This window comes from Marinobacter qingdaonensis, assembly GCF_034555935.1.
In the GTDB taxonomy this organism is placed as follows: Bacteria; Pseudomonadota; Gammaproteobacteria; order Pseudomonadales; family Oleiphilaceae; genus Marinobacter; species Marinobacter qingdaonensis.
This window is the reverse complement of the sequence record NZ_JAYDCJ010000003.1, coordinates 2,231,667-2,462,352: the sequence shown is the minus strand read 5'-3', so window position 1 is coordinate 2,462,352 and position 230,686 is coordinate 2,231,667. Positions and strand designations below refer to the sequence as shown.

The window sequence follows — 230,686 nt, the reverse complement described above, 5'->3', positions numbered from 1 at the left end:
TGCGCAGACGCCGCAAGGCCACCTTGATGTTGCGAATGCCCAGGGTGATGCTGTCGTCCAGATCCTTGAACGCCCGTTTTTCCCAGACCTTGACCGCCCGGCCCTGGCGACCGCCCTTCTGACCGATGCGGAAGCCCTCGGGGTTATAGCCATCGGCGCCGAACGGCGAGGTGCCGCCAGTGCCAATCCACTTGTTACCCCCGGCGTGGCGCTCGTTCTGCTCCTCCATGCGCTTCTTGAAGGTGTCGATCAACTCCTCAAGTCCGCCCAGGCTATCGATTTTCGCCTTTTCCTCCTCGGTCAGATGTTTCTCGAACTCGGCGCGCAGCCAGTCGTCCGGGATCAACATCTCCATCAGGTCTTCCAGGTTTTCGATGCCTTCGAAGTAGGCTTTGAACGCGCGGTCAAACTTATCGAAATGGCGCTCGTCCTTTACCAGACACAAACGTGCCAGGTAATAGAACTCCTCCATATCGGCAAAGGCCAGACGATTCTGCAAGGCCTCCAGCAGATCCAGGAATTCGCGCAGGCTCGCGGGCACCTTCGCCCGCCGCACTTCGAGAAAAAAATCAATCAACATAAAACCAGACTCTTGCCGGGTGTTAGCTGCGACGACGGGCCATGAATGCCAGTTTCTGCAGCAAGTGAACATCCTGCTCGTTCTTCACCAGTGCGCCGTACAGCGGTGGCAACGCCGAACTGGTGTCTTTCTCCTGAAGCATTTTCGCAGACAATTCGTCCGCCATCAGCAGTTTGAGCCAGTCGATCAGTTCTGAAGTCGACGGCTTCTTCTTCAGCCCTGGCACCTTGCGCACGTCGAAAAACACTTCCAGGGCGTCGCGCACGATCGCTTGCTGAAGCCCCGGGAAGTGCACATCCACGATGTCCTTCATGGTGTCGTGATCGGGGAAACTGATGTAATGGAAGAAACAGCGACGCAGGAAGGCGTCCGGCAGTTCCTTTTCATTGTTACTGGTGATGACCACGATCGGCCGGTGCTTGGCCTTTACGAACTCCTGCGTCTCATAAACGTAGAACTCCATGCGGTCGAGTTCCAGCAACAGGTCGTTCGGAAATTCAATGTCGGCCTTGTCGATCTCGTCGATCAACAGAACAACCTGCTCATCGGCTTCGAAGGCTTCCCACAGCTTGCCCTTGACGATGTAATTGCGGATGTCCTTGACCTTCTCGTCGCCCAACTGGGAATCACGCAGGCGGGAAACCGCGTCGTATTCGTAGAGCCCCTGTTGGGCCTTGGTGGTGGACTTGATGTGCCAGGGAATCAGCTTCATGCCGAGCGCCGAGGCCATCTCTTCTGCCAGCAAGGTCTTGCCGGTTCCCGGCTCGCCTTTGATCAGCAGCGGGCGCTGCAGCGAGATCGCGGCGTTAACGGCCATTTGCAGGTCATCCGTGGCTACGTATTTTTCGGTACCGGTAAACTTCATGGGCTTGGTTCCTGTCAGTTACTTTTTTGTTCGGGGTCGTCTGGCTTGCGTTTCGGCTCTTCGTCCGGCAGGTCCAGATCGCCCTCATCGTAATCGGGAAGGTCGTCAAATTCGGACAGATCAAAGTCGTCCAGGCCAAACTCTTCCTCGTCGCTGTCGTCAGCGGAATCACTCAGCTCTGGCTCTGGCTCTGGCTCTGGCTCTGGCTCTGGCTCTGGCTCTGGCTCTGGCTCTGGCTCTGGCTCTGGCTCTGGTACAGCTTCCGGTTCAACCACCGCTTCAGCAACCGGAATGTCGTCGTCGGAGTTGTCGTCGTACAGGGCTTCCAGGTCCGGTCCCTCGGCTTCGGACTCAGCCTCCTGGGTGACTTCCGGAATGTCTTCGTCAGTGTCAGCCGGGTCGTCGGCTGCTGCCTCCGGCTCGGGCGCAACCACCGGCTCCGGTTCCGGATCCTGGGGTTCCTCGACATCTTCCGCCGTCTCGCGCTCGGCACCGGCCTCGGATTGCGCATCACTCCGGGGTTGTCGCTTACGCAAGGCCAGCCAGACCAGGGCCATCAAACCCACGCCACCGGCGCCAGCGCCCAGCGACCACAGTGGCACCGGCCAGTCGTTCTTATCCGCTCCGTCGTCCGCGCTCCCCTGGTCCTGCGCCGGCTCGGTCGGCTCGACAACCTGAGGCTGCTCGGCCTGGCTGACATCAATCGGGCTGGTTATGTCCGCAACCGGGACCTCGTCAGCAGCCGGGTCTTCTTCTGAACCGTCAGACGGTTCCTCGGGCCCGGGCAGGTCCGACTCGGCAGGCTCTGGCTCAGACGCCTCTGCCAGAAGCCCTTCCTGGCTCGCGGACGGCTCCCCAGCCGGCGCAACAAAACCGGTGGTCGCAGTGAACTTGCGGCCAAAGGTCCGACCGTCTGCCACCACCTCCAGCTGGTAACTGCCTGCCGCCGGCAACCGGCTGATGGTATCCGTATAGACCCCATCCTCAGGCGGCTCGGTTCCCGAGAGCTGCTTGCTGCCACTGCGACCGTCCTCGGAGGTGATCCGCAATTCGATGTCCAGCACCCGCAGGAAATCCGGGTTGGTGATTTTCTCACCGTCTTCAAAGAAGGCGACCTGCAAGTCGATAGGCGACTCCTCGGAAAAGCTCGCCGGTACCGGACTCACCGCCATGCGCAAGTCACTGACCACGGTAACGCGGCTGCCCTCGCCCAGTTCGCCGTTGAGGCGCCATTGGCCGGCCATAGGTTCGGTGACGGTCATCAGGTCGTACCCTGACTCCCTGGACCATTGCACGTTGGCAGGCAAGTCGGCCAGGGTCACCGTCGTGCCGTCCGGGCGAATCAGATCCAGCTGTCGGGTTTCCCGGGTTTCCTCATCGCCCCAGAAAACCAGGGCGGTATACTCGGACACGCCCTGATCCACCGCAAAGCCATCGCCCTCGATAGGAATCTGCTCCTGGGGAGCCGCCGCATTGAGCGCTTCCAGAAAGGCACGACTCAAGGCGTCAGCGGTTTCGGCAACCTGGAACCGCCCACCGGAGTCCCGGGCGAGCTGCTTCAGGAACTCGGCATCGGCGGCGGCCGACAGGGCCACCGGGTGAAAGGTGGCACCCTGTGCAATCAGTGCCGGTGCCACGCGAGTCAGGATCCGCGTTTCTTCGGCCCGGTTGGCATCGCCGTCACTGGCGATGTCGACCTTGCCGTCGGTGAGCAGGATGAAATGGGTATTCTCCAACACGCCGCCGGTGTAATAGCCATCCCCGGCAACCTCGATCGCCTTGCCGAGGTTGGTGCGCAGGGCCACGGAATTGATCTGCTCCGAGCGCTCAATGGCGATGGCGCGCCACTGGTCGCTCACCTCGCGATGGGGCACGAGCATGTTCACGTACTGACCGAAGGTCCAGAGCCCTGCGGTGGAGCCATCGGGCAGCAGCCGGGCAAGCAGCCGTACCGCCGGTTGCCGCAGATTGTTCGGGTCGGTGTCTTTCATCGAGCCGGAGATGTCCACGATGATGCGGACATCGGTCGAGGCCGGCAACCTGGGTTCCGGTGCCACCTGGGCCTGGCCCCTGGCGGAGAACACCAGGACCGAAGTGAGGCAAACAATCAGTGCGAATGATTTTGGCATAATGTGGCTCAACGACTTGTCCCTTCCCTGATACCCATCGACCTTTTACCGCGAAACCAGACGATATCGGACCAGATCAAGAATCCAGACCAGAACCATCACCAGCCCCGCAAGCCCCAGATTAAACCAGGCCTTACCCGCGGCATCCGCATCGCCCAGAATCTGTTCATAACCGCCGTAGAGCCAGGCCGGTATCCACCAGTTGGCCAGCTCCGGCGATTCCACCGGAGTCAGCAGCAATGCTACCAGCGCCGCCAACAGCAGCGTCCTGAGACCGTAGAGTGGCAAAAAACGGAACAGTTTTTTCATCATGTAAAACAACACGACGAAGGCCACCGCGTAGGCACACCAGAAAATTCCGTAAGCTAGTTGAGCGTCCGTATCGATCATTACAGTATCCAGTGAATGATATGTTCTTCCCAGTCCTGTTCGGGCACCTGGGTTTCAGAAACCACTTTGTCCCGAATGGACACGCCTGCGTCGTGCACCGTCCCCGGGTCGCCGCTGCGCAGCGGATGCCAGTCCGCCAGCGGCCGCCCTTCCGACAGCGTGCGATAGGCGCAGGTGTATGGCAGCCAATGGTAGTCGTCAACGGTGTCCGGTGTCAGCACGGTGCACCCGGGTACCTTCTGTAACCGCTCCCGGTAGACGGTGCACTGACAGGTTTCCTGGTCCATGTACCGGCACACCAGATCGGTGTGGTAGACCTCGCCCGTGTCCTCGTCTTCGAGCTTGTTCAGGCAACACTTGCCGCAGCCATCGCACAGGGATTCCCACTCCGCCGGCGTCATTTCGTGCAAGCGTTTACGCTGCCAGAAGGGAATCTGGGCAATCATGAATCGCGTTTCGCCAGCTTTCGGCGGAATTCCACGACATAACTGTCCTGTTCTTCCGGCATCTGCAGGAAAAAGTCCTTTTCCTCCAGCGCCGCCAACACCTGCTCACCGGTGGTACGGGCGAGCTTGCGATCCGGAGTCAGCACCAGATCCATGGAATGAACTGGCGCCCCGAAAATCCCCCGCAGGCTTTCCGGCAAGGCCTCCCAATCCTGCCCGCGCCGGACGAAGAGATAGGTGTCTGCCTTCTTGCTGCTGCGAAAGACGGAAACGAATTGGCGGTCTTTCATGATGTCAGTAGTTCCTCGATGTTTGCCCTGACCGGAGCCAGGATCTGTTCGCGCCAGCCCTGGAAGAACACCTGGCCCGACAGTGTCTGGTCCTGCACCACCTTCTCCAGGCGCTTGCGCGGCGCCAACAGTTCGATCGGCACATCCGCGGTCTCCGCAGCGGTTCTGAACTGCCGTTTCAGGGTTTTGAACAGGGTTTGCTGGTCCCGGGTCAGGGGCGGTGAAATCGGTTCGATGTTGGCGTGATCGGCGTCCCGGGCTTCACCAATCAGTTCGATCAAAGCATCGCCGTAACGTCGTACGGCGCCGGAAGGTACACCCTGGATGTCGGCCAGGGCGCGGCGGCTTGCTGGCATCCGGTCGGCAATGGCGATCAACAGCGCGTCCGCCAGCACGCGATTACGCGGGCGATCCAAGCGCCGGCACTCCTGCTCGCGCCAGTGCGCCAGGGCTCGAAGCACGCCCTGCTGCCTAGGGCTCAAGGTCCAGCCTCCACGCAGCTTCAGGTAGTGATCGGCAATTTCTTCCTGGCCCGCCAGTTCCTCGGCAAAGCGGGTCGATTCCTCAGCCAGGGCGTACTCCAGACCCCGTTGTTCAAGCTGGGACCGGACCCAATGATACATCGGTTCGAGAAAGCGAATGTCGTCCACCGCGTAGCGCTGTTGCGCGTCACTCAGGGGTCTGGCCAGCCAGTCAGAGCGCGTGGCGGACTTGTCGAGGCTCTCGCCAAACAGCGATTCCACCAGTTTGGCGTAGCCGAGGGAGAAGCCGGCGCCGGCCAACGCAGCGCCAATCTGCAAATCCAGCACCCCCCGAATCTCAACGCCGAGCCAGTGCCGAAACAGTTCCAGGTCCTCGCTCATGGCGTAGAGCAGCTTTGGCGTGTTCGCGTCCGCCAGCACCTCCTTGAACCGGGTGGACGCCGCCGCCACCTCGGGATCGATCAGGCAATAATCGCCGTCGATACCGAGCTGGACCAGACCCGGGATCGGGTAGAAGGTGTTCACCCGCTCGAATTCGGTATCCAGTGACAGGCGCTCCCCGGACACCCGTTCCAGCCAACGGTCGAGCTCGGCGGGCTCCCGGAGCCAGTTAATGGTGTCGGGGGCCGGTGGGACGTCAACAGCCGGGGTTTTCGAAGTCATAGAACTGCCTGGTGGTTGCTTAGTCGGACAGAGGCTTTCGGCCTCGGAAGGCGTGGGTCAGAGTGAAGCCATCGACATAGCCGAGCTCACCGCCGACCGGGATGCCGTGGGCAAGACGGGTGATGAGGATGTCCCGGCCATCGAGGCGGTCGGCGATGTAGTGAGCAGTCGCCTCCCCTTCCACGGTGGGGTTGGTGGCCAGGATCAGTTCGCTGATGTTTTCATCCTCAACCCGCTGCAACAGCCGCTCGATACCAATTTCCTCCGGGCCCACGCCATCAATCGGCGAGAGGTGGCCCATCAGGACAAAATAGCCACCTCGATAATCCCCCGCCTGCTCGATGGCCAAGAGATCGGAGGGACTTTCAACCACGCAGAGGCTGCCAGTACGGCGAACCGGGTTGTCGCAGATACCGCAAATCTCGGTGTCGGCAAAATTCTGGCAACTGGTGCAACGTCGGACCCCGGTCATGGCCTGACCCAGCGCGTCCGCCAGCCGTGTCCCGCCAGTCCGGCCCCGCTCCAACAGGTGAAAGGCCATGCGCTGGGCGGTTTTCTGGCCAACGCCGGGCAGACACCGGAGGGATTCGACCAATTCATCAACCAGTGGGCTAAATGCCATGTAGAGTCCTCAAGCTGTGATTCGGTCCCGGTCCGGGTTAAAACGGCATCTTGAAGCCGGGAGGCATACCCATGCCGGACATCATGCCGGACATCTTGTCCTTCTGGTTCGCCTCGACCCGACGCACGGCATCGTTCACGGCGGCGGCCAGCAGATCTTCCAGGATGTCCTTGTCCTCGGACATCAGCGAGGGATCAATGTCCACCTTGCGGACATCGTGACGCCCGTTCATGGTGACCTTGACCAGGCCAGCCCCGGCCTCACCGGTCACTTCGGCTTTGGCGATTTCCTCCTGGGCCTTCTGCATTTCTTCCTGCATCTTCTGGGCCTTTTTCATCAGGTCGCCCATATTGTTCATCATCTGGCTATCTCCTGCTTGTCTCGATTGGCCGGATACTGTCTTCGACTACCCGGGCCTCGAATCGTTCAACGATGGACTGCACCGCCGGATCCTGTCTGATGGACTCCTCGGCGGCCTGCTGACGCGCCTTGCGCAGGCGCTCCTCGTAGGCAGCGGGCGTGTGCGGACCGGGCTCACCGGCCTCAATACGTAATTCTGTGGTAGCGCCGAAGCGATTTCTCAAGCCAGCCAGGATTTTTTCCTCATGGCGGGCGTTCAGCAACCGGGCGTGGCCCTCGTCGATGGTCAGCACCACGGTGTCGCCGTCCCAGGACAGCGCACCATGACTGGCCAGATTGCCGGGCATTCCGACGATTTCCAGGGATCGGAAGTCGCGCTCCCAGACAAAATCACCGCTGGCCTCGGGCACGGGATCCGGGGCGATTGAGGCCGTGGCTTCGGCTTTGGGCTCAGGTGCAGGCTCTGGCCTTGGTTCAGACGGCGCGGGGGAGGCCGACGGGGTCGCCGCAGGAGCGGGCACGGGGTCTGGGTCGGGTGCAACCGGTGGCTCGGGGTCCGCGTTCGGCACCTCGGACGGCCCCGCCTCCATGGCATCGGCCTGGGCGTCGAGACTGGCCAGCCAGGAGTCGTCCCCAGGCTGCTCCGGCCCTGGGCCGTTCCCGGTACTGGTCGAATCCACCGGTTGAGGTTCAGATTCTGGATTGGGATTAGAATTGGGCTCGGATTCCGGCTGGGGCTCAGGCGCGGCCGCCGTCGGGGCCGTATCCGCGGGCGCTGCAACCGGCTCCGCCGGCGCCATTTGCCGGGCAGGTTCGCCGACCTCGGTCGGCGAGGACGCGGCTGGTCCAGGCTCGGGTTCGTCCCGGGACTCTGACGATGTTGTCTGAGAAGCTGAAGCGACCGCCGGCGGTTCCCGGCGATCGGCGCCAGGCCGGAAGGCCAACATCCGAAGCAGGGTCATCTCGAAGCCCATGCGGGCGTCCGGGGTAACCGCCAGGTCTTTTCGTCCCATCAATGCTGCCTGATAGAACAACTGCGCGTCTTCGGCGCTCAGGCGGCGGGCCAAGGCCTGGACCTGCTCGGCGTCCCCCAGGGCGTTATCGGCACTCCCCGGCACGACCTGCTCCATGGTGACCCGGTGGAACAGGGACAGCAGGTCGGCCAGGATCACACTGTAATCCGGCGCAAAGTCGGATATCCGGCCGATTTCCGACAACAAGCCCGGTCCGTCCCGCTCGACCAGCGCATTGACCAGACGCTCAATGTCGCGCTGATCGATGGTGCCCAGCATGTTGCTAACATCGCTGGCGGCCAGTCTCTGGTTGCCAAAAGCTATGGCCTGATCGGTCAGGCTCAGAGCGTCCCGCATGCTGCCGTCGGCGGCCCGGGCCAGCAACCACAACGCCGGTTCCTCGAATGGCACCTGCTCCTCGGTCAGCACGTGCTGCAGGTGCCCGGCAATGTGCTCCGGGGTCATGCGCTTGAGATTGAACTGCAGACAGCGCGACAGGACGGTGACCGGAAGCTTCTGGGGATCGGTGGTCGCCAACAGGAATTTGACGTGCTCGGGCGGCTCTTCCAGGGTTTTCAGGAAGGCGTTGAACGACTGGTTGGTGAGCATGTGCACCTCGTCGATCAGGTACACCTTATACCGGCCTCGAGTCGGCGCGTACTGCACGTTGTCCGTGAGTTCACGCATGTCATCGACACCGGTGCGGGACGCCGCGTCGATTTCGATCAGATCAACAAACCGCCCTTCCTGGATTTCCGTGCAGCTGGTGCACTCGCCGCAGGGGCGGGGTGTGATTCCGGTCTCGCAGTTGAGGCATCGCGCCAGCAGGCGACCGATGGTGGTCTTGCCTACCCCCCGGGTGCCGGTGAACAGATAGGCGTGGTGCAGGCGCTGGTTTTCCAGGGCATGGATCAGGGCCTGGAGCACATGCTCCTGTCCGACCATGTCTTCGAAGGTTTTCGGGCGCCATTTGCGGGCAAGTACCTGGTAGCTCATGTTCCGTCAACTGCTGTGAAAAATGGGCTTAACCTTAGCATGGACCCGACTTGATAAGAAGCGGAGATCGGCGCTGGACCTCAGCGTCGGACCAGTGCCAACGGATCGATTCGATTCTGGAAAAAAACTGCAGGAGGGGAAGATCTGGGGGTGACCCCACCAGCGACACCCCGGCACACAATTCCACCGCTGCGGCTGCTCCCTTCCGGGCCTGACCGAGTTCACGGTTTCATGTTGCGGAGGCACCAATGGGGCCACCATAACGGCGTTTCGGGACAATTCCCCGAAAGCGGCGCGCATAGTAGCAAAAGGGTTTGCGGACTACAACGGCAATTGCGCCAGCATTGAAAATCACCGGCGCCGGGATCGGGCGGCCTAGAGCGGCAAGGGAATTTCGTCCTGCCGGAACCAGCAAGCCAGGCTGTGCCGAGTGCGGTGTGCCGGCATGACCTCATGCGGAATTTCCTCGCTCAGAAACACCACCATGCGGCCCGCCTCCGGCAGTACCTGCGCGCAGACCTCCGCGTCGTTCTCACGATTGAAAATCTGGAGCTCGCCACCATCGACCGAGTGCCAGCCGTCGTTCAGATACAGCACCAGACTGACCACGCGCGACGCCCGCCCCTGGAAGCTGTCCACGTGCTTGCGGTAGAAATCACCGGGGTGATAGGTGGCGTAATGGCTCTCAAACCGCTTCAGACCAAGGAACAGACGCTGGTTCAGGCCGAGCCGGAGCTCATCCAGGAACCTGAACAGGGCCGCTTGCGGCGCGCTGACCCCCTGAAGCCAGGCAATCTTGTCCCGACGCACCGACCGGTCCCTGACCGGATCGCTGCCCCGCCCTATGCCGGCCCGTTTCATGGCGTTCGACCGGTCCAGTATGGTGACCTCGGAGGCCAGCGCATCGAGCAGTTCCCGGCCGAGCAGATCCTGGACATCAAGGCTGACCCAGCCGTGCTCACTCAGGCCGTCCGCCAGATCGTCCAGCCATTGCCCGGCCTCAAGGTTGGCAGCGGGCTCACTGCCTGAGGCAACGAGCTGAGGGTTTCCCAGCGGAACAACGGTGGATGGATTCATGGCAGTCTCCCTGAAAACTTGGCGGTATTTTAGGCTCAGTTCTCGCCGGAACGGGAGTTTTAATTTACTCTCTGTGTAGGCAAATACCCGTAACCCAGGAAGCCCGATTCGAACCATGTCAGAAAGCAGTAACCGGCCCCCCGTCTCCCTGTCTCCCGGTCAATGGTCCTTTACCCGCTGGCGTACCGTGGGCCAGCTTGAAGCCCTGGACGTCAACCATCCCCTGTTCAGGGCTACGGTTTTCCTGCAAGGCGCCCACCTGACCCACTTCGCCCCCCGGGACGAAGCCGACTGGCTGTGGCTGAGCGAAACGGCGCGACTGGAACCAGGCCGGGCCATCCGCGGCGGCGTTCCGGTGTGCTGGCCCTGGTTCGGAGCGCCCGAGCGCAATGCCCCCGAGGTGAAGAGGCGCATTCACGCCAGCCAGGCCCACGGATTCGCGCGCACCGCACTGTGGAAATTGGAGGACGTTCGGGAAAGCGCCCACGAAGTGGAGATCAGTCTGTCCCTGGATGCCAACGAGGATTTTCGGGACTTATGGAGCGGGCACGCGCTGGCCCTGATGACCTTCAATTTTTCCGTACGCGGCTGCCAGATTGCACTCACCACCACCAACCTCAGCTCCGAACCCCTGGCCTTCAGCCAGGCCCTGCACAGCTACTTCCCCACGGCCGACATCAGCCGCAGCCGGGTACTCGGCCTGGGCCAGTCCAACTACATCGACACCCTGCAGGAATGGGATTACCGCAGCCAGGACGGCCCGGTGTACTTCGACGGCGAGGTGGACCGCATCTACGAGAGCGGCGAGCCCCTGACCATCGTCACGCCCCGGGGCAGTCGCAAGCTTCGCACGGTGGGCAGCGACTCCACCGTGGTCTGGAACCCGGGCCCGGAGAAAGCCGCCCGGCTGTCCGACTTTCCCGATCAGGCCTGGAAAAAGATGCTGTGTGTCGAAACCGCCAATGCGGCGGGCGACTACCGGGTGCTGAACGAGGGCCAGAGCCACACACTGGGCGTTCTGATCGGCCGCGGCTAACCGCTTTTACGCTTTCGCCAACCAACAGGGAGTCAGCATGAGTCTGGCATCGTTTCTAAAGTCCAGGCTGGTGCCTGCAGACCTGGATCAGCAGGTAAACCGGATACGCAAGCCCATCGGCTCACTGGGCTACGACCCGTGGGGCTACAACAACGAGGCCGTGAAATACGGACTCGCGCTCACCCGCCAGATCTACGAGAAATACTTTCGGGTCCAGGCCCGGGGCGTGGAGAAAATCCCGGCCGAGGGACCGGTGCTGATCATCGCCAACCACAGCGGCCAGTTGCCCATCGATGGGCTGCTGATCGGCTACGCGCTGGCGTCCCGGGCGGAAAATCCACGCATGCCCCGCGCCATGATTGAACGGTTTTTTCCAACCGTGCCCTGGCTCGGCAACCTGTTGAACGAAGTGGGCGCGGTTCTGGGCGACCCGGTGAACTGCGCCAAGATGCTGGCCAATAACGAAGCCGTGATCGTTTTTCCCGAAGGCATTCGCGGCTCCGGCAAGCTTTACCGGGACCGCTATCAACTGAAACGGTTTGGCAATGGCTTCATGCACCTGGCCATGAAGTACAAGGCGCCCATCGTGCCCGTCGGCGTGGTCGGCTGCGAGGAAACCATTCCCGCCATCGCCAACATCAAGCCGCTGGCCAAGAGTCTGGGCATTCCCTACGCGCCACTGGCGCTGCCGGTGGTGTTGCCGGCCAAGGTCCACCTCAATTTTGGCGATCCGATGTATTTCGACGACCGCGAGATTCCGGAGGAACAGGTGGCCGAACGGGTGGAAACGGTCAAGGCGGAGATCAGTCGCCTGATCGACAAGGGATTGAGCGAACGAAAGAGGTTGTTCTGATGACCGAGCATCGCAGGCCGCATATTCTCGTGACCGGCGCGGCCGGTGCGCTGGCGCAACAGGTAATCGATCAGCTCAGGGACCAGTGCGACCTGGTGGCGGTGGATTTCCGGGAGCAGGTGTACCTTGGGGACGACATTCCCAGTTACTGCATCGACTTCAACAAGCGGGGCTTCGAGGACCTGTTTCGCCGCTACGAGTTCGACGGGGTGATCCACATGGGCCGCATCATGTCGAGCCAGCTCACCCGCATGCGGCGGTACAACGCCAATGTGCTGGGCACCCAGAAACTGCTGGATCTGAGCCATAAGTACGGCATCAAGCGGGTGGTCGTGCTCTCGACCTTCCACGTCTATGGCGCCGTGGCCTACAACCCGGCCCTGATCGACGAGTCCGCGCCCCTGAAAAGCGCGGGCCTGAGCGCCGACCTGATCGACTCGGTAGAGCTGGAAAACCTGGCCAACATCTACCTCTGGCGCTACCCGGAGCTCAACATCACCATCCTTCGGCCCTGCAACATCGTGGGGCCGGGGGTGCGCAATACCATCAGCACCCTGCTCGCGAGCGAGCGGGCGCCGGTCCTGGCCGGATTCTCGCCGATGATGCAGTTCATCCACATCGACGACATGGCCGACGCCATTGTGCTCGCCTATGAGAAACAGATCCGCGGGGTTTTCAACGTTGCGCCCCAGGACTGGGTGGCGTACCAGCACGCCCTGAAACTCTGTGACTGCCGACGGATTCCCATCCCCTCGGTGCCGCCGGTGGTGCCAAGTCTGATCCTGCGCACACTCAAGCTGAGAAGTTTTCCGTCGTACCTGATGGCGTTTTTCAAGTATCCTGTAGTAATCGACGGTCGAGCCTTTGCCCGGGAATTTGGCTTTCAGCCCAGACGACCGCTCAAGGAGATCTTCCGGTTCTACCGGGACAACAAGAAACCGGTTTAGCCAGGGAGTCAGCCGTCAGGGAGCAGACGCCACTCACGCAGGATGCGAGTGATGCTAAACGACTTCAGCGTAATCAGCCACGTTGCCGCGGCGCTGACCTTTGGTTTGCTGGCCATTCTGGTTGCCACCCGCTACGTCCGCCGGGATGTGGATCGATCCCTGTTTCTGGCGGCCGTGGTGACCACGCTCTGGGCCTCGGTCCTGGTCCTGCAGAGCCTGTTCGGGCAGCCCGGCTTCTTCACCCGCTATCTGCTCGAACTGCTCCGGTACGCCTCATGGATTCTCCTGCTGTTCGCCATGCTCCGGAACTCCTTCCAGCAGAGCCGCCTCACTGGCCAACTCAAGCAGATTCTGGGTGTAGCCACGGTGGTCCTGCTGTTCCTGCTGGTGGGGTTCGGCCTGCTCGAGTTCGTGTTTGACCTGTCTATCCTCAATGGCAAAACCCGACTGCTGGGCCAGATTGCCCTGTCCCTGCTCGGGCTCTCCCTGGTGGAACAGATCTGGCGCAATTCGCCCGCCTTTGGCCGCTCCAGCATCAAGTACCTGTGCATCGGCACCGCAACCCTGTTCGCCTTCGACTTCTTCATGTACGCCGACGCCCTGCTCTTTGGCCAGGTGTCGGATTCGTTCTGGAATGCGCGCGGCTTCGTCAACGCCCTGCTGGTGCCCCTGTTTGCCATCAACGTCATCAACACCCGAAAACAACCGGTGGATTTTCATCTTTCCCGGTCCGCAGTCTTTCACGCCGGCACCCTCATCTTCGCCGGTGGCTATCTTCTTTGTCTGGCCATCGGCGGCTACTACGTCCGGGTCCTGGGTGGCGACTGGGGCGACGCCCTGCAGGTGTTGTTTTTCACCATTTCCCTGGCGTTCCTGGCCACACTGGTCCTGTCCCGGCGCATTCGCGCCAAGTTGATGGTGCTGATCAGCCAGAATTTCTTCGATTACAAGTACGATTACCGGGAAGAGTGGCTGAAGATGACCCGCGAACTGGCGGATCTCAGTAACGAACCGCCCTTCCCCGAGCGGGTCACCCGGATTCTGGCCGGATTGGTGGAGAGCAACGCCGGGGCACTTTGGCTGAAAGGCGACCAGGACAGCTATTTCCTCATGACCTCGGTCAATATCCGGGCGCCCAGGTTCACGATCATTGACGCCGACGCCGATCTGGTTCGTTTCTTCAAGCATCGGGAATGGGTGGTGAATCTGGATGACTATCGCGCCGATCCCCTCGCCTACGACCTTCTGGAAATTCCCGACGCCATCGCCCGCATGCCCGATGCCTGGCTGGTGATCCCCCTGTACCTGGGGAACGAGTTGTACGGCATTGCCATGGTGGGTCGTCCCTACGCCAGGGTCGAACTGAACTGGGAGAACTTCGATCTGATCAAAGTGGTTGCCCGCCAGACCTGCAACCTGCTCGCCCAGGCCGATGCCCAACACCAGCTTTCCCGCGCCATGCAGTTCGAGGCCGTGAGCAAGGCCTCCGCGTTCATGATCCACGACCTGAAGACCGTCATTGCGCAGTTGTCTCTGTTGGTCAAGAACGCGCCCAAGCACCGGCACAACACCGCCTTCATTGACGACATGATTGATACCACCGAGCACGCTGTGCGCAAGATGACCAATCTGGTCGACCACATGCGCCGCCCCGCCCATGACGCGAGTGCCGACTTGCGGGAACTGGACCTGACCGGCGTGGTGTACAGCCTGATCGACCACTACAGCCATCAGCAGCCAAGCCCGAAACTGGAAGGCCATCCTCCCCAGGCCCTGATCATGGCCGATGAGGAACAGCTGCGCAGCGTACTGGGTCACCTGATCCAGAACGCCCAGGAAGCCACCCCCGCCCATGGCGAAATCACCCTGTCGCTGAAACTGTCCCGAGGCAATGTCGTGTTGTTTATCCACGACTCCGGCTGCGGCATGACTGAAGAATTCATTAACTACCAGCTGTTCAAACCGTTTGAGAGCACCAAGGGCCTGACCGGCATGGGCATTGGCGCTTTTCAGGCTCGCGAATACGTTCGCAAGCTCGGGGGCAGTATCGACGTGACCAGTGAGCCGGGCGTTGGCTCCTGTTTTTCGGTCCGGATCCCCTTGGCGGCCTCCTCTTCGCTGGCGGAAACCGGGGCCAACGAGCCTGAGCGGGTGGAGACCAAGCCCTTGCCTCCGCGGCAAAGCGCCAATTAATCGGCACTTTTAAAATCGACCGACAGGAAATATTGCAAAGCGCCAACATTCAGACAAGAATCAAAGTTAAGACACTCCAGGATCAAAAGTGTCTCGTCAACTTAACAGGGTTTTCAACAAGGGAAATGTTGCTGCCGTGACTAGAAGACTCTTGATTGTCGAGGACGACCCAGGCCTACAGAGCCAGATGCGTTGGTGTTTTAACGAGGACCTCGACATTACTGTGGCGTCCGATCGGGAATCGGCGTTGGCGGCACTGAGGCGAGTTGAGCCGGATGTCGTAACGCTTGATCTCGGTCTGCCGCCGGATCCGGGCGGCTCATCCGAAGGCTTCAGTCTCCTGGAAGAAATACTTCGTCTGGCCAGCCTGACCAAGGTCATTGTGGTGACCGGGCGGGAAGACAAGGAAAACGCCGTCAAGGCAATTGGCATGGGGGCCTGCGACTTCTATCAAAAGCCGCTGGACGCCGACATCCTGAACTTCGTGGTCAACCGGGCCTTCCGTCTGGCCGAGCTGGAGCGGGAAAATCAGGATCTCGCCCGGCAACGCAATGGCGCCAACATCAAGGGCATAGTAGCCGCCAGCCCGCAAATGCTGGCCATCTGCCGGACCCTGGAAAAGGTCGCTCCGACCGACGTCACTACCCTGATCACCGGAGAAACCGGCACCGGCAAGGAGTTATTGGCCAGGGCGATCCACGACCTCAGCCACCGCAGCCGGAAACCCTTCGCCGCCATCAACTGCGCCGCCATTCCGGAAAACCTGCTCGAAAGCGAACTCTTCGGCTTCGAAAAAGGCTCTTTCACCGGCGCCACCCAGACCAAGAAGGGCAAAATCGAAAGTGCCAACGGTGGCACCCTGTTCCTGGATGAAATTGGCGACATGCCCATGGCACTCCAGGCCAAGCTCCTGCGCTTCCTGCAGGAACGGGTGGTGGACCGGGTCGGCTCGGTTCAACCGATCCCAGTCGATGTCCGGGTGGTTTGTGCGACCCATCGAGACGTCAAGTCCCTGATCGACAGCGGCGATTTTCGGGAGGATCTGTACTATCGCATCAGCGAGATCACGTTGGACGTGCCTGCGGTCCGCGACCGTGAAGGCGACGCCCTGGTGATTGCCCAGTCCCTGCTCAAGAACCTTGGCAAGCAGATGGACCGGCCCACTCTCACGTTCTCCGAGGATGCCATCGACGCCATCAGCAGCTACGCCTGGCCCGGCAACGTCCGGGAGATGATCAACAAGGTCAAGCGCGCGACCATCATGGCGGACGGCAAACGGGTGACGGCGGAAGACCTCGAGCTGCCATCCGAGCACACCAGCCACGACCACCAGCTGAATCTGCGTCAGGTGCGGGAGAATGCCGAGCGTCAGGCCATCGTCCAGGCCCTCAGAACCTGTAATTTCAACGTGGCCCAGACCTCCCGCCTGCTCGGTGTCACCCGGCCGACGCTTTACAACCTGACCGACAAGTATCGAATTGAAACCTCCGCCGAGGCTTCAAAAACCTGAACAACCGGATGTGCAAACCAGGCGCCGTAAGGAAAAGGACCAGGGCCATGAAATCAGTATCAACAGTACGTTCCGCCTGTCTCGCACTGGTCACCGCGTTGACTCTCGCCGCCTGTGGCAGTGGCGACGAGGACCTGAGCCAGCAGGACATCCAGTTCCTCAGTCATGTTGATCAGTCCCGTTTTTACCAGCGCCAGGGTGAATTGAAGGCCAGTACCCAGGAAGCACGAAGCGCGATCGAACTGCAACCCGACCAGATCGAACCCTACTTCCTCATCATCGACAATCTGCTGACCGCCGGCGACGCGGTGAACGCGGAGCGCCAGCTCAGGCAGGTACTGGCACGCATCACCCCACCCCAGGCCAACGCCGCTATTACCAACCGCGCCCAGCTGATTTTTGCCGAGGCTGCGCTCAAGCAGGGCCGGAATGACGAAGCCCTGGCCGCGCTCGCGGACCTGGACGATCCTGCCGAAGACACCAAGCTCAAAGCCGCCCTGCTCAAAGGTCAGATTCATCTCAATGCCGGCAACCTGGAGCTGGCCCGAACTGCGTTTCTGGAGGCAAAGTCCCTGACCCCATCCGCCGTGGAAGCGCTCGTTGGCCTGTCCAAGGTGTCGCTAACGCAGGAAAACCGGACCCAGGCCGGTGAATACATCCGCCAGGCTGAAGACATTGACCAGAACCACGCAGAGTTGTGGCTCTGGAAAGCCCAGCTGGCGCATCTGGAAGAGCGGTGGCAGGCCGCCGAGGACGGGTACATCCGGGCCCTGGAGGACATCGGTCAGTACGACCTCATGACCGCCAGAAAGTACGCAACCATCACCGCGCTGATTGAGGTGCTCCGCGCCCAGAGAAAGTTTTCCGAGGCTTATGTCTACGAGGAAATACTGGCCAAGTCTCCCCCGGGCAAAATCCGAAGTAATCTGATGGCAGCCGATGAGGCCCTGCGCGCCGACAACCTGGCCGAGGCCGAGCGGTACTTACAGGAAATCCTTGCGCAAACCCCCTCGCACGAACAATCCACCCTGATGCTGGGGCTGATCCGTTTCAGACAGGGGCGCCCCGAGGAAGCCCAGGATCTGCTCGCCCCGATCGCCAGCATGGGTAATTCCGAGATTGCCACCAAAATGCTGGCCGCGACCATGCTTCGGATGGGCAACCCCGAGGGCGCCCAGTCCACACTGGCCAAACTTCAAAGCGACGACTCTGACCCGGAAGTACTGACCCTGGTCGCCATCGCCGCACTGGAGAATGGCGACGTCGAAACTGGCGAGGCGCTGATGGAAAAGGCCCTGGCCATCAATCCGGACAACCACGAGCTTCGACTGAGGTACGCCGGCTACCTGACCCAGCGAGGCGAATACGACCGGGCCCTCGCACAGGCGGGACTGGTCCGAAAACACGCGCCGGATCTGGCCGAGGCGAGACACTCGCTGATCACAGCCTATGCAGAATCCGGGGACATCAAAACCGCCGAACAGGCTGCGGATCGGTGGATCAAGGAGCAACCCAACAACGTTCAGGCCCTGCTCTCCCGCGGCAACCTTGCGGCCCGCGCGGGGAATACGGAGCAGGCCCGCAGCTATTTCGAGCGGGCCCGGCAAACATCGCCGCAGTCCATCGCCCCCACGCTTGCCCTGGGCAGACTGGCCCTGGTGCAAGGCGATCGGTCCGAGGCCGGGAATCAGTTTCGCCGGGCCGTGGAACAGGCTCCGGATAATGCACAGGCATTGCAGGGACTGATTTCAGTTCAGGAACGGGCCGAGACCCGGGATTTCATGCGAGGCCTGCTGGATCGCCATCCTCAAGCTACCGGACCCCGGCTGATTCTGCTGGAATTCGCGTTGCTTGATGACGATACCGACACGGTGAACGAGCTGACCGCGTCACTGTTGGAACGCTCAAGTGCCAACACACCCGCGCCGGCATCGCATCTGGTCGCCGAGATTTACGGCAATGTCGTGACCAACCTGAAACACAGCGATCGTTCCTCATTGGCCAGTTCCGTGCTTGAGCGGGCTCAGGTGCTGTTTCCCGAGAACGAGAGGATTCAGTTGCTCACTGCAGAGCAGGCTTTTGCCAATGGGGACCGCGAGCAGGCCATGACCCTGCTGGCCAGCACCCGACAACAGTTTCCCAATTCGCCGGGGCCTTACCTTACCGAAGCCGGACTTCTGGAGAGCGCGGCCGACTATCTCGGTGCCGCCGAGCTTTACGAAAAGGCGCTGGCCAAGCTCTCACGACCTGATATCGTGACTGGCTACGTGCGAAACCTCCAGCGGTCCGGGCGCAGCAATGAGGCCCTGGAATTTCTTGAGGCCGAGCTGGGTGATCACCCCAACAACCTTCAGCTTCGTTTGCATCTGGCCCTGCTGCAGCAGTCCACGGGCAAGGAACAAGGCGCCATGTCCAATTACGAAGTGTTGCTGGCGGCGATGCCGGACAACACGGTGGTTTTGAACAACCTGGCGTGGCTCTATCACAAGGTCGATGATCCACGAGCGGTCAAGCTGGCCCAGCGGGCCTACGAGCTCAGCCCCGACAACGCTGCCATCGCCGACACCTATGGCTGGATCATGTTGCAGGCAGGCAATCACCAGGAAAGCGTGCCGGTGCTCGAGAAGGCCCACGAACTGCAACCGGACTCCGAAGAAATTGCCCGCCATCTGGCGGAGGCGTACCGGGTGGTTGGGATGAACTCCGCCGCCCGACGAATTCTGGAAAAATTTGGCGAACCTGGGTAAGCGATCAGACACCATGAGCGCCACCACCCTACACCAGGCCCAGTATCGCTGGGTGCTCGCGTTCCCCCTGCTGGCGCTCGCGCTGTGGGCGGAATGGTCGGATTTTTTCGCACTCTGGTACGACTCCATCATCTATGCGCACGGGTACCTGGTGCTCGCCGGCACCCTGTTTCTGCTCTTTGACCGTCGCGCCCTGCTCCGGCAACTCACGGTGACCGGCTCATCCCTTGCGCTGCTCCTGCTCGCTGGCGCCAGTGTCGCCTTGCTGCTTGCCCAGGCCGCAGACATTCGTGTGGTGCGATTGCTACTAACGCCCGTGGTGATCCTGCTCTGGGGCTGGTCAATCTGGGGCTGGCCTTTTGTCCGTATCGCCGGCGGCCCTGTTATGCTGCTGCTGTTTGCGGTGCCGGTTTGGGATGACTTCTCCCCGCTGCTTCAGCACATCACCGTGTTCTTCAACACCCTGTTCCTGCAACTGGCAGATATTGAGGCCAGAATCGAAGAGTTCCTGATCGTGCTTGAAGTGGGCGCCTTTCTTGTGGAGGACGGGTGCAGTGGCGTTCGCTATCTCATGGTTGCCCTGTTCCTGGGGTCTTTCTATGGCCAGATGTACTATCGTTCGTTCGGTTCGACCGCCCTGCTGGTGGTCACGGCGGGCCTTCTGTCGATGCTGGCCAACTGGATCAGGGTGTTCGGCGTCATTGCCGCAGGCCACTACACCGACATGGAAACGTCGTTGGTGAAGGATCACGAACTGTTTGGCTGGGTGATCTTCGTGATCTTCACCCTGGCACCGCTGTTCTATGTGGCGACACGACTTGAGCGCGCCCAAGGGCAATCCCATACCCCTGAGACCAGCCAGGCCCCAGCCGGAACGCCCGCCTCCCCACCATGGCCCTGGTTATGGCCGGCCGTGGCGTCGGTTTTGGTGCTCTGGCCAGCGCTGCTGCCCATGGCGCTGCAGGCAAAGACCGAGCAAATGGCAAAAACCTGGAGTCCGACCCTGATGGACTCGGTGGCCGGCTGGCGCGGGCCACTCCGCCACGCCAGTGTCTGGGAGCCGGAATTTTCAGGCCATGACATTGATCTCAGCGGCGTCTATGTCTCGGAGAAGCGTCAGCAGGTTCAGCTCCAGATCACGGGGTACCGCCACCAGCGGCAGGAAAAGGAACTGATCTTCTACCGCAACCGCCTCTACGACAACGCCGAATGGCAACTGGTTTCCGACGGCGAACGCCCACTCCCGGATGATTTCAGTCTGAGCCCACAGGCGGTCAATGAAACCGTGATTGAAAGCCGGCAGGATCAGTCCCGGGTCATTGTCTGGTCCTGGTACGACGTCGGCGGCTTCCTGACCCACTCCAAGATCGAGGCCAAGCTGGTGGGGGCGCTCAAGAAGATCAGCGGCGACAGCCGAGGGGCGCTCTGGGCCCTGGCAGGGCGATGCGACGCCCAGAACTGCGACTTGCAGAGGGTCGCCTTCGAACAGTTCCTGGGCAAGGCCCGGCGATAGCTAGCTCAGTGCGCCGCGGAGAGCCGACGGCTGGTGTTGAGCGATTCCGGAAAAGGATTGATCATGGCCTCGAGAACCCGGGCGTCACGCTCGGCCTTGCTGCCCAGGTAATCTTCGATGACCCCGCTCTCCAGTTGATGCCAGGTGGCCCGTTTGGCGCCGGTGCTGAACATGTGATTCAGATACAGCCGACCCTTTCGGTCCAGCCTGTGGGCGTTGCAGGCGCCCGCCTCAATATCCTGGACCGCGCGTACCATCATCTCCACCCCAAGCCTTACCACCTTGGCGTACAGGCTGTTGGGGTTGTCACCGGCGCTCACCACCGGCCTGCCCTGGTAGACAACATCGCCGTCGTCCACTCCCTCCGACACGAAATGCACGGTGGCACCCACGCACTCCGGCTCGCGGTTGTGAATCGCCCAATCCGTCGTGAATAGCCCGCGATAGAACTGCGACAGGCCACCGTGCAGGTTCAGGACACCGTGTCGAGGTACCGAGAGCAGCTCCGGCTTCAGGATGGACGCGCCGCAAACCGCTATCAAATCTGGCTGACGCCCGCGAATCCAGGCCCGATTTTCCGGCGCGTTGATGGCATTCACCCCCTTGGTATACAGCACCGGAATTCTGGCGTTCGGGCGCAGTGTGCGACCTTCTTCGCCAAAATCCAGGGCGTTCTCAGGCCGGTTATAGACCTGCCTGGGTTCGATGAGGGTGCGATCAACAACCTCCAGGGTTTTCTGGACGAACACCCCGGGCTGGGAGAGGTATTTCAGGGACTTGGACAGCAGCGATGCCCTATCGCGCCTGGGCACCTGGTTTTCCACCACCACCCCAACGACGGGCAAGGACCTCATCAATTGGTTGGCAAAGAAGATGTCGGATTTATCCTGACTGACTACCACAACAACACGCATAGCTTCACTCGCTCCCTGCGACCTCAGGCCGGACGACGGCTGGTCCGCTTTACGTGGATGAACCGTTTGATCAACGGTATGAGTCGATACTCCGCAAAATACAGCAAACGCAATTTCAGGCTGTCGCCGAACAATTCGATGGAGCAGAGGTTCCGGTAGTTGTGGGTCCAGTTGCTCAGATACCAGTAATCGTCGGCGCAGGTGTAATACTGTCGGTACTGGCCCTGTTCGAACAGGCTCTTCAGTGCCGAGTATTCCAGTACCGAACCTGGGGAAAAGGCCTTGAACGCCTCGTCATAATCCGCTCGTATCGGGTAGACCACGTCATCGCAGACAATGTGCAACTCAAATGCGACCGGCTTGCCCCGGTGCCTCACAATCCAGGCACTGAGGGTCCCGGAACGGCCGAACGACTCGATCAGGTTGAGCAGGAACGAGCGGCTGCGACGGTTCGATTTCAGATCATTGCCGATGGAGGTTTTCCAGCTCTTCGCCGAAATGGTGACCAGTTCATCGACAATGGGCTGTTCCGGATCCGTGATCCACTCCTGCTCAATGGTAAATCCGTCATCCCGCCTGAACCGGTTGAGCTTGTTATTGAGACTTTTCTTGAGACTTCTCGGCCTGGCCCGGTAGAACTCGTCCCAGCTCTGGTTGATGTCGATGACCGGCGTCTTCAGGCTGGGTTTCTCCCCCACCCGCTGATGGCCAGGTTTGTTACTGTCCAGCAGAAAATTCTTTAAGTCGCTGTCTTGTCCGATCTTGAAGAAGAGCGCGATTTCCCGAGGGGTGACCGCCGTCAGCAACGCCAGCACCTCATCGCGTTGGCCGGGGGTCAGCGAGGCGTCGACAACGATGGAGGAAAATGGACTGTGGCCGTTGGCGGCCAGCTTTAGCAGGGTCACGGGTATGCCTCGGTAGCTTTCCCGGCTTCGAACCAGCGGGGCGATACCAACCAGGCAACCATTGTCGAACACGCACCGGAATTCCATCGTCATGTTGTCGGCAAAGGCCCTCCACCACGCCACTAACCAGGCGTGGGTCATGGGCAAAGGGGTTGGCGTCAGACTGGCAACCAGAGCATCCCATTGCGGTTTGACCTGCTGGAACTCTTCCTCCCCCCGGACGACTCTTAATTCCACGGTATTAAGCGTTCCTGACCTATAGGTTGATTGTTTCCGACACGGCCGGGCCTTCACGCCGCCGACAGCTTGTGCTTTACCTTACGTAATTGGTCAAGCACACCGATAGCACGGCGTTTGAGCCAGAAATCCAGCAATGGTTGATGCAGCCAATCCTTGAACCGGTTCTGAAACCAGAAATAGTTGACCGATACATTGCGACCCTCGGCTTCAATGAAATGCCAGGTGCCAGCGGGGATAAATAGGGCCTGGTCATCCTCGAGCCAGCCGGCAAGCCCCCTGGCACGGCTAAGCTTGGGAAAGGTCGTGAAGTCCGGATTCTGACAGTCGATCTTGCTGTCGACGACCCGATTTTCCCGAATGGCTTTCAGGCTGAACGGGCTGTAGGCGTACATGCAGTCGCTCTGATCGGGCGAAAACAGGATGAACCGCTTCCGCCCCTCCAGCATCATGAGCAGGCTGTGGGTCTCATCGTAGTGCAGCAGTGATTTGTTCTGGCCTGGGCCGATGTACAGATTGGACACGCGAAAGCCTGTGTCAGGCACAAAGGCGGGCAAGGTCACGGAAATGTCAGCGGGCAGATCTTCCGAGACCCCATGCCCCAACAAGGGCTCCAACGCGTAGCCGTTGTGGGTCGTCTCCATGACCTCGTTAAAGTCCGACATCGGGACCCGTTCAAACCCCAGGTAATGGAAGATGCCATCCTCGGATTTGCGCTGAATTCGAATCGACGTCAACGACTCACGGAAATAGTCGTAATTCCACTGGCGGGTAAATGGAAGCGCGGCACGAACGCCCGAGAGCAGGACCGGTTGACGGCGTTCTATGTAAGGAAGCAAACCATCCTTGTGCTCGGGAAAAGGTATGGTTTCAATGGCATCCGGCCCGGAAAGATCAAATAAGTTCATGTCGACTTCCCTATTCAACGAACTACTGCGTCCGCGCGCCTCAGCCAATACCAACTTCCTGTGGTACATCATCTGGCAGGGCACAAATTAACGATATGCCAAGGTCCTGAAAGCTGCAAGCACGAGCCATTGCCTGATGTACCTACGCAAGTTGATCGAACAGGATCTGGGCTTGGGACAGGCGGTGGCCCCTGTTGGCGACGGCCAGCACCACCCGGCCCAACACCCGAATACTCAGATAGGAGAACAGGGGTTGGAATCCGGCCTTGGCCAGCGCCTTTCTGGAGGCCGTATTGCGGGTATCGACGGCCACCAAGGCCAGATTGGCGCCCGTGTCCCGCGAACTTACCAGCTGTTTCAGCAGGCTCTGAAAATAACCGCGCCCGCGATATTCCGGTGGCGTCACGCAATCCCAGATGTAAAACGCCCGGTCGGGGACCGTCATCTGGATATCGTGAAGAATCCCGACCCGCGCCCCGGCCCGGGCGACCCAGCCAAAACATACGGGCCGCCGGTCTACAAGCAGCTCGTAGAGATCGTTCTGTCGGAGGTTACGCCGGGTGAATTCGTCTTTGGAGTAGTCCAGGTCGGGCCGGTATACCGACGCCCTGGCCAACTGTGCCCCGGGAATGCCGGCACCTTCACGTGCTGCGACCGGCTGGTGCAGTAGAATCCCGGCTTTGATCTCGACCATGCGGCCAAGTTTTCGTTTGAGCAGTCCCAAACTCCGTTTCAGTGTTTTCACAACCAGCCGCCTCGTGACCTGGTATTTGTAAGTTTAGGTAACCGGACGGAAAAACGAAAAATGAAATCTGCGCCACGTGTGCAACAATTTTCTTTAGCCCGAAAAGCGCCCTAACTATCGGTTAAATAGTTACTTTTTTAAGCCCCAAGAGAGCAATAGCACTGATTCGCGGGCTATAGCGCATTACCAGCGGCTATGCTAGCTTACATAATGTAACAACTGGTCCGCGCGCTGTTCCCAAAGACCATTAGACCCTCGGCAAGGAATTCTGCCGAGCCGTATTCGTAGATCTCTATCTAAGGAAGGCAGAGAGATGAATGCTAGAGAGTCTACTCCAGTTGTACCCGGCTTCCTGGCCCAATTTGAACGCACGGCTCGGGACAGTGCCCATTCGCCTGCTCTTTGCTCCCCGGACAGCACCCTCAGCTATCACGATCTCAGCGCCCGTGCCACGGCCGTCCAGGCATGGATTTCCGAATCCGGTGTGACTGAGGGCAGCCCGATTGCCATCCACACCCACAGTCGCGAGTCGGCCATCATCGCCATAATTGCGGTGCTCAGGCATGGCTGCGCTTACCTGCCCCTGGACCCCCTGTATCCGGAAGAACGTCTCGCCTACATGGTGAGCCACGCGGGGGTCGAGCTGACCATCACGGACAACGACGATTTCCGGTCCCCAGTCGGGCAGCATCTGGATCTCAGGGCGATCGACCTCAACGAGCCTCCGGAAGCCATTCCGCAATCCGCAGGAGCAGGTCCAGAGGCCAATGCCTACGTCATCTACACCTCCGGCTCCACCGGTAGGCCCAAGGGCGTGCTGATGAACCATGGCACCCTCGATAACCTGATCCACTGGCAAAATGGCCATTATCGGGCGGGCGCACGTCCGAAAACCCTGCAATTCTCCGCCCTCAGCTTCGACGTTTCGTTCCAGGAAATTTTCTCCACCCTGACCCTTGGCGGCACGCTGTATCTGATCACCAACGACATGAAGCAGGATTTCCGACAGCTGCTGGAGTACATAGACGAACAGGGCATCGAGCGCATGTTTTTACCCTACATCGCGCTGCTGCAGCTCGTGATGTGGGCCAACCGATTGAATCTCTACCCCGCAGCACTGACGGAAGTCATCACCGCGGGCGAACAACTTGTGGTCAGCAAGGAACTCCGGAAGGCTTTCAACGCCCTGCCCAATGCCACCCTGAGCAATCAATACGGGCCCTGCGAGACCCACGTGGTAAGCGAACACATTCTGTATCCGCCGGCGGATGACTGGCCGGCCCTGCCGCCGATCGGACAGGCGATCGACCGTGCGGAACTGCTGATTCTCGATGATGAACAGCAAGAACTGGAAGCCGGCGAGGTCGGCGAGTTGTACATCAGCGGTCCGGTTCTGGCCCATGGCTACATCAACAGTCCGGAGCAGACCGCCCAACGATTCGTGACTCTGTCCCACCTCGGCGGCCAACGGGCCTATCGCACCGGCGACCTGGTGAGCTGGAACGGCAAGTCCGAGCTGCTGTACCACGGACGCATCGACAACCAGGTGAAAATCAGCGGCTATCGCGTCGAACTCAGCGAAGTCGAGGCCCGGCTACTCGATACCGGGCTGGTGGACGAAGCCGCCGCCGCGGTACAGGACGTCGAGGGTCAAAAAAAACTGATCGCGTTTGTGACGGCGACCGACCAGGACAGCCAGCTGGAGGCGCGCCTCAAAGGCCTGCTGCAGTCCTCGATGCCGGGGTACATGATTCCCAGCCGGTTCCACTGGCTCAGTCAATTGCAGAAGACTCCCTCGGGAAAGATCGATCGCAAATCGATGATCGAAAGCCTCGCCGCTGAACCGTCAAGTGCCGTGGGGCACGCCCCGGACGCTCGGCAACGGTTGAAAGATCTGATCCAGAGGGAGCTCAACCTTGCTGAGCTGTCTGAGGAGGACAACCTTCTGAATCTGGGCATGGATTCCCTGGCCGCCAATCGCATTGCGGCCAGCTTGTACGAACACCAGGGTCTGTCCATCCCGGTTTATGCCCTGTTCCAGTATCGGAACTTGAGCAAATTCCTCGACTACGCGCTGGCCAGGCAGTCGGTGCCAACAACTCTGGCCCGGACCGACAGCAGCCATGAGCTTCCGGATGCCCAGGTTCGGGACGTCGCGATTATTGGCATGGCCCTGCGAGTGCCCGGAGCCTCGAACCTCGAGGAGTTCTGGCAGAACCTCGTTGAGGGTCGGGAGACCATCACGTTCTTTGCCCCGACTGATCCACAAAGCGGCCGGGTCAATGCCCGAGGCGTGCTCGACGATCCCCTGGGCTTCGACGACCGGTTTTTCGGCATCAGCCCGATCGAAGCCGAGTTCATCGATCCGCAGCAACGGCTGCTGCTGGAACTTGCCTGGCAGGGACTGGAAAACGCCGGCTACGACCCGGAGCAGTTTGCCGGCAGGATTGGCGTGTTCTGCGGCGTCGGCAACAACACCTACTACTTGAATAACGTTCTCCAGAATGCTGAAAAACTTGAAGATTACGGGTCACTTCAAGCGATGGTCGCGAACGAGAAGGACTATGCGGCCACCCGGCTGGCGCACAAGCTCAACCTGGTTGGTCCGGCGCTGAGCATCCACACCGCCTGCTCCACCTCCCTGGTGGCGGTGGCGGAAGCGGTCGAGGCCATCCGCCAGGGCCGCTGTGACATGGCCATCGCCGGCGGCGCGTCGATCGCGTTTCCCCAGCAACAGCCCCACACCCATCAGGAAGGCAGCATCTACACCCGGGACGGGCACACCCGCCCCTTCGACAAGGACAGCTCGGGTACCGTATTCAGCGACGGTGGCGGCATCGTGGTGCTCAAGCCCCTGATTGAGGCGCTCCGGGACCGCGACTATGTCTATGCCGCGATTTCCGGAGTTGCGGTCAACAACGACGGTGCCGAGAAAGGCAGCTTCTCCGGCCCCAGTGTTCAGGGGCAGAAATCGGTCATTCTTGGCGCCCTCCGGGATGCCCGAATTGATGTCCGCACCATCGGTTACCTGGAAGCCCACGGCACCGCGACGCCGATCGGGGATCCGATTGAGGTGTCGGCGCTGAATGAAGCCTTCTCCGAGCACACTTCGGACAAACAGTTCTGCCGCCTGGGCTCGGTGAAAAGCAACTTTGGCCACCTGACCGCGGCCGCAGGGGTGGTTGGCTTGATTAAGTGCGCGCTGTCGATTGATCGGGGCCAGATTCCCCAATCCATCAATTTTGCCACCCCAAATCCGGAACTCCATCTGGAGCAAACCCCGTTCATCGTCGCTGCCGAATCGTCCGAATGGCCCGGCCCCAAACACGACCGGGCCGCCGGGGTCAGTTCGTTCGGCATTGGCGGCACCAATGCCCACGTGGTGCTGCGGGGCGTTAACCGCCCGGACGCGGCAGAATCCGGGACCACGCCGACCTGGGTTCCCTTGTGTTTCGGCGCCCATTCCCCCGAGGCGCTGGCCGCCACGGTGTCTCGCTATCAGCCGTTGCTGAATCAGATGCAGGCACCGGAGGAACGGGCCGGCCTGGCAGCCGCACTGATCCGGCACCGGCGCGCCTTCCGCTACCGGACGGCCGTGCCCCAGCAGATTAACGTGCATGAGCTGATGACCGTGGTGGAGGACGCCGAGGACGCCAGCGCCGCCTTCAGCTCCGCTGCCGTGGTGTTCGCCTTCCCCGGCCAGGGCAGTCAGGTAGCGGGCATGGGGCGTGAGCTGTACGCGCAGGTCGCCCAATTCCGGGACGCCTTCGATCATTGCGCGGACCTTCTCGCGAGCGACCATGCATTGGACCTCAAGGCCCTGGTCTTCGACTCTGGCGATCCACTGAATGACACCCAGAAAACCCAGATCAGCCTGTTCTGTCTGGGATATGCCCTGGCAACGGCGGTGCAACAGCTGGGCGTGCAGCCCCAGGCCGCTATCGGCCACAGCATCGGTGAGTTGGCTGCCGCCACCGTGGCCGGGGTGTTTGATCTGGCCACCGCCCTGCGTGTTGTGATGACCCGTGGCGAGGTCATGCAGGCACAACCGTCCGGGGCCATGTTGGCAGCACGCGCCAGTGTCGATCAGCTGCAGCCACTCCTCAGCAGCAACGTGGTAATCGCGGCCGAAAACACCGCCGATGCCTGTACCCTCTCGGGCACCCACGAGGCCATCGCGAGCCTCGCCGGCGTGTTGGAACAGAACGGGATCAAAGTTCGCGCGCTGAACACCTCCCACGCCTTCCATTCCCCTGCCATGGACCCGGCCGTTGACGAGTTCATCCGCCAGCTTGACGGCATCGCCATGAAGCCTCCGGAGTTTCCCTTCATCTCCTGCGTGACCGGGGACTGGATCACGCCGGAGCAGGCCACCGACCTGCATTACTGGGGCCAGCAGATCCGCCAGCCGGTCCAGTTCCGCCAAGGCTGCCAGACCCTCGCTGCGATGAAGAATCTGATTGTGCTGGAGTGCGGCCCGCAAGGCACCGTGTGCGGCATGGCCATGCAGAACCTCGACGATCAAAGGGATCTGGCCCTGGTGCCGCTTCTGGCGGATGCCGGGAAAGCGGACGGAGAGCTGCGGTCGTTCACCCGCGGACTTGGTTTGGCCTGGAGCCAGGGCCTCACGGTTGACTGGCCCTGCGGACCCGCCAGCCCTGAGGTGCGCGTCAGGCTGCCCGCCTACCCGTTCCAGCACCGAACTCACGTTATTGAGCCGTTGTCAGCCGCCTCGGTGTCCACCGACCCGGCGGCCAGCCTCGTGGCCGATGCCATAGCACCGGTTTCCATCCCCCAGGTTTTGGCAGGACCAGACATGAAAGACGCCATTGTCGAGAAGCTGCGCTCGCTGTTTTCAGATATTTCCGGCATCGACCTCAGCCAGGCGGACTCTGGCGCAACCTTCTTTGAACTGGGTCTGGATTCGCTGCTGCTGACCCAATCCACACTGAAGCTGAAGAAAAAGTTCAAGGTGAATGTCAGCTTCCGGCAACTGCTCAATGACTGCGGCAACCTGGACAAGCTGGCCGACTACCTCGTTGCCGAGGGCGTTCAGCTGGAGGCTGCTCAAACCTCGGCCACACCTGCGCCGGCAGCCGGGCTGCAACCACCGAACCCAGCAACCGGGACAGTCAGCCCGCCGCCCCAGGCCCTGAACCTGGGTCACGGCGATGTCCATGCCCTGCTTCAGCAGCAGATGCAGATACTGCAGGGCCAGCTGACCCTGTTGTCTTCACTGTCACCGCAACCAGCCGCCGGCGGCAGCGCCCCCAGCGCCACCGCACCGGTCGCTGACCACGCCATCAAGCGCACCGACAAAGCCTCTGGGCTCAAACCCTTCGGTGCCGGCACCCGGATCAACGTCAAGCGCAGCAACGACATGACCGCCCGGCAGCGGGAGAACTTCGATAGCCTGGCGCAGCGCTACAACACCCGCTTCGCCAGATCCAAACAGTTCGCCCAGGACAACCGAAAACACCTGGCGGATCCGCGGGTGGTGTCAGGGTTCCGCAATGTCATCAAGGAAGTGATCTACCCGATCGTGGTGGAACGCTCCGAGGGCCCCTATCTCTGGGATATCGACGGCGGCAAACTGATCGATATCACCTGCGGATTCGGCAGCAACATTTTCGGCAATTCTGCCCCCTTCATCAGGGACGCCATTGCCCGTCAGCTGAACACCGGCTACGAAATTGGCCCGCAGCATCCCCTGGTGGCTGAGGCCTCCCGGTTGTTCTGCCAGGTCACCGGCAACGAACGGGTGGCGTTCTGCAACACCGGGTCCGAAGCCGTCCTCGGCGCCATGCGACTGGCGCGCACCGTCACCGCCAAGGAAAAGGTGGTGATCTTCGAGAACGACTACCACGGCATCCACGATGAGGTGATCGTCACCCGCGGTAGTGCCGGTTACGCGGCACCCGCTGCTGCCGGCATACCCGAGTCGGCCGCTGAAAGCATGATCGTGTTGGATTACGGCAGTGACGCCTCGCTCGACTACATTCGCGAGCACGCCGACGACATTGCCACCCTGCTCGTGGAGCCGGTTCAGAGCCGCAATCCGGAACTGCAACCCAAAGCCTTCCTGGAGAAGGCCCGCCACCTGTGCACCGAGCACCACATTGCCCTGATTTTTGACGAGGTCATCACCGGTTTCCGCATCCATCCGAGAGGCGCGCAAGGCCACTACGGCATCGACGCCGACATCTGCACCTACGGCAAGATTGTCGGCGGCGGCATGCCCATCGGTGCCATCTCTGGCAAGGCCAAGTACATGGATGCGCTGGACGGCGGACAGTGGCAGTTTGGCGACGACTCGGCACCGGAAGTGGGTGTCACCTATTTTGCCGGCACGTTTGTGCGTCACCCGTTGGTTATGGCGGCGGCAGTGGCCGTGCTGAGCAAGCTGGTGGAGGCACCCGAGCTCCAGGCCCAACTGAACCAGCGGGCCGACTACCTGGTGGGACAGATCAACCAGCATGCGCAGTTGGTGGGCGCGCCGGTAAAGATCGAACACTGTGGCTCCATGTGCAAGATCAAGATTCCCCAGGACATCCCGTTCGAAGAACTGATCTACGTGATGCTCCGGGAGAAAGGCATTCACGTCTGGGACGCCCGCCCAACCTTCATCACCACGGCCCACAGCGACGAGGACATCGAAGCGATCATCACGGCCTTCAAGGAGGCGATGGATGAGATGATCGCGATGGACTTCTTTCCGGCACCGGACGTCGCCGCTCGGCCCAATCAGGAGCTTGCGGGTAAGCCACCGATTGAAGGCGCGCGCCTTGGTCGCGACGAAAATGGCAAGGCGGCCTGGTACATCCCCTCCAAGACGGACAAAAACCAGTATGAGAAATGGGCAGGTTGACCACCTATGAACACCGCTGTCTTGAAGTACGTTGACCGGCACGACCCCTTTCAGTTCGGCAACCTGGAGGGCACCATCGTTTCCACGGAATCACAACGCGAGGTGTGGCTGGCCGCCCAGTTCGGTGACGAGGCCAGCGCGGCGTTCAACGAGTCCGTCTTTATAAACCTCAAGGGCCCGGTCAATCTGATGGCGCTGACCCGCGCCCTGGACGCGCTCTGGCAGCGTCATCAGGCGATGCGGGGATGTTTCAGCAACGACGGCGAACAGATGGTGATCTACCAGGACCGTCCCGCGCCCATCCTTGTCCATGATTTCATCACGTTGCCGGAGGCCGAAAAGCAGCAACAGCTTGATGAGCTGGCCCGCAGCGCGGTCACCGAGGCCTTCGATCTGTTCAATGGGCCACTGGCCCGGCTGGATGTCATCCAGATCGACAACACCGACACCCGTGTTCTGCTGACCCTTCACCACTCCATTTGCGACGGTTGGTCGCTGTACATCCTGGCCAGTGAACTCGGCAATTTGTACTCGGAAACGGTGGACTCAAACAACGCCCCCGCCCTGGAACCGCCCCCCCGATTCAGCGACTACGCCGACTGGGAACGCAGCGAGTACACCGAGAGCCTGCGTGAGCAAAGCGCTGCCTACTGGACCGCCCGGTTTGCCAGCGGGATTCCAACGTTGGACCTGCCCTATGACCGGCCCCGACCGCTGAGCCGAAGCTTTGCCGCGTACCGACTGGACACCCCACTGCCGATGGATCTGCTGAAGGGACTGAAGACCTTGGCGGCTAAAAACAGTAGCACCATCACCACCACTTTGATGGCCGCCTTCGTGGGCTATCTCCACCGCATTTCCGGGTGCGCGGACATCGTACTGGGCATCCCCTTCGCCGGTCAGATGGCCAAGCAGGAACACAGTCTGGTGGGCCACTGCGTCAACATCATCCCGCTGTACATCCAGGTGTCGGCCGAAGATTCCTTCGAAACCCTGCTGCGCAAGACCCAGCAGCAGATGCTCGAGGCTTTCGAGCACCAGTACCTGACCTACGGCACCTTGCTGCAAACCCTGGGCGTGGCCCGGGATCCGTCCAAGCCACCGCTGGTGTCGGTGATTTTCAATGTCGATCAGGCCAACGAATCCGATTTTCACTTCGCCGGCCTGGAGGCGGCGTTCGCCTCCAATCCTCGGGCCTATGAGAACTTCGATCTGAACCTGAACATCACCCTGTCCGACCGGTCCGCGGTGATGGAGTGCACACACAATCTGCAGTTGTGGGATACCGCAACCATGCGTCAGCGCATGGCCGAGCTGCAATTGCTGATGGACGAGGTGCTGAAGGCGCCCGACGCCCCCCTTGGCCAGCACAGGCTGCTGACGGACGAGGCTCTGGCCCTTTACCGGGAGCAGTGGCGTTCGGTGCACCGGGACTACGACCTGGACAACACCAGCCTGCACGGGCTGGTGGAGGCGGCGGCGGAGCGTTTTCCGGATCGCATCGCCCTGGTGTTCGAGGATCACGAACTCACGTTCCGGGAACTGGACGCACGCGCCAACCGCCTGGCGCACTGGCTGCGTGAGCAGCAGGTCACCGCAGACAGCATTGTTCCTATCCTGATGGACCGGTCCATCGAGATGCTGGTGGCGATCAACGGCATCCTCAAGGCCGGTGGCGCCTACTTACCCCTGGACCCGGACCATCCCCGCGACCGCCTCGCGTTCATTCTCGAGGAGGTCAAGGCAAGGTTCGTACTGACCCTTTCCGGCCTGCAACCCCGGGTACCTGACTCGGTGCAAAGCTATGCCCTGGACGGTTCCGACCTGCCCCTCGACCAGTTCGATGACCGCCGCCCCGAATGCCCCTTCTCGCCGTCGCAGCTGGCGTATGTGATCTACACCTCCGGGTCTACCGGCAAGCCCAAGGGGGTCCTGCTGGAGCACCGCTCGATCTGCAACCACATGTTGTGGATGCAGGAGGCATTTCCGCTGATGCCATCGGATGCCGTAATGCTGAAGACGCCTTACACGTTTGATGTGTCGTTGTGCGAGCTTTTTCTACCTCTAATGGTTGGGTGCAAACTGGTCATCGCCAAGCCGGGTGGACACAAAGACCCAGACTACCTCGCCAGTCTGATCCGCGATCAGGGTATTTCCCACATTCATTTTGTCCCCTCATTGGTTTACCTGTTCTTGGACGCCTATAACCAAACCAATTGCCCCAGCGTCCGACGAATCTTGCTTACCGGTGAAGCGGTGAGCACGGAACTCGAAACTCGCATGCTGGCGGCCTTTCCCGATGCCGAGTGCTGGAACCTATACGGCCCCACCGAAGCCGCAGTGCATGCCAGTTGGTGGCAATGTGGGCGGTTAATCTCTAATCACTCAGTTCCAATCGGAACAGCCCTGCCTAACACCCGCCTTTATGTCGTGGACAATCACCTGCACTTGTTGGCGCCGGGACTGGTTGGAGAACTTCTGATTGCCGGGATTCAGGTAGCCCGGGGTTACATGAATCGGCCGGAACTGACAGCCGATCGATTCATCCAGGATCCCTTCAGCGATGCGCCCTTCAGGGCCTACCGCACCGGCGACCTGGTCAAGATGCGTGCAGATGGCGTGTTGGACTACATGGGCCGCAACGACTTCCAGGTCAAACTCCGGGGCTTGCGCATTGAGCTCGGTGAAATTGAATCCGTTATCCTGAAGTTCTCCGGTATTACCCAGTGTGCGGTGTTGGCGCGGGAGGATCGCAAAAACGATCAGCGTCTGGTTGCCTATCTGGTATCCAGCGCAGACCTTGGGAAACAACTTCAGGATTTGAAAGAACACATCGGCCATTATCTGCCGGAATACATGCTGCCCCAGCACTTTATCCAATTGCCGACGCTCCCCTTGACCTCCAGCGGCAAAGTTGATCGGAAGGCCCTGCCCGAACCGGATAGGACTCTGGTTCCCAAATCCGAATTCGTCCTGCCAGCTACTCAAACAGAATCCGAACTATGCGCGCTGTGGGCCGATGTGCTGGGCCTTCAGTCCATCAGTGTGACCGAAAACTTCTTTGACGCCGGCGGCCACTCTCTGCTGGGCACCCAGATGCTGAGCCAAATCAAGAGCCGCTATGGCATCAGTTTCGGCCTGGGCAAACTGTTCGAAGCCTCAAGCGTGCGGGCCATGGCCAAACTGATTGAGCAGAATTCGACCAGCGCGCGCAAACTTCCACCCATCCGCCAAGTGGACCAAGAGGCGATCGTCTACGCCACTCCTCAGCAGCAGGTCTGGTTCCTGCACGAGGAAATTGTTCCAGATTCCCACGCGTTGACGTTACCCGCCCTGTTCCGTTTCCGCGGCACACTTGACGTTCGCGCGCTGGAGCAGGCGTTCAACACCATATTGCAACGGCACCAAATTCTGCGAGCCAACTTCATCAACCCCCAAGGTGAAGTCGAGATCGTGATCAATCACGACCGCGCCATCGATCTCAAGCCCAGATCGCCGGCCGATTATGGCGCCTCCGACATCCAATCTTTGGAGGAAGCCTTAAGGGAGGAGGCCGCTAATGGCTTCGATGTTGGTGTTGACGCCCTCTTCAAGGTTTCGCTGATTCGGGTGGGTGATCAAGACCACATGTTGTTCCTGATGATCCATCACATGGTGTTCGACGGCTGGTCTTTCGACCTGCTGCTTAAAGAGATGTGCACGCTTTACAACGCCTATCGTCAGGGCCTGGGCAACCCTCTACCAGCGCTGCCAGTCCAGTTCCGGGACTTCGCAGTCTGGCAACGGGAATGGCTGAATAGCGACGTGATGGACGCCCACCTGGACTACTGGAAAACCCGGCTTGGCGGTGAACTACCAGTATTGCAGCTGCCAACCGATTTCGAACGACCCTATGCCCAACCCCATCGGTCTGAGGGTGTAAAGTTCGAGCTTGATGGCACAACCGTAGCCGGCCTTGAAGCACTCGCCATTCGGCATCAAACCACGTTTTTCATGGTCCTGCTGACTCTCTACGTGCTGATGCTGCATCGCTTCACGAGGCAATCGGATCTGATTATCAATGTCCCGGTTTATGCCCGTAACCAGGACGAACTGAGTCATTTGATGGGCCCCATGATCAACGTGATGGTTTGCCGGTTCAAGGTCACTGAAAACCCGTCGTTGGAGTCCCTGCTTACGCACGTCAAAGACACGCTGCTTGAGGCCATTGAACACCAGGATGCACCGTTCGACCTGCTGGTCAGAACCATCAATCCAACCCGTGATACGTCACGCAATCCCATCGCACAAACTCTGTTTAACTATCAGGACGTCCGGAACCGGCAAGACCAGATGGACGGCATCGAACGGTTCCAGATAAATCTGGATCGGGTGGGTGTTGAAACCGATCTGGACGTCTGGTTCAAGCGCCACACCGACGGATTACAAGCCGGGTTTGAATACCCCGTTCAGCTCTTTGAACGCGGGACAATTGAGGGATTTTTGAGCTATTTTAAAGACAGTGCCGTGGCCCTGTGTGAACAACAGGACGACATCAGGCTGGAGAGCCTGGTCTGTGCAAACAAGGAAGAGAAGGCCATGATTGCGGAATGGAATCAGACAGAAGTCGCTTGGTCCTTCAACCAGGGATTCCTTGGCGAATTCCAGAAGCAGGTGAATAAACAAGGGGACAAGCCGGCCAGCGTCGATGACCGGCGCTCCCTTAGCTACGCCAGCCTGGACCAACGGGCGAACCGCCTCGCCCGTTTCTTTGCCGAGCAAGGGGTCGAGGCCGGAGATGTCGTAGCCCTCCTCCTGCCCCGCGATGCGGACCTGCCTGCCACGGTAATGGCCTTGTGGAAACTGGGCGCCGCCTATGTCCCGCTTGATCCCGTGTACCCGGAAGAACGGATTCGCGCCATTCTGGCGGTGGCCCAGCCAAAGCTACTGGCAACCACCTCCGACCAGCAGGCGGCAAGGTCGGCCCATTCTGGCCTAACTGTGCTGATGGACCAGGAACAAGCTGCCATTGATAAGCAGCCAACCGATCCGATTCCCTGCGCACTGGCCCCGGAAACACTGGCCTACGTCATTTTCACCTCCGGCTCAACCGGCGTGCCCAAGGGCGTCGAAATCAGCCACGGGGCCCTTCACAATTTTCTGCTGGCCGTGGCTAGGGAGCCAGGGCTCAAAGAACAAGACCGTCTGTTGGCCATCACAACCTTGGCCTTCGACATCTCTCTGCTGGAACTGTTCCTGCCCCTATCGGTCGGCGCCACCGTGGTCATTGCCACTGCTCAAGACGGCAGTGATCCCCATCGATTGATTGATCTGATCAACGAACAGGCCATTTCCACCTTGCAGGCTACGCCCGCTACCTGGCGGCTAATGCTCAACGCCGGGTTCGCTCCCGAGCGACCCATCAAGGGACTGATCGGTGGAGAGAAACTGCCACCAGATCTGGCCGAAAGTCTGCTTGGGTGCAAAGTTGAGCTCTGGAACATGTATGGCCCGACTGAGGCCACCGTCTGGACCAGTTGCCATCGGGTCGCTGAAGGGAAAAACGGTGCTCGCCCACGGATACTGATTGGCAGGCCACTGGCTAACACCCAACTTCATGTTCTGGACGACCAGGGAGAATGTCTGCCCCTGGGCGTTTATGGTGAGCTCTGGATCGGTGGAGCAGGACTTGCCCAAGGTTACCGGGCCAATCCGGAGCAAACTGCCAACCGGTTTGTCACAACGGCGAAGGGCGAGCGCCTTTACCGGACCGGAGATCTGGCCCGTTGGACTCGCGATGGCCAGATAGAGTTCGGCGACCGCGTCGACAACCAGGTCAAGGTGCGGGGCTACCGGATTGAGCTGGAAGAGATCGAGGTCAACCTCCGCAGCCATCCGAACGTCGCGGACGCGGCCGTCGTGGTGCAGGATTTAGGCGCCGATGATCACAGGCTGATTGCGCACCTCACTTACGCAGGAGATGATGAGCCGACCGGCACCGAACTGCGCAAGTACCTTCGCCGGTTCCTGCCTGACTACATGATGCCACAGCAATTTACCGCCCATGACCATTTGCCACTCCTGCCCTCAGGCAAGGTCAACCGCAAGCTTCTGACCGGGATGCAGCCTAGCTCCGCCGCCCGGCGTGTCTCTCACAGGGCTCCGACCGACACTGAAAACGGCCTGATGGAAATCTGGAAAGTGCTTTTGAAGCGAGACGATTTCGCGCTGGAAGATCAGTTCCTGGACGTTGGCGGGCATTCATTGCTTGCGCTCAAAGTAATTGTGGAAATTGAACACGCGTTTGGGGCCAGGCTCATGCCCCAGGATCTTTGGGTGAATACCCTGGAACAACTGGCCAACCTGATTGACCAAAAACGAAGTCAGGTGGATCAGGAACCCGAACAACCATCAACAGAGAAGGTCAGAAAAACCGGTCGGGGAGTCTTCCGGCGCCTGTTTGGGGCGTCGTAATCATCCCACTTCCCATACCGGGCCGCAGTATCGTCGGGAGAATCTATTGGAAGCGTTCTACTTCGGACCGTCAGAAAGTTATCTACTTGGGCTCTTTCATCCCAGGCAAGGTACCAACCGAAACGAGGGCATCGTACTGTGCAACCCCTTCGGTCAGGAGTACTTGAGGGCCCATAAGTCCATGCGTCGATTGGCAATCAATCTCGCGGAGCTCGGGTACCCGGTGTTGCGCTTCGACTACCGGGGGACCGGCGACTCGGCCGGTGATATCGATGGCCACACCGCCGATCATTGGGTGGATGACATAGGTCATGCCATCCAGGAGCTGGTGGACATGGCCGCAGTGCCCCGTGTCGCGCTCATTGGCCTGCGTCTGGGCGCCCTGCTCGCGGCGCAGGCAGCCGACCGTCACCACCAGGTCTCTCGTCTCGTGATGTGGGATCCCATCGCAGACGGCGCCGAGTACGTTGGCGGCATCCGGTCCTCCATTGTAAATGGCGGAACCCAGACCAGTCGGTCCCGAGTCCTCGCCAGTGACGGAACGCTGCACTTTAACGGCTTCAGCATGCCACCAAGGTTCCAGGAATCAATCTCGAAGTGGAATCTGCACGATCAAGCCCAGGAACTGAATCTGCCGGTTGCCCAGATTGTGTCCCACGAATCCGACACCTTTGACAGGCTGAAACAACAACTGTCCGGGCGCCCGGGCTTCTATTCAGAACTGGCCCCCGCTCCCCACGATTGGAATTACGTGGACCATGTCGGGGGAATTCTGTGGCCAAAACCGGTGATTGACGCCATTGAGAGCTATTTCAACCAGGTGACGCATTAATGAAAGGGAACATTATGCGCGAACGCGTCGTAATGGTGGGAGACGAACTGCCCCTGGTAGGAATCCTGTGCGAACCCGAAAAAGATCAAGCCAAAGCCCCGGGTACAGCGGTCATCCTGTTGAATTCCGGAGTGATTCACCGAGTGGGTTCATGTCGACTGTCGGTCACTCTGGGGCGAGCGCTGGTGGAAAGAGCCGGCATCACCACCTTCCGCTTCGACTTTTCCGGGATCGGTGACAGCGAAGCAAGGCGCGGCACACTCACCGCCAATCAGGCGGCCATCGACGAAATCCAGGAAGTCATGGACCACCTGCAACGCTGGAAGGGATTCGACCGGTTTATCCTTTACGGCCTCTGCTCAGGTGCCTTTGCCGCCTATCGCACCGCTCTCGCAGATACCCGCATCCTCGCAACCGTGCAACTGGATGGCTATTGCTACACGACCTGGAAAAGCCACTTGATGCATTACTCCCCGCGCTTGCTGTCGCTGTCTCGCTGGATGGCCTTTTTGCTGCGCAAGCTTGGCCTCCGCAAAGTGAGAAAAGGCGCTGAGGTCTCCGGTATCGAAGAGGAGTTCTTCGAAGTGCCGGATTTTGCCAGTTACCCGCCCAAAGAAGAGGTTGAACAGGGGCTTGGTCGGCTAAACGACCGGGGGCTGGACATGCTTTACGTCTTTCTCGGCAACGAACACTACAAGTACCACGGCCAATTCCAGGATTGCTTCAGTGGCGTGCCGTTCAACAACAACCTGACGGTCATCCACCGCCCCGAGGCGAGTCACATATTGTCAGAGCCAAACGAACGCAGGGCTGTCGTGGACGCCATCACCGAATGGGTCTACGAGCGCGCCCGAGCTGTTTGATCACCGGACTTAAAACTCATGAATAGGCCAGCGTCAGCGTCACCTCAGGGAAAAACAGAACTGGTCGGCCTTACCTCGCTTCGGGGCATTGCTGCAATATTGGTCATGTACCACCACTTTTTTTTCGTGCTGCTACCAGATCTTGGGAAGGCCTTACCATCAAAGCTCTTTTTAAAATCCTACCTCTGTGTCGACCTTTTCTTTCTGCTGAGCGGCTTTGTCCTGGCGTACGTTTACCACCATCAGTTTCAGGACAGTGTCTCCAGGACAACTTACCGCATCTTTATGCAGACCCGATTTGCCCGGATCTATCCGCTGCATTTCGTGGTTCTGATGGCATTTGTGGCCTTCGAGGGACTGCAATGGCTGCTGAACGAGCTTGGCATCGTGGGTATGTCTAACCTGCCGACGCCTTTCAGTGGAGATGAGAACGCCGAAACTCTGATCACTAACCTGCTCCTGGTCCAGACTTTTCATTGGCAGGCCTACTGGAACCAGCCAGCGTGGTCCATCAGTGCAGAATGGCTGATCTATTTCTCGCTTCCCTTACTTATGCATAAGCTCCTACCAATCGCCGGGAGAACGCCCGTTTTGACCGTAGCCACCTGTCTCGTCCCCCTGGCCATGATCGAATGGCATTTTGGCGATCTGGGACTGCATTATGCAGGCTGGCCGATGCTCATTCGTTGTCTCTGCGAAGCTGCACTAGGGGTGGCCGCCTTCCGGTGGTTCCAGGCAGGTTCTTATCTAAAAATCGCGGGTGCCAGTCTGGTCATACCGGTATTGCTGTTCAATGTCGTGCTGATGGCCCTTCCAGGGCCCGGAGTCGTCTCGGTCTTTGGCTTCTTATGGCTGGTACTTTGTTGCGCACGCCTGCCGGGCGACCAGCCACACATCCTGAATTGCGGTCCACTGGCCTATCTGGGGAAAATTTCCTATTCAATTTATCTGATCCACTGGTTTGTTCTCGATGTCACCCGGGACAGCATTGCTTTCTTTCAGGGCACCCCGGCCGGGGCGTTGTTGTCTTTGACTGAACAAGCCATTTTGGTGGCCGGCCTCTCGCTGGTTGTGTTGTTGCTCTCACATCTCGGCTATCACCTGATTGAAGTACCCTTGCGTCAGCGCCTTAAACCCCGCCCTCTCGTGAGGCGATTCACCTGACCGCCGATAACGACCGGATTAGGCGATTACCCCCTCCGCCTCCGCTTCCAAAATCAATTCTATTTGCTTATCAAAAGCCCTTTTATAAAAGGATAAAAACTAATCGCCGTCGTTTATTTATCCCTGCCGTGTGCCATGCTTCATTGAGTTCCCATACGTTTTCTATCAAGCCTCCAGAGGGTGCTCCCATGGTCAGAAATAATAGGATTTTACTTCTGTCTATCACGAGCTCGCTTTTTGCCGGTTGTGCGTCTCAGAAACCTTTTGTGTTCGATGAGCTAGGCCCCCCAGCCGCGGGCGACCCCTCCGAACACATCATTGACCGCCAGGATACTGGCTTCTACACGGATGGAGACTGGCGAATTTCAGACTCCATCTCCGGTTATCAAGGCACCGATTACCTCATTGCTCCGCCAGGAAGCGGCGCCAATGTTGCGACCTGGAACCTCAACATCATTCGCAGTTTTGATGTCTATGCAAAATGGTCGTCAACCCCGCGTCGGGGGTCCAACGTCAAGTTTGTGGTCCATCACTTGGACAACGCCAACAACCTCGTGACCGAAACGGTAACGGTCGACCAGAGGGAGAACGGCGGCGAATGGTTCAAGCTGGGGACCTACCGAATGTCGACACTGACCGGCCGAGTCACAGTAAGCGACGATGCCGACGGTTACGTCGTAGCTGATGCCATTCTGTTTCGGGAAAGAGGGATATCTACCGGAGATCAGCCTGAGACCACCGACGATACGGATGGCGATGGTCTGCCAGACGAGTGGGAAGTTACCTATGGTCTCGATCCGGACTCACCCGATGATGCAGGTTTGGACCTGGACGGCGATGGTCTGACCAACGCTGATGAATACCTCGCGCTCACTGATCCCTCAGTGGCGGATACGGACGCCGATGGGATTGATGACGGCTATGAAGTCGACAACGGCCTCGACCCCACCATCGACGACGCTTCGGGCGACGCAGACAACGATGGTTATTCGAATCTGGAAGAGTTCCAGGGTGGCACCAGCGCCAGCGACGATACCAGCCAACCGGATACTCAGTCAGTGCTGGTTACCTGGGATCCCCCCACTCAAAGGACCGATGGCAGTCCGTTAAACGAGAGCGACATCGCCCAGTATGAACTTTCGTACCAAAGGGCGGTTCAGGGCGAGGAACGGGTCATCGATAATGAATCCAGCGCGTTCGTGACTTCGGGAGGTGGCCGAGCCTCGACCGGATACGGTGGTTTTATAGGCAGCGATTATTTCATCATGGAACCGGGTTCCGGTGAGGTGACGGCGGCATGGCAAGTGAGCGGCCTGACCCAGGGAACCTCCTACGATCTATACGGACACTGGGTATCGTCGGGGCTGAGGGCCTCCAACGCGGTGTATGAATTTACCTTCAGGGACAACAGCGGCAACGAGACCACTGACTCTGCCACGGTCGACCAACGCAACAATGGTGGAACCTGGCAAAAGCTCGGGTCGTTTTCGACCAGCGACGGCCAGGTCGTGGTTCGCATTGACAATGACGCCGATGGCTATGTTGTCGCCGACGCCATCCGGGTAAATGCGCAAGGTGCTGGAGAGCAATCTCAGGTCATTGAGAACGATGGCACCAATCGCTATCTGGTTAGGGACCTTGAAGAAGGCGAGTGGCAGTTCAAAATCAGGGCGATTGATACGGACGGGGTGGCCGGCGAATACTCGGATGTTAAAACCAGCGTGGTTCAGTAACCGCAGGTTAAACACCCGAAGAGGCATATCGGGTACCTGCGTGTATGCAATTTTATTCCTGGCTGAGGGCCCGTAGGATCTTGTTGATACGGGTCACATCAGCTTCAGTGACGTCTTCATGACTTGGCAGAGTTAGCAACCTGTCAGCGAAGTTGCGTGCATTCGGGTAGTCCGTGTTACTGAAAAGCGCTTCGAGCCCGTCTATCTCCGGAAGAATCTGTCGATAAAACCCACTGGCGCCAATCCCGGCATCATTGAGAGCGTATTCAACCAAATCTCTCAAATGGCCCGACGGTGCCAGCAGCCCAAAACGATTCCTGGGCAATCGATTGGCACCGCTTGGGCTAGTTGTTCCGTCGAGGCTTCTCCAGCCAAATTTTGATAATTCCACCAGCTCCGAAACATAGCCAGAATGAGTCGGCGGGCGACAACTGAAATGTGCAACGCCCGAGGACAGCACTTCTTGTGGCAACGCCAGTCTCTGAGTCTGTTGAAGCGACCTAAATCTGGTCTCACCGAGCTTCAGGCCTGGCAACTTTTCCAGGACACGATAAGGTATTCGGTGCAGCAAAAAATTGAACAACCAGCGCCTGAATGCCCACTTTAGGCCGGATCCAAAGCCAATAATCGGGAAGTTTTCAAGCACGGGCTGCGCCCGATCTAGCAGATCCCGGCGTACCAACAATGCCCCACCTCCCATCAGATTGATGGGCTTACCCCGGCCGAAGCTCAAGACGATGAAATCAGCCCACCCCCCCTCAGTTGAAGCCGGTGGAAAGCATTGCGCCGAGTCCTCGATCAGGAACAGCCCCTTGCGACGGCAAAGCTCGGAGAGTCGGTCCAAACGCTCTGGAACCCCGAGCAGACCAACCCCTATCAGCGCAACGGTGGCTGGGGTGATAGCCCGTTCCGCGTGTTCCAGGTCCATGTACGGTGAGTCAGGCACCAGATCCACCAGAATCGGCTTGGCGCCTTGGGCAATGATGGCGGCAACGAGATCGGGGCAACCGTATGCAGGTAATAGCACCTCAGGCGTGGAGTCGGCCGGACGCCCAGCCATTGAGACCGCCACTGCCATAGACAGGGCGTCAGTTCCGGACGCCGAACACTCGGTGTGGTATCGCGTGTCCCAGTCCAATTCCGGGCGCCCGTGCATTCGTTTGACACATTTCGGCACCCGGCTGCCGACGGGCCGAAGCTTACCCACCGCCATTCTGCGCTCGCTGATCAGCGTTTCGACGGCGTCCATACCGTCATCCGCTTACCGGCAAGGTAATTCATCGTCGCGTGTGCAATGGCAACGTTGACCTGCACAAAAAAATACGGAATCTTCACCCAGGCGCGATTCCTGACCTCGGGCAACACCCACCCCAGCATAACCAGTCCGTACACCGCAATCTGACCCAGCAGCACCAGCTGATACACCGGTCCACGTCCAGCCAACAGCAACGATGTCATCAACAATAGCACCTGAAACCAGGGTACCGCCCAGCGCATCAGCTTATGACTAAAAACCTGGAAGGAGAACAGGCCGAAACGGAGGGGATTAAGCACTTCGACGTGGCGCCCCAGGGCGGTCAAGCCCCGAATAACGGTTCGTATTTTCCTCTGGTATTCCTTGGAGGGGTCACTCACGTCCTGGTAGTAACCAAGCACGTCGGGGGCAGTGACCGCGACCAAATCGTTCCTTGCGCAATTCAGAGCAGTGTTAAAATCACTGGGAGAATAAATATCCCAGTGCTCCTCACAAACCGCTTTACGGGCAGCAAAAAAAGAGCCGCTTAGCCCAACAATTCCCCCACGCTCCGATTCCAGTCCTCGCAGCCACATTTCATACCGAACATAGGCGCCCTCACCCACAAGATTGCCGTCGCGGCTGACAAAACGGTCTTCACTGGACACGGCGCCCACGGCAGGGTCCTGAAAATACCGGACAAGCTTTCGTAAGGCATCTTCGGGGATGGACGTAGCGACATCCGAAAACACGAGAATGTCACCGGTCGCTTTCTTGATGGCCTGATACTGCGCATGTTCCTTCCCTTTGCGCTCCTGCGCGCGCGCCAGAACGACCCCGTGCTTCCGAAAACGTTCCACGATGGTGTCAGTCGCGTCGGTAGAGCAATCTGAGGCGACGAGTATTTCCAGATCCGGATAGTCTATGGCGAGACAATTGGTAATTTTCTCCCCAATTCGAGATTCTTCGTTGTACGCCGTTACGATGAGGGAAACCTTAGGCCAGGGTGGCGGTGAAATGGTGTCGTCGATCGTGTGTTTGCGACGCCTCGGAATGACCAGAAGCAGGAGGGGATAGAGGAAATAGCTGAATCCAACGCCAATCAACGACAACCAGAACAGGAAAAGCAACATAGTTCTCAATCCTTGTGAACCGGCAGTAATGACAAGCCCGCCGTCTACTGGCAGAATCATTACTTAAGACTATACAGGGACGATAAAGCCAAAACTACTGGCTGCTCTCAAGGAGGGATAGTCTTGGCTTACCTACGATCTGGATTGAAATACTGCGTCCTTGCAGCGCTCGCCGTTTACGGCTGGATCAGGATGAGGTTAACCTCAAGACCGACGCTGATCATTCTTACCTACCACCGCATCCTTCCCGATCAACACCCCGACCGTCACTTTGAACAACCAGGCATGATTACCGCCCCGGAAGCCTTGCGGGACCACATCCGATTGATGCGGTCGGTGGGTGCGACCCCGATACACTTAAACGAGTGGTTATCAAAACGGACCCGCGGTGAGCCTTTGCCCAAGCTGTCGGTTGCGCTGACTTTTGACGACGGCTGGCGAGACAATTACCAATACGCTTTCCCAATCCTGGCGTCTGAGAATGTCCCCGCCACGGTATTTCTGGTCACAGGATTGCTCGACACCCATCGGGTATTCTGGCCCGAGCAGGTTCTGCGGTTTGTAACCGCCAGGGTCATTGACGAATCCGCCCCCGAGCTTCGATGGCTTCTCCCCTTCCTTCCTGCTGAATACTCACCTCGCGCGCCTCTGACATTGACGCAGGCCGATGAGGTGATCAACCGGCTCAAGGCACTGGAGGATGAAACCATTCTGGGCTATTTGTCAGACACCCCCCAAATGGAGACTGACGAGCCAGTCCGCTACATCCTGAACAGCGCTGAACTCGAAGCGATGGCCCACAACGATCTGGTGCGATTTGGTGCTCACACCCAGAACCACTTTCGGCTGAATCGGATCGGTTCTGCTCTCACTCTTCGAAATGAAATTGTCGGATGTCTGAGGGATCTCGGGCGACTGGAGCGGAGCGCGGTTCCCATTTTTTGCTACCCGAATGGCGACATCACGGCGGCCGGAGAACAACTGGTGAAAGAACATTACGAGGCCGCCTGCACAACCAAGACCGGCTGGAATCCTCCAGGCCGTGATGCCTTTGATCTAAGACGTTTCAATTTGCACGATGGCAACAGCGGCTCGCCCCGTAAACTCTTCGCCACAATTGGCCGGGGAATCTTGTGAGCACCCCAACGGTGGTAACTCATGTCATTTCCGGAGACCTCTGGGCGGGTGCCGAAGTCCAGGTATTCAATCTATGCATGGCGCTGGTGGCCTCCCCCCGGCTTAGGTTGACCGCTGTCGTCTTCAACGAAGGAGTGCTGAGCCAAAAGTTACGATCCCTTGGTCTGAAAGTGGAGATAGCGGATGAGTCCAGGTATGGCCCTCTGACCCTGGTGACAATCATTCGCAACCATTGCCGACGCGAGGGAACCAAAGTGCTCCATACCCATGGATTCAAGGAAAACATACTCGGCATCATCGGCAAGGATCTGGCTGGAGTCCCCTGCTCCTTGCGAACTGTCCATGGCAACCCTGAAACGGAAATCTCTTTCAAGGGACCTCACAAATGGCTCATTCGCCAACTAGACTTGTTATTGGGACGGCTTCGCCAACAGACAGTTGTTGCGGTGTCTTCGCAATTGGAGGCGACCCTTGGGGCACAATTCCCGGGTAAGGTGGAAAAGATATTCAACTTTGTTGACGTGGATGGCCTTCGCCAGCAATGGCCAAGGGCTAAGGCACTGAGTACCAGGCGATACCGGATTGGCATCGTTGGGAGGTTGGTGCCCGTCAAGAGAATCGATTTGTTCATTCGAACCATCGCAATTCTCAACCAACGTGGACTCCCCTGCACTGGTGTAATCATAGGCTCGGGTCCCTTGGAACAAGAAATGCGTGCGCTATCCGCCAGCCTTGGAATGATGGAGGAAATTGAGTTCAAGGGTTTTATTGACCCGGCCTATGATGAACTTCGAAAGTTGGATGCGCTACTCATGACATCGGACCATGAAGGTTTGCCGATGACCTTGCTTGAGGCGCTGGCCATTGAAACTCCGGTGATTGCACACCGGGTCGGAGGCATACCGGAAGTTCTGGCCGACGGCGATTGCGGCTGGCTGGTCGATGAACAAACCCCTGAGTCTTACGCGGAGGTGACAATCAAGGCGCTGGGCGCTGAATCAGAACTCGGCGAAAAATCCAGAAAAGGACTACTGCACGCCCTCGAGACGTTCAGTCTGAAAATCAACACCAGACAATACGAAGAGCTGTATACGCGGTAGCTTTGGGAAATGAGATGTCCACGACACCGCTGCTGATCTTGTCGAGCGTTTTATGAGTGACACGGATCATAAACGGACTTATGACATTCAGAGTGCGCAAAAATGCCAAAAATACTCATGCTGTCGGACATTACTGGGCTCGGCCCGGACTATCACGTGGGCGACGAAGCGATGGCGGAAGTTGCCATTGAGCGACTGGGGAAACTGGTTGGGAAAGAAAACCTGATCCTCGGCTGCGCCAACCCCGCAGAGGTTCCCAACACCTATGGGATTCGAGCATTCGCCTTTTACCATGTCACCGATCGGAATTTCCGAAGTCTGCTCTGGCGCAACCCCCTTTCTTATCTCAAGGCCCTTCTTACCAACGTTTACCAAGTCCTCAAGTGTGACAAGGTCCTGATTTGTGGTGGTGGCAACATGACCAGCGTGTGGCCTCACGTTCTGGAGTCCCGGCTTAGACTCCTTCGGGTCGCCAACTTTTTCCGAAAGGAAGTCTTTTTGGTCAGCCAAACCATCGGACCGTACGACCACGAACACCGAAAGGCCGTTGATCAAGTTCTTGGCAAAGCCACATGGATCGGTGTCCGGGATATCAATTTCTCCCATACCCAAATCTCTGCACCTGTTCACTTTGCCTTGGACGACGCCTGCTTCCTGGAACGGCGGCACAGCGATTACTCGCGATCCATCAGCCAGCAAGGCGGCTCATTCGCCTGCATCGCCATGCGAAGGTTCGGCGGTATGGATAACGAGGACGTACTGCGGGTTGCTTCCGTCATAGCAAGGACGATTCGCGAGCGCCAGTTAAAGACCGTTTTCATCCCACACCACGCGCCGAGGGGCACAGAGGGCGATATTAAGTTGGCCAATGGAATCCGGCAGCTGTGGCCTGAAAACGGCTTTCATATGGTCGACCCGATCCCGCTTGCATCGGAATTAAAAGCCCTGACCGGGGACTGTGACTTTGTGGTTTCCATGCGCTATCACCAGTTGGTCTTTGCGCTGTCCCTCGGGATTCCAGCCGTGGGCGTCTACGTGGACGAGTATACCCAGGCAAAACTGACGGGCGCTTTTGAAGCGCTGGGGCTCAAACCGAGGGTGGTTTCCATAGACGACGCGGACAAATACCTCGACGCCCTGGTTTCGGAGGCCTGCGCCTCTCGCGAGGAATTCGTGACTGCCGCACGGCGTATTCAGACGGATGCAAAGGAGGACAGCGAACGTCCCTACCGTCTTATCGCAGGACTTCCCCGGGCGGAATCCAAACTGCCGATCAACTCAACCACTGAGGTGAAAAGCTCGTGAGCGGCATGCTGGTTTTGTTTCATTGTGAGTCCAATCCAGGCTATGCAGCCTCAAGCCATGAACATACCTTCCTCGAAGTGGCCAAAACCCTCACCGGCGATTTCAGAAACATCCATTACGCCTACGCAAATCTGGACCGGGGAATGACCCCATCCTTGCCGAGTGAACTGACCAACGTTCTCCACCTGGATACCCGTTGGTCAGACCCCGCATCCTTGCGGCAGACGGAGGAGTACGTTCGGACGCAAAGAATTACGCGCCTTCTGGGTTTTGATCAGCCGGTTTCACGCCCCATGTACCAGGCTCTCAGACGGGGTGGTATTCGCACCTTCGTGTCATATTGGGGCGCCCCCATGAGCTCACTGAACAACGGGTTCAAACTGTTGCTGAAAAAGCTTGAGGTTTCGGCCCGACGGTACGGCCCGGACCACTACATCTTTCAATCCGCCGGTATGCGCGACACGGCCGTCAACGGCCGCGGCATCCCCTACGCCAAAACATCGATCGTAAAAACCGGTATCGACACAGAGCGCTACGCGCCGGATGAGGCCAAACGCTTCTATGCTCATGATTGCTTTGATATTCCCAGGAACCGAAAAATAATCGTGTTCTCGGGGCATATGGAGCGCCGGAAAGGTGTCCACGTCATCCTCCAAGCAGCGAAGGTGCTTACCCAGGAGCTTGGGCACAGGGATGCGCACTTTCTGATCCTCGGCAACCGCCCAGGAGAGCAAAAACTCTTTGAGCAATACCTGCAGGAGCCTGAGGTCAACAACCACATAACCTTTGGGGGTTACAGGACGGACGTTCCCGATCTCCTGAAAAGCTGTTCGATCGGTATGATTGCGTCCGTGGTTTGGGACTCATTCCCTATGTCGTCACTGGAGATGGCGGCCACGCAACTTCCTTTGCTCGTGTCTGATTTACCTGGTCTCAATGAGGCGGTTACCCCAGACACCGGAATGAAATTCCCGGTTGAAGATCATGTCGATGCCGCCCAAAAGCTTCGGTTGTTGCTGACCGATTCGAATCTACTCTCGAACATGGGAAAACAGGGTCGGGCACGGGTGATTGAAAACTACTCCCGAAAGTCTCAATCGGAGGGAATCGTAAGCATTTTTAACTCCTTGGAACTTGCCACGGAGTTTGCACTTTGAGCCAGACAGCTCAAATGGTGAAGCACTCGACCATCTATGCGGTCGGCAATATTTCTCGACAGCTGGTTGGCTTCTTGATGCTGCCTATCTACACCAGCTACCTGACTCCCGCCGATTACGGCGTTATCGGCCTACTGGTTTTTTTGGTCAGCCTGTTCGAAATCATTCTCGGCGGTCACATGTTTCAAGCGGTGCCCAAGTTTTACCACGAGGAAGATTCGGTTCACCGCAAAAATGCGGTTGTTACCACAGCGTTTCTCGTCACCTCACTGTTCAGTGGTTTTGCCTGTCTCGTGATGGCGAGTTTTTCGACCCCGATATCCGCCGGTGTTTTTGGAGACACCCAATACAGCATCTACATTGTTATCTTTTCATTTCTGATATTAACGCACGCGTTAGAGCAATACAGCCTCACATATTTGCGCATAATAAAAAGACCTTGGACATTTTTTAATTTCAGCATGGCCAAGTTGGCTCTTCAGCTAACCCTTAATATAATAACCATCGTTATCTTGGAATGGGGGCTCATGGGGCTCGCATTAAGCAGCCTCGCATCTTCAGTGATCATTGCACTTGCACTCACTATATACACTTTCTGCCATACAGGGTTTTCAGTCCGCAAGGCAATTGCAGTAAATATCCTGAAATTTAGTTGGCCGTTATGGATTTCAGGACTGATCGGACTTTACATTGGATCATCTAATCGCTATTTCGTCCGAGTGTTTTCATCGCTGGATGATGTGGGGTTATTCGAGTTGGCTGCGAAATTTGGAGCAATCGTCGGCGTGCTTGTCTGGCAGCCATTTTCCCTATACTGGCAAACCGAGCGATTTGCCATTGCCAAGACCGACAACCCTTATCCTGCCTATTCCCTGGCATTTCGAATGATAACTGCCATGCTTTTTATATCCGGAATCTGGGTAAACGCATTCTCACCGGTCATCATTCAGTTGATGTCGGCCCCGCCATTTCACCCGTCCGTTGGCGCTGTTCCCTTTCTGGTTTTGGCCGGAATATTTCAATGCCTCACCATATTCAACAACTTCAGCTTCATGTACAAAAACAGAACGCTCGAGCTTACCAAAAACAGTCTCTTCGCTGCCGGCGTCATTACTGTCTTCTATCTCGTACTGATCCCGCTCTACGGCTTCGTAGGTGCCTCGGTTGCCTTGGCGGCCGGCTCGATTGGCCACTATGCCTACGCCCTTTATGCGGCGAACAAACTATACCCACTTAAAATTGGCCAGAAACCGCTGTTTGTGGCCAGCGTGGTCCTGTCATCGGCGGCGTTGATCGACTACCTGATGATAGCTCAGGAACTGTCAGCCTCAACGCTATCTTCCAAGCTAATGATCGCGATCCTCTGCTCAGCACTGGTGGTTCTCTCCCTTTTTGAGCGTGTGGAGATTGCGGGATCTAAAAATCATTTTTTGGCCATCTTCAGAAAAGACTAGATGGGTCCGAGCAAGCACTTCGTTTGGGCCCAGATGTCCGCTAGGGCTGCTGCAGGTCAGTCAACCGCTTCCAGGCCCCTTGGAGCCCAACTCTATGGTTTTCGACTGCCATGGATCGCGTTCGTTTTTTAAGATGTGGTAATTGATCGATTATAAGGCTTCAGCTCATCCATCCGACGCGAGCCACATTATGGTGCTGACCGCCACTGGGAAATCATTAGGTTATATAAAACTCACCGTTATGCGCTAGACGATTCCCAAAGCTGCCACCGGATTAAAAAAACGATAAGTATTAATTTTATGTTTAGAAGGAGCGCATTTTTTTTGTTCAGCCCAAAGCGCAGTCGGCTATAATTCAACCAATGCTCGGACGGTCCTTCATGCAGTAGCGAACCGCCTTTTCAAAGCCCGTTAACATGGAGAGAGTTGAGATGAAACACTCCAATGTTTTGGTTCGAACTGCTGCGCTATCGCTATTGGTAGCAGTGTCTCTGCCCGCACATTCCTGGACTAGAGCCCTCACTTTCGAAAACGGATCCATTGGAGCCAAGGCTCAAAGTGGCGCTTCCACAGATTTCGACGATGCAGCGGGCGGGTCCTACTTTACGAATGAGCAGGTCCTGACCGGTAATCAAGCTGCCAAGCTCACGGTTACCGGCGGTTCTACGGCATTCGGCGAGTGGGGCGGCATCATCAACTATCCGGAATTGCTCCGCAAAGGTGACGAAGTGTGGTTCAGCGTCAACACCTACTTTCCGGCTGGCTTCAATTACGATTCGACCGGAGGCGGCGGGCACCTCAAGTTTCTCCGGATACACGCCCAAACCAGCGGCGGTTCAAACTCAGGCTATAACGACTGGTACATGAATCCTGAGGCCGCGTCCGTCCCTCACAAATTCATCTATGAGGGGCAACAACAGTGGTTCGAATTCGGCGATCCGTCCGACGAGGTTCAACGCGGACGCTGGGAAACCTATGAAATGTATGTCAAATTCGACAATGTGCCGGCCTCTCAAGGCGGAAGCGCCATTGTCCGGGTCTGGAAGGACGGGAGACTGCTGAGAGAAATCACCGGTGCGAAGACCCTAAACAACTCGTCGGATACCTCCGATCGCGCTCACATCTTTACCTACTGGAACGGAGCCGCTCCGAAAACACAGCACATGTATGTCGACGATATCGTGGTCACCTCGGACACCCCGTCGAATCGCGACTCGTTTGGGAATCCCATGGTTGGCGGCGCCAGCACTGGTGGCTCATCAGGTTCCGAAAGCCGGCCGGCCGCACCTGAGCTGAACGTTCAATAGAGCGCGAAACAAGAAAAATTATGGCTGCAAAGATCACGGATGATGCTGTCTGGGTTACCTGGGAGCGACAGACGAGGAACCGCTCTGCGAGCGCCTTTTTCAACGTGCCCTTGTTCGAAATCATTTATGATGGTTCGCACAAGGCCACTCGCTATGCAAAAAGTGTCATTAGGACACTGTGGATTCTTTTCGAAAAGAAGCCCCGGTACTTCTTCGCTCAAAACCCTTCGGTAGTGCTGGCGGTTCTGGCTGTTGCCGTCGGGCGGTTGGCTGGTTGCAAGGTCATTATCGATGCCCACAACGCGGGTATCCACGGGCATGAAAAGTCGGGCCGTCTGCTCCCAAAGCTAAATCGTTTTGTTATCCGCCAGGCAGACGCAGTAATTGTTACCAACCAGGAATTAGCCGACCACGTGACTTTGCTGAGGGGAACCCCGATTGTCCTGCCCGATCCTCTTCCGCATTTCCCCGCTGTGGCTGAGCCAGAAAGGTTGGATAAAGCGAACAAACTCAAAGCCTTATGCATAACATCGTGGAGTGACGATGAACCGTTCCTCGACATCATCGGGGCGACCACCCAATTCTCGGACACGATCGACTTTTATTTCTCAGGCAACTACAAAAAAATCGTCGACCAGCTCCCCCCTGAAATGCCGACCAACGTTTTTTTACTGGGCTTCGTGGGCGAGCAGGACTTTCACCGGCACCTTTTTTCAAGTGATTTCTGTATCGATATGACCAGGCGTACGGACTGTATGGTCTGCGGTGCCTATGAGAGCATTGCCGCGGAAAAGCCAATCATTCTCTCTGATACAGCGGTTCAACGAGGTTACTTTTCCCGCGGCACCGTTTTCAGCAAATCGGGCCGCAAGGACATTGCAGTCGCCATCGAAACCATGCGCGATAACCTGGCGTCACTGAAGGCAGAGGCGAGCGAACTCAAAGCCGAAATTCAAAAACGAGAAGCCGCGGGAAAGGCGACCCTTGTGTCTCGGATCCTTGAGCTCTGACATCCTTTCCGCCGCACGCTTAAACGCGACGCAATGCTTTTTTCAAGCCTGTGTTGACGCGGCCAATCCGACCGGTGGTGCGCTGTTCGCTTAACACCGTCGTGCTGATGATGTTGTGACAGCATACGAACATGGCCAAGTGAATCCACATGAACGGGTAGTACACCACCGAGACGAATTGTCCCGCCACAACAAACCCAATAATCGAAAGGTTTAAATAAGTCAGAATATGCGTGAAGAAGTTTCTCTCGGTCTGTTTGCCAAGAGAATCTCTAAGCATGCGCGTTTTTCGGACCGAGTAGATAATCATAAACAGATAAACCGCCAACGCGGGATAACCCAGATCTGCGCCGACTTGAATAAAGATGTTGTGAGGAAGTTCTGCTCCGTCGTACAGAATGTCTTCGGGATAAGCACGCTCGTAGTATGGAATGTAATTGAAGAAACCCACTCCCAGCACCGGGTGATCATTCAGCATATCAATGCCATGCTCCCAGTAGAGCAGCCGCTGGATTGAGGTTCTGTCATCGCCCGCGACCTGAAAACGGTTCTTCTGTTGATCAGGCAGCGCCGCCCACAACAAGCCCATGACCACCAGGCAAGACGCAAAGACCTTTGGCTTGAATATCGACCGTGCATTTACGATCAGCAACTGGACCAGCAGGGCCAACTGGGCCCCTCGAGAACTAGCTCCCAGAACCACCATCATGGCAGTGATCGGCATCAAGAGCAGTATGAAATACTTGAACTTACTCACGTGAGGTTTGAGATAAAGTGCAAATGCCCAGGCCAGCGGCCAGAACACCAACATCTGGATAGCGAGCTCTCCGGAATTCTGGAAAAAGCCAGGAGGACCGCTGAGTCCCCAGCCGGTAAAGGCAAAACCCCGTCTAGCCCAAGTGATCGACAAGGACAGTGACAGCTTGAACGTTGCCAGGAAAAAGATACACAGAAAGATATAAAAGCGCTTTTCGGTATTAACAATGTTGATGATTAGAAAGTAAATAATGAACCAGGTGTAGAAATTTTCGAGTCGACCGAAGGCTTCGCTTGGCCAATAAGCCAGGACACTGGAAAGCAGGATGGTCAGCAGAAACAGGATCAACCCCGTATTGATCGGCGACGATACCCACTTAACACTTTTATCCTGCAGGCACCCAACCAGTGCCCCCAGGACCGCTAATTGAGTCCACGGTAGAAAATCAAGCATCGGGTAGATTGACTGGGGTCGCACGTATTCGAGAAACAGATACGCGGAGATAGCCCAGAAAGCCAACGTTTCAGTTTTGAAGTAGCGCCACATGGCGCCGATATGAAGACTGTAGAAAGACTGGATATCGACCACTTTGCGCCGCTTAATCACACATCCTCCTCACCGCTTCCATTATCTGGTGTTCGCACCTATGGAAGAACTCGATGCAGCAGTTGAACGGGTCGTGAATATACGGCGTAGGAGGCCTACAGTAACTGCCTGCGAGTGCCAGGGTGTGGCCTTTTCCTACCTTTCTTTCAAAAGCAGCAATGTGGGTGGGTTCCATCAGAACCACCAGATCGGACGCCTGAAACTCAAAACTCGTAACGTTGACGGTCGAATGCTCTTCCAGGTCAAGCCCAACCCCTCGCGCGAATTCCCTGGCTCTGGGGTCAGCCGGAAAACCATCGCGACAGTCCAGACCACAAGACTTCGCTTCCCAGCCCAAGCTACGGGCATAAACTTCGGCCAATGGACTGCGACAGATGTTGCCGCTGCAGACAAAAACCACCCTTTGGTCGCTCCCCGGACGGTATGCGGAGAAACGTCGATATGCGCCAACTTGGGACAACAGCCAATATTTGACGTATCGCACCAGCCCGTTCTTCGAGCCAAACCGCTCATAAACCAACCGGTTCACCAGATAATCTCCTTTTATCTGCATGACTGCCCCAAAGCGATAATCTGATCCACCATCATGCCACAGCCTCGCTAAACTCCAGAGCGGAAATTGAGTTCCTGTTAATCTGATTACAGGCCCACAATCCCAAACATTTGCGACACGCTCAGTAGCCCCATCGTTAGTCTTTGCAGCTATTATTGATAATAATATAGACGCGGATTGAGACCTCAGTACCAACATAGGACGTGGTTTTCGATGGAACCCAGAACACTGGTGCTAGATGGCAATCAACGCGCATCCCTTGCCGCAGTCAGGTCCCTTGGGGCAAAGGGTTTGTGGGTGGCAGTGGGAGAATCTAGCGTTCCGTCCATGGCGGGGAACTCCAAATTCAGCAAACGCAGCTTTGCCTACCCCAATCCTCTAGATTGCCCGCGACGATTCTTCGACGCATTGCTTCAGACGATAAATGAGTACGGCATTACCTTCCTGCTGCCTATAACGGAAGCAACGACTTATGTGGTTCTGCGATATCGGGACGAACTACCCAGCTCTGTTACTCTTCCATTCCCCTCGGAGACGTCCGTTGAACAATTGGCAAACAAAAACCAACTGTTCAAATTCGCATCGGAACAACGGATTCCTATCCCTCCGACTGTTTATTGCCAGACCCGACAAGATGGTTTAGCGGAACTTGAGCAGTGGGCTGAGTTCCCCGTCGTACTCAAGCCGTTCAAATCGAAAATTCTTCAGGCCGATGGCATTGTTTCGACCAGGGTTTTGATCGCAAAAACCATCGAAGAGGCAATGCAACTACTCAAATCCAATGATTTCTTTGACTTCCCATTCACCATTCAATCTTTTATCGAGGGCCGCGGCCAAGGGGTTTTTGCGTTGTTTAACGATGGACGTCCTGTCTGCTACTTTTCCCACCGCAGACTGAGGGAAAAACCACCCGGTGGCGGTGTGAGCGTTTTGAGTGAATCAGTGCCACTGGATGACCAATTGAAAGCTTCGGCCGAAAAGCTTCTGGTCGGCGCCAACTGGCACGGCGTTGCGATGGTCGAATTCAGAGTCACCCCTTCTGGCACCGGTTACCTAATGGAGGTCAATCCGAGGTTCTGGGGCTCACTCCAGCTGGCAATCGACTCCGGCATTGACTTCCCCTGGTTGCTCTATCGCGTTTGTACTGGCGAGGAAGTTCCAGAAATCACATGGCGTCAACGGCGCGTAAGATGGATTCTCGGCGATTTAGATAGGCTCTTCATCATTCTGAAATCACCAACTTCAAACTATTCCCTGGGACGAAAGCTACTCGAAATTCTGAGATTTTGTCGGCCAGGCCTCCGGACACGCCATGAAGTGAATCGCTGGAGAGATCTCCACCCGTTCTGGTTTGAGTTAAAGCAATACCTTCGAGCACTGAAAGGGTGAAGACATCCATGCAGAAGGCATATGTGGTCGTCCTTGCGAGGGGAATAAACGGGCTTGGAGCCCTACGATCAGCCCACCACGCTGGCCTGCGTGCCTACGCCATCGTTGATAAGCCTCGCGACCTGAGCGTGTACAGCCGAATGAGCGTCGGTATCGTTACCCTGCCCCTTGACTTTGGACTCGAAGCGCTTAGACCCGTACTCGCTCGATTGGCCAGCCAGGAGGGTGGCCCGGGAGTGCTGATCGCCTGCTCCGATGCTACCGCAGAACTTTTAAGCGACCTGAAGGAAACGGGTTATTCCGAACATCACATCATTGCACCGACGTCCGAGGCCACCCGTATCCTGAATGACAAGCAACTGGAATGCCGCGTAATGGAAGATGGCGGCGTCTCATTGCCGAGGACTTACTACGAACTGGACTGCGACGAGCCGGATACATTCCCGATCATCATCAAACCACGAACCTTCAGGGATTATCAGACGCTCAAGGCAAAAAACCTTGTGATCTATTCGCAAGAGGAATTCGAGCGTTTTCGGTCTCGCTTCAAGTCTCAGCTCAATCGGTTCCTGGGCCAAGAGGTCATTCCAGGTACCGACGACAATCTTTGGGTCTGCAACGCCACCTTTAATCAGAACCACGAGTTGAGTGCGTGTTTCGTATTCAATCGCCTCGGCACCATGCCATCACATTACGGTGTTACCTCGTTGGCCATCAGTCGCGACAATCCAGAGCTTCGCGCCTGGTGCCAGAAAATCGGCCAATCGCTGCGGTATTGCGGCCCTGCCATGATTGAATTTAAACGGGATCCGCGCACTGGCACCTATTACTACCTTGAAACCAACCCGAGACTCGGGATGTGTAACTGGTTTGACACCCGGTGTGGCGTTAACAACATCCTCGCTTGCGTCCAAGTTGCCCACGGCAATCCAGTAAACTTTGTTTCCCAAAAAAACAACCGCGTGTATTGGAATTTCTTTGGTGACTTGATCGCGCGACTGGAAAGCCGGGAGAAGTTGTTCTTGATCAGCGTCAGGTACTTAAGGCTGCTCTTTTACCACCGCATCGGCGCACTGTTCTATTGGAGGGATCCGGTCCCGGCCGCGAAGTATGCCATGGACATGATCTGGAATATCACGCGCCGGGTCATCAAGCGACTTCTATCAATTCGGATTAAGCCCTAAGCCGATTTTTGAAGGCTTCGAACCGATTTACAATCTGTCGAAAGTCCGCTGAATTCGCAGGCATTGAAAATCTGGGGAGCTCCAGTAGGTTCTGCCCCTTCCGGACGTAGTTGGGCACCGTAGTGAATGCCATTTTGAATCCGCTGTTTATCAGCTGTTCCATATCCCGCTGATCGTAATCCCTCTGACGCCCGGTAGGATAAGCGAATACCAACGGGGGCTTTCCCAACTCCTGTTCCACCCGCTTTCGTGAATGGTCAATCTCATACTGTTTTTCATCCGATGTCAGAGTCGAAAGAATCCGATGGCTGCATGTGTGCGGGTATACACCGTGCCCAGCCTGCTGGAGCAGGCTGGCATCGCTCCAGGACATAGCCAGGAATTCCGGCGGCACTTTACTTGGATACTCTGCGGCAAGGGCGGGAAAAAGTTCCGATTGGATCCACTGGTACAGGTTCGCCTGAGGCACAGCCTTCAGAGCGTCCCTCAGGGTTCTGACCGCAGTGTTGATGCCATCGCCGACCAGATCCAGAAGGTAGGGGTCACCGGACGGCAGGGTCAATTTCGCTTGCTGACAGGAACTCGATTGAATCGCGTAGCTGACTTGGTCATCCCAAGGCCAGAGCTCCTGATCCAGAAAACCGGTGATCACAAAACAATTGAGAACAAAGCCAAACTCGTCGAAGACACGGGCGGCTACGCTGAAATGATCCGAAAATCCGTCATCAATGGTGAACATCACCGATTTGGCGTGTATCCGTCCGCCCTCCTCCAACATGCCAAGGAGTTCATCCATGGTCAGAACTTTGTACCCGCGACGGGCCACGTAGGCTAGATGGTCACGAAGCGTGTCTGCCGGCAGGCCCCCAGCTACAGAGCGCGCTCCGGAGTAGACTCGATGCAACATGAACACCGGCACCACCTCCGGAGCCAGAAGGCGAAAACACCCAGTTTCGCCGACAAGATTCGCAATCCTTACCACCGCACTTTTCAACATCCTGTCCTAGCTCAAGAGTTGCTGGTAGAGCCCTCGATATTCGTTAAGCATAGTTCTCAGACCAAATTTTTCCTTGGCCACCGACTGCGCTTTTTGCACCATTCGCAGTCGCGTTTCCGGCGCTCTCAAGGCCTGGATTGCTTCGACGATTGCCGAGGGGTCCTTTATCGGGATGAGAAATCCTGTCTCGTGATTGGAAATGATTTCCTCGGGGCCCCCGCTTCGGGTGGCGATGACAGGAATACCGGCCATCATTGCCTCAACCGTGGAAATTGAAAAGCCCTCAGAGGTAGATGGCAACAGGAAGATATCTGACTGCCGCAGTATTTCGACGACATCCTCGCGAAAACCCAGCCAGTGCACCCTGGGTGGCTGGGCCGCGTTCTTGATCTGCGCCGTAAGCTTCTGGAAAAGCGCCTCCCGCTGATGGCCAACGACGACGAAATGGGTCTGGGGATCCAGTTCCAGCATTCTCAGTGCCGCTTCAACCAGATATTCATAGCCCTTGGCCGGACGAATGTTGCCCACCGACACGACGATCCTTGCCTCCGGGGGCAGGCCCAACTCCGCGCGCAAATTCGATTGTCTTTTTCCTTGATAAAGGGACGAGTCCACGCCGTTGTAGATCAACTTAAGCTTATCCGGTGGCAACCGACTTCTCGAGACCAATTCCTGTTCCAGTCGCTTTGAAACGCACACGATTTTTGAAGCGCCCAAGCCAATCAGGAAGAACTTCGTGCGCAAAAATCGCTCCTTGGCCGCAACGTCAACCGCGCCGTGGAAGGTGGCGATCATCGGTCGTCTGGACAAAATCGCCAATATCGCTCCGTAAACATTGGAGCCAAGCAAGTGAGCATGAATCAGATCCACCTTTTCAGCCGTCAGGAGTCGTTTCACGGACCAAATGTAGGCGAGATTAAAACTGCCTTTGGAGTCAATGATGAATGGATTAATGCCGATCGAACGGACTTTGTCGGCAACCCAGCCTTCACCACGCAGCAGCACAATATTCCGGTATGGGGTCTGCCCCATTTCTTTTAACAGATTGATAAAGACGGTTTCAGCTCCACCAGGCCCCGTCGTATCAATCAAGTGGAGGACGGTTTTCTGATTCCTAAACTTGCGATCAGTCACTATGGCAACATCCGGACAATGGGTGGTCCCAACGTATTCGCCGCCCAAACCGGCAGCTTTTTCCAGATTGCGATTAGCAGGTGGTATTTTGGGTTTTCCGGATTTAGGGCGGGCAGGACCGCTCGCGGCGCCAATACATAATCCCAGTGCAAGGGGATTGGTTGAGCGCCCCACTGTTTTTTGAAATGGTAAGTGCCGGCGTGCTCCGAACAACGCCCAAAATCAAAGACCCGGTACCCACGCGATACCGCAAACTCCAATATTTTCCAGTACATAAACATGTTGATACTGGTATGGCTCACGCTCCGCAGTGTTGATGCCCAGGGAATCTCAAGTCGGTTTCGATAGCCGGCCAGGAACGCGCAACCAACTGCTTTTTGCCCTACCCTGACTACCACCAACCAGGTTTGTTCGGGCAAGCGCTGCAACAGCTTGCGGAAAAAAGCCCTACCGTAAACAGGAGTTCCAAGGTCCCGCATGTTTTCCGAAAAAACGCGGTAGAAATCATGAAGATGCTCAGAACCTCCCAGCACGAACTCCGCATGCTCCCTTTCGCCTCGGCGAATTTGGGCTCGGAGCTTGGGTTTGAAGCTGTTCCAGAGCTGCTGAGTGGTGTCTGGCAACCCCAGCCAAAAGCTGACTTTATTGCCGCGCTGCGGCAGCCCCAGCCCAAGATTCTGGACATGGCGGAGTTCCAGATGCGCCGCGGATTCCTGCTCGCGCCAGCGGTTTGCGGCTTCGATGAGCGCATCCGCGACCGTTGGGTGGTCTGCCAATAGACCGCCGTAGTTAAAGTAAGGGACGGACACCATGAAATTGCCGAACAAGCGACTCTTGAGTTGTACAAGCGACACAATGCCTACAACCCTTTTGTCGGCTGAAAGGGCAATTAAAATTTGGGCGGGATGTCGGTATGTTTCAGCGATAAATGATGTAATCACCGGACGGTGCCACAGTGACGAGGCCGGATGGCAAGCAACGTACGCTTCTGCCGCTTTAACATCGCCACCCGTGCACAACTGCACATTCACCGGACTCTTAACGAGCTGGTCAAGAACCGCGCTACTTACCGTCAGATTTGGGGGTACCCATTTCTCGTGGGTGCTTGTTTGATTTAATTGCTGTTTGAGACGTTTTTGCAGTGCTTTAATTTCGCTGGTCACAGCCTGAAATTCCGCAAGAAGGTCCTGGAGATCGTCCCCGACCTTGCGAGCTCCACTCAACTGACGCCCCAGGCGAGATTTTGTGCACTTTAGCTGTTCAAGTCGCGCCTTATGGTCGGCGGGTCTGGATGCGGATAGTTCCATGTCGATTAGACCATCCTGGCACTGGGTTCAGACGGAAACTGCTGTGGTCGGGATCGGCACACCCGAGAGCACACGGGAAACCGGTGCAAAACTGAAATCATTCAACAGCGCCTCCAGTCTGCCCATACATTTATGCAGGTTGTTGTAGTGTCTGAAGCGCGAAAGGAGCTTGACCCTCAGGCGAGGTTGATCGCTATCAATTTCCCACGGGTGCAGGTAAAAAATGAAAGGCTGCCCTGCCCGATTGATCCGCCCTAGTCCCCAACGACTGAACCAGTAGGGGAAAAGCCGGAAATATCCACCGCCAGCAATGGGCAATCGATAGTTGCCCAATGGGCAGGTTGACAGCGGGAATTCGGTCAATTGACCACCGTTCGGGGTTCGAAGCTGGTAAGGCTGGAACGGTGTGCCCGGCATGCCGTAGCGATCATGATGAACCGGAAAAATCGACGAATCCCATGTGAATCCTTCCTCGCAGAGGATGTCCAAGGCCCACCGGGATTTTGCAGTAATCGAGTAACTGGCGGCCCGATATCCGGTAACGGGCTCCCCGATGATATTTTCAAGGACGGACTTGGAGCGTCGGGTTTCTTCCCGGAAAAGATCGGGCGTCTGTGTGTAAACCAGCTGATGGCTGTAGCCGTGACTGGCAATTTCGTGGCCGGCCTGATGAATACGTCGGATTAACTCAGGGGAACGTTCCGCGACCCAGCCCAAGGTGAAAAACGTGGCTTTGGTCTGATGACGATCAAGCACCTCGAGTAAGCGATGCGTGTTCGCTTCTACCCGGTACTCCATCACTGGCCAGTCCTCAGGCGCAACCGCCTCAGCCAAGGCAGCTACCTGAAAGTAATCTTCCACGTCGATGGTTAATGCGTTCTGAATCGGACCTTCCATGATACCTTCCTGTCCGTGCGCTACCGCCACTCAGAGGTCAGCGAAACTCATAAACCACACCCGCCAGGATCCAGGCCTCGTCAAATTCCCGACTTGGCACATCGCTGGTGCGTTGTTCGTACCCCACCCTACTTAAGAAAACCACCTGACGATTCAATTGGAATTCTATGCCTGCGGTGACCAGGGCTATTTCATCTTGGGTGTCGTCGAGAGAGTACTTAAACCATTCATATCGGGCACCCGCGGTTCCGGTGAGCTGACCCGATATCGGCCTACGGTAGTTGGTATCGATCCCCAGTGTTTCTTCCAAGATTTCAATATCAAGGTAGTCGGAGCTGCTGCCAAAAAAGTCTATATCAAGTTCAGAGCCGCCTCGCAGCTGGTTGTTGATCCCCAACCGCATTGCCACCACTTCAACTGAACTTGTTTCAGAGAGGTCAAACGTAAAGTCATCGAATCGGCTATCCAGGTCCGAAGTCTGGTCGGTCAACTCCCGACTGACTTCCAGCTCCACCTGCGTGGTTACGTTTACCTGCCGAACGAGCAGAAGATTACCGACAACCGTGTTGTACTTTTGGGTCGGTTGATTCAGCAAGCGCGTTTCAATTTGTCCGTAGCCGATCGCGCCACTCAGCGCCGTAGCTTCCCACGTTTTGGTAAAGGGCAAACTGTAGGTTACTCGATCAATTTCTTCCTCAGTATCCAGCTCGGATCGGTCAGCACTTACACTCAAGCCTGCCGTGAAAGACGGGTCAAAAAAATGGTTCCAACCCACACTGGCGCTGTAGCGTTCGCCGTCTTTCTGCTCTGGCTCTCGAAACTCGGTATTCTCATAACCTGCGGTCAGTACCAAGTCATCCACGGCCCCCATTCTGAGAGTGACAATGGGGCCAGTCCGGAAAACATTCTTCTGAGTCCGATCATCCGGTGTGTTACTGACTCGGCTGCTCTGGGCAACGTCACGCAAGTAATCGGACGCCTGCCAGACAACATTGCTCCCTAAGCGGCAATCGCCCTGGAAATCGGCCTCCGCGGTAGTTTCAGGATCATAGCTGTCATCAAGCCAGTACGAATAATCACCCCTGGCTACGATATCTGAATTGCAATTACCGGGATCAGAGGTATGGCGCACACCGAGAGAAAGCCTGGATTCAATATCCGATTGTTCATTGGATGGCGCGCGGCGAATATTGTCTGAAAGCCTTGAATCCAAGCCGATGGAAAAGACCGCCGGTTCGGCTAGAACGGCCGACGGAACCATAGGGAGGCTCCCTAACAGGCATAATCCCATGCTGCGCCCAATCATCGCTGAAGCATTCCTAGCCATTGATCACCGTCCCGACGAATTTTTGCGGATTAAAGGCTGTCGCTGCTTGCTCGACCGTCGTTGGAGTAACGCGACCGTGCGGCAGGACCAACATGGCGTAGTCACACAATTCCGACAGAATGCGGGCATCGGGCGACTCGGTAACGGGTGCCGTATCCAGAACAATGAAACGATCAGGGTATCTGCGCCTGACAGCCTGGAGAAACTGTTTCATCCGGAAGGACGTGAAAAACTCACTCGGTGTTTCCCGACGACTTCCCGCCGGAATCAGGCGTAAGCGAGGAATCCCAGTAGGGTACAGGATTCGTGCAATGTCATAGTCTGAGTCGTCGAGAAAATCGGTCAGACCGGTTTCCGGCATTATGTCCAGGGTGGCGTGCAGTGAAGGTTCTCGGAGATTGCAGTCAATGACGACGGCCGTTTTCGATTGGTCAAAGGCGAAGGCCGCTGCCAGATTCAAAGATACAAAGGAGGCGCCTGCACCTCGCTCCGTCGCGCTCACCACAATGGTAAAGTTGTTACCGCCCGAGAGCTCCAGCAGTTTGGTACGAAGGTCTCGGAACCGGTTAACCAAGGCACGATTGGCGGACTCGGGATAAACAATTCTACGCTCATCCATGTCATCGGTGGTCAACCGACGCGGCTCCTGCATCCGAACAATCTGTTTGCTGATTACGTACTTGTCGACGGCGCCCGGTCCCAATTCCAGGGAACTGGGTACCAGCATCCGCGAGTCATCCCATTCCGAATACGGCACACCGTCCCGATTCAACTCGTTACGATTTTTCAGCCAGTATCCTTCCTCCTGGTCCTGACCTTCCCGATCTCCCACTACCGGCGGATCCTCGTCCGTTCCTTCGGGAAGCGGGCCGGTATTCCCCTTTTGCTCATTCATCCGATCACTCCCATCAATGCTGCACCGGCCACAATCAAATAGACGACAACTGCAATGACCGCAATCACCCCAACAAGCAATGTCACCCTGCGATCCCGTCGTAGCTCAAATGGGGTACGAATCTTGGGCAACTGCACCAAAACAGGCATATCCAGGGTTTCCTCAAGCTGCTCTCGGGCCCGCACTCTTGGGTCGATCTGAAGCAATCCCGCAGCGACGCCGAAAGGAGCCGCCAGTCCAAGGAACAGCCCCGCCGCGGCAAAAAGCGGGAAACTCGGTCCAGACGCTGTGAGTGGGAATTGCGCCTTTTCGTTTATTCGATAATTGAGTCCCTGGCCCTCAACATCCAGGTGCATCGACACCCGGGCGCGCTCGCGTCGTTTCAGGAGGTCATCGTAAATTTCCTTGTTGACTTCCATATCACGGGTCAGCTCTAGATATTGCGCCTGGTTTTCCTGGATTCGCTCCATGCGCTGGGCCTGATCCGTCATCAGTCTCTGAAAGCCGCTGATCCGCGTGTTCAGCGTCTGGATATTGGCCCTTGTGGCGGTGAGTTCCGTCTGGATCTGCTGATAAATCGGGTTAGAAATGGCCTCGCCTGCGTCAACCGGAGGCGGCTCCTCTACGCCGCGGGCCAACTCCTGGCTCCGCTGGCGCCGCAACTCCTGAATCTGTTCCCGGAGAATCACAATGTCTGGGTAGGTGTCGTGGTATCTTAGCCGCAGGTTATCAAGCTGTTCCTCCAGGGAGCTGATGCGTGTTTGATAGGCATCCTGGGTTCGCCCCTGGGCAAGCGTTGGGCTGACCCGGTTCAATTCCAGCGACAGAGACCGCTCTCGCGCATTAAGCTCGGACCGTTCCATTTCGGCTTGTTCGAGCCGACTTCTCAGTGTTTCCATTCGCTCGTTAGCATCCGCCTCAGTACCTTCCACATTTTCAGAAAGAAAGGCCTGTAGGCGTTGCTCGGCCTCTGCCAGCTGTTTCTCGTAGCTGCGCACCTGATTATTGATGAACTCGTAGGCGCTGCGGCTTTCCGACCGTTTGCGTGCGTTGGTTTCCTCAATGAAGAGCTGTCCCATGCGCTGGGCTACCTGGAAGGCTTTCATGGGGGAGTCGGACTGGTAGGCTATGGCAAAGTAACTATCGCCCCGAGGCACAACCGAAAGATTCAAGCGCAGACCAATAACTCGCTCTTCCAGCGTGGTTCGGTCAGTGTCAGCGGCGCCTTCGCCAAAGATTTCTTCGTCTGTAGCGATTTTCTCAATGACGTTTCGGCTCCAAAGCAACTCTCGTGCAGCCGATGCGGTGTCATTGATCTCGGTAGTGACCGCACTGCCCTCCATCAGGGGGCGAATGATGTTCTGGTCATCAATGAAGATGATGGTTTCGGCCTGATATTTATAGGGCCAGAGAAACCCAGCGCTCAGGATTCCAAAGCTCACGATGATAAATACGACCAGTGCCAACCATTTCCTGGCGCTAACTTCCTTGATTATTTCTTTTGGTAACTGAGACAGGGGCAATGCCATGACATCGGCCTCTCAATTGGGTTAATAAAGATCCTTCTTTACTGCCGATTGCTCAGAAATTGCGTTCTGGAACGCTGAGAATATCTCCGGGTCGAATAGCGTAATTCGTGGCCACATCACCATTGTTCAAAATGTCTTCCAGTCGAACCGGAATGGCCACAACCTCGCCATCAATTTTCCGGTACAGCATGGATTTATTAAGCGCGGCAAAGGGTGTGGTGCCCCCGGCTCCGAGCACAATGTCCAAAACCGTCATACCGGCTCGGTGCGGCACGGAAACTGGTTGCTCAACGGCACCAGTGACCCGAACCCGATCGGTGTATTCGTGGCTTCCCATGGACGTCACTACGATGCTGACCTGAGGTTGACGAATATAGCGAGCCAAGTTGTTTTCTATGTCTTCAGCCAAAGCCTGCGGGGTACGGCCGCTGGCCTGAACATCCCCGACGAGGGGCACGGAAATCTTTCCGTCCGGACGTACCGGAACCTCAACGCTCAGGTCTTCATTTCGCCACACGGACACCCGGACGACATCCGTCACCCCCAGCAAATACTCCTCAACACTGGCATGGGTCGTGACGCTCAGGGCTCGCTGGATCTTTTCCCTCGACGAGGCGGAAGGACCCGCACAGCCAGCAATCAGACTAACTATCAACAACAGGGCTAGGCCTGGGGAAAGGTACATCCGTGACATTGTGAATCCTCTCGACATGTCCTTGCTTGATTCCCTATTTCGAGACCAGCATCATCTCGAAACTACCTTGATCCTTTTTTGAACAATACCACTTCGACTGTCTGAATTATAATCAACAAATCCAGCAGCAGGCTCTGATTCTTTATGTAGTAAAGGTCATACCGAAGCTTTTCTCTCGTGTCTTCCTCGTTATCGGCATAGGCAAAACAAAGCTGGGCCCACCCCGTCACCCCCGGTTTAACCCGATGCCGTTCACTGTAGAACGGAATTTTTTCACTCAACTGGCGGACGAAAACCGGTCGCTCGGGCCGCGGGCCGACAAAAGCCATGCTCCCGTTGAAGACATTGAAAACCTGAGGTAGTTCGTCGATCCGGACTTTTCGTATGAACCTTCCTATGCGCGTCACCCGAGCATCATTCTCGCTAGCCCACACGGCGCCGTTTTTCTCGGCATCGGTAACCATCGAGCGAAATTTATAGACATTGAAAACCTTGCCGTTCAGACCAACACGCTCCTGGCTGTACAGAATTGGTGCCTTCAGGCCATCCTCGAGCTTGATGGCGATCGCGGTGATCACCATGAGCGGCAGACCCAAAACAAACACTGCGGTTGCCGCAAGAATGTCCAAGGATCGCTTACCGACGCCATAAACCGAAGACACTGAGAACCCTTCTGAAAACACGAGCCAACCGTGAGAGATCATTTCGAGGGCAACTTTCCTCGATTCCCTTTCGTAAAAGGTGGCACCGTCGACAATGTTTACACCCTTCATCTTGCACTCAAGCAGATCTTCCATGGGTAGACATTTCCGCCGATCATCAACGGCCACGACGATTTCGTTGACCGGCTGGCTTTGAATGAACTGTTGCAGGCTTAGCGGGGGGTAGACCAGGTACTCGTCTGGCACTTCGTGAGTCTCGTCTGGCAATGGAACGAAGCCTACCAGGGTGTAGCCCTGGCGATTGAACGGCGTCCTCAGGTCCTTGAGCAGCTGGCAAGCCCTGAAGCCGGCTCCCAGCACCAGCACCTTGCGCTTGAAGGCATCCTTGCCGGCAACCGCGAAAAATATCAGTCGCACGATGCCCAGTAGAAAAAAACCAAAAACCGACGCTGACGTCAGAACGCCCAGGGAGCCGAGGTACCATAACCAATGGCTGCCGAACACATAGGTCAAACCAGCCAAGGGAACTCCCGCTATCAAGGCCAGTATGGTCCTGAGCATCATTCCCGACATCCCTTCCTCCAGCCGGGATTTATGGACGCCGATGGCAATCATTGTGAGCAGATTGACCAGTGCGAACACCATTGCCGAGGGCAGTACGAAAACCAGGTTGTCAACAAAGAAGGCGGCGTCGCCGAAATAGTGGAAGAAAGCGGCAAGTGAAAAACTGCAGATCAGCACAAAATAATCGATCAGGCCCAGGACAACGAAGGGAAAGTGTATGTAATGCCTGAACAATCTGACGTGGGCCACGTCAACTCCTTGTGTTGCCATCCAAGCTGAAGTCGCCATTCCTCGGCGGCTCATTTTTTCAGTTTAATGTAAATTTTTGTAACCGCAATCGTTACCGGGCCCAAGCTGTTAACTAGTCGAATGAGCGAGGGCAGACGCCCTCGCAAAATCAGATGACGAGAAGATCCATCATGCTATGAACGGCCGCCTCTTCCAGTCGAGCCTGTTTTGAAAACAGCGCCAGAAGTTGTTCCGACCGATGCCCCGGGAATCTCGAATGCAGATTGGCCCGAAACTTCTTTTCCAGAAGCGGCAAGCTCTCTTTGCGGCGTTTTCGGTGCCCGATGGGATATTCCACCACCACTTTTTCGGTCTCGCTTCCGTCGGAGAACCGAATCTGGATCGCATTGGCAATCGAGCGTTTGTCCGACTCCAGGTACTCACGGGTATACCGGTCGTCTTCCACCACCTTGATCTTGGCACGAAGTTCATCAATTTCCGGATGGGCGGCGTGGAAATCGTCCTCGTAACTCTCGGCACTAAGCTCGCCGAAAATCAGAGGCACGGCAACCATATATTGCAGGCAATGATCGCGATCAGCGGGGTTGGCCAGATCACCATCTTTGGAAATGATCCGAATGGCTGATTCGTGCGTGGTAATGACGACTTCATCGATCTCCGCAACTCGGTCCCTGACCTCCGGGTGGAGAGCGACGGCGGCCTCAACGGCGGTCTGGGCATGGAATTCTGCCGGGTAGGAGACCTTGAACAGAATGTTTTCCATCACGTAACTGCCAAAGGGCTCCGGCAGCGAAAACTGCCGATCCGATTCCGCTTTCAGCTGCTGGTCCTTAACAGTCTTGCTGTAGCTGACGTCATAGAACCCCCATTGAGGAGCGGTCAGCGCGCCAGGTATGCCCATCTCCCCCCGTAGGGCAATATCCGCCAATCGCACCGCCCTCGACGTCGCATCCCCTGCAGCCCAGGATTTTCGCGAACCCGCATTGGGGGCGTGTCGATAGGTTCTCAATGCCTGACCGTCGACCCAGGCATGGGAAAGGGCCGACAGGATCTGCTCGCGGTTGCCACCCATCAATTTCGTCACCACCGCCGTTGATGCGACCTTTACCAACACCACGTGATCCAAGCCAACGCGATTGAACGAGTTCTCCAAGGCCAGCACACCCTGAATTTCATGGGCCATAATCATGGCCTCTAGAACCGCGCGCACTTTCAATGGCGCCTCCCCCGAGGCCACCCGCTTCTGGGATATATGATCGGCCACCGCGAGTATGCCACCGAGATTGTCTGAGGGATGTCCCCACTCCGCCGCCAACCAGGTGTCGTTGTAATCAAGCCAGCGAATGATGCAGCCGATGTCCCACGCTGCCTTTACCGGATCAAGGCAAAACGAGGTTCCCGGAACCCTTGAACCGTGAGGCACCATCGTTCCGGGGACCATGGGGCCGAGGTGTTTGGTGCATTCTGGAAAACGCAGCGCCAGCAGCCCGCAGCCCAGCGTGTCCATCAGGCACAGCCGAGCCGTTCGCAATGCTTCCTTGCTTGCTACTTTGTAGCTGAGCACGTAGTCGGTAATTTTCTGGAGCACCTGATCGTATTCAGGACGCAAATTTTGTTCACGGGTAACAGTCATGTTGGAAGTTCCCTCGTCGTTGTTTCAGCCTATTCAAGCCTAGCTCACGAGCCCCACCGTTCATGTCCTTCCTCCAAGAATGTAGACGTTTCGGTCGCGGAATCCTTGCTGTTCAGCTGTCACGTTTTTTTACACTTCCCCAAGTATTGCCCCAGATTGCGCGGGAGCGTCCGTCTCTCACCTCATTGTTTTGCTTATTAGTTAGCTCGGAATGGCATCACCTTTGCGTTATTGGCGTCAGGTAGCGGTAAATCCAGACTTAACAAGTGCCCTACACACGGAATGGAAGCAAAATCATGAAACATACTGGCCTGAAACTGATTCTTTGTAGTTCTGCATTGTTTACCGGGCTAGCAGTGGCCTCTCCCTTAGAAATTGCGGATGTCACCGGCTCATGGATGAACACCGGAGCGCCTGCCTCATCTCTTACCGGGGAAGGCACCAACACACTCAAGTGGGGCAACGCGCACCCAAATTGGCAGAGCGGTTACAACTTCCAAGGAAGCGCATCTCCCTCCTTTTTCGTAAATGAGGGTGAACAATTCGTTCTGGGAGCCTTTACACACTATAACCACCCAATTGGCGGGGCATCGCTTACCAGTGCGGAGCTCATTGTCAGCACAATGATCAAGGTGAATGGTGTGGCACAGCTCCTGGAATCGGTGTTCCAATTTGACCATTGGGAAACAGTGAATACCCCGGCAGCCGGGACTTACTGTGCCAACGGAGAGTCGAGAAGCACCTCAATTAATCACAATGGTTGTGCTGATCGGGTGATGTTTTCTCTGAGCAGGACCAACTCGACGGCCTACACTGTGGGGAACCATGAGTACTACCTGGACATCACCGGTTTCTTCCACGACGGTGAATTGACGGAAGAACTCTGGACCAAGGAACGGGCCACCAACACCTCACTGTTGTCGGGTATTATCCGATCCAAAGTTCTGGAAGTGCCAGAGCCCTCCTCGCTGGCCCTGGTGGCCTTGAGTTTGCTGGGCCTGTTCTCAAGAAGGGCGCTCAAGAAACGCTGGCATTGACTTGCAGACAACTGATTTAACGGTGACATCCGCGCCCGCGGATGCCACCGTTTTCTTTGTGGGGCGTCAGACAACAGCCCCACGTCGACCCTAGAAAGACCCGCCCGGCACCCGGACCCAGCCTTCCATCAAGATCCGGGCGCTGCGACTCATCACCGCCTTGGTGGCGGTCCAGTCGCCGTCAACCTCCCGAGCTTCCGCCCCGACACGAAGCGTGCCGGATGGGTGGCCAAAGGTCACTGCCGACCGGTCGCCACCGCCGGCGGCTTGGTTCACCAGGGTTCCGGGAATGGCCGCGGCCGTGGCAATGGCCACCGCGGCTGTGCCCATCATGGCGTGATGCAATTTGCCCATGGACATCGCCCGCACTAGCAGATCAATGTCCCCGGCCCCGATCGACTTGCCACTGGACGCCACGTAATCCGCCGGTGGCGCGACAAAGGCCACCTTGGGCGTGTGCTGGCGACCGGCCGCCTCGTCGACGTGATTGATCAGCCCCATGCGGACGGCGCCGTGGGCGCGGATGGTTTCAAACATGGCCAGGGCGTCGGGGTTGCCGTTGATGTCATCCTGCAGTTCGGTACCGGTGTAGCCGATGGCCTCGGCGTCCACAAAGATGGTCGGAATGCCGGCGTTGATCATGGTCGCCCGAAGGCTACCCAGGCCCGGCACGTCCAGGTCGTCCTGGACATTGCCGGTGGGGAACATGGCGCCTTCGCCATCCGCCGGATCCATGAATTCCACCTGAACCTCGGCGGCCGGGAAGGTCACACCATCGAGCTCGAAGTCGCCGGTCTCCTGCACTTCGCCGTTGGTGATCGGTACCTGGGCGATGATGGTCTTGCGGATATTGGCCTGCCAGATCCGCACGGTACAGATGCCGTTGTCCGGAATCCGCTCCGGCGACACAAAGCCACCGTTGATGGCAAAGGCACCCACGGCGGCCGTCAGGTTGCCGCAGTTGCCGCTCCAGTCCACAAAGGGCTTGTCGATGGACACCTGCCCAAACAGATAGTCGACATCGTGATCGGGCACGGTCGGCTCCGCCAGGATGACGGTCTTGCTGGTGCTGGAGGTAGCGCCACCCATGCCGTCGGTCTGCTTTTGATAGGGGTCCGGGCTGCCGATCACACGCAGCAGCAACCGGTCACGGGCTTCGCCCGGAACCTGGGCCGATGCCGGCAGGTCCTGCAGCCGGAAAAACACCCCCTTGCTGGTGCCGCCACGCATGTACGTGGCGGGAATCTTTACTTGCGCGGGATGGCTCATGCGGCGCCCTCCGCCTCCAGGAAATCCTGGGCAAAACGCTGCAGCACACCGCCAGCGGAGTAGATCGACACCTCCTCAGCGGTATCCAGACGACAAATCACCGGTACGTGCTCGGTGCTGCCGTTCTTGCGATGGATCACCAGGGTCAGCTCAGCGCGGGGCGCCGGCGTACCTTCCACATCGTAGGTCTCGGTGCCATCCAGGGCCAGGGTCTCCCGCGTGGTGCCCTCTTGGAATTGCAGCGGCATCACGCCCATGCCCACCAGGTTGGTGCGGTGAATGCGCTCGAAGCCCTCGGCCACGATGGCCTCGACACCCGCCAGGGCCACGCCTTTAGCCGCCCAGTCCCGGGATGAACCCTGACCGTAGTCGGCACCGGCGATGATGATCAGCGGCTGCTTGCGGTCCATGTAGGTTTCAATCGCTTCCCACATGCGGGTGACCTTGCCCTCCGGCTCGATCCGCGCCAGCGAACCCTGCTTCACGTTGCCGTTCTCGTCCCGCACCATTTCATTGAACAGCTTGGGGTTGGCGAAGGTGGCACGCTGGGCCGTCAGGTGATCGCCCCGATGGGTCGCGTAGGAGTTGAAGTCCTCCTCCGGCAGGCCCATTTTCGCCAGGTATTCACCGGCGGCACTGCTGGCCAGGATGGCATTGGACGGCGACAGGTGATCGGTGGTGATGTTGTCCGGCAGGATCGCCAGCGGACGCATGCCCTTTAGCGTCTTCTCACCAGCCAGGGCACCTTCCCAGTACGGCGGGCGGCGAATGTAGGTGCTCTGGGGACGCCACTCGTAGTTCGGGTTGGTGTTGGCGTGGGCATCGCGGGTGATGTCGAACATCGGGATGTAGGTGCTACGGAACTGCTCCGGCTTCACACTGGATTTCACGATGGCGTCGATTTCCTCGTCGCTCGGCCAGATGTCCTTGAGCGTGACCGGATTGCCCTGCGGATCGTGACCCAGCACGTCCTTCTCGATGTCGAAACGGATGGTGCCGGCAATGGCGTAAGCCACTACGAGCGGCGGCGAGGCCAGGAAGGCCTGCTTGGCGTACGGGTGGATGCGGCCATCGAAGTTGCGGTTACCGGACAGCACCGCCGTTGAGTACAGGTCGCGGTCGATGATTTCCTGCTGGATCTTGGGATCCAGCGCACCGCTCATGCCGTTACAGGTGGTGCAGGCAAAGGCGACCACGCCGAAGCCCAGTTGCTCCAGTTCCGGCAACAGGTCGGCCTCTTCCAGATACATCTTCACCGTCTTGGAACCCGGCGCCAGCGAGGATTTCACCCAGGGCTTGCGGGTCAGGCCCAGCTTGTTGGCGTTGCGGGCAATCAGGCCGGCCGCCACCATGTTGCGCGGGTTGGACGTATTGGTGCAGCTGGTAATGGCGGCGATGATCACCGCGCCATCCGGCATCTTGCCCTCTTCCTGTTCCCACTCACCGGCAATGCCACGCTTGGCCAGCTCAGAGGTCGGCAGGTGCGCGTGCGGGTTGGAGGGGCCGGCCAGTGTCCGTTCAACCTTCGACAGGTCAAACTTCAGTACCCGCTCGTATTCGGCAGTCTTCAGGCTGTCGGCCCACAGGCCGGTGTGCTTGGCGTAATTCTCCACCAGCGCCACCTGGTCGTCTTCACGGCCGGTGAGCTTCAGATAATCGATGGTCTGGCCGTCGATGTAGAACATGGCGGCAGTGGCGCCGTACTCCGGGGTCATGTTGGAGATGGTGGCCCGGTCGCCCACGGTCAGGCTGTCGGCGCCCTCTCCGTAAAACTCCAGGTAGGCCCCTACAACCCGCTCTTTGCGCAGAAACTCGGTCAGCGCCAGCACCATGTCAGTGCCGGTGATGCCCGGGCGCAATTTGCCGGTGAGTTCCACGCCAACGATGTCCGGCAGGCGCATCATGGAGGCCCGGCCCAGCATCACGCTCTCGGCTTCCAGACCACCCACGCCCACGGAGATAACCCCCAGGGCATCCACCATCGGGGTGTGGCTGTCGGTGCCGACACAGGTGTCCGGGAAGGCCACGCCGTCGCGGGATTGGACCACCGGGGACATCTTCTCCAGGTTGATCTGGTGCATGATGCCGTTGCCCGGCGGAATCACGTCGACGTTCTTGAACGCGGTCTTGGTCCAGTTGATGAAGTGGAAGCGGTCGTCGTTGCGGCGGTCTTCCACCGCCCGGTTTTTCTCGAAGGCGTCCTTCTCAAAGCCCGCGTGCTCCACCGCCAGCGAGTGATCAACAATCAGCTGGGTCGGCACCACCGGGTTCACCTTGGCCGGATCACCGCCCTTCTCGGCAATGGCATCGCGCAGACCGGCCAGGTCCACCAGGGCGGTCTGGCCGAGAATGTCGTGGCACACCACCCGGGCCGGGTACCAGGGAAAATCCAGGTCGCGTTTGCGTTCGATCAGCTGCTTCAGCGAATCGGTCAACGCGGCCGGATCACAGCGGCGCACCAACTGCTCGGCCAGGATGCGGGAGGTATACGGAAGCTTGTCGTAGGCGCCGGGCTGGATGTCTTCGACAGCCTGGCGGGTATCGAAGTAGTCCAGGTCAGTACCCGGGAGCGATTTGCGGTATTCAGTATTCATGGGGAAAGACTCGTATCAGGAAAGCGAAGAGGTAGACGAAACCAGCCCCCGGGCCATTGGGCTCCGGGGGCTGTCAGGCTTAGGGGCGCTCGTCGATGGGCACCCACTTCGCGTCCGCCGGGCCGGTGTAGTCGGCGCTCGGGCGGATAATGCGGTTGTTTTCCCGCTGTTCCTTCACGTGGGCGGTCCAGCCGGAGACCCGCGACATCACGAAGATTGGGGTAAACAGCTCGGTCGGGATGCCCATGAAGTGGTAGGCCGAGGCGTGGAAGAAGTCGGCGTTACAGAACAGCTTCTTCTCCCGCCACATAACTTCCTCACAGCGCACGGAGACCGGGTACAGCACCGTGTCCCCGACTTCGTCCGCCAGCTTTTTCGACCACTGCTTGATGATGGCGTTGCGCGGGTCGTTGTCCTTATAGATGGCATGGCCAAAGCCCATGATCTTTTCCTTGCGCTCCAGCATACCCAGCAGGCCAGCCTCAGCCTCGTCCGGGGTCTGGAACTTCTGGATCAGTTCCATGGCCGCCTCGTTGGCGCCGCCATGCAGCGGGCCACGCAGGGTGCCGATGGCACCGGTGACACAACTGTGGATGTCACTCAACGTGGAGGCACAGACACGTGCGTTGAAAGTAGAGGCATTGAACTCGTGCTCCGCGTACAGGATCAGCGACACGTTCATCACCTTTTCGTGCAGCTCACTGGGCTTCTTGCCGTGCAGAAGCTCGAGGAAGTGGCCGCCGATGGAATCCACATCGCTGTCGGTCTCGATGCGCACGCCCTCGTGGGCGAAGCGGTACCAGTAGGTAATGATGGACGGGAACACCGCCAGCATGCGGTCGATCTTGTCGTCCTGTTCGCTGAAATCCAACTCGGTCTCCAGGTTGCCGAGCATGGAGCAGCCGGTGCGCATGACGTCCATCGGGTGGGCGTCCTTGGGAATCTGCTCGAGTACGGTTTTCAGGGCAGCGGGCAGTCCGCGCAGGCTGTGCAGCTTCTTCTTATAGGCGTCCAGCTCCTGGCGGTTGGGCAGTTTGCCCCGCAGCAGCAGGTAGGCGATTTCTTCAAACTGGGCGTGTTCCGCCAGATCGGCAATTTCGTAGCCCCGGTAGGTCAGGCCCGCACCGGATTTACCCACGGTGCACAATGCCGTCTGACCGGCCACCTGACCGCGCAGGCCGGCGCCTTCGAGTTTTTTCCCTTCAGCCATTATTCTTCCCCCTCATCTCAGGATGATCGTCAGTCACGTGTCGGCTTAGTTTTTCTGTTGCTGGAAGAGTTGGTCCAGCTTCTGCTCAAAATCGTGGTAGTTCAGGAAATCGTAGAGTTCCATCCGGGTCTGCATCAGGTCGACCACGTCTTTCTGGTCGCCCTTATCCAGGATGTTCTGATACACAGTCAGCGCCGCCTTGTTCATGGCCCGGAAGGCACTCAGCGGATACAGCACCATGTCGGCGCCGGCCTCGCCCAGTTCCTTACGGTTGTACAGCGGCGTGGCACCAAATTCGGTGATGTTGGCGAGAATGGGCACATCCAGCGCCTCGGAAAACGCCTTGTAGTGCTCAAGCTCAGTGACCGCCTCGGCGAAGATACCGTCGGCACCGGCTTCGATACAGGCCTTGGCACGCTCTATGGCAGCCTCCAGCCCCTCTTTCTGGAAGGCATCGGTACGGGCCATGATGAAGAAATCATCGTCTTCCCGGGCGTCCACGGCCGCCTTGATCCGGTCCACCATCTCGTCCTGGGACACGATTTCCTTGTTCGGCCGATGCCCGCAACGCTTCTGGGCCACCTGATCCTCGATATGGACAGCCGCCGCCCCAGCGCGTTCCATTTCCCGGATGGTCCGGGCGATGTTGAAGGCACCACCCCAGCCGGTGTCAATGTCCACCAGCAGCGGCAGATCCGAGGCCGCGGTGATGCGGCGCACGTCCTCGACCACGTCATTCATGGACGTCATACCCAGATCCGGCAGACCGTAGGAGGCGTTAGCGACGCCGCCACCGGAAAGGTAAATGGCCTGGTGGCCGACCTTCTGAGCCATCATGGCGGCGTAGGCGTTGACCGTTCCCACAATCTGCAGGGGATGATTGTCTTTCAGGGCCTTGCGAAAACGAGCGCCCGGGGAAAGCTTGTTAGACATGATGCTTTTCCTCTTTTATCAGATGGTTAAAACGCCTTCTTCGATCTTTTCTTCGATATTCCGGCGGGCGGCGTTGATGTGCCGCTTCATAAGAAATTCGGCCAGTTCGCCGTCACGCTGGGCGATGGCCTCGACAATTCTTCGATGCTCACCGAGCGCCAGATGCGGGCGTCCGGTGGAGGTGCTCAAACGGTACCGGTACATGCGCACCATGTAGTAGAGGTCGCCCAGCAGCATCTGGGCGAGCTTGGTATTGCGACTACCGGTGGCAATCCGGTGATGAAAATCGTAGTCCCCTTCGGCCTGATAATAGGCCTGCCCCTGGGCTTCCTCGATCATGCGCTCGTGCACGTCCAGGGTCGCCTTCAGGTCGGCAATTTCCTGGTCGGTCATGCGCTCGGCGGCCTGACGGGCCGCCAGCCCTTCCATCGCCTCCCGAATCCGGTACAGCTCGATCAGTTCGGTGGCGCTGACTGACACCACCTTCACCCCGGCGTGGGGGCGACGAACCAGCAGGCCCCGGGATTCGAGTCGGCCCAGGGCCTCCCGCAGGGGCCCGCGCGTCAGGTTGAAGCGTGAACAGAGCTCCAGCTCGCCGATCTTCTCACCTGGGGCCAGTTCGCCTTTGACGATGGCCGTCTGCAGACAATCAAACGCCTCATCTGCTCGGGTGTAGGTTTTCTCACTATCTAGGGGCATGCTTTGTCAACAATAAGTGCCGATTTCAGGCAAAACTACGCCTGCGCGATGATATTGTCAACAATTCGGCGTGGCAGCGGGCCGACTATTGTTAACATTCGCAGACCGATCACACCAACTTCCGGTCGGCCGGAGGCGGCGGGGTGTACTGGTACACCCAGGTCTCGGTCAGAATCTGGGTCCCCCGCCTGAGCACCAGTGACAGATCTATGGGGCTTTCCGACTCGTCTGGCACCAGGTCGAACATCGCCCGATAGCCCCGAATCGACGCCAGCGGCCGCGCCGAGGTAATCTCCACCCGGCCGCGACTGGCCTTGATGTCGGGGACCACCTCGGCATCCTCGGCCAGCATTGTTAACAGGCCACCCTGAAAATCGATCACGAACCGCCAGGAAAAATACTCCCGCGGCTGCCCCACAACACCCCCTAACCCGGTGCGTGTCGCCCGGACGCTGGCCAGGCCGGACTGCACTTCGGGCTCCACCTCACCCCAGCTCATTCTGTAGGCGAACAGGTATTCCCTGTTCGGCACCAGGATCTGGTCCGGATTCCAGTAGGCGACGATATTGTCAAAGGTCTCATCGACCGTGGGAATCTCCACCAGCTCCACACGCCCGGCACCCCAACCACTGCGAGGCTCGATCCAGAGGCTTGGCCGGCGGTCGTAGAAAACGCCGTCGTCCTGGTAGTTCGCAAACGACCGGTCTCTTTGCAACAGGCCGAAGCCTTTCGGGTCCCGGTCCAGGAAACTGTTGTACCGAAGCGCCGCCGGATTGGCCAAGGGCCGCCAGAGCCATTGCCCCGCCCCCGTGTGCATCAGCAGTCCGTCCGAGTCGTGGATTTCCGGGCGCCAGTCGTAAGCTATCCGACGGCTGTTTTCGCCCACCTGGTACATGCTGGTAAGTGGTGCGAACCCGATCCGGTCCAGCTCGGTGCGTGGATACAGGGCGACCTCGACGTCCATGCTAAAGACCGGCCCGGGCTCAAGCAGGAAGGCATAGGCGCCGGCGACACTGGGCGAGTCCAGCATGGCCCAGACCCGAAGCTGGTGGGCACCGGGTTCCGGACGCTCCAGCCAGAACGCGGTAAACCGGGGAAACTCTTCGCCATCGGGCGCGGCTGTATTGACCGCTAGACCGCGGGCTGAGAGCCCAAACTGCATGGCCTTGCCGACCGCCCGAAAATAGCTGGCGCCAAGAAAGGCGGCCAGGTCCAACTGAAAGTTGGTGTGGTAATGGATGCGAAATCCGGCGAACCCCAGATCCGACGGAAGCTCACCCAGGGCCTGATTGCCCTCATGCTGAAACATGTCGGCGTCATAGGCCACCGGGTGCGCCAGGCCATTAATCACTTCGTGGATGCGTACCGGCGACTGGAAATACAAACCCAGGTGAAACAGCTGGATCTGGAACGCCAGGTCCTGGTCTGCCCAGAGCGCCCGCTCCGGCCGAAAGCGAATGCCCTGATACTCGTCCCAAGAGAGTCCGTGCAAGGCATCGGGCAGCGTGTCGCCCGGGGCGACGTAGGGTTGCCGGGCCAGGTAGCGCGCCTGGCCCTTCAGCCAATCAAGGCTGAACGCTTGCCCTTGGGACGCCGCCGGGCCATCTGTTTGGGCCGCCGAAACGGCACCCATCTTCAGCGCCCAAACCCCGCCAGCACCGAGCGCCAGTGCCTTGATCAGTGTGCGTCTATCCATCCCTGTCCTCCTGCCACATCAGGCGTCCGCCTGCTGCCTGGAATCATTGAGTCGCTGAGCCAGCAAATTGCGGATGCACCGGCCCCAATAGGACTCCGGGTCCGCCTTCCACGACTGCCGGTGCAGGTACGCCAACGCCCAACGGTCCCGGGCGATTCGAGCCAGCTTGGCATCGGTCAGGAGCGCCGGGCCATGTTTCAGGCAGCGCTCGACATCCGTCGACCAATGCCGCTCCCGCTCCAGCGTCGAATGCACCCGGGCAAAGGCCTGGTGCAGGCGATTCACCTGTGGGAGAAGAATGGCCTGCTGAAACGGGGTCAGACCGGAGTGCTCGGGTTCCACCGATCGTACCGCCCTGGCCTTTTCCAGAACCGGGGGCGGCGAAACTTCCTCGGGGATCAGCAGCAACCGGCGGTTCAACAGCCCCACCCCCAGGGCGCGGCGGCTGAGCAGCACGGCGGTCTGGGCCGACAGCAACAAAGGCAGCGCCACGGGCAGTGACCACAGGAAAAACGCGGTATCCAGGTGCCAGGCAAACCAGGACCAGGTCGCCCCGACCACCACCGCCGGCCATTGCGAGGCCAAGCCTTCGCGCCAGCTCATTTCTTCCGTTCGGTTCTGTCCGGCCCACCGCAGAGAGACGTTCGACAACGCGGCGAATACGAACCGGCTGTGGGCTAACATGCGCACCGGCGCCAGCAGGATCGACACCAGAATTTCGAGCAGTACACCCTGAAACAGGCGCACTCCCCCGCCAAACTCGGCGGTCCGGTCCTGCAGGACCGCATCCACCAGTGCCAGGAACTTGGGCAGAAACAACAACAGCACCGTGCTCAGGGCCAGGGTCAGCGCCCATTCCGGGCGCCACTCCGGCCATAAGGGAAACAGGCCCTGATGGCCCTCGGGAAAATAATCGATTGGCGCCAGGGTCATCTGCGCCGCCGCCACGGTAACCGCCATCAGGAACAGCAGCCACAGGGGTGAGGCCACGTACGCCATGATGCCGTTCAGGAAGGCCATCCGATGGGCAAACCTGAGGCCGGGCTCGCGCAGCATCACCCACAAGTGCTGCAGGTTCCCCTTGGCCCAGCGGTGATCACGCACCAGTTCGTCCGCCAGGGTCGGCGGCGACTCCTCGTAACTGCCGGACAGACCCGGCTCCAGCCAGACTTCGAAGCCGGCTCGGCCCATAAACGCCGCCTCGACAAAGTCATGACTGAGTATCGGTCCACCAAACAGGCCACGGCCGGGCAGTTTCCTCAGACCGCAGTGAGCCATGAACGGTTGCACCCGCAGAATGGCGTTGTGCCCCCAGAACGCCGCGTCCCCCAACTGCACCGCGGCCAAACCGGTCGCGAACAGGGGTGAGTAAAAGCGGTTAGCGAACTGCTGGACCCGGGCAAACAGGGACTGGGCGTTGATGATACTGGGGTTGGTCTGCAGGATCCCGACCCGGGGTTCACGCTCCATCAGCCTGACCATCTGACACAGGGTTTGGCCGCTGAGCAGGCTGTCGGCATCCAGCACCACCACATAGCGATGGCGCCGGCCCCAGCGGCGCAGGAAATCCGCCACATTGCCACTCTTGAAATTGAGATTGACCGGCCGGCGCCGGTAAAACAGTCGCCCCTCGGCCTTCAGATCGCGGACCAATTCGCACCAGACCTGCTGTTCCTCCAGCCAGACGTCGGCCGACCGGCTGTCGGACAGGACATAGAACTGGAAAAACTCCAGGCCACCCTCGGCGGCCAGATCCTGGTAAACTGCCTTCAAGCCGTTCAGGGTCCAGCGCACCGGCTCATGGTAAATCGGCAGAATGACTGCGGTCGGCGCCAGCGACGTGTGCGCCAGTTCGGCCGCCGGGTGCCGCCGCAAAAGCGAGAGCCGATCGCCGCCGAACCGACGGATGACAAACCCCAGGGTCCCGATCCAGAACCCGACGGCGATCCAGGTGTACAACACGGCGAACAACGCCAGGATCACCCGCTCGGTCAGGGTGCCACCGTGGTAGGGCAACACCCAGACCAGGCAGTAACTGGCAATCGCGGACTGGCTCAGCACCAGACTGACGAACAGCCAGCGACGCCAATGGGCGGCCCGGTGCCACTCCGCTCCGGTGCGGTTAGCCACGGCGGGCCTCGGGCACATGATAGCCGATGCTGCCCCGCTGCAGCGGTGGGCTGATCTGGGGTACCGCCAACGCCGGCAGCTCGAAGACCCCGGGCAAGGCATCGATCGCCAGTTCCAGGGCGGTGGCGGTGTTCCCCGGGCGCTGGACATCGGCCACCACGCTCTGCAGCAACTGCAGTACACGGGCGCACTGGTCCGGGGTCATCACCACCCCGGACTCGAGCAGGTACAAATGCACCCGGTTGAAAACATCGTGAAGGTCGAGCTCGTTCATGGACTGCGATCCCCTCCAGACCGGTCAGTCAGACTGGCGCCTACTCCCGTTGCCCGCGCCGTATTCGTAGATCCAGGTCTCGCTGACCGGCTTGCCCTCCAGGCTCAGGAAGGCGCGCAGAGCGAGGATCTTCCCGGGCGCCGGCCGGGCCAGGATCGACAGCCGCCACATTGCCTTGGGCTCGATAAACTGGACGAAATGTTCCAGCACCTCGGTGCCTTCGCCCCCCACAACGGTGCTTACCACCGGCGCGTCGGGGGCCAGGGCCGCCAGCTCCTCACCTTCGAAATCAACGACAAAGCGCAACGCGTTGGCCTCCTCGCCCCCGCCGTTGCTGTGGCCAAAAAACGTCGGAACGGCCCGGCCAAGCCGCTGCCCTGCGATCGACGGCGGGCCAAAGCTCACCCGATAACTCAGCTCCCTCAACTGATCCGGTTCCGCTCGCTGCTCCGACACCCAGAAAGCAACGATGTTGTCGTTGGTCTCCGCCTCCGTGGGCAGCGCCACCAGGACCACATGCCCGGCGCGCCAGTCCCCCTCCGGCTCGACCCAGGCGCTGGGCCGCCGGTCGTAGCGGGCCTCCGGGTCTTCGTAGGACTGGAACACCCGGTCCCGCTGCATCAGGCCAAAACCGCCGAGTTCCGCTACCTGGTGGTAGCTGAGCTGCAGCTTCCCGGGATTGACCAGCGGCCGCCACAGCCACTCTCCGGATCCCCGGTCATGGATCAGCAAGCCGTCGGAATCGTGGACTTCCGGCCGCCATTGCCCCATCGGCTTGGCGGCATTCTCGGCGTAGAAGAACATGGACGTCAGGGGCGCGAGCCCAAGCTGCTCGACCGCGTCACGCAGGAAAAGGCGAGCGGTCACGGTCACCGCGCTGGTCTCGCCCGGCCGCAGCGCAAACCGGTAGGCACCGGTGATCGACTCTCCTTCCAGCAAGGCGTAGATGGTGATGGCCTCGGCATCCGGGCCGGGACGCTCCAGCCAGAACTCGGTGAACGTCGGGAATTCCTCGCCGGAGGCAAGCCCGGTATCAATGGCAACGCCACGCCCGGAAAGCCCGAATTCCTGGTCGCGGCCGGCGCCCCGAAAATAGCTGGCACCACCAAACATCAGGACCGCAGCCCGTTCACCGCTGGCAGGCTTGGTATCGGTCAGGGTGAAGCCGGCGTAGCCGAGGTCGGCGGGAATGCGGTTCCTGAGTTCGTCGTCCGGGTAGGCGAAATCATCCCGGCGGAAGGGGATCGGGTCCTGGCGCTCGCCGTCCACCACGTTGAGCCTGACCGCATGGCTGTAATAGCTGCCGGGCGGGATCATCATGACCTGAAAGCGGGAACGGTCGTCGTGCCAGAGGCTCCTGGCAGGGTCGAAGCGGATCGCCCGGTGCTGGTCCGGGGTCAGCTCGCGCAAAAAATCGGGCACTGGCTCGGGCGCCTCAAAGTCGGATTGGGCCAGCACCCTGGCTCGTTCGGCGACATCGTCGAGGCCGAAGCCCATGGCCAGACAAGGCAGGAGCATCAGGAGCGACCAACACCCCCAACGTCGATAGCGTGCCGTATCCATCACTATCCCGCCCCCATCTGCACAAGCGCCCGCCGCGCCACCTACCAACATAGTTAAGCAGGCTGGAAACTGCCAAGCCAGAGGCTCGGAAAAGCAGGGTTACAGGTCGAAATAAATGGACAGGGACACGTCGGGACGACGGGCAAAGCGCATCTGCGGGTCGGATTCCGACAGCATCTTGCCGACGCTCACCGACGCCAGAAAGTCGCGGGAATCCAGCTGCAGCGCGACCTCGCCCACGCTGGCACTGCCCTCGGGTTCGTTCAGTGCCTCGGAACCGGGAGTCCAGCCCCGTAGCACCGAAAACTGCAGCGACGACTTCACGCCGGACAGTACCGGCATCCGATAGGTCGGGCTGTCGGCCTGGAGCCGAAACCAGCCACCCTCGGTGGCATAGCGGGCCTGCCCATTGAAGCCGCTGGCCAGAGAGGAGCCCACGACCTTGAATTTCTCGGACGACGGAAGCTCGGTTGGTGCGAACTGGTAGCGCCCGCCCACGCCCAATACCCAGCGGTCGATGGCCCGGCTGACTGAGGCCGACACCAACACTTTGCTGAACTGATCGCTGGTCGCGCTTTCGCCGTGGTTATTCACGGTCTGACGCCGATTCACTCCGGTGATGGCTTTCACGCTGGTTGAGGAGGACAAGCCGGCAACCAGCTGGTGATCCTCTCGAATCTCCAGGCCAAACTTGGAGATCTGGTACTGGGCGTCCTCCTCCCAGCCAGTTTCATCGGCCACGCTCGAGGAGCCGGTTGCATGGCTGAACAGGCTACGCACCGCAAACCCGTTCCAGGCGGCCACCGGCCGGCTGCCTTTGACCCGGAAGACATCGCGCTTGCTCTGGGCATCGAACCGGTTCCCGTTCCCTTCGGTGACACCGGCGTAATCGGAATTCTCCATTTCCATTCCGATGTCGAACTTGGAGAGGGACAGGCCGTAATTAAAGCTGAGACTGGAGGATTCGAGGTTTTCACGGCGCGACACCGTATCCCGGTAACTGAATCCAAGGCGGTGTCGGGACCAGCCCAGATCGTCGCTCACCAGGCCCAGGCTGCTCTGAGCACGATCATCGTCGCGGCTGGACGAGCCCGACACACTGACGGTGGAGGCCAGGTAGGACGCCACCGAATTGAACAGATGGCCCGGATAGAGCACGGTCGGCTCGTGCACACCGCCGCCAGCCGACGCCACGCTGGCATAACCGGAAATAACGCACAGAAACAGTGCAAGCGAACGTGAAAATCGCACTCGTCAACCTTCGGGAAGTGAACAAAAGGTGAACAGGACTTTATCCACCCCGGGGGGCCTGCTTCCAGAGGGCCTGACCAAAAATTACAACTTTTAATAAGCCGCAATACAAAGCATTAGAATTGTATTTGAAGGTTGTTTCAGAAGTGTTTCCGGATGTATCTGGCCGGGGAAACCGGCAACAATTCGGTTACGTCGGCTTACAGATGAGCGCCGCCCCTCCTTTTCGGAAGGCAAGTTCGTTAAACTCGGCACAGTTTGTGATTAACAAGACGTTAACTGCCCCGAACCGGGGACGTCACTGCTCGACCAAAAGGACGCTTTCATGATCAAAAAATGCCTGTTCCCCGTTGCCGGGTACGGAACCCGCTTTCTGCCGGCCACCAAGGCCATGCCGAAAGAGATTCTTCCCATCGTCAACAAGCCGCTGGTGCAATACGGCGTCGAGGAAGCGGCTGAAGCAGGCATTCACGAGTTCGGTTTTGTCACCGGTCGGGGCAAGCGCGCCATCGAGGACCACTTCGACATCAGCTACGAACTGGAGCACCAGATTGCCGGCTCCGGCAAGGAAGACCTGCTCGCCTCCATTCGCGACCTGATCGACAACAACACCTTCGCGTTTACCCGTCAGAACGAAATGAAAGGCCTGGGACACGCCATCCTCACCGGCCGCAACCTGGTCGGCGACAACCCGTTTGCGGTGGTGCTGGCGGATGACTTCTGCCTGGGCCCGGACGGCGACGACGGAGTATTGGCGCAGATGGTGAAACTGTACAACCAGTTCCGCTGCTCGATCGTGGCCATTGAAGAAGTGCCGGAGAATGAAACCCACAAGTACGGGGTGATTGCCGGCGAGTCCATGAAGGACGGGCTCTATCGCATTACCGACATGGTGGAGAAGCCGGCCCCCGAAGACGCGCCCAGTAACCTGGCGATCATTGGCCGTTACATCCTGACCCCGGACATCTTCGACATCATCGAACGCACACCGGCCGGCAAGAATGGCGAGGTCCAGATCACCGACGCGCTTCTGGAGCAGGCCAAGAACGGCTGTGTACTGGCCTACCAGTTCAAGGGGCGTCGTTTCGATTGCGGCAGCATCGATGGCTTTGTCGATGCCACCAACTACGTGTACGAGAACATCTACAAGAAAGGTAACTGAGCCGGGCCCTGTGGCTCACCCTCCCAGAATCTGGAGGATCATGCGCCGGTTTTCCGCGGACGCGTTGCGGAACCGGCGCAGCAGTTCGGTTTCTTCATCGGACAACTGAACTCGGTTGATTTCCTGCTCCAACTCTTTCAGCGCCACCGTCAGGTCGTCACTGTTGCTGAACGCCAGGCCTGGCAGTTCCAGTTGCCCATCGCCCTGCTCCTCGAGATCGATCAGGTCTTCCAGCGGCGTCTCGGTACGAATGCAGAAATCCAGCAGCTCGGAAATGCCCGGATACCCCCGTTGACGGACGTCGGTGGCTTCCCAGCTTTTCACCTGAGCCTCTTCCACCCCGCATATCTGGGCGACATCCCAGCGTGACAGTCGGCCGTGCTCGCGAATCTGGCGCAGCCGACGATTGAACGTTTGCAGGTACCGCATGCTGGTTGCCTCTACCCTGTGTCGGGACGCCAGGAAATCCGGAATCCGCGTTGACCGGAACTTACCAGTAAAGTGAATCAAACTGGAAATGTAACGTACCTATAGCTTTTCGGACAATCTGCCTATACTGAAATCAACGGCAAGCGTACGGGACTGTTATGACCGCTCTACCGATGGACTGCGAGGCAGCCTGGCAGTTGGTGCTGACTGCATTGGACCGCAGCAACGTGACACTGGCATTGCCGGACACCGATCAGCCCGCGGTGCGTCTGAACGGCGCGGGCGCCTGGCATTTGCTGCACCCGGCAACGCCCCAGGCCCGGGACCTGCTCTCCACCTTCCTGCCCCTGTGTCGTCCGGTTCGGACGGAGGCCGGTGCCAGGGTGATCGGCCAACTGGGCCAGAGCCTGGACGGCCGGATTGCCACGGTGACTGGCCGGTCACGGTTCATCAATGGCGACGACGGCCTGCTGCACCTGCATCGGATTCGCGCGGTCTCGGACGCCGTTGTGGTGGGTGCCGGGACCGCCGCCACCGACAACCCGAGGCTCACGGTCCGGCGCACCAGTGGCTCCAACCCCGTGCGCGTGGTCATTGACCGGCACCGCCGGGTACCGGACAGTCACCACCTGTTTACCGACGACGAAGCCCCGACCCTGCGGCTGGTCGCCGGCGCCTACCGCGGCAAGGCGTCGATCACCGAACGTGGCCAGGTCACCGAAGTCGCCTGCCTCGGCGGTTCGGACCAAACCGAGCCGACCGATCCCCGGCTGATCCTGCAGGTGCTGGCCGATTTCGGCTTGAGGAAGGTGTTCGTGGAAGGCGGGGGCCTGACGGTGTCGTCGTTTCTGAATGCCGGTCTGCTGGATCGACTGCACGTGATGGTGGCACCCATGATCATCGGCAGCGGTCGGCCGGCGTTTTCCCTGCCGGAGATCGACGGGTTGGACGAGGCCCTGCGTCCCAAGTCCCAGCTGATCAACCTGGGATCGGACATGCTGTTCGATCTGGAATTTTCCTGACGTCTGCCTAACCTCCGCGTTCCGTAGCCTGTGCCAATCCCGGCTTGGCCTGGCCCCACACCAGAACCACCAGGCCAGGCGTGGAGGACACCAGCACCAGGATGCCGTACCCCACACTGAGGGCCACGCCCTGCTCCGCCGGCAATCCCGCAAACGGCCACAACACCGCCGCCGCGCCCTCACGCACCCCCCAGCCGGCCACGGTGACCGGTATCACCATGCTCAGCAGCAACAGGCTGCACAAGGCAGCGACCAGTAGCCATGGGGCGCCGGATGCCAGATAGCCCGCTTGCTGGGCAAGCACCAGGAACAGGGCCAGGTAGCTGGCCAACACCAGCAAAGAGGTGCCGAGTTGAATCGCGAACACCCGCCAGCCGAACAGGGTGCGAGACAGATCGCGATGGAGGTTTGCGAGATAGTGCCCGGCCCGGCGGCTTCGCCGTATCAGCCAGGCAGCCACCATCACACCGACTAAAATCAGCAGCAGCCATAGCGCTGGCTCGCCTGGAAACAGGTCGCTGGCCGGCGCCAGCCACCACAGCGCGGCAACCACAACCAGCAACAGAGCCAGCTGACCCGACAGCCGCTCAATCACCACGGCGTGCACCGCCCCGCGTTTGTGATCGGTATGCTGACTGTGCCGCCAGGCCCGGCCAACATCCCCCACCACACCACCCGGGAGCACCTGATTGAGGAAGCTGGCCAGGTAGTATTCGCGCACCGCCCGGCCATACGGCAGGCGCAAGCCAAGGCGCTGCGCGGTGAAGCGCCAGCGCCAGGCCGACAAGGCCACTTGCACGCCGGTGAGCAGGAAAGCCGGCAGCAGCAGCGACGGCGGCAGGCGCCTGAGCTGCTGCCAGAGCTCGTCGAGGTCCAGGACCACGACCACACTGCCCAGCAGTCCCAGGGTGAAGAGCCAGCGCCAAGCAACCGGAGTCGGCATCATGCCCCCTGGTCCGGCGGCAGCGCCAGGACATCCCGGTGCCCGACCTCCACCGACAGAATCCCGGCCGCCAGCTGGGCCTTGCGGTCGCTCAGCCAGTCCGAAAGCCAGTCCTGCTCGTCGGGCGCGATTTCACCGGCCGCGCTGACCCAGCCCTCCATCAACTGAGACATCAGATCGCCATCCCGAGCATCGAGGCGCCATGTGCTCTCGGCCACGCTCACGGCATAGCCCGCCGACGCCATGCGCGACGCCAGAGCCTCCGGCGCCTGCGGCCCCAGCGCCTGCCCGGTGCCCTTGTCGCCCTTCTGGTGCTGGTTCACCAGCTCCCGAAGTCGGTCGTCGTCCCGCCGAGCCGGGGCCAGGCGGAAATACCCGGTGTAGCTGAGCACGATCAGAACCGCCGCGCCCCTGTCGGCGACCGCGGTGGCGAGCGCCTCCAACCAATCTTGGGACACCAGATCAATGAGGGCGGAGGCGGTCACCAACCGGGTCCGAGGGGGAATGCACTCCGCCAGGGACTGACTGGTCAGTCTGGCCTCGATTGCCTCGCACTCCGTACCCGATTGTTGCAAGCGGCCCCGGGCGACCGACAGCAAGCGGGCATCCTGATCGATCAGGCACCAGTGCTGCGGCACCTCGAGTCGGGGTGCCAGAAACAGTGCATTGGAACCGCGCCCGGTGCCCAGATCGACCACACCCACGGTCTGCTCCGGCGTGGGCGCCTCCGGCTGGGTCCAATCCTGGGCCAGCCAGGTGTTCAGGGTACGGGTCAGCGTGGCCGACCTGGCCCGATGATCGGCGGATTCCCGCAGCGCCAGCCAGTCGTCGTTGAACAGGGTGCCCGCCCCCGTTGCCGCGCGTCTGGCGGCCTTTAGCACCACCCGGGCGGCCTGCCCCCAACTCCCGGCCCTCGGGCGATGGCTGCGGACCAAGTCGGTCTGGGCGGCAAGCTCGGCGGGGTCGGCAAGCCAAGCCCGCAGGGCGTCGGTCAGCGCCCCGACATCACCGGCCGGGAACTGACGGACACCGACCCCGACGGCGGTATCGGCCAGGGCCCCGCCATCGGAGCTGATCACCGGCAGACCGGCGCTGCGGGCCTCATCGATCACCATGCCATAGCCCTCATACAGGGAGGGAAACACGAACAGATCGGAGCGCCGGTAGAGATCGGCCAGCTGACCGTCCCCGACCTCGCCGGTCAGCGTCACCCGCCCGTTGAGCCCCGCCTGCTGGATCTGCGCCACCATCTGCTGACTGTAGCCGCGATCCCGATCCAGGGACCCCACCAGGGTGCAGTGCCAGGGCAGCGCCTGAAGCGCCTGCAGCGCCTCAATAAGCTGATGCTGGGCTTTGCGTGGCGAGGGGTGGCCGACGCACAGGAGTTCGGGAGGAGCGGCCCTGGGGCGTTCCTGTACGGCCGCGCCAGCAAGGTGCACTGCCACGCCCGGCAACGCCGTGTGGATGCGCTCAGCCGGCACGCCGAACGCCGCTAGACGTCTGGCGGTAAAAGCGCTGGTGGTCACCACCTGGGACACCACCGCCAGGGCCCGGCGCTCCTGCTGAAAAAACCAGTGTCGGTCCGACTCGTGCAGGCCGGTTTCATCGGCCAGGGGATGATGGACCAGAGCCAGCAGTCTCAGCCGATGGGCGTGCTGTTCCAGGATGTCGGGCATGGCGCCCATGGCCAGGCCGTCGAGTATCGCCACCGCGCCGTCGGGGCAGCGGCTGAGGGCCACATCCATCTCCCGCCGAGCCAGCGCATCGGGGCGGGGAAACCGCCCGTCGAGGCCCAGGGTCTCGGTGCAGGTCCCGAGCTGTTCGAGCGCCTCGACCAGTTTTCGAACGTACCGGTAACCTCCGGTGTTCTGCTCCGGGTCGCCCGGAACAATAACGCGCAGGGTCGGGTCAGAGCTCACCATGAAAACTGGCCCAGGCAATGTGCGACTCCGACAGGGTGACTTTCAGACTACCGATCCCTTTTGCCGAGGTGCCCAGGCGACCGGCGCCGATGGCCACCGCCATCCGGTCGAACACCACTTTGGCCATGAATTCGGTGGTGGTGTTCTGGCCTTGAACCGAGTCGAGCGCGTCCAGATTCTGCATGTTGAACTCACCCAGTACTTCCTTGAGCACCGACGACGCCAGGCCGATATCGACCACCAGGTTATCGGCGTCCAACTCGGGGCGCTCAAAGGTCACATCCACCAGGTAGGTGGCGCCGTGGACCTGTTGCGCCGGGCCAAACACCTCGCCCCGGAAACTGTGGGCGATCATCATGTGGTCGCGGACGGTCAAACTGAACATACGGGTGTCTCCATACAGCCAAAGAGAAAAATCAGTACACGATTCGGTGACACAAAACATCCGCTGTGCCGGCCAGGAGTGTCGGCATCACCTGTGCCAACTCGGCAAACCGGCTTTCTCCGGTGATCAACTGGTCGAGCCGATCATCCTGGAGCAATTCCAGAGCCAGCGCCATGCGCCGACGATAGTCCCAGCGCGGCCGACGGTCAGTGGGAATCTGCCCCACCTGACTGGACCTGAGGGTCAGCCGTCGGGCGTGGAAGCCCTCGCCCAGTGGCGCCGCCACCGCGGCATTGCCGTACCAGCTCATCTCGACAATCCGGGCCTCGGGCCCGGCACTGGCCAGGGCCGTGGTCAGGCCGGCGGGCTGGCCGCTGGTGTGAAACACCAGGTCGTAGTCGTCCCGGCCGGGTCCCTCGGTGAAGTCCAGCCCCAGTGCCTGGGCCTGGGTTCGGCGGGCCGGGTTGGTGTCGAGTACGGTGACACGCGTGCCGGGAATCTGGGCCGCCAGCCAGCCGACCAGCAAGCCGACGACGCCGAGCCCCACCACCAGTACCCGGTCCCCCACGCCCGGGGAGGCGTCCCAGAGTCCGTTCACCGCCGTTTCCATGTTTGCGGCCAAAACCGCGCGCTCGGCCGGTACCCCGTCGGGGATCGGGTACACCGCCTGTTGCGGTACCCGGTACCGTTGTTGGTGAGGAAACAGGCAGAACACCGTTCGTCCGAGCAGGTCCGCCGGCCCATCCGTCACTTGCCCGACATTGGCGTAACCGTATTTGACCGGATAGGGAAACTCCCCCTGCTGAAACGGCGCCCGCATGCGTCCATGCTCACTGGCCGGCACCCGGCCATGGAACACCAGGCTTTCGGTGCCTCGGCTGATGCCGGAGAACCGGGTTTCCACGGTCACGGCGGAGGTTGGCAATAGGCCCTCGGCCGCATCGATGGGCGCCGGCTGCAGCGCGCCCTGGCCTGGACCGGTGACCCACCAGGCCAGACTGGTGGTGATGTCCTGGGTGTCTTGAGACTGCAAAAGCCGCTCCCTGTCATTGTGTTCTGGTCGGTCCGAATGCCCGGTTGGGTCGTAGGCACCGGTAAGTTCTGACAACTATAGTCAGTGATGGAGGCCTTCACCCAAGGCCTCCCATCAACACCTATACGCTGGAGTGCAGCTATGGATTCGCCCGAACGGGTGACAGCGCCGGCGCTGTCGCTTCGCCTGGATCTGGCCTGGGCCCTGGTTCTGACCACCACGGTATGTCTGGCGGCGGCCCTGACCTGGCGTTTGCCCGCCGGTTTCCTGGTGATTGCCGCGACTCTCTTTGCCCTGCTGGCCTGGTGCGTGCTGCGCCACTGGCCCGCCGACCAGGATTTTGGGCCCGCCAACCGGACGACACTGGCCCGGGCTGCGCTGGTGATCCTGTTGGTGTCTTCTGCCCCCTTTCTTCCCGGCTCCGGGGCTGAACCGGCCGTCGGTCAGTTGTGGATTTATGCAGCCATTGCCCTGTTGGCTCTGGTGTTGGACGGCGTCGATGGCGCCCTGGCCCGGGCCCTGGGCTGCCAGAGCAGCTTTGGCGCCCGCTTCGACATGGAGCTGGACGCAGCGCTCATGTTGGGCCTTTGTCTTGCGGTGATGGCCCTGGATCGGGCCGGAGCCTGGGTACTCGCCCTGGGGTTGATGCGCTATGCTTTTGTTACTGCTGGCCTGTTCTTACCCTGGCTGACAGCGCCCCTGCCCGACAGTTTCCGGCGCAAGACGGTCTGCGTCTGGCAGCTTGTCACCCTGATGGTGGCGCTGCTGCCCCCGGTATCCCCTGCTTTTGCCAGCATCACCCTGGCCACGGCCCTGGTCCTGCTGGTGTGGTCCTTCGCTCTGGACATTTGCTGGCTCTACCACAGGAGGTCTTCCCATGAACCCCGGCACAATGATTGAACACTCCGCCCGTTCCGCCCTGGTCGCCTCGGCCCTCTGCCTGTCCGGCGCGGCGTTCGCAGAGCCCGCGACTTTCGAGGTGGATTCCGAACACTTTTCCATGTCGTTTGAAATCATGCACATTGGCTACGCCCCGGTGATTGGCATGTTCCGCGAGGTGGAGGGGCAGTTCGTCTATGACGACGCCACCGGCGAACTGCAATCCGGCACGCTGGTGTTTCAGAGCGACAGCATCTTCACCAACCACAAGAAGCGGGACGAACACCTGCGCAGCGACGACTTTCTCCACAGCAAGAAATACCCGGAAATCCGGTTCGACCTGACCGACTTCGAGCCCAGCGGCGAGAACACCGGCAAGGTCACCGGTGATCTGACCATGCTGGGTCAAACCAACCCGGTGACCCTGGATGTGACCCTCAACAAGTCAGCGGAATATCCGATCGGCCATGAGGATTTCACCCTGGGCATCAGTGCCGAGACCAGCTTGCGGCGCAGCGACTGGGGTATGACCTATGGGCTGGAGCCGGCACTGGTCGGCGACGAGGTTCGACTGCGCTTTGGCTTCGAGGCCAATCAGGATTCCGGCTGGTTCTGAACCTCCGGTATTTTGTGAGCCACCGCACAATCCGGACACATTCTGTTACATAACCGGCCCATTTCTTTGCCGTCATCCATTCGCTCTCTGTATGTTTGTTGATCATAACAACAACAAGGAACTGACGGATGGCCGGCAAAGCCCTTCTGCTTCTGTTGGTCGCGTTGACGGGCTCGCTGGCTACCGGCTACTGGCTCGCCACCGACAACCAGACAAGCTTCCACTGGCTGCGGGACTCGCTGCCAGCGGCGTTGTTTAACGGCCCTGCGGCAACCCCGGTTGCGAACCTCACCTCGCCATCGGCCGCTTCGCCAGGGCCGGCTCGGGCCATGGAGCCGGGCGACAGCGCGCTGGGCTTCATGTTCGCCCGGGTTGCCGACCAATACCGCGATAATGCCCAATACCCACCCTGGTCCACGCCCCTGTCCCCCGCTCAGGCCGAGGGCTACCAAACCAACCGTTACACCCCGGTGCGCCTGCCACTCGGCAATCAGGGGCACTTCACCGTCACCCTGGAAAAATTCCGCTTTACCCGGGGTGAGCCGATTCTCATTGCTGCCTCGCTCGAGGGGCCCCAGGTGGTGGCCGATACCCTGGCCGTCACCCTGGAACAGTCCGAGAACCGGGATGCCATCGCCTCCACTCGATTGGAGCGCACCAGCGGCACCTTTTTTGAGGGCGAACTTGGCTCCGACGAGCCCCCCGGAGAATACCGGCTGATCGTCGAAGCCCGGGTCGATGGCCGGCCGGTGCGCCATGCCTCCACCCTCACCATCGAGCCTTACCTGGGTGAGTTCGAAGGGCTGGACGATGCCTACCTGGCCGAGAACAACCTGGTGATCCCGGTTCGCTTCGCGCCGGACCAGGCCGGTGTTTTCGCCCTCTCGGCCCAGCTTTTCGCGGGTTCCCGGCCGATTGCCCTGCTCCAGGCTGAACAGCGTCTGGACTCGGGCGCCGGCACCATTGAGCTGAAGGCCCATGGCACGGTGCTGGCCAATCAGCCCGTGAACGGCCCCCTGAGTCTCCGGCACCTGCAAATCCGGCAACTGCCCGCCAGGCCCGGGCAGCGAACTCACTATGGCTTCGGACCGGAAGAGGGCCTGGATTTTTCCGCCCCGGACCTGAATGACCTGACGGACACCCCGACGGTCGACCCGGAATCGGAACGTCGGGCAGCCTTGCTGCAACGGTTGGCCGACAAGTTCTGAGCGCAGGGCGCAGAGCCCCCTGCTGCGGCTGGCGCCGCGCGGTTCCGTGCAGTACGTCCCGGATCAGGGGCGAACGGATAAACGTCTCACGACAACAATAATTCAACGAAGACGGAGCAAACATGACAGCAAGCAAACTCGGAAAAACCGGCAAGGCCGCGCTCGCGGCGACCATCACCGGCGCCCTCCTGGCCGGGCCAGCCCAGGCCCAGCTCGCCGGGCACAACGTGGTACTGGTGCATGGCTTTCAACAGGAGGATCTCGCCAACCCACCCGCCGACCTGCAAGCGGTCAAGCGCGCGGGCGAAGATTACTGGCGAACCTTCTGGCTGGCACGCTCGGACGCTCGGATCGACTGGGGCAGCGATGGTCGGATCGAAGGCAACATCGCCCAGCAGGCGTATCAGCAGCTGCGCCAGATCAGTCAGCAGGGACTCTGCAACGACTATTGCATCCTGGTGTCACACTCCACCGGCGATCTGGTGACTCGCTATCTGTTGGAAAACCAGGCGCGCTGGCTTCAGGCCGAGGGCCTGCCGCCACTGCGGATCCTGGCCACCATTGATTACTCCGGGGCTGGCGGTGGTACCGAGCTGGCCGACCTTGCCCTAAGCATCGCCTACAACGACAGTTGGTATAACTGGCCACTGAAGGCCGCCGTGCAGGCCTTCACCGGCATTGAACCCAAACCCGGCAAACTCGGTGTGGTCAACGACCTGCAGACCAATGCCGCCCGCAATCTGGCGCTCAGTCCGAACAGCGTTCCCCGGCTCAGGTTTGTGGCGGGCGGCTCGTCCTACGGTGGCATCACCAAGCCATTCATTGCCGGCAAGGACGACGGCGTGGTGCCCGTGCACTCGGCCTGCGGAGCCACCACCGCGAACGGCATCGATTCCTGCTCGAACAGCCTCAGCATGGCCGGCAAGGTGACCGGTCAGACCGGCCCCGGCGCCCTCTGGTACAACCACTTCCCGGTGCTGATGAACGAGGGTGCCAGCCACAGTGGGGTCCTGGGATCGGAAACCGGCAATACCTCGGTGCCGGTGGTCAACAACACCACCCTGAATGGCCTGCGCGTGGATTTCGCCAGCCGAAGTTACACCCAGCGGGCCTGGTGGCAGTGGTGGGGTTCCGGCGACCGTTACCTTGAGGTGCCCGGTTCCGACCAAACCGACATGTCGACCTTGGTCTACACCACCCTCAACAACTAAGCTTGCAACCTACTGATTTAATGAAGATAAAACCGGGCTCACGGACGAGCCCACAAGCGCCGCCCCCGATACTCGCCTTTCTTTTTTAGTTCGCAAACTATACATTGATCCGCCTGTTTCGATTCCCACCCAGACGCCAGCGGTTGCTCAATGTCCGACGCCCACAAATCCGACGCCCTTCTCGTGGTGGTGACCCTGATGGCCGCCGTCAGCTGGATTTTTTCCAAGGAAGCCATCCTGCTGATGCCACCGCTGCTGTTCATGGCAGCCCGGTTCTTCATCGCCGGGGGGATTCTGGTCCTGGCTGCCTGGCGCCCGCTATCCCGCTTGAGCCTCGACCAGGTGGGCCGGTGTCTCGGCGTTGGGCTGGTATTTGGTGTCGCCATGTGCTTCTGGATCATGGGTCTGGTGCACGCCAGCAGCATGGGTGAAGGCGCGTTCCTGACCAGTCTCGGCGTGGTGATTGTGCCAATACTGTCCCGATTCCTGTTCAAGGAACCCCAGCCGGCCAGCACCTGGGTGGCAATTCCCATTGCCGTCGCCGGTCTGGCCCTGCTTTCCTTGAAGAACGGGTTTCGCCCGGAACCGGCCCAGGCCTTTTTCGTTGGCGCCGCTTTCATCCTGGCGCTGTTTTTTACGCTCACTACCCGCACCGCGAATCAGCGCACCGTCATCAACCGTCGGGGCGAACGCATCGAGAAACACAAGGTCTCAGCGCTGCCGCTGACCGCCCTGTCACTGACCACAGTCAGCCTGGTCACACTGCTGGCGTCGCTGGTGCTCGAGCCCTGGCAGCAGGTGCTGACCCAGCCCCCGGCCGCTCTGTTCGGCTGGGTCCTCGCCAGTGCCGTTATCGGTACCGCCGGTCGCTTCCTGCTCCAGACCTACGCCCAGAGCCTGTCGGCACACAGCCATGGCGTGGTCATCCTGATTCTTGAACCGGTATGGGTCACCCTGTTCGCAGCCGGCTGGTTTGGCGAGACCATGACGGCCCTGCAGATGGCCGGCTGCACGCTGATTTTCGCGGCGTTGCTGGTCAATCGGTGGGGCGTGGTCAGCAGAGCCATCAAAGGTTGGCTGCGGAATCAGAAATCCGAGAAAAGTGGTTGACCGAGGTCCCGGGAATCAGTATATTGCGTCCCCGTTGCAGGACACAGGACCATAGCTCAGTTGGTTAGAGCGCTACCTTGACATGGTAGAGGTCCCCAGTTCGAATCTGGGTGGTCCTACCACTTCTGCAAAGAAAGTCAGTTACTTACGGGCACCGTAGGAACTGGCTTTTTTTATGTCCGGCTACTTTCCGGAATCGATTATGCGCACCTCCGTCGACCTCACCCTGGAACACCCCCAGACCGCTGTGGACGCCCTCAGCGACGCCACCGGACTGCCCAAACAGCGCATCAAAGACGCCATGGCCAAAGGCGCATGCTGGTGGACCCAGAAGCGCAAACAGGTTCGCCTGCGCAAAGCCAAGCGCCAGGTCCAGCCTGGTACCCGCCTGCAGCTGTTCTACGACGACGCCATCCTGGCCCGTACACCACCCCACGCGACCCTGCTCGACGATCGCGGACGCTATTCGGTCTGGTTCAAGCCTCACGGCATGCTCGCCCAGGGGTCACAATGGGGCGATCACTGCAGCCTGCTGCGGGTCGCCGAGGTCGAACTTGCCCGCACCTGCCACCTCGTTCACCGACTGGATGCCGACGCCGCCGGCCTGATGCTCATCGCCCACGACGGCAAGGCCGCCGCTGCGCTCTCCGCCCTGTTTGCCGGCCGCGCCATCACCAAGCGCTATCAGGCACGGGTGACCGGCATCATCAACACCGAGAGCCAGCTCATCGAGACCGAGGTGGACGGCAAGAGCGCCCGGAGCCATATCACCACCATGGCGGTGGACGACCAAGAGCAAACCAGCCTGTTAACGGTGGACATCGAGACCGGCCGCAAACACCAGATACGCCAGCACCTGGCCAGCATCGGACACGCCATCATCGGCGACCGCCTGTACGGACGCCCCGCCCCCTTGCCCTTGCAACTGCTGGCGTACGAGCTCGCCTTCGAGTGTCCGCTGAGCCGGCGCCGGGTTCAGTGGCAACTGCCCGAGCCCTTCAACCAACTGCCCATCGGGCAATAAAAAAGCCGGCTGTTGCCGGCTTTTTATGCACTGCCTTCAGACCTGATAGAACTCGCGATACCAGTCCACGAACCTGGCTATACCCTGCTCCACGGAGGTGTCGGGCTTGTAGCCGACGTCCGCGATGAGATCGTCCACATTCGCGTAAGTTGCCGGTACGTCGCCCGGTTGCAGCGGCAACAGGTTTTTCTCGGCTTTTTTGCCGACCCGCTCCTCGATGATTTCAATGAACCGGGACAACTCCACCGGGTTGTTGCTGCCAATGTTGTAGATCCGGTAGGGGCCCTTACCGGTGCCGGGATCGGGTTGCTCGCCCGACCAGTCGGCGTTGGGCTCGGCCACATGGTCCAGGGTTCGGATGACACCCTCGACGATGTCGTCGATGTAGGTGAAATCGCGCTTGTGATGACCATGGTTGAACACATCGATGGGCTCGCCGGCGAGGATCTTCTTGGTGAAGATGAACAACGCCATGTCCGGCCGACCCCAGGGACCGTAGACGGTGAAAAACCGCAGGCCGGTGGTCGGCAGGTTGTACAGGTGGCTGTAGGTGTGGGCCATGAGCTCGTTGGCCTTTTTGGAGGCCGCGTACAGGCTCAACGGATGGTCGACGTTGTCATGGACCGAGAACGGCATGGTCTCGTTGGCACCGTACACCGAGCTGCTGGAGGCGTACACCAGGTGCTTGACCCCGTTGTGCCGACACCCTTCCAGGATGTTCATGAAGCCCACCAGATTGGCGTCCACGTAGGCGTGAGGATTCTCGAGGGAATAGCGGACACCCGCCTGGGCCGCCAGATGCACCACCCGTTCCGGCTTGTACTCGGCAAACAGCGACTCCATGGCCGCCCGGTCGGCAACGTCCTTGCGCACCTCGGTGAAGCCAGCTTTCCCGGTCAACCGGGCCAACCGTGCTTCCTTCAGGCTCACATCGTAGTAATCGTTGACGTTATCGACGCCAATTACCTCATCACCCCGATCCAGCAGGCGATGAGCCAGATGGGAGCCAATGAACCCGGCCGTTCCCGTTACAAGAATCCTCAAGTGTCTCTCTCCTTAGAAAACCACGCCGGCACTGATGAACGGGCCATCAATGTCCAGATCCAGGCTTTCGTCGTCGTCTTCGTAATCGATGGACATCTGACGATAGCCGGCACGCAGCTGGAGTACGGCAATGTCCAACTGACCATAGGCATTGAAGTCATGCAGCGAATCGCCGCTGTAGCTGATGAAGTTGCCCTCGGCGCCCACCGACACACCGGTCAGGGGCAGATCGAAACGGGCGGCGACATAGCCCATGGGCAGAATCGCGTCGACTTCCGTCTTGCTAGCCTGGGTACCACCGACCTGCTGGACGATCAGTTCACCATCCAGATCTCGGGCGGTCAGACCGAGGTCCAGGTTGACCCAGTTATCCAGCACTTCGTAGTACAGGGTCAGGTCAAGCTGTTCGAGATCCAGGTCGGAGCGGACATCAGCACCGGTGTTAACATCAATTCCACCGAAATTGGCGCCCAGTTCCCCGCGACCGCTCTGCTCTATCAGAGTGTAGTTCAAGCGGACATTCGGCAGCACCGGCACCGGATGTTCGAAGTAAAGAGAGGCGTTGGCATTGGAGTCGCTGTCGAGATTGAGATCATTCTCCACGTCCACCACGTCGCCATTGTCCGTGGCCTTGCCCGAGAGTTCGGAATCCCAGTAGCTTACGTGAGCGCCGAGACCAACCACGTCCGCGTGAGCCAGCGGAGCCGCCAACAACATGGAACCGCACGCCGCCACCATCAATTTACGCATAAAACACCCTTAGTTTTGTTGTGTGTCAGGATCAGCCGAACTCAATACCCAAACGGCGTCCGACTTCCTCATAGGTTTCAATCACATCACCCAGTCCCTGGCGGAAACGGTCCTTGTCCATTTTTTTCCGGGTCTGCTTGTCCCAGATACGACAGCCGTCCGGGCTGAACTCGTCACCCAACACGATCTCGCCGCCACTCCGGCCGAATTCCAGCTTGTAATCCACCAACAACATGCCGGCATCATCAAACAGCGCCTTGAGCACGTCGTTGACCTGGTAAGTCAGCTCCTTCATCCGCGCCAGTTCCTCGGCGGACGCCCAGCCAAAACTGACCGCCAGCGACTCATTCACCATGGGATCGTGCAGGGCGTCGTTCTTCAGGAACAACTCGTAGGTCGACGGTGTCAGCTCCTGGCCTTCCTCGACCCCGAGCCGGCGGCACAGGCTGCCCGCAGAGATGTTGCGGACCACGCACTCGACCGGAATCATGTCGAGCTTCTTGACCACCGATTCCGTCGCCGACAGCAGCCCTTCGAAATGGGTCGGAATGCCCGCAGCCTCAAGCTTTTCCATGATGAAGGCGTTGAACTTGTTGTTCACCATGCCCTTCCGGTTCAGCTGCTCTTTTTTCTCACCGTCAAAGGCCGAGGTGTCGTCCCGGAACACCAGAACAAAACGGTCCGGGTTATCGGTGGTGTACACAGACTTCGCCTTGCCGGCGTATAGCTCTTCACGCTTTTCCATTACAGGTCTCTCAATAAAGATATTCGAACAGTTGCGCCAGCAGGTCCGGAGCGGCCTGGTCGCCATCGTAACTGTCCTGTCGCTGAGCGGTCACGACCACGTCGTCGCCCTGCTCGACCAGGCTCACGGTGTGGGTATGCTGCGGCTCCTCAGCGTCACTGAACCAGTCAAACCAGCCGGATTCGCGCTCGTCCTCGGTGCGGAAGTCGACGTAGAACCAGCCTTCGCTCCGGTTCAGATCCACCACCGGCACTTCGGCGTCATTGAGGGCGCGACTCACTTCCGCCCAGGACCGGCCGTAGTCCAGGCGCATGCGCACCGCAGTCGCTTCATCGCCTTCGGTGACCAGTTTGACCAGGGGATCACTCACCATGCCAGACGCCGCCCGGGAGAAGGACTTGTCCTCCTCACTGGCTTGCAGGAACTGGCCCAGGTCGGCCAGCAGCCGCTTCTGCAGTTCCAGCGCTTCCGCGGTCGGACTGACAATCCCGGACCAGGGCACCAGTTCGGACGGCTGGCCGTCGACGGTCAACTTGCGGATCTGGATCTCGGTGGTCTTGCGACGGACCCCGGGGGCCATCCGCATCTGAAGAACCACACGCGGCTCGTCCACGCCTGGGTCCTGCGGTAATTCCGCGAGTTCGCGCGCGCGTTTGCTGAAATTCAGCAGCTCGCTCTGAAGCAGACCGAGCTGAGGGCTGTCGAAACCAACACCCAGACCCCGGTCGGCCATGTAGGCATTGGCGGCCGGCCAGATTCGACCGGGTACGTCATTGACCAGCAGCCAGACCCGGCCATCCAGCTCCTCGATCACGTAATTCTCGTCGAGGATCTCGGAGGTCATGTCCGGCGGGCGCGGCAATTCGGAGGGGTAAAGCTTGCTGGCGTCGGCCACCTCAACATCGCGGATCGGCATTGCCTGGCTGAAGCGGGTCTCATCGGCACTGGCAGGCAACTGCAGCGGTTTGCCCTCCTCGGCCGAGACGTAACGTTTGGTTCGGTCTTCCAGCAGACTGCATCCGGACAATGCCGTCATCAGCATAAATCCGGATGCCAGGGTCAGGGGTTTTAACAACGGGGTACTACGGGTTCCATGAAGAACCGGCATCGGGTTACTCCGGGTCAGAAACAAGGTCAAAAAACTCAGAGCACACCTGAGGCTTTCAGAGCGTCTTCCACTTCCCCGTGGAACTTCTCGCTCAATGGCGTCAGCGGCAGCCTGATGCCCTCACTGATCATGCCCATGCGGTTCAAGGCCCATTTGACCGGAATCGGGTTGGCCTCCAGGAACAGCTTCCGGTTCAGGGGCATGAGCAGCTCGTTCAGCCGCTCGGTTTCCTCACGGTTGCCGGCAATCGCCGCTTCGCACAATTGGGACATGGCCTTGGGGGCCACGTTGGCGGTGACCGAGACGTTGCCCTTGCCGCCCGCCAACATCAGCTCGGCCGCGGTCGCATCGTCGCCGGAATAGACGGCCAGGCGGCCATCCAGGGCTTCGATCAGTTCAGCGCCCCGCGGGATGTTGCCGGTCGCATCTTTGATCGCCACGATGTTCGGAATGTCCGCGAGACGCAGGACGGTTTCGTTCAGCATGTCGCACGCGGTCCGCCCGGGCACGTTGTAGAGCATCTGTTTCATGCCCGGCACGGCTTCGGCGATGGTCTTGAAATGCTGGTACAGGCCTTCCTGGGTCGGCTTGTTGTAGTAAGGCACCACCAACAGGCAAGCGTCGGCGCCCAGTTTGTGCGCTTCGGTGGTCAGCTCGATCGCCTCGCGGGTGCTGTTACCACCGGTACCGGCAATGACCGGGATGCGACCGTCGACGCGTTTTATGATGTGACCGATCACCTGACAATGCTCGTCAGGGTCCAGGGTTGCGGATTCACCCGTGGTGCCCACAGCAACGATGCCATGGGTGCCGTTCTCGATGTGGAAATCCACCAGCCGGTCCAGTTCCTCCCAGTGAATCTCACCGTTTGGATCCATGGGCGTGACCAGTGCGACAAGGCTACCCGTAATCATAAAAGCTCCGTCCGAATAAAACCGATATGGTAATGTTGGGCACGAACTGACACAAGGGAATTCAAGGAGAAGTCATGCCGTCCGTCGTACTGGGCCAAGCCGTGCCCGATTTTGAAGCCGCCGCCACCGGTGAACAGACCTTTCGCCTGAGCGACTACCGGGGGCGCAACCTGGTCATCTACTTTTACCCGAAAGACAACACCCCGGGGTGCACCACCGAAGGCCAGGATTTTCGCGATCGCATGCCGGAGTTCGACAAGCTCAACACGACGATCCTCGGCGTCTCCCGGGATGGCCTGAAGGCTCATGAGAACTTCCGGGCCAAACACGAGTTTCCGTTTCACCTGATTTCAGACAAAGATGAGGCGGTGTGCAAGCTGTTCGACGTCATCAAACTCAAGAAACTGTACGGCAAGGAGTACCTGGGCGTCGATCGCAGCACCTTCCTGATCGACGCTGACGGCAAACTGCGCAGGGAATGGCGCGGCGTCAAGGTCAAGGGCCACGCCGACGAGGTCCTGGAGGCGGCCCGCGCGCTCTAGGGCGTTACGACTGCTCCGCGGCCGGTGGCGTGACATGCTCCTTCACCGGCCAGGCGGCGAACACCGCTTTCAGCATGGTCGCCAGCGGAATGGCAAAGAAGACCCCCCACAGCCCCCAGATCCCGCCGAAGAACAACACCGCCACGATGATGGCGACCGGATGCAGGTTGTTGACCTCGGAAAACAGGATGGGCACCAGCACATTGCCATCCAGGGCCTGGATCACGCCATAGACCACCATGACCCAGATGAAGTGGCTGCCCCAGCCAAAGGCAAACAGGCCGATCATGGCGACGGGGATGGTGACCACCGCGGCGCCGATGTAGGGAATCACCACACTGAGACCAACCAGCAGCGACAGCAGGGCCGCGTACGGCATACCCAGCAGCTTGAACGCCACATAGGTGGCAATGCCGACGATCAGGATCTCAACCGCCTTGCCCCGCACATAATTGGCGCACTGCAGATTCACCTCGTGCCAGATCCGGAGCATCATCGGCCGTTGCGGCGGCAGCAGGCTGCCGATGGCGTTGAGCATCATCTCCCGGTCTTTCAGGAAGAAAAACACCAGGATGGGCACCAGAACCACGTAGATCAGCAGCGCCACCAGATCGGGGATGCTGGAGAGGGAAAAGGAGACCAGCCACTGGGTCAGGTGCCCCATCTCCGTGGACACTTGCTGATACAGGGTATTCACGGCGTCGGCGGAGATCAGCTGGGGGTACTCATCAGGGAGCAACTCCAGGTAGGACTGCATCTCGCGAATGATGCGGGGCGTCTCCCCGGCCAGATTGCTCACCTGGGTCCAGATCAACGGCAGCAGGCCGAAAATCACGCCCACCAACACGCCCAGGAAGACCAGGAACACGCCGATGATGGCGACCAATTCCGGCACGCCCAGTTTGACCATCTTGGTCACCAGGCCCTGGAGGATGAATGCGATGATCAGAGAGGCAATGGCCGGCGCGAGCATGGCGCCAAACCAGATCACGAAAATCGTTCCCGTGACCAGAATCAGGAACAGGATCACCGCCTCTTCGTCGGAAAAGTATTTGTGGGCCAGGCCCCGCAAAATCCTGAGCATCAATGTCTCCGAGTGGTTAACCGCCGCACTTTATCACAAACCGGTACTGCCCATCGGCCTCCGAGCGACTGACCAGCTGGTGCGCCGACAGCTCGATGAAGGCCGGGATGTCACGGGCGGAGCCGGCATCCGTGGCAATGACCTCCAACTCCTGCCCGGGTGACATGCCGTTGAGTTCCAGCTTGGTTTTCAGCAGCGGCATGGGACAGCGGAGCCCGGAAGCGTCCAAAGTGCGATCAACCATAAAAACGAAACACCCTTGCGATTACAATGGGACGAAGTGGCAGGTCGGCATTATGCCGACAGTGTTAATGTATTGCATCACAATAGTTTTTAATCGAAAGGTTAGAACTATTTATCGTAAGCTGTTGTCACACTGGCACCCAGAACGAAAGGCTCCCTGCATTCCATGATTCCTGTCCATACCGGCCTGCGTCGAACATCGTCCATCGTCCACGCCAGCTTTCTGGCCCTGGCTCTGCTGCTGTCGTGGGCGCCGGCCCAGGCTCAGGACTCGCAGCTGCCCAGCATCGGCGGTCACGGCGGCGGCCTGATCTCCGGGCAACAGGAAGCGGAAATCGGCCAGCAAGTGATGATTTCGATCCGCCGATCCGCACCCCGGATCACCGATCCCCTGGTGTTCGATTACCTGACCGCCATTACCTATCGCCTGGTGCCGTCCGCCCCGCTGCAGCAGCGGGACCTGACCCTGGCGCTGATCGACGATCCGGCCATCAACGCGTTCGCAGTCCCCGGCGGCATTGTTGGTGTCAACGGTGGCCTGTTCCTGAACGCCGCCACCGAGCAGCAGTTTGCCTCGGTCCTGGCCCACGAATTGGCGCACCTGAGCCAGAGACACTTTGCCCGACGCCTGGAGCAGCAGGAAACCAGTGCCCCCTTGACCATGGCCGGCATGCTCGCCGGCATCATCCTGTCCGCGGTTACCCAATCCGATGTTGGCATTGCCGCCATTGCCGGAACCCAGGCCCTGGCGGTGCAGAACATGCTGGCGTACAGCCGGGCCCATGAACAGGAAGCGGATCGGGTTGGCCTGGACATTCTCGCCACCGCCGGAATGGACCCACGGGGCATGCCCGAAATGTTCGAGATCATGATGCGACAGAACCGGCTGCAGGGAAATCAGGTGCCCGAGTACCTGTCGACCCACCCGTTGACCCAGAGCCGGGTGGCCGACACCCGAAACCGGGCGGAACAGTACCCGGATCGGCGGATCGAGGACGGCCAGGAATATCACCTGATTCGCAACCGGCTGCAGGTGCGCTATGCCACCTCCGCGGACGTGGCGGTCGACACCTTCGAGGCCTACCTGAATCGCGACGACGCCCGACCCTCGGACGCCATTCGCTATGGCCTCGCGGTGGCCTACCAGCAAAACAACCAACCGGCGCAGGCCATCGCCCTGCTGCAGAAACTACTGGAACGGAATCCCAACCGCATCACCTTTCAGGTGACCCTGGCAGAGACCATGATCGGTGAGAAACGCATCCAGGGAGCCAAGGACATTCTCAAACAGGCCCTGGCGCGCAACCCCGGCAATTACCCCATCACCTACACCCTGGCCGAGGCGGAAATCGCCGACGGCAATGGCGCCGCGGCCGCGGAGCATCTGAAACAGCTGACCCGGCAGATGCCGGGTCAGGAACACCTCTGGCTACGCCTGGCCGAGGCGGAAGGCCTGGCGCGGAACATCGTCGGCGTGCATCGCGCCCGCGCCGAGTACGATGCCTTGATGGGGGATCTGGAAGCGGCCCAGCGGCAACTGCGCCAGGCCCAGGAAAAATTGCCGGCCGGCTCGCCCCAGCGCCAGGTGGTCACGGAGCGGTTGGCGGAAATCACCGGTCGACTGAACGCCCGGAGAAACGGCTGACGCCGCCGCTCAGGCGTTGCCGGCCGCCTTCAGGTTCATGTTGGCGGTAAAGTCCAACATCCGCCGCAGCGGCCGGAGCGCACGCTCCCGCAGTGCGTCGTCGACTTCCACCACCTGATCGCCCCGCTCCAGCACCTGGAGCAGATTCTCCAGGCCATTCATGGCCATCCACGGGCAGTGGGCACAGCTGCGACAGGTGGCGCCGTTACCCGCAGTCGGGGCCTCAAGCAGGATCTTGTTGGGTGCCAACTGCTGCATCTTGTAGAAAATGCCGTTGTCGGTGGCAACGATGAACTTTTCGTTGGGCAGGGTCTGGACCGCGTGAATCAGCTGCGAGGTGGAACCCACCACATCTGCCATGGCCACCACCGCGTCCGGTGATTCCGGGTGCACCAGCACAGCGGCTTCCGGATACAGCGCCTTCAGATCCTCCAGGCCACGGTACTTGAACTCCTCATGGACAATGCAGGAGCCATCCCACAACAGCATGTCGGCACCGGTGGTTTTCTGCACGTAGTGGCCCAAGTGCTTGTCCGGCGCCCAGAGGATCTTTTCGCCCCGCGCGTCCAGATCTTCCACGATGGCCTGCGCGCAACTGGAGGTAACGACCCAGTCGGCCCTCGCCTTGACCGCTGCCGAGGTGTTGGCATACACGACGACGGTGCGATCGGGATGCTCGTCGCAGAACGCCGCAAATTCATCCTCGGGGCAACCCACGTCGAGGGAACAGGTGGCCTCCAGGGTGGGCATGAGCACCCGTTTCTCGGGGTTCAGGATCTTCGCGGTCTCGCCCATGAAGCGGACGCCAGCCACCACCACGGTCGAGGCCGGGTGCTGGTTGCCAAAGCGCGCCATCTCCAGGGAATCGGCGACGCAGCCACCGGTTTCCTCGGCCAGACGCTGAATGTCGGGGTCCGTGTAGTAATGAGCCACCAGCACGGCATCCTGAGCCTTCAGGGTCGCCTTGATGCGCGCTTCCAATTCGGCCTTCTCGTCCGCGCTGAGCGGCTTGGGTTCCGCCGCGTGGGCCAGGTGCTCCTGGACAAGGATACGGTCTTCAGCTCGTGTCATTACTGCATCTCTGTGTTGCTTGTTGTCTGGGAGTATACCACTCCACCCCCACCTTCATGATACTGACACACGACCGTGGCAGACCATCCAACGGGGATAAAACGCCTCTTCTGACTAGGTAGGAACGTATACGCAAAAAAAAAGAGCCCGAAGGCTCTTTTTTTCGCAAAAACCCTTGAGGGCTCTGCAATTTGGTGGGTCGTGAAGGATTCGAACCTTCGACCAATTGGTTAAAAGCCAACTGCTCTACCAACTGAGCTAACGACCCGTAACTGCAACCAGACTTGCTGGTTCGCCCTGAAGTGCCTCAGCACACTCCGGAGCCGGAAGTTGGTGGGTCGTGAAGGATTCGAACCTTCGACCAATTGGTTAAAAGCCAACTGCTCTACCAACTGAGCTAACGACCCAAACGAGGCGCATATAGTAATGATTTTTTGCCGTTGATCAACCCCTTTTTCCAAGGTTTCTCAACATTTTTCTCAGCCGCTTCCGTCAGCTGTTTCCGCCCGCCAGAAACTTCTTCGCCAACTCGGCCGCACTGCTGTTCGGATAGTCCTTCACAACCGTCTCCATCCGACGCCGAGCCTCCTGCTTGTCACCCATCCGATCCAGGGTTACCCCCAGTTTGTAGACCGCGTCCGGCGCTTTCCGGTGGTCAGGGTATCGGGTGGCGACGATGGTGAAGGCCTGCTTGGCCTGCTCCAGCTGAGGCTTGACCAGGTACACCTCACCCAACCAGTAGTAGGCATTGACCGTCAGATCGCCTTCCGGGTAGGTGTCGATGAAGTCGTACAGGCGGCTGATGGCCTCATCGTATTGTTTCTGGTTGCGGATCAGGTCCTGAATGGCCTGATAGGCCTTGCGCTCCTCCGCCTTCGGCTGCCGGTACTCCCGGGTCGGGGTGCCGGCGCTGCCAGAGCTCGCGGCTCCAGCGCCACTGGCCGCCGCGGCCGGTTCCGGCTGGGCCGACACCTTCTCGGACAGCTCGAGGATGCGCTGATCAAGATCGATGTACCGATCCCGACCCTGCTCTTTCAAACGATCGATCTGGTGCCTTTGCTCCTCGACTTCGCCCTGCAGGCGGCGAACCTCGCCCTGGAGCTGCTGGATCATGTAGAACAGCTCGGCGGTGGCCTGGTTACTGCTGGCCCGACGTTGCGCCTCGGAACTGCTGTTCTGGAACGCTGGCGTAGATGATTGCGCCAGGGCCGCGCCCGCGTGTCCGAGGACAAGCGAGACGGCCACTGTCGCCATGAGTCTTGTTCTCATGGTCATTCCTGACTGCTGTTGCGTTTACTCGAATACGAGCTCCACACGACGGTTCTGGGCCCAGGTGCTCTCGGAGGAACCCATGACCGCCGGCTTTTCTTCACCGTAGCTTACGGTTTCCATTTGGCCACGTGAAGCGCCGTTGACGATCAGGAAACGCTGGATGGCGTTGGCACGGCGCTCACCCAGGGCCAGGTTGTACTCCTTGGTGCCGCGCTCATCGGCGTGGCCTTCCAGACGCACCTGCTGTCCCGGGTTGTTGGCCAGGAACTGGGCGTGGGCGACCAGTACATCGCGGGCCTCGGGCTTGATTTCCGCGGTGTCAAAATCGAAGTAGAAGGTTGTGATGTCACGCAGCGCGGCCTGCTCAGCCTGACGCTCCGCGGCCATCCGCTCTTCCTCGGTCATGGCCGAAGACGACACGCCGTCCTGGTCACCGCCGCCATAGACCGTGGAGCCACCGTCCTGATCGATCGCTGCCACGTCGGAATCGTAGGCACCCTCATCGACGGTCTCACCGGTTGAGCTACAACCGGCGAACAGGCCGGCGGTCAGCAGAACTGCAAAAGCCTTGGATTGAACTGACAACTTCATAACACTTTCCTTTCAGTTGGTTGACTTGCTTTCTGAATCACTTGGCAGGCCTGACAAGGACCTGCTACCGGACCAGCGGGCCCCATGCCGGCTCGCGCACATCACCGACCGAGGCGGGCAGGCTGTAAGCCGCGCCGCCATCGGCGGAGATCACGGTAAGCACGCTGTTGGCGCCCTGCTTGGTGGCGTAGATCAGCATGCGGCCGTTCGGGGACACGCTTGGGGATTCGTCGGATTCGGTTCGGGTGAGAATGGTTTCCTCACCGGACTTGAGGTTTGTACGGGCAATGTGGAACGCCCGGTCACGCTGGTGCACGTAATACACATACTGACCGGTATTGTCCGGCCGGGGACGGGCGTTGTAGCGGCTGCCGAAGGTAATCCGGCGAGGAGCCGCGCGCTCGTTTTCCTTGTAGTAGATCTGCGGACCACCGGACCGGTCGGAGGTAAAGAACAGGCCGTCGCCGGTGTGATCCCAGCTCGCCTCGGTGTCGATCGCCCAGTGATTGGTGATCTTGGTCAACTGCTTGTTGGCCAGGTTCATCCGGTAAATTTCAGCGTTGCCGTCCTTGGACAGGGTCATCAGCAGGGAACGACCGTCGCTGGACCAGGCCGGCGCCGAGTTAAGTCCCGGGAAGTCCGCGACCCGGGTCCGCTGGCCGCTGGCCAGCTCATGGACAAAGATCGCCGGCTTGCCCGTCTCAAAGGACACGTAGGCCAGCTTCTTCCCGTCCGGCGACCAGGCCGGCGACAGAATCGGCTCCTGACTCTCCAGCCGAATGCGCGCCCGCTTGCCATCGACATCGCTTACCTGCAGGCGATAGCGGGGCTTGCCCTGGTACTGATCCAGGGTGATATAGGCAAGCTTGGTGGAAAACGCACCCGGGACGCCGGTGATGGCTTCGTACACCTTGTCGCTGATGTGGTGAGCCAGGGAACGAACGTTGGACACCGAGGCCGCGGCCGTCTCGCCCAGCAGTCGTTCTTCGGTGTTCACATCAAACAGCTCGTAGCGGGCGGACACCCGGTCCGCCGACCGGGTGAGTTCACCGACCAGGACGTAGCGCTGCCCCAGCAGCCGCCAATCCCGGAAATACACGTCGGCCCGCTTGGACGGCAGACTCAGCATCTTTTCCGCCGGCAACGGACGGAATTCGCCACTCATGGCCAGATCGCTCTGAACGATGCCACTGACCTTGTCACCGGGCGGTATCGCACCGCTTTCGGCAAAGGGCACCACCGCAATGGGAATCGCCGAATCGGCGCCCTCGGTAATCCTGATCAGCAACTCAGCCTGTGCCGCGCCGGCAGTCAAAGTGGCGAGCACCATCACGGCCATCAGCTTGCGTAACGACTTAGTCCAATCCCGCTGTGTCATGCTGTCATCCGTTCCTTATCGCAACCGCTGTGGGTTGAATTCAATAGTAAACTGGCGGAAATACCGCTCAAACGTGTCCCGTTCGTCCGGGATCGGATACCGGCTCAGGGAACGCACGGCACTGAGCGCCGAATTGTCGAAGGCGGTATTGCCGCTGCTGCTCACCAGTTTCACCCCCGCCAATTCCCCGGTGGGCAGGAGGGTGATCTGCAGCCGGGCGGTCATATCCTCGGTGGCCGACGACGGTGGATACCAGGCCTGGCTGAGCCGCTCTCGAATCAAGGCCTGATATTTTTCACTCTCGGTCAGCATCTGCGCCTCGCGCGCACGTGCCGCCGCGGCCTGGGCCTGCTTCTGGGCCTCCGCCTCCCGGGACTGCTGGGCCTCCTGCGCCAGGGCCTCCAACTGCTGTTCCTTGAGCCGGCGCTCTCGCTCCAGGCGCTTGCGTTCGGCCTCCTTGCGAGCCTCTTCTTCCCGCTTCTTGCGCTCGGCCTCTTCCCGTTTGCGCTGCTCCTCTTGTCGACGTTTTTCTTCCTCGGCCTTGCGGCGGGCCTCTTCCTGACGCCGCTTTTCTTCTTCCGCTTTCCGGCGCTCCCGCTCCTTGGCTTCTGCTTCCGCTTTCTGGCGCGCGGCCTCTTCGGCCCGAGCCGCCTCTTCCTTCTTACGCTTCTCCGCCAGGGCGCGCTTACGCTCCTGTTCCTGACGCTCCCGTTCGGCTTCCTCACGGGCTTTCTGCTCGGCCAGTTTCCGGGCTTCCTCTTCCCGTTGCTGCTCCGCCTTGCGCCGCTGCTCTGCCTGCCGACGCTCCTCGTCCCGGTCAGGCTGATCGTCCGGCTCCACCACCGGGCTGGGCTCCGGCTGCTGCTGCGTGACCAGCCGCGCCGAAATACTGCGCGGCGCCGGTTCCTGCTCCGGGCTGCTCCAGGTCCAGCCGGCCAGGGCCACGCCGACAATGAGCAGGTGCAGGGCCAGGGACAGGGCAACCGGCGATTTCCAGGGCGGCGTGCCGACGTTGGTTACTTCGCGTTCGTGACCTATCACAACAAATTCACCCGCACCGGCGTCACTCGTCGTCCAGAGGAGATTCGGTAATCAACCCGATGCTGCTGGCACCGGCGCCCTGGAGCTCGGCCATCAGACGCACCACGGTGCCGTATTCGACGTGCTCGTCGCCACGCACCAAAATTTCGCTGTTGGCGCGCTGGGACAGGATCTTGGCAATCTGCTCCCGGACCTGGCCCAGGGACATGGGATCACTGCCCTTATCACCAATTTCCACGTAGTAGGCGCCATTGGAGTCCACCGACACGACAATGGATTCGACGTTCTTGTCGGCCTGGATCGGATCCGAAGTGGTTTCCGGCAAATCAACCTTCACGCCCTGGGTCAACATCGGGGCCGTCACCATGAAAATCACCAGCAGCACCAGCATGACGTCGATGTAGGGCACCACGTTGATTTCCGACATCGGCTTACGCCGGTGCTGGGGCATCATTCCCATGCCTTTCATAGCTCTACCCTCCGGCCGGTCTCACGAATACCCATCTCAGGCCGCGCTCTTTTCGCTGTTGTGAACCCGGCGGTGCAGGATGCTCGAGAACTCCTCGGCAAAGGTCTCGTAGTTCTTGAGCAAGGCGTCGGACATGGCCGAGAACCGGTTGTAGGCGATAACCGCGGGAATGGCCGCAAACAGACCCATGGCCGTCGCGATCAGGGCCTCGGAGATGCCCGGTGCCACCGTCGCCAGGGTGGCCTGCTGAACCTGGGCAAGGCCGCGGAAGGAGTTCATGATGCCCCACACGGTACCGAACAGGCCGATGTAGGGACTGGTGGAGCCGACCGTCGCCAGGAACGGGAGGTGGGTCTCAAGGCGTTCCTGCTCGCGGGAAAAGGCCACGCGCATCGCCCGCTGGGTGCCTTCCATGACGGCGTCGGCGTCGCGACTCTGTTGGCGAAGACGGGAGAACTCCTTGAAACCGGAGCGAAAGACCGCCTCCATGCCGGAGAAGGGGGTGGGCTCGGCATTGACTTCCCGGTAGAGCTGGCCGAGATCCATGCCGGACCAGAACCGCTCCTCGAACGCCAGCTGCGACTGTTTGGCCTTCTTGAACACCTGGTACCGCTGAAAGATCAGCGCCCAGGACACGATCGAGGCCAGCGCCAGCAGCAGCATAACCAGCTGCACCAGCACACCGGCGTTGGACACGAGATACCAGACTGAAACTTCTGATTCCACCTTATTCTCCTGGCTTATTCCGTTGTCTGAACGCTGTCTGTCAGCAGCGTCTGCATGTTTTCGGGCAATCGCCGGGGACGCCCGCTATCCAGGGCCACACACGCAACCCGGACGTCCGCCTCGCACAACAACTGACGATCCTCTGCCCGCCAGACCCGCTGTTTGAAATCCATCCAGACCCGGCCATAGGCGACCGGTTCGGCGGTCACCAGCAACTGATCATCCAGCCGGGCCGGCACCGCATAATGCAGCGCCATACGCTGTACAACATAGCTGATATTGTCCGCCAGGCCGGCCCGCAGCCCTACCCCGCAGCTGCGCACCCACTCGGTTCGCGCTCGCTCCATGTAGTGCAGGTACTTGGCGTGAAACACGATGCCGCCGGCGTCCGTATCTTCAATGTAGACGCGAATTGGCCACTCGAAGCCATTGCTCGCCAGAGGTTCAGCCAAAAAGATCGTCCTCCTGACCCGATTTTGGCGGCACCACACCGAAGTGCTGGTAGGCGTTGGAGGTAACCATGCGGCCGCGGGGCGTGCGCACCATGTAGCCCTGCTGGATCAGAAACGGCTCCAGCACATCCTCGATGGTGCCGCGTTCCTCGCTGATGGCCGCCGCCAGACTCTCAACGCCCACCGGACCGCCATCAAACTTGTCGATCATTGCCAACAGCAGCCGTCGGTCCATGTGGTCAAAGCCCTGACTGTCCACTTTGAGCATATTCAGGGCTTGATCGGCGATGTCGGCGCTGATGTGGCCGTCAGACCGGACTTCGGCAAAATCCCGGACCCGCCGCAACAGCCGGTTGGCGATTCGCGGGGTACCCCGGGACCGGCGGGCAATCTCGTACGCACCGGCCGGATCGATGTCCACGGACGACAGTCGGGCCGAGCGCACGATGATGCTGGTCAGGTCTTCGGTGTTGTAGAACTCCAGGCGCTGGACAATACCGAAACGGTCCCGCAACGGAGACGTCAGCAAACCGGCGCGGGTGGTGGCACCCACCAGAGTGAACGGCGGCAGGTCAAGCTTGATCGAGCGGGCGGCCGGCCCCTCACCGATCATGATGTCGAGCTGGTAGTCCTCCATGGCCGGGTACAGGACTTCCTCGACTGCGGCACTCAGACGGTGGATTTCATCGATGAAGAGGACGTCGCCCTCTTCCAGGTTGGTGAGCATGGCCGCCAGATCGCCCGCCTTTTCCAGGACCGGGCCGGAGGTGGTCTTGATCGACACCCCCATCTCGTTGGCAATGATGTTGGCAAGCGTGGTTTTACCCAGCCCCGGAGGACCAAAGATGAGCACATGGTCCAGCGCCTCTTCCCGTTTGCGCGCGGCCGAGATGAAAATATCCATCTGCTCACGCACGGCCGGCTGGCCGACGTATTCCGTCAACAAGGTCGGTCGGATGGCCCGATCCTGCACCTCTTCGTATTCACCGGCCCGGGCTGAGATCAGTCGGTCGGATTCGATCATGGCATCATCCGTTTGCTGGGATTCAACGTTCTGCCTTAGCGCTTGCCTCAGGGGTTAATGGGATGCACCAATTGTACAAACCCGCCTTGGAGTGTCACGTTACGCTCTCTACAGGTTTGGCGCTATATTGGCGACACATTACCCCGGCGTCATCAGGCCGGGATCATGTTGCGAAGCGCCAGCCGGATCAGGGCCTCACTGGACATGCCGTCCTCGGCCACCTTGGTAACGGCCTTGGCGGCTTCCTGGGGTTTGTAGCCCAGGGCAATCAGGGCGGCCTCGGCTTCCACCCGCGGGTCCGGGCCTTGGGTCGGCACGGCTGGATCGGCCTGCCCCGGCTGTGTCGCCTGCGGCGACCCGGGAACGAACTGACCTTCAAGTTGCCCGATCCGGTCGGCCATTTCAATAAGCAGGCGTTCGGCGGTCTTCTTGCCCACACCGGGCAACTTGACCAGTGCGTTGGCATCGCGCGCCTCGACGCAACGAATCAACTGCTGGGCATCGAGCCCGGAGAGAATACCCACGGCCAGCTTGGGGCCCACACCGTTCACCTTGATCAGCAGGCGGAACAGGTCCCGGTCGAGCCGCGAGGCGAACCCGTACAGGCTTTGGGCATCTTCGCGCACGGCAAAATGGGTGTGGAGGGTGACCTCCTGATGGGTCTCAGGAAGGTGGAAGAAGGTGGTGTAGGGGATGTCGACTTCGTAACCCAGCCCGGCGCACTCAACCAGCGCCTGGCCTGGGGATTTCTCGATCAGTGTTCCACGGATACGACCTATCAAGGGCTAACTCCTGACGCTTATGGGAGCGGATTATTGGTGTCGGACTCGACCACTTCGGACTTTGCCGCCTGCGCCGGCAACCCGCAACACACTTTGACTCATGTGGGCGTGACACATGGCAATCGCCAGGGCGTCGGCGGCATCCTCCTGGGGTTTGCGGGACAGCGCCAGTAACGCCTGAACCATGTGCTGGACCTGGGCCTTGTCGGCCCCGCCCTTGCCCACCACCGCCTGCTTGACCTGGCGGGCGGAGTACTCGTGCACCGCCAGGCCGCTGTTGGCGGCGCTGACGATGGCCGCGCCCCGAGCCTGGCCGAGTTTCAAGGCCGAATCCGGGTTGCGAGCCATGAACACCTGCTCAATCGCGAATTCCTCCGGGCGGTATTCCCCGATCAGGGTGGCGAGACTGTGAAAGATGGTTTGCAGACGCTCGGCCATGGGCTTCTGGCCAACCCGGATGCAACCGCTGTCGAGGTACTCAATGTGCCGGCCCTCGGCCCGGATAATGCCAAAACCGGTGGTTCTTGAGCCGGGATCTACGCCCAGGATGATCGGCAATCGAACTCCCCTGCCGCCCTAGAGCGACGCCATGATATCGCCAGACACATCGGCGTTGTGGTACACATTCTGGACATCGTCCAGATCTTCCAGCGTATCGATCAGTTTGAAGATGGTTTCCGCCCCCTCCCGATCCAGCTCGACGCGGGTGGACGGCACCATGGTGACCTCGGCGTTGTCGGGGCTGAAGCCCAGATCGACCAGCGCTTCTTTCACGTCCAGGAACTGCTCCGGCACCGTGACGATCTCGAACGAGCCGTCGTCCTGGACCGCCAGATCCTCGGCCCCGGCCTGCAGCGCCGCCTCCATCAGCCGATCTTCGTCCAAATCCGGACCGTAGCTGATGATGCCCTGCTTGCTGAACAGGTAGGCCACAGAGCCATCGGTGCCGAGGTTGCCACCGAGCTTGTTGAAGGCATTGCGGATTTCCGCCACGGTCCGATTCTTATTGTCGGTCATGGCCTCAATCAGGACTGCGACCCCACCCGGGCCGTAACCCTCGTAGGTGAGCTCTTCGTAATTGCTGTCGTCACCACCACCGGCACCGCGCTCCACAGCGCGCTCGATGGTGTCTTTCTTCATGTTGGCGGTGAGCGCCTTGTCGATCACCGCACGCAAGCGCGGGTTATCGTCCGGGTTGTCGCCACCCTGGCGGGCGGCAACGGTCAGCTCACGGATGATCTTGGTGAAGATTTTGCCCCGCTTGGCGTCCTGAGCCGCCTTACGGTGTTTGATGTTGGCCCACTTGCTGTGACCCGCCATAAACCTCCTCCATTCATCGTGCCGGTGCGCCGGCCTGCGGCGCACCTTGCCATCTGAATTTACTCGGTCTTTGCTGCCTCGGTCTCGCCTTCAGCCTTGTTGCCCTCCACGGCCTTGGCCGAGCGCCGGCGACGAATGTGCAGCTCACGCAGCTGCTTGTCGTCGACCTCCCCGGGCGCCTGGGTCATCAGACAGGTTGCGCTCTGGGTTTTCGGGAAGGCGATCACGTCGCGGATCGAGCTGGCACCGGTCATCAGCATCACCAGACGATCCAGACCGAAGGCCAGGCCGCCATGGGGCGGGCAACCGAACTTCAGGGCGTCCAGCAGGAAACCGAACTTGGCGCGGGCTTCTTCCTCGCCAATGCCGAGGATACGGAACACCGCTTCCTGCATCTTCTCGTCGTGGATACGAATCGAGCCACCGCCCAACTCGGTGCCGTTCAGGACCATGTCGTAGGCCCGGGACAGCGCGGTCGCCGGGTTGGCAGCCAGCTCCTCGGTGCTGCAGGACGGTGCCGTGAACGGATGGTGGATCGCGGTAAGCTCGCCATCCGGGGTTTCCTCGAACATCGGGAAGTCCACCACCCACAGCGGCGCCCACTCGCTGGTCAGCATCTCGAGATCGTGACCGATCTTGATCCGCAGAGCGCCCAGGGCCTCGTTGACCACCGTGGTTTTGTCGGCACCAAAGAAGACGATGTCACCGTCCTCGGCGCCGACGCGCTCCATGACCGCCTGGGCCACGTCGTCGCCCAGGAACTTGATGATCGGCGATTGCAGGCCTTCGACGCCTTTGGACAGGTCATTGACCTTGATGTAGGCCAGGCCCTTGGCACCGTAGATGCCGACAAACTTGGTGTAGTCGTCGATCTGCTTGCGGGTGAGTTCCGCGCCCTTGGGTACCCGCAGGGCGGCAACGCGACCTTTCGGATCCTTGGCCGGGCCGGCAAAGACCTTGAAGTCGACGCTTTCGACCAGGTCGGCCACGTCAATCAGCTCCAGCGGGATCCGCAGATCCGGCTTGTCGCTGCCATAGCGCTGCATGGCCTCTGCGTAAGGCATGCGCGGGAAGGACGGCAACTCGACGTCGAGCACGTCCTTGAACAGTGAGCGCACCATGCCCTCGTTCAGGCTCATCAGGCTCTCCTCGTCAACGAACGAGGCCTCGATGTCCACCTGGGTGAATTCCGGCTGCCGATCCGCACGCAGATCCTCATCCCGGAAGCACTTGGCAATCTGGTAGTAACGGTCGACGCCCGACACCATCAGCAGCTGCTTGAACAACTGGGGCGACTGCGGCAGCGCGAAGAACGAGCCCTCGTGGGTACGGCTCGGCACCAGGTAGTCCCGGGCACCTTCCGGCGTGGCGCGGGTCAGGATCGGGGTTTCCACATCCATGAAGCCGTTGCTGTCGAGGTAGTTGCGGATGTAGCTGGTGACCCGGGAACGGAATCGCAGCCGGTTGATCATTTCAGGACGGCGCAGGTCGACAAAGCGGTAACGCAGACGCACGTCCTCACCAACATCAACGTGCTCATCCAGCGGGAACGGCGGGGTCGCGGCGGCGTTCAGGATGGTCAGCTGCTTGCCCAGCAGCTCGACCTGACCGGTGGGCATGTTGTTGTTCTCGGTACCGGCCGGACGGCGACGGACGCGGCCGGTTACTTTAACCACAAACTCACTGCGCACTTTTTCGGCCAATGCGAAACTGTCGGGGGTATCCGGATCGACAACCACCTGGGACATGCCATCCCGATCCCGCAGATCGAGGAAGATAACACCACCGTGATCGCGGCGGCGGTGTACCCATCCGCAGAGTGTAACTTCCTGATCGATGTGGGATTCATTGATCCCACCGCAATAATGACTGCGCATACCGGTTCCCGTTCTTTCTGATGTGTGCGTAATGTCTTGGCAGGCAAGCGCCATGGGGCTTGCCGCGCTGCTAAATTCTGGCCCGCCAGATCGTGCGGCGACCATACTGGAAAAGCCGCCCATTATAAACACAATGACACTGAAAATCAGGCGTCATTCTCGGCCCGCCCCGGGCGCGGATGACGGGCCGTCCGCCGGCCGCTAGAATGCGGGGTTTTGATAGCAGATGGAGTGTCAACTTGTCGTCCAGAGCCGAGCAGAAACTACGCACCCGCCGGTCCCTGATGGATGCCGCCCTGGCCCAATTGAGCGCCGACCGGGGCTTTGGCAGCCTGAGCCTGCGGGAGGTGGCCCGGGAGGCGGGTATTGCCCCCACCTCGTTTTACCGGCATTTTGCCGAGCTGGACGAACTGGGTCTGGCCCTGGTGGACGAAGGCGGGGTCGCCTTACGCCAACTCATGCGTCAGGCGCGCAAGCGCATCGCTCGCGACGGCAGCGCCATCTCCACCTCGGTTGAGACCTTCATGGAGTACCTGGGCAACAACGCCAACCTGTTTCGACTGATGCTGCGCGAACGCACTGGGGTGTCCAAACCCTTCCGAACCGCGATCAAGGCCGAAATCGATCATTTCGTGACCGAACTGGCGGACGATCTCAGCCGGTTTGCCGACGAGCAGAACAAGCCGCTTGCCGATGCCCGCCTGGTGGCCGAGGCCATGGTGACCCTGGTCTTTAACCAGGGCGCCGAGGCCCTGGATGCGAATACCAGGGAGCGGGAAGAACTGAAAACCAAGCTCAAGACCGAATTGCGGATGATTCTGGTGGGGTCGCAAACCCTGGCAACCCGATCGGGAGGAAAAAAATCCTGAAATCGATGGAACCTTTCCCGGAACCACCCCGTGGAGAGAAGTGGAAGACGATACACCTTCCATTGTTGAGTCGTTACCTTTCCAGGTAGCTTTAAGCCCGCCGGCCATCGGCGGGCTTTTTTTTGGCCCGCGTCAGGCCAGCCGTTCCAGCAATGGCGCCAACTGGGCGCGAACCGCAGCCAGCTCCTGTTCGCTGTAACCTTCCGGCGGCTGAACTCCCCAGACCGGACCTGGCCAGGCAGGGTCGCCTTCAAACCGGACGATGTGGTGAAGATGAAGCTGAGGCACCATGTTGCCCAGTGCAGCCACGTTCATCTTGTCGCCATCAAACGCGTCCATCATGCCCTGGCTGAGCATTGAGGACTCCTCGATCAGACGCTGCTGCTGCTCCGGGGCCAACTCGTAAATCTCGCGGATGCCGGCAATCGCCGGCACCAGCAGCACCCAGGGCCAGGTCCGATCGTTCATCAGGCGAATCTCGCACAACCGGCTTCGCCCCAGACTGATGGTGTCCCGCGCCAGACGGTCGTGCAGTTGAAAGTCCGATGCCTGGGTCATGCTCACACTCCGTGGAATTGGGTGCGGCCACGGCCAATGGCGTAATACACCAGACCATAGCGCTCCAGCATCTCCGGCTCATAGAGGTTGCGGCCGTCAAACACCGCCGGCTCCCGCAAGGCCGCGACGATGCCGTCGAAATCCGGTGACCGGAACTCCTTCCATTCGGTGCAAATAGCGAGCACATCCGCGCCCTTCAGCGCTTGCTCTTTGGTCCCGCACAGGGTTAACCCGTCCCGGTCGCCAAAGATCCGCTGGGTTTCGCGCATGGCCTCGGGGTCGTAGGCCTGCACCTTGGCGCCGGCCCGCCACAGGTCCTCCATCAGGGCCCGGGACGAGGCTTCGCGCATGTCGTCGGTGTTGGGCTTGAAGGCCAGGCCCCAGAGCGCCACCACCTTGCCGTTCAGATCGCCCTGGAAATAGTGGGAAATCTTGTCGAACAGCACGTGCTTCTGCGCCCGGTTCACCGACTCAACGGCATTCAACAGGCGCGCTTCGTAATCGCAGTCGGCGGCGGTCCGGGCCAGGGCCTGAACGTCCTTGGGAAAACAGGAGCCACCGTAGCCGCAGCCGGGGTAAATGAAGTGGTAGCCGATGCGCGGATCCGAGCCAATACCCTGACGCACCGCCTCGATGTCGGCGCCCAGGCGCTCGGCCAGGTTGGCGACTTCGTTCATGAAGCTGATCTTGGTCGCCAGCATGGCGTTGGCGGCGTACTTGGTCAGCTCGGCGGACCGGACGTCCATGAAAATCATCCGGTCGCGGGAGCGGTTGAACGGGTAGTACACCTCCCGCAACAGGTCGACCGCCCTGTCGCTGCTGGTGCCCACCACGATCCGGTCCGGCTTCATGAAGTCGTTGACCGCCGCCCCTTCCTTAAGAAATTCGGGGTTGGACACCACGTCGAAGTCCAGCTCCAGGTCGCGCTTGTCCAGCTCCGCCCGCAATGCGGCGTGAACCCGATCGGCAGTACCCACCGGCACCGTGGACTTATCAACCACCACCTTGTACTCGTCCATGTGCTGACCAATCGTGCGGGCCACTGCGGTCACATACTGCAGGTCCGCCGAGCCGTCCTCGTCCGGTGGCGTGCCAACGGCGATGAACTGCAACACACCGTGGCTGACCGCCTCGGCGGTGTCGGTGGTGAACGCCAGGCGCCCGGCCTCCACCGTGTGCTTGACGATGGACTCAAGCCCGGGCTCGTAGATCGGAATATGGCCGGCTTTCAGTTTGTCGATCTTTGCCTGATCCACGTCCATGCACAACACGTGGTGGCCGACGTCCGCCAGACAGGCGCCCGTCACCAAACCAACATACCCGGTCCCGAAAATCGTAATATTCATCAAATCGTTCCTGACACTGAGGAGTGGTACTTACTGCGTCGACGCTTTGCGCTGCTGCCAGATGGCTTCCCAGGCCAGCGCCGTTTTGACGATGGTCTGCAGGTCGTCGTAGTCCGGGGTCCAGCCGAGCACCGCCTTGATCCGCGAGTTATCCGCCATCAGCGCCTCGGGATCGCCGGCCCGGCGCTCGGTTTCCGCCACGGGAAAGTCGACACCCGACTGCTGCTTGACCACATCGATCACTTCCCGAACGGTAAACCCGCGCCCGTAGCCGCAATTCAGCACTTTCGACTCACCGCCCCCGGCCATGTAGTCCAGGGCCATGACGTGGGCCTTGGCCAGATCCTCGACGTGGATGTAATCCCGGACACAGGTGCCGTCCCGGGTGCCGTAATCGGTACCAAACACGCTCATGCCATCCCGCTGGCCGGTGACGCACTCGCAGGCCACCTTGATCAGGTGGGTGGCTTCGGGTGTCGCCTGCCCCAACAGGCCGTCCGGATTGGCGCCGGCCACGTTGAAATAGCGCAAGATGACGTAGTTGAGATCCGACGCCGCCGCCAGATCCATGATCATGCGCTCACTCATCGTCTTGGACGCGCCGTAGGGATTGATCGGCGCCAGTGGCAGGTCCTCGGTGAGAACGGTCTGCTCGGGCATGCCGTAGACCGCCGCCGTGGAGGAGAACACCACATAGGGGACCTGGTGGCGCTCGATGGCCTTGAGCAGGTTCAGGGTATTGCGGGTGTTGTTGCTGTAATACTTGAGGGGATTGGCGACCGATTCAGGAACCACGATGTTGGCGGCGAAGTGCAGGACCGCCTCGAATCGGTGCTCGCTGAACAGGTCATTGACCGCACTCTCGTCGGCCAGATCGCCAACCACCAGTTCGCCGGCGGTCACCGCCCAGCGATACCCGGTCGACAGGTTGTCAAAGACCACGATGTCGTGGCCCGCTTGCGCCAGCTGGCGCACTACATGACTGCCAATGTAGCCGGCTCCGCCGGTAACCAGTACTTTCATGGCTGTGTACCACCCTTCCCTGAATCTTGTTGTCGCTGGCGCCGGATCTCCTTGCGCCGGGCACTGAAGAAGTCCGTGATGATCCGACTGCACTCCTGGCCGAGGACACCGGCGACGGCGTCCACCTGCCAGTTCAGGTGCGGTTCGTCCAGCGTGCGGCGCGTCGACTCAACGGCGCCGGCCTTGGGCTCGGTTGCCCCATAGACCAGGCGGCTGATCCGACCATGCACGATGGCCCCCACGCACATGGTGCATGGCTCCAGCGTTACATAAAGCGTAGCGCCTGACAGGCGATAATTACCAATTCGCGCGGCGGCGTCCCGGAGCGCCCGGACTTCAGCGTGGGCCGTCGGGTCGCAGCCGGTGATCGGGGCGTTGAACCCGGCCCCGACCTCGCGGCCATCCAGAACCACGACCGCCCCGACCGGCACCTCACCTAGCGCTGCCGCCTGACCCGCCAGCTCCAGAGCCCGCGCCATCCAGCGGGCATCGGTCGCACCGGCGTCAGCGGTCGACGTCATTCGACCCGGATCACTCCCACTCAATGGTGGCGGGCGGCTTGGAGGAGACGTCGTAGGTCACCCGGGACACGCCAGTGATCTCGTTGATGATCCGGTTCGACACCGTCTCCAGCAGATCGTACGGCAGGTGCGCCCAGCGGGCGGTCATGAAGTCGATGGTTTCCACCGCACGCAGGGCCACCACGTACTCGTAGCGGCGCGCATCGCCCACTACGCCCACGGACTTCACCGGCAGGAATACGGCAAAGGCCTGGCTGGTCTTGTGGTACAGGTCCGCCCGATGCAGCTCCTCCAGGAAGATGGCGTCGGCACGACGCAGGATGTCGGCGTACTCTTTCTTCACCTCACCCAGGATACGAACCCCAAGGCCCGGCCCCGGGAACGGATGCCGATAGACCATGTCGTACGGCAAGCCCAGCTCCAGGCCGATGCGACGGACCTCGTCCTTGAACAGCTCGCGCAGCGGCTCCACCAGCTTGAGCTTCATGGTTTCCGGCAAACCACCAACATTGTGATGGGACTTGATGACATGCGCTTTACCGGTTTTGGAAGCCGCGGACTCGATCACGTCCGGGTAGATGGTGCCCTGGGCCAGCCAGTTCACATCCTTGATGGTCGCCGCCTCTTCGTCGAACACGTCGATGAAGGTGTTGCCGATGATCTTGCGCTTCTGTTCCGGATCGCTGACCCCCTTGAGCTTGGACAGGAACAGCTCCTCGGCGTCAACCCGGATCACTTTCACGCCCATGTTGCTGGCGAACATGTCCATCACCTGATCGCCTTCGTGCAGGCGCAGCAGGCCGTTGTCCACGAACACGCAGGTCAGTTGCTCACCGATGGCCTTGTGCAGCAGCGCCGCGGTCACCGACGAGTCAACGCCACCGGACAGCCCCAGCAGGACCTTGTCATTGCCCACCTGCTCGCGGATCTGGCGGACGGCGTCGTCGACGATCTTGGCCGGGGTCCAGAGCGCCTCACAACCGCTGATATTCAGCACAAAGTGCTCAAGAATGCGCTTGCCCTGCAGGGTGTGGGTTACTTCCGGGTGGAACTGGACCCCGTAGAGGTTACGACTCACGTCCTGCATCGCGGCAATCGGCGCGCTCTCGGTGGAGGCCAGCAGCTCGAAGCCCTCCGGCATGGTCACCACCTTGTCACCGTGGCTCATCCAGACGTCCAGCAACGAGTCGCCGGTCGCGGTCAGGTGATCGGTGATGTCCTGCAACAGCGGTCCGCCGGCGCGCACCTTGACCTGGGCGTAACCGAACTCACGTTTCTCCGAGCTGGCCACACGCCCGCCGAGCTGCTCCGCCATGGTTTGCATGCCGTAACAGATCCCCAGCACCGGGATACCCCGCTCGAACAACCCTGCCGGCGCTCTCGGGCCACCCAGCTGGGTGACCGACTCCGGCCCACCGGCCAGGATGATGCCCTTGGGCTTGAAGTCATCGAGTTCTTCGTCGGTGATGTCGAACGCCCTGATCTCACAGTAGACGCCGATTTCCCGTACCCGACGCGCAATCAGCTGGGTGTACTGGGAACCGAAATCGAGAATCAGGATGCGGTGGTCGTGGATGTTCTGGGCCATGGAGTCCTCGGGTCAGAAAGAAACGACGCGGCCCGGCTGGACACCGGACCGCGATCAGATAGGGCGAAGGTTAACCGATTCGGTAGTTCGGCGCTTCCTTGGTAATGGTCACGTCGTGGACGTGGCTCTCACGCATACCGGCGTTGGTGATGCGCACGAACTCGGGCTTGGTGCGCATCTCTTCCATGGTGGCACTGCCGGTGTAGCCCATGGACGCCCGCAGACCACCAACCAGCTGATGTACGATGTTGCGCATCGGGCCCTTGCAGGCCACCCGACCTTCGATGCCTTCCGGCACCAGCTTTTCAATACCCTTGCTGGCATCCTGGAAGTAGCGATCGCTGGAACCCTGCCCCATGGCGCCGATGGAGCCCATGCCGCGGTAGGCCTTGTAGCTCCGACCCTGGTACAGCTCCACTTCGCCCGGGGCTTCGTCGGTACCGGCCAGCAGGCTGCCGATCATGACGCTGTGGGCGCCCGCGGCGATGGCCTTGGCGATGTCACCGGAGAACCGGATGCCGCCGTCCGCGATCAGCGGAACGCCGCGATCCTTCAGCGCCGCCGCCACGTTGGACACCGCTGAGATCTGGGGCACGCCAATGCCGGCCACGATCCGGGTCGTGCAGATGGAGCCGGGACCGATACCCACCTTCACCGCGTCCGCGCCGGCCTCGGCCAGGGCGATGGCGGCGTCGGAAGTGGCGATGTTGCCACCGATCACCTGCACTTCCGGGAAGTTCTGCTTGGCCCAGCGCACGCGCTCAATCACGCCCCTGGAATGGCCGTGGGCCGTGTCGATCACGATCACATCCACCCCGGCTTCGGCCAGGGCGGAAATCCGCGCCTCGGTGTCGCCGCCGGTGCTGACGGCGGCGCCCACCCGCAAACGGCCCTGATCGTCTTTACAGGCCAACGGATAGTCCTTGGCCTTCTGAATGTCCTTCACCGTGATCAGGCCACGGAGCTCGAAGTTGTCGTTGACGACGAGGACCTTCTCGATGCGGTGACGGTGCAACAGTTCCTTGACGTCGTCCAGGCTGGCCCCTTCCTTGACGGTGACCAGCTTGTCTTTCGGCGTCATGATGTCCCGCACCGGGGTGTCCATGCCGCTCTCGAACCGGATGTCACGGCCGGTCACGATGCCGACCAGGTCATTGCCATCGACCACCGGCAGACCGGAGATGCTGTTGGCAACGGTGATGTCCACCAGCTCGCGCACCGTGGTTTCCGGTGACACGGTGATCGGGTCCTTGACCACGCCGCTCTCGAATTTCTTGACCTTGCGAACCGCAGCCGCCTGCTGCTCTACCGACATGTTCTTGTGCATGATGCCGATACCGCCTTCCTGGGCCATGGCGATGGCCAGTTCGGCCTCGGTGACCGTATCCATCGCCGAGGACAGCAGCGGGATATTGAGGGTGATACCCTTGGTCAGCTGGGTTTTCAGGCTGACTTCGTGGGGCAGTACTTCGGAATATCCGGGGACGAGCAGAACATCATCAAACGTGAGGGCTTCTTCGGCAATTCGCAGCATTGGGATCCGCCTTTTGAACGTGCTAAATTGGGAGTTTCCGTGCTGCACCCGCGGCGGCACAGCAAAGCAAAATCCTTAATCGATCTATTATAAAGGGGCGCTCGGGGACAGTAAACCGCGCCTTTTTTAACGTTCGATTGCATCTTTTTGAATTTTGGCTAGTTTTGCCCTCCCACTTTTCGGCTATTGCGTATGGATGAGTACCGAACCGCCCGGACTGCCCCCGCGTTCCAGGACCCCCGCCCCCGGGCACTGAGCGTCAGCGAATTGAATCATCAGGCCCGCCACCTGCTGGAATCCAGCTTCATGCAGGTCTGGGTCGAGGGGGAATTGTCCGGGTTCTCGCGCCCCTCCTCCGGGCACTGGTACTTTTCCCTGAAGGACCGGAAATGCCAGGTACGCTGCGCCATGTTTCGTGGCGCCAACCAGCGGGTTCGCACACCGCCCAGGGAAGGCGACCAGGTCCGCATCCGCGGCAAGGTCACCCTGTACGAGAACCGGGGCGACTTCCAGATCATTGTCGAACACCTCGAGCCGGCCGGCCTGGGCGAGCTGCAGCTGGCGTACGAGCAGCTGAAGCAAAAACTGCAGGCCGAAGGTCTGTTCGACCCTGCCCGCAAGAAGCCCCTGCCGACGACACCCCGGCACATTGGCGTGGTGACCTCACCCACCGGTGCCGCCATCCACGACATCCTGACCGTGCTGGCCCGTCGCTGCCCGGCCATTCCGGTGACCCTGTACCCGACCGCGGTCCAGGGCAAGGCCGCCACCGCGGACATAGTCCAGGCCATCGAACGGGCCCAGGCGCACGGCGTCGCCGATGTCCTGATCGTCGGGCGTGGCGGTGGCTCCCTGGAGGACCTGTGGTGCTTCAACGAGGAGGCAGTGGCGCGCGCCCTGGCCAACTGCCAAATCCCGACGGTCAGCGCGGTGGGTCACGAAGTCGACGTGACCATTGCCGACTTTGTCGCCGATCTGCGCGCACCCACCCCCTCCGCGGCCGCCGAAAAGATCTCGCCGGACCAGCAGCACTGGCTGCGACGGATCAACGAGCAGCAGCTGCGACTGGCCCAGGCCGCCCAGCGGGTGATCCGGCGGATGGGCACTCAGGTCGAGCATCTGAGCGCCAGATTGCGGGATCCGCGCCGGGAACTGCAGGAGAAAGCCCAGCGCATGGACGAGCTGGAGCTGCGCCTGAACAAGATCATGGGGCAACGGCTGGAGCGCCTGCGGGTGCGCAGTGACCACGCCGGACAACGGCTGGCCATGCAGTCTCCGATACGGCAACTGGTGAGCAGCTCGGAGGCCCTGAACCGCGCCCGCGAGCGCCTGGGCGCCGCCTTTGAGCTGCATCTGAAACGGCGCCGCGACCAGCTCGAGCATGCGGCGCAAACCCTGCACGTCGTCAGCCCGCTCGCGACCCTGGGTCGCGGCTACGCCATCGTTCGGGACCCGGAAAATCAGATCATTCGCGACGCCTCCGGCCTGGAACCGGGGGATCGCATCAACGCTCGGGTGGCACGGGCCGACATCAGTGCCGAGGTGGTCTCGGTCACCCCGATCAACGACCCGTCGGAAAAAGCCCAGAACTAAGCCAATGGTCTACTAGTCCATGTCTTCAAACGGCCTAGAGTTGTAGCAATACAATACAACAACAATAGGCCCAATGAGGTGGAACGCATGGACTACCACGAGGAGTTCCGACGGTCGATCGACCATCGGGAAGACTTCTGGCGCGAACAGGCCGGGCAGATCGACTGGATCAAGGCGCCCAAGACCATCTGGCAGCGAAGCAGCAACGGCCACGGCACCTGGTTCTCCGACGGCGTACTGAACAGCTCCGATGTTGCCCTGGACGCCAACATTCGGGCCGGACGGGCAGACCAGAAAGCGCTGATCTACGACTCTCCGGTCACCAACAGCCAACGCTCCTACACCTATCAAGAGCTGACCGATGCCGTCGCCCGATTTGCCGGTGCCCTGAGCGACCAGGGGATCAGCAAGGGGGATCGGGTCATCATCTACATGCCGATGATCCCCGAGGCGGTGATTGCCATGCTCGGCTGCGCCCGCATTGGCGCCGTGCATTCCGTTGTGTTCGGCGGATTTGCCGCCCACGAACTGGCGGTCCGCATCGACGACGCCACCCCCAAGGCCATCGTGACCGCATCCTGCGGCATCGAAATCGACCGGGTCATTGAGTACAAGCCACTGGTTGACCAGGCCATCAAGCAGGCCAGCCACAAACCCGAACGCTGCATCGTCTACCAGCGTCCACAGGCTCAAGCCCAGCTGCAGGCTGGCCGGGACCTCGATTGGCAAACCCTGGTTGCCGCGGCCACCCCGGCCGACCCGGTGCCGGTGCAAGCAACGGACCCGCTCTACATCCTGTACACCTCTGGCACCACCGGCAAGCCCAAAGGCGTGGTGCGGGACAACGGCGGCCACGCGGTCGCCCTCAACTACAGCATGAAGCTGGTGTACGACGCCAATCCGGGCGATGTGTACTGGGCCGCCTCCGACGTGGGCTGGGTGGTTGGCCACAGCTACATTGTTTACGGCCCGCTGTTTGCCGGCTGCACCACCGTCCTGTACGAGGGCAAGCCGGTCAAAACCCCGGACGCCGGGGCCTTCTGGCGGGTGGTCCAGGACCACGGGGTCAACCTGTTGTTCACCGCACCCACCGCGTTTCGGGCCGTCCGCAAGGAAGACCCGGAGGCGGACCAGCTGGCACGCTACGACGTGTCGTCCCTGAAGCGCATCTTCCTGGCCGGCGAACGGCTGGACCCACCCACCTACGACTGGCTGCGGGAACACACCCGCCTGCCGGTGCTGGATCACTGGTGGCAGACCGAAACCGGCTGGGCAATCTGCTGCAACCCGGTGGGGGTGGAGATGATGATGACCAAGCCGGGCTCGGCAACCGTGCCCTCACCCGGCTTCAATGTCCAGGTGGTCGACATGAACGGCCGTCAGCTTGCCGCCGGCGAGCAGGGCCAGATCGCCGTGAAACTGCCGCTGCCGCCGGGTTGCCTGCTGACCGTGTGGGGCGATGACGAGCGCTTCAGGCACAGCTACCTGGAGCCCATCCCCGGTTTCTACAGCTCCGGCGATGGCGGCTATGTCGACGACGACGGTTACGTGTTCATCATGGGGCGCACCGACGACGTCATCAACGTGGCAGGCCACCGGCTGTCGACCGGGGAAATGGAGGAGGTGGTGGCCGCCCACCCGGCGATTGCCGAATGCTGCGTGGTCGGCGCCCACGATGACATGAAGGGGCAGGTCCCGGTCGGTCTGGTGCTGGTGAAGGACGGCGCCACCATCGACCACGACGAACTCGAGGACGAACTGGTGGAAATGGTGCGGGACAAGATTGGCGCCATCGCCTGCTTCCGGCGCGCCATGGTCGTGGACCGGCTGCCCAAGACCCGTTCGGGCAAGATCTTGCGCCGGGTCATCCGGCAGATCGCCGACGGCGAAGACTACACGGTGCCGAGCACCATCGACGACCCGGCCATCCTGGAGGAAATCAGCCAGCGCTTCCAGCGCTGAGCCCAGTTCGCGGCCCCGACACCGAGCCTCGATTCGAGGCTCGGTTTTTCGTGTGTCCCAATCAGACAACCGGTTGTTTTTAAACTGTTTAAAACCGAGGCACAGGCACCAAAAAAAGCGTTGACGCCCCCCAAACTCGGTCTATACTGAAATTGCTGTGAAAATACAGCGGTATTTGGTGAATGCGCTACAACGTCCTGCCGAAGTGCTCTTCGTTGCTCCTTCCTCAGTACTCTCTGGATTTCTCAGCATTCATTCCACAAGGAATATGAAGGTCCCGTGAGGGCAAATTTCAGAAAGACAGGAAAGATCAATGTCCGATACTAAAACCGGCCACGTTAAGTGGTTCAACGAATCCAAAGGCTTTGGCTTCATCGCTCAGGATGGCGGCAGTGACGTATTTGTTCACTACAGCGCCATCAACGCTTCCGGTTTCCGCACCCTGACCGAAGGCCAGCAGGTGCAGTTCACCGTTACTCAGGGGCCGAAAGGTCCGCAGGCGGAAAACGTAACCCCGGTCTGATCGGAGTTACCCTTTCCGTCCTTTGCCCCTCACGGGCATGGGAAAATAAAAAAGCCGGCACCCGTGCCGGCTTTTTTGTGCCCAGACGCCTCAGGCGTCCACCGTCTCCCGACCTGAGGCGGGTTCCGGCATTTGCGTGCCGACCACCTGGGCCACGGCCGAGAACAGCGCCTGCAGCGTCGCGGACGTGGTGTCCTCCGCCAGTGCCGCAGCACTGCAATGCTGGTCGCTGGCCATCAGGCGTATGCACGCCAGGGCATTGGCATTGGTGCCCTCGCCCAAGGCGAATTCGTCGTAGGCCTCGACCGCGATCGTCACACCGAACCGACGCTCCAGCGCATCCGACACGGCTTCCACGGCTCCGAGCCCACGCCCCTTCAACACGATGGGGGTGTTTCCGGTGCCGACGGTCACCTCGGCCCAGACCCCGTCGGAATCCCGGTGCAGGTCGTAGGAGTTCAATGCCCAGTCGTCGTGCACCTTCAGGTAGCGCTGCTCGAACAGACGATGGATAGTCAGCGAATCGATCTCGCCACCGTTGGTCTCGGCCTCGCGCTGCACCATCTTGCTGAACTCGATCTGCAACCAGCGCGGCAGGCTGATGTTGTAATCCCGCTCCAATACGTAGGCCACGCCGCCCTTGCCGGACTGACTGTTGATGCGCACCACTTCCTCGTAGCGCCGCCCGACATCAAACGGATCGATCGGCAGGTAAGCCACGTTCCAGGCCTCGTCGGCCTTACGCCGGGCCAGGCACTTGCGGATGGCATCCTGATGGCTGCCGGAGAAGGCGGTGAACACCAGTTCGCCGGCGTAGGGGTGCCGGGGGTGGGTGGAGATCTCGGTGCAGGCTTCCACCACCTCGGTGATCTCGGCCATGCCGGACAGATCCAGAGTCGGGTCAATGCCCTGGGAATACAGGTTCATGGCCATGGTGACCAGGTCCATGTTGCCAGTGCGTTCGCCGTTGCCCATCAGGGTTCCCTCGACCCGGTCCGCTCCGGCCATCACCGCCAGCTCGGCGGCGGCCACCGCACAGCCGCGGTCGTTGTGGGTGTGCACGCTGATGCTCAGGTGCTCACGGCGCTGGATGCGGTCGCAGATCCACTCAATCTGGTCCGCAAACACGTTGGGGGTGGCCATTTCGACCGTGGCCGGCAAATTGATGATGACCGGCTGGCCCTGGTCCGGACGCCAGACCTCGGTGACCGCATCGATCACCTCGGCGGCAAAATCCAGCTCGGTACCGGTGAAGCTCTCGGGCGAGTACTGAAAGGTCCATTCGGTTTCAGGGTGACGGGCGGCAATGTCCCGCACCAACGTGGCGCCATTCACGGCGATGTCGCGGATACCGGCCCGATCCAGACCAAAGACCTGCTCCCGCTGCACCGTTGAGGTGGAGTTGTAAACGTGGACGATGGCCCGCTTGGCGCCGTTCAACGCCTCGTAGGTGCGCTCGATGAGCTCCGGGCGGGCCTGGGTCAGCACCTGGATCTTCACGTCCTCGGGAATGCGATCCTCCTCGATCAGCTTGCGACAGAAATCGAAGTCGGGCTGGCTGGCCGCCGGGAAGCCGATTTCAATCTCCTTGAAACCGAGCTTCACGAGCAAATCGAACAACCGCTGCTTCTGGGCCACGGACATGGGCTTGACCAGCGCCTGGTTGCCATCCCGCAGGTCGACCGCGCACCAGGTCGGCGCGGCTTCGATCACCCGGTCGGGCCAGCGGCGATCGGTTTTTCCAACAGGTTTGAAAGCGACATATTTACGGTGATCAAACGCCATTTCTGTCAGTCCTTGCGGTTGTCGATGATTGGTCTTGCACTGGTTAACCATGGTAGCGGCTCCGGACGGGCATAGGATTGCTTTTTTTGTAGCCAAGCCACCAATTCGGCTATATTGTGTTGATCAATACACAGTTTGAGCAACCCTATGCCCGAAAAATCCAGCAAACTCGTGAAAATTGATAAAACCGACCGTCGCATCCTGGAACAGGTCCAACAAAATGGCGCCCTGACCAACCAGGAGTTGGCCGACAAGGTCGGCCTGTCCCCATCGCCCTGCCTGCGCCGGGTGCGAGCGCTGGAAGAAGCCGGCGTCATCGTCCGCACGGTCACCGTGCTGGACCACAAGAAACTGGGCCTGTCGCTCACCGCCATCATCCTGATCGGCATGGACCGCCACACCCCCGAGCGGTTCGCCGCCTTCGAGGAGCAGGTGGCGGGCTACCCGGAAGTCCAGGAGTGTTACCTGATCACCGGCCAGGACGCGGATTACATGCTCAAGGTGGTGGTACCGGACATGGACCATTACCACCACTTCCTGCTGAACCGGATCACCCGCATCCAGGGCGTCAGCGGCGTCCATTCCAGCTTCGTGCTGCGCCGGGTGATCGACAGCACCGCCCTGCCCCTGGGCTACCTGTCCTGACCCCGGTCGAGCCGGGCTGGCCGGGACTGACCGAGCGGTCAGATTCGACCGTCGCCGTCTGTACCTTGTCGGGCAGGCTCCGTACAATAACCGCCACTGAACAACACCCTCTGATGTAAACCGAACGGAAGACACAATGCGAGCAAGCCGTTACCTCATTGCGACCCAGAAAGAGACCCCGGCAGACGCCGAAATCATCAGCCATCAGCTCATGTTGCGCGCCGGCATGATCCGCAAGCTCGCCGCAGGCCTCTACACCTGGCTGCCGATGGGGTTGCGGACCCTGCGCAAGGTGGAACGGATCGTTCGGGAGGAAATGGATAAGAGTGGCGGTCAGGAGGTGCTGATGCCGGCGGTCCAACCGGCGGAACTCTGGGAAGAATCCGGTCGCTGGACCCAGTACGGTGGCGAACTGCTGCGGATGAACGACCGCCACGGCCGTGACTTCTGCTTCGGCCCGACCCACGAGGAAGTGATTACCGATCTGATCCGCAACGAGCTGAAGAGCTACAAGGAACTGCCGGCCAACTTCTACCAGATCCAGACCAAGTTCCGGGACGAGCGCCGGCCCCGCTTCGGGGTCATGCGGGCGCGGGAATTCGTCATGAAAGACGCCTACTCGTTCCACCTGAACGCCGAGTCGCTGAACGACACCTACCAGGTCATGCACCGCACCTACTGCTCGATCTTTGATCGCCTGGGCCTGGACTACCGACCGGTACAGGCCGACTCCGGCGCCATTGGCGGCAGTGCGTCCCACGAATTCCACGTGCTGGCCTCCTCCGGCGAGGACGACATCGTGTTCAGCACCGAAAGCAGCTACGCCGCCAACATTGAAAAGGCCGAAGCGGTCGCCCCGGCCGGCGAGCGCCCGGCCCCGGGCGAAGCCATGGCCGAGGTGGCAACCCCGGGCCAACGGACCATCGCGGCGATCTCCGAGTTCCTGGAGCTGGACGTCAAACGCACGGTCAAGACCCTGCTGGTGAAAGGCGAAGCGGACGAAGACGGCAACGCCGGCCTGGTGGCGCTCATCCTCCGGGGCGACCACAGCCTGAACGAGATCAAGGCGGAGAACCTGGCCGGCATCGCCGAGCCCCTGACCATGGCCACCGACGAGGAAATCCTCGCCGCGGTAGGTTGCCAGCCCGGTTCCATCGGCCCGGTGAACCTCAACGTGCCGGTGATTGTCGACCGGAGCGCCGCGCACCTGGCGGACTTTGTCTGTGGCGCCAACAAGGATGACTACCATCTGACCGGTGTGAACTGGGAGCGGGACGTGCCGCTAGCCCGCGTCGAGGACATCCGCAACGTGGTCGAGGGCGACCCCAGCCCCGATGGCAAGGGCACCCTGGAAATCCGTCGCGGCATCGAGGTCGGACACATCTTCAAGCTGGGCAACAAATACAGCCAGGCCATGAACGCCACGGTGCTGGACGAAAACGGCAAGACCGCAGTCATGGAAATGGGCTGTTACGGCATTGGCGTGTCCCGCATCGTCGCCGCCTCCATCGAGCAGAACCATGACGACAAGGGCATTATCTGGCCAGACGCCATTGCGCCGTTCGAGATTGCCATTGTCACCCTGAACGGCCACAAGTCACCGACCGTGGCCGAAGCCGGCGAGAAGCTGTACGAACAGCTGCGCCAGGCCGGCTATGACGTGCTGCTGGACGACCGCAACGAGCGTCCGGGGGTTAAGTTTGCCGACATGGAGCTGATCGGCATCCCGCACCGATTCGTGGTTTCGGACCGGGGCCTGACCGCCGGCACCTTGGAGTACAAGGGCCGTCGCGACGCCGACAAGCAGGACATTCCGCTGGAGCAGGCCCTGCCATTCATGGTCAAGGCGTCACCGCGCAAGGGCTTGTGACACCGACCTGAGTGATCGCGGGCAAACCATCGGTTTGCCCGCCCTCCCCGGGCTATCGAACGATGCCCGGTTCCATTTCCAGCACCACCCCAAACTGATCGCGCACCGAATCCCGAATGGTCGCCGCCAAGGCCAGGATATCTCGGCCTGAGCCTCCGGAGTGGTTAATCAGCACCAAAGCCTGGCGATTGTGCACGCCCACCCGGGCATTGCGGTAGCCCTTCCAGCCGCAGCGATCGATCAACCAGGCCGCCGCCAGCTTCACGCCCTCAGACTGGGGATAGCCAACGATATCGGGATGACTCGCCTGCAACTCATCGAACTGGGCCGCCGGAACCACCGGGTTCTTGAAGAAACTGCCGGCGTTGGGAATCATCTCCGGGTCCGGCAGTTTACGCCGGCGAATCGCCATCACCGCCTCGGCCACAGCCATGGCCGTTAGCTCCGCAGGCTCCACCTGCCCGAGGTACGCCTCCAGATCGCCATAACCCAGGGCCAGCGGCTTGTCCCGAGCCAACCTGAGCCGGACTTCCAGGATTACGTAAAGCCCCGGGTTCTGCTTGAACAGACTGTCACGGTAGGCAAACCGGCAGTCGGCATTGGTCAGGGTGACCAGTTCGCCGGAGCGGCGGTCCAGTGCGGTCAGGGACTCCAGGGTGTCGCAGAGTTCGACCCCGTAGGCACCGATGTTCTGCACCGGTGCCGCGCCCGCGGTGCCCGGTATCAGGGCCAGGTTTTCGATACCGCGATAGCCGGCACCGGCGGCGTACAGCACCGCTTCGTGCCAGTTTTCGCCGGCCCCAAGCACCAGGGTTGCCGCCTGCTGGGCTGCCTGCTCCCAGGACCGACCGCGCACCGCGATCCGCACGACCAGGCCGGGGAAATCACCATCGAACACCAGATTGCTGCCACCGCCCAGGATCTGGACGGGGAGCCCCTTGGCCTCGGCCCAGCCGAGCGCGGCCTGGAGCGCCTCGGCGTCGGCTACTTCCTGGTAATAGCGCGCCACGGCGGGCACATGCAGGGTATTCAAGTCGCCGAGCTCGACGAATTCCCGGGGTTCCGCTTGAGCGCTCAAGCCAGACGCCCCCGAATGTCGGCCAGCAGGCCTTCGGCCGCCTCGTGGATCAGGTCGAGCACCAGCTCAAAACCGTCGTCGCCGCCATAGTATGGATCCGGGACTTCCCGATACTCGGACTGGCCAAAGTCGAGAAACAGCTGCGGCCGGGTCCCACCGGTCCGCTGCCAGGCCTCGGTGACATCGGCCAGATTCTGGCGATCCATCACCAGCACGTAGTCGAAGCCGGCCAGATCCTCGATGGCAAACTGGCGCGCCCGCAGATCACTGATATCGATACCGCGTTTGCGGGCCGCCTGGGTGGCGCGGGCATCGGGCGCCTTGCCCAAATGCCAGTCGCCGGTCCCGCAGGAGTCGATTTCAATGCGCTCCTGCAACCCGGAGCGGCTCACCAGATCCCGGAATACCCCCTCCGCGCTGGGCGAGCGGCAGATGTTGCCAAGACACACAAACAGGACTCGCACTGGTTCGGTCATGCTCTACCCCCCGTTGAAAACCATTGGCGCAGGCGCTCAAGATCGGCTTCGGTGTCGACCCCGGCGGGCGGTTTTTCCACGGCGACATCCACGTGAATGCGCGCCCCGTTGTACAGCGCCCGCAGTTGCTCCAGGGATTCCACCTTCTCGGTCGGGGCCGGAGGCCAGGCCACAAACTCGCCGAGGACACTGGCCCGGTATCCGTAGATGCCGATGTGGCGGAAGAACCCGACGCCATCCGGCAGAGAGGCATCCTTACCCGACAGCGGGCTGCCTTCCTGCCAGCGATCCCGCGCCCAGGGAATTGGCGCCCGGCTGAAGTAGTGGGCCATGCCCTGATGATCAAACACCACTTTCACCACGTTGGGATTAAACACCGTCTCCGGATCGTGCAAGCGCTCGCACAAGGTGGCAATCGCCGCCTCCGGATAACGCTCCAGGTTGTCCGCGACCTGATTGATCAAACCGGCGGGAATCAGGGGCTCGTCGCCCTGAACGTTCACCACCCGGTGCTCCGGGTCGAAACCCAGGGTCCGGGCCACCTCCTCCAGCCGGTCGGTACCGCTGGCGTGATCCGGTGAGGTCATGACCACCTCCGCGCCGAACCCGGCGCAGGCGGACCGGATGCGCTCGTCGTCGGTGGCAATCACAACCCGCTCCGCCCGGCTGGCGCACGCGCGCTCGTAAACGTGCTGGACCATGGGCTTGCCAGCAAGGTCGGCCAGGGGTTTCCCCGGCAACCGGGTCGAGGCGTAGCGGGCGGGAATGACGACCGTAAAGGACATGGCGGATGCCTCCTGGGAGGGATGGGTTAGTGCTTGTCGAGGCGTTCGTCGGTCGACAGGGTTCGGGCTTCACTGGAGAGCATGACCGGGATGCCTTCGCGAATGGGGAACGCCATCGCGTCCTGGTAGCAAACCAGTTCGGTACGGGCTTCGTTCAGCTTGAGGTCGCCTTTACAAACCGGGCACGCCAGCATTGCCAGCAATTTTTTATCCATGATGTGTTCTCACCGACGATTAAGAAATGATCTGCTCGGCACTGTGCTGAATCCTCGACAGCACCGACTCCGCAAAGTGTCTGGAAAGGCTGGCCCTGACGCTAAACACCCAGGCGTTCTCGGGCGCAAACTCTCGGCATTTGACCGCGTCTTTCGCCGTCATCACCAGCCACTGACCGGCGTCCGCCGCCAGATCCTCGGCCTTGAAGGCGTGATGATCGGGAAACGGCGCCTCGGACACCCGGGCTCCCAGGCCTCTCAGTGTATCGAAAAACCGCCCCGGGTTGCCGATCCCGGCCACCGCTCGCACCGATTGGCCCTGGAGGTCGCTCAGCGGCCGGCTTTCGCCGGTCTGCAGATGGACCAGGGAAGCCGGCTCCAGGGCCATGGTATGGATGTCCGGGTGTTCAATCCCGTCAAAGCTCTCCAACTGGACCTCGGGCTCAAAGTCGCCCCCATTGACCACGATGAAATCCACTGATGAGAGCCGGCTCACCGGCTCCCGCAGCGGACCGACCGGAATCAACGCCCCGTTGCCGGTGCCCCGGACGCCATCGAACACCGCCAGCTCCAGATCCCTGGGCAACTGGTAATGCTGCAGGCCGTCGTCACAGACCAGAATATTGCCGAGTTCCTGGGCCAGCGCCCAGTCGGCGGCGCGCCGACGGGATGGGTCCACCACCACCGGCACACCGGTGGTCTGGGCCAGCATGACCGGCTCGTCACCGGCCTGGCGAGCCGGGGTGTCGTTGGTCACTAACAGCGGGTAAGTCGGGGATTTGCCGCCGTAACCGCGGCTTAGGATGACCGGGCGCCAGCCCGCGGACTGAAGCTCACTGACCAGCCAGGCGGTCAGCGGCGATTTGCCGGTGCCGCCGGCGGTAATATTGCCAACCACCACCACCGGCGCCGCCAGCGCGTCATCCCGGACGTCCCAGGCCTTGCGACGGCGGGCGGTCGACACCGCCCGGTACAACCAGCTGAACGGCGCCAGGAACCCGAGCGGACGGCCCCTTCCGTACCAGAGCCGGTCGATCAGTGCGCTCATGCGTGTTCGCTGAACTGGATCTGATGCAGCTGCGCGTAGGCGCCACCGGCATCCAGCAGCTCGTCATGACGGCCGGATTCGACAATACGCCCCCCGTCCATGACCAGGATCCGGTCGGCCTTTTCGATGGTGGACAGCCGATGGGCGATCACCAGCGTGGTCCGGCCCTGCATTACGGTTTCCAGGGCCTCCTGGATGTGCCGTTCGGATTCGGTGTCCAGGGCCGAGGTGGCTTCGTCCAGGATTAGGATGGGGGCATTTTTGAGCAGCGCCCGGGCAATGGCAAGGCGCTGGCGCTGGCCACCGGACAGCATCACCCCGTTGTCGCCGATCATGGTATCGAGGCCCTCGGGCATCCGCTCGATGAATTCCAGGGCGTGGGCCTTGGCCGCCGCCTCGAGGATCTCCTCCCGGGAGCAGTCCCGCAGGGCGCCATAGGCGATGTTGGCGGCAATGGTGTCATTGAACAGCACCACGTTCTGGGTCACCAGGGCGATCTGGGAGCGCAGCGCCTTGAGCGAATAATCCCGCAGGGAATGCTCGTCAATCAGGATGTCACCGCCGGTATGGTCGTAGAAGCGCGGCAGCAGACTGACCAGGGTGGATTTGCCACTGCCGGAGCGGCCCACCAACGCCACACTCTGACCCGCCGGGATGGTGAGGGTGATGCCCTCCAGCACATTGTCGAGCTGGTCCCGGTACCGGAAGGAGACATTATCGAACCGGATGGTGCCTTCGACCCGCGCCGGCGCGTAGGTACCCGGGTCCTGCTCCGGCCGCTCATCGATGGTTTCGAACACGTCGTAGGCGGCAGCCACGCCCTTCTGGATCTTGGCGTGAACCGAGGTCACCTGGCGGATGGGCTTGGCCATGGTGGTGGCGGCCGTGATGAAGGCGACCAGTTCGCCGGTGCTCATCCCGCCCCGGATTTCCGGTGCGAGCATAGTCCAGACCAGGGCAGCGATGGCGACCGCCACCAACACCTGGATGACCGGCACGCTGATGGCCTGGGTGGAGGCCATTTTCAGGCTTTGCTTCAGGTTCCGGTCGTTCACTTCCCGGAATCGCTGCTGTTCGTAGTCTTCGCCCCCGAAGGTCCGGACCACCCGGTAGCCGGCAATGGATTCCGAGGCGACATGGGTGATATCGCCCATGGAGCCCTGGATGCGCTTGCTGATCTTGCGGAAACGTTTGCTGGCGTAACTGACCACGGCGCCAATGATGGGACCGACCGCCAGGAAAATCAGGGTCAATTTCCAGTTGGTGTACAGCATGAAGCCGAGCAGGCCCACAATGGTCAGCCCTTCCCGCAGGGAGATGGTCACGGCGTTGGTGGTGGCCTCGGCGACCTGCTCGACATTGAAGGTCAGCTTCGACACCAGCCGGCCCGCGGCGTTGTCGTCAAAGTAACGCGACGGCAGGGTCAGCAGCCGGTCGAAGACGTCGTTCCGCAGGGCGTTGATCACGTTACGCCCGACGTAGCCGATGAAGTACTGGCTCATAAAGGTGCCCAGGCCCCGAAAGGCAAACACACCGACAATCATCAGCGTCAACAGGATGCGGTTGCCATCGGTGGGATTCTCGATGGCCGCGATGACGTACTCCATGGCGGCCGCCATCCCGGTGGACGCCGCGGCATAGATCACGTTGCCAATGACGGCCAGCAGGAAGGCCAGCCAGAACGGTTTGACATAGGCCAACAGGCGTTTGTAGGTCTCCCAGCTGCCAGTGGGCGTTACCCGGCCTTCGGCGGGAAGCGGATCGGTACTGCTCACGGGCTTTCAGCCTCCCGCTCGGTGGTAATGCTGAGTTTGGCGAAGCCGAGGCGACCGGCGACGTCCATGGCCCGAACCACGAATTCGTGGGCGGTGCGGGCATCCGCGGTAATGATGAACGGCAGCGAGGTGTCGCCCTCCGCCAGCTCCCGCACGCCCCGCTCCAGGGTGTCGCGGCGGTTATTGACCAGGGTCCGGTCGTTCAGGGTGTACTGGCCCTCGGCATTGATCACCACGTCGATCTGCTTGACCTCGGCGGGCGCGGCCGGCTCACCACTGGCTTCCGGCAGTTCAACTTCCAGGTGACTCTCCCGGGTGAAGGTGGTCGAAACCATAAAGAAAATGAGCAACAGGAAAACCACGTCGATCAGTGGCGTCAGGTCTACCCCGACTTCCTGACTTCTCTGGCGCTTGAACTTCACGGCGTTCAGGCTCCTTCCACGTCGATTTCGCGATCTCCGTGCACCACTTCGACCAGCTTGATCGCCTCCTGCTCCATGCCAACCACCAATTCATCGACCCGGCGGATGAAATACCGGTGCGCGATCAGCGCTGGAATCGCGACGCTCAGGCCGGCCGCGGTGGTGATCAGGGCTTCGGAGATGCCACCCGCGAGGTTACCGGCGTTACCGACTCCGGCCAGCTGGATTTCGGCAAAGACCTTGATCATGCCGATGACGGTGCCGAGCAGGCCAAGCAGCGGCGTGATGGTGGCCACGGTGCCCAGTGGGTTCAGGAACCGTTCCAGGTCGTGGATCACCTGGCTGGCCTCGTGTTCGATGCTCTCTTTCATGATCTCCCGGCCGTGCTTGGCATTCAGCAGACCACCGGCCAGAATCCGACCCATGGGCGAGGAACCCTGCAGGGCCTTGAGCTTGCGACCGTTGAGTTCCTTTTTCTTGATCCAGCGCCACAACTCGTTGACGGTGTGGGACGGCGTCACCCTGGATGCGCGCAGGGTCCAGAAACGCTCCATGATGATGGCCAGCGCCAGAATGGAACATGCAACAATCGGCACCATCAAAATGCCACCGGCTTTCAACAGCTCGAACACGCTCGGTCTCCCTGATAATTTACAAGCCGCGCTACTTTAGCATAGGAGCCCTCGCAGGCCACACCCGTTGCGTCACGGTATCCGACATCGCTCGCGGCCCTGCCCCGGCGAGCCAATCCAGAAGGGTGAAGCTGTACGCTGTTCGGCCACCACCAGCCCTTCGTCCGCGACCGTCAAGGTCAGCATGCCGGAACAGGCCGTACTGAACGCGCGGGCCTTGGCGGCCCGATAGCGGCCGGTGACCAGCGGATGGGGATGCCCGAACCGGTGTCGGTACCCGGCCGAATACACCACCACATCGGGCTTGAGCGCCGCGACCCAGCGGGCCGACGACGACGTCCGGCTACCGTGGTGGGGCGCCAGCAGCACCAGGGTCTGCGGTGCCTCCGGCAGCGGGTCTTCAGCCAAAAACGCCAGGTACTCCGCCTCGACCCGGGCAGTAATGTCCCCGGGCAGGATCCATTCGGTGCGGGTCGGCGGGTGTTCGATGCGAAGCACGCAGGAGGCGTCGTTGGCGGTTTCAGGCCGGTCCGACCGCCAGTAGCTGATGCGGAGTTCCCCCAGCGGCTCAACGGACTCCCGACAGGCCTGAAGCGGAAAGCCGGCCGGCTCCGGCAACTGCGACCGAACCTCGGGCAGCTCACCCGACACCAGACGATCGACCGCCACAGAGCGGACCAGCGCGGCCAGGTCGCCGGCGTGGTCACTGTCACCATGACTGATCACCAGGGTTTGGATGCGGCTGACGCCCAGGGCCTGAAAGTTCGGCAACAGGGTCGACTCGACGGCAGAAAAAACACCGGGAACCGCGGGCCCCAGGTCGTACACCAGCACCTGATCGTGGTGACGCACCAGCAGCGACAGCCCCTGGCCCACGTCGAAGATCCGGATCTCCGGCTGCTCGATGAACGCATTGGTGCGCGCCGGTTCGGCCGACCCCAGGTGCGACACCAGCCAGGCCACGAGGGCAAGGGCGCCGAGCAATCGCGCACCCGGTGCCGGTACGCGCACCAGAATCAGCACCAGCACCGCCAGCAGCGCCACCTCCGCCGGCGTTGCCGCCAGACCCGGCAGCGACCCCTGAGCCAGACCCGACAGCAGCTGCCAGAGCGCGCCCAACACCCAATCGAACAGGGTCGCGATCGGCCCGGACAATGCCGGCACCAGCATCGTGACCAGGGCACCCGCGATCAGGACCGGCATCACCACCAGGGATACCCAGGGGATGGCAAGCAGGTTTGCGACCATACCGGCCAGCGGCTGGCCCTGCCCGAACCACTGAAGCACCGGCCAGAGCCCGGCAAAAATGGCGAATTGCGCGACCAACAAGCTCCTTAGCCAGCCGGGGCGCTCAAGCTGGCCCGAAAACGCCAGGATCAGCACCGCCACGGCGCCAAAGGACAGCCAGAACCCCGGGTCCAGGGGCGCGAATGGATCCAGCATCAGGACCCCGGCCATGGCCACGGCAATGGCCTGCCAGGGTGAACTCTGGCGCGCCATCAACAGCGCCCAGCCGCCCACCAGCACCATCAGCAGGGCCCGCCGGGTCGGTACTGTGAATCCCGCCATCAAGGCGTAGACAAGACAGGCGACGGCAATGGCGACAAAGAGCAGTTGTCGCTGCCGCCGCTCACCCAGCCAGGACACCGGAGCCAGCGCCAGGAGTCGGCGGGCAATCAGGCCGGCAGCCAACGCCACCAGGCTCAGGTGCAGGCCGGAAATGGCCACCAGATGCACGGTACCGGTGGCTTTCAGCACCTGCCAATGGCTGTCGGTCAGCAAGCCCCGATCGCCGACCAGCAATGAGTTGACGAGCGGCAGCTGCCGGGCTTCTGCGAAGGTGCTAGTCACCCACCGGGTCACCGCCAGGTGGGTGCGCCGGTACTGGCAATGGAGCCCACATCCAACGTCGGGGTCGAAACCGGCTGACCGCACCGTGCCGGTGGCTCGAAACCCGTTGCGAAACAGCCAGTCCTCATACCGGAATCCGGCGTCGTTGAGGGTGCCATGGGGGCGTTTCAGCACCACCTCCAGCCGCAGGCGGTGCGCCGGCAGCACGGGTGGCTGCTTGCCGTACCAGGCCAGCCGGAGCTTGCCGGGCAGTTGCCCTGCCCCGAAAGGTTCGTCCGCCAGCGGGTGCCATCGGGTAACACAGAGACTGAACCTGAGGCTGCGAAAATGGCCAACTGACGGGATGTTGCAGACGTAACCCGAGACCGCCACTTTGTGGCCCTCCAGGTGGCCAGGCAAGACTTCGGCCAACCGGCCCTCGGCCTGCCAGGCGGACCAGCCGAGCCCCAGCATCAAGGCCGCCAGCACACCGGCGACCGGACGGACGAAAGCGCGGCCAACCGCAACTGCAATGCAAAATGCCGTAATAAAGCCCGCCAGGAACCACTCTGGTGGTGGCAACACCGACAATCGATACAGTAAGATAACGCCGCAAGAGAAGGCGATAACGCCCGCGACCACTGAACCGCGCGCCCGCACGGGCCGGGTTTGACTGATGGGAAATTCGGACAATCCTTGTCCTCCGGATTTAACGACTCGCCGGCAGCCTCCTTGCTACCGGACCCGACACGCGATCAACAGGCAGAGCTTCCAATGCCAAAGAAGTTCATGAAACGCTATCTGCCAACACCAGAGAAGGTGAAAGCGATGAAATCGCTTCATTTTCTTGGCGATATCCTTCATGAGCCGAATCTGTGGCACATCAATCGGCACAGCGTCGCCCGCGCCTTCCTGGTGGGCATCTGGTTCTGTTTTATCCCCATGCCATTCCAGATGATCGGCGCCGCCTTCTTCGCCATCTGGTTTAACGCCAACCTGCCGCTGTCGGTGGCCCTGGTCTGGATCAGCAACCCGATCACCATGCCGCCGATCTTTTATTTCAGCTACAAAGTGGGCACCTGGGTCCTGGACCGGCCGGTCCTCAATTTCGAGTTCCAGCTGTCCTGGGCCTGGATCAGCGAACGCCTGGTGGACATCGGCATTCCGCTTTATCTGGGCTCCCTGATCGTGGGTACGGCGGCCGCCTGCATTGCCTATCTGATCATCCAGTTCCTGTGGCGCCGAAAGATCCGGTCCGACTGGCGGGTGCGACGCCACGCCCGCCTTCGGCGCAAGCAGCCCGCCGATCAGACCTCCTGAATCAGTCGTCCCTGTTCCAGGCGCAGTACCCGCCCCAGACTCCGTGCCATGGTCATGTCATGGGTCACCATGACAAAGGCAATACCCAGCTGATCCCGCAGAGACTCGATCAACGCCTTCACCCCGGCGCCGGTCTGCTCATCCAGGTTGCCGGTGGGTTCGTCCATCAGCACGCACTCCGGCTCGTTGACCAGGGCGCGGGCAATGGCCACCCGCTGGCGCTCACCGCCGGACAACTCCCCCGGCTTGTGGCCCAGACGCTGGCCCAGACCGACGCGGTCCAGCAGCGTTTCCGCCCTGGCTCGGGCGTCCTTGACGCTCATACCGCCCAGCACGCAGGGCATCATCACGTTTTCCAGGGCCGGGAACTCCGGCAGCAAGTGATGGAACTGGTAGACGAAGCCCAGATGGCGGTTGCGGAATCGGGCCCGAGCCGCCTCGGACAGACGATGAATGTCGCTGCCGCAAATTGCGATCTGGCCGGAGGACGGCCGGTCGAGGCCGCCCAGCAAATTCAGCAGGGTGGTCTTGCCGGCCCCGCTGCTGCCGACGATGGCGACGGTCTCGCCCGCGCCCACCTGAAGCGAGATGTCGGAGAAAATCGTCAGTTTTTCCGGGCCCTCGCTGTAGGTACGGGTGACCTGACGACAATCAATGACTGCGGAGGATGGCTGCATGCTTGGGTTACCTTCATTATTCATAACGAAGCGCCTCCGCCGGATCGACCCGGGACGCCCGCCAGGCGGGGTAAATGGTGGCCAACAGACTCATGGCCAGGCCTGAGCCGCTGATGATGAACACATCCGGCCACTGCAACTGGGACGGCAGATAGCTGATGAAGTACACGTCGGCACTGAGGAACTGGTGGCCTAGGGCGCCCTCGAGCCAGGATATGAAGGCGCTGATGTTGAGCGCACCCAGGACGCCGAGCCCGGTGCCGATCAGAGTACCGAACACGCCGATGACCGCGCCCTGAACGATGAAGATCCGCATGATCCGCCCCGGCGTCGCGCCCATGGTCCGCAAGATGGCGATGTCCGCGGTCTTGTCGGTCACTACCATGACCAGGGTCGACACGATGTTGAACGCCGCCACTGCGACAATGAACATCAACAGCAGACCGATCATGGTCTTTTCCATCCGGATGGCCTGGAACAGGTTGCCGTGGGTGCGGGTCCAGTCCGAAATGTAATAGCGCCCCTCCAGGGTTCGCGCCGCCTGCTCCGCCACCTTGGGGGCGGCAAACAGGTCGTCCACCAGCAGTCGCACGCCCTGGGCGCGGCCGCCGGTGCGCATCAGCTTGGCGGCATCGTCCATGTGGATCAGGGTGTAGTTGCCATCCAGCTCCGCACCAACGCTGAAAATGCCTTTCACGGTAAACCGCTTCAGGCGCGGCAGCACACCGGCTGGGGTCACCGATGCCTCCGGCAACACCACCGTGACCTTGTCCCCGAGCTTCAGGCGCAGACTGGCGGCCATCAGCCGGCCAATGATGATGCCGAACTCCCCGGATTCCAGGTCGTCCAGACTGCCGTCGATCATGTGATTCTCGATGATGGAGACGGTCTTTTCCTGTTCCGGCAGCACGCCATTGAGCATGACCCCGCGCACGTTGCCACCGCCGGTGACCATACCCTGGCCCTGAATGAAGGGCGCGGCCGCCAGCACTCGGGGGTGCTGCTGAACCTGCTCATCAACGCTGGCCCAGTCCTGCAGGGGACCGGATCCCTCGATCACGGCATGGGGCACCATGCCCAGGATTCGCTGCTTGAGCTCGCGGTCGAAGCCGTTCATGACCGAGAGCACAATGATCAGGACCGCCACGCCCAGCATCAGGCCGATCATGGAGGTCAGTGAGATAAAGGAAATGAAGTGATTTCGACGTTTGGCCGCGGTGTACCGCAAGCCGATATAGAAGGATAAGGGTCTGAACATGGAGAGGCGCCTGTCGCTTCCTTCGGGTCTGTCGTGGTCTGGTCTTTCCGTGTCAGCCTTTCGGCGCCGCGGGAAGCTGCTAAACTGTTACAAACAATGAAAATTCACATGTCCGGAGCCAGGATGCAGTCACCCAACACCCCGAACGAGCCCGAGGAAAACAGTCCCGAACGCCGGGATTTTTTCCGTATCGAGGATCGAATTGGCCTGGAAGTCCGCAAGCTCTCAACCACCGTCAGCACCGAGGACAAGGTCATGGACGGTGATCATCTGGAAAGCCTCAAGGCCGAGTTCCGACGACTGGATCAGGATGTCCGATCGCAACTCGCCAGTCTTGCCGAGCGTGACCGCCTGCTGACCGGGCTGATCAAGTCCTTGAACGGCAAGCTCGACACGCTCGCGCGCATTATGGCCTTTGAGCAAAATCCGTTGCAACCGGAAGACTGGCAGGAGGTTACCCTGAGCGAGGGTGGCATCGCCTTCTCCAGCGACCAGGCCGATTGGCAGATTGGCGACCACCTCGCCCTGACCATGACCCTGCCCCCCGAACTGTTCCAACCCCACGCCATCGCCCAGGTGTTGGACCTCCAGCCCACAAACGGCGGCGCCACGAGGGTTCACGCCGAATTTGTCCGGATCCAGGATGCCGACCGGCAGCAGATCGCCCGGCATGTGATGCGGTGGCAAATCCGCCAGCGGCAAAAGCAGTAAACTCTGTGAAATCAGGTGACTTTTGCCAGTCTTTTAAAGATATTACGCTTTATCCATATGCTGCCGACCCAGTCTCGGACGGCCCCGGCTTTTCAAGGGAGACGATTTGATGAAAGCAAACAAAACCATGCTCGGCACACTGGCCCTGGCCGCCAGCCTGACCCTGGCCTCGGTACCCTCGGTGCTCGCGGAACAGTTGAGCATCCCGGTCGGCTCCCAGGCCGATCGCGAGGCCGTTAGCACTCCGAAGATCGGCATGAGCCAGTCCTCGGTGCGCGCCACCTACGGCGATCCGCTGGAGATCCGGGGCCCGGTGGGCCAACCCCCGATCAGTCAGTGGCACTACCGCAACTTTGTGGTCTATTTCGAACGGGATCGGGTGCTGCACGCGGTGCTCAAGCCTAACCGCTGAAGCAACGACGAAGGCGTCGTGTTGAAATTTGTGTCAGGAGACTGACGTTGCACCGGCCGTTGGATAGAATGGCGGTTTTCTCGATCTAAGGTAGCTGTAAAGTGACATCCAGACGTATGCTGCCCGCCGAATGGGCCCCGCAGAGCGCCGTAATGCTGACCTGGCCCCACCCGGGCACCGATTGGTCCGAACTTCTCGACCAGGTCGAACCGGTATTCATGGCCATTGCCCGGTCCGTGCTTCGATTCGAACACCTGGTGATCAGCTGCGAGCACGTCATCCGGGCCCAAGAGCTCCAGAACGAACTGAACCAGTTCGCCCAGCAGCAGGGTCTGCCGGGACGGGTCATTTCGGTGCCGGCGCCGGCCAACGACACCTGGGCCCGGGACCATGGCCCGATCACCGTGGACACCGATGACGGCCCGACGCTGCTGGATTTCCGGTTCAACGCCTGGGGCGGCAAGTTTCCCTGGGAAAAGGACGACGCGCTGAATCGCCACCTGGCCAACGCCGGCGCCTTCGGGCGCTGCCCGCTGCAGCCGGTGGACTTTGTGCTGGAAGGCGGCTCCATCGAATCCGATGGCGAGGGTACCCTGCTGACTACCAGCGAATGCCTGCTAACGCCCACCCGCAACCCGTCGCAGGATCGCACCGCCATCGAACGGCTGTTGTCGGAATTGCTCGGCGCCGATCGCATGCTCTGGCTCAACCACGGCTACCTGGCCGGGGATGACACCGACAGCCACATCGACACCCTCGCCCGGTTCTGCGCACCCGACCATATCTGCTACGTCGCCTGCCCCGACCCGGACGACGAGCACTACGCCGCCCTGGCCGCCATGGAGGAGGAACTCAATCAGTTCCGCCAGCGCGACGGCAGCCCCTACCGGTTGACGGCACTGCCCTGGCCGGATCCGATCTATGATGACGACGGCCAGCGGCTGCCCGCCACCTACGCCAATTTTCTGATCATCAACAACGCCGTCCTGTTGCCGGTGTACGGAGTAGCCCAGGATGACGACGCCATTGCCATCGTCGCCGACCTGTTCCCGGACCGGGAGGTGATTCCCATTGATTGCCGACCACTGATCGGCCAGCACGGCAGCCTGCACTGCGTCACCATGCAGCTGCCGGCAGGAGTCGTCGTACCATGAGCCCGACACAACCCGGACAGACCCTGAACCTGGCGGCCATCCAGCAGACCTGCAGCAGCGACAAGGCGGTGAGCCTGGCGACCACGGAAAGGCTGGTGCGCGAAGCTGCCGCCGGCGGGGCCAACCTCGTGGTTCTTCAGGAGCTGCACGCCACCCTGTACTTCTGCCAGACCGAGGACACCCAGGTGTTTGAACTGGCCGAACCCATTCCCGGCCCGACCAGTCAGCGGCTGTCGGAGCTGGCGCGGGAACTGGGCATCGTACTGGTCGGCTCGATCTTCGAGCGCCGGATGAACGGCGTCTACCACAACACCGCGGTGGTGTTTGACAGCGATGGCACGCTGGCCGGCCTGTACCGCAAGATGCACATTCCGGACGATCCCGGATTCTACGAAAAGTTCTACTTCACCCCTGGCGATGCCCAGTTCAACGACGGCCGCAGCGGTTTCACGCCGATCGAAACCTCCGTGGGCAAGCTCGGCGTTCTGGTGTGCTGGGACCAGTGGTACCCGGAGGCGGCCCGCCTGATGGCCCTGGCCGGGGCCGAGATCCTGATTTACCCGACGGCCATCGGCTGGGACGTCACCGACGACCCGGACGAGCAGGCGCGCCAGCTCGACGCCTGGGTCACCGTCCAGCGAGGCCACGCCGTGGCCAACAACCTGCCGGTGGTCGCGCCCAACCGCGTTGGCACCGAACCCGATCCGTCCGGGCACTCCGAGGGCATTCGATTCTGGGGCAACAGTTTCATCTGCGGCCCGCAGGGCGAGTTCCTGGCCCGTGCCGATGACAGCAGCGAAAGCATCTTGAGCGTGACCCTCGATCGCAGCCGCTCGGAATCGGTTCGCCGCATCTGGCCGTATTTGAGAGATCGGCGGATTGACGCCTACGGCGACATCCTCAAACGGGTCCGGGACTGAAGGACAGTATGAAACAACTGGTCGACACCGTAGTCAGCGAACTCAACCAGATTTTGCTGGGTAAGGATCAACAGGTACGGCTGGCCCTTTGCGGCCTGCTGGCCCGCGGGCACCTGCTGATCGAAGACATACCGGGCATGGGCAAGACCACCCTGTCGCACGCCCTCGCCAAAATCCTGGGGCTGAGCTACCAGCGCATCCAGTTCACCAACGACCTGCTGCCCGCCGACGTGCTGGGCTACTCGATGTACGACAAGGAAGCCGGCAACCTGGTGTTCCACCCGGGCCCCATTTTTGCCCAAGTGGTGCTGGCCGACGAGATCAACCGGGCCTCGCCACGCACTCAAAGCGCCCTGCTCGAGGCCATGGAGGAGCGGCAGGTGTCGATCGAAGGGGAAACCCGCCCCCTGCCCCAGCCCTTTTTCGTCATCGCCACCCAGAACCCCATCGAACAGGGCGGCACCTTCCCGCTGCCCGAATCCCAGCTCGACCGGTTTCTCATGCGACTGCGACTCGGCTACCCCGACCCGCGCGCCGAGCGGGAATTGCTGGAAGGGGAAGATCGCCGTGTCATGACCGAGCGACTCCAGACACTGCTGCCGCAGGAAGCCCTGGACCAACTGCAGGCAGCCGTCCATCAGGTGAAGGCCAGCCCCGCCCTGCTCGATTACGTGCAACGACTGCTCGAGCAGAGCCGCCGGATGCCCGGGTTGATGTACGGCCTGTCACCGCGGGCCGGCCTCGGCCTGTTGCGGGCGGCGAAAGCCTGGGCCCTGATGGAGGGGCGCCAGCACGTGCTGCCCGACGACATCCAGACCATCTTCCCGGCCATCGCCGAACACCGCCTGGAACAGGGCGAGTCCGGGAAGAGCGCCGACCGGGTCCGACAACTGCTCGCGTCGGTTTCCGTCCTTGAGTAAATAGCAAAGTTTTATAAGCGGAATTGGCCAATTCGAATGGCAGACCGGTACATTCGTGTTAGCCTTCGCTTTTTATTTTTCAGCCTGGCCCCATGTAGGGGGTTAGCGTCGTATCGAATTAGTGAGAGACAGACATGAGCGAAACCAAGCACTCCCGACTGATCATCCTCGGCTCCGGTCCTGCCGGCTACACCGCCGCCGTCTACGCGGCCCGGGCTAACCTCAATCCGACCCTGATTACCGGGATTGAAGTCGGCGGCCAGCTCACCACCACCACCGACGTCGACAACTGGCCGGGCGACAACGACGGGGTCCAGGGTCCTGAGCTCATGCAGCGCATGCTCAAGCACGCCGAGCGCTTCGAGACCAGCATCGTCTATGACACCATCAACGAAGCCGACCTGCGCAATCGTCCGTTCCGCCTGAAAGGCGATGGCGGCGAGTACACCTGCGATGCCCTGATCATCGCCACCGGCGCCTCCGCCATGTACTTGGGCCTGGAATCGGAAGAGAAGTTTAAAGGCCAGGGCGTGTCCGCCTGCGCCACCTGCGACGGTTTCTTCTACAAGAAGCAGAAAGTTGCTGTCATCGGCGGCGGCAACACCGCCGTGGAAGAGGCCCTGTACCTGTCCAACATTGCCGACGAAGTCACCCTGGTGCACCGCCGCGACAGCCTGCGTGCCGAGAAAATCCTGCAGGACAAACTGTTTGAGAAAGCCGAGAACGGCAACGTTAATATCGTCTGGGACCACACCCTGGACGAGGTCCTTGGAGACGGCACCGGCGTAACCGGCATGCGCATCAAGAGCACCAAGGACGACTCCACCCAGGAGCTGGACCTGGCTGGCGTGTTCATTGCCATCGGCCACAAGCCCAACACCGACCTGTTCCAGGGCCAGCTGGACATGGAGAACGGCTACATCCGCATCCGTTCCGGCCTGGAAGGCATGGCAACCCAGAGCAGCATCCCGGGCGTGTTCGCCGCCGGCGACGTGGCCGACCACGTTTACCGTCAGGCGGTCACCTCCGCCGGTTTTGGCTGCATGGCCGCCCTCGATGCCGAAAAGTTTCTGGATCAGCAGGACTGAACTAAACTACGGGCAAACGCCCGTTAGGACGGCAAGCCCCTCGGGAGTCGGCCGCTGAAACTGTGCGAAGCCATGGATGGCGGAGCCAAGCATACAGGGACGTATCCACAGCGTGTTTCAGCGGCCGGCTTCCGAGGGGCCGAACTCCAAAGCAAGAATCACCCAGGCGAACTCCCACACCGGAGCAGGATGACCTCACTACCCTGGCTAGACCCGGACCAACTCTGGTTCCCGCCCGCCGACGAGGCACTCGACGATCCCGACGGACTCCTTGCCCTGGGTGGCGACCTCTCGACCGACCGACTCCTGCTTGCCTACACCAACGGCATCTTCCCCTGGTACAGCGACGACCAGCCGATCCTCTGGTGGTCACCCAACCCCCGCTGCGTGCTCGTTCCCGAAGAAGTGCACGTGTCCCGCAGCCTGCGGCGAACCCTCAACCAGAAGAAATTCAGCGTCACCGCCGACCAGGCGTTCGGCCGCATCATCCGGCTTTGCGCCACAACCCGGGCCGAAGGCACCTGGATCACCGAGGACATGATCGCCAGCTATTCCGAGCTGCATCGGTTGGGCTACGCCCACTCCATCGAGGTCTGGAACCGGGCCGGCGAGCTGGCCGGGGGCATGTACGGCCTGGCCATTGGCCAGTGCTTTTTCGGCGAATCCATGTTTTCCCTCGAGACCAATGCCTCGAAAGTCCTGATGGTGCACCTGGCGCACCAGCTCCAGGACTGGGACTACAAGATCATGGACTGCCAGGTGGAAAGCCGGCACCTGCTGACCATGGGGGCCCGCACCATTCCCCGGGGCGAGTTTTTATCTATACTCAGGGCATGCGTTGGTCGCAAACCGAAACAACGGACCTGGGAAATGCGCTGGCAATGGCCCGGGCCGGAGGCGTGAATGAGTAATCTCAGAACCCTGGTGTTCTTCGCAACCCCGCCGCACGACTGCAGTTATCTCCCGGACCGCGAAGCCACCACCATGTTTGTCGATCCCCGCGCCCACATCGACAAGCGACTGTACAGCCAGTTGACCGCGCTCGGCTTTCGCCGCAGCGGCTCCCACTACTACCGCCCCCACTGCGAGAATTGCAACGCCTGCGTGCCGGTGCGGCTACGGGTGGCCGACTTCCAGCCCGACCGCAACCAGCGCCGCGTGCTGCGCAAGAATCAGGACCTGGAGTGCACCATGGTGCCGGCCCGGTTCAGCGAGCACTACTACCGGCTCTACGCCCACTACATCGAGCAGCGCCACAAGGACGGCGACATGTACCCGCCGTCCCGGGAACAGTTCACCTCGTTTCTGGTGGATGGCGCCACCGACTCCTGGTTCATGGAAATGCGCCTGGATCAGGAACTGGTGGGCCTGGCCGCCATTGACCTGCTCGACGACGGCCTCTCGGCGATCTACACCGTGTTCAAGCCGACGCTGGAACATCGCAGCCTGGGGACCTTCGCCATTCTCTGGCAGATTGAAGAAGCCAAACGGCGCCAGTTGCCGCATCTGTACCTGGGTTACTGGATTCGCGAATGCCGTAAAATGAACTACAAGACCCGGTTCAGGCCCATCGAAGCACTGCACGACGGCCACTGGCGCGTCATGGACCTGAACTGATTTTGCCAAATGCCGACATTTCAGGCAGAATTGCGCAATTTAAAATCACCAGAAGTACTTTTCAACAGAGGTTTCTACTGAATGGCGAAATCAGATGTCATTGAAATGGAAGGCGTTATTATCGACACCCTTCCGAATACCATGTTCCGTGTTGAGCTCAGCAACGGCCACGTGGTGACTGCTCACATCTCCGGAAAAATGCGCAAGAACTACATCCGCATCCTCACCGGCGACAAGGTCAAGGTCGAGCTGACCCCGTATGACCTGAGCAAGGGCCGCATCGTGTACCGGGCCCGCTAAGCCAGACTGACATCTGAAAAGCCCCGGTTCGGGGCTTTTTTGTTGGCAGACCACCTTTCTGGCCGACACAAAAAAACCGCTGCATCGCTGCAGCGGTTTTTTGTTGCCCGGCGCTGGTACTAGACCGCTTCGGCCGGCTCGTCCTCGTAATCGAAGACCAGTTCGTCGTTGCGCAGGTGGACGTAGACATCCCCGCCCTTCTCCGACAGCCGTCCGAACAGGATCTGCTCGGCCAGGGGCCGCTTGATCATGTCCTGGATCAGGCGCGACATCGGACGGGCACCCATGGTGACGTCGTAGCCCTTGTCCGCCAGCCAGAGCTTGGCGTCCTCGTCGACGTGCAGAACCACGTGCTTCTCGTCCAGTTGCGCCTGCAGCTCGGTGAGGAACTTGTCCACCACGTGGGTGATGGTTTCCTTCTGCAGGTCGGCAAACTGAATGATGCCGTCCAGACGGTTGCGGAACTCCGGCGTGAAGGTCTTGCTGATGATCTCCATGCCGTCGGTGCTGTGGTCCTGCTCGCTGAACCCGATCGAGCGACGGGCCATGGTCTCGGCACCGGCGTTGGTAGTCATCACCAGAATCACGTGACGGAAGTCCGCCTTGCGCCCGTTGTTGTCGGTCAGGGTGCCGTGGTCCATGACCTGCAACAGCAGGTTGAACACTTCCGGATGCGCCTTCTCGATCTCATCAAGCAGCAGCACGCAGTGCGGATGCTTGTTCACCGCCTCGGTCAGCAGACCACCCTGGTCGTAACCGACATAGCCCGGAGGCGCACCGATCAGACGAGACACCGTGTGCCGTTCCATGTACTCGGACATGTCGAACCGAACCAGCTCGATGCCCAGGACCTTGGCCAACTGCTTGGTGACCTCGGTCTTACCGACCCCGGTCGGACCGGCAAACAGGAACGCGCCCTCTGGTTTCTCCGGCGCCTTCAGGCCAGCCCGGGCCAGCTTGATCGCGGTCGAGAGTGACTCGATGGCCGGATCTTGGCCGAACACCACCATCTTCAGGTCCCGCTCCAGGTTGCGCAGCAGGTCCTTGTCGCTGGTGGAAACGTTCTTCGGCGGAATCCGGGCGATGTTGGCCACCACGTCTTCGATATCGGAGACATCGATCGCCTTCTTGCGCTTGTTTTCCGGCTGCAGGCGCTGCCGCGCCCCGGCTTCGTCGATCACATCGATGGCCTTGTCCGGCAGATGGCGATCGGTGATGTAGCGATCCGCCAGCTCCGCCGCCACCCGCAGGGCCTTGTCGGTGTACTTCAGATCGTGGTGCTTCTCGAAGTTGGGCTTGAGACCCTTGAGGATCTGGTAGGTGTCCTCGACACTCGGCTCGTTGACGTCGATCTTCTGGAACCGGCGGGCCAGTGCACTGTCCTTTTCGAAGATGCCGCGGAATTCCTGGAACGTGGTGGAACCAATGCAGCGGATTTCACCGGAGCTGAGCATCGGCTTGAGCAGGTTCGAGGCGTCCATCACGCCACCGGACGCCGACCCGGCACCGATGATGGTGTGGATCTCGTCGATGAACAGGATTGCGTGCTTTTCCTTTTTCAGCTCGGCCAGCAGCCCCTTCAGGCGCTTCTCGAAGTCGCCGCGGTACTTGGTACCGGCCAGCAGCGCGCCAAGGTCCAGGGAGTAGACCACCGCGTCGGAGATAATTTCCGGTACCTGGCCGTCGACAATGCGCTTGGCCAGGCCTTCGGCAATGGCGGTCTTGCCGACGCCCGCCTCACCCACCAGCAAGGGATTGTTCTTGCGCCGGCGCACCAGGATCTGCACCACGCGCTCCACCTCGTGCTCACGGCCGATCAGCGGATCGATCCGGCCCTGTCGGGCCTGCTCGTTGAGGTTGGTGGAGTAGCTCTCCAGCGGCTTGGCATGACCGCCCTCTTCGCCCGCTTCGTCCGGGGCGGCCTGATCGTGGCCTTCCTGATCTTCGGCGCCCTGAACCCGGGAGATGCCGTGGGAGACAAAATTGACCACATCAATGCGGGCGATGTTCTGTTTCTTGAGAACGTAGACCGCCTGACTTTCCTGCTCGCTGAAAATCGCAACCAGTACGTTGGCTCCGGTCACTTCCTTCTTGCCGGATGACTGGACATGAAACACGGCCCGCTGCAGGACCCGCTGGAAGCCAAGGGTCGGCTGGGTTTCGCGTTCGCTGTCATTGCTTGGGATCAACGGTGTGGTGGAGTCGACAAATTCAACCAGCTCTTCCTGGAGTCGCTGGAGATCGGCCCCACAGGCCTTGAGAACGCCCACCGCCGATTCGTTGTCCAACAGGGCCAACAACAGATGCTCCACGGTCATGAATTCATGACGCTTGTCGCGGGCATTCTTGAAGGCCGTATTCAGCGTAATTTCTAGATCTTTGCTCAGCATGGGCCACCCCAACGTCTGTCAGTCCGCACGTTCAATCTCGCAAAGGAGCGGATGTTCGCATTCCGAAGAATACTGGTTCACCTGTGCCGCCTTTGTTTCTGCGATGTCTCGGGTATACACCCCACATACGGCTTTTCCCTGCGTATGGACGAGCAGCATCACCTGCGTCGCCTTTTCTTCGTTCATACCGAAGAACGTCATTAACACGTCTACCACAAAATCCATCGGTGTGTAGTCGTCGTTCAGGAGCACCACGCGATATCGCGCGGGCCGCTTCAGGGCGGGCTTCTCAGGCGCAACGCTCAGATCGTCCTGTCGCCCTGGCTGATCGTCCTCCCCTTGATTAAATATTAGTAGAGAATCTTCGATAGTCCGCATCATTCTGTACCGGTTATCGGTGCCCTTGGCTTAATGTGGTTGTCTGACCCCGTGTTTTCAAGCAGTGCCGAAAACCGGGCGTGAGTTATTTATCAATACGGACATGATACCGGTTCCGGACCCGGTCAAACCACACATTACAGCAGTGGAAACTATTGACTAGCGCCCCCGATTGGTCGAAAGTTAGGAGGTATTGTTAAATTATGTAAATTCGTACGAGAGTTCTGTAACAGGGGTCCGCGCCGGAGTGCCGGGCGGAAGGCTCACAACACCAATAATAAAATGTGACAGCACATGAACAGGGGAGTTCATCATGCCAAGAGGCAAGGTCAAGTGGTTCAACAATGCCAAGGGGTACGGCTTTATTATTGAGGATGGCTGCAGTGACGACCTGTTTGCCCACTTCTCGTCGGTTCAGATGGAAGGGTATAAAACGCTGAAAGCCGGCCAAACCGTCACCTTCGACAAGAAACCGAGCGACAAAGGCGTTCACGCCATCAACATCGTTCCGGACGAGCAGCCCCAGAAACAAGCCCAGGAGGGCGCAGGCTCCTCAGCCGAAACGAAATCCGGGGCCGGAGAATCCAGCGAGGGCGATTTCCCACCCCGTGCTGCCAGCGCCTGACGCTGTCCCGCCCGCTCCAGCGGCGCGCCGGCTGACTGGTTGGCGCACGCGGCCTCCACTGACTCTCGCCAGTGGCAGCTCAATACTTTTGTAAAATTCCCGCCCAACTCCCTGTTCCCGGCTCCAAACCACTTGCCGGCCGGGGCTTTGCCATCCCACGCAGTTGCAGTAACCTTGCCGACCACATTCACGGCACCGCGCAGGATTTCCGTACCGGCATGGCCAAGCTGATCCTCTTCAACAAACCGTTTCGCGTCCTCAGCCAGTTCACTGACGACCGCAAGGATCCGAGCAAACCGGTCCGGGCCACCCTGGCCGACTGGCTGGACATACCCGGCGTCTACCCTGCCGGACGCCTGGACTACGATTCCGAGGGCCTGCTGCTGCTCACCGACACCGGTGCGTTGCAACATCGCATCGCCTCGCCCACGCAAAAAATGCCCAAGACCTACTGGGTTCAGGTCGAAGGCCAGATCACCGAGGCCGCCCTGACCCAACTCAGGCACGGCGTCACTCTGAAAGACGGCCTGACTGCCCCGGCCACTGCCGAAGGCATGCCCGCGCCCGCTGAACTCTGGGAACGGCACCCGCCGGTTCGCCACCGGGAAGCCATCCCCACCAGCTGGCTGCAGCTGACCATCACCGAGGGTCGCAACCGGCAGGTGCGACGCATGACCGCGGCCGTCGGCTTCCCAACCCTGCGACTGATTCGCTACCGTATAGGCGACTGGACCCTGGATGGACTGGCACCCGGCCAGTACCGAAGCACCGAGATCCACGTCCCGGCGCCGACCAACCGTCGCAAGCGTCCGAGCCAGCGCAAAGCCCGTACCGCCACGAGGAGCAAACCGAAACGATGACCTGGACTCCCCACGCCACCGTAGCCGTTATCATTGAAGACGATCAGGGCCGCTTCCTGATGGTGGAGGAACACAGCGGTGGCCGCGTGGTGTTCAACCAGCCAGCCGGGCACGTCGAGGAGGACGAAGCGGTATTGGATGCGGCTCGCCGGGAAACCCTGGAAGAGACCGGCTGGGAGGTCGAACCCGAGCACTTTCTGGGCGTCTATACCTACAAGGCTCCAAGCAACGGCGTAACCTACTATCGCTTCTGCTACGCCGCCCGTGCCCTGCACCGGGTCTCCGAGCAGTTGGATACCGGCATCATCGCCGCCCATTGGCTGACCCTCGATGCCATCCGGGCGTTGGGCGACCAGTTGCGCAGTCCGCTGGTGCTCGAATGCATAGAAGATTACCGAAACGGGCGCCGCTATCCGCTGGAAGTGGTGGTGGACGCGCAGACGTAACCCCGCTCCAGTGATAGAATCCCGTGTTTTTCACCCGGAATGAAAGGGCTATGACCAACTCCGCCGACCACAGCGCCAATGCAAACACCCGTGTCATCGTCGGCATGTCCGGCGGTGTCGACTCCTCCGTCGCGGCCTGGCTGCTCAAGCAGCAGGGTTATCAGGTCGAGGGCCTGTTCATGAAGAACTGGGACGAGGACGATGGCACCGAATACTGCACGGCCATGACCGATCTGGCCGACGCCCAGGCGGTGGCGGATGCGATCGGCATCCCCCTGCACACCGCCAGTTTCGCCGCCGAGTACTGGGACCGGGTGTTCGAGCATTTTCTGTCGGAGTATTCCGCAGGCCGGACCCCCAATCCCGACATCCTCTGCAACAAGGAAGTGAAATTCCGCGCCTTCCTGGATTACGCCGTGACCCTGGGTGCCGATTTCATCGCCACCGGCCACTACACCCGCCAGCGCCCGCTCCAGGACGGCTCGGGCCGGGCCCAGCTGCTCAAGGGCCTGGATCCGAACAAGGACCAGAGCTACTTCCTGCACGCGGTCTCCGGTGAGCGCATCGCCCGGACGCTGTTCCCGGTGGGCGAACTGGAAAAACCCGAGGTCCGGCGCATTGCCGAGACCCAGGGCTTTGTCACCCACGACAAAAAGGACTCTACCGGCATCTGCTTCATCGGCGAGCGCAAGTTCACCGACTTCCTCAAGCAGTACCTGCCGGCCCAGCCCGGCGACATCGAAACGCCCGACGGCCAGGTCATTGGTCGCCACCAGGGCCTGATGTACCACACCATTGGCCAGCGCCAGGGTCTGGGCATCGGCGGTCTGAGTGAGTTTGGCGACGAGCCCTGGTACGTGGCGGAGAAGGACCTCACCCGCAATGTCCTGATCGCGGTGCAGGGCAAACAGCACCCGCTGCTGTACGCCCGTGGCCTGGTGTCCGGGCCGATCGACTGGGTGGCCGGCGCGCCGCCCGCTGGCCAGTTCCGCTGCAAGGCCAAGACCCGCTACCGTCAGCCGGACCAGGAGTGCGAGGTCCAGGTCCTGAACGGCAACGTCAAAGTGGTGTTCGATGACGCCCAGCGGGCGGTCACACCCGGCCAGTCGGTGGTGTTCTACGACGGTGACGTCTGCCTCGGCGGCGGAGTGATCGAGGAAACCTGGCGGGATGGCGAGGCCGTGCCGGCCCGTGCCACCGCCGCGACGCAACAGGAAGCGGGCGTATGAGCCGCTCCCTCGACGATCAGACCCTGGCCCTGGCGGGCGTCTTCCAGGCCGCCAACCTGGTGCAACAGATTGCCCACAATGGCCAGTGTTCGGAAACCAGTCTGGAAACCTGCATTCGCTCCCTGTTCGCCACCAATCCGGCCTCGACCCTGGATGTCTATGGCGGCGAGTTGACCGATATCCGCGAGGGTCTGGTCACCCTCGCCTCGGTGCTGGGCCAGCAGAGCAAACAGCAGGACATCGAGGTGCTGCGCTACGTGCTCAACCTGATCCACCTGGAGTCCAAGCTCAACCGGCGCTCCGACATGCTCGAGGTGATCGGCAGCCGCATCGATCAGGCTCGCCACACCGCCAGTCATTTCGGCTTTACCCACAGCAATCTGATCAGCAACCTGGCCTCGGTGTACACCGACACCATCAGCACCTTCCGTCTGCGGATCCAGGTCAGCGGCAACCCCAGCGTGCTGCAGCGCGATGAGAACGCTGCCAAGGTGCGCGCCCTGCTGCTCGCCGGTATCCGGTCGACGGTGCTCTGGCGTCAGACCGGGGGCCGGCGCTGGCAGCTTATCTTTTCCCGCCGGAAAGTCATCGAGCGGGCCCGCCAGCTCGCCGAACAGGGCCAACGCCCACTCTGACCCCCGAGAGAACTGATTCAGGGCCGGTGCTGGTGTATCATAGTCGGCCCCAATTTCTTTTGACCCGATTCTTTGATGATTTGAGAGGTTTTCGATGGAACTCACCGCCCTGACCGCCATTTCCCCGGTCGATGGACGCTATGGCAACAAAGTCAGCGTCTTCCGAGACATTTTCAGCGAGTATGGCCTGATCAGGAACCGCGTGACCGTCGAGATCCGCTGGCTGCAGAAGCTGGCCGCTCATCCGGAGATCACCGAAGTACCGGCCTTTTCGGCAGAGGCCAACGGCTTCCTGGACCAGCTGGTGAGCGAGTTCAGTCTTCAGGACGCCGAGCGCATCAAGGACATTGAGCGCACCACCAACCACGACGTCAAGGCGGTCGAGTACTTCATCAAGGAGCGCATTGTCGAGGTGGCGGAACTGCACGCGGTCACCGAGTTCGTCCACTTCGCCTGCACCTCGGAAGACATCAACAACCTCTCCCACGCCCTGATGCTGCGTGAAGGCCTGGATCACGGTCTGCTGCCGGCCATGGATCGGGTGGTGGAGAAACTGGGCGCGCTGGCGCAGGAGCACGCCGACCAGCCGATGCTGTCCCGGACCCATGGCCAGACCGCCTCGCCCACCACCGTCGGCAAGGAATTGGCCAACGTCGTGCACCGGCTGCGCCGACAGCTCAAGCAGATCCGGGCGACCGAGTTGCTGGGCAAGATCAACGGTGCAGTCGGCAACTACAACGCCCACCTGTCCGCCTACCCGCAGGTCGACTGGGCCGCCAACGCCCGCGAATTCATCGAGAGCCTGGGCCTGGACTGGAACCCCTACACCACCCAGATCGAACCCCACGACTACATCGCCGAACTCTACGACGCTGTAGCCCGCTTCAACACCATCCTGATCGATCTGGACCGGGACATCTGGGGCTACATTTCCCTGGGCTACTTCAAGCAGAAGACCGTCGAGGGCGAGGTGGGCTCCTCCACCATGCCGCACAAGGTCAACCCGATCGATTTCGAGAACTCCGAGGGCAACCTGGGCATCGCCAACGCCCTGCTCAACCACCTGTCGGCCAAGCTGCCGATCTCCCGGTGGCAGCGTGACCTGACCGACTCCACGGTGCTGCGCAACCTGGGCGTCGGTTTCGCCCACAGCCTGATCGCCTACGAGGCCACCCTGAAGGGCCTGGGCAAGCTGGAACTCAACCCGGTTCGCCTGGACGAGGACCTGGACCACGCCTGGGAAGTCCTGGCCGAGCCGATTCAGACCGTGATGCGTCGCTACAACATCGAAAAGCCCTATGAAAAGCTCAAGGCCTTGACCCGCGGCAAGGCCATGACCCCGGAACTGATCCAGAATTTCGTGAACAGCCTGGAGATTCCGGACGCGGCCAAGGCCGAGCTGATGGCTCTGACCCCGGGCAACTACATCGGCAACGCGGCAGACCAGGCCCGCAACATTTAACGGCAGGAGTGGACTCATGGAATTGCTGGGCGGACTGACAGCCTCAGAATTTCTGCGCGATTACTGGCAGAAAAAACCGCTGGTCATTCGCCAGGCGTTTCCCGGGCTGCAATCGCCGGTCAGCCCGGACGAACTGGCCGGGCTGGCGTGCGAGGAAGGCGTCGAGTCACGGATCGTCATCGAGAATGACGACGGCAAACCCTGGCAGTTGCACAACGGCCCCTTCCCGGCCGAACGCTTCAGCCAGCTGCCCGAGCAGGACTGGACCCTGCTGGTACAGGGCCTGGACCACTGGGTGCCGGACGTCGCCGACCTGCTGGAGCCTTTTCGTTTCATTCCGAACTGGCGCCTGGATGACATCATGGCCAGCTACGCGCCCAAAGGTGGCAGCGTCGGCCCCCATTACGACCAGTACGACGTCTTCCTGCTGCAGGCCCAGGGCCATCGGCGCTGGACCTTTGGTGGTCACTGCGACCATACCTCCCCCCGGGTCGAAGGCACCCCCCTGCGCATCCTGAGCAGCTGGGACGGTGAGGAAACCGTGACCCTGGCCCCGGGCGACATGCTTTACCTGCCGCCGGGCGTCGGCCACCACGGGGTTGCCGAGGACGATTGCATCACCCTGTCCATCGGGTTCCGGGCGCCCACCATCGACGACCTGCTCACTGGCTTCAGCGATTTCTTGTGCAGCCAGGCCGACGCCAGCGACCATCTGCCCGACCCCGACCTTCAGGTTCAGGATAATCCCGGCACCATCCAGCCCGAGGTGATCGAGAAACTCGCCGCCGTGCTGCGGGAAAAGTTGGCCGACAAGCGCCAGTTGGCGCTGTGGTTCGGGCAGTACACCACCGCCCCCAAGAACCTCGATATCGTGGTGCCCACCGAGGAGCCCGCCACTGTGGCTGACCTGGCCGAGGCCATCCGGGCCGGAGAACAGCTGCGCTGGAACGAGGGCTCCCGCTTTGCCTATCACGAACTGGGCGAGGAAACCGCGCTCTTTGTCGACGGTGAGCAATACCTGCTGCGCGGCGACGCCCGCCCGCTGGCGCCCCTGATGTGCCAGGGTGCCCGCATCGACATGGCCGAACTGGCGACCTTCGCCGACGACGAGGCACTGCTGGGATTGCTGTGCACGTTGTATAATCAGGGTTCGATCTACTTCGAATAACCGTTCGCGATGAGACTGAAATTCAGGAAGTACAGCTGGCAACTGGCGCCGGGGCACATCCGTGACATCCGCCAACGGGTGTTCATTGACGAACAGAAGGTGCCGCCGGAACTGGAGTGGGACGACACTGACGAGATCGCCGACCATTACCTGGCAGTCTTGCCGGACAATACCCCGGTCGGCACCGCCCGGATGTTTTCAGCCCTGGGTGAAACCGGTCACATTGGCCGCATGGCCATTCTTCCGGGGTTTCGCGGCCGCGGTGTTGGCGAGGCCCTGCTGCAACACCTGGTCGCCGAGGCGGATGGCCAGTTCGACGAGCTCAAGTTGTCGGCCCAGGTGCACGCCATCGAGTTCTACCAGCGCTCCGGCTTTCACGTCTGCTCCGAGGTCTACGACGACGCCGGCATCCCCCACGTGGATATGCGCAGTCTGGCGCCCAGCCTGCTGGCCGAGACCATCGGCCAGCACCCCAAAGCCATGGTCCTGGGCGAGGACACCGAATCCTGGCTGTTCACCGACGAGCAGCGCCAGCTCAAGCTGATCGACTCGGTGACGGGCCAGGCCAGCCAGCGGCTGTGGCTGTACGACCGGTTGCTCGACCACGACCTGTATGACCGGCACCGGTTCCGGGAACTGATCTCCGCCCTGGCCCGACGCCACCGGCTGAGCGAGGTGCGGTTGCTGATTCACGACGACACGCCCCTGGTCAAGCGGCGGCATCAATTGGTGGAACTGATGCGACGGCTGCCCAGCCGCATCGAATTGCGACTGGTCAACACCGACTCCCCGGTGGATGATCAGCCCTTCCTGCTGGCCGACCGCGAGGGCCTGGTGTACCGCCACGATTTCTTCAAACCCGCCGGCTTCGCCAAGTTTTCCGACCCGGGCCGGGTCAAGCTGCTGGCGGAGTCCTTCCAGCGCATGTGGGACGCCGGCCGCAGCTCCCTGGAACTGCGCGAACTACCGCTCTGAGTGATGGGCCTGGGGTGCCTCGGCACCCTCGAACCGGGCACCGAACGGGGCAAACTCGTCGTCCACCTCGCTGGCCACCTCGGCGATCAGCTTGCGTAGCCACTGGTGATCGGTGTTGTGCTGCAACAGCGGGCTCCAGGCCATCTTCAATTCAAACGGTGGAATTTCGAACGGCGGCACCTTAACCACCAGATTGCCGTTGTCCTTTTGCAGCCAGGCGGCCCGGGACGGCAGGGTCGCAATCAGATCGTGCTGCTCGGCCAGCAGCATGGCCACCTGGTAGTGCCGGGTGAATACCGAGATCTGGCGCTTGCGGCCCATCCGCGACAGCGCCTCATCCACCCAACCCAGTCGCTGGACATCCTTCGGATTTACCCCGACCCCAACCCCGAACCCGGTCTTGCTGACCCAGATATGGCTGGCGTCCAGGTAGGTATCCAGGGTGAACGGTTCCTTGAGAATCGGGTTGCGGGCGTTCATCAGGCAGGCGAAATACTCGGTCCAGAGGGTTTTCTGATGAAACGACTGGGGGATTTTATCGAACCGGTTGATGGCCATGTCCAATCGGCCCTGCTCGACGTCCAGGAAACTGACGTCACTGGGGGTGAGCACGTCCAGGGTGACGTGGGGCGCCTCCTGGCGAATGCGGCGCAGCACCCGGGGCATCAGGCAGGATTCGGCATAGTCACTGGCCATGATCCGAAACACCCGGTGGCTTTCCAGCGCCGAAAACGGCGTCTTCTCCTGCACCGCCTGCTCGATGTCCGAGAGGATGCCACGCACCAGCGGCTGCAGCTCCCGGCCCCGCTCGGTGGCGGTCATCCCCTCGCTGGTCCGGACCAGCAGCGGATCGTTGAACAGGTCCCGCAACCGCCGCAGGCCATTGCTCATGGCCGGCTGGGTGATGCCCAGATGGTTGGCGGCCTTGGTTACATTGCGCTCCCGCAGCAGGACGTCGAGGTACACCAGCAGGTTCAGATCAACGCGGGATACATCCATGGGTCGCTCCTTTTGCACGTCATCGCGGGCCGGTTGCAGCAACCTGCCCCAGACTTTTATTCATCAGACCAATATACAGAAGCACGCGCATTCACGAAATAAATAGATATTTGCAACATTCACATTTCGGAACGGATTCAGCACGGTATTTCTGCTAGGCTTTCACCGACTTGCTGAATATTATCGGGATCTTGGGGCAAGAATCTGCCCGACGTTGTTGGATCCAGTAGCCGGAGCTGTAGCAGACACAATGGACGCCATCACCATCGTAATCATCCTGGCCGCCGTCGTGACGGTATCCATCGTCATCATTGTCCTGAGCCAGATGCGCGAGCGCGCCCGCATTGAGCGCGGTCGGAAGATCACCGCACAGCAGGACGCCTACAACCGCGCCGACCGCCTGCTGAGCGAGATTCCCGGCCAGTATCTGACCACCGATCTCAAGCTGCTGCTGATCAAGCGCCAGGAAGACGCTTGCGCGCAGCTGGCCAGCCTGAAAGCCGACCTTCCGATCAAACAGTGGCAGGAAGCCAGCCAGCAGCTCAAGACCCAGGTACTGGAAAAGCAGGATACCCGCTCCCCGGTCAAGATCGATTCCGCGGAAAAGTCCAATTACGTCAAGGAACTGCTGCAGAATCTGTTCAAGATGATCGAGGGCATGCACAAGAGCGGCAAGATCGACGCCGCGACCGCCAAGAAGAACCTCAAGTACGTGCTGTTTCTGGTGCACAAGACCCACGCCGACCTGCATGTGTTCCAGGCCCGGGATTACGTGCGTCAAAACCAGCTCCGCAAGGCCATTCACGCGTACCACCTGGCCAGCACCGAAATGGGCAAGTCCCGGGACAACCCCCTGGCCATGAAGGCGGTCAAGAGCTTCCGGACCCGCATCAAGGAACTGGAAGCCATGGACGCCGAGGGCAAGGATACCGCCAGTACCGAATCCCAGGCCAAGCTGGACCGCGAGTGGGATACCTTCCTGCACGACGAAGAGTTCAAGAAGAAAAAGGCCGACTACGACGATTAACGCCGGACCGCCGAGCAGGTCCGCATTATCCGAGCCAGGGACAGTAGGTACTCGTGATCAAAGGTTTCCGGAAACGCCTCTCTTTTCGCCTGACCCGTGACACCGTTCTGGTCGCCATGGCCCTGGGGCTGGTGCTCAACGTCATCCAGATTACCCTGGACTATTTCAACGCCCGGCAGTCCATGGAAGAGGAAATTCACGCCCTGATCGACATCAGCGTGAGCCCGGCGTCCCAGATTGCCTACAACATCGATGTCCGGCTCGCCGAGGAGCTGCTCGACGGTCTGCTCCGCCACCCTGCCACCATCGACGCGCGAATCATCGACAACGACGGCCAGACCATGGCCGCGGCGAGTCAGAGCAGCCCCGATTCCCCCTACCGACGGATCAGCGACCTGCTGTTCGAGGCCAGCCGGGTGTTCAGCCAGGAGCTTCGGGTGCCGCAGCTGGAAGATCTGCCCCTGGGCCAGCTCATCGTCACCATCGACACCTACCATTACGGCCTGCAGTTCCTGGAACGGGCCAGTTACACCCTGGTCAGCGGCCTGCTGAAAAGCCTGATCCTGACCGCGGCCCTGCTCGGTATTTTCTACCTGGTGCTGACCCGGCCGATGCTGAACGTGATCAGCGCCCTGGGCCAGGTCAAGGCCAGCTCTCCGGAAAAGGTGCGCCTGCCGGTGCCGGCGAACCACCAGGAAGATGAAATCGGCACCATGGTCGGCATCATCAACCAGCACCTGGAAACCATCGATTCCAGCCTGGCCCAGCTGCGCACGGCCGAGACGGCCATGAAAAATTACTCGTCCCAGCTGGAACAGGAAGTCGACGACCGGACCCGGGAGATCTCCGAGAAGAACGAGGCCCTGCAACGGAGCAACCGCGCCCTGATCAAGGCCAAGGAAGACGCCATGCGCCGGGCTCGGGCCCGGGCCAACTTCCTCGCCAGCATGAGTCACGAGATCCGCACGCCCCTGAACGGCGTGCTCGGGATGCTGGGCCTGGCCCTGGAGGGCAATCTGGACCCGACCCTGCGCGACCGGCTGGAGGTCGCCTTCAACGCCGGTGAAAGCCTGCTGGGGCTGCTCAACGACATCCTCGACATCTCCAAGGTCGAGGCCGGCAAGCTGAGTCTGGAAAACATTCCCTTCAGCATGCGCAACCTGATCGAGGAATCGGCAACCCTGCACGCCCAGCAGGCCCGGCGCAAAAACATCGAACTGGTGAACGAGATCGATCCGGCCCTGCCCGAAAGCTTCTTGGGCGACCCGACCCGCACCCGCCAGATCCTCAACAACCTGCTCAGCAACGCCATCAAGTTTACCGACGAGGGTTCGGTCTTCATCAAGGCCAGCTACGCCGACGGCAGCCTGCGCCTGGATGTCATCGACACGGGTATCGGCATGTCGTCCGAGGCCCTGCACAAGATCTTCTCACCCTTCTCCCAGGCCGATGCCGAGACCACGCGCCTCTACGGCGGTACCGGTCTGGGCCTGACCCTGTGTCGGCAGCTGGTGGAACGCATGCACGGTCAGATTCTGGTGGATTCCCGTCAGGGCCGTGGCACCCACTTTACGGTGACCCTGCCTTTGCCCATGCACGAGGACAGCAGTCGGGACGAGTTGCCCAAGGTCGCGGCGCGGCTTCGAAATATCGGGGTAACCCTGGTGATCGGCCCCGGCAATGCCCATCGCTCCCCCATCGAACGGCAACTGAGGGCCTGGCGTATCCCGGTGTGGGAACCCGAGGACGACCAGGGCGGCGTTTTGATAGCCATGGCGGAGAACGGCGACAATCCGGCGCCCGACCTGGCGCAAGGCTGGCAAGGTGAAGGGGTTATTCTGGCCAATGCCACCGGAACCTCGAACCGGAGTGGCGCCAGCCACCAGTTCCTGTCCCTGCCGCTGCGGCGGGATGAACTGTATCGATGCCTGTGCCGGGTGGTCGGCATCCTGCGGGAGGACACCGAGGTCCAGCCGATTCCAACCCTGACCCCGGCGACCACACAGGCCACCCTGAAAATCCTGCTGGTCGAGGACAATCAGGTCAATCAGATGGTGGCCAGCAGCCTGCTGAAAAAACTGGGCCATCAGGTCGATCATGCGGAGAATGGCCAGCGCGCGCTGGAGGCGCTTGAAGCCGACCGCTATGATCTGGTGTTGATGGACTGCCAGATGCCGATCATGGACGGTTACGAGGCCACTCGCCGAATCCGCAAGAACCCGAACTGGCGTGACCTGCCCATCATCGCGGTGACCGCCAATGTCATGCAGGGCGACCGCGAGGACTGCATCGCCGCCGGCATGAACGATTACGTGACCAAGCCCTACAACCGGGACGAGTTGCGGGCGGCCATCACCCGCTGGGCGCCTCCCCTTCCAGAGCACTGAGCATCGCCCTGAGTTCCTGGCGGAGGGCCTGCAGCCGTTCGGGCGCAACCCCAACCCCACACAGCAGGCGCTCCGGCACCGATTGCGCGCGCGCCCTCAGAGCCTCGCCCTCGGCGGTCAGGGTCAGGGTCACCACCCGCTCGTCCTCAGCGCTGCGCTGGCGCAGCAGCAGACCACGCTCGGCCAGACGCTTGAGCAGTGGCGTGAGCGTGCCCGAATCCAGCCGCAAACGCCGCCCCAGGTCCGACACCCGGGTCTTGCGCCCGGCCCGGGCCTGCTCCCAGAGCACCAGCATCACCAGGTATTGCGGGTAGGTCAGCTCCAGTTCGGCCAGCAACGGCCGGTAACGGGCGGTGACCGCCCGGTTGGCGGCGTACAGGGCGAAACAGACCTGGTTGTCCAGTGACAGCAGGTCGTCGGCGTCGGCCATGATTACAGCAGTTTCTCAATGTCGGCCCGGATGTCCTCGGGCTTGGCGGTCGGCGGATACCGGCGGATCACCTGCCCATCCGGGCCGACCAGGAACTTGGTGAAGTTCCACTTCACTTTCTCCGAGCCCATCAACCCTTTCGCCTCGCGCTTGAGAAACTGGAACAGCGGGTGGGCCCCGGCACCGTTCACTTCAACCTTGGAAAACATCGGGAAATCGACGCCGTAGTTCAGGCTGCAGAACTGGCTGATGGCCTCGTCGTTGCCCGGGTCCTGATTCAGGAACTGGTTGCAGGGAAAGCCCAGGACCTCGAACCCGCGCCCGCCCAACTCCTTGTGCAGCGTCTGCAGGCCCTCGAACTGGGGGGTGAAACCACACTTGCTGGCGGTGTTCACGATCAGAAGTGCCTTGCCACGGTATTCCTCCAGGCTCTTCTCATTGCCCTGTATGTCGCGAACGGTGAAATCGTAAACGTTGGCCTCGGCCATGGGACTCTCCTTGTTTTGATCGATATTGAATTGCTGGAAATTGGATTGTGCACAACCTTTTTTCAAAAACCAAGATCAGTGGGAAAGAAACCCGGACTTTCTCCAATAAACTTCAGGTTTGCCCGCTAAATCTGCCTCATCACGCCACAATTCATCATAATTCCCCTGTTGTCGCCGGCCTTTGCTCCGCTAGAATAAAAAGCCATTGAGCAGACACCTTCGATTCGACAGCAGACCAAGGAAATTCGGGCCTTATGCAGAACTACTTCAAATCCGCCAAGCTGGATAACGTGTGTTATGAAATACGTGGCGTGGTTCTGCGGGAGGCGCGTCGACTGGAGGAAGAAGGTCACCGGGTGCTGAAGCTCAACATCGGCAACCCGGCCGCCTTTGAACTGGACGTTCCGGAAGAAATCCAGCAGGACGTCATCTACAACATGCACCAGGCCCAGGGCTACGTGGAATCCAAGGGGCTGTTCTCGGCCCGCAAGGCGGTGATGCATTACTGCCAGCAGCGTGGCATCGACAAGGTCGACATCGACGACATCTTCCTGGGCAACGGCGTCAGCGAACTGATCGTCATGTCCATGCAGGCCATGCTCAACACCGGCGACGAGGTGCTGATCCCGGCGCCGGACTACCCGCTCTGGACCGCCGCGGTTACCCTGTCCAGCGGCAAGCCGGTGCACTACCGGTGCGACGAGGCCCAGAACTGGTTCCCGGACATTGACGACATCCGCAAGAAGATCACCCGCCGGACCCGGGCCATTGTCCTGATCAACCCCAACAACCCGACCGGCGCCGTCTACTCCCGGGAGCTGCTGGAACAGGTGATTGAGCTGGCACGCCAGCACAACCTGATCGTGCTGTCGGACGAAATCTACGACAAGATCCTGTACGACGGCACCGAGCACGTCTCCACCGCCGCCCTGGCCGACGACGTACTGTTCTTCACCTACAACGGCCTGTCCAAGAACTACCGGGCCGCCGGCTACCGGTCCGGGTGGATGATCATCAGCGGTGCCAAGCACCGGGCCACCGACCTGATCGAAGGCATCGAGATGCTGTCGAACATGCGCCTGTGCGCCAACGTGCCGGCCCAGCTGGCAATCCAGACGGCACTGGGGGGCTACCAGTCCATCAACGACCTGGTGGCTCCCGGCGGGCGACTGTACGAGCAGCGCGAAACCGCCTGGCGTATGCTGAATGACATCCCCGGCGTCAGCTGCGTGAAGCCCCAGGGCGCTCTCTATCTGTTCCCGAAACTGGACCCGAAACACTTCCCGATCGTGAACGACGAGAAGCTGGTGCTGGACCTGCTGCTGCAGGAGCGCATTCTTCTGGTTCAGGGTTCGGCGTTCAACATCGACGACAAGCAGCATCTGCGAGTGGTGTTCCTGCCCCGCGAGGACACCCTCGGTGACGCCATGGGACGCCTCGGCCGTTTCCTGGGCAATTACCAGCAGTAGGAGTGGTTGTGGCCGACCTTCACATCGAGGAGTTCTACAAGGACGTCGCCATCGCCCTGGTGCAGCTGTACGGGGCCTTTCCGCGGCGGGTCAACCTGTTCGTCGAAGACATTGCCGGCCCGGACGAGCCCGACGAGTTCGGCTTGCACAGCAAGCGCCACATGGCCTGTTTCGGAGCCCTGCTCTGGCTGGAGGAGGAAGGGTTGTTGCGCTACGTCGACACCATCCGCCAGGAAGCCCTGGACCAGGCGGTACTGAGTCAGACCGCCTTTGTCCGGCTGAGCGCGCCTGCCCCCTCGGCCCTGGCCCGGGCCCTGGGCGGCCAGCGCGACGTCGAGGCCGATGCGCTGCCGTCCTCGGTGCAGGAGGACCTGTCCACCTACATCCATCTGATCCGGACCGCCCTGAGAAGCGGACACTCGGGCCGGATCAGCCAGGTGATCCAGGCCACCTTCTTCGCCGACACCAGTGAATAAAACCGCACCCGGGTATTGAAGCCGGAACGGTTGGCCGCATATCACGGTCAGAAGCACCACCAAACGGTTTTCATCAACGGTTTCAGGGATTCACCATGAGAATTTTGTTGTTTCTAGCCACCAACCTGGCGGTCATCCTGGTAGCCAGCTTTACCCTCAGGCTGCTGGGCGTCGACAGCTACCTGTCCCAGCACGGTATCCAGTACGGTCCGCTGCTGGCCTTTGCCGCGGTGTTCGGGTTTGCCGGTGCGATCGTGTCGCTTCTGATCTCCAAGCCCATGGCAAAGTGGAGCACCCGGGCCCAGGTCATTGAGTCGCCCCGGACCCCGGCCGAGCGCTGGCTGGTGGATACTGTGGCCGAGATGGCCCAGAAGGCGGGCATTGGCATGCCGGAAGTGGCCATTTTTCCGGCGTCCCAGTCGAACGCCTTCGCCACCGGCTGGAACAAGAACGATGCCCTGGTGGCGGTGAGCGAAGGCCTGCTGCACCGCTTTAACAAGGACGAGATCCGCGCCGTTCTGGGCCACGAAATCGGCCACGTGGCCAACGGTGACATGGTCACCCTGGCGCTGATCCAGGGCGTGGTGAACACCTTCGTGATCTTCGCGTCACGGGTGATCGGCTCGTTTGTGGACCGGGTGGTGTTCAAGAACGAAAACGGCCACGGCATCGGCTTCTTCGTGGTCAGCATCGCCGCCGAACTGGTCCTCGGTATTCTCGCCAGCACCATCGTGTTCTGGTTCTCCCGCCGCCGGGAATTCCGGGCCGACATTGCCGGCGCCCAGCTGGCCGGCCGGTCGGCGATGATCAGCGCCCTGGCCCGCCTGAAGCAGGAAAGCGAGGTGCCCGACCAGATGCCCGACACCCTCCAGGCCTTCGGCATCAACCGTGGCGCCCGGGGTGGACTGAGCGCCCTGTTCATGACCCATCCGCCGCTCGAGGAGCGGATCGAGGCCCTGCAACAGGCCAGGCTGTAAACGAAAAAACCGGGGCTTTGCCCCGGTTTTTTGTTTCGCCCTGACGGTCAGATTTTCAGTTTGAAGCCAATGGCGCGAAAACTGTCCTGCAGTGACTTGCTGGTGCCCTTGAGCTGAACTTTCAAGCTGGAGCACTCGCGCCGCACCGGGTAATCCCGGCGCAGGCGGTCAAACGCCGCCGCCCGCTCATCGGCCGAGCCGCCCATGGCGGCGCGCAGCCGGGCATCGTCGGCGCGGGGGTCGTAGCAGGCCCGCAGGGCAATGCGCAGCGCATCCTGCTCGTCCGCCGCACTGGTGAAAGACACCTTGCTCAGGGCCGGCTCCGGCAGAAACTGCCCGGCTTTTTTCCGTACCGGCAGCCCGAGGTAATGGCTCAGCGCCCGGTACACCATCTCGGTGCCCTGGACCTTGCCTTCCAGGCTGTAGCCACCAATGTGCGGGGTCGCCAGCCAGACCCGCTCCACCAGCTCCGGGTCGATCCGGGGCTCCCGCTCCCAGACGTCGAGCGCCACCCGCGGGGCGTTCGCCTGACCGAGGCGCTCGTGCAGGGCCCGGGCATCAATGACCTCGCCGCGACCGGCGTTGATCAGCAACTGATCGGCCCGCAACCGGTCGAGCCGGGCGGCATCCAGCATCCGGAAGGTGGCGTGCTTGCCGTCCCGGGTCAACGGCGTGTGGAGGGTCACCACGTCGCACTCCATGGCTTCTTCCAGGCTGACAAACTGCTCCTCATCGCCCTCGGCTTCGGCCCGGGGCGGATCGCACAGCTTGACCTCGAAACCAAGTCGTTCCAGCTTGCGCGCCAGCTCGCCACCGACGTTGCCGACCCCGACGATGCCGACACTCATGGCGGTCCAGTCGGACAGGGCCCGGACCTCGGCATGAACCGACAGTACCGAAAGCACAAACTCCGCCACGCTGTTGGCGTTGCAACCGGGTGCGGCGGCAAAGCGGATGCCGCGCTCGGCCAGCCAGGCCTGATCCACGTGGTCGGTGCCGATGGTGGCGGTACCGACAAAGCGCACCCGGCTGCCTTCCAGCAACTCCGGACCGACCCGGGTGACCGATCGCACCAGCAGGACGTCTGCGTCCTGGACATCGGCGGCGGTCATGGTCCGACCGGAGACCCGGCGGATGTCCCCGATGTCGCCAAAGAAGGATTCCAGTAAGGGAATGTTCTCATCAGCTACGATCAACATAGTGGCACTCGGTTCTCTCAGTTCCTGCGCGGACGCTGGTTGCGACCGCCGGGGCCGCCACGACCGCCCTGGGGACGACGCCCGCGCTTGCGGGTGATCGGCGGGTTGGCCATCGGCGTCATCAGGGCCTCGTCGGGTACGGCGGTCTTCAGCTTCTGGCTGATGTAGGTCTCAATCGCCGGCAGCGCAAAGGAATCGTCCTCCCCGGCGAAGCTGACCGACACCCCGTGCTTGCCGGCCCGGCCGGTACGGCCAATGCGGTGGACATAATCCTCGGCATTATCAGGCAGATTGTAGTTGAAAACGTGGGTAACGCCGTTGACGTGAATACCGCGCCCGGCCACGTCGGTCGCCACCAGCACCTGGATATTGCCTTTCTTGAACTGGTCCAGCGTCTTCAGCCGCTTGTTCTGGGCAATCTCACCGGACATCAGGGACACCTTGACCCCCTGGTTGCGCAGGTCTTCCTCCAGATCGCGACACTGGTCCCGACGATTGGCAAAGACAATGGCCTTTTCCACTTCCGGACGCTGCAGGTAGTTGACCAGCACCGGCAGTTTTTCGTCCTCGCCCACCAGGTACACCGTCTGTTCCACGCGTTCGGCGGTTTTCTGCTCCGGCTCGATCTCGACAAATTCGGCGTTCTTGGTCCACATCGACGCCAGGTTCAGGACGTCCTGATTGAAGGTGGCGCTGAACAGCAGGGTCTGGCGGTCATCCTTGGCCGTGCACTTGCGGATGATCCGCTTCACGTCCGGGATGAAGCCCATGTCCAGCATGCGGTCCGCCTCATCAAGGATCAGGATATCGAGCTGGTCCAGGAACACGTCCTGGGAACCGAGAAAGTCGATCAGCCGACCCGGGGTGGCAACCAGGATGTCCACCACCTCGTTCTGAAGCTGGTCCCGCTGCTTGTCGTAATTCATGCCACCAACCACGGTGACCACATTGTGGCCGGTGTGGCGGCACAGCTGCTCAGCGTCCTTGGCGATCTGCATGGCCAGCTCCCGGGTCGGCGCCAGGGCCAGCACGCGGGGCTCGGAAGCAAACCGCTCGCTGTCCGCCACGGGGGTTTCCAGCAGGCTCTGGATCGCGGTGATCAGAAACGCCGCGGTCTTGCCGGTGCCGGTCTGGGCCTGACCAATCAGGTCCTCACACGCCAGGGTCCAGGGCAGGGTCTCCGCCTGGATGGGGGTGCAGTATTCGAAGCCGATCGCCGTAATGGCGTCCAGCAGGCGCTTGTCCAGGTTCAGATCCTGGAAGCGGAGATCGCCGGTGTGCTTTACGTCAGATGTCATACAGTCTCAGTTTCCCTCGAATGGTTCGGTTCGAAACCAGGCGGAGCAATGCGCTGAAGGTCTTGCCGCCAGTTTGCGAGCCACGAATCGGTGGTTCCGTAAAAGCGTTTCAGGGCAGCCGCAAACGCCGCCGCGCGGCGCGGCAGGCCGGTTGCCAGATAGTGCTCGGCCTGGCGGCAGACATTGCGCCGAAAGGTTCGCTCGTTGGCGCCCCCGTCTCCCGACAGGTTGTCCAGGCTGATGTGAAAACGCGATCCCGCGGCCGTGGCAAACAGCCATTCCAGGGCCTGCGGCTTCACCTCAACCTGCTCAAACGCCCGTTGCTGTTCCGCGGTACGACCGTCCGGACAGTACCAGTAACCGTAATCATGAAGTGTGCGACGGTGCGCACCCGCAATACACCAGTGACTGATTTCGTGCAGAGCGCTGGCATAATAGCCGTGCGCAAAGACCACCTGGGCAAGCCCGTGCGTCCCCTCGGCTGGAATGTATTCGGGTTCGCCGCTGCCTTTGACCAGAACCGTCCGGTGGGTTTCCCGGAACAAGTCATTGAACAGCATGATAAGATCGTTTGAACTGTGATTCATTGGCTGGCTATTGTGCGACTTTAACGCCGGCAATGCCAGCGGGAACTTTGCGGCCGCCCCTCTGTCCACTGGCATCGAGCGCCAACGCCCGCCGCCGGTATTCCCGGCGGCGCCTTTACCGGCACAACCAGACCACCAACTATCAGGATTCGACCCATCAATGACAGCCCCCGCTGCAACACGCCCCAGCCGATGCGCGCTTGCCCTGCCCCAGTTACTGCTGTTTGCCCTGACCCTGGCGTTCACCGGCACGGCCTCAGCCCTGGGCTCCAGCGGATCGTCACTGTTCGGCGGTAGCACCAACGGGTTCCTGCCGGTCGACCAGGCGCTGCAATTTCGCTACAGCACCGACAACGGCGCCGTGATTCTGAACTGGGACGTTGCCCCCGACCATTATTTGTACCAGGGCCGGATCAGCGTGACCGCGGTGACCGAGGGCGTGCAGACCGGCGCGCCGGAGTTCTCCCTGGCCAGCACCACCATACACGACGAATATTTCGGCGAGGTTGAGGTGTTCTATGACCCGGTGGAAGTCCGGGTGCCGGTGTCGCTGCCGGACGGGGTGCGCGAGGCCGAACTGAAAGTCACCTACCAGGGCTGTGCCAATGCCGGCCTGTGTTACCCACCGCAGACCCGCGACGTCCTCTACTTCCCGGGCAGTGGCGCCGACGGCGCGGCCGTGGCCACAGTTGGCGCCCAGCCCTCCGGCACCCCTGCCAGCGCCATTCCGGGGGCGGCCACCGCCGGCACCGGGTCGGCCACGGGCCTGGCCGGGTTTCTTTCCAGCCAGAGCACATTGATGATCGTGGGCGTGTTTTTCCTGCTCGGCCTGGGGCTGACCTTCACCCCCTGCGTATTGCCCATGGTGCCCATCATCTCCACCCTGGTGTCGGGCCAGAACACCCGCACCTCCGGCCACGCCCTGGCGCTGTCGCTCAGCTACGTGCTGGGCATGGCCCTGACCTACGCCGCGGCCGGGGTGATCACGGGGTTGCTTGGGGCCAGCTTCAACCTGCAGGCCCAGTTGCAGTCACCCTGGGTCCTGGGCGGCTTCGCGGCCCTGTTCCTGCTGTTTGCCCTGTCGATGTTCGATGTCTTTGAACTCCAGCTGCCCCGGTTCATCCGTGAACCGCTGAACAACGCCAGTCATCGCCTGACCGGCCGCCGCATGGTCAGCGTGTTCGGCATTGGCGCCCTGTCCGCGCTGATTGTCTCACCCTGCGTGTCCGCGCCCCTGGCCGGCAGCCTGCTGTACATTTCCACCACCCAGGACGCCCTGATGGGGGGCCTGGCCCTGCTCGCCCTGGGCCTGGGCATGGGGGTACCGCTGATTCTGGTGGCGGTCGGTGGCCGCAAGCTGCTGCCGAGCACCGGGCACTGGATGACCACGGTCAAGCACTTCTACGGCATTCTGCTGCTGGCGGTTGCCATCTGGCTGGTGGAGCGGATGGTTCCGGCCTGGTTGGCGCTGACCCTGTGGGGGCTGCTGGTGGCCATTACCGGGGTGCAGTTGGGTGCCTTCGACGCGGCCCGGGCGGGCTGGGAGCGCACCCGCAAGGGCCTGGGGCTGGTGATGTTTGCCTACGGCCTGGCGCTGTTGGCGGGCGCCGTGGGCGGTGCCACCGACCCCCTGCGGCCGCTGACTCCCTTCACCTCAGGCGCGGGGTCACTGACCGCGGGCTCCGAGCCCTCGCACGCGCCGTTCGTGCGGGTCGAGGCCCCGGCCCAGATCCGAGCCATGCTGCGGGAGGCCCAGACCCAGAATCGCCCGGTCATGCTCGATTTCTACGCCGACTGGTGCATCTCCTGCAAGGTCATGGAACGCACCGTGTTCAGCGATCCGACGGTGATCCAGGCGCTCAGCCCCTACACCCTGCTGCAGATCGACCTGACCGACAACACCCCCGAACAGCAGGCGCTGCTGGATGAGCTGGGACTGTTTGGGCCGCCGGCGATTCTGTTTTTCCGCACCAACGGCGAGGAACTGGCAGGACAGCGGGTGCTGGGTGAAATGGATCGTGGCGAGTTCATGCGCCACCTGGATGGGCTGAACGCCGGCGTCTAAGTCAGTCGCTCAGCCATCGCCCCGACGGATCACAAACACAAACTCGTCGCCCAGCTCTTCTTCCTGCACCAATTCGTGACCGAGGAACTGACAGAACCGGGGGATGTCCCGGGTGGTCGAGGGATCCGTCGCCACCACCCGCAGCAGGCACCCGGGCTCCACCTCATTGATGCGGTTGTGCAGCATCATCACCGGCTCCGGGCAAAAAAGGCCCCGTGCGTCCAGCTCTGCGTCGTAATCTGAAGCCGTCAAAACCTTCTCCTGCATCTGTAACCTGTTATTTCGGAAAAACCTGCTAAATTATTGTTTATAGTTGTTAAAGATGGAGCTGAATCATGATTCGAGTGCTGATCGAACGTCATATTGCCGAAACCCTTGAAGACGCTTACGAGCAACGGGCCCGAAAGGTTCTGCAACAGGCCATCAGTGCACCGGGCTTCATCTCCGGCGAGACCCTGTCCGACAGCCACGACCCGAACCACCGCATCACCCTCGCCAACTGGCGCTCGGAAGCGGACTGGGACCGCTGGTATCGGTCCCAGGAACGCCGGGACCTGATGTCCGAGCTGGTGCCCATGATGGACCGGGAGGAAATCATCACCGTGCTCCAGCAAAGCGCCATCTGACCGACCGGGCTCACCCGGTCCGTTCAATAAAGCAGGTGATTTCCTCGCGGTCGTGGTAAAGGTGGCGGGCCATGAGCTTGTAGCCGATGCCCGCCTCCGCCAGACCTCGAGCAATGATATCACGGCAGATCAGCCACTCCTCATAACGCTTCTTCATCGGCAATTTCAGGTTGAACACCGTGAAGCGGCACAGACCGCCACCCACCCAGTCCACCGCCAGTTGGGCGGTTTTACGGGGCTGGTCCACGATATCGCACACCATCCAGTCAAGGCCGCGCCTGGGGCGCCAGTTGTAGCCATCGGCTTCGACGTGCTCGACCTGGCCCGAAGCCATCAGCTCCGCCTGCATGGGCCCGTTATCCACCGCCGTGACGGTCATGCCCTGGCGCACCAGTTGCCAGGTCCAGCCACCCGGGGCCGCGCCCAGGTCGGCCGCCTTCTTGCCGCCACCAAGGTAGTCCAATGCCTGCTCGGGTGGCAGGAACACCTTCCAGGCCTCTTCCAGTTTCAGCGCCGAGCGGCTCGGCGCCGATGCCGGTAAGCGCAGGCGCGGGATGCCGCTGACAAAGGCTGCCCGGTTGCGCTCAAGACTGTACCCCACCAGGGCCTGGCCGAAATCGGTCAGCAGCAACTCCAGTCGGGCCGGGGCGGCGGCGTCCTGATCGGCTTTCAGCAGGCCGGCGCCGCGCAGGCCCCGGGACAGCGGCGAGACCCATTTGCGGGCGAAGCGGCCCAGATCGGCGTCGGCGTTGGTTTCCGGCAGTCGGACCTCCAACCGGGCACAGCCGGGGTAGCCACGCTCCAGGCCCCGCAGCGCCTCGATGACCGCGCCCACCCGATCACTCTCGGGCAGCGGAACCCTGGCCAGCACCACGAACCAGTCCCGGACGAACACCAGGTCGGACAGGGGCAGGCGCGCCATCAGATCCTCGGCGGTTTCCGGCCCACCCAGGGAATACCAGAGCAGGCCCGCGCCTTTGCTGGGCTCAAAGTAACCGTAAATACCCCGTTCGGCGGCCCGCTCAGTCAGCTCGAGCCCCGCCTCGGCCTCAAAGCCCGGTCGACAGAAAACCACAATCTGTTGCATGCACTTACGGCTACCCCTGGGATAGCCCTGCCCCCTTAAATTTCAAACTGTTTAACAACAATCCCAGCCGGCTTTGTCTACACTCTCGCATCTATTGCCGGTGGATTATTCCTGATGTCATCTGTTCTGCGCCTGCTCACGATCCTGAGCCTCAGCCTGGTTTCCGGGCTCGCCTCGCCGGGGCCAAACCCGAGCGGCTGCCCGACGCTGAGCGCCACCGACCACCAGGCCCGGCAGTCGCTAATGCACTACGTGTGTTTTTACCGGGCCGCGCCGGGCGACCCCGCGCACCAAGCCGACGGCCCCCAGGCCCTGCCGACAGATCTGCAATGGCGACACGCGGCCGGTCACGATCTGGTGTTCAGCCATACCAAGTCGGTTTACTGGATCTCCCTGACCGTACAGAACCCGGGCAAGCACCAGGGCCTCTGGTACCTGAAACTCAACTACCCGCTGCTCGACGACGTTACCTTCTGGCAGACCGGCGCGGATAGCGATCGGCGCCTGGTGACCGGCGACCAGCGCCCCTTTGCCTCGAGGGCCATAGACTACCGGTATTTCCTCCTGCCCGTCACGCTCGACGGTGGCGAAAGCCAGACCATCACCCTTCGGGTCCAGAGCAGCGGCGCACTCAACATCCCCCTGACCCTTGAAACCCCGGATGAGGTGATCGCCCAGAGCAACCACCTGAGCCTGACCCACGGCCTGTTCTACGGGGCCCTGCTGGTCTTCGCCATTTTCAACCTGCTGCTGTTTATCAGCTCCGGCACCGCCTCTTACTTTTTTAACGCCTTTTATATGGCATCCATGGGTATGTTCATGTTCGCCATGGGCGGCTTCGCCAACCAGTATTTCTGGCCCGACAATGCCCCGGTCGCCAATGCGGCCATCCCCCTCAGCCTGGTACTGTGCGCCCTGTCCATGACCCTCTTTGGCCGGGATTTCCTGGAAATCGAGCGACGCACCACCTCGGCCCGGGTGGTCCAGGTCATGGCCTGGGTCTGTGTCGGCTTTCTGGCCCTGACCCTGGCCCTGCCCTACAGCACGACCATCCTGCTCAACACCGTGCTCGGCCTGGCGGTGATTGCCTCGCTGTTCATGATCGCGGTGGCCCGCTGGCGCCAGGGCTATCAGCCAGCCATGTGGTACATCCTGGCCTGGCTGGTCATGCTGGTGGGCGGACTGATCTACGCCCTGGCGGCGTTCGGCTACCTCGCCGATTTCCTGGTCCGCGAGGCCTTGATGCAGATTGCGGTCGGCGGCCAGGTGGTTCTGCTGAACTACGCCCTGGTCCAGCGCTGGCGACTGTTGAACGAAAAGCTGCTGTCGGTGGAGCATTCGGCCCGCACCGAACTGGAATTCAAGGTCCATGAACGCACCGCCCAGCTGCGCAACACCATGCGGGAGCTGGAGAAAGCCAACCGCCAGCTGGCAGCTCTGAGCCTCAACGACGCTCTGACCGGGTTGTACAACCGCCGCCACATGGACAACATCCTGCCGGAGCTGTGCGCCGAAGCCCGGCGCACCGGGCAGCCTCTGACCCTGGCGCTGATCGACGCCGACCACTTCAAGGCCGTCAACGACACCTGGGGTCACGGCTTTGGTGACACCTTCCTGCAACTGATCGCCGAGATCCTGACCCGCCACGTGAAGCGGCCGCGGGATGTTGCCATCCGCTTCGGCGGCGAGGAATTCGCCCTGCTGCTGCCGGGCACCGACGCCGAAGGCGCCCGCCAGGTGTGTACCGCCATTCTGGAGGAGGTAGGCGGCACGGCCCTGACCAGCCCGGACGGCACCGCCGCCCGGATCACGCTCAGCGCCGGCCTGGCCTCGCTGGCGCCGGGCGAGGATCGCGCCAGCCTGTTCGAGCGCGCCGATGAAGCCCTGTATCGGGCCAAAACCGAGGGCCGGAACCGACTCCGACTGGCCCGACCGGTCCCGGTGAATACCCCCTAGCCCGGCGCGAGGCTCTCTGCGAAGGCGCGGGCAATCCGCGCTGCTTCCTCAATCAACGCCTGCTGACTGGACTTCTGCCGGGCCAGGGGCTGAAAATCGTGATTGCCACCGTCAAGCCAGGTGATCCGAACCGCGGCCAGTTCCGGTTCATGGGCCGCCACTTCTTCGGCTTTGCCAAACGGATCCCGGGTGCCCTGGACGATCCGCATCGGGCAGGTCAGGTCCGGGAAGTGCTCGGTGCGCCAGCGCTCCGGCTTGCCCGGCGCGTGAAACGGATAGCCGAAACCCACCACACCGTCGATGCCGGTCCGCTCACTGGCCAGCACGCTGGCCATGCGACCGCCCATGGATTTGCCGCCAATCAATAACTGGCACTCATCAGCCAGGGTCTCGCGCACCTCATCCACAACCTGGGAGAACCGCTCCAGCAACCGGGGCTGACGGTCTGGCGGGCGTTTCTTACCGTCGGCGCGGCGCTTTTCCATGTACGGGAACTCGAACCGCACGGTGGCGATCCCCTCAGCCTCCAGCCGCTCCGCCAGGGTTGCCATGAACGGCGAGTCCGCCGGGGCACCGGCGCCGTGAGCCAGAATCATTACCCGTTTGGACCGGGGCCCAAAGCTTCCAGAATGGATCAATTCCAATGCATTCACCTTCTCGATTTTCGCGTCTATTATTAAAGGTCAGCCAGAGGGTACTACCCCACTCTGAAACTTCCCATCAGCTACTGAAGCAAGCTTGCCAGGTTGCTGATTTCGGCGCATTTGGCGGGATTCGGGAGTTGACCTGAGTCATTGCAAAGCGCTCATGCTTTCTCCATACTTGCGCCCGCATAATTTTATCACTCGAAACCCATTGGTAAGGCTATGAGCACAGTAAATGCAAACCTGACTTACAACTACAAGGTGGTGAGACAGTTCGCCATCATGACGGTGGTCTGGGGCATTGCTGGCATGGGCATGGGTGTGCTGATCGCATCCCAACTTGTCTGGCCATCGATGAACCTGGATCTGCCCTGGACGCACTTCGGTCGTCTCCGTCCTCTCCACACAAACCTCGTTATCTTCGGGTTCGGTGGTTCGGCGTTGTTCGCCACTTCCTATTACGTCGTCCAGAGAACCTGTCAGGCGCGACTGATCTCAGACAGTCTGGCTGCGTTTACCTTCTGGGGCTGGCAGGCCATCATGGTTGCCGCCATCATCACCCTGCCCCAGGGTCTTACCTCATCCAAAGAGTACGCCGAGCTGGAATGGCCGATTGACATCGCCATCGCCCTGGTCTGGGTTTCCTACGCCCTGGTCTTCTTCGGCACCGTGATGAAGCGCAGCAGTCCGCACATCTATGTGGCCAACTGGTTCTACGGTGCGTTCATCATCACCGTCGCCATCCTGCACATCGGCAACAACCTGGCCCTGCCGGCCGGCGCGTTCAAATCCTACTCGGCCTACGCCGGTGTCACCGACGCCATGATGCAATGGTGGTGGGGTCACAACGCGGTTGGTTTCTTCCTGACCGCCGGCTTCCTGGGCATGATGTACTACTTTGTGCCCAAGCAGGCCAACCGCCCGATCTACTCCTACCGTCTGTCCATCGTCCATTTCTGGGCCCTGATCGCGACTTACGTCTGGGCCGGCGGCCACCACCTGCACTACTCCGCGCTGCCTGACTGGGCGCAAACCGCGGGCATGGTCATGTCCCTGATCCTCCTGGCTCCGTCCTGGGGCGGCATGATCAACGGCATGATGACCCTGTCCGGCGCCTGGCACAAACTGCGCACCGATCCGATCCTGCGCTTCTTGGTGGTGTCGCTGTCGTTCTACGGCATGTCCACCTTCGAAGGCCCGATGATGGCGATCAAGACCGTGAACGCCCTGTCCCACAACACCGACTGGACCATCGGTCACGTGCACTCCGGTGCCCTGGGCTGGGTTGCCATGATCAGTATCGGCGCCATCTACCACCTGATTCCCAAGCTCTGGGGTGTACCGGCCATGTACAGCGTTGGCCTGATCAACGTGCACTTCTGGCTGGCCACCGTGGGTACCGTCCTTTACATCGTCGCCATGTGGGTTAACGGCATCATGCAGGGTCTGATGTGGCGCGCGGTCAACGCCGACGGCACGCTGACCTACAGCTTTGTCGAGGCGCTGGAAGCCTCGGGCCCCGGCTACTTCGTGCGGTTCCTGGGCGGTGCCATCTTCCTCAGCGGCATGCTGGTCATGGCCTACAACGTATACATGACCGTCCGCCAGAAAGAGGCGGTTGCGCAAGACAACGCGGCGGCCCAGGCAGCGTAAGGGGAGAGAGACCAAATGAAACACGAAATTGTCGAAAAGAACCTGGGCCTGATGATCATCCTGATCATCTTTACCATCAGTGGCGGCTTCCTGGTTGAAGTGGTTCCCCTGTTCTTCCTCCAGGAGACCAACGAGCCGGTGGAGGGCCTGGAGCCCTACTCCGCCCTTGAACTGGAAGGCCGGGACATCTACATCCGCGAAGGCTGCCACGTGTGTCACACCCAGCAGATTCGTCCGTTCCGGGCGGAAACCGAGCGTTACGGCCACTACTCGGTGGCCGGAGAGTTCGTGTACGACCGTCCGTTCCTGTGGGGTTCCAAGCGTACCGGACCGGATCTCGCCCGCGTGGGCGGCCGTTATTCCGACGCCTGGCAGCGCCAACACCTGTACGACCCGCGCAGCGTGGTGCCGGAATCCAACATGCCGGCATTCCCGTGGCTGTTTGAAGATCGGGTAGATCACACCAAGACCGCCGACAAGATGGAAACACTGCAGGCCCTGGGTGTGCCCTACAGCGACGAGCAGATCGCCAGCGCGGCGTCTGAGGTTGAAGGCAAATTCGAAATCGAGGCTCTGGTCGCGTACCTGCAACAACTGGGTACTGTGATTTCAGACAAGCGGTGATCCCGATGGATATGAACGAGTTACGCGGCATCCAAACCCTTCTGGTCATGATCGCATTCTTGGGCATCGTGTGGTGGGCCTACAGCGCCCACCGCAAGAAGGCCAACGATGAGGCAGCTCACCTGCCGTTCGATGATGACGATGTCGAAAAGCGTACTCTCGAACAGGAAAAAACGGAGAAAAAGCAATGAGTACCTTTTGGAGCCTCTGGATCAGCGTGATCGTGCTCGGTACCATTTTCGGTTGCGCGTGGCTCTTGTGGGCGACCCGTAAGAGTCAGACCACCGATACCGAGACTGACCGCACCACAGGCCACTCCTTCGATGGTATCGAAGAATACGACAACCCCATGCCCAAGTGGTGGTACTACCTGTTCCTGGCGACCTGTGTGTTCGCACTGGGTTACCTGGTGCTCTACCCGGGCCTGGGCAACTTCAAGGGCATCCTCGGCTGGACCTCGACCAACCAGTGGGAAGCCGAGATGGCGGACGCTGAAGAGCGCTATGGCGAGATCTACGCCCAGTTCGGCAACACTCCGGTCGCTGAACTGGCCGAGAACGACGAAGCCCTGAAGATGGGCCAGCGTCTGTACGCCAACAACTGCCAGGTCTGCCACGGTTCCGCCGCGCGCGGCCAGGTCGGCTTCCCCAACCTGACCGACGACGACTGGCTGTACGGCGGCACCCCGGACGACATTCTGGAAACCCTGCACAACGGTCGCCAGGGCGCGATGCCGGCCAAGGGCGTCATGCCCAACATGACCAACGAGCAGGTCGACCAGGTGGTGAATTTCGTGCTCAGCTACAGCGGTCGCGAAAAGGACGCCGAAGCCGCCGAAGCCGGCGCCGAGGTCTTCGCCCAGGGTTGCGCCGCCTGTCACGGTGCCGACGGCAAGGGCAATCAGGCGGTGGGTGCACCGAATCTGACCGACAACATCTGGCTCTACGGCTCCACCTATGAGTGGATCAAGGAGACTGTGTTGTATGGCCGCCAGAACCAGATGCCCGCCCAGGGCGGCCGTCTGACCGACGACCAGATCCAGATTCTCGCTGCCTACGTGTACAGCCTGTCCAACTAAGACAACCGGCCGGAGCAGCCGCTCCGGCCCGGTCTTTTCCAGCCTGTACCCGGCTCCGGGTACAGCCTAGAGAAGATCAGCAGACCCTCCGGGCCCGCGTTGCGCTCCATCCGTCATCGGGAGGTTTCGATGAGCAGTGAGATTCCGGTCAAGCAGATCGACCCGTCCTCTGAGCCCTCCAATAATAACCAGCCCAGAACCGTCGAGCTTTACGCCAGCCGCAAGAAAATCTACGTCAAGGAAGTGAAAGGCTTCTTCCAGCGTATCCGTAACGTCAGCCTGCTGCTGCTCATGGGCATGTACTTCCTGTTTGTCTGGCTGACCCTGGATGGCCAGCCCCTGATCCTGTTCGATCTGCCGGCCCGGGAATTTCACCTCTACGGCATCACTTTCTACCCCAAGGATTTTATTCTGCTGTCGGGGATGCTGATCATCGCCGCGTTCGGACTGTTCTTCATCACCACCCTGTTCGGCCGAGTCTGGTGCGGTTACACCTGCCCCCAGACGGTCTGGACCTTCATCTTCATGTGGGTCGAGGAGCGCATCGAGGGCAGCCGCAACCAGCGCATGAAGCTGGACAAGGCACCGCGCTCGGGCACCAAGATCCTGAAAAAATCCGCCAAGCATACGGTCTGGCTGCTCATTGCCCTGGCCACCGGCCTGACCTTCGTCGGCTACTTTTACCCCATTCGCGAACTGATCACCGATCTGTTCACCCTGCAGGCCAACGGCTGGGCTTACTTCTGGGTGGTGTTCTTCACCGCCGCCACCTACCTGAACGCCGGCTGGATGCGCGAACAGGTGTGCCTGTACATGTGCCCCTACGCCCGCTTCCAGTCGGTGATGTTCGATCCGGACACTCGGGTGGTGTCCTACGACCCCAATCGGGGTGAGCCTCGGGGTGGCCGCAAGAAAGGCGTGGATCCGGCCGAAGCCGGGCTGGGCGACTGTATTGACTGCGGCCAGTGCGTGCAGGTCTGCCCGACCGGGATCGACATCCGCGACGGGCTGCAGTACGAGTGCATTGGCTGTGCCCTGTGCATCGACGCCTGCGACGAGATCATGGACAAGATGGACTACCCGCGAGGGCTGATCCGCTACACCACGGAAAACGAGCTGGAAGGCAAAAGCTCCAAACTGATGCGCCCCCGCACCTTTGGCTACGGCGCGGTGCTGGGGCTGATGCTGGCGGCCATCGTGTTCACCATCGCCACCCGGGTCCCGGGTCAGATGGACGCGCTGCGGGATCGGGGGGCGCTGTTCAGCTTCAATGGTGAAGGCCGGGTGGAGAACTCCTACACCCTGAAGATCGCCAACATGACCGAAGTGCCGCAGACCTTCAGCCTGTCGGTGGAAGGCCTGGACGGGATCCGTATCCTGACCGATACCTCGGTGACCGTGCAGAGTGGCGAAAACCGCTCATTGCCCACGGTGGTCGATGTCGCCCCGGACGTGCTCACCCAGTCCAACAACGAGATCTTCTTCCGGGCCCGCTCGGACACCGACGAAACCCTGATCCTTGAAACTGAAAGCCGATTTGTCGGTCCAACGCGCTGATCCTGACGGCGCCGCGGCCCACCCTGTGTTAACGAGAATGACTGATATGACCGAGAAAACCCCCATCGCTCCCTGGTACCGGCAACCCTGGTTCTGGTTCCTGACCATTTTCCCGCTTGCCGCCATCGCCTGGTGCACGGTGATGATCATCGTCGCCTCCAACCTCGATGACACCATGGTCACCGATGACTATTCCAAGGAGGGGCGCGGCATCAACATGAACATCGCCCGCGACCAGAAGGCCGCCGACCTGGGCCTGGTCGCCGAGATGCGCTTCGTTGACCGTGCCATTGCCCTCGAGGTAAGCACCGACGACGGCCCGAGCAACTACCCCTACCTGGTACTGAACCTGTTCCATCCGACCCTGGCGGACCGGGACCGTACCATCCAGTTCCAGCGCACCGGCGACGGCACCTACAGCGGCAAGCTGCTGGAGGACCTGGACGGCCGCTGGTACTACGACCTGCGCGGCCCCGACAACGATTGGCGGCTGAAAGGCGAGGCCTGGCTGCCGGCCGAGAACGGCCTCACCGTCAGTTCAGAAGGCGCCGCCCAAGGGTGACAACCCTGGCGTGCTTCCACTGCGGTGAACCCGCCGCAGACCAGCCGGCCATTACCCTGGAGCTGGATGGGCAGCCCCGTCGTTTTTGTTGCCAGGGCTGCAAGGCGGTGTGCGAGACCATTCATCGGGAAGGCCTGACCGGGTTCTACCAGTTCCGGACGGAACCGGCGGTAACCCCCCGCAGGCTGTCCGATTCGGAGCTGGAACGGATCCGGGAACTGGATCACCCGCTGGCCCAACAGGCCTTCGTATCGCCGGTCCAGGGCGGCCAGGAGGCGCAACTGCTGATTGGCGGCATCACCTGCGCCGCCTGTATCTGGCTGCTGGAGAATCACCTGAAACTGCGCCCCGGTGTGCTGGGCTTTACCGTCAATCACACCACCCAGCGGGCGCGCCTGGTCTGGGCCCAGGACCAGGTCAAACTGAGCGATCTGCTGATCGCCATCCACGAACTGGGCTACAGCGCCCGCCCCTATCAGCCCGACGAGGCCGAACAGGCCTTGCGGGCCGAGCACCGCTCGATGCTGATTCGACTGGTGCTTGCCGGTATCGGCTCGTTCCAGAGCATGATGCTGGCGTTCCCGCTGTATTTTGAGATGGTCAACGACCTGTCCCCGGAGTTTGTCAGCTTCTTCCGCTGGTTCAGCCTGCTGATCGCCACGCCGGTGGTGTTCTACAGCGCCCGGCCGTTTTTCAGCAATGCCCTGAGGGACCTGCAGTCCCGGCACCTGACCATGGACGTGCCAGTGGCCATCGCCATCGGCCTGGCCTACCTGGCCTCGGCCTGGGTCACCGCCGTTGGCGGCGAAGAGGTGTACTTCGAATCCGTGTGCATGTTCACCTTTTTCCTGCTGCTGGGCCGGTACATCGAGGTCCAGGCCCGGTTCCGGGCCGGGCTGACCGGCAACGCCCTGGCCGGTTACCAGCCGAACGTGGCAAGCCGGGTCCAAAACCAGCAGGTCGAAGTGGTGCCCACCCATTCGGTGCAACCCGGCGACGTCATTCGCATTCGGCCCGGCGAGACCCTGCCGGTGGACGGGGAAATCGCCTCCGGCCAGTCCACCCTGAACGAGGCGGCCCTGACCGGCGAATACCTGCCGGAGACCCGGGTGCCCGGGGATCGGGTCCACGCCGGCAGCATCAACGGCGAGAACCCGCTGGATGTAAAAGTGCTGAAGGCCGGTTCCCAGACCCGGCTTTCCGGCATCATGCGCATCTTGGACCGGGTTCAGGCCGAGAAGCCGCCGGCGGCGCTGATGGCGGACCGGATGGCCGGCAAGTTCGTGGCCCGGGTCCTGATCCTGGCGCCCATCGTCTGGCTCGGTTGGTGGCTGGCCGGTGCCGACAACGCCTTCGACATTACCCTGTCGGTGCTGGTGGTTACCTGCCCCTGCGCCCTGTCGCTGGCGACTCCGACCGCCATCACCGCGGCCACGGTCCGGCTGCGTCGTCTTGGGTTCCTGCCCACGCGCGGCCACACCCTGGAATCCATGAACACCATTGATACGGTGATTTTCGACAAGACCGGGACCCTGACCCGGGGCGAATTGAGCCTGGTGGACTGCACGGTGGTGGGCAGCCAGGACCGGAGCACCTGCCTGGCCCTGGCCGCGGGTCTGGAGCAGTACTCCGAGCACCCGGTTGCCCGGGTCTTCCATCATCGGCGCGCCGAGGTGGTATCGGGGGTCGAAAACCACCTGGGAGGCGGGCTGTCCGGCGAGTTTGGCGGGCACAGGCTCTACATCGGGCACCGAGACTTTGTTGAACAACACACGGGCACGCCGGCCCCGGCCGCCGGCGCCAAGCACGCCGGCATGGAGATCTGGCTCGCCAGCGACACCGAATGGCTGGCCTGTTTCCGTCTGGACGACGAGCCCCGTCCAGACGCCGCCGCCGCCATCGACGCGCTGCGGCAACTTGGCATCCGCACCCTGCTGCTCAGCGGCGACCGCTCCGGGCACGTCGACCACATCGCCCGAACCCTGGGCATCGACGAGGCCATCGATCGGGCCTCGCCCGAGGACAAACTGGCGGTGCTGCAACGACTCGGCGACGAAGGCCGCCAGGTGATGATGGTGGGCGATGGCCTGAACGACCTTCCCTCCATGGCAGGCGCCGGCATCTCGGTGGCCATGGGCTCCGCCGCCGACCTGACGCAGTTGCACGCCGATGCGGTCCTGCTCAACGGGCAGCTGGCGCAGCTGGTCGAGGCGCTGAAAGCCAGTCGCCAGACCCGGAAGGTCATCCGCCAGAACCTGGTCTGGGCCCTGGTCTACAACCTCTGCGCCCTGCCCCTTGCCGCCGCCGGCCTGGTACCACCATGGCTTGCTGCCATCGGCATGTCCCTCAGCTCGCTCATCGTGGTGCTGAACGCCTTGAGGCTGGGCCGGGCCCCGACCGAGCCGCGGCATCCGCACAAACCCGCGGTTGGCGCAGAAGCCGTGTCCTGATACCTTAAACTGACGTGTTTTTCATGAGGTTCTGTCGTGCAAATCGTGATGATTCTGGTCCCGTTGGTGCTGATCGTCGTGGCCCTGGGCATCGTCCTGTTTTCCTGGGCGGTCAAGAATGGCCAGTACGATGACCTGGAGGGCCCGGCCCACCGGATCCTGTACGACGACGACAAGGACATGATTCCGGACGAGGCCCGCACCGATCGCCAACCGGGCCCCGCAGCTGACGAGTCAGACACCTCCGCTTCCGGGTCGGAGTCCGAGCAGGATCACCCGCCCCGCCAATGAGTCCGGACCTCTACCTGAGTTACCCCAGCGCCTTCCTGATCGGCCTGTTGGGCAGCACCCATTGCCTTGGCATGTGCGGCGGCATCAGCGCCTCGCTGTCGATGGCGCTGCCCGTGGGCAGTGGATTTCGCGTGCGCCAGACCACGATGCTGCTGGCCTTCAACGCCGGTCGCATTGCCAGCTACGCCCTGATTGCCGCGCTGATTGCCTTGTTGAGCACGACCGCGGTCAATCAATGGGCAGAGCTCGGGCCCATCCTGCGCACCCTGGCGGGCGTGCTGCTGATCATCATGGGGCTGTCGATGGGGCAATGGTGGCAGGGCATTCGCTACATTGAGCGGGTCGGCGCCCCGGTCTGGCAACGACTGTCGCCCCTGACCCGGCGCTTTCTGCCCGTGCAGGGACCGGGCCAGGCACTGGCCCTGGGCATGCTGTGGGGTTGGCTGCCGTGTGGTTTGATCTACAGCACCCTGGGGTGGGCGGCCCTGCAGCCCACCGTCGGATCGGCGGCGCTGACCATGGTGAGTTTCGGGCTGGGCACCCTGCCGTCCATGCTGGCAACCGGCTTCGCCGCCAGCCAGATCCAGGCACTGCGTGGGCAGTCCTGGTTCCGCAAGGCCGCCGGCGGCCTGTTGATTCTGTTCGGTCTGTGGACCCTGCCCTGGCTGGGCCTGATCGGGCACTAGGCCGGCCAGGGGCGCCGGCGCGGCCGCGCTAGAGGTTCAGAACGTCCAGCCGGCCGTAGTCCTGCTCGGGTGCCGGATCGGCAGTCTGCACCGCCTGGCGTTTGCCACCCAGACGCTCGCCCGCGCGGAAATCGTACAGATCGGTATCGGCCAGGTGCGACGGCTCGACGTTGCACATGGCCCGGAACATGGTCTCGAGCCGGCCGGGATGCTGTTTGTCCCAGGTCTGGAACATGTCCTTGATCACCTGGCGCTGCAAGTTTTCCTGGGACCCGCACAGGTTACAGGGAATGATCGGAAACTCCCTCAGGCTGGCGTAGCGGGCAATGTCCTTTTCCCGGCTGTAGGCCAACGGGCGGATTACGGTGTTGCGGCCGTCGTCGCTGTGCAGCACCGGTGGCATGGATTTGAGCTTGCCGCCGTAGAACATGTTCAGGAACAGGGTTTCCAGCAAGTCATCGCGGTGGTGCCCCAGGGCGATCTTGGTTACCCCGTGTTCCTCGGCGAAATTGTAGAGAATCCCACGGCGCAGGCGCGAGCACAGGCCACAGGTGGTCTTCCCTTCCGGGACCTTTTCCTTAACAATGCTGTAGGTGTCCTTCTCGATGATGTGGTACTCGATACCCAGGGCTTTCAGGTACTCAGGCAACACCTCTTCCGGAAAACCGGGCTGCTTCTGATCCAGGTTCACGGCGATCAGCTCAAAGGACACCGGGGCGCTTTTCTGCAGGTTGAGCAGAATGTCCAGCATGGCGTAGGAATCCTTGCCGCCGGAGAGGCAGCACATGACCTTGTCGCCGGCTTCAATCATCGAGAAATCGGCAATGGCCTGCCCAACCTCACGGCGCAGGCGCTTCTGCAGTTTGTTCAGCTCCAGCTTCTGTCGACGCTCAAGATCGACGGTTTGGGACGATTCGGGACTGGCACTCATTGCTTCGGGCATACCACAACGTTCAATGGATTGATGAGCGACGGATTATACGCATGACAAGGATTCAGGGACAGGATAGCAACATGGATAGTTCAGGAACGCCGCCGACAGGCTCCGGCAAACGCGAGCGCAACCGCATCCGCAACCGGACCGCCATCCTCGACGCCGCCCGGGCATGCTTTCGGGACCAGGGCTACGACAACACCACCATCCGGGACATTGTCCGACGCACAGACCTGGCCGCAGGCACGTTCTATAACTATTTCCCGAGCAAGCAGGACATCTTCACGGCCCTGCTGAGCGATTTCCTGACCCAGCTCAACCGCAGCCTGACGCAAAACCGGCGGGCCGCCGGTTCCAGCGAGGACTTCATCCACTCCGCCTACCTGGCGCTGTTCACCGCCACCGCCCGTGACCCCATGGTCTATGAGCTGGCCCATCACAACGACCGGGCCCTGCGGGAGCAGTTCGGGGCCGACCTGCTCGGCCTGACCATGCGATCGTTGGAGGAGGACGTGCGCGAGGCCATGCGCCGTGGCCTATTGCCGGAGCTCGACCACGGCTTCCTGTGCTCGGCTTTCTTTGGCGTGGCCTACGAAATGAGCCTGGTGGTCGCCCGCCGGGCCCACGAAAATCCCGGGCAGGCCGCGCAGGAAGCCCTGCAGGCAACCCGCTTCTCAACGGCACTGTTTCTCGGCGGTATCCCGCAGGTGTCGGCCCTTCCCTGAAGCGCACGACTCCCCTACCATTAAGACATGACCGATTCGCCGACTGTCCGCCCCACACCCGGGGCGGACGCCCGTTACGACGACCACGTACTGGAACAGCAGATCCAGCATCTGCTGGTGGCCGTGGAGCACGAACTGCGCCGGGCCCCGACCGGGCTTAGCGAACTGGCGCTGATCAAGTCGCTGCAAAAGGACCCCTGGAATCTCATTGGCAAGGTCTGCTTCGACGATCCGGAAAAACTCTACCCGGTGCACTTCCTGCTGTTCCACACCGTGTACCGGCTCCGCGACCAACTGCATGAACACGGCGAGTCCCTGAGCATATCGCCCCTGTCCATTCGCATTGACAGCCAGTCCGTGGTGGGGGGCGAGGGTTTGCCGGATCACACCGACAAGCTCCGGGAGTTCTACCTCGACCTGTCGCAATACCGGATGTCCGACGACGCCATCCTGCGCATGATGGATGACTTCTGGGCCGGACGTCACAGCGCCAACCCCGACCGCGAAGAAGCCCTGGACGCGGCCCAGCAGCTGGGATTCGACCAGGTTCCGGACGATTTCCCGGAGGTGAAAAAACGGTTTCGGCGCGCGGTGATGCAGGCGCATCCGGATCGGGGCGGCGACACCGAGACCATCCAGACACTCAACCAGGCTTTTGCCGTGCTCAAGGCCCACTTCCGGCCCTCAGATTAAGCCCGGCCTCACCGGGCCATCATCACTCAACGAAAGGAAACGTCATGGTTCTGCAGAGACTTCTGAAACCGCTCACAGGTCTGGCTCTAGGGTGCGCCGCGCTGCCATCCCACGCCGACCTGGTCGTGCTTCAGTACCACCACATCAGCGACTCGACCCCGGCCGCCACCAGCACCTCGGTTTCCCTGTTCGAGGAGCAGATGGCGATGATTGCCGACCTGGGGCTGGCGGTGGTGCCCCTGGCGTCCGGCACCGAAGCCGCGCTGAAGGGTGACGATGATGCAGCCAACCAAGTGGCCTTGACCTTCGACGACGCCTACGATTCGGTCTACCACACCGCTGCCCCCATCCTGGCCGCTCGCGATTATCCGTACACCATCTTCGTCAACACCGACGCCGTCGGTGGCCACGGCTACATGACCTGGGAGCAAATCCGGGAACTGCAGGCCGACGACAAGGTGACCATCGCCAACCACAGTGCCGATCATGGCCACCTGGCGCGCAAGCCGGGCGAAGGGGAGGCGCAGTGGCAGCAGCGCATCGAACACAGCCTGGATTCGGCCCAGGCGACGCTGGAGCAGCAACTGGGCGCCACCACCCCGCTGTTTGCCTACCCCTACGGTGAATTCGATCGCGCGCTGGAAGGCGAACTGGCGGACCGGGGCTGGTTCGGCTATGGCCAGCAATCGGGCCCGATCGGGGCCACCTCGGCGGCCACCCGACTGCCGCGATTCCCCATGGCCAACGCCTACGGCCAACTGAACAGCCTGCCCGACAAACTGCAAAGCCAGGCCTTGCCGGTGGATGCCAGCCAGTTGCCCGACGGGGTGATGACCGACAACCCGCCGGTGCTGTCGTTCGAGCTGCCCGCCGCTCTGTCCGAAGGCCACCTGACCTGTTTCGCGTCGGGTCAGGGCCGAATCGATTTCCGGACCGCCGGTGACCGGATCGAGGTCCAGGCTCCCGAGGCCTTCAATAGCCGGCGGTTCCGTTACAACTGCACCCACCCGGCCGGGGACGGGCGCTTCTACTGGCTGTCGCAGCAATGGTTGGATCTGAGTCAGCCTGAGGACTGACGCCAGGCTTCAGTCCGACCCGGCCATGCGCAGGCCGAGCTCGCCCCGGGTGACGTGGGGGATGGCCTTCGGGCCCCGGCGGGTTTCCAGCACGGTTTGCCCGACCAGGTCTTCATCCCGGGTGAAGACCACCAGCCAGCGCTCGCCCTGACCCGGGAACACCGGCACCCAGGCTTCCAGAAAGCCCCGCCGGCTCCAGGTTTCCGGGGTGAACGGGCTGACCAGGTCGGTCACCAGCCGCACCGGCTTGAGGTTCCGGTCGAGGAACACCAGGGAGGGTACGAACACGCCATCGTCGGCGTAGGAGCGCAAACGCAGGATGAAGTCGGGACGGTCTGCCAGCCCGGACAGGGCGATGGCGTGGTAGGGGCTGCGCCCGCTCAGGAAATCGTGCCAGGGCGAGGCCTCGTCGAGGTCGATGCCGAACTCGCTGGCCTCGTGCCAGTCTTCGTGGTCGTCGGTATCCAGAGCGGCGCAACACGTGGCGCTGAAGCGCTCCAGGAAATCGCCGCCCGAATCGATGCCCAGTACCGCAAAGGCATCGGGCTCCCCTTCAGGTGCGGTGCGGACCGGGGCGCTGCCGGCCTTGGCGTGATAGACACTGGCCGGCGTCAATTCGACGGGCGCCGGCGCCCGGCCCTTGTCGGCGTCCGAGCGGGTATCGGGCTGGAAGTAGCTGACCCTGAGGTTGCCCTCCGAATCCCGCCAGGTGAAATACGGCTGGCGCTGCCCCGGCCGGATGTACCCGTCTTTGGCCAACTGGCTGGCGTCGGGGTAATTCTCGAGGGTGTATTCGGAGGCGTCGGCGTCGCCCTCCGGGCCAGTCCGGGAGGGCGTCCGGGCGGTGTCCGGCGACCGGGCCCGGGCCGACTCGGCCACGGGCGGCTCCGGCTCGGACGCCCGCTTCTGCTCCGACTTGGCGATGGGGGAATGGCGCACCCGGCCCTGTTCGTCGACCCAGGTAAAATACCCCTCGCGATCCGACACCGTGGATCCGCCCACCTGGCACCCGGCCAGGACGGCGGTAACCAGTAGCCATGCCGACGATGTCATCCGTGCACGTATGGTCATGCGGTCGACCTGCCCCTTCAACGCCCCCAGGTTCAGAATTTGGTCCGGAAGCTCAGGCCGGCCATGACCACCCGCAGGGAGGTCTTGATGTCCAGCCCGGCGTAGGGGTTGTAGATGATGTTGGTGATGTTGTCACAGTTTACGTTACAGCTGGTGTCCGCCGGAATGCTTTCGATTGACTGCAAATAACTCAGGTTCATGTCGATCTGTGTGTCCTTGTCCCAGCGGTAGCCCATGCCCACGCTGTACAGGTTGGCGCCGCCGAACGGTGCCATGATCGAACGCTGGTCATCGGGAATGACCGAATCCCGGATTTCCACCCCGGCCCTGAGATCAAGCCGCGACGAGGCGTGGAACTCGGCGCCGAAGGCCCAGTTCCACTGACTCTTGAAGCCCAGTGGCAGGCGCAGGGTGCTGGAGGTGGCGTTTTCCGGCGACAGGATCTTGGCCGCGTTGAGGAATTCCAGGTTGCGGTCGAACCGGAAGACGAAGGCGTCCCATTGGGCGTAGTCGGTCCAGCCGACATCGGCGTTCAGGGTCAGTCTCGGGTGCACATCCACGCTGATACCGGTCTGGAAGTGCTGGGGATAGGTCAGGTCCATGCTGACATTCCCGGCCTCCCGGGGCGCCCCGGACGGCAGGCTGAGAATGGCCGAGGTGATGGCGCCCAGAACCGAGCCGTTCAGTCGTTGCCAGAACCCGGACCAGTCGTCGGTGTATTCGATCTCGAAGGTCCCCTTGAGGTTCATGTCCGCTTCGGAGGTGTAACTCGCCCCCCAGCTGAACCAGTCCGTGGGCTCCCACATCACGCCAACCGCGTAGGTTGGCGACAGGGTCTCCTGAACGTTGATGCTGAGCGCCCCGATGTCGTCCCAGGGCCCGATGTTGCCGCCACACAGGGCAATCCAGGGCTGCAGCGGCTCGTCGCCGCTTTCACAGTTGAAGGCGTCCTGGAGGATTTCCGCCACCCCCAGCAGCATGTTCGGGGCGCGCATGTACTGGTCGGCGGCAATGCCCATGTGGGACAGATGGATGCCGGCGCCCACCGACCACTCGTCGTTGATCTCGTAGCCGATGGTCGGTGATAGGTAGGTGGTGCGCTGCAGCGCGGTGGCCTGAGGCTGGTACCGGCCCGGGTCGTCCTTGTCGCGGTAGAAACCGGCCGCCAGCGGCAGGTAGAAGGCGTTGGCAAAGGTCAGCTTGGACCCCGGCGGGTTGATGCTGACGCCGGCCGAGGGCGCCACCGCCGGTCCGGGAGGCGCCCGCAGGATGCCATAGCCGGGCACGTACAGGGCCACGTTGTTGGTGTGACTGTGGGTGTTGGCGACCGGATCCTTCTGCTTGCCGGTCACCGGATCGGTGGCCAGGCCATCGATGCCGAAGATCTCGTAGCCGTCGGGCGCGTGGAAATCGGCGTCGATATCGAGGTAAACGCTCATCAGGTTTACCTCAAGCTGGCGGTCATCCAGCTTGGTGAGGCCGGCCGGGTTGTAATGGATGGACAGGATCCCCGGGGGATCGGCCGTCACCGCATTGCCCAGCGCCAGCGCCTTCGGATGGATGGTCAGGTTCTGCGCCAGCTGGGCCTCGGCACCACACGAGATGGTCGAGGCGATCAGCGCCGCGAGAATCCGCCGTTTGGGGCTGTTGTGTACCATGGAGTCCTTCCCTTCCCGTAAATCGTCGACGGCGCCAATCACTCTTTCAGGCCGGAGAAATTAATGGGCAGGGACACACCCAGGGAAAAGTCCGGGGCATCCTCGGTCAGGCCGATACCAAGGCTGGTGTTCACGATGGTGGTGTCGCTGACGCGGGTACCGAGCGACATGCTGAGAAACCCGGTCATCTGGTCCTGGGCGACCGCTTCACTGCCATCGCTGAAGGTCAGGATGGTTTCGTCGTTGTAGCTGAGCTGGGCGGAAATGCTCAGGGAGATGTCGTAAGACAGGGAGTAGGCAAAGCCGGCCGAGCCGGACAGGCCGAATCCGGGGTCAACCTCCACCAGCCGGCGGGCACCCCGAACCTGGTCCAGGTCATCCACCGGCAGGTTGTAGGTGGCACTGACGGAGCCGAACACCACCACCGGGTCCAGTACCTTCGACAGGCTGACACCACCGGACAGTGAGTAGTAACCGCTGCCGGTGGACAGCTGCTCGTTGATGTCGATTTCGTAGGGACTGACCCCGGTTTTGGTGGTGAAGGTGCTGAACAGGGTGGTCGACATCTTGCCGGGGACATAGGCAAACGGCTGCCAGCGGCCGGTGAAGGAAATGTCGCCGAAATCGTAGACGGTGAGTTCGTCCTGGGAGTCGTACTTCACCACCAGCGGCACCCGGGTACCGACGGTCAGGTTGTTGAGCAGGCCGTAGTCGTAGGAGAAGGCGTTGGTGAAGCTGTGGGTGGCGGACGGCACCACATCCAGGTTGCGCACCGAGCCATCGGTGATCGCCAGATCCACCCGCTGGTCGGCGGTGTAGGAATAGTCGAAGGAGTAGGTCAAGGCGTGGGTGCCTTTCTTCTGCAGCGAATAGTTCTTCTCCGCCGCCTGGAACACCTGCTCGAGCTGGCGCGAGGAATCCTCGTCGCCTTCCTGCTTGGCGAGGGCTTCCCGCGCCTGGTCCACACTTCCCTCCTGCGCCAGGGCCATGCCCGGAAGCAGTCCTGCCGTGGAAACAAGGATAACGCCTCGCACAAACCAACGATTCATCCTGACTCCCTTATTCTATTTGTCGTGTCCTGGTCCGGAACTGACCCGGAAAATTAGTGGCGACGGTAGTGCAATTGTTTTCGGGTGTTTTCCACACTGCCGTCGGGATTGTTCTTCTGCCGCTCCAGCACGTTCTGGATGCGTCTGGCGGTCGCCTCGTGAAATTCCGGAATGCGGTCGAGCGCAAACAGGGTCATGGTCTGGTCGTCCACGAAGCGCAGGTCTTCCTCTTTCAGTTCCAAGTTGTCCAGTGGCGTGTCGCTGCCGGGGAAGACAATGAACAGCACGTTGTCGTCCCACTTCTCCTCGAATTCGGCCACGGGAAACGAGATGTTGCCCACCGCGGGGTCAGCCAGGTAGGCCCGGCCGTCCCGTATGGTTCGCAGTACCACGAAGTGCTTAAAACCGGCGTGTTGGATGGGCACGATGGCGGGGTGGTCGAGATCCCTGAGGTCGTCGATGGTGGCGCGGAAACCGCCGGAGGGGTAACCGAGGGCCGTCACCAGCCGTTTCATGTCGAGCATCGAGAACGCGCGTCGCTCGACGATCCGCTCGCTTTCCCCGTAATGGAGCAACCCTTCCATGACCTGACGTTCGGACAGGTTGCGGCCAAGGTAGAAGTTCAACACCGTGGTCAGCGCCGCGCTGCCGCAACTGTAGTCGTAGGCCTGACGCACGATGTTGCGGTACTTCTGCTCGACCAGCGGCTCAACCCGGACATCGGAACGCAACAACACCGGTCCGGCGTCAACATCCTGCTCGATGACGATCGTGCCCTTGTCGATAGGCTCCACCACCGTGGCTTCCTGCGCTATCGTGAAGGTGAGAATGGATCCGGCGAGCACCAGCAGCATGTCAGACGAAGTTCCTGTTTTTATTGGCTATGACACTGATCGGGTTACACGTTGTTACGGTAAGATACAGAAAAGCCCCGGCCCTAAAAGATAACTGTGCCTCAAATCTGTCGGCGCGGAGTCGCGGCCAAAAACCCTTCTGAGAACTGGTTCAAGGCTTGGCGGCCCGGGGCCAAAAGTTGACGCCCATTGCCAAAGCCGGTATCAACGCGGATGAGCTCTCCACTTCCAGATGCAGATCCTGATGACAACAACACTCAAGCCAGGACCCCTTACCTTTATTTCCGCCAAGATCACCGCCCCCGAGGCTCCGCCCGCCCTGCTGCCCCGGGAGCGGTTCACCGACGGGCTCCAGGACCTGGACGCCGTCAAGTTGCTGTTGGTGCATGCGCCGGCCGGCTACGGCAAGACCACGACCGTGGCCGAACGCCTGGACGCGCTCAATCTGGCGGCAGCCTGGTACCGGCTGGAGGCCAGCGACAACCAGCTCAGCCAGTTTGGCGGCTACCTGGTCCACAGCCTGGACCGGGCCACCGCCGGTGGCTGTGCGGCGACCCTGAACACCCTGCAGACGGCAGGTTTTGACTCCCTGGAAGCTTTGCTGACAAGCCTGCTGGCTGAGCTCGAATCCTGGGACTCGCCCCTGATGCTGGTGCTGGATGACTACCACCTGATCGACAACCCGGACATCCACGGCGCCCTGCGCTTCCTGCTCCGGCACCTGCCGGCCAGCCTGCGGCTGGTGCTGGTGACCCGGACCCTGCCCCCCATCGGCGTCGCCCAGCTTCGGATGCAGGGCCGGATGACCGAGATCACCAGCCGGGACCTCGCGTTCGCGGCCGACGAAGCCCAGGCCTACCTGGAGCGGCGGTTACCCTTCGAGGTGTCGCGGGAAAGCATCGAACGCGCCGTGCGTCGGGTGGAAGGCTGGATCTCGGCGCTGCAGCTGTTGTCCGCGTCGGCGGCCACCAGCACTGATTTCAATGAGTTTGTCGACCAGCTGGAGGTGGGCAATCAGCACATCTTCGATTACTTCGACGAACTGGTGGGCCAGACCCTGACCGATCAGCAACGCCGGTTCCTGCTGCGCACCAGCATCCTGGACCGCTTCAATGCCGGCCTGGTGATGCGGGTCATGGATGACACCGACGGTCAGGCGCTCTTGAGCAGCCTGCTGTCCATGGGGCTGTTCATCGCCCCGGTCGATGCCTCGGCCTTGTGGTTCCGCTACCAGCCGCTGTTTTCGGTGTACCTGCGCCATCTGCTGACCTGCACCACCGAGGAAAACCGGCGCGAACTGCACCAGCGCGCCGCCGACGCCTGGCTCGAGCTGGACCACGCCGAGGAAGCGGCCCGGCACGCCGTGGCCGCGGATGATCCGGACCGGATCAACCAGGTGCTGCGCCTGCACGGCCGCAAGTTCTTCACCGAGGGCCAGTTCAGCCTGCTGCAACGCTGCCTGGACGCCTTGGCCCAGGACCAGATTGCCGAGGACCCGACCCTGACCCTGCTCCGGGCCTGGGTCGCCCAGGGCCAGTACCGTTTTGACGAAGTCGAGAACTGGCTATCCGCGGCCGAGACCCGGCTGCAGGCGTCCCTGAGCGAGGACACCCAGAAGGCGGTGCACGGTGAATTCAGTGCCATTCGAGCCCAGGTCGCGATGAATTACGGTGACGGCGACCGGGCCCTGGCCCTGGCCCGCGAGGCCATCGAGCAGGAGGCGCGCTACCTGCCCACCTCCCGGGTGGCGGCGGCGTCGGTCATTGGCGAGGCGCTGTTTGTGCGCGGTGAGCTGGAGGAAGCGATGGCGCGGATGCAGGACACCGAGCACCTGGCCCGCGCCCACCAGGCACACCAGAACGTGCTCTGGGCGCTGTGCCAGCAGAGTGAAATCAGTGTTGCCATGGGCCTGCTGCAAAAGGCCTACAACGTGCAGGAACGGGCCTTCCAGTACGCCGAGGAGAACCAGCTCAACCACCTGCCGATCCTTGAGTTCCTGTTCCGTATCCGCAGCCAGATCATGTGGGAGTGGCACCACCTGGAAAGCGCCGAACGCTGCGCCCTGCAGGGCATTGAAATTCTCGAGGCCCAGGGCGAACGCTGGTACGTGCAGAGCTACACGACCCTCGCCAAGGTGGCCCAGGCCCGGGGCCGGCAGTCCCTGTGTGCCGACTACATCGGCAAGATCCAGAAGATGCTGGCCGCCGGTGACTACCACCTAGACTGGGTCGCCAATGCCCACGCCACCATGCTGTCCTACTGGGATGCGGTGCGCGACCAGGAAGCCATCCAGCGTTGGCTTACCGTGGCGCCCGAGTGCGATCCGGACGCCGCCACCAACCACTTTTACCAGTGCAACGGCCGGAACCGGGCCCGGGCCCTGATGAGCCTGGGCCGTTGGGCCGACGCCCAGCCCCTGCTGGAGTCCCTGGTCCGGGTTGCCCGGCAGTTGGGTCTGAACACCGACCTGAACCGCAACCACATCAGCCTGGCCTACCTGTACTGGCAGCAGGAACAGCGGGAGCCGGCCCTGGCGCAACTGACCCAGGCGCTCGAGCTCGCCAGCACCACCGGCGCGGTCGGCAGTTTCCTGCGTCTGGGCAAGGTGCTCATTGTCATGCTCAAGGCGCTGATCAACGAGGGCACCCTGGCAGGCATGGAGCTGCAGCGGGCCGAGCGACTGATCCAGTTGGCCCAGCAACAGCGGGATTTCAGCCGGGCCATCCGGATCTCCCTGGACGAAGCCATCATTCAGGACATCATCGATCGGCCGGACGTGCCCGAGCTGATCCGCACCTCGCCCCTGACCCGTCGGGAGTGGCAGATCCTCAGTCTGATCCACGCCGGCCTCTCCAACGACCAGATCGCCGAGCACCTGAAGGTTGCCTCAACCACGGTGAAAACCCACATCCGCAGCCTGTACCAGAAGCAGAACATCAGCCACCGCTCCGAAGCCATCGAACTGGCCAAGGATCTGTTGAGCAAGATTCAGGGTGAATGATGGGCCAGGATGGTGCCGGACAGCGCCGGCATGGGTTTGGTAGAAGCGATGGTGGTCACGATCCGCCTCTCGTCGCTGGCAAGAATTGACCAAAGCCCGTCACCGTTCCGAGTTCGGGCGTCAGTTGTTCGTCAGTGACCGCGGCCCGGCCATTGATCAGCACGTGTTTTACACAACCCGGCACCCGATTGACCATGCGTTGCAGGTCAAAATTCTCCATCTCCGCCCAGTGCACCTGTTCGAGGTCCTGCGCCAGCCCGGCCGGATCCAGCACCGTGACATCGGCCCGGTCACCCTCGCGGATATGGCCGGCGTCAATCCCCAGCCAGTCGGCCTGCTCGCCGGTGACGCGATGCACCGCCCGCTCCAGGGACATCACCGGTTTGCCAGCCCGCTCACTGTCCAGCACCAGTTTGAGGAACCGCAGCGGCAGGTTGTAGAAGGCCATGTTGCGGATGTGGGCACCGGCGTCGGAAAAAGTGATCAGGGCGTGGGGGCTTTTTACCATCCGTCGCAGGCGGTCTTCCCGGTGGTTGCCGATGACCGTAAACCAGCGCAGCGCCCGACCGTGGGCCACCACCATGTCCAGGAAGAAATCCACCACATGGACGCCACGCTCGGACGCCAGCTCGGCGAAATTGCGTCCGACCAGGCTCCGGTCCGGGCAGTCGAGGACAATGGCATCGCCGAAATCCCGCTGCCACACCCGGGGCGACAGCTTCTCCTTGTAGAACTTCCGAAAGGTGCGGCGGTAGCCCTCGTCTTGCAGCAGTTCGTTGCGCTCCAACTGATCGCGCACATCCAGGGCCATTTCACCGGCCCCGAACTCCTCGAACAGCACGATGTCCATGCCGTCGGCGTAGATCGCGAAGGGGGTCGGCAGTAGCTGCCAGCGAAAGTTGCCGCGCAAGGCGTTGGCGATCCAGCCCACCAGGTTGGCCATGGGCCGGACCGTGGGATTGCCCTTCAGGTCGATCATGGCAATCAGGGTGGTTTTCAGGGGCTTGCGGAACCAGCCCAGGGTCTCCCGCAGATACTGGGTCACCTGCAGCGGGTTGGCGGCGTTGGGCGCGCCCTGGTGCACCCGACCGTACCGGCGCAACAGGCGATTCAGGCGGCTGACCTCGCGCCAGCGGGCGTAGGTGCTGGGCAGGCTCTTGGACCATTCGCGGTCGCCATCGACCTTGTCCCACTTCAGGCACATGGTCGACAGGCCCAGAAACCCCACCTGCAGCGCCTCCTCCAGCAGTTGCTCCATGCGGTGCATTTCCTCGGCCGTGGGGCTGACCGACCGGTCGGTGGACCGGTGCAATCCCATGACCGCCACCCGCAGGTCACTGTGGCCGAGAAAACTGATCACGTTCGGCCCCAGGGGGTGCTGGCGGATAAAATTCAACCAGCCGGCCGGAGTGCGCCAGGCCTTGTGCTCACGCAGGATCGGCAGCACCTTGTCCCGGGGCACGGTTTCGACCCGGGTGAAGATGTCGGAGGCATCCTCAGCCTCGGCACAAACCATGCTCAGGGAACAGCTGCCGATCAGCACCGTGGTGACCCCGTGACGAACCGATTCGGACAGTGACGGCGAGACGATCAGCTCGGCGTCGTAATGGGTGTGGGTGTCCAGAAATCCGGGCGTTACCCAGCAGCCGCTGGCGTCAATCACCCGGTCGGCAAGCGACGGATCCGGCTCGGAATTGAACACGCGGGCGATCTTGCCATCGCTGATGGCGACGTGGGCGATGCGCGAAGGGGCGCCGGTGCCATCGAAATAGCGGCCACCCAGGATCAAGGTGTCGTAACGGTTCATGGCGACGATCTCCGGTTTTGTTGTTGTTATGCCAAACCAGTCTATCCGTCACCCGAAATGTTTGCTGCCTTTTTGTTGAGACGGACGTCTCAGCCAGGCGACCGTCATTCGCCGGCGCAGTCCACGCACAGGGTGGTGTAAGGCAGAACCTGCAGGCGACGGGGATCGATGGCCTCGCCGCAGGCCTCGCACTCATCGCCCAGGCCATGTTCGATGCGCTCCAGGGCCCGTTCGATCTGAGCCAACTCCTCGCGGGTCTCGGTCTCCAGCGAGTCGACCACTTCGTCGTTCTGAGTCTGGGTGGCCTGTTCCTCGAAATCCTTGTCCAGGGCACCGTCCTCCCGGTGTTGATGGGCTTCAAAGCGGGTCAGTCTGGCTTTCAAATCTGCCCGCAGGGTCTCAAGTTCTGCTTTGCGATTCGTCATTCGACGCCTCCTTCGAGCGATTGGCCCGTTCGCACAGCCATTCCGGCTTATTCTTCAAGCATAAGCCGGTCTCGGCGCCGATGCCCGTCTAATTTATCTGGGGCGGCACGAGGGTGCCCGCCGGTCGCCGTCTGGCCCTCGATATGGCACTATTGCCAGCCCTGTCACCGGCGGAGACCAACCCATGATCTACACCACAGTGGCGGCCCTGGCCGCAGCACTGCTTGTTTTCACCTGGCTGGGGCTGCGCGCCCGACTGGCGGATGGCGGCCTGGACGACTATGTCACGGCCCGCAACAGCCAGGGCGCCCGCGCCCTCGGACTGTCCTTCCTGGCCTCGGGCATGGGCGGCTGGATTCTGTTCGCGCCGCCGGAAGTGGGCGCCCTGGTTGGCCCCATCGCCCTGGCCGGCTACGCCCTGGGCGCCGCCCTGCCGTTCCTGGTGTTTGCCTTCTGCGGGCCGGCCATCCGCCGTTTCCTGCCGGAGGGCCGCAGCATCGGCGAGTTCGCCCAGGCCTGTTACGGCAACCGGGTACGGCACTATGTGTCGCTGATTTCCGTGCTCTACATGCTGTGTTTTCTCACCGCCGAGCTGACCGCCATTGGCGCCATCACCGCCATGCTCTCGGGCATCAACGGTAATCTGGTGGTGCTGGGCGTCGCCATCACCACGCTGATCTACACCGCCTGGGGTGGGCTGCGGGCCAGCATTGTCACCGACCAGTGGCAGGCCTTCCTGTTGATCGGCCTGTTGGCCATTGTCGGTTTCGTTGGTTTTGGCCAACTGCCGGAACTGTCCGCGGCGCGGCTGCCGGAGGTGCCTGCCGCCAGTGCCCTCAGCGTGGCGCTGACCCTGGTGATTGCGGTCACCGCCGCCAATCTGTTCCATCAGGGCTACTGGCAGCGGCTCTGGTCGGCGCGGGACACCGGCAGCCTGAGCCGGGGCGCGATGCTGGGGGGCGTGATTACGGTCATCGTGGTGGCGCTGGTGGGCGGCCTTGGCATCCTGGCCGCGCTCAGTGGCACCGACCTGGGCAACCCGCCCATCCCGTTTTTTGCCCTGCTGAACGAGGCGCCGGCCTGGCTCGCACTGCCGGCCCTGGTGCTGGCCATTACCCTGGTGGCGTCCTCGGTGGACACCCTGCAGAATGCCCTGGCCTCTCTGGCGGTGACGGAAAAACGCGGCCTCAGTCTGAGCGCGGCGCGCTGGATCACCGTCGCGCTGATGGTGCCGGTGGTTCTGGTGGCGCTTCAGGGCATTTCGGTGTTGCGGCTGTTCCTGATCGCGGATCTGCTGTGCGCCACCGCCGTCCTGCCGGTGCTGCTGGGGCTCTGGTCCCGCATGACCACCACCGCCGCCATCCTGGGCGGGCTGGCCGGCCTGGTCGGCGCCATCCTGCCCGGCTGGATTGCCGGCGGCTCGGTCCTGGCCGGTCTTGAGGCCGCCAGTTTCCCGGGCAGTATTCCGACCCTGATGCCCTTCGTGGGCGCCCTGGTCGGTTCCGGTGTGGTCAGCGTGCTGATCGCCCTGACCCGCCCGAGGTAATTGCGGGCCTGAGCCCGCCACCCGGGCTCAGGCCACTTCCGCCGACACCTGGAACTGACCGGTCAAGCGCTGCAGCTTGTTGGCCGAGGCCTGGGTCCGCTCCGAACTCAGGGTCAGTTGCTCGATCACCCCGTTCATCACCGAGGCGCTCTCTGCCACACCCGAGGTCTGGGCACTCTGCTGGTGGTTGGTGTCCTCAATGCCGGAGATGGCCCGGAACAGCTTTTCCACCATGTGATGCAGCGCCGAATTGTCGTCGGCGGCGGCTTCGGCCTTGGCCAGCCGCTCTTCCATTTCCGTCATGCCCTCTTCCATGGTGATGACCGCGCGCCGGGTTTCCTCCTGCACGCCCGCCAGCCGCTCCCCGATGTCCTTGGTCGCCTGGGACGTGCGGCTGGCCAGTTGACGGACCTCGTCCGCCACCACGGCAAAGCCACGCCCGGACTCGCCGGCGCGAGCGGCTTCGATGGCGGCGTTGAGCGCCAGCAGGTTGGTTTGTGCGGCAATGTCGTTGATCACCAGCGCGGTCTTGCTGATTTCCTCGGTGCGGTCGTTGGCGGCCCGAATGCCTTCCGCCGACCGGTTGACCACGTCACGGATGCTCTGGGTTTCCTGGCTGACCCGGGCAAACTGGGCCCGCGCCCGCTCCACCACTTCCTCCATGCTCGAGCGCATTTCCTGGGCCGTGGTGGAGGCGTTGCGGATTTCATTGCCCTGCTCGGCGGCGCCGCGCAGCATGTCGTCGATGTGATTCAGCACCTCGCGAATGCGCTCGTCCGCCAGCCGGTTCTGGGTCATCAGCTGGTCACTGGCCTGTCGGGAATCGTTGGCCAGACTGATCACCTGGCCGACCATGCCGTCCAGGCTGTCGATGAAACTGTTGATCCAGCGCCCCAGGTCACCGGTTTCATCCCGGCGCATGCGCGCCAGATCCATGCGCTGGCGCAGATTGCCACCGCCCTCGGCAATATTGCGGATGACATCCGCCATGGCCCCCAGTTTTTCCGACAGCGGGCGGGTCGAGGACACCCGGAACAGCGCCACCAGGGCCAGGGCCGCCAACCCGTTGACTGTGCCCTCGAGCCAGAGCGGCACGCCACTCCAGGCCAGGGCAAAATTGATGGCCCACAGCAACCCCACCAGCAGAGTCAGGCGGGCCGACAGGCGCCAGGAGATGGATCGGCGCCGGTAGACCTCCTCCAGATCGCCCTCGCACATCATGCCCCAGCGGTCCGGTGACCCGGGCATCTGGAAGGTTACGCCCTTGCCGATCACCGGAATGTGCCGGTAATCGGAGTAGCCCGGGTACTTCACATAGAGGTTCTCACCCCGGGCGATGGTTTCCCGCACCCCGGGGTGCAGCTGACCGGTGGCCGGATCGGTAAAGCGGATCTCGAATTCGGTGTGCTCGCGCACGCCCACGGTGCCAAAACCGGTGCGAATGCCGTCCTTCAGGTTGTCGCCGTGGCTGAAGGTGGCGTCCTCGAACCGGGACCGGGACAGCGCAGTGCCGGTGCGGATACTGGGATCGAAGGTGCTGTCGATCATGAACAGGTAGTTGTCGCCGGATTCCTCGAACACGTGGCCGGCTTCGCGCTGGATCAGGTCACTCATGACGTCGTTCGGAATCCGCGCGCACAGCGCCGCCGGGCGGTCGTCGGCCAGACGCAGGGGCTGGTAGAACATCAGGGTGACGGCGTCGTGGAAACGGGAGGTGGTGGCGCCCAGGCCCTGGGTGACCGGGTCACGATACGGGCCGTGCAGCAAACGGGACTGCAGACCGGTTTCCACCGCCTTGGCCGGCAGGTCGCGCTGGCCCCGGCGGCCGCTGGCCGAGGACTCCAGCACCGAGCCGTCGTCACCGATCACAAACAGTTCGGAAATCTCCCGCAGCCGCCCGGCGGCGGACTGCACCAGTTCGCGAACGGCGTCCTCATCCTGCCCGTCAAGCCGGCCGGCCAGGGACTCCAGGAACGACCACTTGTGTTCGGCCCAGGCAATCAGGGCGTCGCGCCGGGTCCGCGCGATGCTCTCGAAAATCTGTTCGTTGGTTTGGTACATGCCGCGGTTCAGGAAACAGGACCAGCCCATGGCCAGTTTTCCCGTAGCCCCCCAGACCGGCAGCCAGCTGCGCTCCGCGCTGGTCAGTTTCATGGCATCGCTTTTCAGGGTCATCGTCTACACCTCCAGACCGTACATCGGCGCCGCGTCGCCTCAAGGCGCGTCGGTCGCATCGGATCAGAAGAGGTCGCTTGCAAGGTTCAGGCCGCCCCGGGGCGGTGTTCCTGGGGCCGGCGGCCGCAGCCAGCGCACCGGAAACAGGCGCACTGATTACCGGACAACCAGACCGCGCACCAAAAGCGTGCGTGACCGATCATCCGGCACTTCCTGGACCCTGGAGTGTGCCCCGGAGTGGAACCGGGCCCGGGCCCTCCGCCCGGCTACGCCCCCTCCTCCCCCGGACTACGCCAGCAAAAACTCGGGCAGGAGGATGCCCCCTGGCCAGGTTCATCCCAGTATGGAGTGAACCACCCTTTCACCACCGGAAACCAAGTGAGGCAGCATGAACAATAATCCGGACTGGTGGCGCGGCGCCGTCATCTACCAAGTTTATCCACGCAGTTTTTACGACTCGAACGGCGACGGCATCGGCGACCTGCCCGGCGTGACCGCCAAGCTGGACTACATCGCCAGCCTGAACGTCGACGCCATCTGGCTGTCGCCGTTTTTTACCTCGCCCATGAACGACTTCGGTTACGACGTGGCCGACTACCGGGGCGTGGATCCGATCTTCGGCACCCTGGAGGATTTCGACGAACTGGTGGCGCAGGCGCACCGACGCGGCCTGAGGATCATGATCGACCAGGTACTGAGCCACTCCTCGGACCAGCACGCCTGGTTCAAGGAGAGCCGCGCCGACCGCAGCAACGCCAAGGCCGACTGGTACGTCTGGGCCGACCCGAAGCCGGACGGCACGCCGCCGAACAACTGGCTGTCGGTGTTTGGCGGGCCGGCCTGGGCCTGGGACAGCCGCCGCAAACAGTATTACCTGCATAACTTTCTAGCCAGCCAGCCCGACCTGAACTTCCACAACCCCGAGGTCCAGGACCAGATGCTGGCCGACGTCCGGTTCTGGCTGGACCGGGGCGTGGACGGGTTCCGCCTGGACGCGGTCAACTTCTGCTTCCACGATCCCAAGCTGCGGGATAACCCGGCCAGCAACGCCGTGGCCGAGGGCTCGATCGGCGTGCGCAAGGAGAATCCCTACGCCTACCAGTATCACAAGTACGACAAGACCCAGCCCGAGAACCTGGCGTTCCTGCAGCGCCTGCGGGCCCTGCTGAATGAATACCCGGGCACCACCACGGTCGGCGAGATCGGCGATGACCATTCGCTGCAGACCATGGCCGATTACACCCGGGGCGGCGACAAGCTGCACATGGCCTACTCCTTCGACCTGCTGACCGAGGAGCATGGCGCCGCCTTCTTCGAGAACACCGTGCGCACCATCGAGGACAAGCTCACCGATGGCTGGCCCTGCTGGGCCATCGGCAATCACGACGTGGCCCGGGTCGCCAGCCGCTGGCAGGCCGGTTCGGACCAGCAGTTGAAGGCCTACATGGCCATGCTGCTGACCCTCAGGGGCAGCGTCTGCCTCTACCAGGGCGAGGAGCTGGGCCTGACCGAGGCCGAGTTGCGGTACGAAGACCTGGTCGACCCCTACGGCATTAACTTCTGGCCGGAATACAAGGGACGCGACGGCTGTCGCACGCCCATGGCCTGGGACCCGACGCTTGCTCACGCCGGCTTCTCGAATGCACGCCCCTGGCTGCCGGTTTATGATGAACACCTGACTGCGGCCGTATCGGTGCAACAGCAGCGAGAGGACTCGGTGTTGGCGGCCTACCAGGCGTTCCTGGGCTGGCGCAAACACCAGGAAGTGCTGCTCAAAGGCGACATCGACTTCCTCGAGAGCCCGGACGACACCCTCGTCTTCACCCGCAGCCTGAACGGGGAGCGGTTGTTGGTGGCCCTGAACCTGAGCGATCACGCCGCCCGCATCGACTTGCCCATGGCCGGCACCCCGGTTGCTGACGCGCCCGACTTTGTCGGCGGTCAGTGGCAGGGCACCACTCTGAACCTGGAGCCCTGGGGTGTCGACATCGCCCGGCTCTGAGATCCAACAGACCCAACAAGAAGAGTCCAGTTATGGCCAGCGTTACCCTACGCAATATCTGCAAAAGCTACGATGAGACCCAGGTGACCCGCAATGTGAACCTGGACATTCAGGACGGCGAATTCGTGGTGTTTGTCGGCCCCTCCGGGTGCGGCAAATCCACCCTGTTACGGATGATCGCCGGGCTGGAGGAAATCACTTCCGGCGACATGTACATCGGCAACGACCGGGTCAACAACCTGCCCCCCAAGGAACGGGAAGTGGGCATGGTGTTCCAGTCCTATGCCCTCTACCCGCACATGGACGTTGCCGAGAACATGGCGTTCGGGCTGAAACTCGCCAAGACCCAGAAGGCCGAGATCGACCGCCGGGTGCAAGACGCCGCCAACCTGCTGCAACTGGACAAGCTGCTGGCACGCAAGCCCAAGGACCTGTCCGGTGGCCAGCGTCAGCGGGTCGCCATCGGCCGCACCATCGTGCGCGAGCCGGCGGTGTTCCTGTTCGACGAACCCCTGTCGAACCTGGACGCCTCGCTGCGGGTCCAGATGCGCATCGAGATTTCCAAGCTGCACAAGCGCCTGGGCGCCACCATGATCTACGTCACCCACGATCAGGTGGAAGCCATGACCATGGCCGACAAGATCGTCGCCCTGGACGGCGGCGCCATCGCCCAGGTGGGCAAGCCCATGGAGCTCTACCATTACCCGGCCACCCAGTTCGTCGCCGGCTTCATTGGCTCGCCCAAGATGAACTTCATCCAGTGCCAGGTAGAAGCCGCCAGCAGCCAGAAAGTGACCGTCCGGCTCGCCGGCGACCACCGCCTTGAGCTGCCGGTGAACGGCGCCAACCTGTCAGACGGCGAGACGGTGACTCTGGGCGTGCGCCCGGAACACCTGCGCGACAGTGAGGAGGCGGACATGTACCTGCAGGGCGAGGTGCAGGTGGTCGAGCGGCTGGGCTACCAGACCCTGGTCCACCTGGAAGTGGACCAGGTGGACGGGGTTCTGACCATGCGCACCGACGGCGGCAACCCGGTTCAGGAAGGCGCGGCCATGACCCTGGGCCTGAACGCCAACAAGTGCCATTTGTTCCGCGCTGACGGTACCGCCTGCCCGCGTTTGTACCAGGAGCCATGCCTGGACTTCTGATTCGATCTCACGCTGTGATCAAGGGGGCCAAGCCCCCTTTTTCCTGCCTGAGAAAAAGTAAACTGAGCTACAACTGGTAAGGCGATGATCAAGTCTGATCTTCTTGGAAACTCAGAGGGGGAAGCGATTTGCCTACCGAATGGAACAGAATGCTAAACGGCGAGCTGTACAACCCTCTCGACCCGGATCTCGTCCTTGCGCGCAATCGTGCAAGGAACCTCTGCCAAGACCTCAACGTAACCCGCGAAGCGGACGAAGAGACGCGCCGGACCATCCTGAACCAACTGATTGGCAAGGGCAGCGATACCGTCTGGATCCAACCGCCTTTCTTCTGCGATTACGGCACCAACATTGAGCTTGGTGAGAGCGTGTTCTTTAATTTCAACTGTGTTGTGCTGGACGTGGCCCGAGTGCAGGTCGGCAACAATACGCTGTTTGGTCCGGCGGTGCAGATCTATACAGCCACCCACCCTTTCGATGCGAAGCTGCGAAGAGAGCAGGAGTTTGCAAAACCCATAGAGATTGGTTCAGACGTCTGGATTGGCGGCGGGGCAATCATTTGTCCGGGGGTGAAAATTGGTTCTCGTTCGGTGATTGGGGCGGGCAGTGTCGTGACCAAAGACATCCCGGAGGATGTTTTCGCCGCCGGCAATCCGTGCAAGATTATTCGCACAATTGCCGACGAGAGTTCCCTTTAGTGGCCCGCTCAAACCACGTGTAGACGAGAACTCAGCAGAACGGACTGGTCGCAAAGCGAACATTCGCAATCACTATAGGAAACACCTCTTCTGGACCTCGGATTTACCAATCACACTGATGTGAGCCCTCGGATTCGAACGCTGAAAAGTATTGCGTTGACTCGATTTTGAGCAATGCGGAAAACTGTCGGAGTCAGTTCATTCCGTTTGGGGTCGCCGATCAATGTGGAATCCAAGCACCTTTCGAGGAAACGCCGGGTTGAAAGCACTGGCTGCGGCATGTCTGATTTGGATGTACGGTGCATTTTCAGCTGAACCTAGCTGGTCAGAGCCCCAAGCCAAAGTAGGACTGAATGTCTCTATCGCCGCTCCAGCGTTTTGGTGCCCATATGCTTGTGACAAAAACGAGCCGCGCTGGGGAGCCGCAGTGGAAATTGCTCGTACCGCCCTGGCTTCAGGTGGGCACAAAGTTACCTATCAGAATTCGCCGTATGAACGCGCGCTCTACGAGGTTCGTGAAGGCCGAATCGATGCCACAGTGCCAACCTTCAAGGGGGAGGCCTCCGACTTTATTTTTCCTAAGCATGCTGTCTCATCCACCGAGTACTGTTTTTACGTTTCGCAGGATGAGACGTGGCGTTATTCGGATCTCGAGTCACTTGGCAACATCCACTTCGTTGCCACGTCAGGGTATACCTATGGCCAAATGCTTGACGCCTACATTTCCGCGAATTTAGAGCAAAGCGTAACGCTTCTTCGAGGCGAGAATATTCCCGATCGAATGCGCAGACTGGTAAAAATGGAACGCAATGATGCGCTCCTTGATGATCGGTTGTTGTTTGAATTTGAGAGGGATGATGAGGACCTGATCAACGCTGGCTGTCTTCCACAGCTCCATCGTGGTTACCTGGCACTCTCCCCAAAAACGCCTGACCGATCTAAAGCGATCGCCGAAGCGTTCGACCGTGGTTTCGAGCAAATCCAGGCAAACGGCCAAATTTGTCGGATTCTGGAAAAGTATGGACTCACCGCCCGTTTCGTGCCGCACCTGAACGAGAGACACTGTCCTCGACAATCGAGAACCGGAAAAGACTGATAACGACACAAGAGATCGTTTTCTAGCTTTTTTATATCCCTTTTGAGCACAAGACTGCGCCACCCATTTTGAGGTCTGCGATACAAAAGCTTCTCTGGTTTCCAGTGACTGACTGCACCGGCCGTTCTTACCAGACTACTCTCACTTAGTCGTTTCGGAGCAGCATAAAGGTCCGCTTTGTAATTGCGACTTGGATCTATAAAACGCGCTAACTAATGTTTGCTTCTGTTTAGCTCGGGCTGGTCGCAAAGCGAACAGTCAGGCGGATAGACCAACGTTTTCCCTTGGAGAAATTCAGCCTCTTTTCAGGAATGTCCGCAGTAACGGGTTAGAACCCGGGAGAAAATCAGCAATTGGCGATTGGACTACAATGAGCAGCGTCCGCATTCATCCTTGGGGTATCAGACACCTCTGGAGTTTGCCTCCGCTCTTAGACTTGGAATAACTGATTCAGGAGCCGGATTTTTCCAACTCTGGATGGACCTAATACGGGGCTAGGGTCAGTGTAACTGATTACGCCACTTGAAGACCGTGGGCGTGATGGTTTCGAGTCGCTCAGCCACGTCTTTGGGAGATTCACCAGCATTCAGGACCAAAACAGAGTCTCCAAGCTCGTGAATAACAGCTTGGATCATAGCATGTTAACGCTAAATAATTACCCGGACGGAACACTAGGCGCCAAACCCTGGCTGGCATACTAATTGGAATTTGAACGGGGTATAAACTTTCTAAAAATCCAACGCCATAGCAACCAAGCAGTAGCAATAAAAAGATAACCTAGCACTAGATAAATAACCCCATATACTAATACATACCCGTAAAATGGGTAAATCGAGTTTTTTGCAAGATCAAAGTGGCCAGTCAGCGTAAGATACAATGGTCTGCCAAATGGCTGTATTATTAAGTATATAAATGGAGAAAGTCCAATAAATATTTTTATCGCCTTCTCCTTTAAGAAAGGTAGAGCTAAAAGGGAAATTACAAAAAAGATCAGATAACCGAAAAACCCTAACCACGCAATCATATAAGTGCGGTTGTTTGATAGTACTGGCCACCCCATCACAAAAAGTGGCACACACAGCATCGCTGCGATATAGGCTTTTTTGTAAACGGCATTGGTTGAGCGGTGGCCAGTGAGCATAATCAATTCGATTCTACGATGTGATCCAGGTATGTAGTTTTAGAGTAATCATAGTTCCCTTCGTAAACATGAGTAATATACCTTACTAACCAGTCCCCGCACATTTCCGACGGCCCTCTCTTGGCCATAAGAAGGTCGAAGGACTTAGTCCCATCGCTTCGGCCAGTAATGATTTGAGGCTTTCTGAGTATCTCAATCGGCTCTGCGCATGTAGGAAAGACGTCATTTTCATGGATCACTTCAGAAAATCCAACAGTCAACTCTCGGGGGCTTGAGTAACAGTTCGCGCTGAATCCATACCATCCGTTAAGAACGGATGAAGTTGTTAGCCACCCAGAGGGGATAAATGGGTAGTCTCCCAAATATGCTTCGGCAGTTCCGCCGTTATCACACCAATCAAGGGGATATTTTAGATCGGCTAGTACTGCACTAACTTCAATCTCACGTGGTAGCCATCTTATAATCGCGGCATTACCATCGGTATATGAAGTGTAAATACCAACTTGGTGCTTTCCTGAATTTTCAGAGGTGCTGGTCACCTCGCCATTTTCGGAATGTATAAATCGTGTCTCAGACTCACCATTTTCAACATTAACCGTCCTCTCAATCAATGTCGACTCTGTTGGTGACGTGTCTGATAGGATTTCTGCTGACTCTGAATCAATCTCAGTAATACCAACTTTTAGAAGTGAAATACATCTTGAATTGTCTGTGGCTAACTCTACCATCGAAACCGCTTGACCTGGTTCCAACTCGTCATTTCCTAGTTCTACACTGAGGTTGTTAAGACAAGAACCGTCCTCTTGTTTACCGGATAAAGTAACAGCATAGTAAGAAGTCACCCAGTTCAAATACTCTGGTGCCATCTCAATAGTATCGACAGACGCCACGAATCCCTGAGCCTCCAGCTCAGAGATAGGTTCCGCCCCCTTTTAGCTCAAAGGCTTGAGAAACGAACGATAGACTGCATAGAGCTGAAAGTAGAATAACCTTCCTCATTGTTACATCTCCTTGTTTTTGTTCTTACACTATCTGTAACGGCAGGAAAGTGATGATGGTTCCATTTTTTCTGGCTATGCGCGTGGTCAAAAGAAGCTCGTGGCTCTGTTCCCGGAGTTTATGCCCGTTGACGAGTGGGGAGCCATTGCGAGCAACATACAAGCGGAGCTGAAAGCAAATATCAAGAAGGACTGCCCGCTGCAGTACGACAAGGGAGACTTGAGCCTGTCGGAAACGACGATATCCGAGCGCAAAGCCTGTTCACTCGTCGGGGTTATTCCGCGCAATGATGCGGTATCGGTCTCAGCACTCTCCAGAAGAGCGTGAGCTGACAGGACGTTGCCCGATTTCGAGCGATTTTCATTATACGCACGCATGTTTGCCCTCCTAATTGGCCACTCGAAACCAGGTCTGTGGTTCGAATCATTGAGATCGAGAAAAAGTGGATTTCGGTCTTTCTCAGGAGGGAAAAACAGGCTCAGAAGACGCAAGGCGAATGTCCGCTTTTGTTTAATTGGAGACGCCTCGGCCGGTCCCAAAGCGAATCTTCAGATTCGGTTTTAGCGCCAACAATAAACGGCGCCCGATTGTCGCTGCGTCTCACGGCCTCAGCTTCGCCCATAACCATTCTTTGTCAACGAATCCCCCAACGGCAGACTGGTTTTAAATCTAGACCTTTTTTAGGTTTTACTGAAAAAGAGTTCACGACGAGCAACTGTAATGTGAAGAGCCACCAAGATCGAAGAGCTCTGGCGGCTTGAGCCGATAGTATTTGTCTTCAATATCTCTCGATTGCTCAGCGTACGGCTGCGTCATGACCTCCTGCAGCTCTCTCAACAATGTGTAGTTCCCCTCTGCGGCTTGCTGATAGGCAGGCACAACGAACCATTCTCTCAGGCTGTACTTCGGATTGACCCCTTTCATCTGATGAGACAACTCTTCACGGGCGCCGGGTCGAATGCACGATTTCCATTGTGTGAGCCATGCCGACCATCGCTTGTCCAGCCCTTCTGGATCTGCAGCATAGGTTCGCCCCTCGTAGAAGCTTTTCTTGAGTCCCTCAATGTCGTCGGGCACCGACGAGAGTTCCCTGAAGAACATGGTGTAATCAACGGGTGTTTGCATCATCAGCGTTGCTAACTCGCTGAACAACTCTGCATCAAAAGCGTCAAGGCCAAGTTTCGCCGCCCACATTTTCTCCATTTCGTCTTGCATCACCTGCGGGAAGTCACCTTGAATCTCGTCGAGTTGACGCAGGCAGCCCGGATGCGCCGCCAACAGCGGCCGCAAGGCGGTACAAAACGAGTAGAAGTTGCGATCGGCTGCCGCCGGTTGGTTGAGGAATGCGTAGTGATGCCCGCCGCCAGTCCACGGCTGGTACCGCGGATCAAATACATCGCAGAATCCAAAGGGGCCATAGTCGAGCGTATAACCGCCGGCTGCGCAGTTGTCACTGTTGAAGTTCCCCTGGCAATACCCAACACGGACCCAGTTCGCCACAAGCGACGTCAGTCGGCGGCGAAACGCCTGTGCCAGCATCACCACTTTTTCTGGGGTGGCCAATGTCTGATCGATAACCTCGCTGTACTCCCGATCAATCAGGTGCAAGACAATTTTCTCAAGCTCCTCCATCGCCTGCGGGTGTTCCTGCTTGCGGGCTCTGCGACTAAAGAGCTCAAGCTGCCCTACCCGAATAAACGACGGCGCAACGCGGGTCGATATGGCAACCGGCTCAGATACAAGAACATCGGGATCCGTTGATCGTGAGCCTTCCGAGTACCATGGGCGCCTAACCCTCTCGGTTGTCGAGACGTACAGACTCAGCGACCGCGATGTTGGCACACCCAGAGCGTGCATATGCTCCTGCGCCAGGAACTCCCGAACACTGGACCGCAGAACTGCTCGGCCGTCTCCTCCGCGGCAGTAAGGTGTGCGCCCTCCTCCCTTCAGCTGCATTTCCCAGCGCTGGTTATTGGCTACAACTTCAAGCACCGAAATGGCGCGACCGTCGCCATAACCATTGCCGGTTTGAAACGGGCATTGGCGTGTGTACTCGTTACCGTAAATTGAAAGCGCGTAGCCACACGCCCACCCGGCTTTTCGAATGGGTTCCGGAACACGCGATAGGTCTCCAGAGAACATGCGGGTAAAGTCGTCCGACTGGGCCAGACTGTCGGCGAGGCCCAGTTCGTTAAACAGAGTTTTCCCATGCGCAACGTATTCAGGATTTTCGATGGGCGTGGGTTTGACCGGAACATAGTGACCCGAAAAAACCTGTCTTGGCGCGTGGTCAGCCCCATCGGCTCTCCCATCAGGGTCACAGTTGAGCTGGTCCATGAACGAATAGTCGGCCAACCTGGCAAGGTCGTCGACAGTCTCGACCATCATGGACATCCCCCGGGGCGTTCGCTTTTGCATAGAGACTCCTAAAGCGTGAGTGTGATGATGAGCTGCAGCGAGCGGGGACTATGCCATAAGTTAGCCTGTCACTCTCTAGACATAGCTTGGCCCATAGCGACTTGCAGACAGAGATTGCCCCCATCCTGTGAGAAAGCCATCCATGAGAATTCCAGATTGAGAAAGCCGCTCCTACTAAACCACAATAGCCGATGGGCACTTTTTGCTTTCGCCCAAGCCTGAAGAGGAGATCAGCCATGGTTAGCCCAAAACGTAAACAGCAACAGTTAGAGCGTCAACTTGTCGCATGCTTGACCGACGCCTGCGAGACCGCCAAGGCAGAGATACCCGGTTTTAGCTGGCTTACTCACGACAACGGCAACCACGAATTCCCGGCTGGGCTGCGGGTTACTTGGATCTTCGACACCCAAGCGAACCTCGATCGGGCACTGGCCAATGGCGACGACCAACGTATGCGGACATTGACCCGGGTCGCTCTTGAGCAAACCGGTATCGACTCCCAACTTATTTCAGCCTGCCTTCAATACGATAGTGAGGAAGCCTGCCGGAAGGCCCAGAACGGGGACTGGCTGACGCGATTGGCGCAGATAAGGCGAACCAGGCACTGATATGGCCAAGCCTACCGGCTGCTTCAACCAAAAATGGTGTGAAGAACTCTTAGGAGAGAAAAAAAGCCCGGTCAGTGGGGGGATGAATCTGACCGGTTCGCGAAAGATCACACCGGAAGACACCATTGTCGCGGAGGGACCGGGCGTGGGATCTTCCACCCCGGTCTGGGACGATTTGGGATTCAACGGAAGGGCTGGCCGAGACCGGCTCAGCCCTTCACCCCGCCGGCGGTCAGGCCGCCAACGATCCACTTCTGGCAGTACAGGAAGATCAAGGTGATGGGCAGACCCGACAGCACCGCGGCCGCGGCGAAGTCGCCCCACAGATAGTTCTGCTCGTACAGGTACTGTTGCGCGCCCACCGCCAGCGTCAGCTTGTCGGTATCCACCAGCAGCACCGACGCCATCGGATACTCCATGATGGTCATGATGAACGCGAGGATGAACACCACCACCAGGATCGGCACCGACAGCGGTAGCAGGATGTAGCGGAACGCCTGCCAGGTGGTGGCGCCGTCAACGATGGCCGCCTCCTCCAGGGACCGGTCGATGGAATCGAAATAGCCCTTGATGGTCCAGATGTGCAGTGCCATGCCGCCGAGGGAGGCGACGATCACCGCACCGTGGGTGTTCAGGCCGAGCCAACTGACGTGATTGCCGATCTGATCGAACAGGGCGTAGAGCGCCACCAGGGACAGCACTGGCGGGAACATCTGGAAGATGAGCATGGATTTCAGCACCGCGCCCTTGCCGGCGAAGCGCATGCGCGCGAAGGCATAGGCACTGGTGGTGGACAGCGCCAGGATCAGCACCGACGACACCACCGCCACCTTGATGGAGTTCCACAGCCACAGCAGAACCGGGAACGGCGGCTGGGTGGTTACGCCATCCTCGCCGGTGTAGGGCAGGCCCAGCGCCAGGTACCAGTGCTCCAGGGATGGGTTCTCGGGTAGCAGGCTGCCCGAGGCGAAGTTACCGCTGCGGAAGGAGATGGAGATCACCATCAGCAGCGGAAACAGGACGATCGCGATAAACGCCAGCAAGCCAAGGTGGGAAGCCAGCACGCGGTACTTGGTGGAACGAGGTTGAACCATCGCCATGGGAAGCTCCTTATACCTTGATCTTGGACAGTTTCAGGTTGACCAGTGAGAGCGCACCCACCACCAGGAAAATCGCAGTGGCGATGGCGGCCGCCAGGCCAAAATTCTGCCCGGAATCCTGGAATGCAATCCGATAGGTGTAGCTGACCAACAGGTCGGTGGTGCCTGCCGGTGTGCTCGCGCCGATGATGTCCGGGGCGCCCCCGGTGAGCAGCGCAATCAGAACAAAGTTGTTGAAGTTGAACGCAAAGCTGGCAATCAGCAGGGGCATCAGCGGCTTGATGATCAACGGCAGGGTGATGTTGAACAGGTTGCTGATCGGCCCGGCGCCATCCATCGCCGAAGCCTCGTACAGGTCCCGGGGAATGGCCTGCAGCAGGCCCATGCACAGCAGCATCATGTACGGATAGCCCAGCCAGGTGTTGACGATCAGGATCATGGTGCGGGCCAGGGCCGGGTCGCTGAACCAGTCGGGACGAAGGCCAAACAGTCCCTCCAGCACCAGGTTGATCTCACCGAAGTTCTGGTTGAACAGGCCCTTGAACACCAGGATGGAGATGAACGCCGGGACCGCGTACGGCAGGATCAGCATGGTGCGGTAGAAGCCCTTGCCGCGGATCTGCTCCCACTGCAGCAGGTTGGCCAGGACCAGGCCGAGCGCCAGGGTGAAGACCACGGTGGCCACCGCAAACGCCAGGGTCCAGACAAAGATCTGGAAGAACGGGCCACGGATGGTCGGGTCGCTGACCACTTTCAGGTAGTTGTCCCAGCCAATGTTGACGGTCCAGCCCGGCGCCAGGGTATCGCCATCGGCGCTGCGGTAGAAGCCGGTCTCGTGGTCGGGGAAGTAGGTGGTGCCGGTCTGGTTGTCGGTCAGGCTGCCGTTGTCATGCTGACTGAACTGGGGATGAATGGCGGCAAAGGAGCGCAGGCTGGCCTGACTGAGCTCGCGGCCGTCCTCGGTGATCAGCGTCAACCGGGACAGCTGGTCGCGTAGCTGGATGATGTCGCGAATGCCCAGGGGCTCACCCTGGGGCTGGCCGGACACCGGCAGGACCGGCGCCGAGGTCTCGCCCTGCTCCAATTCCAGCGGCGCCGACGTCAGATTCTGGTGCTCGCCTTCCAGGTACACCACGTAACCGGCGTCGGTGCGGTACAACTGGTAGCCGTACCGCACCGCCTCGGATTGGTAGGTGCGGCCCAGCAGGTTGTCCTGAACCTGCTCGAAACTCAACAGATTGCTGGCACTGTAATTGGTGAACCCGATGCCGATGGTGTACAGCAGCGGAAAGATCACGAACAGGCCCATGCCGGCGATCGCGGGAAAAATGTAGCGGTGGGCGTACAGCCGTTTATGGATGAACACCACCACCGCCGCAGCCGTGAGCACCAGGAACAGCATGGCAAACACGAACTCGCGCTGGGCGTAGAGGGCGAGGATCAGGTAGAGGGCCATACCCACCAGTGCGGCAAGTGCGCCCCACTTCAGCAACTGTCGGAACATGAAGTGTCGGCTTTCAAATCGGGGAGTGGACAGGGTTTCCGTTATCATTGTAGTCAGCCCAAGGAGTGCCGCCGCCCTTCGGGCGACGGCGGGTTATCGTCTGGAGGGATTACCGGGTGATGCGCTCGGCCGCGGCGTCCAGGGCCTCGTCGGCGGGCTGTCGCCCGGAGGTGATGTTCTGCAGGGCCGGCGCCATGGCGGACCAGAACGCGCCCATGGCCGGCACATTCGGCATGGGTTCACCCAGCTGGGCGTTGTCGAACGTGGCCTTGATGTGGGGGTTTTCCGCCAACTCCTCCATGTAGGCCTTGTTGGCCACTGCGCCCAGGGGAACGTCGGCGTTCACCATTTTCAGCCCCTTGACCGACAGCGCGTAATTCTCGAGGAATTCCACCGCCAGATCCTTGTTCGGGCTGGCGGCATTGAGGGTGGCGGCCATCACGCCCACCATGGTTTTGCTGGGCTCGCCGGCAACGGTTGGCAGCGTGGTCACGCCAAAATTGATGCCGCTTTTCTCCAGATTGCCCCAGGCCCAGGGCCCGCTGATCATCATGGCGGTCTCGCCCTTGTTGAAGCTGGACTCCATGGCGCTGTAGTCGGCGCCGCGGGGCATGACGCCCTCCTCGATCAGCCTGGTCAGGGCCTGCGCGCCCTTGATGGCGCCCTCGGTATTCACACCGGTGTCTTTGACGTTGACCGAACCGTCCTCGGCCTCACCGAAGATGTAGCCGCCGGCGGCCGCCAGCATCGGCCAGGTGAAGTAGGTGTTGTTGTAGTCCCAGAGGATGGCCCGCTTGCCGTCTTCCGCCAGTTTCCGGTGCACCGCCGGGATGTCCTCGAACGCGGTGGGCGGCTCCGGCAGCAGGTCCTTGTTGTAGATCAGACCGATCGACTCGACCGCCATGGGGTAGCCGTACTTCTTGCCGTCGACCGTGACCGCGTCCCAGGTGAAGCCGTAATGGGCGTCGATGACCTGTCCCGACGGTTTGATCTCGGAAATGATGCCACTCTGGGCCCACTCACCGAACCGGTCGTGGGCCCAGATGAAGATGTCCGGCCCGTTGCCGGTGGCTGCGGACTGCTGGAACTTGTCGGTGGCGTTGTCGGGGTGGGCAACCTCAACCGGAATGCCGGTCTCCTCGGTAAACCAGTCCCCCACTTGCTGGAGGCCGTCGTAGCCCTTGTCGCCGTTGATCCACACCAGCAGTTTGCCGGATTCAATCTCGGCCTGGGCGGGCGCAGACAGCCCCAGAGTCGCGGCGACGACGGAAGCGGCGAGCGAGCCGCGCATAAAGAGTCGACGATTCATCAGGTGTTACCTCTTTGTGTACTTGCCTTATTCTTGTTTTCCGGCCGAGCGCGAGGTTGCTCGGGCCGGACTGAACGCAACGTGCTTTTTTGCGAGTTCTGGCACTCTGTTGCAATTGCGTTAAATAAGCATCCCCCCTGATTTCATTCCCCGAGGCGTAGCGCGGGGGAGTAGATGGGCGTAGTCGTCTCCGTCTACCACCCCGGCCGGGAGTCTGTTTTCATGGCGTTCGGAATTATGGCCGCCAACCCAGAGTAACGGAAGGGAACCACAGCGATGACAGAACCCAGCCACTATCTAGCCGACACGCCCCTGATACTGGGCATGATGCGACTGCTCGACCATCCGGAACTGACCGCACCAGCACGCCTGGCGGATTGGATCCGGGCCCGGCTGGACGAGGGGTTGTCGGTGTACGACCACGCCGACATCTATGGCGACACCCAGTGTGAACAGGCCTTCGGGGCGGCGCTGGCGAGCGATCCTGGCCTGCGCCAGCAGCTGCGGGTCATCACCAAGGCGGGCATCGTGCCGGCTGGTCGGGACCTGAGTCGGTGGCACACCAAACATTACCGGGCCGAGGCGGACTACCTCACCACCGCGGTGGACCGGGCCCTGGCCCGGCTGCAGCTGGAGCAGATCGACACCTTCCTGATTCACCGCCCGGATCCGCTGATGCGGGCCGACGACACCCTGATGGCTCTCGAGCGCGCCGTGGACGCGGGCAAAATCCGCCAGATCGGCGTGTCCAACTTCCTGCCGGAACAGTGGCGCTGGCTCCAGCGCCACACCCGACTGCCATTGGCGTGCAACCAGAGCGAGCTGTCGCTTGGCCACACCGGTGCGGTGTTTGACGGCACCCTGGAAGCGCATCTGAGTGACGGTCTGCGCTGGCTGGCCTGGTCGCCCCTGGGCGGCGGCGCGTTGGCCGACGCCCTGCCCCGGGATCTACTGGCCGCGGCCAAGGAGGAGACCGGGCTGTGCGAAACCGGCCTGGCCATCGCCTGGCTGCGCCAGCTGCCGGGCGCGCCCATCCCGGTGCTGGGCTCGATGCGGTCATCACGGATCCAGGCGGCCCTGGCCGGTACCCGGTGCACCCTGCCCCGGCCGCTGTGGTATGCGCTGCTGGAGGCCGTTCGGCAACACCCGGTGGCGTGAGCGCCGACCGGGCCTTTCTGCAGGCACAAAAAAACCGGCCCACCAAGTGGGCCGGTCCTGTTGCGACAAAGCGATGTCTCGCTTAGCGCGCTTCTTCCCAGGTTTTCAGCAGCTCATCGTAAGCCACGGTTTTACCCTGGGGTTTTTCGTTGGCCAGTTTGGCCTTGGGCGAACCCGGCTGGTCCAGCCAGTACTGGGGATCCCGCTCCTCGTTGAGTTTCGGGCCACAGTTCGGCATCACATTGGCGCGCTCCAGCCGCTGCATCACCCGATCCTGGGCCTGGGCCAGACCGTCCAGAGCCTCCTGGGGCGTGGCCTCACCGGAGGCGGCCTGGGCGATGAACTGCCACCACAGCTGCGCCAGCTTCGGGTAGTCCGGTACGTTGGTGCCGGTCGGCGACCACTGGACCCGGGCCGGGCTGCGGTAGAACTCCACCAGGCCACCGAGCTTGGGCGCCATGGCGGTCATCTCCGCCGACTCGATGTCCGACTCGCGAATCGGCGTCAGGCCGGCGATGGTCTTCTCCAGGGACACGGTCTTGGACACCGTGAACTGGGCGTACAGCCAGGCCGCCAGGCGGCGCTTCTCCGGAGTTGACTTCATGAAGGTCCAGGACCCCACGTCCTGGTAACCCAGCTTCATGCCCTCTTCCCAGTAGGGCCCGCGCGGCGACGGCGCCATCCGCCACTTAGGCGTGCCGTCCTCGTTCACCACCGGCAAACCGTCCTCAATCATGCTCGCGGTGAACGCCGTGTACCAGAAGATCTGCTGGGCGATGTTGCCCTGCGCCGGGACCGGACCGGCCTCGGAGAAGGTCATACCCTGGGCCTCGGGCGGCGCGTACTTGCGCAGCCAGTCCACATACTTGCTGGTGGCAAACACCGCGGCCGGTCCGTTGGTGGCACCGCCCCGGCTGACGCTGGAACCCACCGGGTGACACTCCTCGACCCGAATGCCCCACTCGTCCACCGGCAGGCCATTAGGCAGGCCCTTGTCGCCGGCACCGGCCATGGAGAACCAGGCGTCGGTGAAACGCCAGCCCAGGGACGGGTCTTTCTTGCCGTAGTCCATGTGGCCATAGACCCGCTCGCCGTCAATTTCCTTCACGTGCACCGAGAAGAATTCGGCGATGTCCTCGTAGGCGGACCAGTTCACCGGCACACCCAGCTCATAGCCGTAGCGATCCTTGAATTGCGCCTTCAGATCCTCGCGCTCGAACCAGTCGGCCCGGAACCAGTACAGGTTGGCGAACTGCTGGTCCGGCAACTGGTACAGCTTGCCATCGGGACCGGTGGTAAATTCAAGACCGATGAAGTCCTCGAGATCCAGGGTCGGCAGGGTCAGGTTCCTGGCCTCGCCGTTCATCATGTCCTCCACGGGCATCACCTTGCCGTAGCGGACGTGGGTGCCGATCAGGTCCGAGTCGTTGACCCAGCCGTCGTAAATGTTACGGCCGGACTGCATCTGGGTCTGCAGCTTCTCGATCACGTCGCCTTCCTGGATCAGGGTGTGGGTCAGGTTGATGCCGGTGATCTCGGAGAAGGCCTTGGCCAGGACACTGGACTCGTACTCGTGGGTGGCGATGGTTTCCGACACCACGTTGATGTCCATGCCGCGGAACTCCTTCGCGGCCTCGATGAACCACTTCATCTCTTGCATCTGCTGGTCTTTGGTCAGCGTCGAGCGCTTGAAGGCGTCGTTTACCCACTTCTCGGCCGCCTCCAAATTCTCGTTGGCGCCGGCCTGCAGGCTCAAACCAAGGGCGGCCGCACCGATGGCGGCGCTGAGCAGCATGGTTCGAGGATATTTATTGTTCTTGAGCATATCCAACCTCGTTCGTCCTTATTGAATGGAGCGGGCCCGGTCCGGTCCCGCTGCCAGAGTCATAGCGCCCTCTTGCCGCTATGCGTTCATGCCGAAACCGCAAACCGCCGGGTTTCGACCATGATCCTGAAATGCCCCACTCGCCATCAGCCCCAGCGCAGCAGCACCAGCAGCCAGACCACCGACACCGCCAGTGCCACCAGCAAGCTGATGTCGCTGACCGCCAGCCAAATCAGATGAATGTAGGCGGCGGACAACAGGCCAATGAACAACCGGTCGCCCCGGGTGGTGGCGATGGGCAGAAAGCCCTTGCGTTCGGTGCACGGGGACACGATTTCGTAGACCGTCATCACCGCCAGAATCGCGGCAATCACCGAAAAGAAAATGGCGACGGACGGCGTCCAGTTCATCCATGCGAGCATGTCGATTCCCCCTTAAACCCGTCCGAGTGCGAAGCCGGTGGCGACGTGGTTGCGCACGAACCAGATCACCAGAATGCCCGGAATGATGGTCAGCACCCCGGCCGCCGCCAGCACGCCCCAGTCGATCCCGCTGGCGCCCACGGTTCGGGTCATGATCGCGGCGATCGGCTGGGCGTCCACCGAGGTCAGGGTCCGCGCCAGCAGCAGTTCGACCCAGGAGAACATGAACGCGAAGAAGGCGGTAACGCCAATCCCGGATCGGATCATCGGCAGGAAAATCTTCACGAAGAACCGGGGGAAGCTGTAGCCATCAATGTAGGCCATCTCGTCGTATTCGCGCGGTACCCCGGACATGAAGCCTTCGAGAATCCACACCGCCAGCGGCACGTTGAACAGGCAGTGCGCCAGGGCCACGGCAATGTGGGTGTCAAACAGGCCGATCGAGGAGTACAGCTGAAAGAACGGCAGCAGGAACACCGCCGGCGGCGCCATCCGGTTGCTGAGCAACCAGAAGAACAGGTGCTTGTCGCCGATGAACTTGTAGCGGCTGAACGCGTAGGCCGCCGGCAGGGCCACCAGCAGCGTGATCACCACGTTGATGGAGACGTAGAGCATGGAATTGAGGTAGCCGTTGTACCAACTCGGGTCGGTGAAGATGGTGGCGTAGTTGGCGAAGGTAAACTTCTCCGGCCACAGGGTCAGGCCACTGAGGATCTCCTGGTTGGTCTTGAACGACATGTTCAGCAGCCAGTAGATCGGGGTCAGCAGCAGCACGATGTAGATGGCGATGCCGATGTTCTTGGAGCGGGTCTGTTTCATCGCGCCCTCCTTATTTTTCTTTGTCGGCGTGGGTGATGGCGGTGAAGAACAGCCAGGAAATCAGCAGCACGATCAGGAAGTAGATCAGCGAGAAGGCCGCGGCCCGGCCCAGATCGAACTGGCCGATCGCCATGGTGGTCAGGGTCTGGCTCAGGAAGGTGGTGGAGCTGCCGGGCCCGCCACCGGTCAGGACAAACGGTTCGGTGTAGATCATGAAGCTGTCCATGAAACGCAGCAGCACCGCAATCACCAGCACGTTCTTCAGCCGCGGCAACTGGATGTAGCGGAACACCGCCCACTTGGAGGCGCGGTCGATCTCGGCGGCCTGGTAAAAGGCCTCGGGGATGGCGCGCAAGCCGGAGTAACACAGCAGCGCCACCAGCGGGGTCCAGTGCCAGACGTCCATCAGCAGCACGGTGAACCAGGCATCCACCGTGTCACCGGTGTAGTTGTAATCCAGGCCCATGGAATTGAGGGCCCAGCCAAACAGGCCGATGTCGCCGCGGCCGAAGATCTGCCAGATGGTGCCCACCACGTTCCAGGGAATCAGCAACGGAATGGCCAGCAGGATCAACACCAGGGAGGCTTTCACTCCCGACTTGGGCATCATCAGGGCAATGCCGATGCCCAGGGGAATCTGGATCAGCAGCACCGCACCGGAGAACAGGAACTGGCGCAGCAGCGAGTCCTGCAGGCGCTCGTTGGTCAGCACCTCCTTGAACCATTCGGTGCCCACGTAGTAGGCCTGCCCCGGGCCGAAAATGTCCTGCACCGAATAGTTCACCACCGTCATCAGGGGCACCAGGGCCGAGAAGGCGACCAGGATGAACACTGGCAGCACCAGCCACCAGGCGCGGTTGTTGGGGATCTTAGCCATCACTGCTGCTCCTTGATCAGAAACTCATCCACGTACAGCATCAGCCACTGTTTCGGGAACAGCAGGTGAACCAGGTCGCCGACCTCGCCCTGGTAATCCTCGCTCTGGCGCACTTTCAGTGACTCGCCCCCCAACTCCACGGTGGCGATCTTGTAGGTGCCCAGATCCTCCAGGTCCAACAGTCGGGCCTCCAGGGTCTCGTCCGATGGATTCTCGGAAATCTCGATGAACTCCGGCCGGATACCGATCTTGATGTTGTCGCTCTTGACCCGCTGCAGCAGGCTGTTCTGCCAGGGCTCCAGCGGCACGAACACCCGATTGAACATCACCCCTTCGGGGCGCCGCTCCACCGCGACCAGGTTCATGCCCGGGCTGCCGATGAAGAAGCCGACGAAGGTGTGGTTGGGGCGTTCGAACAGCTCGGTTGGGGTCCCGAACTGGACAATCTGGCCGCCGTACATCACCGCGATCTTGTCGGCGAAGGTGGAGGCCTCCAGCTGGTCGTGGGTAACGTAGACCATGGTGATGTCGAACTGCTCGTGGATCTGCTTGAGCTTGCGCCGCAGTTTCCACTTCAGCTGCGGGTCAATCACGGTCAAGGGTTCGTCGAACAGGATCGCAGACACGTCCTCCCGCACCAGGCCCCGACCCATGGACACCTTCTGCTTCTCGTCGGCGGTCAGGTTCTTCGCCTTCTTGTAGAGCTTGTCGGTGATTTCCAGCACGTCGGCGATCTCATGCACCCGGGCCTTGATCTGGGAGCCGGGTACCTTGTTGTTCTTGAGCGGAAACGCCAGGTTGTCGAATACCGTCATCGAGTCGTAGATCACCGGGAACTGGAACACCTGGGCGATGTTGCGCTCCCGGGGGGACAACTCGTTCACCCGCCGGCCATCAAACAACACCTCGCCTTCCGAGGGTTCCAGCAGTCCGGAAATGATGTTGAGCATGGTGCTCTTGCCGCAGCCGGAGGGGCCCAGCAAGGCGTAGGCGCCACCCCGCTCCCAGACATGATCAAGCTGGCGAATGGCGTAGTCGTCGGGGCCGGTCGGCTGGGCGTTGTAGCTGTGGGCAAGGGATTTCAACTGGATCTCAGCCATCAGACCGCTCCTCCGGAGACCTGGGACGGGGTGTGCACCAGCTGTTCGTTGCTGTCGAACACGAACAGCCGGTTGATCGGCAGGTAAACCTTGACCGGTGCCCCGGTGTGGTAGGCGTGCACGCCCATGAGCTGCAGCACCATCTCGAAATGGCTGTTTTCCACGTGCATGAAGGTTTCCGAGCCGCTGATCTCGCTCAGCTCCACTTCCATGGACATCTCCAGATCGTCGTCACTGGTCGGCACCAGCCCGATGTGACTGGGGCGAATGCCAAACCAGTAATCGCCCGGACTCAGCCGGGCCAGCCCCTGGGTCAGGGCGTGATGGGAATACTCGTCGAAGGTGACCTCGGTGTCGGACACCCGGCCGCGAATCATGTTCATGGGCGGCTCACTGAACAGCTGCGCCGCCAGGGTATTGACCGGGGCCCGGTACACATCCATCACCGGCCCGCTCTGCACCACCCTGCCCTCGTGCAGCAAGGTGGTGGTGCCGCCCAGGGCCAGGGCTTCGTTGGCCTCGGTGGTGGCGTACACGGCAATGCACTGGCGCTCGCGGAACAGATGCCGCAGCTCGGCCCGCAGCTCCTCGCGCAGTTTGTAGTCCAGGTTGACCAGGGGCTCGTCGAACAGCACCAGGGTGGAATCCTTGACCAGCGCCCGGGCCATGGCGGTGCGCTGCTGCTGGCCTCCGGACAGCTCCAGCGGATGGCGCTTGAGCAGGGGTTCGATTCGCAGCATGGACGCGGTCTCCCGGACCCGGCGATCCAGCTCGCTGTCCGGAGTCTTGGCCAGGCGCAGGGGCGAGGCAATGTTCTCGTACACGGTCAGGTTCGGGTAGTTGATGAACTGCTGGTAGATCATCGAGATGTTGCGGCTCTGCACCGACTGCCCGGTGACATCGGCCCCGTTGTAGATCAGCCGACCGCTGGTGGGCTTGTCCAGCCCCGCCATCAGCCGCATCAGCGAGGTTTTCCCGGCCAGCGTACGGCCCAGCAGTACATTGAAAGAACCCGCCTCGAAGGTGAGGTTGGCATCCCGGATGAAATCGATACCGTCGACCTCATGGGAGAGCTGCTCCAGTACTAAGGACATAGACCTTCCTTTTTTGTTCTTTTGCGAACACGGTGAACGCAATCGGCGTACCAGATTGCGGCGCACCTCCAAAGAAAGTTACTAGGACTATGTTTTATCGCACCTTTTTAGAAACTGAGACATCCGTTCGCGAAAATTGACCATGTTCGTTTTAGGCTGTTCTGTGCAGCTTGAACATTGACCAAGCGCTCAGTTGAACACATTATTGAACAGTCAGGGACGCCGACGCCGTCCGGAGCGGCGCGTCCGGCCACAACAAAAACAAGGTCACGACCAAGGACCGGTGTATGCGAAAAAACGAACGCGCCAACGACCGTCGTCTGGTTACCGATTCCTGGCATCGCTGCTCGGCGAGCGGGCTCGGTCACCTGGACATCCCCGCGCCCCACAGCGCCGACCCGGCCCAGCTCAGCGACCTCCGACGCCGCCACGATGCCCTCATCGCGAGCACCTCGGCGGAGGTGGAACCCTACTACCAGAACGTTCTGGCCAGCAGCCGCTGCCTCATTGTGCTGGCAGACCAGCACGCCCGGGTACTCGACCGATGGGGCGACGAGCGGGTCATTGAGACCGGGCTGCGCCCCTGGTTCGCTGCCGGCGCCCACTGGCAGGAATCGGTGGTTGGCACCAATGCCATTGGCACCGCCATTGCCGGCCAGGCGCCGGTGCAGATCCAGCGCAACGACCATTACCTGAAGCACTTTCGCGGCCTGATCGGCTCGGCAGCCCCGATTGTCGATGCCGACCAACGGGTGGCCGGTGTGCTCGCCGTGTTCAGCGACGCCTACCTGCCCCAGGCCCACACCCTGGGCATGGTGCGCCTGCTGGCGCAGTCGGTGGAAAACCGGTTGCTCAGCCGCCAGTTCGAGACCAGCCATGTCCAGATCACCCTGAACACCACCGCCGACAATTTCGACAGTCCCTGGTCCGGCATCCTGGTGTGCGATGATCAGGGCCTGGTGGTTGCCAGTAACCAGCGGGCCGACCAGTTGCTGGCCACTGGCACCGTCGGTCGCACCCTGAACGAGCTGTTCACCAGTTCCGGCGAACAGATCCTCAAGCATCCGGAACGGACGCCGGTGCAGTTGGTGACCCAGGGCAAGGTGCGGTTGAGCGCCCGCCTGAGCCACCCGCCCGCACCGGATCACCAGACCGCCGCCGCCAAATCCGCCCCCATTCCCAGGGACGTCGCCCCGCAGATCGGCACCGCCCCGCACAACCTGACCAGCCTGGAGTACGGCGACACCTCGGTGCGCCGGTGCGCCGAGCAGGCGCTGAAAGTGCTGCAGCGCGGGCTGCCGGTCCTGATCACCGGGGAAACCGGCGTCGGCAAGGAGGTGCTGGTCAAAGCCCTGCACCGGGCCAGCGCACGCTCGGACCAGCCCCTGGTGGCGGTCAATTGCGCGGCCATTCCACCGGAGCTGGTGGAGTCGGAACTGTTCGGGTACGAATCCGGCGCCTTCACCGGGGCCCGGGCCCAGGGCTCGCTGGGGCTGATCCGCAAGGCCCACAAAGGCATCCTGTTTCTCGATGAGATCGGCGAGATGCCCCTGGCCGCCCAGTCGCGATTGCTGCGGGTCCTGCAGGAGCGGGTGGTAACCCCGGTGGGCTCGACCGAGAGTGTGCCGGTGGACATCCTACTGGCCACCGCAACCAACCGGCCGCTGTCGTGCCGTGTCGATGCCGGCCAGTTCCGCGCCGACCTGTTCTACCGGATCAACGGGTTGTCGGTACACCTGCCGCCCCTGCGCCAGCGCACCGACCGGCAGGAACTGATCTGCGACATCTACCGGCAGTACCGGGATCCGGATCAGGCCGAGACCCTGGCGCCAGAGGTCATGGCCGCCCTGAAAAACCACCCCTGGCCGGGCAACATCCGCCAACTGGTCAACGTACTGCGGGTGGCCATTGCCATTGCCGATGGCAAGGACGTGGAGATCTGGCACCTGCCGGAGGACTTCCTGGCCGAGTACGATTCCACGTCAGCCAGCCAGCAAACCCGGCCGGACCTGAGCGAACCGGAGCACGACGACGCCACGGCGGACCCACTGCCCCGGACCCTGCAGGTCTATCGGGAGTGCACCGGCAACGTGTCGAAAACCGCGCGCCGGCTCGCGATCAGCCGCAACACGCTGTACAAACGCTTGCGGGAACTGGGGATTCGCTGAGCCCCGGGGCAGCAGAAACCGGCGCGACACGGTACACTGCCGGGGCCGGTTCCCGTCAGCACGACAACTCGGAGGAAGACTCAATGGCACAGCGGCGCCGACAGGATCTGATCATGGAGCTGATCCAGCAAAACGGGTTCGTCACCACCGAGCAGCTCGTCGATCACTTCAAGGTCACGCCCCAGACCATCCGCCGGGACCTCAACGAGCTGGCCGGGCAGAACCGACTACGCCGCCATCACGGCGGTGCCGGGATCGATTCCAGCACCACCAACACCGCCTATCAGGACCGCAAGATCATGGACCTGGAGGCCAAGGAACGCATCGCCCAGGCCCTGGTGGCGATGATCCCCGACAATGCCTCGATGTTCATCAACATCGGCACCACCACCGAAACCATCGCCCGGGCCCTGCTGGCGCGGAAAAACCTGCAGGTGGTCACCAACAACCTGCACGTGGCCTCGATCCTGTCCGCCAAGGAGGATTTCCACGTGATCATCGCCGGCGGCGAGGTCCGCAACCGGGATGGCGGCATCGTCGGCGAGGCGACCCGGGATTTCATCAACCAGTTCAAGATGGACTTCGGCATCATCGGCATCAGCGGTATCCACGAGGACGGGTCCCTGCTGGATTTCGACTATCGCGAGGTCCGGGTAGCCCAGGCCATCATCGCCAATTCCGATCAGGTCCTGCTGGCCGCCGACCACACCAAGTTCGGCCGCAAGGCCATGGTGCGGCTGGGCAAAATCCAGCAGGCCCATCACGTCTTCACCGACCGCCAGCCTCCCGCAGGCATTCGCCAGCTGCTCACCGAACACAGCGTCGAACTGCACATTGTCTGACCGCTAACCGGCGCCGCGTTGCGGTTCGTTTTACGGGTTCACAGATTTTCGTTTATTTTCTTTTTTTCCTTTACGAAGGTTTTAGACTTTCGCATAATGTCGAGGTCGGTCACTTATTGTTCAATTTTCACCGCAAGGGCACCTTACACAGGCGTCCGTCAGGAGCAGATCAGTCATGACAGGGGAACAGGAAACCTTTGATGTTGTTGTCGTCGGCGGCGGCGTCAACGGCACCGGGATAGCCATGGATGCGGCGGGACGAGGCCTGAAGGTGCTCCTGTGCGAGATGAATGACCTGGCGTCGGCCACCTCCTCCAGCAGCAGCAAACTGATTCACGGCGGCCTGCGGTACCTGGAGCACTACGAGTTCCGTCTGGTGCGAGAGGCGCTGGCCGAGCGTGAATCGCTGCTCCGGAATTCACCGCACATCATGTGGCCGATGCGCTTTCGCCTGCCCCACCGGCCCCACCTCCGGCCAGCCTGGATGATCCGCACCGGCCTGTTTCTGTACGACCACCTGGCCAAGCGCGAGCTGCTGCCCGGCTCCCGCTCCATCACCTTTGACCCCACCGGCCCGCTAAAACCGGAGCTGACCAAGGGTTTCGAGTACTCCGACGGCTGGGTCGACGACGCCCGCCTGGTGGTGCTGACCGCGAAAAAGGCCCAGCAGGCCGGCGCCCGAATCCTGACCCGGACCAAGTGCGTCAAGGCGGAACGGGGCGCCAACACCTGGCAGGTGACCCTGCGCAACATGCTCGACCAGTCCGAACAGACGGTGTCCGCGAAAACCATCGTGAACGCGTCCGGCCCCTGGGTCAGCCGGCTGTTCGGGGAAACCCTGTCCATGCCGGCGCCCCGGGCCATTCGCATGGTCAAGGG

202 protein-coding genes, 3 tRNA genes, 1 other RNA gene and 1 pseudogene (2 of these 207 only partly in view) are annotated in these 230,686 nt (G+C 60.9%); 91 read left to right on the top strand and 116 right to left on the bottom strand.

Annotation, left to right across the window (positions count from 1 at the left end):
- The 12 genes from U5822_RS14485 to U5822_RS14430 form a co-directional block, all read right to left on the bottom strand.
- On the bottom strand, window positions 1-580 hold the 5' end (the start) of the coding sequence (locus tag U5822_RS14485; protein ID WP_322856320.1) for a vWA domain-containing protein. Its footprint begins 599 nt before the window's first position; 580 of the gene's 1,179 nt are visible here — the first part of the coding sequence; it begins with the start codon at window positions 578-580; its stop codon lies off the left edge, out of view.
- Window positions 581-602: 22 nt separating this feature from the next.
- Window positions 603-1,445, bottom strand: a complete 843-nt coding sequence (locus U5822_RS14480; protein ID WP_322856319.1) for an AAA family ATPase — start codon at window positions 1,443-1,445, stop codon at window positions 603-605.
- Between the two features lie 14 nt (window positions 1,446-1,459).
- On the bottom strand, window positions 1,460-3,574 hold the full coding sequence (locus U5822_RS14475) for a VWA domain-containing protein (protein WP_322856318.1): 2,115 nt from the start codon (window positions 3,572-3,574) through the stop codon (window positions 1,460-1,462).
- A 45-nt stretch (window positions 3,575-3,619) separates the two neighbouring features.
- The gene (locus tag U5822_RS14470) at window positions 3,620-3,964 is read right to left on the bottom strand and encodes a hypothetical protein (RefSeq protein WP_322856317.1); all 345 of its coding nucleotides are present in this window, start codon (window positions 3,962-3,964) and stop codon (window positions 3,620-3,622) included.
- On the bottom strand, window positions 3,964-4,410 hold the full coding sequence (locus tag U5822_RS14465; protein WP_322856316.1) for a YcgN family cysteine cluster protein: 447 nt from the start codon (window positions 4,408-4,410) through the stop codon (window positions 3,964-3,966). Before U5822_RS14465 ends, U5822_RS14470 begins: the two co-directional genes overlap by 1 nt.
- Window positions 4,407-4,700: a YcgL domain-containing protein gene (locus U5822_RS14460; protein WP_322856315.1), complete on the bottom strand. Its 294-nt coding sequence runs from the start codon at window positions 4,698-4,700 to the stop codon at window positions 4,407-4,409. Before U5822_RS14460 ends, U5822_RS14465 begins: the two co-directional genes overlap by 4 nt.
- A complete protein-coding gene (locus U5822_RS14455) occupies window positions 4,697-5,845 on the bottom strand; it encodes a ribonuclease D (RefSeq protein WP_322856314.1) in 1,149 nt (382 codons plus the stop codon). Before U5822_RS14455 ends, U5822_RS14460 begins: the two co-directional genes overlap by 4 nt.
- 19 nt (window positions 5,846-5,864) lie before the next feature.
- Window positions 5,865-6,467: a recombination mediator RecR gene (gene recR, locus U5822_RS14450; RefSeq protein ID WP_322856313.1), complete on the bottom strand. Its 603-nt coding sequence runs from the start codon at window positions 6,465-6,467 to the stop codon at window positions 5,865-5,867.
- A gap of 37 nt (window positions 6,468-6,504) precedes the next feature.
- Window positions 6,505-6,828, bottom strand: a complete 324-nt coding sequence (locus U5822_RS14445) for a YbaB/EbfC family nucleoid-associated protein (protein ID WP_322856312.1) — start codon at window positions 6,826-6,828, stop codon at window positions 6,505-6,507.
- A gap of 4 nt (window positions 6,829-6,832) precedes the next feature.
- Complete coding sequence (gene dnaX, locus U5822_RS14440; protein WP_322856311.1) at window positions 6,833-8,836, bottom strand: DNA polymerase III subunit gamma/tau; 2,004 nt, start codon at window positions 8,834-8,836, stop codon at window positions 6,833-6,835.
- A 154-nt stretch (window positions 8,837-8,990) separates the two neighbouring features.
- Window positions 8,991-9,087: signal recognition particle sRNA small type (ffs, locus tag U5822_RS14435), an RNA gene on the bottom strand.
- A gap of 124 nt (window positions 9,088-9,211) precedes the next feature.
- A complete protein-coding gene (locus tag U5822_RS14430; RefSeq protein WP_322856310.1) occupies window positions 9,212-9,913 on the bottom strand; it encodes a 2OG-Fe(II) oxygenase in 702 nt (233 codons plus the stop codon).
- A gap of 115 nt (window positions 9,914-10,028) precedes the next feature.
- Between U5822_RS14430 and U5822_RS14425 the strand changes: the two genes are divergently transcribed.
- The 7 genes from U5822_RS14425 to xrtA all read left to right on the top strand — a co-directional run bounded on the left by U5822_RS14425 (window position 10,029) and on the right by xrtA (window position 20,712).
- Entirely contained in the window at window positions 10,029-10,949 is a 921-nt protein-coding gene (locus U5822_RS14425) for a D-hexose-6-phosphate mutarotase (protein WP_322856309.1), read from the top strand.
- 37 nt (window positions 10,950-10,986) lie between these two features.
- Window positions 10,987-11,802 (top strand): lysophospholipid acyltransferase family protein, encoded by an 816-nt coding sequence (locus U5822_RS14420; RefSeq protein ID WP_322856308.1) that lies wholly within the window; start codon window positions 10,987-10,989, stop codon window positions 11,800-11,802.
- Entirely contained in the window at window positions 11,802-12,749 is a 948-nt protein-coding gene (locus U5822_RS14415) for an SDR family oxidoreductase (RefSeq protein ID WP_322856307.1), read from the top strand. The genes U5822_RS14420 and U5822_RS14415 overlap by 1 nt, the downstream gene beginning before the upstream one ends.
- A gap of 51 nt (window positions 12,750-12,800) precedes the next feature.
- Window positions 12,801-14,942, top strand: a complete 2,142-nt coding sequence (gene prsK, locus U5822_RS14410) for an XrtA/PEP-CTERM system histidine kinase PrsK (RefSeq protein ID WP_322856306.1) — start codon at window positions 12,801-12,803, stop codon at window positions 14,940-14,942.
- 136 nt (window positions 14,943-15,078) lie between these two features.
- Window positions 15,079-16,452 carry a PEP-CTERM-box response regulator transcription factor gene (prsR, locus tag U5822_RS14405; protein ID WP_322856305.1) on the top strand — a complete coding sequence of 458 codons (1,374 nt, stop codon included), beginning with the start codon at window positions 15,079-15,081 and terminating at the stop codon, window positions 16,450-16,452.
- 47 nt (window positions 16,453-16,499) lie between these two features.
- Window positions 16,500-19,199 carry a tetratricopeptide repeat protein gene (locus U5822_RS14400; RefSeq protein ID WP_322856304.1) on the top strand — a complete coding sequence of 900 codons (2,700 nt, stop codon included), beginning with the start codon at window positions 16,500-16,502 and terminating at the stop codon, window positions 19,197-19,199.
- Window positions 19,200-19,212: 13 nt separating this feature from the next.
- Complete coding sequence (xrtA, locus tag U5822_RS14395) at window positions 19,213-20,712, top strand: exosortase A (protein WP_322856303.1); 1,500 nt, start codon at window positions 19,213-19,215, stop codon at window positions 20,710-20,712.
- Between the two features lie 5 nt (window positions 20,713-20,717).
- On the opposite strand, the gene U5822_RS14390 is transcribed toward xrtA, so the two are convergent.
- From U5822_RS14390 to U5822_RS14375, 4 genes are all read right to left on the bottom strand, one after another.
- Window positions 20,718-21,626, bottom strand: a complete 909-nt coding sequence (locus U5822_RS14390) for a formyl transferase (RefSeq protein ID WP_322856302.1) — start codon at window positions 21,624-21,626, stop codon at window positions 20,718-20,720.
- A gap of 23 nt (window positions 21,627-21,649) precedes the next feature.
- Window positions 21,650-22,768 carry a GNAT family N-acetyltransferase gene (locus U5822_RS14385; RefSeq protein ID WP_322856301.1) on the bottom strand — a complete coding sequence of 373 codons (1,119 nt, stop codon included), beginning with the start codon at window positions 22,766-22,768 and terminating at the stop codon, window positions 21,650-21,652.
- A gap of 53 nt (window positions 22,769-22,821) precedes the next feature.
- Window positions 22,822-23,676 carry a cupin-like domain-containing protein gene (locus tag U5822_RS14380; protein WP_322856300.1) on the bottom strand — a complete coding sequence of 285 codons (855 nt, stop codon included), beginning with the start codon at window positions 23,674-23,676 and terminating at the stop codon, window positions 22,822-22,824.
- Window positions 23,677-23,818: 142 nt separating this feature from the next.
- Window positions 23,819-24,421, bottom strand: coding sequence for a GNAT family N-acetyltransferase (locus U5822_RS14375; protein WP_322856299.1), 603 nt, complete (start codon window positions 24,419-24,421; stop codon window positions 23,819-23,821).
- A gap of 313 nt (window positions 24,422-24,734) precedes the next feature.
- Between U5822_RS14375 and U5822_RS14370 the strand changes: the two genes are divergently transcribed.
- The 6 genes from U5822_RS14370 (at window position 24,735) to U5822_RS14345 (ending at window position 42,334) form a co-directional block, all read left to right on the top strand.
- Window positions 24,735-31,289 (top strand): polyketide synthase, encoded by a 6,555-nt coding sequence (locus U5822_RS14370; protein WP_322856298.1) that lies wholly within the window; start codon window positions 24,735-24,737, stop codon window positions 31,287-31,289.
- 6 nt (window positions 31,290-31,295) lie between these two features.
- The gene (locus U5822_RS14365; protein ID WP_322856297.1) at window positions 31,296-37,742 is read left to right on the top strand and encodes a non-ribosomal peptide synthetase; all 6,447 of its coding nucleotides are present in this window, start codon (window positions 31,296-31,298) and stop codon (window positions 37,740-37,742) included.
- A 181-nt stretch (window positions 37,743-37,923) separates the two neighbouring features.
- A complete protein-coding gene (locus U5822_RS14360) occupies window positions 37,924-38,574 on the top strand; it encodes an alpha/beta fold hydrolase (protein ID WP_322856296.1) in 651 nt (216 codons plus the stop codon).
- Window positions 38,574-39,437, top strand: a complete 864-nt coding sequence (locus U5822_RS14355) for a serine aminopeptidase domain-containing protein (RefSeq protein WP_322856295.1) — start codon at window positions 38,574-38,576, stop codon at window positions 39,435-39,437. Before U5822_RS14360 ends, U5822_RS14355 begins: the two co-directional genes overlap by 1 nt.
- 18 nt (window positions 39,438-39,455) lie before the next feature.
- Window positions 39,456-40,601, top strand: coding sequence for an acyltransferase family protein (locus U5822_RS14350; protein ID WP_322856294.1), 1,146 nt, complete (start codon window positions 39,456-39,458; stop codon window positions 40,599-40,601).
- 188 nt (window positions 40,602-40,789) lie between these two features.
- Window positions 40,790-42,334 (top strand): golvesin C-terminal-like domain-containing protein, encoded by a 1,545-nt coding sequence (locus U5822_RS14345; protein WP_322856293.1) that lies wholly within the window; start codon window positions 40,790-40,792, stop codon window positions 42,332-42,334.
- Between the two features lie 52 nt (window positions 42,335-42,386).
- On the opposite strand, the gene U5822_RS14340 is transcribed toward U5822_RS14345, so the two are convergent.
- Complete coding sequence (locus U5822_RS14340; RefSeq protein WP_322856292.1) at window positions 42,387-43,583, bottom strand: DegT/DnrJ/EryC1/StrS family aminotransferase; 1,197 nt, start codon at window positions 43,581-43,583, stop codon at window positions 42,387-42,389.
- Window positions 43,562-44,701, bottom strand: coding sequence for a glycosyltransferase family 2 protein (locus U5822_RS14335; protein ID WP_322856291.1), 1,140 nt, complete (start codon window positions 44,699-44,701; stop codon window positions 43,562-43,564). Before U5822_RS14335 ends, U5822_RS14340 begins: the two co-directional genes overlap by 22 nt.
- A gap of 123 nt (window positions 44,702-44,824) precedes the next feature.
- Here U5822_RS14335 and U5822_RS14330 point away from each other — a divergent pair, with 123 nt between their 5' ends.
- From U5822_RS14330 to U5822_RS14300, 7 genes are all read left to right on the top strand, one after another.
- Entirely contained in the window at window positions 44,825-45,838 is a 1,014-nt protein-coding gene (locus U5822_RS14330) for a polysaccharide deacetylase family protein (RefSeq protein WP_322856290.1), read from the top strand.
- On the top strand, window positions 45,835-46,938 hold the full coding sequence (locus U5822_RS14325) for a glycosyltransferase (RefSeq protein WP_322856289.1): 1,104 nt from the start codon (window positions 45,835-45,837) through the stop codon (window positions 46,936-46,938). The genes U5822_RS14330 and U5822_RS14325 overlap by 4 nt, the downstream gene beginning before the upstream one ends.
- Window positions 46,939-47,040: 102 nt before the next feature.
- Window positions 47,041-48,243, top strand: coding sequence for a polysaccharide pyruvyl transferase family protein (locus U5822_RS14320; RefSeq protein WP_322856288.1), 1,203 nt, complete (start codon window positions 47,041-47,043; stop codon window positions 48,241-48,243).
- Window positions 48,244-48,248: 5 nt separating this feature from the next.
- Window positions 48,249-49,400, top strand: coding sequence for a glycosyltransferase family 4 protein (locus U5822_RS14315; RefSeq protein ID WP_322856937.1), 1,152 nt, complete (start codon window positions 48,249-48,251; stop codon window positions 49,398-49,400).
- Window positions 49,397-50,854 carry an oligosaccharide flippase family protein gene (locus U5822_RS14310; RefSeq protein WP_322856287.1) on the top strand — a complete coding sequence of 486 codons (1,458 nt, stop codon included), beginning with the start codon at window positions 49,397-49,399 and terminating at the stop codon, window positions 50,852-50,854. Before U5822_RS14315 ends, U5822_RS14310 begins: the two co-directional genes overlap by 4 nt.
- 431 nt (window positions 50,855-51,285) lie before the next feature.
- Complete coding sequence (locus U5822_RS14305; RefSeq protein WP_322856286.1) at window positions 51,286-52,161, top strand: polysaccharide lyase family protein; 876 nt, start codon at window positions 51,286-51,288, stop codon at window positions 52,159-52,161.
- 20 nt (window positions 52,162-52,181) lie between these two features.
- Entirely contained in the window at window positions 52,182-53,171 is a 990-nt protein-coding gene (locus U5822_RS14300) for a glycosyltransferase (RefSeq protein ID WP_322856285.1), read from the top strand.
- Between the two features lie 19 nt (window positions 53,172-53,190).
- Here U5822_RS14300 and U5822_RS14295 read toward each other — a convergent pair whose 3' ends face one another.
- Both U5822_RS14295 and U5822_RS14290 read right to left on the bottom strand, forming a co-directional pair.
- Window positions 53,191-54,534 (bottom strand): O-antigen ligase family protein, encoded by a 1,344-nt coding sequence (locus U5822_RS14295; RefSeq protein ID WP_322856284.1) that lies wholly within the window; start codon window positions 54,532-54,534, stop codon window positions 53,191-53,193.
- Complete coding sequence (locus U5822_RS14290; protein WP_322856283.1) at window positions 54,527-55,087, bottom strand: arsenate reductase/protein-tyrosine-phosphatase family protein; 561 nt, start codon at window positions 55,085-55,087, stop codon at window positions 54,527-54,529. Before U5822_RS14290 ends, U5822_RS14295 begins: the two co-directional genes overlap by 8 nt.
- Before the next feature lie 213 nt (window positions 55,088-55,300).
- Between U5822_RS14290 and U5822_RS14285 the strand changes: the two genes are divergently transcribed.
- Together U5822_RS14285 and U5822_RS14280 are read left to right on the top strand one after the other, a co-directional pair.
- Window positions 55,301-56,476, top strand: coding sequence for a carboxylate--amine ligase (locus U5822_RS14285; RefSeq protein WP_322856282.1), 1,176 nt, complete (start codon window positions 55,301-55,303; stop codon window positions 56,474-56,476).
- Between the two features lie 8 nt (window positions 56,477-56,484).
- Complete coding sequence (locus tag U5822_RS14280) at window positions 56,485-57,660, top strand: carboxylate--amine ligase (RefSeq protein WP_322856281.1); 1,176 nt, start codon at window positions 56,485-56,487, stop codon at window positions 57,658-57,660.
- Here U5822_RS14280 and U5822_RS14275 read toward each other — a convergent pair.
- The 10 genes from U5822_RS14275 to U5822_RS14230 form a co-directional block, all read right to left on the bottom strand.
- Entirely contained in the window at window positions 57,650-58,654 is a 1,005-nt protein-coding gene (locus tag U5822_RS14275; protein WP_322856280.1) for a polysaccharide deacetylase family protein, read from the bottom strand. The two genes, U5822_RS14280 and U5822_RS14275, sit on opposite strands and share 11 nt — an antisense overlap.
- Window positions 58,655-58,663: 9 nt before the next feature.
- Entirely contained in the window at window positions 58,664-59,791 is a 1,128-nt protein-coding gene (locus U5822_RS14270) for a glycosyltransferase family 4 protein (protein ID WP_322856279.1), read from the bottom strand.
- Window positions 59,791-61,098, bottom strand: a complete 1,308-nt coding sequence (locus tag U5822_RS14265; RefSeq protein WP_322856278.1) for a FemAB family XrtA/PEP-CTERM system-associated protein — start codon at window positions 61,096-61,098, stop codon at window positions 59,791-59,793. The genes U5822_RS14270 and U5822_RS14265 overlap by 1 nt, the downstream gene beginning before the upstream one ends.
- 27 nt (window positions 61,099-61,125) lie before the next feature.
- A complete protein-coding gene (locus U5822_RS14260) occupies window positions 61,126-61,995 on the bottom strand; it encodes an XrtA system polysaccharide deacetylase (protein WP_322856277.1) in 870 nt (289 codons plus the stop codon).
- 37 nt (window positions 61,996-62,032) lie between these two features.
- The gene (locus tag U5822_RS14255) at window positions 62,033-63,256 is read right to left on the bottom strand and encodes an outer membrane beta-barrel protein (protein WP_322856276.1); all 1,224 of its coding nucleotides are present in this window, start codon (window positions 63,254-63,256) and stop codon (window positions 62,033-62,035) included.
- Window positions 63,257-63,314: 58 nt separating this feature from the next.
- Window positions 63,315-64,217 carry a P-loop NTPase family protein gene (locus U5822_RS14250; RefSeq protein WP_322856275.1) on the bottom strand — a complete coding sequence of 301 codons (903 nt, stop codon included), beginning with the start codon at window positions 64,215-64,217 and terminating at the stop codon, window positions 63,315-63,317.
- Window positions 64,214-65,746, bottom strand: a complete 1,533-nt coding sequence (locus tag U5822_RS14245) for an XrtA system polysaccharide chain length determinant (protein WP_322856274.1) — start codon at window positions 65,744-65,746, stop codon at window positions 64,214-64,216. The genes U5822_RS14250 and U5822_RS14245 overlap by 4 nt, the downstream gene beginning before the upstream one ends.
- A gap of 52 nt (window positions 65,747-65,798) precedes the next feature.
- Complete coding sequence (locus U5822_RS14240; RefSeq protein WP_322856273.1) at window positions 65,799-66,440, bottom strand: XrtA/PEP-CTERM system exopolysaccharide export protein; 642 nt, start codon at window positions 66,438-66,440, stop codon at window positions 65,799-65,801.
- A gap of 62 nt (window positions 66,441-66,502) precedes the next feature.
- Window positions 66,503-67,915, bottom strand: coding sequence for a TIGR03013 family XrtA/PEP-CTERM system glycosyltransferase (locus tag U5822_RS14235; RefSeq protein ID WP_322856272.1), 1,413 nt, complete (start codon window positions 67,913-67,915; stop codon window positions 66,503-66,505).
- Between the two features lie 148 nt (window positions 67,916-68,063).
- Window positions 68,064-69,548 (bottom strand): bifunctional 2-methylcitrate dehydratase/aconitate hydratase, encoded by a 1,485-nt coding sequence (locus U5822_RS14230; RefSeq protein WP_322856271.1) that lies wholly within the window; start codon window positions 69,546-69,548, stop codon window positions 68,064-68,066.
- A gap of 296 nt (window positions 69,549-69,844) precedes the next feature.
- Between U5822_RS14230 and U5822_RS14225 the strand changes: the two genes are divergently transcribed.
- The gene (locus tag U5822_RS14225; RefSeq protein ID WP_322856270.1) at window positions 69,845-70,585 is read left to right on the top strand and encodes a THxN family PEP-CTERM protein; all 741 of its coding nucleotides are present in this window, start codon (window positions 69,845-69,847) and stop codon (window positions 70,583-70,585) included.
- Window positions 70,586-70,675: 90 nt separating this feature from the next.
- On the opposite strand, the gene prpF is transcribed toward U5822_RS14225, so the two are convergent.
- The 10 genes from prpF to U5822_RS14175 form a co-directional block, all read right to left on the bottom strand.
- Window positions 70,676-71,854: a 2-methylaconitate cis-trans isomerase PrpF gene (prpF, locus tag U5822_RS14220; RefSeq protein ID WP_322856269.1), complete on the bottom strand. Its 1,179-nt coding sequence runs from the start codon at window positions 71,852-71,854 to the stop codon at window positions 70,676-70,678.
- The gene (acnD, locus tag U5822_RS14215) at window positions 71,851-74,448 is read right to left on the bottom strand and encodes a Fe/S-dependent 2-methylisocitrate dehydratase AcnD (protein ID WP_322856268.1); all 2,598 of its coding nucleotides are present in this window, start codon (window positions 74,446-74,448) and stop codon (window positions 71,851-71,853) included. Before acnD ends, prpF begins: the two co-directional genes overlap by 4 nt.
- Window positions 74,449-74,527: 79 nt before the next feature.
- Window positions 74,528-75,658 (bottom strand): bifunctional 2-methylcitrate synthase/citrate synthase, encoded by a 1,131-nt coding sequence (prpC, locus tag U5822_RS14210; RefSeq protein ID WP_322856267.1) that lies wholly within the window; start codon window positions 75,656-75,658, stop codon window positions 74,528-74,530.
- 45 nt (window positions 75,659-75,703) lie between these two features.
- On the bottom strand, window positions 75,704-76,591 hold the full coding sequence (gene prpB / locus U5822_RS14205) for a methylisocitrate lyase (RefSeq protein ID WP_322856266.1): 888 nt from the start codon (window positions 76,589-76,591) through the stop codon (window positions 75,704-75,706).
- A gap of 18 nt (window positions 76,592-76,609) precedes the next feature.
- Window positions 76,610-77,290, bottom strand: coding sequence for a GntR family transcriptional regulator (locus tag U5822_RS14200; RefSeq protein ID WP_322856265.1), 681 nt, complete (start codon window positions 77,288-77,290; stop codon window positions 76,610-76,612).
- A 109-nt stretch (window positions 77,291-77,399) separates the two neighbouring features.
- Window positions 77,400-78,986 (bottom strand): OpgD/OpgG family glucan biosynthesis protein, encoded by a 1,587-nt coding sequence (locus U5822_RS14195; protein ID WP_322856264.1) that lies wholly within the window; start codon window positions 78,984-78,986, stop codon window positions 77,400-77,402.
- An 18-nt stretch (window positions 78,987-79,004) separates the two neighbouring features.
- Window positions 79,005-81,116: a glucans biosynthesis glucosyltransferase MdoH gene (gene mdoH, locus U5822_RS14190; RefSeq protein ID WP_322856263.1), complete on the bottom strand. Its 2,112-nt coding sequence runs from the start codon at window positions 81,114-81,116 to the stop codon at window positions 79,005-79,007.
- Window positions 81,109-81,390, bottom strand: coding sequence for a hypothetical protein (locus U5822_RS14185; RefSeq protein ID WP_322856262.1), 282 nt, complete (start codon window positions 81,388-81,390; stop codon window positions 81,109-81,111). The genes mdoH and U5822_RS14185 overlap by 8 nt, the downstream gene beginning before the upstream one ends.
- A gap of 24 nt (window positions 81,391-81,414) precedes the next feature.
- The gene (locus U5822_RS14180) at window positions 81,415-82,908 is read right to left on the bottom strand and encodes a glucan biosynthesis protein G (RefSeq protein ID WP_322856261.1); all 1,494 of its coding nucleotides are present in this window, start codon (window positions 82,906-82,908) and stop codon (window positions 81,415-81,417) included.
- 144 nt (window positions 82,909-83,052) lie between these two features.
- Window positions 83,053-84,204, bottom strand: a complete 1,152-nt coding sequence (locus tag U5822_RS14175; protein WP_322856260.1) for a ShlB/FhaC/HecB family hemolysin secretion/activation protein — start codon at window positions 84,202-84,204, stop codon at window positions 83,053-83,055.
- A gap of 325 nt (window positions 84,205-84,529) precedes the next feature.
- Here U5822_RS14175 and galU point away from each other — a divergent pair, with 325 nt between their 5' ends.
- A complete protein-coding gene (gene galU, locus U5822_RS14170; RefSeq protein WP_322856259.1) occupies window positions 84,530-85,366 on the top strand; it encodes a UTP--glucose-1-phosphate uridylyltransferase GalU in 837 nt (278 codons plus the stop codon).
- Between the two features lie 15 nt (window positions 85,367-85,381).
- Here the strand turns inward: galU and U5822_RS14165 are convergent, their stop codons facing one another.
- Window positions 85,382-85,795 carry an XRE family transcriptional regulator gene (locus tag U5822_RS14165; RefSeq protein WP_322856258.1) on the bottom strand — a complete coding sequence of 138 codons (414 nt, stop codon included), beginning with the start codon at window positions 85,793-85,795 and terminating at the stop codon, window positions 85,382-85,384.
- 158 nt (window positions 85,796-85,953) lie between these two features.
- Between U5822_RS14165 and U5822_RS14160 the strand changes: the two genes are divergently transcribed.
- A complete protein-coding gene (locus U5822_RS14160; RefSeq protein ID WP_322856257.1) occupies window positions 85,954-86,817 on the top strand; it encodes a RibD family protein in 864 nt (287 codons plus the stop codon).
- A gap of 7 nt (window positions 86,818-86,824) precedes the next feature.
- Here the strand turns inward: U5822_RS14160 and U5822_RS14155 are convergent, their stop codons facing one another.
- The 4 genes from U5822_RS14155 to U5822_RS14140 are packed head-to-tail and all read right to left on the bottom strand — an operon-like array spanning window position 86,825 to window position 91,100.
- Window positions 86,825-87,763: a lysylphosphatidylglycerol synthase transmembrane domain-containing protein gene (locus U5822_RS14155; RefSeq protein WP_322856256.1), complete on the bottom strand. Its 939-nt coding sequence runs from the start codon at window positions 87,761-87,763 to the stop codon at window positions 86,825-86,827.
- The gene (locus tag U5822_RS14150) at window positions 87,760-89,682 is read right to left on the bottom strand and encodes a glycosyltransferase (RefSeq protein WP_322856255.1); all 1,923 of its coding nucleotides are present in this window, start codon (window positions 89,680-89,682) and stop codon (window positions 87,760-87,762) included. The genes U5822_RS14155 and U5822_RS14150 overlap by 4 nt, the downstream gene beginning before the upstream one ends.
- Window positions 89,669-90,067 (bottom strand): 6-pyruvoyl trahydropterin synthase family protein, encoded by a 399-nt coding sequence (locus U5822_RS14145; RefSeq protein ID WP_322856254.1) that lies wholly within the window; start codon window positions 90,065-90,067, stop codon window positions 89,669-89,671. Before U5822_RS14145 ends, U5822_RS14150 begins: the two co-directional genes overlap by 14 nt.
- 31 nt (window positions 90,068-90,098) lie before the next feature.
- Window positions 90,099-91,100 carry a zinc-dependent alcohol dehydrogenase gene (locus tag U5822_RS14140; protein WP_322856253.1) on the bottom strand — a complete coding sequence of 334 codons (1,002 nt, stop codon included), beginning with the start codon at window positions 91,098-91,100 and terminating at the stop codon, window positions 90,099-90,101.
- 141 nt (window positions 91,101-91,241) lie between these two features.
- On the opposite strand from U5822_RS14140, the gene U5822_RS14135 reads away from it, so the two are divergent.
- The 7 genes from U5822_RS14135 to U5822_RS14105 all read left to right on the top strand — a co-directional run bounded on the left by U5822_RS14135 (window position 91,242) and on the right by U5822_RS14105 (window position 97,148).
- Complete coding sequence (locus tag U5822_RS14135; protein WP_322856252.1) at window positions 91,242-92,000, top strand: CDP-alcohol phosphatidyltransferase family protein; 759 nt, start codon at window positions 91,242-91,244, stop codon at window positions 91,998-92,000.
- Complete coding sequence (locus tag U5822_RS14130; protein WP_322856251.1) at window positions 91,978-92,595, top strand: YceI family protein; 618 nt, start codon at window positions 91,978-91,980, stop codon at window positions 92,593-92,595. The genes U5822_RS14135 and U5822_RS14130 overlap by 23 nt, the downstream gene beginning before the upstream one ends.
- 128 nt (window positions 92,596-92,723) lie before the next feature.
- Entirely contained in the window at window positions 92,724-93,803 is a 1,080-nt protein-coding gene (locus U5822_RS14125) for a hypothetical protein (protein WP_322856250.1), read from the top strand.
- A gap of 122 nt (window positions 93,804-93,925) precedes the next feature.
- A complete protein-coding gene (locus tag U5822_RS14120) occupies window positions 93,926-95,014 on the top strand; it encodes a hypothetical protein (RefSeq protein ID WP_322856249.1) in 1,089 nt (362 codons plus the stop codon).
- A gap of 150 nt (window positions 95,015-95,164) precedes the next feature.
- A complete protein-coding gene (locus U5822_RS14115; protein WP_322856248.1) occupies window positions 95,165-96,124 on the top strand; it encodes a DMT family transporter in 960 nt (319 codons plus the stop codon).
- A gap of 45 nt (window positions 96,125-96,169) precedes the next feature.
- A tRNA-Val gene (locus U5822_RS14110) sits at window positions 96,170-96,246 on the top strand.
- Between the two features lie 80 nt (window positions 96,247-96,326).
- On the top strand, window positions 96,327-97,148 hold the full coding sequence (locus U5822_RS14105) for a pseudouridine synthase (protein WP_322856247.1): 822 nt from the start codon (window positions 96,327-96,329) through the stop codon (window positions 97,146-97,148).
- Window positions 97,149-97,184: 36 nt separating this feature from the next.
- On the opposite strand, the gene U5822_RS14100 is transcribed toward U5822_RS14105, so the two are convergent.
- From U5822_RS14100 to dapA, 5 genes are all read right to left on the bottom strand, one after another.
- Window positions 97,185-98,192, bottom strand: a complete 1,008-nt coding sequence (locus U5822_RS14100) for an NAD-dependent epimerase (RefSeq protein WP_322856246.1) — start codon at window positions 98,190-98,192, stop codon at window positions 97,185-97,187.
- A gap of 12 nt (window positions 98,193-98,204) precedes the next feature.
- Window positions 98,205-98,942, bottom strand: a complete 738-nt coding sequence (locus U5822_RS14095; protein ID WP_322856245.1) for a TIGR04219 family outer membrane beta-barrel protein — start codon at window positions 98,940-98,942, stop codon at window positions 98,205-98,207.
- 31 nt (window positions 98,943-98,973) lie between these two features.
- Complete coding sequence (purC, locus tag U5822_RS14090) at window positions 98,974-99,687, bottom strand: phosphoribosylaminoimidazolesuccinocarboxamide synthase (RefSeq protein WP_322856244.1); 714 nt, start codon at window positions 99,685-99,687, stop codon at window positions 98,974-98,976.
- A gap of 10 nt (window positions 99,688-99,697) precedes the next feature.
- Window positions 99,698-100,723, bottom strand: a complete 1,026-nt coding sequence (bamC, locus tag U5822_RS14085; protein WP_322856243.1) for an outer membrane protein assembly factor BamC — start codon at window positions 100,721-100,723, stop codon at window positions 99,698-99,700.
- A 107-nt stretch (window positions 100,724-100,830) separates the two neighbouring features.
- Complete coding sequence (gene dapA, locus U5822_RS14080) at window positions 100,831-101,709, bottom strand: 4-hydroxy-tetrahydrodipicolinate synthase (protein ID WP_322856242.1); 879 nt, start codon at window positions 101,707-101,709, stop codon at window positions 100,831-100,833.
- Window positions 101,710-101,783: 74 nt separating this feature from the next.
- Here dapA and U5822_RS14075 point away from each other — a divergent pair, with 74 nt between their 5' ends.
- Window positions 101,784-102,251: a peroxiredoxin gene (locus U5822_RS14075; protein WP_322856241.1), complete on the top strand. Its 468-nt coding sequence runs from the start codon at window positions 101,784-101,786 to the stop codon at window positions 102,249-102,251.
- A 4-nt stretch (window positions 102,252-102,255) separates the two neighbouring features.
- Here the strand turns inward: U5822_RS14075 and U5822_RS14070 are convergent, their stop codons facing one another.
- Both U5822_RS14070 and U5822_RS14065 read right to left on the bottom strand, forming a co-directional pair.
- Window positions 102,256-103,335: an AI-2E family transporter gene (locus U5822_RS14070; protein ID WP_322856240.1), complete on the bottom strand. Its 1,080-nt coding sequence runs from the start codon at window positions 103,333-103,335 to the stop codon at window positions 102,256-102,258.
- Between the two features lie 16 nt (window positions 103,336-103,351).
- A complete protein-coding gene (locus U5822_RS14065; RefSeq protein ID WP_322856239.1) occupies window positions 103,352-103,579 on the bottom strand; it encodes a sulfurtransferase TusA family protein in 228 nt (75 codons plus the stop codon).
- A gap of 165 nt (window positions 103,580-103,744) precedes the next feature.
- Here U5822_RS14065 and U5822_RS14060 point away from each other — a divergent pair, with 165 nt between their 5' ends.
- Entirely contained in the window at window positions 103,745-105,223 is a 1,479-nt protein-coding gene (locus tag U5822_RS14060) for a M48 family metalloprotease (protein ID WP_322856238.1), read from the top strand.
- 9 nt (window positions 105,224-105,232) lie between these two features.
- Here U5822_RS14060 and nadA read toward each other — a convergent pair whose 3' ends face one another.
- The 15 genes from nadA to aspS form a co-directional block, all read right to left on the bottom strand.
- Window positions 105,233-106,294 carry a quinolinate synthase NadA gene (gene nadA, locus U5822_RS14055; protein WP_322856237.1) on the bottom strand — a complete coding sequence of 354 codons (1,062 nt, stop codon included), beginning with the start codon at window positions 106,292-106,294 and terminating at the stop codon, window positions 105,233-105,235.
- 192 nt (window positions 106,295-106,486) lie between these two features.
- Window positions 106,487-106,562 (bottom strand) — tRNA-Lys (locus U5822_RS14050).
- 63 nt (window positions 106,563-106,625) lie between these two features.
- Window positions 106,626-106,701, bottom strand: a tRNA-Lys gene (locus U5822_RS14045).
- Window positions 106,702-106,786: 85 nt separating this feature from the next.
- Window positions 106,787-107,563 (bottom strand): tol-pal system protein YbgF, encoded by a 777-nt coding sequence (gene ybgF / locus U5822_RS14040; RefSeq protein ID WP_322856236.1) that lies wholly within the window; start codon window positions 107,561-107,563, stop codon window positions 106,787-106,789.
- Window positions 107,564-107,587: 24 nt separating this feature from the next.
- The gene (pal, locus tag U5822_RS14035; RefSeq protein WP_322856235.1) at window positions 107,588-108,157 is read right to left on the bottom strand and encodes a peptidoglycan-associated lipoprotein Pal; all 570 of its coding nucleotides are present in this window, start codon (window positions 108,155-108,157) and stop codon (window positions 107,588-107,590) included.
- A gap of 64 nt (window positions 108,158-108,221) precedes the next feature.
- Window positions 108,222-109,535, bottom strand: a complete 1,314-nt coding sequence (tolB, locus tag U5822_RS14030) for a Tol-Pal system beta propeller repeat protein TolB (RefSeq protein ID WP_425259226.1) — start codon at window positions 109,533-109,535, stop codon at window positions 108,222-108,224.
- A 15-nt stretch (window positions 109,536-109,550) separates the two neighbouring features.
- Window positions 109,551-110,576: a cell envelope integrity protein TolA gene (tolA, locus tag U5822_RS14025; RefSeq protein ID WP_322856234.1), complete on the bottom strand. Its 1,026-nt coding sequence runs from the start codon at window positions 110,574-110,576 to the stop codon at window positions 109,551-109,553.
- Window positions 110,577-110,598: 22 nt separating this feature from the next.
- Window positions 110,599-111,045: a protein TolR gene (tolR, locus tag U5822_RS14020; protein WP_322856233.1), complete on the bottom strand. Its 447-nt coding sequence runs from the start codon at window positions 111,043-111,045 to the stop codon at window positions 110,599-110,601.
- Between the two features lie 36 nt (window positions 111,046-111,081).
- Window positions 111,082-111,771 carry a protein TolQ gene (gene tolQ, locus U5822_RS14015; protein ID WP_322856232.1) on the bottom strand — a complete coding sequence of 230 codons (690 nt, stop codon included), beginning with the start codon at window positions 111,769-111,771 and terminating at the stop codon, window positions 111,082-111,084.
- Between the two features lie 14 nt (window positions 111,772-111,785).
- Window positions 111,786-112,223, bottom strand: coding sequence for a tol-pal system-associated acyl-CoA thioesterase (ybgC, locus tag U5822_RS14010; protein WP_322856231.1), 438 nt, complete (start codon window positions 112,221-112,223; stop codon window positions 111,786-111,788).
- A complete protein-coding gene (gene ruvB, locus U5822_RS14005; RefSeq protein ID WP_322856230.1) occupies window positions 112,216-113,247 on the bottom strand; it encodes a Holliday junction branch migration DNA helicase RuvB in 1,032 nt (343 codons plus the stop codon). Before ruvB ends, ybgC begins: the two co-directional genes overlap by 8 nt.
- Before the next feature lie 152 nt (window positions 113,248-113,399).
- The gene (ruvA, locus tag U5822_RS14000; protein ID WP_322856229.1) at window positions 113,400-114,029 is read right to left on the bottom strand and encodes a Holliday junction branch migration protein RuvA; all 630 of its coding nucleotides are present in this window, start codon (window positions 114,027-114,029) and stop codon (window positions 113,400-113,402) included.
- A 30-nt stretch (window positions 114,030-114,059) separates the two neighbouring features.
- Window positions 114,060-114,587 carry a crossover junction endodeoxyribonuclease RuvC gene (gene ruvC, locus U5822_RS13995; RefSeq protein ID WP_322856228.1) on the bottom strand — a complete coding sequence of 176 codons (528 nt, stop codon included), beginning with the start codon at window positions 114,585-114,587 and terminating at the stop codon, window positions 114,060-114,062.
- Window positions 114,588-114,605: 18 nt separating this feature from the next.
- Window positions 114,606-115,349, bottom strand: a complete 744-nt coding sequence (locus tag U5822_RS13990) for a YebC/PmpR family DNA-binding transcriptional regulator (RefSeq protein ID WP_322856227.1) — start codon at window positions 115,347-115,349, stop codon at window positions 114,606-114,608.
- 59 nt (window positions 115,350-115,408) lie between these two features.
- On the bottom strand, window positions 115,409-117,226 hold the full coding sequence (aspS, locus tag U5822_RS13985) for an aspartate--tRNA ligase (RefSeq protein ID WP_322856226.1): 1,818 nt from the start codon (window positions 117,224-117,226) through the stop codon (window positions 115,409-115,411).
- 239 nt (window positions 117,227-117,465) lie between these two features.
- Between aspS and fabR the strand changes: the two genes are divergently transcribed.
- A complete protein-coding gene (gene fabR / locus U5822_RS13980; protein ID WP_375171855.1) occupies window positions 117,466-118,095 on the top strand; it encodes an HTH-type transcriptional repressor FabR in 630 nt (209 codons plus the stop codon).
- 132 nt (window positions 118,096-118,227) lie between these two features.
- On the opposite strand, the gene U5822_RS13975 is transcribed toward fabR, so the two are convergent.
- From U5822_RS13975 to guaB, 6 genes are all read right to left on the bottom strand, one after another.
- Entirely contained in the window at window positions 118,228-118,653 is a 426-nt protein-coding gene (locus U5822_RS13975) for an HIT family protein (protein ID WP_322856224.1), read from the bottom strand.
- Between the two features lie 2 nt (window positions 118,654-118,655).
- Window positions 118,656-119,999 carry a UDP-glucose dehydrogenase family protein gene (locus tag U5822_RS13970; RefSeq protein WP_322856223.1) on the bottom strand — a complete coding sequence of 448 codons (1,344 nt, stop codon included), beginning with the start codon at window positions 119,997-119,999 and terminating at the stop codon, window positions 118,656-118,658.
- A 30-nt stretch (window positions 120,000-120,029) separates the two neighbouring features.
- Window positions 120,030-121,022: a UDP-glucose 4-epimerase GalE gene (gene galE / locus U5822_RS13965; RefSeq protein ID WP_322856222.1), complete on the bottom strand. Its 993-nt coding sequence runs from the start codon at window positions 121,020-121,022 to the stop codon at window positions 120,030-120,032.
- Entirely contained in the window at window positions 121,019-121,543 is a 525-nt protein-coding gene (gene tadA / locus U5822_RS13960) for a tRNA adenosine(34) deaminase TadA (protein ID WP_322856221.1), read from the bottom strand. Before tadA ends, galE begins: the two co-directional genes overlap by 4 nt.
- Before the next feature lie 10 nt (window positions 121,544-121,553).
- Window positions 121,554-123,131 carry a glutamine-hydrolyzing GMP synthase gene (gene guaA, locus U5822_RS13955; RefSeq protein WP_322856220.1) on the bottom strand — a complete coding sequence of 526 codons (1,578 nt, stop codon included), beginning with the start codon at window positions 123,129-123,131 and terminating at the stop codon, window positions 121,554-121,556.
- Between the two features lie 70 nt (window positions 123,132-123,201).
- On the bottom strand, window positions 123,202-124,665 hold the full coding sequence (gene guaB / locus U5822_RS13950; RefSeq protein ID WP_322856219.1) for an IMP dehydrogenase: 1,464 nt from the start codon (window positions 124,663-124,665) through the stop codon (window positions 123,202-123,204).
- 192 nt (window positions 124,666-124,857) lie between these two features.
- On the opposite strand from guaB, the gene xseA reads away from it, so the two are divergent.
- From xseA to U5822_RS13935, 3 genes are all read left to right on the top strand, one after another.
- Window positions 124,858-126,258 carry an exodeoxyribonuclease VII large subunit gene (xseA, locus tag U5822_RS13945; protein ID WP_322856218.1) on the top strand — a complete coding sequence of 467 codons (1,401 nt, stop codon included), beginning with the start codon at window positions 124,858-124,860 and terminating at the stop codon, window positions 126,256-126,258.
- A gap of 48 nt (window positions 126,259-126,306) precedes the next feature.
- Entirely contained in the window at window positions 126,307-128,220 is a 1,914-nt protein-coding gene (locus U5822_RS13940; protein WP_322856935.1) for a propionyl-CoA synthetase, read from the top strand.
- 313 nt (window positions 128,221-128,533) lie between these two features.
- Window positions 128,534-128,743 carry a cold-shock protein gene (locus tag U5822_RS13935; RefSeq protein ID WP_008169155.1) on the top strand — a complete coding sequence of 70 codons (210 nt, stop codon included), beginning with the start codon at window positions 128,534-128,536 and terminating at the stop codon, window positions 128,741-128,743.
- 90 nt (window positions 128,744-128,833) lie between these two features.
- Here the strand turns inward: U5822_RS13935 and leuA are convergent, their stop codons facing one another.
- Window positions 128,834-130,528, bottom strand: coding sequence for a 2-isopropylmalate synthase (gene leuA / locus U5822_RS13930; RefSeq protein ID WP_322856217.1), 1,695 nt, complete (start codon window positions 130,526-130,528; stop codon window positions 128,834-128,836).
- Between the two features lie 147 nt (window positions 130,529-130,675).
- Between leuA and U5822_RS13925 the strand changes: the two genes are divergently transcribed.
- Window positions 130,676-131,173 carry an Lrp/AsnC family transcriptional regulator gene (locus tag U5822_RS13925; RefSeq protein WP_322856216.1) on the top strand — a complete coding sequence of 166 codons (498 nt, stop codon included), beginning with the start codon at window positions 130,676-130,678 and terminating at the stop codon, window positions 131,171-131,173.
- Window positions 131,174-131,309: 136 nt separating this feature from the next.
- Window positions 131,310-133,043, top strand: coding sequence for a proline--tRNA ligase (locus tag U5822_RS13920; protein ID WP_322856215.1), 1,734 nt, complete (start codon window positions 131,310-131,312; stop codon window positions 133,041-133,043).
- A gap of 52 nt (window positions 133,044-133,095) precedes the next feature.
- On the opposite strand, the gene murB is transcribed toward U5822_RS13920, so the two are convergent.
- From murB to U5822_RS13875, 9 genes are all read right to left on the bottom strand, one after another.
- The gene (gene murB, locus U5822_RS13915; protein WP_322856214.1) at window positions 133,096-134,121 is read right to left on the bottom strand and encodes a UDP-N-acetylmuramate dehydrogenase; all 1,026 of its coding nucleotides are present in this window, start codon (window positions 134,119-134,121) and stop codon (window positions 133,096-133,098) included.
- On the bottom strand, window positions 134,118-134,597 hold the full coding sequence (locus U5822_RS13910; protein ID WP_322856213.1) for a low molecular weight protein-tyrosine-phosphatase: 480 nt from the start codon (window positions 134,595-134,597) through the stop codon (window positions 134,118-134,120). Before U5822_RS13910 ends, murB begins: the two co-directional genes overlap by 4 nt.
- Window positions 134,594-135,382, bottom strand: a complete 789-nt coding sequence (gene kdsB / locus U5822_RS13905; RefSeq protein WP_322856212.1) for a 3-deoxy-manno-octulosonate cytidylyltransferase — start codon at window positions 135,380-135,382, stop codon at window positions 134,594-134,596. The genes U5822_RS13910 and kdsB overlap by 4 nt, the downstream gene beginning before the upstream one ends.
- A 26-nt stretch (window positions 135,383-135,408) precedes the next feature.
- Window positions 135,409-135,597, bottom strand: coding sequence for a Trm112 family protein (locus U5822_RS13900; RefSeq protein WP_322856211.1), 189 nt, complete (start codon window positions 135,595-135,597; stop codon window positions 135,409-135,411).
- Between the two features lie 19 nt (window positions 135,598-135,616).
- A complete protein-coding gene (lpxK, locus tag U5822_RS13895) occupies window positions 135,617-136,645 on the bottom strand; it encodes a tetraacyldisaccharide 4'-kinase (protein ID WP_322856210.1) in 1,029 nt (342 codons plus the stop codon).
- Window positions 136,642-138,420, bottom strand: a complete 1,779-nt coding sequence (msbA, locus tag U5822_RS13890) for a lipid A export permease/ATP-binding protein MsbA (protein WP_322856209.1) — start codon at window positions 138,418-138,420, stop codon at window positions 136,642-136,644. The genes lpxK and msbA overlap by 4 nt, the downstream gene beginning before the upstream one ends.
- Entirely contained in the window at window positions 138,417-138,842 is a 426-nt protein-coding gene (locus U5822_RS13885) for an ExbD/TolR family protein (protein ID WP_322856208.1), read from the bottom strand. Before U5822_RS13885 ends, msbA begins: the two co-directional genes overlap by 4 nt.
- Window positions 138,843-138,847: 5 nt before the next feature.
- Complete coding sequence (locus U5822_RS13880; protein ID WP_322856207.1) at window positions 138,848-139,474, bottom strand: MotA/TolQ/ExbB proton channel family protein; 627 nt, start codon at window positions 139,472-139,474, stop codon at window positions 138,848-138,850.
- A gap of 72 nt (window positions 139,475-139,546) precedes the next feature.
- Window positions 139,547-141,889: a DNA internalization-related competence protein ComEC/Rec2 gene (locus U5822_RS13875; RefSeq protein ID WP_322856206.1), complete on the bottom strand. Its 2,343-nt coding sequence runs from the start codon at window positions 141,887-141,889 to the stop codon at window positions 139,547-139,549.
- Window positions 141,890-142,078: 189 nt separating this feature from the next.
- Between U5822_RS13875 and U5822_RS13870 the strand changes: the two genes are divergently transcribed.
- On the top strand, window positions 142,079-142,624 hold the full coding sequence (locus U5822_RS13870; RefSeq protein WP_322856205.1) for a DUF2062 domain-containing protein: 546 nt from the start codon (window positions 142,079-142,081) through the stop codon (window positions 142,622-142,624).
- On the opposite strand, the gene U5822_RS13865 is transcribed toward U5822_RS13870, so the two are convergent.
- Complete coding sequence (locus tag U5822_RS13865) at window positions 142,612-143,301, bottom strand: ABC transporter ATP-binding protein (RefSeq protein WP_322856204.1); 690 nt, start codon at window positions 143,299-143,301, stop codon at window positions 142,612-142,614. The genes U5822_RS13870 and U5822_RS13865 overlap by 13 nt on opposite strands.
- A gap of 16 nt (window positions 143,302-143,317) precedes the next feature.
- Entirely contained in the window at window positions 143,318-144,559 is a 1,242-nt protein-coding gene (locus U5822_RS13860; protein ID WP_322856203.1) for a lipoprotein-releasing ABC transporter permease subunit, read from the bottom strand.
- 123 nt (window positions 144,560-144,682) lie between these two features.
- Here U5822_RS13860 and U5822_RS13855 point away from each other — a divergent pair, with 123 nt between their 5' ends.
- From U5822_RS13855 to infA, 9 genes are all read left to right on the top strand, one after another.
- On the top strand, window positions 144,683-145,270 hold the full coding sequence (locus tag U5822_RS13855; protein WP_322856202.1) for a PilZ domain-containing protein: 588 nt from the start codon (window positions 144,683-144,685) through the stop codon (window positions 145,268-145,270).
- Between the two features lie 109 nt (window positions 145,271-145,379).
- On the top strand, window positions 145,380-145,682 hold the full coding sequence (locus U5822_RS13850; RefSeq protein WP_322856201.1) for a hypothetical protein: 303 nt from the start codon (window positions 145,380-145,382) through the stop codon (window positions 145,680-145,682).
- A 116-nt stretch (window positions 145,683-145,798) separates the two neighbouring features.
- The gene (locus U5822_RS13845; RefSeq protein WP_322856934.1) at window positions 145,799-146,836 is read left to right on the top strand and encodes an agmatine deiminase family protein; all 1,038 of its coding nucleotides are present in this window, start codon (window positions 145,799-145,801) and stop codon (window positions 146,834-146,836) included.
- Window positions 146,833-147,756, top strand: a complete 924-nt coding sequence (locus U5822_RS13840) for a carbon-nitrogen hydrolase (RefSeq protein ID WP_322856200.1) — start codon at window positions 146,833-146,835, stop codon at window positions 147,754-147,756. Before U5822_RS13845 ends, U5822_RS13840 begins: the two co-directional genes overlap by 4 nt.
- An 8-nt stretch (window positions 147,757-147,764) precedes the next feature.
- Window positions 147,765-148,676: an AAA family ATPase gene (locus U5822_RS13835; RefSeq protein ID WP_322856199.1), complete on the top strand. Its 912-nt coding sequence runs from the start codon at window positions 147,765-147,767 to the stop codon at window positions 148,674-148,676.
- Window positions 148,677-148,810: 134 nt separating this feature from the next.
- Window positions 148,811-149,764: a thioredoxin-disulfide reductase gene (trxB, locus tag U5822_RS13830; protein ID WP_322856198.1), complete on the top strand. Its 954-nt coding sequence runs from the start codon at window positions 148,811-148,813 to the stop codon at window positions 149,762-149,764.
- 189 nt (window positions 149,765-149,953) lie between these two features.
- Window positions 149,954-150,667, top strand: a complete 714-nt coding sequence (aat, locus tag U5822_RS13825; RefSeq protein ID WP_322856197.1) for a leucyl/phenylalanyl-tRNA--protein transferase — start codon at window positions 149,954-149,956, stop codon at window positions 150,665-150,667.
- Window positions 150,668-151,381, top strand: a complete 714-nt coding sequence (locus U5822_RS13820; protein ID WP_322856196.1) for an arginyltransferase — start codon at window positions 150,668-150,670, stop codon at window positions 151,379-151,381.
- 81 nt (window positions 151,382-151,462) lie between these two features.
- Complete coding sequence (gene infA, locus U5822_RS13815) at window positions 151,463-151,681, top strand: translation initiation factor IF-1 (protein WP_014421226.1); 219 nt, start codon at window positions 151,463-151,465, stop codon at window positions 151,679-151,681.
- 119 nt (window positions 151,682-151,800) lie between these two features.
- Here infA and clpA read toward each other — a convergent pair whose 3' ends face one another.
- Both clpA and clpS read right to left on the bottom strand, forming a co-directional pair.
- Window positions 151,801-154,071: an ATP-dependent Clp protease ATP-binding subunit ClpA gene (clpA, locus tag U5822_RS13810; protein WP_322856195.1), complete on the bottom strand. Its 2,271-nt coding sequence runs from the start codon at window positions 154,069-154,071 to the stop codon at window positions 151,801-151,803.
- Window positions 154,072-154,089: 18 nt separating this feature from the next.
- Window positions 154,090-154,449, bottom strand: coding sequence for an ATP-dependent Clp protease adapter ClpS (gene clpS / locus U5822_RS13805; protein ID WP_322856194.1), 360 nt, complete (start codon window positions 154,447-154,449; stop codon window positions 154,090-154,092).
- 313 nt (window positions 154,450-154,762) lie between these two features.
- Between clpS and U5822_RS13800 the strand changes: the two genes are divergently transcribed.
- The 8 genes from U5822_RS13800 (at window position 154,763) to U5822_RS13765 (ending at window position 161,849) form a co-directional block, all read left to right on the top strand.
- Complete coding sequence (locus U5822_RS13800; protein WP_322856193.1) at window positions 154,763-155,074, top strand: cold shock domain-containing protein; 312 nt, start codon at window positions 154,763-154,765, stop codon at window positions 155,072-155,074.
- 218 nt (window positions 155,075-155,292) lie between these two features.
- Window positions 155,293-155,934 carry a pseudouridine synthase gene (locus U5822_RS13795; protein ID WP_322856192.1) on the top strand — a complete coding sequence of 214 codons (642 nt, stop codon included), beginning with the start codon at window positions 155,293-155,295 and terminating at the stop codon, window positions 155,932-155,934.
- Window positions 155,931-156,380 (top strand): NUDIX hydrolase, encoded by a 450-nt coding sequence (locus U5822_RS13790; RefSeq protein WP_322856191.1) that lies wholly within the window; start codon window positions 155,931-155,933, stop codon window positions 156,378-156,380. The genes U5822_RS13795 and U5822_RS13790 overlap by 4 nt, the downstream gene beginning before the upstream one ends.
- 50 nt (window positions 156,381-156,430) lie before the next feature.
- Window positions 156,431-157,609, top strand: a complete 1,179-nt coding sequence (mnmA, locus tag U5822_RS13785) for a tRNA 2-thiouridine(34) synthase MnmA (protein WP_322856190.1) — start codon at window positions 156,431-156,433, stop codon at window positions 157,607-157,609.
- Window positions 157,606-158,244 carry a high frequency lysogenization protein HflD gene (gene hflD, locus U5822_RS13780; protein ID WP_322856189.1) on the top strand — a complete coding sequence of 213 codons (639 nt, stop codon included), beginning with the start codon at window positions 157,606-157,608 and terminating at the stop codon, window positions 158,242-158,244. Before mnmA ends, hflD begins: the two co-directional genes overlap by 4 nt.
- A gap of 94 nt (window positions 158,245-158,338) precedes the next feature.
- Window positions 158,339-159,706, top strand: coding sequence for an adenylosuccinate lyase (purB, locus tag U5822_RS13775; protein WP_322856188.1), 1,368 nt, complete (start codon window positions 158,339-158,341; stop codon window positions 159,704-159,706).
- Between the two features lie 16 nt (window positions 159,707-159,722).
- Entirely contained in the window at window positions 159,723-160,874 is a 1,152-nt protein-coding gene (locus U5822_RS13770) for a cupin domain-containing protein (RefSeq protein WP_322856187.1), read from the top strand.
- Window positions 160,875-160,883: 9 nt separating this feature from the next.
- The gene (locus U5822_RS13765; protein ID WP_322856186.1) at window positions 160,884-161,849 is read left to right on the top strand and encodes a GNAT family N-acetyltransferase; all 966 of its coding nucleotides are present in this window, start codon (window positions 160,884-160,886) and stop codon (window positions 161,847-161,849) included.
- Here the strand turns inward: U5822_RS13765 and U5822_RS13760 are convergent.
- Window positions 161,838-162,848: a LysR family transcriptional regulator gene (locus U5822_RS13760; protein ID WP_322856185.1), complete on the bottom strand. Its 1,011-nt coding sequence runs from the start codon at window positions 162,846-162,848 to the stop codon at window positions 161,838-161,840. The two genes, U5822_RS13765 and U5822_RS13760, sit on opposite strands and share 12 nt — an antisense overlap.
- A gap of 250 nt (window positions 162,849-163,098) precedes the next feature.
- On the opposite strand from U5822_RS13760, the gene U5822_RS13755 reads away from it, so the two are divergent.
- The gene (locus U5822_RS13755) at window positions 163,099-163,875 is read left to right on the top strand and encodes a hypothetical protein (protein WP_322856184.1); all 777 of its coding nucleotides are present in this window, start codon (window positions 163,099-163,101) and stop codon (window positions 163,873-163,875) included.
- Between the two features lie 116 nt (window positions 163,876-163,991).
- Window positions 163,992-166,262: a hybrid sensor histidine kinase/response regulator gene (locus U5822_RS13750; RefSeq protein ID WP_425259421.1), complete on the top strand. Its 2,271-nt coding sequence runs from the start codon at window positions 163,992-163,994 to the stop codon at window positions 166,260-166,262.
- On the opposite strand, the gene U5822_RS13745 is transcribed toward U5822_RS13750, so the two are convergent.
- Window positions 166,228-166,692 carry a MarR family winged helix-turn-helix transcriptional regulator gene (locus U5822_RS13745; RefSeq protein ID WP_322856182.1) on the bottom strand — a complete coding sequence of 155 codons (465 nt, stop codon included), beginning with the start codon at window positions 166,690-166,692 and terminating at the stop codon, window positions 166,228-166,230. The two genes, U5822_RS13750 and U5822_RS13745, sit on opposite strands and share 35 nt — an antisense overlap.
- Window positions 166,693-166,694: 2 nt before the next feature.
- Window positions 166,695-167,180, bottom strand: coding sequence for a glutathione peroxidase (locus U5822_RS13740; protein ID WP_322856181.1), 486 nt, complete (start codon window positions 167,178-167,180; stop codon window positions 166,695-166,697).
- A gap of 254 nt (window positions 167,181-167,434) precedes the next feature.
- On the opposite strand from U5822_RS13740, the gene U5822_RS13735 reads away from it, so the two are divergent.
- The 3 genes from U5822_RS13735 to htpX all read left to right on the top strand — a co-directional run bounded on the left by U5822_RS13735 (window position 167,435) and on the right by htpX (window position 170,102).
- Window positions 167,435-168,649 carry a pyridoxal phosphate-dependent aminotransferase gene (locus U5822_RS13735; RefSeq protein WP_322856180.1) on the top strand — a complete coding sequence of 405 codons (1,215 nt, stop codon included), beginning with the start codon at window positions 167,435-167,437 and terminating at the stop codon, window positions 168,647-168,649.
- A gap of 8 nt (window positions 168,650-168,657) precedes the next feature.
- Complete coding sequence (locus tag U5822_RS13730; protein ID WP_322856179.1) at window positions 168,658-169,125, top strand: hypothetical protein; 468 nt, start codon at window positions 168,658-168,660, stop codon at window positions 169,123-169,125.
- 95 nt (window positions 169,126-169,220) lie between these two features.
- A complete protein-coding gene (htpX, locus tag U5822_RS13725; RefSeq protein ID WP_322856178.1) occupies window positions 169,221-170,102 on the top strand; it encodes a protease HtpX in 882 nt (293 codons plus the stop codon).
- A 47-nt stretch (window positions 170,103-170,149) separates the two neighbouring features.
- On the opposite strand, the gene pdxB is transcribed toward htpX, so the two are convergent.
- The 3 genes from pdxB to U5822_RS13710 are packed head-to-tail and all read right to left on the bottom strand — an operon-like array spanning window position 170,150 to window position 173,159.
- Window positions 170,150-171,301 carry a 4-phosphoerythronate dehydrogenase PdxB gene (gene pdxB / locus U5822_RS13720; RefSeq protein WP_322856177.1) on the bottom strand — a complete coding sequence of 384 codons (1,152 nt, stop codon included), beginning with the start codon at window positions 171,299-171,301 and terminating at the stop codon, window positions 170,150-170,152.
- Between the two features lie 17 nt (window positions 171,302-171,318).
- Complete coding sequence (locus U5822_RS13715) at window positions 171,319-172,599, bottom strand: DEAD/DEAH box helicase (protein WP_322856176.1); 1,281 nt, start codon at window positions 172,597-172,599, stop codon at window positions 171,319-171,321.
- Entirely contained in the window at window positions 172,596-173,159 is a 564-nt protein-coding gene (locus U5822_RS13710) for an elongation factor P hydroxylase (RefSeq protein WP_375171820.1), read from the bottom strand. The genes U5822_RS13715 and U5822_RS13710 overlap by 4 nt, the downstream gene beginning before the upstream one ends.
- A 187-nt stretch (window positions 173,160-173,346) precedes the next feature.
- Here U5822_RS13710 and dsbD point away from each other — a divergent pair, with 187 nt between their 5' ends.
- Window positions 173,347-175,251: a protein-disulfide reductase DsbD gene (gene dsbD, locus U5822_RS13705; RefSeq protein ID WP_322856175.1), complete on the top strand. Its 1,905-nt coding sequence runs from the start codon at window positions 173,347-173,349 to the stop codon at window positions 175,249-175,251.
- A gap of 9 nt (window positions 175,252-175,260) precedes the next feature.
- On the opposite strand, the gene tusA is transcribed toward dsbD, so the two are convergent.
- The gene (gene tusA / locus U5822_RS13700; RefSeq protein WP_375171818.1) at window positions 175,261-175,518 is read right to left on the bottom strand and encodes a sulfurtransferase TusA; all 258 of its coding nucleotides are present in this window, start codon (window positions 175,516-175,518) and stop codon (window positions 175,261-175,263) included.
- Between the two features lie 68 nt (window positions 175,519-175,586).
- On the opposite strand from tusA, the gene U5822_RS13695 reads away from it, so the two are divergent.
- A complete protein-coding gene (locus U5822_RS13695; RefSeq protein WP_322856173.1) occupies window positions 175,587-175,877 on the top strand; it encodes an antibiotic biosynthesis monooxygenase family protein in 291 nt (96 codons plus the stop codon).
- Between the two features lie 10 nt (window positions 175,878-175,887).
- On the opposite strand, the gene rlmM is transcribed toward U5822_RS13695, so the two are convergent.
- A complete protein-coding gene (gene rlmM, locus U5822_RS13690; RefSeq protein WP_322856172.1) occupies window positions 175,888-176,964 on the bottom strand; it encodes a 23S rRNA (cytidine(2498)-2'-O)-methyltransferase RlmM in 1,077 nt (358 codons plus the stop codon).
- Window positions 176,965-177,078: 114 nt separating this feature from the next.
- On the opposite strand from rlmM, the gene U5822_RS13685 reads away from it, so the two are divergent.
- Window positions 177,079-178,920 (top strand): sensor domain-containing diguanylate cyclase, encoded by a 1,842-nt coding sequence (locus U5822_RS13685; protein ID WP_322856171.1) that lies wholly within the window; start codon window positions 177,079-177,081, stop codon window positions 178,918-178,920.
- Here the strand turns inward: U5822_RS13685 and U5822_RS13680 are convergent.
- The gene (locus U5822_RS13680) at window positions 178,917-179,516 is read right to left on the bottom strand and encodes an alpha/beta family hydrolase (RefSeq protein WP_322856170.1); all 600 of its coding nucleotides are present in this window, start codon (window positions 179,514-179,516) and stop codon (window positions 178,917-178,919) included. The genes U5822_RS13685 and U5822_RS13680 overlap by 4 nt on opposite strands.
- Window positions 179,517-179,786: 270 nt before the next feature.
- On the opposite strand from U5822_RS13680, the gene ccoN reads away from it, so the two are divergent.
- From ccoN to U5822_RS13635, 9 genes are all read left to right on the top strand, one after another.
- Complete coding sequence (gene ccoN, locus U5822_RS13675) at window positions 179,787-181,217, top strand: cytochrome-c oxidase, cbb3-type subunit I (RefSeq protein WP_322856169.1); 1,431 nt, start codon at window positions 179,787-179,789, stop codon at window positions 181,215-181,217.
- Window positions 181,218-181,232: 15 nt separating this feature from the next.
- Window positions 181,233-181,841 (top strand): cytochrome-c oxidase, cbb3-type subunit II, encoded by a 609-nt coding sequence (gene ccoO, locus U5822_RS13670; protein WP_322856168.1) that lies wholly within the window; start codon window positions 181,233-181,235, stop codon window positions 181,839-181,841.
- A 5-nt stretch (window positions 181,842-181,846) separates the two neighbouring features.
- Entirely contained in the window at window positions 181,847-182,032 is a 186-nt protein-coding gene (locus tag U5822_RS13665; RefSeq protein WP_322856167.1) for a cbb3-type cytochrome oxidase subunit 3, read from the top strand.
- Entirely contained in the window at window positions 182,029-182,919 is an 891-nt protein-coding gene (ccoP, locus tag U5822_RS13660; protein WP_322856166.1) for a cytochrome-c oxidase, cbb3-type subunit III, read from the top strand. The genes U5822_RS13665 and ccoP overlap by 4 nt, the downstream gene beginning before the upstream one ends.
- A 129-nt stretch (window positions 182,920-183,048) precedes the next feature.
- The gene (gene ccoG, locus U5822_RS13655; protein WP_322856165.1) at window positions 183,049-184,476 is read left to right on the top strand and encodes a cytochrome c oxidase accessory protein CcoG; all 1,428 of its coding nucleotides are present in this window, start codon (window positions 183,049-183,051) and stop codon (window positions 184,474-184,476) included.
- A gap of 46 nt (window positions 184,477-184,522) precedes the next feature.
- Complete coding sequence (locus U5822_RS13650) at window positions 184,523-185,038, top strand: FixH family protein (RefSeq protein WP_322856164.1); 516 nt, start codon at window positions 184,523-184,525, stop codon at window positions 185,036-185,038.
- Window positions 185,035-187,488, top strand: a complete 2,454-nt coding sequence (locus U5822_RS13645) for a heavy metal translocating P-type ATPase (protein ID WP_322856163.1) — start codon at window positions 185,035-185,037, stop codon at window positions 187,486-187,488. Before U5822_RS13650 ends, U5822_RS13645 begins: the two co-directional genes overlap by 4 nt.
- 36 nt (window positions 187,489-187,524) lie before the next feature.
- Window positions 187,525-187,779: a cbb3-type cytochrome oxidase assembly protein CcoS gene (gene ccoS / locus U5822_RS13640; RefSeq protein WP_375171811.1), complete on the top strand. Its 255-nt coding sequence runs from the start codon at window positions 187,525-187,527 to the stop codon at window positions 187,777-187,779.
- On the top strand, window positions 187,776-188,465 hold the full coding sequence (locus U5822_RS13635; RefSeq protein WP_322856162.1) for a sulfite exporter TauE/SafE family protein: 690 nt from the start codon (window positions 187,776-187,778) through the stop codon (window positions 188,463-188,465). Before ccoS ends, U5822_RS13635 begins: the two co-directional genes overlap by 4 nt.
- A gap of 28 nt (window positions 188,466-188,493) precedes the next feature.
- Here U5822_RS13635 and ttcA read toward each other — a convergent pair whose 3' ends face one another.
- Window positions 188,494-189,408: a tRNA 2-thiocytidine(32) synthetase TtcA gene (ttcA, locus tag U5822_RS13630; RefSeq protein WP_322856161.1), complete on the bottom strand. Its 915-nt coding sequence runs from the start codon at window positions 189,406-189,408 to the stop codon at window positions 188,494-188,496.
- Between the two features lie 71 nt (window positions 189,409-189,479).
- Here ttcA and U5822_RS13625 point away from each other — a divergent pair, with 71 nt between their 5' ends.
- From U5822_RS13625 to U5822_RS13615, 3 genes are read left to right on the top strand one after another with little or no spacing between them, the layout of a single operon-like run.
- Window positions 189,480-190,124: a TetR/AcrR family transcriptional regulator gene (locus U5822_RS13625; protein WP_322856160.1), complete on the top strand. Its 645-nt coding sequence runs from the start codon at window positions 189,480-189,482 to the stop codon at window positions 190,122-190,124.
- A 27-nt stretch (window positions 190,125-190,151) separates the two neighbouring features.
- Window positions 190,152-190,817: a DNA-J related domain-containing protein gene (locus U5822_RS13620; protein WP_322856159.1), complete on the top strand. Its 666-nt coding sequence runs from the start codon at window positions 190,152-190,154 to the stop codon at window positions 190,815-190,817.
- A 44-nt stretch (window positions 190,818-190,861) separates the two neighbouring features.
- Window positions 190,862-191,893 carry a polysaccharide deacetylase family protein gene (locus tag U5822_RS13615; RefSeq protein WP_322856158.1) on the top strand — a complete coding sequence of 344 codons (1,032 nt, stop codon included), beginning with the start codon at window positions 190,862-190,864 and terminating at the stop codon, window positions 191,891-191,893.
- 9 nt (window positions 191,894-191,902) lie between these two features.
- Here the strand turns inward: U5822_RS13615 and U5822_RS13610 are convergent, their stop codons facing one another.
- From U5822_RS13610 to U5822_RS13595, 4 genes are all read right to left on the bottom strand, one after another.
- Window positions 191,903-192,964 carry a MalM family protein gene (locus U5822_RS13610; protein ID WP_322856157.1) on the bottom strand — a complete coding sequence of 354 codons (1,062 nt, stop codon included), beginning with the start codon at window positions 192,962-192,964 and terminating at the stop codon, window positions 191,903-191,905.
- Between the two features lie 32 nt (window positions 192,965-192,996).
- A complete protein-coding gene (locus U5822_RS13605; RefSeq protein ID WP_322856156.1) occupies window positions 192,997-194,622 on the bottom strand; it encodes an OmpP1/FadL family transporter in 1,626 nt (541 codons plus the stop codon).
- A 38-nt stretch (window positions 194,623-194,660) separates the two neighbouring features.
- Complete coding sequence (locus U5822_RS13600; RefSeq protein WP_322856155.1) at window positions 194,661-195,611, bottom strand: transporter; 951 nt, start codon at window positions 195,609-195,611, stop codon at window positions 194,661-194,663.
- 113 nt (window positions 195,612-195,724) lie between these two features.
- Complete coding sequence (locus tag U5822_RS13595; RefSeq protein ID WP_322856154.1) at window positions 195,725-196,525, bottom strand: C39 family peptidase; 801 nt, start codon at window positions 196,523-196,525, stop codon at window positions 195,725-195,727.
- A 244-nt stretch (window positions 196,526-196,769) separates the two neighbouring features.
- Between U5822_RS13595 and malT the strand changes: the two genes are divergently transcribed.
- A complete protein-coding gene (gene malT / locus U5822_RS13590; RefSeq protein ID WP_322856153.1) occupies window positions 196,770-199,526 on the top strand; it encodes an HTH-type transcriptional regulator MalT in 2,757 nt (918 codons plus the stop codon).
- 55 nt (window positions 199,527-199,581) lie between these two features.
- On the opposite strand, the gene U5822_RS13585 is transcribed toward malT, so the two are convergent.
- Both U5822_RS13585 and U5822_RS13580 read right to left on the bottom strand, forming a co-directional pair.
- On the bottom strand, window positions 199,582-201,333 hold the full coding sequence (locus U5822_RS13585; RefSeq protein WP_322856152.1) for an N-acyl-D-amino-acid deacylase family protein: 1,752 nt from the start codon (window positions 201,331-201,333) through the stop codon (window positions 199,582-199,584).
- 104 nt (window positions 201,334-201,437) lie between these two features.
- Entirely contained in the window at window positions 201,438-201,758 is a 321-nt protein-coding gene (locus U5822_RS13580) for a TraR/DksA family transcriptional regulator (RefSeq protein ID WP_322856151.1), read from the bottom strand.
- 184 nt (window positions 201,759-201,942) lie between these two features.
- On the opposite strand from U5822_RS13580, the gene U5822_RS13575 reads away from it, so the two are divergent.
- Window positions 201,943-203,304: a sodium:solute symporter family transporter gene (locus U5822_RS13575; RefSeq protein WP_322856150.1), complete on the top strand. Its 1,362-nt coding sequence runs from the start codon at window positions 201,943-201,945 to the stop codon at window positions 203,302-203,304.
- Window positions 203,305-203,331: 27 nt separating this feature from the next.
- Here U5822_RS13575 and U5822_RS13570 read toward each other — a convergent pair whose 3' ends face one another.
- Window positions 203,332-205,479 (bottom strand): methyl-accepting chemotaxis protein, encoded by a 2,148-nt coding sequence (locus tag U5822_RS13570; protein WP_322856149.1) that lies wholly within the window; start codon window positions 205,477-205,479, stop codon window positions 203,332-203,334.
- 388 nt (window positions 205,480-205,867) lie between these two features.
- On the opposite strand from U5822_RS13570, the gene U5822_RS13565 reads away from it, so the two are divergent.
- From U5822_RS13565 to U5822_RS13545, 5 genes and pseudogenes are all read left to right on the top strand, one after another.
- On the top strand, window positions 205,868-207,481 hold the full coding sequence (locus tag U5822_RS13565) for an alpha-glucosidase family protein (RefSeq protein ID WP_322856148.1): 1,614 nt from the start codon (window positions 205,868-205,870) through the stop codon (window positions 207,479-207,481).
- Between the two features lie 32 nt (window positions 207,482-207,513).
- The gene (gene malK, locus U5822_RS13560) at window positions 207,514-208,629 is read left to right on the top strand and encodes a maltose/maltodextrin ABC transporter ATP-binding protein MalK (protein WP_322856147.1); all 1,116 of its coding nucleotides are present in this window, start codon (window positions 207,514-207,516) and stop codon (window positions 208,627-208,629) included.
- A 128-nt stretch (window positions 208,630-208,757) separates the two neighbouring features.
- Window positions 208,758-209,327, top strand: coding sequence for a sugar O-acetyltransferase (locus U5822_RS13555; protein WP_322856146.1), 570 nt, complete (start codon window positions 208,758-208,760; stop codon window positions 209,325-209,327).
- Between the two features lie 259 nt (window positions 209,328-209,586).
- The gene (locus tag U5822_RS13550; RefSeq protein WP_322856145.1) at window positions 209,587-210,423 is read left to right on the top strand and encodes a substrate-binding periplasmic protein; all 837 of its coding nucleotides are present in this window, start codon (window positions 209,587-209,589) and stop codon (window positions 210,421-210,423) included.
- A 327-nt stretch (window positions 210,424-210,750) separates the two neighbouring features.
- Window positions 210,751-210,921 (top strand): annotated as a pseudogene (locus tag U5822_RS13545) (integrase core domain-containing protein); the annotation flags it as partial.
- A gap of 199 nt (window positions 210,922-211,120) precedes the next feature.
- On the opposite strand, the gene U5822_RS13540 reads toward U5822_RS13545, so the two are convergent.
- Both U5822_RS13540 and U5822_RS13535 read right to left on the bottom strand, forming a co-directional pair.
- Complete coding sequence (locus tag U5822_RS13540) at window positions 211,121-211,564, bottom strand: hypothetical protein (protein ID WP_322856144.1); 444 nt, start codon at window positions 211,562-211,564, stop codon at window positions 211,121-211,123.
- 2 nt (window positions 211,565-211,566) lie between these two features.
- The gene (locus U5822_RS13535) at window positions 211,567-212,454 is read right to left on the bottom strand and encodes a hypothetical protein (RefSeq protein ID WP_322856143.1); all 888 of its coding nucleotides are present in this window, start codon (window positions 212,452-212,454) and stop codon (window positions 211,567-211,569) included.
- A gap of 208 nt (window positions 212,455-212,662) precedes the next feature.
- Here U5822_RS13535 and U5822_RS13530 point away from each other — a divergent pair, with 208 nt between their 5' ends.
- Window positions 212,663-212,890, top strand: coding sequence for a hypothetical protein (locus tag U5822_RS13530; protein ID WP_322856142.1), 228 nt, complete (start codon window positions 212,663-212,665; stop codon window positions 212,888-212,890).
- A gap of 375 nt (window positions 212,891-213,265) precedes the next feature.
- Here the strand turns inward: U5822_RS13530 and U5822_RS13525 are convergent, their stop codons facing one another.
- The gene (locus tag U5822_RS13525; RefSeq protein WP_322856141.1) at window positions 213,266-214,981 is read right to left on the bottom strand and encodes a protein adenylyltransferase SelO; all 1,716 of its coding nucleotides are present in this window, start codon (window positions 214,979-214,981) and stop codon (window positions 213,266-213,268) included.
- Window positions 214,982-215,217: 236 nt separating this feature from the next.
- Here U5822_RS13525 and U5822_RS13520 point away from each other — a divergent pair, with 236 nt between their 5' ends.
- A complete protein-coding gene (locus U5822_RS13520) occupies window positions 215,218-215,589 on the top strand; it encodes a hypothetical protein (RefSeq protein ID WP_322856140.1) in 372 nt (123 codons plus the stop codon).
- Window positions 215,590-215,798: 209 nt separating this feature from the next.
- On the opposite strand, the gene malG is transcribed toward U5822_RS13520, so the two are convergent.
- From malG to malE, 3 genes are all read right to left on the bottom strand, one after another.
- On the bottom strand, window positions 215,799-216,689 hold the full coding sequence (gene malG / locus U5822_RS13515) for a maltose ABC transporter permease MalG (RefSeq protein ID WP_322856139.1): 891 nt from the start codon (window positions 216,687-216,689) through the stop codon (window positions 215,799-215,801).
- Window positions 216,690-216,699: 10 nt separating this feature from the next.
- A complete protein-coding gene (gene malF, locus U5822_RS13510) occupies window positions 216,700-218,241 on the bottom strand; it encodes a maltose ABC transporter permease MalF (RefSeq protein WP_322856138.1) in 1,542 nt (513 codons plus the stop codon).
- Window positions 218,242-218,302: 61 nt separating this feature from the next.
- The gene (gene malE, locus U5822_RS13505; protein ID WP_322856137.1) at window positions 218,303-219,502 is read right to left on the bottom strand and encodes a maltose/maltodextrin ABC transporter substrate-binding protein MalE; all 1,200 of its coding nucleotides are present in this window, start codon (window positions 219,500-219,502) and stop codon (window positions 218,303-218,305) included.
- Window positions 219,503-219,778: 276 nt separating this feature from the next.
- Between malE and U5822_RS13500 the strand changes: the two genes are divergently transcribed.
- Window positions 219,779-220,660, top strand: coding sequence for an aldo/keto reductase (locus U5822_RS13500; protein ID WP_322856136.1), 882 nt, complete (start codon window positions 219,779-219,781; stop codon window positions 220,658-220,660).
- Between the two features lie 82 nt (window positions 220,661-220,742).
- Here the strand turns inward: U5822_RS13500 and U5822_RS13495 are convergent, their stop codons facing one another.
- The 6 genes from U5822_RS13495 to U5822_RS13470 form a co-directional block, all read right to left on the bottom strand.
- Window positions 220,743-222,485 (bottom strand): ABC transporter substrate-binding protein, encoded by a 1,743-nt coding sequence (locus U5822_RS13495; protein ID WP_322856135.1) that lies wholly within the window; start codon window positions 222,483-222,485, stop codon window positions 220,743-220,745.
- A 146-nt stretch (window positions 222,486-222,631) separates the two neighbouring features.
- Window positions 222,632-222,907 (bottom strand): DUF2160 domain-containing protein, encoded by a 276-nt coding sequence (locus U5822_RS13490; RefSeq protein WP_322856134.1) that lies wholly within the window; start codon window positions 222,905-222,907, stop codon window positions 222,632-222,634.
- Window positions 222,908-222,919: 12 nt separating this feature from the next.
- Window positions 222,920-223,726 (bottom strand): carbohydrate ABC transporter permease, encoded by an 807-nt coding sequence (locus U5822_RS13485; protein WP_322856133.1) that lies wholly within the window; start codon window positions 223,724-223,726, stop codon window positions 222,920-222,922.
- A gap of 10 nt (window positions 223,727-223,736) precedes the next feature.
- Complete coding sequence (locus tag U5822_RS13480) at window positions 223,737-224,603, bottom strand: carbohydrate ABC transporter permease (RefSeq protein WP_322856132.1); 867 nt, start codon at window positions 224,601-224,603, stop codon at window positions 223,737-223,739.
- Complete coding sequence (locus U5822_RS13475) at window positions 224,603-225,703, bottom strand: ABC transporter ATP-binding protein (RefSeq protein ID WP_322856131.1); 1,101 nt, start codon at window positions 225,701-225,703, stop codon at window positions 224,603-224,605. The genes U5822_RS13480 and U5822_RS13475 overlap by 1 nt, the downstream gene beginning before the upstream one ends.
- Entirely contained in the window at window positions 225,703-226,797 is a 1,095-nt protein-coding gene (locus U5822_RS13470; RefSeq protein WP_322856130.1) for an ABC transporter ATP-binding protein, read from the bottom strand. The genes U5822_RS13475 and U5822_RS13470 overlap by 1 nt, the downstream gene beginning before the upstream one ends.
- Window positions 226,798-227,084: 287 nt before the next feature.
- Between U5822_RS13470 and U5822_RS13465 the strand changes: the two genes are divergently transcribed.
- The 3 genes from U5822_RS13465 to glpD form a co-directional block, all read left to right on the top strand.
- On the top strand, window positions 227,085-228,965 hold the full coding sequence (locus U5822_RS13465; RefSeq protein WP_322856129.1) for a sigma-54-dependent Fis family transcriptional regulator: 1,881 nt from the start codon (window positions 227,085-227,087) through the stop codon (window positions 228,963-228,965).
- Window positions 228,966-229,048: 83 nt separating this feature from the next.
- Window positions 229,049-229,807 carry a DeoR/GlpR family transcriptional regulator gene (locus U5822_RS13460; protein WP_322856128.1) on the top strand — a complete coding sequence of 253 codons (759 nt, stop codon included), beginning with the start codon at window positions 229,049-229,051 and terminating at the stop codon, window positions 229,805-229,807.
- A gap of 175 nt (window positions 229,808-229,982) precedes the next feature.
- Window positions 229,983-230,686, top strand: the beginning of a protein-coding gene (glpD, locus tag U5822_RS13455; protein WP_322856127.1) for a glycerol-3-phosphate dehydrogenase. 826 nt of this gene lie beyond the right edge of the window; 704 of the gene's 1,530 nt are visible here — the first part of the coding sequence; it begins with the start codon at window positions 229,983-229,985; the stop codon falls past the right edge of the window.

Excerpts from the sequence above, each read along its gene's own strand:
- acnD (WP_322856268.1), bottom strand. The coding sequence starts at position 74,448 with ATGAATACTGAATACCGCAAATCGCTCCCGGGTACTGACCTGGACTAC.
- U5822_RS13465 (WP_322856129.1), top strand. The coding sequence starts at position 227,085 with ATGCGAAAAAACGAACGCGCCAACGACCGTCGTCTGGTTACCGATTCC.
- U5822_RS14245 (WP_322856274.1), bottom strand. The coding sequence starts at position 65,746 with ATGGCATTGCCCCTGTCTCAGTTACCAAAAGAAATAATCAAGGAAGTT.
- U5822_RS13750 (WP_425259421.1), top strand. The coding sequence starts at position 163,992 with ATGGCCCTGGGGCTGGTGCTCAACGTCATCCAGATTACCCTGGACTAT.
- U5822_RS14360 (WP_322856296.1), top strand. The coding sequence starts at position 37,924 with ATGCGTCGATTGGCAATCAATCTCGCGGAGCTCGGGTACCCGGTGTTG.
- U5822_RS13935 (WP_008169155.1), top strand. The coding sequence starts at position 128,534 with ATGTCCGATACTAAAACCGGCCACGTTAAGTGGTTCAACGAATCCAAA.
- U5822_RS13685 (WP_322856171.1), top strand. The coding sequence starts at position 177,079 with ATGTCATCTGTTCTGCGCCTGCTCACGATCCTGAGCCTCAGCCTGGTT.
- malG (WP_322856139.1), bottom strand. The coding sequence starts at position 216,689 with ATGGCGATGGTTCAACCTCGTTCCACCAAGTACCGCGTGCTGGCTTCC.
- U5822_RS13625 (WP_322856160.1), top strand. The coding sequence starts at position 189,480 with ATGGATAGTTCAGGAACGCCGCCGACAGGCTCCGGCAAACGCGAGCGC.
- leuA (WP_322856217.1), bottom strand. The coding sequence starts at position 130,528 with ATGGCGTTTGATCACCGTAAATATGTCGCTTTCAAACCTGTTGGAAAA.
- galU (WP_322856259.1), top strand. The coding sequence starts at position 84,530 with ATGATCAAAAAATGCCTGTTCCCCGTTGCCGGGTACGGAACCCGCTTT.
- U5822_RS13485 (WP_322856133.1), bottom strand. The coding sequence starts at position 223,726 with ATGAAACAGACCCGCTCCAAGAACATCGGCATCGCCATCTACATCGTG.
- U5822_RS13820 (WP_322856196.1), top strand. The coding sequence starts at position 150,668 with ATGAGTAATCTCAGAACCCTGGTGTTCTTCGCAACCCCGCCGCACGAC.
- U5822_RS14445 (WP_322856312.1), bottom strand. The coding sequence starts at position 6,828 with ATGATGAACAATATGGGCGACCTGATGAAAAAGGCCCAGAAGATGCAG.
- tadA (WP_322856221.1), bottom strand. The coding sequence starts at position 121,543 with ATGACGTCGACCGCTGACGCCGGTGCGACCGATGCCCGCTGGATGGCG.
- tolR (WP_322856233.1), bottom strand. The coding sequence starts at position 111,045 with ATGAAAGGCATGGGAATGATGCCCCAGCACCGGCGTAAGCCGATGTCG.
- prpC (WP_322856267.1), bottom strand. The coding sequence starts at position 75,658 with ATGGCTGAAGGGAAAAAACTCGAAGGCGCCGGCCTGCGCGGTCAGGTG.
- U5822_RS14470 (WP_322856317.1), bottom strand. The coding sequence starts at position 3,964 with ATGATCGATACGGACGCTCAACTAGCTTACGGAATTTTCTGGTGTGCC.
- U5822_RS14370 (WP_322856298.1), top strand. The coding sequence starts at position 24,735 with ATGAATGCTAGAGAGTCTACTCCAGTTGTACCCGGCTTCCTGGCCCAA.
- U5822_RS14280 (WP_322856281.1), top strand. The coding sequence starts at position 56,485 with ATGCAGAAGGCATATGTGGTCGTCCTTGCGAGGGGAATAAACGGGCTT.
- U5822_RS13650 (WP_322856164.1), top strand. The coding sequence starts at position 184,523 with ATGACCGAGAAAACCCCCATCGCTCCCTGGTACCGGCAACCCTGGTTC.
- U5822_RS14200 (WP_322856265.1), bottom strand. The coding sequence starts at position 77,290 with ATGCCCCTAGATAGTGAGAAAACCTACACCCGAGCAGATGAGGCGTTT.
- tusA (WP_375171818.1), bottom strand. The coding sequence starts at position 175,518 with ATGCAGGAGAAGGTTTTGACGGCTTCAGATTACGACGCAGAGCTGGAC.
- U5822_RS13490 (WP_322856134.1), bottom strand. The coding sequence starts at position 222,907 with ATGCTCGCATGGATGAACTGGACGCCGTCCGTCGCCATTTTCTTTTCG.
- pdxB (WP_322856177.1), bottom strand. The coding sequence starts at position 171,301 with ATGTTGATCGTAGCTGATGAGAACATTCCCTTACTGGAATCCTTCTTT.
- U5822_RS13615 (WP_322856158.1), top strand. The coding sequence starts at position 190,862 with ATGGTTCTGCAGAGACTTCTGAAACCGCTCACAGGTCTGGCTCTAGGG.
- U5822_RS14240 (WP_322856273.1), bottom strand. The coding sequence starts at position 66,440 with ATGTCACGGATGTACCTTTCCCCAGGCCTAGCCCTGTTGTTGATAGTT.
- U5822_RS14340 (WP_322856292.1), bottom strand. The coding sequence starts at position 43,583 with ATGGACGCCGTCGAAACGCTGATCAGCGAGCGCAGAATGGCGGTGGGT.
- U5822_RS13860 (WP_322856203.1), bottom strand. The coding sequence starts at position 144,559 with ATGTTCAGACCCTTATCCTTCTATATCGGCTTGCGGTACACCGCGGCC.
- U5822_RS13840 (WP_322856200.1), top strand. The coding sequence starts at position 146,833 with ATGAGCCCGACACAACCCGGACAGACCCTGAACCTGGCGGCCATCCAG.
- U5822_RS13800 (WP_322856193.1), top strand. The coding sequence starts at position 154,763 with ATGCCAAGAGGCAAGGTCAAGTGGTTCAACAATGCCAAGGGGTACGGC.
- dsbD (WP_322856175.1), top strand. The coding sequence starts at position 173,347 with ATGACAGCCCCCGCTGCAACACGCCCCAGCCGATGCGCGCTTGCCCTG.
- trxB (WP_322856198.1), top strand. The coding sequence starts at position 148,811 with ATGAGCGAAACCAAGCACTCCCGACTGATCATCCTCGGCTCCGGTCCT.
- U5822_RS14120 (WP_322856249.1), top strand. The coding sequence starts at position 93,926 with ATGACAGCAAGCAAACTCGGAAAAACCGGCAAGGCCGCGCTCGCGGCG.
- U5822_RS14455 (WP_322856314.1), bottom strand. The coding sequence starts at position 5,845 with ATGACTTCGAAAACCCCGGCTGTTGACGTCCCACCGGCCCCCGACACC.
- U5822_RS14425 (WP_322856309.1), top strand. The coding sequence starts at position 10,029 with ATGTCAGAAAGCAGTAACCGGCCCCCCGTCTCCCTGTCTCCCGGTCAA.
- U5822_RS14305 (WP_322856286.1), top strand. The coding sequence starts at position 51,286 with ATGAAACACTCCAATGTTTTGGTTCGAACTGCTGCGCTATCGCTATTG.
- U5822_RS14350 (WP_322856294.1), top strand. The coding sequence starts at position 39,456 with ATGAATAGGCCAGCGTCAGCGTCACCTCAGGGAAAAACAGAACTGGTC.
- ccoN (WP_322856169.1), top strand. The coding sequence starts at position 179,787 with ATGAGCACAGTAAATGCAAACCTGACTTACAACTACAAGGTGGTGAGA.
- U5822_RS14135 (WP_322856252.1), top strand. The coding sequence starts at position 91,242 with ATGGATTCGCCCGAACGGGTGACAGCGCCGGCGCTGTCGCTTCGCCTG.
- U5822_RS14255 (WP_322856276.1), bottom strand. The coding sequence starts at position 63,256 with ATGGTTCCGTCGGCCGTTCTAGCCGAACCGGCGGTCTTTTCCATCGGC.
- U5822_RS14365 (WP_322856297.1), top strand. The coding sequence starts at position 31,296 with ATGAACACCGCTGTCTTGAAGTACGTTGACCGGCACGACCCCTTTCAG.
- U5822_RS14400 (WP_322856304.1), top strand. The coding sequence starts at position 16,500 with ATGAAATCAGTATCAACAGTACGTTCCGCCTGTCTCGCACTGGTCACC.
- U5822_RS14060 (WP_322856238.1), top strand. The coding sequence starts at position 103,745 with ATGATTCCTGTCCATACCGGCCTGCGTCGAACATCGTCCATCGTCCAC.
- malE (WP_322856137.1), bottom strand. The coding sequence starts at position 219,502 with ATGAATCGTCGACTCTTTATGCGCGGCTCGCTCGCCGCTTCCGTCGTC.
- U5822_RS13475 (WP_322856131.1), bottom strand. The coding sequence starts at position 225,703 with ATGGCTGAGATCCAGTTGAAATCCCTTGCCCACAGCTACAACGCCCAG.
- U5822_RS14105 (WP_322856247.1), top strand. The coding sequence starts at position 96,327 with ATGCGCACCTCCGTCGACCTCACCCTGGAACACCCCCAGACCGCTGTG.
- U5822_RS13900 (WP_322856211.1), bottom strand. The coding sequence starts at position 135,597 with ATGGATAAAAAATTGCTGGCAATGCTGGCGTGCCCGGTTTGTAAAGGC.
- lpxK (WP_322856210.1), bottom strand. The coding sequence starts at position 136,645 with ATGAGCGCACTGATCGACCGGCTCTGGTACGGAAGGGGCCGTCCGCTC.
- ccoO (WP_322856168.1), top strand. The coding sequence starts at position 181,233 with ATGAAACACGAAATTGTCGAAAAGAACCTGGGCCTGATGATCATCCTG.
- U5822_RS13850 (WP_322856201.1), top strand. The coding sequence starts at position 145,380 with ATGAAAGCAAACAAAACCATGCTCGGCACACTGGCCCTGGCCGCCAGC.
- ccoG (WP_322856165.1), top strand. The coding sequence starts at position 183,049 with ATGAGCAGTGAGATTCCGGTCAAGCAGATCGACCCGTCCTCTGAGCCC.
- aspS (WP_322856226.1), bottom strand. The coding sequence starts at position 117,226 with ATGCGCAGTCATTATTGCGGTGGGATCAATGAATCCCACATCGATCAG.
- ttcA (WP_322856161.1), bottom strand. The coding sequence starts at position 189,408 with ATGCCCGAAGCAATGAGTGCCAGTCCCGAATCGTCCCAAACCGTCGAT.
- infA (WP_014421226.1), top strand. The coding sequence starts at position 151,463 with ATGGCGAAATCAGATGTCATTGAAATGGAAGGCGTTATTATCGACACC.
- prpB (WP_322856266.1), bottom strand. The coding sequence starts at position 76,591 with ATGTCTAACAAGCTTTCCCCGGGCGCTCGTTTTCGCAAGGCCCTGAAA.
- guaA (WP_322856220.1), bottom strand. The coding sequence starts at position 123,131 with ATGGCCCAGAACATCCACGACCACCGCATCCTGATTCTCGATTTCGGT.
- U5822_RS14185 (WP_322856262.1), bottom strand. The coding sequence starts at position 81,390 with ATGAACGAGCTCGACCTTCACGATGTTTTCAACCGGGTGCATTTGTAC.
- U5822_RS14115 (WP_322856248.1), top strand. The coding sequence starts at position 95,165 with ATGTCCGACGCCCACAAATCCGACGCCCTTCTCGTGGTGGTGACCCTG.
- U5822_RS13565 (WP_322856148.1), top strand. The coding sequence starts at position 205,868 with ATGAACAATAATCCGGACTGGTGGCGCGGCGCCGTCATCTACCAAGTT.
- U5822_RS13525 (WP_322856141.1), bottom strand. The coding sequence starts at position 214,981 with ATGCAAAAGCGAACGCCCCGGGGGATGTCCATGATGGTCGAGACTGTC.
- U5822_RS14070 (WP_322856240.1), bottom strand. The coding sequence starts at position 103,335 with ATGCTCAGGATTTTGCGGGGCCTGGCCCACAAATACTTTTCCGACGAA.
- U5822_RS14390 (WP_322856302.1), bottom strand. The coding sequence starts at position 21,626 with ATGCGTGTTGTTGTGGTAGTCAGTCAGGATAAATCCGACATCTTCTTT.
- U5822_RS13600 (WP_322856155.1), bottom strand. The coding sequence starts at position 195,611 with ATGGCCCTGGCGCAGGAGGGAAGTGTGGACCAGGCGCGGGAAGCCCTC.
- U5822_RS13480 (WP_322856132.1), bottom strand. The coding sequence starts at position 224,603 with ATGGCTAAGATCCCCAACAACCGCGCCTGGTGGCTGGTGCTGCCAGTG.
- U5822_RS14415 (WP_322856307.1), top strand. The coding sequence starts at position 11,802 with ATGACCGAGCATCGCAGGCCGCATATTCTCGTGACCGGCGCGGCCGGT.
- U5822_RS13715 (WP_322856176.1), bottom strand. The coding sequence starts at position 172,599 with ATGACATCTGACGTAAAGCACACCGGCGATCTCCGCTTCCAGGATCTG.
- clpA (WP_322856195.1), bottom strand. The coding sequence starts at position 154,071 with ATGCTGAGCAAAGATCTAGAAATTACGCTGAATACGGCCTTCAAGAAT.
- U5822_RS14420 (WP_322856308.1), top strand. The coding sequence starts at position 10,987 with ATGAGTCTGGCATCGTTTCTAAAGTCCAGGCTGGTGCCTGCAGACCTG.
- U5822_RS14225 (WP_322856270.1), top strand. The coding sequence starts at position 69,845 with ATGAAACATACTGGCCTGAAACTGATTCTTTGTAGTTCTGCATTGTTT.
- U5822_RS14150 (WP_322856255.1), bottom strand. The coding sequence starts at position 89,682 with ATGGTGAGCTCTGACCCGACCCTGCGCGTTATTGTTCCGGGCGACCCG.
- U5822_RS14315 (WP_322856937.1), top strand. The coding sequence starts at position 48,249 with ATGCTGGTTTTGTTTCATTGTGAGTCCAATCCAGGCTATGCAGCCTCA.
- U5822_RS13500 (WP_322856136.1), top strand. The coding sequence starts at position 219,779 with ATGACAGAACCCAGCCACTATCTAGCCGACACGCCCCTGATACTGGGC.
- U5822_RS14230 (WP_322856271.1), bottom strand. The coding sequence starts at position 69,548 with ATGACTGTTACCCGTGAACAAAATTTGCGTCCTGAATACGATCAGGTG.
- purB (WP_322856188.1), top strand. The coding sequence starts at position 158,339 with ATGGAACTCACCGCCCTGACCGCCATTTCCCCGGTCGATGGACGCTAT.
- U5822_RS14250 (WP_322856275.1), bottom strand. The coding sequence starts at position 64,217 with ATGAATGAGCAAAAGGGGAATACCGGCCCGCTTCCCGAAGGAACGGAC.
- U5822_RS13975 (WP_322856224.1), bottom strand. The coding sequence starts at position 118,653 with ATGACCCAGGCATCGGACTTTCAACTGCACGACCGTCTGGCGCGGGAC.
- ybgF (WP_322856236.1), bottom strand. The coding sequence starts at position 107,563 with ATGAGAACAAGACTCATGGCGACAGTGGCCGTCTCGCTTGTCCTCGGA.
- U5822_RS13870 (WP_322856205.1), top strand. The coding sequence starts at position 142,079 with ATGCCAAAGAAGTTCATGAAACGCTATCTGCCAACACCAGAGAAGGTG.
- U5822_RS13855 (WP_322856202.1), top strand. The coding sequence starts at position 144,683 with ATGCAGTCACCCAACACCCCGAACGAGCCCGAGGAAAACAGTCCCGAA.
- U5822_RS13595 (WP_322856154.1), bottom strand. The coding sequence starts at position 196,525 with ATGCTGCTGGTGCTCGCCGGATCCATTCTCACCTTCACGATAGCGCAG.
- U5822_RS13665 (WP_322856167.1), top strand. The coding sequence starts at position 181,847 with ATGGATATGAACGAGTTACGCGGCATCCAAACCCTTCTGGTCATGATC.
- U5822_RS13740 (WP_322856181.1), bottom strand. The coding sequence starts at position 167,180 with ATGGCCGAGGCCAACGTTTACGATTTCACCGTTCGCGACATACAGGGC.
- xrtA (WP_322856303.1), top strand. The coding sequence starts at position 19,213 with ATGAGCGCCACCACCCTACACCAGGCCCAGTATCGCTGGGTGCTCGCG.
- U5822_RS13580 (WP_322856151.1), bottom strand. The coding sequence starts at position 201,758 with ATGACGAATCGCAAAGCAGAACTTGAGACCCTGCGGGCAGATTTGAAA.
- U5822_RS13845 (WP_322856934.1), top strand. The coding sequence starts at position 145,799 with ATGCTGCCCGCCGAATGGGCCCCGCAGAGCGCCGTAATGCTGACCTGG.
- xseA (WP_322856218.1), top strand. The coding sequence starts at position 124,858 with ATGGATGAGTACCGAACCGCCCGGACTGCCCCCGCGTTCCAGGACCCC.
- U5822_RS13540 (WP_322856144.1), bottom strand. The coding sequence starts at position 211,564 with ATGCTCACTGGCCACCGCTCAACCAATGCCGTTTACAAAAAAGCCTAT.
- bamC (WP_322856243.1), bottom strand. The coding sequence starts at position 100,723 with ATGACGGCATTGTCCGGATGCAGTCTGCTGGAAGACCGAACCAAACGT.
- nadA (WP_322856237.1), bottom strand. The coding sequence starts at position 106,294 with ATGACACGAGCTGAAGACCGTATCCTTGTCCAGGAGCACCTGGCCCAC.
- U5822_RS13710 (WP_375171820.1), bottom strand. The coding sequence starts at position 173,159 with ATGCTGTTCAATGACTTGTTCCGGGAAACCCACCGGACGGTTCTGGTC.
- U5822_RS14430 (WP_322856310.1), bottom strand. The coding sequence starts at position 9,913 with ATGAATCCATCCACCGTTGTTCCGCTGGGAAACCCTCAGCTCGTTGCC.
- U5822_RS13610 (WP_322856157.1), bottom strand. The coding sequence starts at position 192,964 with ATGACCATACGTGCACGGATGACATCGTCGGCATGGCTACTGGTTACC.
- tolB (WP_425259226.1), bottom strand. The coding sequence starts at position 109,535 with ATGACACAGCGGGATTGGACTAAGTCGTTACGCAAGCTGATGGCCGTG.
- U5822_RS14155 (WP_322856256.1), bottom strand. The coding sequence starts at position 87,763 with ATGATGCCGACTCCGGTTGCTTGGCGCTGGCTCTTCACCCTGGGACTG.
- U5822_RS13635 (WP_322856162.1), top strand. The coding sequence starts at position 187,776 with ATGAGTCCGGACCTCTACCTGAGTTACCCCAGCGCCTTCCTGATCGGC.
- U5822_RS14195 (WP_322856264.1), bottom strand. The coding sequence starts at position 78,986 with ATGGATAGACGCACACTGATCAAGGCACTGGCGCTCGGTGCTGGCGGG.
- U5822_RS14480 (WP_322856319.1), bottom strand. The coding sequence starts at position 1,445 with ATGAAGTTTACCGGTACCGAAAAATACGTAGCCACGGATGACCTGCAA.
- U5822_RS13910 (WP_322856213.1), bottom strand. The coding sequence starts at position 134,597 with ATGACCGAACCAGTGCGAGTCCTGTTTGTGTGTCTTGGCAACATCTGC.
- U5822_RS13575 (WP_322856150.1), top strand. The coding sequence starts at position 201,943 with ATGATCTACACCACAGTGGCGGCCCTGGCCGCAGCACTGCTTGTTTTC.
- U5822_RS14380 (WP_322856300.1), bottom strand. The coding sequence starts at position 23,676 with ATGAACTTATTTGATCTTTCCGGGCCGGATGCCATTGAAACCATACCT.
- aat (WP_322856197.1), top strand. The coding sequence starts at position 149,954 with ATGACCTCACTACCCTGGCTAGACCCGGACCAACTCTGGTTCCCGCCC.
- U5822_RS13585 (WP_322856152.1), bottom strand. The coding sequence starts at position 201,333 with ATGAACCGTTACGACACCTTGATCCTGGGTGGCCGCTATTTCGATGGC.
- dnaX (WP_322856311.1), bottom strand. The coding sequence starts at position 8,836 with ATGAGCTACCAGGTACTTGCCCGCAAATGGCGCCCGAAAACCTTCGAA.
- U5822_RS13695 (WP_322856173.1), top strand. The coding sequence starts at position 175,587 with ATGATTCGAGTGCTGATCGAACGTCATATTGCCGAAACCCTTGAAGAC.
- U5822_RS14335 (WP_322856291.1), bottom strand. The coding sequence starts at position 44,701 with ATGTTGCTTTTCCTGTTCTGGTTGTCGTTGATTGGCGTTGGATTCAGC.
- U5822_RS14260 (WP_322856277.1), bottom strand. The coding sequence starts at position 61,995 with ATGGAAGGTCCGATTCAGAACGCATTAACCATCGACGTGGAAGATTAC.
- galE (WP_322856222.1), bottom strand. The coding sequence starts at position 121,022 with ATGAAAGTACTGGTTACCGGCGGAGCCGGCTACATTGGCAGTCATGTA.
- pal (WP_322856235.1), bottom strand. The coding sequence starts at position 108,157 with ATGAAGTTGTCAGTTCAATCCAAGGCTTTTGCAGTTCTGCTGACCGCC.
- U5822_RS14290 (WP_322856283.1), bottom strand. The coding sequence starts at position 55,087 with ATGCAGATAAAAGGAGATTATCTGGTGAACCGGTTGGTTTATGAGCGG.
- U5822_RS14075 (WP_322856241.1), top strand. The coding sequence starts at position 101,784 with ATGCCGTCCGTCGTACTGGGCCAAGCCGTGCCCGATTTTGAAGCCGCC.
- U5822_RS13755 (WP_322856184.1), top strand. The coding sequence starts at position 163,099 with ATGGACGCCATCACCATCGTAATCATCCTGGCCGCCGTCGTGACGGTA.
- U5822_RS13460 (WP_322856128.1), top strand. The coding sequence starts at position 229,049 with ATGGCACAGCGGCGCCGACAGGATCTGATCATGGAGCTGATCCAGCAA.
- U5822_RS14180 (WP_322856261.1), bottom strand. The coding sequence starts at position 82,908 with ATGCTCCTGCCTTGTCTGGCCATGGGCTTCGGCCTCGACGATGTCGCC.
- U5822_RS13760 (WP_322856185.1), bottom strand. The coding sequence starts at position 162,848 with ATGGATGTATCCCGCGTTGATCTGAACCTGCTGGTGTACCTCGACGTC.
- U5822_RS13605 (WP_322856156.1), bottom strand. The coding sequence starts at position 194,622 with ATGGTACACAACAGCCCCAAACGGCGGATTCTCGCGGCGCTGATCGCC.
- U5822_RS13620 (WP_322856159.1), top strand. The coding sequence starts at position 190,152 with ATGACCGATTCGCCGACTGTCCGCCCCACACCCGGGGCGGACGCCCGT.
- htpX (WP_322856178.1), top strand. The coding sequence starts at position 169,221 with ATGAGAATTTTGTTGTTTCTAGCCACCAACCTGGCGGTCATCCTGGTA.
- dapA (WP_322856242.1), bottom strand. The coding sequence starts at position 101,709 with ATGATTACGGGTAGCCTTGTCGCACTGGTCACGCCCATGGATCCAAAC.
- U5822_RS13990 (WP_322856227.1), bottom strand. The coding sequence starts at position 115,349 with ATGGCGGGTCACAGCAAGTGGGCCAACATCAAACACCGTAAGGCGGCT.
- malT (WP_322856153.1), top strand. The coding sequence starts at position 196,770 with ATGACAACAACACTCAAGCCAGGACCCCTTACCTTTATTTCCGCCAAG.
- U5822_RS13735 (WP_322856180.1), top strand. The coding sequence starts at position 167,435 with ATGCAGAACTACTTCAAATCCGCCAAGCTGGATAACGTGTGTTATGAA.
- prsK (WP_322856306.1), top strand. The coding sequence starts at position 12,801 with ATGCTAAACGACTTCAGCGTAATCAGCCACGTTGCCGCGGCGCTGACC.
- clpS (WP_322856194.1), bottom strand. The coding sequence starts at position 154,449 with ATGCGGACTATCGAAGATTCTCTACTAATATTTAATCAAGGGGAGGAC.
- malF (WP_322856138.1), bottom strand. The coding sequence starts at position 218,241 with ATGATAACGGAAACCCTGTCCACTCCCCGATTTGAAAGCCGACACTTC.
- ruvB (WP_322856230.1), bottom strand. The coding sequence starts at position 113,247 with ATGATCGAATCCGACCGACTGATCTCAGCCCGGGCCGGTGAATACGAA.
- purC (WP_322856244.1), bottom strand. The coding sequence starts at position 99,687 with ATGGAAAAGCGTGAAGAGCTATACGCCGGCAAGGCGAAGTCTGTGTAC.
- U5822_RS13470 (WP_322856130.1), bottom strand. The coding sequence starts at position 226,797 with ATGTCCTTAGTACTGGAGCAGCTCTCCCATGAGGTCGACGGTATCGAT.
- hflD (WP_322856189.1), top strand. The coding sequence starts at position 157,606 with ATGAGCCGCTCCCTCGACGATCAGACCCTGGCCCTGGCGGGCGTCTTC.
- kdsB (WP_322856212.1), bottom strand. The coding sequence starts at position 135,382 with ATGTCCTTTACGGTCGTCATTCCCGCCCGCTACGCCTCGACCCGGTTG.
- U5822_RS13790 (WP_322856191.1), top strand. The coding sequence starts at position 155,931 with ATGACCTGGACTCCCCACGCCACCGTAGCCGTTATCATTGAAGACGAT.
- U5822_RS14095 (WP_322856245.1), bottom strand. The coding sequence starts at position 98,942 with ATGCGTAAATTGATGGTGGCGGCGTGCGGTTCCATGTTGTTGGCGGCT.
- rlmM (WP_322856172.1), bottom strand. The coding sequence starts at position 176,964 with ATGCAACAGATTGTGGTTTTCTGTCGACCGGGCTTTGAGGCCGAGGCG.
- U5822_RS14130 (WP_322856251.1), top strand. The coding sequence starts at position 91,978 with ATGAACCCCGGCACAATGATTGAACACTCCGCCCGTTCCGCCCTGGTC.
- U5822_RS14160 (WP_322856257.1), top strand. The coding sequence starts at position 85,954 with ATGACCGCTCTACCGATGGACTGCGAGGCAGCCTGGCAGTTGGTGCTG.
- U5822_RS14125 (WP_322856250.1), top strand. The coding sequence starts at position 92,724 with ATGGCCGGCAAAGCCCTTCTGCTTCTGTTGGTCGCGTTGACGGGCTCG.
- U5822_RS13835 (WP_322856199.1), top strand. The coding sequence starts at position 147,765 with ATGAAACAACTGGTCGACACCGTAGTCAGCGAACTCAACCAGATTTTG.
- guaB (WP_322856219.1), bottom strand. The coding sequence starts at position 124,665 with ATGCTGCGAATTGCCGAAGAAGCCCTCACGTTTGATGATGTTCTGCTC.
- U5822_RS13865 (WP_322856204.1), bottom strand. The coding sequence starts at position 143,301 with ATGCAGCCATCCTCCGCAGTCATTGATTGTCGTCAGGTCACCCGTACC.
- U5822_RS13925 (WP_322856216.1), top strand. The coding sequence starts at position 130,676 with ATGCCCGAAAAATCCAGCAAACTCGTGAAAATTGATAAAACCGACCGT.
- U5822_RS14320 (WP_322856288.1), top strand. The coding sequence starts at position 47,041 with ATGCCAAAAATACTCATGCTGTCGGACATTACTGGGCTCGGCCCGGAC.
- U5822_RS14475 (WP_322856318.1), bottom strand. The coding sequence starts at position 3,574 with ATGCCAAAATCATTCGCACTGATTGTTTGCCTCACTTCGGTCCTGGTG.
- U5822_RS13520 (WP_322856140.1), top strand. The coding sequence starts at position 215,218 with ATGGTTAGCCCAAAACGTAAACAGCAACAGTTAGAGCGTCAACTTGTC.
- U5822_RS14065 (WP_322856239.1), bottom strand. The coding sequence starts at position 103,579 with ATGGTTGATCGCACTTTGGACGCTTCCGGGCTCCGCTGTCCCATGCCG.
- prpF (WP_322856269.1), bottom strand. The coding sequence starts at position 71,854 with ATGAGCCATCCCGCGCAAGTAAAGATTCCCGCCACGTACATGCGTGGC.
- U5822_RS14465 (WP_322856316.1), bottom strand. The coding sequence starts at position 4,410 with ATGATTGCCCAGATTCCCTTCTGGCAGCGTAAACGCTTGCACGAAATG.
- U5822_RS14265 (WP_322856278.1), bottom strand. The coding sequence starts at position 61,098 with ATGGAACTATCCGCATCCAGACCCGCCGACCATAAGGCGCGACTTGAA.
- U5822_RS14285 (WP_322856282.1), top strand. The coding sequence starts at position 55,301 with ATGGAACCCAGAACACTGGTGCTAGATGGCAATCAACGCGCATCCCTT.
- ccoP (WP_322856166.1), top strand. The coding sequence starts at position 182,029 with ATGAGTACCTTTTGGAGCCTCTGGATCAGCGTGATCGTGCTCGGTACC.
- U5822_RS13745 (WP_322856182.1), bottom strand. The coding sequence starts at position 166,692 with ATGGCCGACGCCGACGACCTGCTGTCACTGGACAACCAGGTCTGTTTC.
- U5822_RS13770 (WP_322856187.1), top strand. The coding sequence starts at position 159,723 with ATGGAATTGCTGGGCGGACTGACAGCCTCAGAATTTCTGCGCGATTAC.
- U5822_RS13765 (WP_322856186.1), top strand. The coding sequence starts at position 160,884 with ATGAGACTGAAATTCAGGAAGTACAGCTGGCAACTGGCGCCGGGGCAC.
- recR (WP_322856313.1), bottom strand. The coding sequence starts at position 6,467 with ATGGCATTTAGCCCACTGGTTGATGAATTGGTCGAATCCCTCCGGTGT.
- U5822_RS13680 (WP_322856170.1), bottom strand. The coding sequence starts at position 179,516 with ATGATTCTGGCTCACGGCGCCGGTGCCCCGGCGGACTCGCCGTTCATG.
- mnmA (WP_322856190.1), top strand. The coding sequence starts at position 156,431 with ATGACCAACTCCGCCGACCACAGCGCCAATGCAAACACCCGTGTCATC.
- malK (WP_322856147.1), top strand. The coding sequence starts at position 207,514 with ATGGCCAGCGTTACCCTACGCAATATCTGCAAAAGCTACGATGAGACC.
- U5822_RS13970 (WP_322856223.1), bottom strand. The coding sequence starts at position 119,999 with ATGAATATTACGATTTTCGGGACCGGGTATGTTGGTTTGGTGACGGGC.
- U5822_RS14355 (WP_322856295.1), top strand. The coding sequence starts at position 38,574 with ATGAAAGGGAACATTATGCGCGAACGCGTCGTAATGGTGGGAGACGAA.
- U5822_RS14165 (WP_322856258.1), bottom strand. The coding sequence starts at position 85,795 with ATGCGGTACCTGCAAACGTTCAATCGTCGGCTGCGCCAGATTCGCGAG.
- U5822_RS13570 (WP_322856149.1), bottom strand. The coding sequence starts at position 205,479 with ATGACCCTGAAAAGCGATGCCATGAAACTGACCAGCGCGGAGCGCAGC.
- U5822_RS14460 (WP_322856315.1), bottom strand. The coding sequence starts at position 4,700 with ATGAAAGACCGCCAATTCGTTTCCGTCTTTCGCAGCAGCAAGAAGGCA.
- U5822_RS13495 (WP_322856135.1), bottom strand. The coding sequence starts at position 222,485 with ATGCTCAAGAACAATAAATATCCTCGAACCATGCTGCTCAGCGCCGCC.
- U5822_RS14145 (WP_322856254.1), bottom strand. The coding sequence starts at position 90,067 with ATGTTCAGTTTGACCGTCCGCGACCACATGATGATCGCCCACAGTTTC.
- U5822_RS13920 (WP_322856215.1), top strand. The coding sequence starts at position 131,310 with ATGCGAGCAAGCCGTTACCTCATTGCGACCCAGAAAGAGACCCCGGCA.
- U5822_RS14345 (WP_322856293.1), top strand. The coding sequence starts at position 40,790 with ATGGTCAGAAATAATAGGATTTTACTTCTGTCTATCACGAGCTCGCTT.
- U5822_RS14300 (WP_322856285.1), top strand. The coding sequence starts at position 52,182 with ATGGCTGCAAAGATCACGGATGATGCTGTCTGGGTTACCTGGGAGCGA.
- U5822_RS13795 (WP_322856192.1), top strand. The coding sequence starts at position 155,293 with ATGGCCAAGCTGATCCTCTTCAACAAACCGTTTCGCGTCCTCAGCCAG.